We start from the raw sequence: 223533 nt of genomic DNA on the forward strand, positions 1-223533 counted from the left end.
TGTTCGACGAGCGCGTGGCGCTGGATGCCGAACTGAAGCCGATGGTCGACCAGCCGCTGCCGGAGCCGCGCCCCAGCGCGTTCTGACACGCTTCTGTAGAGCCGAGCCCATGCTCGGCTGCCTTTTGTTGATCAACAGCAGCCGAGCATGGGCTCGGCTCTACACGGTCCGGCAGGCCCTGAACCGGCTCCGCGGGAATCAGCATCCCGCCACCGTCACTGGCCGCTGCGCCTGGCCGACCCCATGCAGGGGGGATACTGAGACGGAAAACCGCTGATGATCCCGTTGTCGATCCTTGACCTGGCCCCGGTCTGCGAGGGCAGTGACACCACCGCCGCCTTCGCCAACATGCTGGAACTGGCCCAGCACGCCGATGCGCTGGGCTACCGCCGTTACTGGCTGGCCGAACACCACAACATGCCCGGCATCGCCAGCGCGGCCACGGCCGTGCTGATCGGCCACGTCGCGGGCGGCACCCGGCGCATCCGCGTCGGTGCCGGCGGCATCATGCTGCCCAACCATGCGCCGCTGCAGGTGGCCGAGCAGTTCGGCACGCTGGCTTCGCTGTATCCGGACCGCATCGATCTCGGCCTCGGCCGTGCGCCGGGCACCGATCAGCCCACCGCGCGTGCACTGCGCCGCTACTTCGACAGCGCCGACCAGTTCCCGCAGGACGTGCGCGAACTGCTGCACTACTTCGAGCCGGTACAGCCCGGGCAGGCGGTGCAGGCGGTTCCGGGCGGTGGCCTGCGGGTGCCGACCTGGATCCTGGGGTCCAGCCTGTTCGGCGCGCGCATGGCCGCCGCGATGGGCCTGCCCTATGCGTTTGCCTCGCACTTCGCGCCCGATGCCATGGACGAGGCGCTGGCGGTGTACCGCCGAGAGTTCCGCCCCTCGGCCACGTTGAAGCAGCCGCACGCGATGCTGGCCCTGAATGTCGTCGCCAGTGACAGCGAGGCCGAATCGCGCCGCCTGTTCACCAGCCAGCAGCAGAGTTTCGTCAACCTGCGCCGCGGCCGGCCGGGCAAGATTCCGGCGCCGATCGACGACATCGAAGCCTTCTGGGAGCCGCACGAAAAACTCGGCGTGGAGCGGGCCCTGGCCTGCACCGTGCTCGGCGATCCGCAGCAGGTGGCCGATGGCATCGCCGCGTTCGTAGAGCGGCACTCGCCGGACGAGCTGATGCTCACCGCCAACCTGCATGACCACCGTGCGCGCCTGCGTTCGTTCGAACTGGCGATGCAGGCCTGGCATGCCCGCCACGCGGGCTGAACAATGGCGTCACGGCCCGTTGCAGCCGCGACGGGTCTGATGGTGGCTCTTCCCATTGGAGCCTCCCATGGCGGATACCCGCGCTGAACACATCGCCCAGCTGGCAGAACTGATCAAGGACGTGGAGGTGGCGATGTTCACCACCACCGGCGTCGACGGACGACTCTACAGCCGGCCGCTGGCCACCCAGCAGGTCACCTTCGACGGTGACCTGTGGTTCGTCATCACCGCCGACAGCCCGAAGGTTGCCGAGATCGCGCTTGATCCGCACGTCAACGTGGCCTATGCCTCGCCGTCGAAGAACACCTACGTATCGGTGGCAGGGCACGCGCGCATCGTTGATGACCGCGCGAAGATCGAGGAACTGTGGTCGCCGGCGATGAAACTGTTTTTCCCGGGCGGCAAGGACGACCCGAACCTGCGCCTGATCCACGTGCGGGCCGACTCGGCCGAGTATTGGGATGGTCCGGGCACGCTGCTGGGCAAGGCGTTGAATTTCGTGCTGTCGGCGGTGCAGGACGAGCCGGCGCAGTTGGCCGACAATGGCTTCATCGATCTTCGGTGAGGATCGATATCCGGTATTGGTAGTGCCGGACGCTGGCCGGCAGACCTGGAAACGTGGCAGCCGGCCAGCGGCCGGCTCTACCGGATTCCGGCTCAGAACCAGCGCTGGAACAGGTCCACCATGTAGCCCACCAGCTGTCCCGAACTGAAGCCGAAGAACGCGATCGCCGCCAACGCGGCGATCCAGTTGAACAGCATCAGCGCGCCATCGCGTTCCAGCAGCGCCAGCGAGAACAGCAGCAGCTGGAAGCCGAACAGGAAATTGGTGAAGGGGATCGGCAACGACAGCAGCAGGCCCAGCAGCACCAGCAGCAGGCCGCTGAAGGCGTGGGCGGGGAGGGGTGTCAACAGCTGCGGCAGGCGTGGCCTCAGCATCCTGTCCAGGCGCCGCAGTGGGCGGTCGATGCGGTCCAGGAAACGGTGCATGGTGCCGCGCTTGGGTCCGCGGCGGGCAATGAAGCCGGGCAGCCACGGCCGGCGCAGGCAGAACAGCATCTGCAGGCCGATCAGGATCACCAGCGGGCCGCTGACCGCGCCACCCATGCCCGGGATCGGGATGAACGAGGGCAGGATCGCCACGAACAGGAACACGCCGAACGCGCTCTGCTGCAGGTTGCTCAGGATCTGGCCGAGCGGCATGTGCTCGGCGGGGTCGCCGGAAGCGAACATCTCCAGCAGGGTGCGGATGCCCTCGTTGCGGTAGGCCGGGCGCTCGGCGCCTGGACCCTGGCCGGCCTCAGGCGGTGAGCTCATCGGCCTGCTCGTCGGACAGCGTGCGCAGCAGCAGCTTGTCCACCCGCGCACCGTCCAGGTCGACCACTTCGAAGCGCCAGCCGGCCCAGTCGAAGTACTCGCCTGCGTGCGGGATGCGGCCGAAGTAGTGGATGCACATGCCGGCCAGGGTGTAGTAATCGCCGTCCTCGGCATCGGGCAGCTCGTTGCTGCCGATCAGTTCGCGCAGGTCTTCGATCGGCAGCGAGCCATCCACCAGCAGCGAACCGTCCTCGCGGGTCACCACCAGCGCATCTTCATCGGCATTCTCCACCGCCTGCAGGCGGCCGACCACGGCGCCCATCAGGTCGCTGATGGTCACCAGGCCCTGGATCTCGCCGTACTCGTCCACCACCAGCGCCATCGACTGCTGTTCCTCGCGGAAGATCTCCAGCAGCTTCATCGCGTGGGTCGATTCGGACACGTAGAGCGGTTCGCGCAAGGTCTGGAACAGCGCGTTGTCGCCGCGTGCCATGCGCGTGGCCAGCGATTTCAATTCAAGTACGCCGACCACGTCCATGTCGTTGTCGCGGTACACCGGGTACCGCGAGAACTCGTGCTCGGCCATGATTTCCAGGTTGCGCTCCAGCCCGGCCTGGGTGTCCAGCCAGGCAATGCGGTTGCGCGGGGTCATCAGGCTGTCGGCGGTGCGGTCGCCCAGGCGCATGACGCGGTTCATCATGTCACGCTCGTGGGCGTCGATCACACCGGCTTCGTGGCTCTCGGCCACCAGCATGCGGATCTCTTCTTCAGTCACCGAGGCGACTTCATCCTTGCCCAGGCCGAACAGGCGCAGCACCAGCTGGGTGGTCTTGGACAGGAGCCAGACGAAGGGCAGGGCCAGCTTGGCCAGCCAGCTCATCGGCATCGCGACCAGGCCGGCAATGGCCTCCGAGCGGGTCAGCGCCAGGCGCTTGGGCACCAGTTCGCCGAAGATCAGCGTGATGAAAGTGATCAGGCTGACGGCCAGCGCGGTACCGATGTTGCCCGCGTACGCAAACCCCGGCATCAGCCCCTGGATCCAGCCGGCGAAGGCCTCGCCCAGCGCCTCACCGCCGAGGTAGCCGGTAAGCACGCCGATCACGGTGATGCCGATCTGCACGGTGGACAGGAAGCTCTCCGGCTTCTCGGACAGCTCCAGCGCCTTGGCCGCGCGCTTGGAGGTGGCAGCCATCTGCTTCAGGCGGCTCTTGCGCGAGGTCATGACCGACATCTCGGACATGGCGAAGAAGCCGTTCAGCAGAACAAGCGCGAAGACAATCAGGATCATTTCAAACACGGGCGTCGTCCCCGGTTGGTGGCAGGGAGGGCGGGTGCTGGCGATGGCGGCAGGCGCTCAGGAACGGGATCCGGCGCGGCGCAGGGGGATAAGGGTCGTCGTCCATAAGGTGCGCCCGAAGGCGCGCTGGCATCTTAGCAAAGGGGCATGGCAGGGTGGCAACCGCCTGTTCAGGTTGGGGGTTCCAAGGCCTCGAAAGGGGGCGGGGATACCCGTGATGGTCATCTAGCCGTCATAATTCCATCTGGTGCCGTCCTTCCCGCGACGGCTGACAGGTTTCTCAATGTTCTCTCTGCAGACCATTTTCGGTTCCGGCAAACAGTTCTACACCCTGCTCGATGAGGCTGCCGTCGCGGCTTCCGACGCCGCCAAGGCGCTGCATTCCATGCTGCGCGAGGCCGACCGCCAGCCCGCGCTGGACGCCTTCAAGCTGGCCCGCCTGCGCGAACGCGCGGCCTCGGACAAGATCAGCCAGGCGCTGGTGGACAGCTTCATGACCCCGATCGAGCGCGAAGACATCGAAGCGCTGGGCTCGGCGCTGTACAAGATTCCCAAGCAGATCGAGAAGTTCGCCGACCGCTATTCGCTGGCCACGACGCACCTGGAGCACATCGACTTCGCGCCGCGCGCGGCGATGCTCGAACAGGCCGCCGGCGTGGTGGTGGAGATGGTGGCCGACCTGCGCCACATGAACCTGGACCGGATGACCGCGCTCAACGAGAAGCTGCGCTCGCTGGAGAACGAGGCCGACCGCCTGATGCTCGAACTGTACCGCGACATCTATTCGGGCCGCCTGGACAACCTGCAGATGTTCCTGCTGAAGGAATTCTTCGAGATCCTGGAAAAGGCCATCGACCGCTGCCGCGAGGCTGGCGTGGTGGCGTACCAGATCGTGTTGAAGAACAGCTGACGGACGCCGCCGCATGTTGACCCTTGTCCTGGTGGTGATCCTGGCCGCGCTCGTCTTCGAGTTCATCAACGGCTTCCACGACACTGCCAACTCCATTGCCACCGTGGTGGCGACCAAGGTGCTCTCGCCCGGCTGGGCGGTGATGCTGGCCGCCTTCATGAACCTCATCGGTGCACTGACCGGTACCGCGGTGGCGCTGACCATCGCCTCGGGCCTGCTCAACACCAACGTGGTCGAGGTCACCCCGCAGGTGATCCTGTGCGCCCTGCTGGGCGGCATCATCTGGAACCTGATCACCTGGTGGAAGGGCCTGCCGTCCTCGTCCTCGCACGCCCTGATCGGTGGCCTCTGCGGCGCCGGCCTGGCTGCCGCCCACAACAACTGGGACGCGCTGATCTGGTCCGAGCGCCTGGGCAGCTGGGCGCAGAACAAGGGCCTGCTGTGGAAGGTGTTCGTGCCGATGATCACCTCGCCGATTGCCGGTTTCCTGCTCGGCATCGTGGTGATGGTGCTGCTGTGGGCGCTGATCGCCGGCCTGGCCAAGATCGGTGGTGCCATCGGCCGCCTGGCCCGTCCGCGCATCGTCAACGCCTTCTTCGGCAAGGCGCAGATCGCCTCGGCGGCCTACATGGGCTTCGCCCACGGCCACAACGACGCGCAGAAGACCATGGGCATCATCGCCATGACCCTGATCGGTGCCGAAGCCACCGGCGCATTGAACGACCTGCCGTCCTGGCTGGCCTTCATGCACCCGGACGCGCATGCCGGTGACGGCATCGCGATGTGGATCGTGCTGACCTGCGCGGTGGTGATGGCGGCCGGTACCGCTTCGGGCGGCTGGAAGATCATCAAGACCCTGGGCCACAAGATGGTCAAGCTGCACCCGATCCACGGCTTCGCCGCGGAGACCAGCTCGGCCACCATCCTGACCCTGGCGGCCCACTTCGGCATGCCGGTCTCGACCACGCACAGCATCTCCACCGCGATCATGGGCGTCGGCTTCGCCAAGAACCCGCGCTCGCTGAAGTTCGGCGTGATCGAGCGCATCGTCTGGGCCTGGATCCTGACCATCCCGGCGGCAGGCGGCTGCGCGTACCTGATCCTGAAGCTGTTCGAGCTGTTCGGCTGGACCTGATCGCCCCACGCCAAGGTTGCAAACGAAAAAGCCCGCCGTATCAGGCGGGCTTTTTCATGGGCAAGAATTTTCCGCACCCACCGTGTCGACCAAGGTCGACACCTACCAGAGCAGAACCAGGGTCAGAGCCCGTTGCCAAGCAACGGGATCCGCCCCCGTGCCGACCAACGGTCGGCACCCACCGACAGCCCTCAGGAAGCCAGCTTTTGCAGTTGCCGTTGCCGTGGCTGTCAGCGGGTGCCGGGCCGCAGGCCCGGCCAAACCCCTTCAATTACGCTGGAACAACGCCTGTACATCCTTGCGGAACGCCGCCTGGCTGTCCGCCCGGCTGTAGAACATGTGCCCGCCCGGATAACTGCGCACCTGCACCCGGTCCGGATTGCTGCCCATCGTCGGCATCTGGTCCACGGTCAGGATCGAGCCCATGAACGGGCACGACAGGTCGTTCCAGCCATGCACGATCAGCACCTGCAGATGCGGGTCGATCGCCACCGCCTGGCGCAGCTGGGTCACCGCACCCTGGCGCAGTTCGCCATTGCGGTCCCACAGCCGGTTCACGTCGTAGTTCAGCGCCTGGTAGCGCGCATCTACTTTCCAGCCGACCACGCGCGTCACGAAGTCGACCATCGCCGTGGTGGTCGGCGCGATGATGCTGTCCAGCAGTGGATCGTTGGCGCGCTGCTCCGGATCATTCGGGAACGGATCGAACGCGGTCACGTTGGAGTCGTAGCGGCTGCCCAGCGTGCCCTTGTCGCGGAACACTTCACGCAGGTAGGCCTGGGTCTCCAGGCGCCCGCCAGCGCGGCGCACGAACTGCGGGTCCAGTCCGGTCAGCGCGGTGACCCGGCGCAGCATGGCTTCCGTAGCCTGCGGATCGCTGCGGCCCTTCATCAACGCGGTGGCGTAATCGCCACGGGTGTACTCCACCACCTCGCGCATCGCCGCATCGGTCAGCTTGCCCTGGCGCTCCAGGTGCGCCGCGGCGATCGACGGCAGCGTCTGCATCCACGCCATCGGCGAGACATCGGCGTTGTCTTCCAGGGTCGGGCTCAGGTAGGGCGAGACCAGCACCAGTCCGTTCATTGCCACGCCGAGCCGGGTCTGCAGGAAGTGGGTGATGCGCGGGCCGCGGTAGCCACCGTAGCTCTCGCCAGTCAGGTACTTGCGCGAGGCCATGCGCTGGTTGCGCAGCAGCCAGTCGTAGATCGAGCGCGACAGGTATTCGACGTCGGCACTGGGGTTGTAGAGCGCTTTCTTGGCTTCATCGTCGCCGATCCGCGCGCGGCTGAAGCCGGTACCGACCGGATCGATGAACACCAGATCGGTGAAGTCCAGCCAGGTGCCCGGGTTGTCGTGCAGGGTGGCCGGCGCCGATGCGCTGTCACCCTCGGAGCCGAAGGTCACCACCTTGGGCCCGATCGCGCCCATGTTGAGGTACACCGACGACGCACCGGGGCCGCCATTGAGCGCGAAGGTCACCGGCCGGTCCTTGCCCGGCATCGTGTAGGCGGTGAACACCACATCGGCGATCACCTTGCCCTTGGCATCGCGTACCGGCAGGGTGCCGACGGTGGCGGTGTAGTCCAGGGTGCGGCCGGCCAGGCGCATGCTCTGGCGGGCCGAGGCGTCGGCGGGCAGCGCAGGCGCTTCGGTCTTGTCGTCTTTCGGGTCGGGCTTGCCCTCGGCGTCGGACGCGGCCAGCACGCTGGCAGGGGCGATGAGCAGGCCGACGCAGAGCGCGGCAGTGTGCAGCAGGGACTTCATGGCACCGGTTCGGCAGCGGAAGGGGGTTCCGATGCTAGGCCGGTGGCGGGCCATGCCGTATGTGTCCAAAGGCATGGCCGTGCGTTGAGCCCGCTACTGGCCAGATTGGGTCAAGCGGGGAGGGTGGCTGCGGCGTCGTCATCGGCCAGCAGGCCGTAGACGGCCGAGTCGGCCAGCTGCCCCTGGATGCGCCAGCGCTGGCGCAGCACCCCCTCGCGGTGGAAGCCCAGGCGATCCAGCACGTGCGCGGACGGCGCATTGCGCGGGTCGATCTCGGCTTCCACCCGATGCAGGTGCAGGGTGCGGAACAGGTAGGCCAGTACCTGTTGCAGGGCCTCGTGCATATAGCCCTGGCCCTGGCGATCGGGTGCCAGCAGGTAGCCGATCTCGGCGCGCGCCGCATCGCGGTCCACCGCGAATACCACGCAGATGCCCAGCAGCGGACCTTCCAGCGATTCGCGCACGGCCAGCTTCAGCTGGGTGCCGATGGCATGGGCGGCGAGGTCATCGTCGATCTGCTCGCGCGCTTCGGCCAGTCGCGTCCAGGCTGGATGGTTCCACCATCGCATGACATCCGGGTTGGACTGCAGCGTGAACAGCGCGGCGGCGTCGTCACGACGGATCGGGCTCAGGACCAGCCGTGCACTGTGCAGCGGCAGGCCGGGGAACAGCAGCGAGTGGCTGGCCAATACGATGGTCCACACGGGTGGACGCGCATTATGGCGCTGCCGGGTTTGCCGATGGGGGCGGATGGGGTCGGAGCGCATGGGGTCGGATCCGTTTCCTGACAGGAAACGGCTCTGACCCCACTGCCGCCAACCGGGTCAGAGCCCTTTCCTGCGGAAAGGGATCCGACCCCGCTCCGGATCAGACCTCCAGCGAGGCCAGATCGCCCTTCGACTCCAGCCAGCCCTTGCGGTCGGACGCGCGCTTCTTGGCCAGCAGCATGTCCATCAGCGAACGGGTCTGCTCGCCATCGTCCACGGTCAGTTGCACCAGGCGGCGCGTATCCGGATGGATGGTCGACTCGCGCAGCTGGTTCGGGTTCATCTCGCCCAGGCCCTTGAAGCGGGTGACGTTGACTGCGCCCTTGATCTTCTCGCGCTCGATCTTGTCCAGCATCGAACGCTTCTCTTCCTCATCCAGGGCGTAGAACACCTGCTTGCCCACGTCGATGCGGAACAGCGGCGGCATTGCCACGAACACGTGGCCGGCATCGACCAGCGCCGGGAAATGCCTGAGGAACAGCGCGGTCAGCAGGGTGGCGATATGCAGGCCGTCGGAGTCCGCGTCGGCCAGGATCACCACCTTGCCGTAGCGCAGGCCGGTGATGTCGTCCTTGCCGGGGTCGCAGCCGATGGCCACGGCCAGGTTGTGCACTTCTTCGGAGGCCAGCACGCTGTTGGACGACACTTCCCAGGTGTTGAGGATCTTGCCGCGCAGCGGCAGGATCGCCTGGAAATCCTTGTCGCGCGCCTGCTTGGCGCTGCCGCCTGCCGAGTCACCTTCCACCAGGAACAGCTCGGTGCGCGACAGGTCCTGGCTGATGCAGTCGGCCAGCTTGCCGGGCAGGGCCGGGCCCTGCGTGACCTTCTTGCGGACGACCAGCTTCTCGGTCTTCAGGCGCGCACTGGCGCGCTCGATGGCGATCTGCGCGATCTTCTCGCCCAGCTCCACGTTCTGGTTCAGCAACAGGCTGAACGCATCGTGCGCGGCGCCCTCTACAAAGCCGGCGGCCTGGCGCGAGGACAGGCGTTCCTTGGTCTGGCCGCTGAACTGCGGGTCGGTCATCTTCAGCGACAGCACGAACGACACCCGGTCCCACACGTCTTCCGGGGCCAGCTTGACGCCGCGTGGCAGCAGGTTGCGGAAGTCGCAGAACTCGCGCAGCGCCTCGGTCAGGCCGGTACGCAGGCCGTTGACGTGGGTGCCATGCTGGGCGGTCGGAATCAGGTTGACATAGCTTTCCTGGACCAGCTCACCTTCCGGCAGCCAGGCCACGGCCCAGTCCACCACCTCGGTGTCCTTCTTGAGGTTGCCGACGAACAGGTCGGCCGGCAGCGATTCGCGCTCGCCCAGTTCCAGCTTCAGGTAGTCGCGCAGGCCGTCTTCGTAGTACCAGGTATCGACTTCACCGGTGGCTTCGTCGGTCAGCTTGACGGTCAGGCCCGGGCACAGCACGGCCTTGGCGCGCAGCAGGTGCTTCAACGCGCGCACCGCGAACTTGGGCGTGTCGAAGTACTTCGGGTCCGGCCAGAAGCGCACGCGGGTACCAGTGTTCTTCTTGCCGACGGTGCCGACCACCTCCAGCGGCGTGGCGCGGTCGCCATTGCGGAAGGTGATGCGGTGTTCGGCACCTTCGCGCTTGATGTGCACCTCCACCAGGGTCGACAGCGCGTTGACCACGCTGACGCCGACGCCATGCAGGCCGCCGGAGAAGGTGTAGTTGTTGTTGCTGAACTTGCCGCCTGCATGCAGGCGGGTGAGGATCAGTTCGACGCCCGGGATCTTCTCTTCCGGATGGATGTCCACCGGCATGCCGCGGCCGTCATCGCTGACCTCCACGCTGCCGTCCTTGTACAGGGTGATCTCGATCGAGCGGGCATGGCCGGCGAGGGCCTCGTCCACCGAGTTGTCGATCACTTCCTGTGCCAGGTGGTTCGGGCGCGCGGTGTCGGTATACATGCCGGGACGGCGCTTGACCGGGTCAAGGCCGGACAGGACTTCAATATCGGCGGCGTTATAGCGGGCGTTCATCTATCTTCTAAAGCGCGGAGCGACGCGCAAGTGTGCGGTCTGGACGGCGATTTTGCACGCCTGCGGTTCAGCCTCGGCGCCGGGGAGGGGGTAAAATGGCAGCCGCTGGAATCTGAACGCCGGCGGCCCCATCGGGTCGAAACATCCAAGCCATACCGCGAGGAGGACCTCATGAAGAAGTTGCTGACCGTTGCAATCCTGGCCGCTGCCGCCGTTGCAGTGCCGCTGGTGGTGGCGCAGAACGCGGGCCAGCCGGCCCCGCAGCAGGGTGACCAGGCCGACAAGGCGCAGGCCGAGGCCGATGCCAAGGCCAAGCGTCGTGCCCAGGCCAATGCCGAAATGAAGGCGCAGGGCCAGCCGGCCCCGCAGAAGGAAGAAGAGGAAGAAGCGCGCAAGAAGCGCTGATCCCGCAACCTGCCAAGCGCCCTTGCGACAAGGGGTGCGCAACGGAACGCCCCGCTCAGCGGGGCGTTTCTTTTTAGGAACGTGGCGTCTGCCCCTTGGGTTGGCGGCCATCAATCTGTAAACTATGGCTTTCCGGGAGTAAGTGCGTGTCCACCCTTTGCGAATGGGCTGGAGCGGCCAAGCGTGGCTTCCAGCATGGCGGGTCGCAGGTGACGGTCGATTTGGCCGGCACGGCCGCCCCGACCTCGCACGATGGTCCCCGTCCGGCGCCTGCCGCCGCACGGATCCGCACCTCCCTCGCTGTCCCAGCGAACCGGAAAACCCCCTCCGAGCACCATGCCCGCCCTCCGGGTGCGCGTGGTGTTGCCGTTTTCCATTTCCAGACAGGATGCTTGCAGCCATGACTCCCTTGATTTTCGTAACCGGCGGCGTGGTGTCCTCGCTCGGCAAAGGCATTGCCGCCGCGTCGCTGGCCGCCATTCTCGAAGCCCGGGGCCTGAAGGTCACGATGATGAAGCTCGACCCTTACATCAACGTCGACCCGGGCACCATGAGCCCGTTCCAGCACGGTGAGGTGTATGTCACCGATGACGGCGCCGAGACCGACCTCGACCTGGGCCACTACGAGCGCTTCGTGCGCACCCGCCTGAGCCGCAAGAACTCGGTCACCACCGGCCGCATCTACGAGAACGTGATCCGCAAGGAGCGCCGCGGCGACTATCTGGGCGCGACCGTGCAGGTCATTCCGCACATCACCGACGAGATCCGTCGCTGCATCGACGAAGCCACCGAAGGCTACGACGTGGCGCTGGTCGAGATCGGTGGCACCGTCGGCGACATCGAGTCGCTGCCGTTCCTGGAAGCGATCCGCCAGGTGCGCACCGAGCGTGGCCCGGAGAAGGCGCTGTTCATGCACCTCACCCTGGTGCCGTACATCGGCGCCGCCGGTGAGCTGAAGACCAAGCCGACCCAGCATTCGGTGAAGGAACTGCGTTCGATCGGCATCCAGCCGGACGTGCTGCTGTGCCGTTCCGAGCAGGCCGTGCCGGATTCGGAGCGCCGCAAGATCGCCCAGTTCACCAACGTCTCCGAGCGCGCAGTGATCAGCGTGCCGGACGTGGACGTGCTGTATCGCATTCCGTCGGGCCTGCACGCGCAGGGCCTGGACGAGATCGTGGTCAACCAGCTGAAGCTGGCCGACAAGGCCGGTCCGGTCGATCTGTCGATGTGGGAGGACGCAGTCGATGCGACCCTGCATCCGCTGGATGAAGTGACCATCGCCGTGGTCGGCAAGTACGTGGATCACCAGGATGCCTACAAGTCGGTCGGCGAAGCACTGAAGCACGGCGGCCTGCGCCAGCGCACCAAGGTCAACCTGAAGTGGCTGGAAGCACAGGATCTGGAAGGCACCGACATGGCCGCACTGGCCGATGTCGACGGCATCCTGGTGCCGGGTGGCTTCGGTGACCGTGGTTTCGAAGGCAAGGTGCTGACCTCGAAGTTCGCCCGCGAGCAGCACGTGCCGTACTTCGGCATCTGCTACGGCATGCAGGCGGCCGTCGTCGATTACGCGCGCAACGTGGTCGGCCTGGAAGGCGCCAACAGCACCGAGAACGACCGCCAGTCGCCGAACCCGGTGATCGGCCTGATCACCGAATGGCGCACCGCCACCGGCGATGTCGAGAAGCGTGACGACAAGAGCGACCTCGGCGGCACCATGCGCCTGGGCCTGCAGGAACAGCGCCTGAAGCCGGGCACGCTGGCCCGTGAGCTGTACGGCAAGGACGTCGTCGCCGAGCGCCACCGCCACCGCTACGAGTTCAACAACCGTTACCGCACCCAGCTGGAAGATGCCGGCCTGGTGATCGCCGGCAAGTCGATGGACGACACCCTGGTGGAAGTGGTCGAACTGCCGCGCGACGCGCATCCGTGGTTCCTGGCCTGCCAGGCGCACCCGGAATTCCTGTCCACGCCGCGTGACGGCCACCCGCTGTTCATCGGTTTCATCCGTGCCGCGCGCGAGCGCAAGGCCGGCGGCAAGCTGCTTTCCGAAGCGCGCGCCTGACTTGTGAATGGGGGCTTCGGCCCCCATCCTGCATGCTTCAACCCCCAGCGCACCGGCCCGGCCGGTGCTGCGGACAACAAGGAAACGCCATGAAACTGTGTGGATTCGAGGTCGGGCTGGACCAGCCCCTGTTCCTGATCGCCGGCCCCTGCGTGATCGAGTCGATGCAGCTGCAGCTCGATACCGCCGGCAAGCTGAAGGAAGTCACCGACAAGCTCGGCGTCAACTTCATCTTCAAGTCCAGCTTCGACAAGGCCAACCGCACCTCGGGCACCGCGTTCCGCGGCCCGGGCATGGAAGAGGGCCTGAAGGTCCTGGCCGAGGTCAAGAAGCAGATCGGCGTGCCGGTGCTGACCGACGTCCATGAGTACACCCCGATGGACGAAGTGGCCTCGGTGGTGGATGTGCTGCAGACCCCGGCGTTCCTGGTCCGCCAGACCGACTTCATCCGCAAGGTGTGCTCGGCCGGCAAGCCGGTCAACATCAAGAAGGGCCAGTTCCTGGCGCCCTGGGACATGAAGCCGGTCGTGGAGAAGGCCAAGGCCACCGGCAACGAGCAGATCATGGTCTGCGAGCGCGGTGCCAGCTTCGGCTACAACAACCTGGTCAGCGACATGCGCTCGCTGGCGGTGATGCGCGATACCGGTTGCCCGGTGGTGTTCGATGCCACCCACTCGGTGCAGTTGCCGGGCGGGCAGGGCACCAGTTCCGGTGGCCAGCGTGAGCACGTGCCGGTGCTGGCCCGTGCTGCCGTCGCGGTGGGCATCTCCGGCCTGTTCGCCGAGACCCATCCGGATCCGTCCAAGGCCCTGTCCGATGGCCCCAACGCGTGGCCGCTGGACCAGATGGAAGCGCTGCTCGAGACCCTGATGGAGCTCGACGCGGTGACCAAGAAGCACGGCTTCTCGCGCTTCGCGTGAGTCGTGACCCGAGGGTGGCGCTGGAAGCCCAGCGTCATCGCCGGCACTGGAAACAGTGGCCCTGGGGCCTGATCGCACTGGGCCTGGCCGTGCTGTTCACCGTGGGCATGTTTGGCCTGGTGCTGATCGGTGCGGCGTCGGTGCGCCCCCCGGGTGATGGCAGCAGCGCGCTTGATCTGCGTGCGTATTTCATTGCGCTGCTGGTCGCGGAGCTGCTCGGTGCCGCGGGCTGCCTCGCGGCCGCGGTGCTGGCCTGGCGGCTGAATCGCGGCAAGGTGGCGGCTGGCTTTGCGATCATCCTGCTTTCGCTGTGGCTCGGCGCCCTGTTCTACGGATTGCTTTGATGAATACGAGCACGTCGGCGCGCGGCTGGCCCTGGGGCCTGGTCGCGCTGGGGCTGTCCGTGCTCGCCTGGGCGTCCCTGCTGCTGGGAGTAATGGCCTTTGCGGCCAGCTTCGGCTCGCCGGGTGACGGAAACCATGGCATCCAGGCCATGCAGTACTGGATCGTGGCCGCGCTGGTCGCGCTGGGTGTGTCTTTCGTCGGCAGCCTGGTGGCGATGGTGCTCGCCTGGCGACGCCGTCGTGGACCCGTCGCGGCGGCGGTGGCCGGTGCGTTGCTGGTGATGCTGGTGTCGCTGGCCCTGATCGTGATCGGGTCCAGCCGGGGCTGATGCCGCCCAGGCCATTTGGCAAGTGGCGGGCAGCCGGGGATAATCACGCGGCATTCGTTTTGTCGCCCCCTCTCCAGACAGGTAACCGGCCCGACCATGAGTACGATCCGCAGCATCCACGCCCGTGAAATCCTTGACAGCCGTGGCAACCCCACGCTGGAAGCCGAAGTCATCCTGGAGGACGGTTCGTTCGGTCGTGCCGCGGTTCCCTCCGGCGCCTCGACCGGCACCAAGGAAGCGGTCGAGCTGCGTGACGGTGACAAGACCCGTTATCTGGGCAAGGGCGTGCGCAAGGCCGTCGACAACGTCAACACCACGATTGCCGCCGCGCTGAAGGGCTTTGAGGCCACCGACCAGGCCGGCCTCGACCGTCGCCTGATCGATCTGGACGGCACCGAGAACAAGGGCCGCCTGGGTGCCAACGCGCTGCTGGGTGTTTCGATGGCCGCCGCGCATGCCACCGCTGCATCGAACAAGCAGGCACTGTGGCAGTACCTGGCTGCCAGGACCGGCGTGACCCCGGCGCTGCCGGTGCCGATGATGAACATCATCAATGGCGGCGCGCATGCCGACAACAACGTCGACTTCCAGGAGTTCATGGTGCTGCCGGTTGGCTTCACCTCGTTCTCCGAAGCGCTGCGTGCCGGTACCGAAATCTTCCATTCGCTGAAGTCGGTGCTGAAGGGCCATGGCCTGAGCACCGCGGTCGGCGACGAAGGTGGCTTCGCGCCGGACTTCCGCAGCAACGTCGAAGCGCTGGACACCATTCTCGAAGCGATCGGCAAGGCGGGCTACACCGCCGGCGAAGACGTGCTGCTGGGCCTGGACGTGGCCTCCAGCGAGTTCTTCGAGAACGGCAAGTACAACCTGGTCGGCGAGAACAAGCGCCTGACCTCCGAGCAGTTCGTCGACTTCCTCGCCGACTGGGCCGCGCAGTACCCGATCATCACGATTGAAGATGGCCTGGCCGAGAATGACTGGGCCGGCTGGAAGCTGCTGACCGACCGCATCGGCAAGAAGGTGCAGCTGGTCGGCGACGACCTGTTCGTGACCAACCCGAAGATCTTCCAGGAAGGCATCGACTCGGGCACCGCCAACGCGATCCTGATCAAGGTCAACCAGATCGGCACCCTCAGCGAAACCCTGGAAGCGATCGCCATGGCCGACCGTGCCGGCTACGCCGCCGTGGTCTCGCACCGTTCGGGCGAAACCGAAGACACCACCATCGCCGACATCGCAGTGGCCACCACCGCCACCCAGATCAAGACCGGTTCGCTGTGCCGCAGCGATCGCGTGGCCAAGTACAACCAGCTGCTGCGCATCGAGGAAGCCCTCGGCGCCGGCGCGCGTTACGCCGGTCGTGACGCGTTCGTTTCGCTGAAGCGCTGAGCCGATGCGCGACTGGCGCTGGATGCTGCTGGTGCTGGCCCTGTTGCTGGGCTGGCTGCAGTACCGCTTCTGGTTTGGTCCGGGCAATTCGGGTGAAGTGATGATGCTCGAAGCCCAGGTCGCCAACCAGGAGCGGGACAATGAGGGCCTGCAGCAGCGCAATGATGCGCTCGCTGCGGAAGTGAAGGACCTCAAGGAAGGCCAGTCCGCCATCGAGGAACGCGCGCGCAGCGAGCTGGGCATGATCAAGCCCGGCGAGAAGTTCTATCGCGTGGTCGAGGATGCGCCGGTCCACCCGGCGCAGCCTGCGGCAGGTGTCAGTGCGCAGGTTGGCGACCACCCGGCGGACGTGCCATGAGTGCGGCGATCTGGGTCGTGGTTCCGGCTGCTGGCCGTGGCACCCGCTTTGGCGCGCCGTTGCCCAAGCAGTACCTGCAGGCGGGCGGGCAGATCCTGCTCGCCCATACCCTGGACGCCCTGCTGGCGCATCCGGCCGTAGCCGGGGCAATGGTAGTGATCGGCCCGGACGACGCCGACTGGCCGGGCTGGAACGAGTGGGCGGGCAAGCCGGTGCTGACCTGCATCGGTGGCGCGACCCGTGCCGCTTCGGTGCTGGCTGGCCTGCAGGCGCTGCCGGAGACGGTGCGCGCTGATGAATTCGTGCTGGTCCACGATGCCGCGCGGCCGAACCTGTCGCTGGCCGACCTTGGCCGCCTGCTTGAAGTCGGTCGTGCCGATCCGGTCGGGGCGATCCTGGCCGCACCGGTGCGTGACACCCTCAAGCGTGCGGGCGACGACGGTGGCATCGATGGCACCGAGCCGCGCGAGCAGTTGTGGCGCGCACTGACACCACAACTGTTCCGCCGCCACCAGCTCAGCCGCGCGCTGTCCGAAGCCGCCGCCGCCGGTGTTGAAGTCACCGATGAGGCCATGGCCATGGAGCGCCAGGGCCAGCGCCCGCTGCTGGTGGAAGGCAGCGAGGACAACTTCAAGGTCACCACCCCGGCCGATCTGGACCGGTTCGAATTCGTACTTTCCCGCCGCGCCGGCTGACCGTCCGCGCGGCCCTGCAGCAAGGGTTGCATCCATGAGCACCGCACCGTTCCCGCCCGTCCGCATCGGCCAGGGCTACGACGTCCATGCCTTCGGTGAAGGCGACCACATCATGCTTGGCGGAGTGAACGTGCCGCACAGCTGCGGTGTGCTTGCACACAGCGACGGCGACGTGATCCTGCACGCCCTGTGCGATGCCATGCTCGGCGCACTGGCGCTGGGCGATATCGGCCAGCATTTCCCGCCCAGTGACGACCGCTGGAAGGGGGCCGACAGCAGCGAGTTCGTGCGCCACTGCGACAGCCTGCTGCGTGAGCGCGGCTGGCGCGTCGGCAACACCGACATCACCGTGATCTGCGAGCGGCCGAAGGTCGGCCCGCATGCGCTTGCGATGCGTGAGCGCATCGGTGGGTTGCTGCAGCTGCCGCTGGACGCGGTCAGCGTCAAGGCCACCACCTCGGAGAAGCTGGGCTTCACCGGCCGTGGTGAAGGCATCGCCGCGCAGGCGGTCGTGTTGCTGGTGGCGGCATGATCCCGCTGCCGTTGGCATTTGGTGTGCCGTTGTTGAAGGCGCGCATCCGCACCACGCCGGACGATTTCCAGGTTGACGAGCTGCCGGCCTTCGAGGCCACCGGCGAAGGCGAGCACCTGTTGCTGCACATCCGCAAGCGCGGCGCCAACACCGTGCATGTGGCCAAGGTGCTGGCAAAATGGGCGGGCCTGCCGGAAATGGCGGTGAGTTACGCCGGCATGAAAGACCGCCACGCGGTCACCACCCAGCGTTTCAGCGTGCACCTGCCCAAGCGCATTGCGCCGGACCTGGCCGAGTTGGCAAGTGACGAAATCGAAGTCATCGAGGCAACCTGGCACAACCGCAAGCTGCAGCGCGGCGCACTGGCCGGCAACCGCTTCAAGCTGGTGCTGCGCGAGGTGCAGGGCGATGCCGCCGCGATCAGCGAGCGCCTGCAGCAGATTGCCGCGCGCGGCCTGCCGAACTGGTTTGGTGAACAGCGTTTCGGCCGCGACGGTGGCAACGTGCCGGCTGCACTGGCGATGTTCGGTGGCCGCCGCATGCGCAAGGACCAGCGTTCGCTGCTGCTCTCTGCAGCGCGTTCGGCGCTGTTCAACCGCGTGCTGGCCGCGCGCGTGGAGCAGGGCAGCTGGGACCAGCCGCTCGATGGCGAAGTCTGGATGCTCGATGGCAGTCGCAGCGTGTTCGGCCCCGAGCCGTACACGGATGTGCTGGCCGAGCGGCTGGCGCGTTTCGACATCCATCCCAGCGCGCCGTTGTGGGGCGAAGGCGAGCTGCGCAGTGCCGACGCGGCACGTGAGCTGGAGCTGGCCGCGCTGGACGACGACGAGTCGAAAGCACTGCGGGCCGGCCTGGAAGACGCGCGCCTGAAGCAGGAGCGCCGCGCGTTGCGCCTGCGTCCGGCGCTGCTGCAGCACCAGTGGCTGGCCAACGACGTGCTGGAACTGTCGTTCGCGTTGCCGCCAGGCTGCTACGCCACCGCCGTGCTGCACGAACTCGGCCCCGTCGAAGACGCCTCGCAGGCCTGACATAAAAAAGGGGACGGAGGGAATTAAGTCGTGTGTGGCACAAACGACTTAGTTCCCTCCGTCCCCTTTTCAACGCCGCGCCAGCAGCACCAGTACCGCGCCGGTGCCGCCTTGTCCGGTCGGTGCCGAATGGAATGCCAGCACGTCGTTGCGCAGCCGCAGCAGGCGATCGACCAGGTTCTTCAGCACCGGTGCGCCGCCATCGGACTGCAGTCCCTTGCCGTGGATGATGCGCACGCAGCCGTACTCGTGTGCATGCGCTTCCAGCAGGAACTGGCGCAGCAGGGCTTCGGCCTGTGCGGCGGTGGCGCCGTGCAGATCCAGTTCGTCCTGCACCGAGTACTGGCCGCGCTTGAGGCGCTGGAACAGGCGTAGTGGCAGGTTGTCGCGGCGATAGCTGGCCACGTCGCCGGCTTCCAGTGGCGCACTGTCGCGCAGCAGCCGGGCGAACTCGCCGGCCGCTTCGGCCTCGTCACGTTCGGCCATGCGCGCACGCGGTTTCGGCCGGGGCGCGGCAGGTGCCGGCTCGGCATCCTTGCGCAGCGGCTTCACTTCGCCGATGGCCGCACGGAACAATGCGGCCGGATCTTCATCATCAGGGTGCGACATGCGCACAGGGTAAACCGCCGGCGCAGGTCTGCCTATGACGGTTCGATGTCGGCCGTGACCGCTGACAGGGTAGGACCGGCGGCCCGCATGCGGCACAATAGACGATGCCCTTGCAGGGTCGACCGCTTCCGCAGGGGAGCGCGACGGTCCCGCCCACACTGCACGGTGATGGAATCGAATTCTTGGAAAATCAAGCGGTTAAATCGAAGATGCGAATCCTGGTCAGCAATGACGATGGTGTCGACGCCGCAGGCATCCGGATGCTTGCCGCGGTCCTGCGCGAGGCCGGTCACGAAGTCACGGTGGTTGCGCCCGACCGCGATCGTTCCGGCGCCAGCAACTCGCTGACCCTGGACCTGCCGATCCGGCTCAAGCGCATCGACCATTACACCGTTTCGGTGGCCGGTACACCCACCGACTGCGTGCACCTGGCGCTGACCGGCCTGCTTGAATTCGAGCCTGACATTGTCGTGTCCGGCATCAACAACGCCGCCAATCTCGGCGACGACGTGATCTATTCCGGCACCGTCTCGGCGGCGATGGAAGGTCGCTTCCTCGGCCTGCCGGCGGTGGCGGTCTCGCTGGTCAGCCGCAACCACGATCCGAAGCACTTCGAGACCGCCGCGCGTGCTGCGGTGGAGATTGTCGCCCGGCTCAAGGCCGATCCGCTGCCGGCCGACACCATCCTCAACGTCAACGTGCCGGACCTGCCGTGGAGCGAGGTCAAGGGCTTCGAGGTCACCCGCCTCGGCAACCGCCATCGTGCCGAAGGCTGCATCGCGCAGAAGGATCCGCGCGGCAACGAGGTGTACTGGATCGGCCCTGCCGGCCGTGAGCAGGATTCCGGTCCAGGTACCGATTTCCACGCGGTGCGCACCGGCCACATCTCGATCACCCCGATCCAGGTCGACCTCACCCGCTACCAGGCGCTGGAGAAGGTCGCCAGCTGGGTCGGCGGCCTCAGCGCCGCGCTGGACCAGCCGGCATGAGCCCACGCCTGCGATTGCAGCCGGAAGCCGTCGGTATCGGCATGACCTCGCAGCGCGTGCGTGACCGCCTGGTCGACCGCCTGCGCGAAGCCGGCATCGTCGACGAGCCGACCTTGAACGCGATCCGGGTGGTGCCGCGCCATCTGTTCATCGATGAAGCCCTGGCCTCGCGTGCCTATGAAGACACCGCGCTGCCGATCGGCCATGGCCAGACCATCTCGCAGCCCTGGGTGGTTGCGCGGATGACCGAGGCAGTGCTCCAGGTCGCGCCGAAGCGGGTGCTGGAAGTCGGTACCGGTTCCGGTTACCAGGCCGCCATCCTTGGCGCGTTGGGCCTGGAGGTCTACACCGTGGAGCGCATTGGTGATCTGCTGCGCCAGGCCCGCAAGCGCTTCCGTGCGCTGGGCATGAACATCCGCACCAAGCACGACGACGGCCGCGTCGGCTGGGCCGAGCACGGCCCGTTCGATGCCATCGTGGTCACTGCGGCGGCGCCGGCACTGGTCGACGCCCTGATCGAGCAGCTGGCCGAAGGCGGCCGCCTGGTGGCGCCGGTCGGTGGCCCTGGGGCGCAGTCGCTGGTACAGCTGGACCGCAAGGCCGACGGCAGCATCGAACAACACGTGCTGGCGCCGGTCACGTTCGTGCCGCTGCTGTCTGGCATGCTCGACTAATCCACGGAGCAGGGTTGCATGAAGATTTTCGGGCCGCTGTACGAGCGGGCGATGAAGTGGGCGGCGCACGAACGCGCGCCGACCTATCTGACGGTGTTGAGCTTCTTCGAGGCGATCATCTTCCCGGTGATGCCGGAGGTGATGCTGGCGCCGATGTGCGTGGCCCAGCCCAAGCGCGGCTGGTGGTTTGCCACCCTCAGCCTGGCCGGCTCGATGGTCGGTGCGCTGGTCGGCTACGCGCTGGGTCACTACGCTTTCGAGGCGATCAAGCCGCTGTTTGAAGTGCTGGGCATGCTGCCGGCGATCGAGCAGGGCATCACCACCGTGCAGGCGAAGATGGCCGAATCGCCGTGGGCGGTGTTCACCTTCCTGGTGCTGGGCGGCTTCATGCCCATCCCGATGAAGGTCTTCACGTGGGCATCGGGTATCGTCGGCGTACCGATGCCGCAGTACCTGTTGAGCATGCTGATCGGTCGCGGCAAGCGCGTGTTCGTGCTGGCTGCGGTCATCCGTATCGGTGGTGCGCGTGCTGAAGCGGCACTGCGTCGCTGGATTGAACCGCTGGGCTGGATCGCCACCGCGTTGGTGGTGGTGCTGATCGCCTGGCTTGTATGGAGGTCGAAGTTCGCATGAGTCCTGATCGTCTGAGCAAGGGAGTGCGCATCGGCGCGCTGGCGTTGCTGGTTTCCACCCTGGCCGCCTGCGGCACCGCCACTGTGGTTCGTCCTGGTGGTGGCAGCACCGGTGGTGGCGTGACCACGCCGAAGACCTCGGTGCCCAAGCCCGGGCAGACCGTGGTGGTGCGCAAGGGCGACACCATCTATGCGCTGGCCCGCATCCATGACATTACCCCGGCCGACCTGATTGCCTGGAACAGCCTGGACAACCCCTCGACCATCCATCCGGGGCAGGTGATCCGGCTGTATCCGGCCGGTGCCAGCGGCGGCCGCGCGCCGACCACGGTGGTCACCGCGCCGCGCTCGGGTGGCAGCAGCGCCGGCAGCACGGCGCCAACTCCGGCGCCGGCCGGTCCGGTGAAGAGCAACATCGCCTGGCGCTGGCCGGCCGATGGCGCGATCGTCGGCCGCTACGTTGCCGGCGATGCGACCAAGCAGGGCGTGGACATCGCCGGTACCAGCGGCCAGCCGGTCAAGGCCACCGCCAACGGTGTGGTGGTGTACTCCGGCGCCGGCCTGGTCGGCTACGGCGAGCTGATCATCATCAAGCACAGCGACCAGTGGCTGTCGGCCTATGGTCACAACCGCAAGCGCCTGGTGAATGAAGGGCAGAGCGTGAAGGCCGGTGAGCAGATCGCCGAGATGGGCCGCACCGGTGCGAACCGCGACATGGTCCACTTCGAGATCCGCTACAACGGCAAGCCGGTCGACCCGCAGCAGTACCTGCCGGCGCGCTGATCGTCGATTCATAATCCGGGCGGATCCCCGGCCCGGCGCAGCGCGCCGGGCGTTCGCCGACGGTGCGGCCCATGGGCCGCAAACACCGCCGGCTCACCCGCTACAACGGCAAGCCGGTCGACCCGCAGCAGTACCTGCCGGCGCGTTGAGGTAGTGGGACGGGTGGCGCCGGGCAATGCTCGGCGTTCCCGACCTGTAGCGTCGAGCCGTGCTCGACTCACTGTACGCTGGCCGCCGTGGGTGGCCGTTTGCGACCTTGAGTGGCACATCTCAAGCTTCCCGACAAGCCAGGGAAGCGGCATGCTTCAACCGAACCAGCCTCCCGATCCGGTGCCGCATGTCTCGCCCAACAGCCCTTTTCGCGCTGCTCATCGTCGCGCCGTTGGCGACCGCCGCCAGCGATCCACGTGACGTGGTCACCCGCCTCTACGACGCCATCCAGGCGCCGCAGTCGAACGAAACGGCGATTGCTCCGCTGCTGGGTGATGCCCTCCGCTCAGCCATCGATGCGCAGCGTGCATATGAACAGGCCTGCACCGCACTGGCCGCGCCCGACGAGAAGCCGCACATGCTCGACCAGAGCCCGTATCTGTTGGCGCCGGACCGGCCGGAGACGATAACGGTGGGAGCGCCAGGATCGAGCGGTGACGCCACCTGGGTCCATGTCGACATGGCCGTGGGCGACTATCGCTGGACCGACCGGGTCCTGCTGCAGCGGCAGGGCCCGCACTGGAAGGTCATGGATATCCGCTGGGGGCAGGGTGGCAACCTGATCGGTCGGCTGCAGGCGTTCTCCGCGTTCCGCTGCACACCTTCGGGCAGCTAGTGCCGGGGCGCACCCGGCGGCTCGAACTCAGCCTTCCAGGATGAAGGCGGCCGCGACCTTGCGGCCTTCGCCGGCCAGAATGTTGAAGGTGCGCGCGGCGGCCGGATTGTTCATCACCTCCAGGCCGATGCCACGCGACAGACAGGCGGCCATCACCACCGCGGGCGGGAATACCTGACGGTCTCCCGTGCCGAGCACGATCAGCGCCGGATTCAGCGCCAGGATCGGCTCCAGGTCCGCCAACTGCAGCGCGGCGGCACTTGCCACCGGCCAGTGCGTGACCAGTTGGTCCGGGGTGAGGAAGAAACTGCCGCCCAGCACCTGCTCATTCACCTTGGCCGAGCGGCCATCTGCGGCACGCAGGCTGTAGGCGTAATCCGGCGGTTCGTGGTTCAGCTGCATGACGGTAGGGCGATCAGCCGCGCGGCAGCACGATCTGGCGCTGTTCCTTGCTCGGGCGGTACAGCACGGCGACGTGGCCGATGCGCTGCACCAGCGCGCTTTCGGTGGCTTCGACGATCTCGCCGATCATCACATCACGGGCGTCGCGATCCTCTGCGGCGACCTTCACCTTGACCAGTTCGTGGCGCTCCAGCACTTCGTTCAGCTCCGCGATGAAGGCTGGGGTCACACCCTTGCCGCCGGTCTGCAGCAGGGCCTTCAGGTCGTGGGCTTGGCCGCGCAGGAAACGGGTCTGGGAGGCGGTCAGGGCGATGGACATGCAGGAAAACACGGTTGAATGGGACGATCAGGGTATCATGAGGACCCCATCAGCCCCTATTTTCAATGGCTACCCGCAGCAAAAGCAGCCAGCGCTGGCTCAAGGAACACTTCTCCGACCCCTTCGTGAAGAAGGCGCAGGCCGAGGGCATGCGCTCGCGCGCCGCCTACAAGCTCGAGGAGCTGCTCGAACGTGACCGCCTGCTGAAGCCGCACATGGTGGTGGTCGACCTTGGCGCGGCCCCCGGTGGCTGGTCTCAGCAGGTCCGGAGACAGATCGGCGACACCGGTCGCGTGCTGGCGCTGGACATCCTGGACATGCCGCCGCTGGCCGGCGTGGAGTTCCTTCATGGTGACTTCAGGGAAGAAGCTGTCCTATCGCAGTTTGAAGCCATGCTCGGGGATCAGCCGGTAGACCTTGTGCTGTCGGACATGGCCCCCAATAGGAGTGGTGTAGGCGCGGTCGACCAGCCGCGGATGATGCACCTGGCGGAGCTGGCCCTGGATTTTGCCGACAACCACCTGAAGACCGGTGGGGCGTTCCTGATCAAGCTGTTCCAGGGTGAGGGCTTTGACGACTACGTGCGCGACATGCGCCGCCGTTACGACAAGGTCTCCATCCGCAAGCCGGAGGCGTCGCGCAAGCGCTCTCCCGAGGTGTATGCCTTGGGTCAGGGAAAACGCGCCCACATGAAGTAAGCTCGCAACGTACGCAAGTTCGACCCCAACGCAACGCCAGCACTGAGAGGAACACCGGAGCCAATGAGGATGAACGACTTGACCAAGAACCTCCTGCTATGGGTGGTCGTCGCCGTCGTGCTGATGGTGGTCTTCCAGAGCTTCTCGCCGAAGTCCTCCGGGGCCGGCGCGCAGGGCGCGTCGTACTCGCAGTTCCTGGACCAGGTGGACAGCGGCAACGTGCAGAAGGTCGCCTTCGGCGGCGACATGCGCGGCGGCACCAGCCAGCTGACCTACACCACCCGCGGTGGGCAGTCGTCCACCATCACCGCGCCGTTCGATCGTGACCTGATCAACGTGCTGCGCACCAAGAACGTGGAGATCGTGCAGGAGGAGCCGTCCAGCGGCATTTCCCTGGGCGCGATCCTGATGAATTTCCTGCCGGTCATCCTGATCATCGGCTTCTGGCTGTTCATCATGCGCCAGATGCAGGGCGGTGGCGGCGGTGCCAAGGGCGCGATGTCCTTCGGCAAGTCGCGCGCCAAGCTGCAGGGCGAGGACCAGATCAAGGTCACCTTCGCCGACGTCGCCGGCTGCGACGAGGCCAAGGAAGAAGTGGGTGAGCTGGTCGACTTCCTGCGCGACCCGTCCAAGTTCACCAAGCTGGGCGGCAAGATTCCGCGCGGCGTGCTGATGGTGGGCCCGCCGGGTACCGGCAAGACGCTGCTGGCCAAGGCCATTGCCGGCGAAGCCAAGGTGCCGTTCTTCTCGATCTCCGGTTCGGACTTCGTGGAAATGTTCGTCGGCGTGGGCGCCAGCCGCGTGCGTGACATGTTCGAGCAGGCCAAGAAGCACGCCCCGTGCATCATCTTCATCGACGAAATCGATGCCGTCGGTCGCCACCGTGGCGCCGGCCTGGGCGGTGGTCATGACGAGCGCGAGCAGACCCTGAACCAGCTGCTGGTCGAGATGGACGGTTTTGAAGGCGGCGAAGGCGTGATCGTGATCGCGGCGACCAACCGTCCGGACGTGCTGGATCCGGCGCTGCTGCGTCCGGGCCGTTTCGACCGCCAGGTGGTGGTCGGCCTGCCGGACGTGAAGGGCCGCGAGCACATCCTGAAGGTCCACATGCGCAAGCTGCCGCTGGCCGACGATGTCGAGCCGATGGTGATCGCACGTGGTACCCCGGGCTTCTCCGGCGCCGACCTGGCCAACCTCTGCAACGAGGCGGCCCTGTTCGCCGCGCGCGGCAACGAGAAGGAAGTCCGCATGGACCACTTCGACCGTGCCCGCGACAAGATCCTGATGGGTGCCGAGCGCCGCTCGATGGCCATGAGCGAGGACGAGAAGACCCTGACCGCGTACCACGAAGCGGGTCACGCCATCGTCGGCCGGCTGGTGCCCGAGCACGATCCGGTCTACAAGGTCACCATCATTCCGCGCGGCCGTGCGCTGGGCGTGACGATGTACCTGCCGGAAGGCGACAAGTACTCGATGAACCGCGTGGCGATCCAGTCGCAGCTGTGCTCCCTGTACGGCGGCCGTGTCGCCGAAGAGCTGATCTTCGGCGAGGACAAGGTCACCACCGGCGCCTCCAACGACATCGAGCGCGCAACCAAGATGGCCCGCAATATGGTCACCAAGTGGGGCCTGTCGGAGCAGCTCGGCCCGATCGCCTATGGCGAAGAGGACGACGAGGTGTTCCTGGGGCGTTCGGTCACCCAGCACAAGAGCGTGTCCAACGACACGGCGCGCCGGATCGACGAGGAAGTGCGCAACATCCTCGACAAGGCCTATGCCCGCACCACCCAGCTGTTGACCGAGAACATCGACAAGCTGCATGCGATGTCGCAGCTGCTGCTGCAGTACGAGACCATCGACGCACCGCAGATCGACGCCATCATGGAAGGCCGCGATCCGCCGCCGCCGGCGGGCTGGAGCAAGTCGAACAAGGACGGTGGCAACGACAAGGGCGGCGACGCCCGCCCGCTGCCGCCGATCGCAGGCCCGGCCGAATCGCATTGACGGCCCGCTGCACGTAACACCAGACGAGGCCGGGGAAACCCGGCCTTGTCGTTTCCGGGCCTTCGGCCCCTTCCGAACCGAACTGATGCTGGAGCCTGCATGTCCGCCCCGAAGCCTGAACCGATTTCCCACACCGCCGAAATGATCATCGCCACCGTGGTCGGCGTGGGCGTAGGGCTGGGCGCCGACAACCTGCTGCTGGGCTGCGTGGTGGGTATCGGTGTCGGCATCGTGCTGAGCATCGCCAGAACCCTGTACGTGGACCGCAAGCGCCGCCGCCGTTGAGGGGTGTCCGCAGGGCTGCGCCCTGCACCCGCGGTAGTGCCGGCCGCCGGCCGGCAACCTCAGCAGCAACAGCAACAGCAACAGCTGCATTCCGCGATTTGGTGGGGCGGTGTCGGAGGGCGGGGACGCCGTGAACCCATCCATGGGGGCTTGGCAGCCGCATCCATACGGCTGACACCCCGCCCTCCGACACCGCCCCACCTCTGACAGATTCCGGCCGCTGTTGGTAGGTGTCGACCTTGGTCGACACGGTAGATCCACGCCATGCGTGGATGAATCTCTGTCAGATATCGAATCAATTCGGGGTCAGATCCGTTTTCCGTAGGAAAACGGATCTGACCCCACGCCATCCCTCAGTACACCTGCTGTTGCTTCGGCTGTTGCTTCAGCTGTTGCTGTAGCCCAGGCCTCCGCGGGTGCAGGGCGCCGCCCTGCCGAACTAAACTACCCGCCGTCGTCCCTGCAGGATTGCCCATGTTCGATACCTCGCCCCAGCTCGATTGCGCCGGCCGCATCCTGCGCCTCGACCGTGCCCGGGTCATGGGCATCGTCAACGTCACCCCGGACTCCTTCTCCGATGGCGGCGCGCATGACACCACCGAGGCTGCGGTCGCCCATGGCCTGAAGCTGGTCGAGGAGGGCGCCGACCTGCTCGATATCGGCGGCGAATCGACCCGCCCGGGCGCTGCGCCGGTCTCGGTCGAGGAGGAACTGCGCCGGGTGATTCCGGTAATCGAGCAGCTGGCCGCCCGCACCCGGGTGCCGATCAGCATCGATACCTTCAAGCCGGAGGTGATGCGCGCGGCGGTGGCCGCTGGCGCCGGCATGATCAACGACATCTTCGCCCTGCGCCAGGGCGGTGCGCTTGAAGCTGCCGCCGAAACCGGCGTGCCGGTGGTGCTGATGCACATGCAGGGCGAGCCGGGCCACATGCAGGCCGATCCGCACTACGACGACGTGGTCGCCGAGGTGCATGGTTTCCTGGTGCAGCGCCTGTTCGCTGCCGAGATGGCGGGCATCGCGAAGAAGAACCTGCTGATCGACCTTGGTTTTGGCTTCGGCAAGAGCACCGCCCACAACATGACCCTGCTGGCGCGTTCGGAGCGCTTCCTGGAACTGGGGGTGCCGGTGCTGGCCGGCCTGTCACGCAAGCGCAGCCTGGGAGAACTCACTGGCCGCGACACGCCCTCCGAACGCGTGGCGGCTTCGGTGGCCGCGCACCTGATCGCGGTCCAACGTGGCGCGCGCATCGTGCGCGTGCATGACGTGGCGGCCACCGTCGATGCGCTGAAGATCTGGCAGGCAGTGGAGGCCGTGCCGACGCCGCGTGCCGACGCTGCGCCGACGATCCGCTGGCCGGACGAAGACTGATGGGCGTCGATCGGCGGCCGCTGGCGATCGCCGTGATGGGGCCGACCGCCAGTGGCAAGACCGCCACCGCAATCGCTTTGGCACAGCAACTGGACGGCGAAATCGTCAGCGTCGATTCGGCGCTGGTATACCGCCACCTGGACATCGGCTCGGCCAAGCCTGATGCGGCCGAGCGTGCACAGGCGCCGCACCATCTGCTGGACCTGCGCGATCCCTGGCAGACCTATTCGGCGGCCGAGTTCGCCGCCGATGCCGGCCGGGTCGTGGCCGACATCGTGGCACGCGGCAAAACGCCGATCCTGGCAGGTGGCACGGGGCTGTACTTCCGGGCCCTGCTGCAGGGCCTGTCGCCGATGCCGGAGGCCGACCCGGTGATGCGCGAAGCACTCAGCACCGAGGCGGCCGAGCGGGGCTGGGCGGCATTGCACGCAGAGCTGGCCGAGGTCGATCCGGCCGCCGCCGCACGCATCCATGCCACCGACCCGCAACGCATCCAGCGGGCACTGGAGGTCTATCGCCTGACCGGCACGCCCATCACTGAATGGCAGCGCCGTCCGGGCGTGGCGCCGCTGCCGGTGCGCACCCTCAAGCTGATCCTGGCCCCGCGTGACCGCGCGGTACTGCACCAGCGCATCGAGGCGCGCTTCGACACCATGCTGGCGCACGGCTTCCTGGACGAAGTGCGGGCACTGCGCGCGATGCCGGAAATGGCCGCCGTGGAGGCCCCGTTGGACCTGCCGGCGGTGCGTGCGGTCGGCTATCGCCAGGCCTGGGAGTACCTGGACGGGGAGGGTGATGCCGCCCGTTTCCGTGACAAGGCGATCTTCGCCACCCGCCAGCTGGCCAAGCGCCAGCTGACGTGGCTGCGCGGCGAGCTTGATGCGCGCTGGTTCGACCCCCATATCGACCAGGAGCGCCTTGCCGGCGCGGTGTCGGCCTTCGTCGCACGCTGAACCCCCGCCAGCCGTGTAACATCATCGGTCGGCGGGCGGCTCGGGGGCCGTGGCAACCGTCGGCAACCCAATAAGAACAATAATCAGGAGTGTGCAATGTCCAAGGGGCAATCGCTGCAGGATCCTTTCTTGAACGCACTGCGGCGCGAGCGCGTGCCGGTTTCGGTGTACCTGGTGAACGGCATCAAGCTGCAGGGCACGATCGAGTCGTTCGACCAGTTCGTGGTCCTGCTGCGCAACACGGTCAGTCAGATGGTCTACAAGCACGCCATTTCCACGGTGGTTCCCGCACGCAACGTGAAGGTCGGTCCGGGCGGTGGTTACGTGCAGTCGGGTGAAGGTGGTCAGGCAGGTGATGAAGCAGACGAGTAATACCGGAGCGGTGAATGTTTGACCGCTCGAAAAAGGGCGAACACGCCCTGTTGATCCAGCCCCATTTCGGCAAGCTGGAAGACGATGTGCTGGAAGAGTTCGGTGATCTGGCCCGCTCGGCTGGGGCCAGCATCGCCGCGACGATCACCGCGCGCCTGGACCGTCCGAATCCGTCAACCCTGATCGGCAGCGGCAAGCTGGACGAGATCAAGGCCGCGGCCGATGCCAGTGGCGCCGACCTGATCCTGGTCAACCATGCGCTGAGCCCGGGTCAGGAGCGCAACCTGGAACGCTTCCTCGAGCGCCGGGTGATCGACCGCACCGGTCTGATCCTGGACATCTTTGCCCAGCGTGCACACAGCCACGAGGGCAAGCTGCAGGTCGAGCTGGCGCAGCTGCGTCACCTGGCCACGCGATTGGTTCGCGGCTGGACCCACCTGGAGCGCCAGCGCGGCGGTTCGATCGGCCTGCGTGGCCCGGGTGAAACCCAGCTGGAAACCGACCGCCGCCTGTTGCAGAAGCGGGTCGAGCAGCTGCAGAAGCGCCTGGAGAAGGTTGAAGTGCAGCGCACCCAGATGCGCCGTGCGCGTGTGCGCAGCGAGCTGCCGCGCGTGGCCCTGGTGGGCTACACCAACGCCGGCAAATCGACCCTGTTCAACGCCATGACCGGCGCCGAGGCCTATGCCGCCGACCAGCTGTTCGCCACGCTGGACCCGACCGTGCGCCGCATCGCGGTCCCGGGCGGCAGCGTGGTGCTGGCCGATACCGTCGGTTTCGTCCGCGACCTGCCGCATGATCTGGTCGCCGCGTTCCGCTCGACGCTGTCCGAGGCACGCGAGGCCGATTTCCTGCTGCATGTGGTCGACGCCGCCGATCCGCACCGCGAGGAGCGCATCGCCCAGGTGGACGAGGTGCTGACCGCGGTCGGTGCCGGTGACCTGCCGCAGCTGCTGGTGTTCAACAAGATCGACCGCATCGACGGTGCCGACGTCCGCCACGATGGCCAGGATGGCGTGCCCGACGAGTCGCGTCGTGAACGTGTCTGGATTTCCGCGCGTGACGGGCAGGGCCTTGAGCTGCTGCAGGCAGTGCTGGGCAAGCGCCTGGGCCTGCAGCACGTGACCGGTGAATTGCGCCTGCCGCCGGATGCCGGCCGCCTGCGTGCGCGCCTGCACCAGCTGGAAGTGATCCGCAGCGAACAGGCCGATGAAGAGGGCTGGCTGCTGCAGGTGGACCTGCCGATTGCCGAAGCCGAGAAGCTGGCCGCCAGTGCCGATGGCGCGCCGATCCGGGCGCTGTTGCCGGAGAAACTGCCGGAGTGGTGAGCTAGCGGCCCATGGCTGGTAGTGCCGGCCGCTGGCCGGCAACGCAATCGTGCCGGAGGGGCGCGACATCCGGCTGTCATCTGCGGTACAACGGGGTTCTTCACCCCACCGTCATGCCGATGTCCATCCCCACCGACGCCGATCTCAATGCCCAGTCCGCCGCGCTCGGGCAGCGCCTGCAACAGGCCTCGCTGCAGCTGGTCACGGCCGAAAGCTGCAGTGGCGGCTGGATCGCCAAGTGCATGACCGACATCGCCGGTTCTTCGGCGTTCTTCGACTGCGGCATGGTGGTCTACAGCTATGAAGCCAAGCAGCGCCTGCTGGGCGTGCGTGCGCAGACGCTGGAACAGTTCGGCGCGGTCAGTCGCGAAACCGTTCTGGAGATGGTGTCCGGTGCGCTGGTCAATTCCGGTGCCGGCATCGCCGTGGCGGTGACCGGTATCGCCGGCCCCGGCGGTGGCAGTCCGGACAAGCCAGTCGGCAGTGTCTGGATCGGCTGGAAGCGCCGCGGTGGCTACGCCCGCGCCGAGCTGTTCCAGTTCGATGGCGACCGCGAAGCCATCCGCCGGCAAACCGTGGCGGCGGCATTGCGCGGTATCGACGCCCAGCTGTGACATGCTGCTCCGGTAACCGTCCGGAGCACGCATGATGTGGGAAACGCTGGGCACGGTCCGTGACCTGGGCCGACTGCAGGAAATCGCCGTTGTCCTGATCCGCTACGGCTTCGGCGACGTGGTTCGGCGCATCGGCCTGGCCAGCACGCTGGAGCGGGCAGGGCGCCTGTTGCACTGGAACGAGGACCGGCAGGAGCTGCTGCGGATGACCGCACCGGTGCGCGTGCGCAGTGCGATGCAGGATCTTGGCCCGACCTTCGTCAAGCTTGGCCAGGTGCTGGCAACGCGCGTCGACCTGTTGCCGCCGGAGTGGATTGCCGAGCTGTCCGAACTGCAGAACGCGGTGCCGGCCCTGCCGTACGCCGAGATCCGCGGGCAGCTCGAAGCCGACCTGGGCGCGTCGCCGGCGGAGGTATTCGCCTTCCTTGACGAAACCCCGATGGCCGCCGCCTCGCTGGCGCAGGCCCATCGCGCGCGGCTGCATGATGGTCGTGAGGTGGTGCTGAAGGTGCGGCGTCCCGGCATCCGCGACGTGGTCGAGGCCGACCTGCGGCTGCTGGCGCGGCTGGCCGAGATCGTCGAGGCCCGGTTGCCGGACCTGCGTCGCTATCGCCCGGCCGAGGTCGTGCAGCAGTTCACCGTATCGCTGCGCCGTGAGCTGGATTTTGCCGCCGAATGCCGCAATGCCGAACGCATCGCCCGCAACTTCAGTGGCCGTGACGACATACTGATTCCGAAGGTGCACTGGCAGTGGACCTGCGAGAGCCTGAACGTGCAGGACTTCGTCGACGGCATTCCCGGCCGCGATCTGGCCGGCGTCGATGCGGCGGGCCTGGACCGGCGCGAGCTGGCGCGGCGTGGTGCCGGCATCGTGCTGAAGATGGTGCTGGAGGACGGCAGCTTCCACGCCGATCCACACCCCGGCAACATCATCTACCTGCGTGACGGCCGCATCGGCGTGATCGATTTCGGCATGGTCGGTGCGCTGTCCGAAGTGCGCCGCTTCCAGGTCGCGCAACTGCTGCACGGCCTGGTCGAGCAGGACCCGCAGGGCGTGGCCGACGTGCTGCTGGACTGGGCCGGCGGCGTGGAAGTGGACGAGAACCGGCTGCAGCACGACATCAGCCAGTTCGTCGACCAGTACCGTGGCGTGCCGCTGAAGGATCTGCGCATCGGCCTGATGCTGGGCGACATCACCCAGCTGCTGCGCAGCTACAGCCTGACCCTGCCGGCCGACCTGGCACTGATGATCAAGGCCTTCCTGACCCTGGAAGGCATGGGCCGGCAGCTGGATCCGGATTTCGACATGGCCAGCGCCGCCCGCCCGTTCCTGGAGCGTGTGGTGCTGCAGCGTTATGCGCCCAGGGCGCTGCTCAAGCGCGGCCGGCGCAGCCTGTTGGGCCTGGTCGACTTCGCCGGCGAGTTGCCGCGCGACCTGCGCAAGCTGGTCCAGGCAGCGCGCCGTGGGCGCCTCCAGCTGAAGGTGGAGACCACCGCGCTGCAGGGCTTTGGCGAGCAGGTGAACCGGGCCGCGAACCGACTGGTGGTGGGCGTGATCACGGCCGCGCTGATCATCGGCTCGTCGATCGTGATGCACAGCGTCGGCGGGGTTTCCAGCCGCTGGTTGCTGGCGCTGGGCGTGTGCGGATTCATCGGCGCCGGCTTCTGCGGCGTATGGATCCTGGTTTCGATATGGAGAAGCGGCAAGCACACGTAGGCAGGTGCACGAAGTGCGCCTGTTGCGGTTCCACAGGAACCGCAGAATCGCGCAGCGATTCCTGTAGAGCCGAGCCATGCTCGGCTGCTCTTGCCTGGGTCGGCCCCGTCGTTCGCGCGACTGCCGAGCACGCCTCGGCCCAACAAGCCTGCACCACCCCGATCGCCCCGGCACTTGCAGTCGCGCATATTAGTAGTAATACTACTAACCATGGACCTGACCGACACCCAGCAGGCGATCCTGCAGTTGATCGCCGAGCGTATCGAGAGCGAAGGCGCACCGCCGTCGCAGACTGAAATCGCACGCGCATTCGGCTTCAAGGGCGTGCGCGCGGCCCAGTACCACCTGGAAGCCCTGGAGCAGGCCGGCGCGATCCGTCGCATCCCGGGTCAGGCCCGCGGCATTCGCCTGGTGCAGGCACCGCCGGTCGAGAAGCTGGCCGAGCCGGGCCTGGCCGACAGCGTGCTGCGGCTGCCGGTGCTGGGCCGGGTTGCAGCCGGCCTGCCGATCGGCGCCGACATCGGCTCGGACGATTTCGTGGTGCTGGACCGGGTGTTCTTCTCGCCGGCGCCGGACTACCTGCTGAAGGTGCAGGGCGACTCGATGATCGATGAGGGCATCTTCGACGGTGACCTGATCGGCGTGCACCGCACCCGCGACGCCCATTCCGGGCAGATCGTGGTGGCCCGCATCGATGACGAGATCACGGTCAAGCTGCTGAAGATCGCCAAGGATCGCATCCGCCTGCTGCCGCGCAATCCCGACTACAAGCCGATCGAGGTGCTGCCGGATCAGGACTTCGCGATCGAGGGCCTCTATTGCGGCCTGTTGCGGCCCAACCGTTGACCCGTTCCGTAGCGCATTACCCCGCGGTCTTTTGTGGCGATTCTCTGGTTCCACTGAGGTTGGTACGGATGTCCGATAATTCTTTTCAGAGCGCCGGGCAGAATCTCAGCCTGTGCGATACGTCCGACTTAAAGTGAGCCCATGGCAAAGAAGACCCCCAAAGACAGCACCTCCAACGACACGACCTCTGCAAGGACCAATCCGATGGACGAGAACAAGAAGCGCGCCCTCGCTGCAGCTCTGGGCCAGATCGAAAAGCAGTTCGGCAAGGGCTCGGTGATGCGCATGGGCGACCGCGTGGTCGAGCCCGTCGAAGCCATCCCGACCGGTTCGCTGATGCTCGACATCGCGCTGGGCATTGGTGGTCTGCCAAAGGGCCGTGTCGTTGAGATCTACGGGCCGGAATCCTCGGGCAAGACCACCTTGACCCTGCAGGCCATCGCCGAATGCCAGAAGATGGGCGGCACCGCGGCCTTCATCGACGCCGAGCACGCGCTGGACCCGATCTACGCCGCCAAGCTGGGCGTGAACGTGGACGACCTGCTGCTGTCGCAGCCGGACACCGGTGAGCAGGCGCTGGAAATCGCCGACATGCTGGTCCGTTCGGGTTCGGTGGACATCCTGGTGATCGACTCGGTTGCCGCGCTGACCCCGAAGGCCGAAATCGAAGGCGAGATGGGCGACCAGCTGCCAGGCCTGCAGGCCCGCCTGATGAGCCAGGCGCTGCGCAAGCTGACCGGCAACATCAAGCGCTCCAACACCCTGGTGATCTTCATCAACCAGCTGCGCATGAAGATCGGCGTGATGATGCCGGGCCAGAGCCCGGAAACCACCACCGGTGGCAACGCGCTCAAGTTCTACGCCTCGGTCCGCCTGGACATCCGCCGTATCGGCGCGATCAAGAAGGGTGACGAGATCATCGGTAACCAGACCAAGATCAAGGTCGTCAAGAACAAGCTGGCACCTCCGTTCAAGCAGGTCATCACCGAAATCCTGTATGGCGAAGGCATCAGCCGTGAAGGCGAGCTGATCGACATGGGTGTGGATGCCAAGCTGGTGGAGAAGGCTGGCGCCTGGTACAGCTACGGTGAAGAACGCATTGGCCAGGGCAAGGACAACGCCCGCGGCTACCTGCGCGACAACCCGACTGTCGCCGCCAAGCTCGAGGCCGAGCTGCGCGAGAAATTCCAGCCGGCCGAAGCGGCCCGCGAGGAAGGCGACGACGAAGGCGAAGACGAATAAGGCTTGCTGTGGGGCAGGGTGGCGCCGTCAGTGACGTCGCCCTGTCCCGCAGGTTCGAATCGCCCAGGGATGGGCTGGGCGCCACGGATGGCGCCACCCTTGGAGTACCCATGTCCGACGCCGAAGACATTCCGACCGGCCGCAAGCGCCGGCCGCGTGAGCAGACCCCCGTGCAACGGGCGTTGGGCCTGCTGGTCCGCCGCGAGCACTCGCGCAAGGAACTCACCCGCAAGCTGACGGCCCGTGGCATCGAAGACGAAGCCGCGCAGGCCGCTGTCGCCAAGTTGACCGAGGCCGGCTGGCAGGACGACACCCGTTTTGCCGAGAACCTGGTGAGGATGCGCGCCAACACCGGTTATGGGCCGATCCATGTCCGCGCCGAGCTGGGGACCCATGGCCTGGACAGTGCCGCGATTGCCGCAGCGATGGACAGCTACGAAGGCGACTGGCAGGAAAACGCCCGTGATCTGGTCCGCCGACGCTTTGGCGAGGCCGGCCCGCAGGACCTGACGCAGCGGCGCAAGGCTGCCGATCTGCTGGCCCGGCGGGGCTTCGACGGCGACAGCATCCGCCGCGCGACCCGCTACGACCCGGATGACTGAGACTGGCGGCGCCGGGCCTGATACCCTTTAGGTTTTCGGCGGTCCCTCGCGACCCTGGCCAACGCGGCCGGTGGTCCGGGTCCGCCGGCCCGCAGACTGCCAGCCCCCAATGAACGCATCCGCCAAATTCACGACATCCCAGATCCGCAGCGACTTCCTTGAGTTCTTCAAGGGTAAAGGCCACACCATCGTGCCGTCGGCGCCGCTGGTGCCGGGCAATGATCCGACCCTGCTGTTCACCAACTCCGGCATGGTGCAGTTCAAGGACGTGTTCCTTGGCGCGGAAAAGCGCAGCTACGTGCGCGCGGCCGACGTGCAGCGCTGCCTGCGCGCGGGCGGCAAGCACAACGACCTCGACCAGGTCGGCTACACCGCGCGCCACCACACCTTCTTCGAAATGCTGGGCAACTGGTCGTTCGGCGACTACTTCAAGAAGGACGCGATCGCCTGGGCCTGGGAGCTGCTGACCCAGGTCTGGAAGCTGCCGGCCGAACGCCTGCTGGTCACCGTGTACCAGACCGACGACGAAGCCTACGAACTGTGGCGCGACATGGTCGGCGTTCCGGAAGAGCGCATCGTACGCATCGGCGACAACAAGGGCGCGCCGTTCGCTTCGGACAACTTCTGGCAGATGGCCGACACCGGCCCGTGCGGCCCGTGCACCGAGATCTTCTACGACCACGGTGATCATATTGCCGGTGGTCCCCCGGGTTCCCCGGACGAAGACGGCGACCGTTTCATCGAGATCTGGAACCTGGTGTTCATGCAGTTCGACCGCCAGCCCGACGGCACCCTGGTGCCGCTGCCAGCGCCGTGCGTGGATACCGGCATGGGCCTGGAGCGCCTGGCGGCGATCCTGCAGCACGTGCACACCAACTATGAGATCGACCTGTTCCAGGCGCTGATCCGCAAGGCTTCCGAGCTGACCGGCACCGCCGACCTGGAGAACAAGTCGCTGCGCGTGATTGCCGACCACATCCGTGCCTGTTCGTTCCTGATCGTCGATGGCGTGCTGCCGTCCAACGAAGGCCGCGGTTACGTGCTGCGCCGTATCATCCGCCGCGCCCTGCGCCACGGCTGGATGCTGGGCGTGCGCCAGCCGTTCTTCAGCAAGCTGGTGCCGACCCTGGTCGAGCAGATGGGCGAGGCCTATCCAGAGCTGCCGGCAGCGGTGGACACCGTCACCCGTGCCCTGCAGGCCGAGGAGGATCGTTTCGCCGAAACCCTCGACACCGGGATGAAGCTGCTCGATCAAGCGCTGGATTCTTTGCAGGCTTCCGATTGGGTGAAACGTAATCGACGTAACTGGGTACAGTCCGGCTTCAGGGCGCATGGCGAAGCGACAGAATGCATGTTCTATGAGGAAAGCGCCTCCTTGGGCCAGCGAGTGGTCCATGCGATTCTTGTGTGTGAAGACGTTGAGGCGGACTCTGCGCAATCTTTGGCAGTTCAGATAGCCAAGCAAGGCGTAGGTTCGGTGGAGCTTGTTTCCCGTGATTGGGCTGGGCTCGAATTGAGCGGTCAACTGCTCTTCCGACTTTACGATACCTACGGATTCCCCGTTGATCTGACCGCAGACATTGCCCGCGAGCGCGACCTGACCGTCGACATCGCCGGCTTCGATGCCGCGATGGAACAGCAGCGCGAAACCGCACGGGCGGCCGGCAAGTTCGGCGGCGGCGTGACCCTGCCGGCCGAGCTGGTGGCAACGCTGAGCCCGACCCTGTTCCTGGGCTATGACCGCCTGCAGGCCGACGGCCTGAGCGTGCTGGCCCTGCTCAAGGACGGTCGTCCGGTGCAGTCGGCCGATGCCGGTGATTCGGTCATCGTCATCACCAACCAGACCCCGTTCTATGCCGAATCCGGCGGCCAGGTCGGTGACACCGGCGTGCTGGCCGGCAACGGCGTGCGCCTGGCGGTGGAGGACACCCAGAAGTTCGCCGGCCAGTTCCATGGCCACGTCGGCACCTTGTCCGAAGGCGGCCTGAAGGTCGGCGATGTGCTGTCCGGCCAGGTCGATGGCGAGCGCCGTGGCGCCACCATCCTCAACCACTCGGCCACCCACCTGCTGCACGCCGCGCTGCGCGAAGTGCTGGGCACCCACGTGCAGCAGAAGGGCTCGCTGGTCGCGCCGGACCGCCTGCGTTTCGACTTCTCGCACTTCCAGCCGATCAGCGCGGAAGAGCTGGCGGTGATCGAGCGCAAGGTCAATCAGCAGGTGCGTGCCAACAACGCCGCTGAAGTGCACACCATGGCCATGCAGGAAGCGCTGGACTTCGGCGCGATGGCCCTGTTCGGCGAGAAGTACGGTGAGCACGTGCGCGTGCTGAAGATGGGTGACTACTCCACCGAGCTGTGCGGTGGCACCCACGTCAACCGTACCGGCGACATCGGTTTGTTCAAGATCACCTCCGAGGGCGGTGTTTCCGCCGGGGTGCGCCGCATCGAGGCGGTTACCGGCCAGGGTGCCCTGGACTACGTGGACGCCGAAGAGGCCCGCCTGGCCGAGGCCGCTGAACTGCTCGGTGGCAGCGCTGCCGACGTGGTCGAGAAGATCCGTGCCCTCGGCCAGCGCCAGAAGCAGCTGGAACGCGAACTGGAGGCCGTGAAGGCCAAGGTCGCGGCCGGTGCCACGGCCGACCTGTCCGGCCAGGCCGTCGAGGTCGCCGGCGTGAAGGTGCTGGCGGCCCGCCTGGAGGGCTTCGACGCCAAGGCCCTGCGTGACGCCATGGACCGCCTGAAGCAGCAGCTGGGCGACGCGGTGATCGTGCTGGCCGGTGCCCAGGACGGCAAGGCCGCCCTGGTCGCGGGTGTGAACGGCAGCGCAATGGGCAAAGTCAAGGCCGGGGAACTGTTGTCCCATATCGCCGGTCAGATCGGGGGCAAGGGCGGCGGACGCCCGGACCTCGCCCAGGGTGGTGGCGAGGACGGGCCCGCCCTTGCCACTGCGCTGGCTGCAGTCGTCGAATGGGTCAGCCCCCGCCTGTGATGAACCCTGCCGTCCCCCTCCTTGTAGGAGCGGGACGGCTGACGGTACCATTGCGAATCTTTTCCCTTTGTCGTGGTAGCGCTTCTTGACGGAGCGTCAAGCCGGTGGGGGATACCCTTCCACACGGTTCCATGGAGACTTACAAAAATGTTGATCCTGACTCGCCGCGTCGGCGAAACCCTGATGATCGGTGACTCGGTGAGCGTCACCGTGCTTGGCGTCAAGGGTAACCAGGTGCGTATCGGCATCACTGCGCCGAAGGACGTCGCTGTGCATCGCGAAGAGATCTACCAGCGCATCCAGCGTGGTGATGAAGCCGGTGGCACCGGTAGCGAAAATTCTGCCGAATAACGCTTTACCTTCGCACTCGATTAACGTTATGATTCACGCCCCGCTGAGGTGCAACGCACCAGACGCGGAGAATACCCCGGAGTGATGCCCGAGTGGCCGAAGGGGCTCCCCTGCTAAGGGAGTATAGGGTCAAAAGCTCTATCGAGGGTTCGAATCCCTCTCACTCCGCCAGATACAAAGAAGCGCCTGCAGATCCTCGATCTGCAGGCGTTTTTCTTTATGGCCGGCCTTCAGAGCCGTATCGTCACGCCGACCTGGAAGCCCCGCCCCGGCAGGGGCGCGATGTACTTCAGCGGCGAGTTGTGCGGCCGCGCTTCTTCATTGAGCAGGTTGCTGCCATTGACGAACACTTCCACGCCTGCGATGTAGCTGTTGCGCACTGGAAGTTCGCGGCTGACCTGCAGGTCGACCAGGTTGAATGCGTCGAGCGGAATTTCCTCACTGACATTGCGACCCAGGTACTTCTGCGCGTCGTAGTAGGTGCTGGACAGTTGTGCCTTCCAGCCTTCGCGCTGCCACTGCAGGTTGGCGCCGTAGCGGTTGGTCGGCATGTTCGGCAGATACTCGCCGTCGTTGTGGGCGCGCAGCGAATCCGGGTGGTCGGCCTTGTTCTTCACCAGGTCGGCGAAGGCGGAGACGTTCAACGTGCCATAGCGGCCCAGGTCCAATGCCTGCGACGCGTCGATCTCGAAGCCCTTCACCGTGGTGTCGGTCTGCTTCCAGTACTTCAGCGGCAGGCGGTTGGCGGTCTGCAGGCCGGAATAGCCGAGATAGAGGTAGTTCTCGTACCGCATCCGGTACGCGGTGGCGGACAGCTCGAAACCGCCGAGGTGGAACAGGCCGGTCAGTTCCAGGTTCTTCGCGCGCTCCGGTTCCAGGTTCTGGTTGCCTTCTTCCTGTGTCATCACCGAATAGTGCGCGTTGCTGGCATACAGCTCGTTGATCTCCGGGGCGCGCTGTGAGGATGAGTAACGGACCTTGGCCGCGAACAAGGGGCCGAGCTCGACGTACGAGCCGAGGCTGTAGCTGTTGAGCCGGTAGTCGCGGTCCTGCAGTTTCGTGTTGGCGGCATTGCGCGCGGTCTTGAAGCGGCTGGGCTGTAGTGCGTGGTCGACCCGTTCGTGGCGTACGCCAGCATCGAAGGTAACCCAGCCGACGTCCACCGTTTCCTTCAGGAATACCGCATTGCTGCGGGTGTCCACGTCCGGCAGGTAGCGCTGCGAGCCGCTGCCGGTGACATCACGCGACTGGTGGCTGAAACCGACCAGGCCGCTGAGCGGGCCGACGCGTTGATGGCTGAGCAGCAACTCGGCCTGGGTGCTCTCGAAATCGTAGTCGTTTGCTCTGGTGGTACCCAGCCGCTCGCCTGAAGTGTTGTCCAGCCTGGACACGCGGAGTTCCGCGCGCTCGAACCACGGCAGCGGATCACGCAGCAGGGCTTCCAGCGCGTAGCGCTGCTGCTTGATCACCACGCCCACCGGCAGGCCATCGGCATGGTTGGAACCGAACGACAGGTTCTGCATCGAGAAGCCCGGCACGCCGTACTCGCTGTCCTTGGCATCGATGCTGACACCGACGTAGCCGCGGTCAAAGAACAGGGTCGAGCCGAAGGCCACCTGCGCGTTGCGCGCATGGCTGTTGCCCAGCCGATGATGGTAGTCGGGCGTCACATCATTGTTGATCTGCTTCTGCACGTATGACGGCGTGCCGGCGACATAGGCAGGATTGACCGGGTTGATATAGGTGCGGCGCTGCCAGACCGAGGTCGGGTTGTTGGTGTAGAACGAGAATTCACCATCGGCCCAGTCAGGATTCTCGGTCATGAACTGGTCGATGTAAGGCTGCGAGGCCTTGTTGTAGATCTGCTGTACGCGTGCTTCCTTCTGGCAGCTGTCGGCCAGCGCCGAGTTGACGCCGCCGGCCGACGGGAACAGTCGGGTGTTGCAGACACGGGCCTTGCTGTTGCCGGGGATGTCGTAGTGCGAGATGCGCTGGCGCGAGACCTGCAGGTTGGTCGAGAGGTTGCGCTGGTTGTTGAAGTTCATGCGGAAGCCCTGCGCATCGGCGGCATTGAAGCCCTTGCGCAGGACCAGTTCCATCGACTGGTCCTTGTCTTCCATGCTGCGCGAGATCAGGCCCGAATCGATCTCCACGCTGCCGCCGATCGCATTGCCGCCATAGCGCACCGTGTCCGAGGACTTGTTGACGGTGACGCTGCGCACGAACAGTGGATCGAACGGAATGTTGATGTCGCCGCTGATCGCGTTCATGCCGAGGATGGACTGGCCGTCCTGCAGGATCTGCACGCGGTTGCCGCTGAGGCTGCGGATGACCGGGGCGCCCGCGTTCGGCCCGAAAGCACTGTTCTGCACGCCGGAGACGTGTTCGAGCAGGCCGCCGAGGGTGCGGTTCTGCGCCTGCGGATTGTCGACGGTGACCCGGCTGTCGATGCGCGAGGGCTGGGAGGCCTGGACCTGGAGGGTGGGGAGGGTGGGTTCGTCCGCGGCCTGGGCGGTGTGGACGGCGAACAGAATGGCAGCAGCAAGCAGGTGGCGACGCATGGCAGGACTCGTGAAGGCGAAGTGAAATGTTATAACGTAACTCTTTGTATCGGCAAGGACGGATGAGACCTTGCCGCCAGACCGAAATCGCGGGGGCGCGAATGAGGTTGCCGCGTGTTCAGCGCCCCGCCTTGCGCCGGGCGCCGATGCTGTGCACGATCCGAGGCGCTGCGCCCCACAACGCGTCACGCAGAATCTTCTTCACTGGAACGGAGCAACGTATGAAGCTGTTGTCCGCTGTGTTGTTGTCTGCGCTTTCACTCCCCGCCGTTCCGGCGCTGGCTGTGGAGACTTCGCCTTCCCCCCTGCTGGGGCGCTGGTCGCTGGATATCGCCACGTCTGCGCTACCCGAAGCGCAGCGCCCGAAGCACGTGGTGCTCGAGTTCAAGGACGCCGGTGGTGGCCGCTGGAGCTCGCACGTGGACATCGTCCTGCACGACGGCAAGACCATGAAATCCGACGGCACGCTGGCCCTGGATGGCACGCCCGGCGCCCTGTCCGGCACCTATGGCGCGGACAAGGCCAACCTGAAACTGCCTGCACCGAACACGCTGGTGATGCAGCTGGTGGACCATGGCACGCCGGCCTCCACCCGCATCTACACCGTGGCGGATGACCAGGCGACGATGACCGAGACCAAGGCGTTCTACGGTCATGACGGTACGCCGATCCTGCAGACCAACCTGTTCAAGCGCATGCCGTAGCGATGCTGCATTCACCACGCCCGCAGGGCAGGCGTGGTGAATGCAACGGCGTTACACGGCGGCGGCCGGATCGCGCTTGCCGGTGTCGATGCCGTACTTGTCGATCGCGTCCTGCATCCGCGAGCGTTCGATGCGGCCTTCGTCGGCCAGCGACTTCAGGGCCGCCAGTACGATGAAGTGGCGATCCACTTCGAAGAACGTGCGCAGCGATTCACGCGTGTCGGAACGGCCGAAGCCATCGGTCCCCAATGCGGTGAAGCGGCGGTCGTTGATGAAGGGACGGATCTGGTCGCCGACGATCTTCATGTAGTCGGTGGCCACCACCACCGGGCCTTCATGACCCTGCAGGCACTGCTGCACGTAGGGCACGCGCGGTTTTTCGGCCGGATGCAGCAGGTTCCAGCGCTCGGCGGACAGCCCGTCGCGGCGCAGTTCGGTCAGGCTGGTCGCGCTCCACACATCGCTGGCGATGCCGAAGTCCTGCTGCAGCAGGTCTGCCGCGGCTTCCACTTCGCGCAGGATCGAGCCGCTGCCCATCAGCTGCACGCGTGGCTGCAAGGCGTTGTCGGCGGCTGCCGGATGCAGCAGGTACAGGCCCTTCAGGATGCCGGCGTCGGTGCCTTCGGGCAGTGCCGGCTGCGGGTAGTTCTCGTTGAGTACGGTGATGTAGTAGTAGATGTCTTCCTGGTCGACATACATGCGGCGCAGGCCGTCGTGGATGATCACCGCCAGTTCGTAGTTGTAGGTCGGGTCGTAGGACACGCAGCTCGGAATCACCGACGACAGCACGTGGCTGTGGCCGTCATCGTGCTGCAGGCCTTCGCCCATCAGCGTGGTGCGGCCCGACGTGGCACCGAGCAGGAAGCCGCGGGTACGCGCGTCGGCAGCGGCCCAGGCCAGGTCACCGACGCGCTGCAGGCCGAACATCGAATAGAAGATGTAGAACGGAATCGTGGCCAGGCCGTGGTTGCTGTAGGCGGTGCCGGCGGCGATCCATGAACAGATCGCACCGGATTCGTTGATGCCTTCCTGCAGGATCTGACCGTCCTTGGCTTCCTTGTAATAGCTCAGCTGGCCGGCATCCTGCGGGGTGTACAGCTGGCCCAGGTAGGAGTGGATGCCGATCTGGCGGAACAGGCCTTCCATGCCGAAGGTGCGCGATTCATCGGGCACGATCGGAATCACCAGCTTGCCCAGATCCGGGTCCTTCAGCAGGCTGGTGAGGATGCGCACGAAGCCCATGGTGGTGGACTGGCCGCGATCGCCACTGCCCTGCAGCTGGGTGTTGAAGATCGACAGCGGCGGCAGCGGCAGCGGATCCACCTTGGCCAGGCGCGCCGGCAGCTGCCCACCCTGGATGCGGCGGCGTTCGGCGAAGTAGGCGGCCTCGGCGCTGCCCGGTTCCGGGCGCAGATAGGGCATCTCCTCCAGCTGCTCGTCGCTGACCGGCAGGTTGAAGCGGTCGCGGAAGGCGCGTACTGCATCGGCGCTCATCTTCTTCAGCTGGTGGTTGATGTTCTGGCCTTCGCCGGCTTCGCCCATGCCGAAACCCTTGACCGTCTTGGCCAGGATCACCGTCGGCCGGCCGCGGGTGTTCACCGCCTGCTGGTAGGCGGCGTACACCTTCTGCGGATCGTGGCCACCACGTGCCAGCGCCCAGATGTCGTCATCGCTCATGTGCGCGACCAGCTCCAGCAGCTCGGGGTAACGGCCGAAGAAATGCTCGCGCACGTAAGCACCGCTCTGCGACTTGAAGGTCTGGTAGTCGCCATCCACGCATTCCATCATGCGCTGGCGCAGCAGGCCGCTGTGGTCGCGGGCCAGCAGGTCGTCCCAGCCACTGCCCCAGATCAGCTTGATCACGTTCCAGCCGGCCGCGCGGAACGTGCCTTCCAGTTCCTGGATGACCTTGGCGTTGCCGCGCACCGGACCGTCCAGGCGCTGCAGGTTGCAGTTGACCACGAACACGATGTTGTCCAGCCGCTCGCGGCCGGCCAGCGAAATCGCCGCCAGCGATTCGGGCTGGTCCATCTCGCCGTCGCCGAGGAAGGCCCAGACCTTGCGGTCCTGGTGCTGCTTCAGGCCGCGGTACTCGAGGTAACGCATGTAGCGCGCCTGGTAGGCGGCGGTCAGCGGGCCCAACCCCATCGACACGGTGGGGAACTGCCAGAACTCCGGCATCAGGCGCGGGTGTGGATACGAAGACAGGCCGTCACGACCGGCTTCGCGGCGGAAGTTGTCCATCCGTGCCGGATCGATGCGCCCTTCCACGTACGCACGGCCATAGATGCCCGGCGCGGAATGGCCCTGGATGTAGATCATGTCGCCGTCGAAGGTGTCGGTACGGCCACGGAAGAAGTGGTCGAAGCCCACGTCGTACAGCACCGCCGCCGACTGGTAGGTGGCGATGTGGCCGCCGACGTTGGAGTGCTTGCCGGCGCGCAGCACCATCACCATCGCATTCCAGCGGATCATCGCGTTCAGGCGGCGCTCGATGGCCAGGTCGCCCGGGTAGGCCGGCTGGCGCTCCGGCGGGATGGTGTTGACGTAGGCGGTCCACGCGCGCGCATGCAGATCGCCGTGCCGCTGCGCATCCAGCTCGCTGAGCTGGTCGATCAGGTAATGCGCGCGTGGCCGGCCACCGGCCTGCATCACCGCCTCCAGCGATTCACGCCACTCCCGCGTTTCCAGCGGGTCGGTATCGAAGGGGGTCAGGGCTTGGTTCATGACTGTCTCCAGAGGGCGCCGACTCTGCCTGGGCGACAACACCGGCTGGGCGCACAGCACTGGAGCGGGGTCGCAATGGCGGGGCCGTGACGCGAAGGGCGACCGTGGCGGCCACCGGGGAGGCAAGCGTAGGCCCGGCCCCGCGGCTTCGATAGGCGGGCCCGGCTTGGGTCTCTGGCAAGCAAGGGTTGGCACGGTGCGCCATATCATGGGCGAATGTGCCGGGCGGAGAGTGCCTGGCATGGCCGCCTGCTGCAACGCCACTGTCATCGATGGCCGTCACCCTGCGGGGCTTTCCAGCCTCGGGGTGTTGGCCGGCCGTGAACAGCGTGAGGATCTGGGAGAAGAGCTACGCGCTGCGCCGACGGCTGCTGCGTGGCTTCTTCCTGCGTCGCGGTTCTGCCAGCGAAGACGCCGAGGACCTGGCGCAGGAGGTGTACCTGCGGCTGCTGCGGGCCACCGGCGAGAATGCCGCAGCGATCGAGAACCCGGAGGCCTACCTGTTCACGGTCGCGGCCAACCTGGCACGCGAGCACGCGCGCGCGCGTTTGTCGCTGCCGCCGCTGGAAGACGTGGATCAGCTGGCCGAAGTGCTGAAAAGCGAAGAAGACATCGAGGGCGAGTTCGAGCGCGCGCAGCGCTGGAACGATATCCGCAGCACCATCGCACGTCTGCCGGCGACCACGCGACGGGTGATGGAGCTGCATTACCGCGACGGGCTGGACTGCCCGGCAGTCAGCCAGCAGTTGCAGGTGTCGGTGCACATGGTGCGCAAGCACATCGGCAAGGGTCTGGAGGCCTGCAGGAAGGCGCTGGGCGCCAGGGAGCACGCATGAACCGGAACGCATCGCCCATGGCCGACGACACGGTCGCCTGCGAGGCAATGGACTGGTTCCTGCGCAATCGCGAGGGAGTGCTGGACGAGGCCGAGCGGGTTGCGTTCCTGGACTGGATGAAGCGCTCGCCCGAGCACGTGCGCGCCTATATGCACGCCCTCGCGCTGCACCGGCAGGTCGGCGAGGCACTGCAATCGCCGTTGCCGGAAGAGGCGCCGGCGCCGCCACGGCAGGCGGCCGCCAAAGTGGTGCCTCTGTTCGATAGTGCCCCCGCCGCGCCGCACGCCGCGCCGCTGCGCCGCCACACGCGCGGGTGGGTGATGGCTGCCGCAGCCTGCATCGCCCTGCTCGGCGTGGGCCTGGTGCCGCAGCTGACGCCCACCGAACAGCTGTACAGCGCCGACCACGGTGAACTGCGTGACCTGGTGCTGCCTGACCGGACACAGGTGCGGCTCAACGCGGACAGCCGCCTGCGGGTACGCATGGGCTGGTTCAGTCGCAAGGCGGAACTGCTGCAGGGCGAGGCGACGTTCGACATCGCACGCGACCGCCGCCCGTTCCAGGTGCAGGTGAACGGCCTGGAGATCCGGGACATCGGCACAGTCTTCGACGTGTCGCGGCGGCTGCAGAGCACGCGCATCGGTGTGGTTTCCGGCGAGGTCGAGGTCTGGAGCCAAGGCGCGGGTGCCCGCCGCCTGGCCCAGTTGGGGCAGGGCCGGGTGGTGCAGGTCGACGCGCGCAGCCATGCGGTGGAGTCCTTGGACATGCCACTGTCGATGCTGCTGGACTGGCAGCAGCGCAAAGTGTCCTTCCTTGACGAACGCTTGGACGAAGTGGCTGCTGCCTTCAACCGGCACAACCAGGTGCAGGTGCGCGTGCTGGACGAGGGCGCGGCATCGGCACGGTTGTCCGGCAGCCTCGATGCGCATCGCATCGGTGCGCTGCAGGCCTTCCTCGAACGTGACCCGCGCTTCGTGGTGAGCCGCGAGGGCGACACAGTGCGGGTTGGCAGCCGCTGAGGCCGAGGTGGCCGTGGACTGTCAGAAAAAATTCATTGAATCCGCGTTCTCCACTTTGGTGGATGCGGGCTCTTACTTGGGAGAAGCCGCTGCCGATCCGCGCAGCGGCGCCTGCTGCCTTCTCTCTTCCAAGGACCCGTGATGCGCAACACGCTCTACCTGTCGATCATCCTCGCCCTGTCTCCCGGCAGCATGCCATTGGCCCTCGCCGCCGCCGCCGATGGCCTGGAGGCGCGTGTGTCCACGCCGATCGCGGCACAGCCGCTGGCGCGTGCACTGGAGCAGTTGTCACGCAGTTCCGGGGTGCAGTTCCTGTACTCGGCCGATGGCGATGCCCGCATGGCCGGTGCGGTGCCGCGCGGTGCCACCGTCAGGCAGGCGCTGGATGCACTGCTGGCCGGTACCGGCCTGGGCTACACCGTGGTGGATGGCAATGTCATCGCCATCGATCCGGCACCGGTACGCAACGCGCCGAACCCCGGCGCACCGAAGCCGCGCGAGGCCGAGGCGGTGGTGGCGCCGACCCTGGACACGGTGAAGGTGATTGCCGCGCACGAGGTGATCGACCAGAAGAAGACCTCACCGGTGATCAAGGATTCGGTGGTCTACGACGAAATGGACAGCTACGGCGACGAGACCCTGGCCGAGAGCCTGATGGCCGCTCCAGGCCTGAGTGCGGTGGAGGATGCCGGCGAGCCACGTTACCTGACGGTGCGCGGCGTACAGGCCAACCTCAACTACACCACCATCGATGGCATCGCGATTGCCAGCGTGGGTGGCAGTGGCTCCGGCGAACGCATGAACAACCTGCAGCTGATTCCCAGCGACATCGGCACCCGTACCGACATCTACAAGAGCTTCAGTGCGGAGCAGGCACCGGATGCGATCGGCGGCGTGATCGACATCATCAGCCGCAGTGCCTTCGACCGGTCCGGCAAGTACGTGTTTGCCGACGTGGCAGGTATCTATTCCACGGCCGAGACCAACGTCGAGCGCAGCGCTGGCGGCAACCACGAAACCCTGGGCCACTTCGGCAAGAGCGCCAAGATGGTGTTCTCCAACCAGTTCGGCGCCGGGCAGGAGTTCGGCATCGTTGCGGTGGCACGCTATGAGCAGCGTTCGCGCAACAGCGTCAAGCGCTGGGTGGAGTCGAACTACTACTACAACGACGCCGGCAAGTACCTCACCGACGGCACCACCGGGCCGGATGAGGCCAAGGGTTGGAACGGGCTGCGTGCGCCCGGCAATTTCAGCACCGGCACCTACACCAACTTCATCACCAACTTCGGCGGCTCGGCCAAGCTGGAATGGAAGCCGTCGGACGATCCGTTCTACGCATCGGTGCTGCTGTACTCGTACCGGTTCTACGAGAACTCGACGATGAACAAGACCGACCTGTACGGCAACGCCAAGTTTCCGATCCGCAACCAGACCGAGGACAGCGGCACCACCCAGATCAACAGCATCTACATCAAGAACCGCCACGACCGCTGGGACCGCAGCAACCGTGGCGCCATCGCCAGCTTCAACTGGGACATCGGCGACCGTTCGCGGCTGAGCCTGCGTGGCGGCCATACCGAAGAGACTTTCCACAACAACCAGGTCTACTGGGGTGTGCGCGCCTACCCAAGCAGCCTGTTCGTCGACTACGAGAACGACAGCCACGGTTTCCCCAACGCGGTAGCGGTGTCCGATTCCAGCCTGCTGACCAGCTCGGCGTTCAAGCTCAATCCGGCGCAGGCCTATGTCTCCCCGCGCGATGCCAAGGAGAGCATCGACAACCTGCGCGCCGACTTCAGCTACAACATCGACGCCGATGCGCGTGGCTTCGGCCTGGCCACCGGCGCCGAATACCGCCACCTGAAGATCTGGCAGGACATCGACTTCGACTACTTCAAGAGCAGCGCCACGCTCAACGATTACCTGTATCCGGGATCGACGCTGCTGGGCAGCGTGCCGGGCTTCCCGCTGATCGACAACCGCAAGTGGAACGAGGAACTGCTACCGAAACTGGGCAACAACAATGCGGCGTATCCGAATGCCAACTTCACCAGTGACTACAGGTACGTGGAGGACATCACCAATGCGTACGTGTCCGCGCACTACGCCTGGGACCGGCTGCTGCTGATCGGTGGCCTGCGCCATGACCACACCCGCTTCGATGCCTACAGCCCGTTCAGCAATGATGGCGGCACCACCTATACCTCCGCCTTCCGCAACACGAGCGGTGGCTACAACAACCTGTTGCCCTCGTTGAATGCGACGTTCAAGCTGAGCGAGGACCAGCGCCTGCGCTTCTCCGCCAGCCGCACGCTGGGCCGGCCGACGCCGAGCAACATTGCCCAGGCCACCAGCACCAGCTGTGGCGATGACGAGGAGGGCAGGGGCTTCTGCACCATCAAGCAGGGCAATGCGAACCTGCAGCCGCGCCGTTCCACCAACATCGACCTTGCATGGGACCTGTACTTCAACGGCAACAACGGCCTGGTCTCGGTGGCGTTGTTCGACAAGGTAATCAAGGACGACATCTACACCCTGACCACCTTCGAGAACGTGGGCGATACCCGTTACCGGGTGACCCAACCGATGAACACCGATGAGTCCAGGCTGCGCGGCGTCGAGTTCGCGGTGGCCAACCGCAACCTGCAATGGGGCCGCCAGCGCTTCGACATGTACTTCAACGCCACGCGGCTGGAAGGCAGGACCAACTACCGCATCACCGATGGCACCGAGCGACGCCTGGACCGGCTGCTGTACCAGCCGGACTGGTCGCTCAATGGTTCGGTGATCTGGCGCATGCCGTGGAAGAACTCGCAACTGCGCCTGTCCGGAACCTACCGCAGCCGGATGCTGGTCGACTTCGGCGACACCCAGTGGCTGGATTCGTACTACGACCCGTACATGACCTTCAACATGGCCTTCAGCCACAAGGTCAGCAGGCACGTGACGCTGAAGTACGAAGCCAAGAACCTGTTCAACACCCAGCCGACCTACAGCACCGGCCCGAACGGGCGCTTCCGTACCGAGATCGACGACTACGGCCGCTTCTTCTACTTCCACATCATCTACAACTGAGGGCACAGCCGTGGAGACGATCAATCGCAGGCGATTCCTGGCCCTGGCCGGCCTGTCCGCTGCCGGCGCCTGGATGGGCACGGCACGCGCGCTGGCCGCGCAGGCCGATGCCACCACGCTGAACCCGCGCAACCTGCTGGCCAAGCCGCGCTTTGCCAGCACGCCCTTCACCCTGGGCGTGGCCTCGGGTGATCCCACGGCCGACGGCATGGTGCTGTGGACGCGGCTGGCGACCGAGCCGCTGGTGTTCGGCGGTGGCATGCCGACCCGGCCGATGGTGGTCGAATGGCAGCTGGCAGCGGACGAAGGCATGCGCAAGGTGGTACGCCAGGGTTCGGCGCTCGCGCATCCCGAACTCGGCCACGCGGTGCACGTGGAACTGGAAGGATTGGCGCCCGGACGGCCCTACTGGTACCGCTTTACCGTGGGTGGCCACGCCAGTGCAGTCGGTTGTACCCGCACGCTGCCGGCAGCCGCGGCAGCGGTGGATCGCGTGCGCTTTGTGGTGGCCGGCTGCCAGCACTACGAAGAAGGCCACTACACCGCGTGGCGGCGCATCGCCGAGGAACCGCTGGATTTCGTCTTCCACTACGGTGATTACATCTACGAAGGTGAAAGCCAGCCTGGCCTGCGGAAGATGAACGGCCAGCCGTTCACCAACCTGCGCAACCACGTCGGCCCGCAGACCTACACGCTGGATGATTACCGCCGCCGCTACGCCCAGTACAAGAGCGATGCCGACCTGCAGGCCGCGCATGCGTCGGCACCGTGGTTCGTCACTTTCGATGACCATGAAGTGGACAACAACTGGGCCGGCGCCGAAGACCAGGACGATACGCCCAGCGAAGTGTTCCTGCTGCGGCGCGCACAGGCGTTCCAGGCCTACTACGAGAACATGCCGCTGCGCCGTTCGGCATTCCCGCGCGATGGCCACATGCAGCTGTACCGGCGCGCACGCTACGGAACGCTGATGGACCTGCACCTGCTCGACACACGCCAGTACCGCAGCAAGCAGGTGAACATGGCGCTGCGTGAGGACGTGGAATCGCCGGAGCGCAGCATTGTCGGTGCGAAGCAGGAGCGCTGGCTGTTCGATGGCCTGGCCGATGCCGCACCGCGTTGGCACACCATCGCCCACCAGGTAGCGCTGGGCAACTACATGCGCGAGAAGGACGGCGTGGTGCAGTCGTCCGATGACCAATGGTCGGGTTACCTGGACAGCCGCCGGCGCCTGCTCGACCACATCCAGAAGGTCGGCTTCGGCAACGTGGTGACCGCCTGTGGCGACGCGCACCGGCATTACGCCAGCGACCTGGTGCAGGACCATCGTGATTCGGGCGTGGTCTCCAGCGAGTTCCTTGCCACTTCGATCACTTCGGGCGCCGATGGCCAGGGCGTGGACGCTTACGCCCGCAACCAGCTTGCGCACAGCCCCAATCTGAAGGCGACCACCGACAAGCGTGGCTATGTGCTGTGTGATGTCACCCGCGATGCGTGGATCGGCGACATGAAGACGCTGGATACCGTGATGCAGCCCAATGGCGCGCTGCAGAGCTGGAAGCGCTATGCGGTGGAGCATGGCCGGCCGGGGTTGCAGGAGGCCTGAGTCTATCGGTCTGCGCTGTAGAGCCGAGCCCACGCTCGGCTGCATTTTTTCGGGGCAATGCGACCGGGGCGAAAGCAGCCGAGCATGGGCTCGGCTCTACAGGGATTCTTCAATCGTGCTCGAACCGCAGCGGTTCGGTGCCCATCGCCGGGTCACTGGTGCCGGGGCGACCATCCTCGGCGCGGCCGGCCAAACGCAGCACACTCCCACCCGCGCTGATGCGCAGGTCATACCAGCCGGCGGTAGGCGTTGCATCCCACGCCAATGAAGTCTGCGCATGTGCGGGCAGCGCCAATGTCTGTTCGGGCATGTGTCCTGCATAGGCGCCGCCATGCACGCGCACCTGCTGTGCACTGTCACCCAGATTGCGCAGGTGCAGCCGCAGCTGGCCATCCGCGCGATCAATTGAAGCCTGCACGGCAGGAGCCTTGGCCGCACCCTGGAAGTGGCGGTGGAAGCCGTTCGGACCGAGCAGCCACAGGTCATAGCGGCCCTGGGCGTCCAGCGGCCAACGCTCGCGCAGCGGCATGCCCGGCAGCAGCGTGTAACGGCGCGGCACCGCCTCCAGCCGCAGCCGATCGTAGACATGCAGCACTGCCGCTGCGCCCTCGCAGGACAACGCCAGGTCAACGCCCGCGACGTCGACCGCAGCAATCGATGCCTGCGGTCGATAGGGAAGGGCACGCGCCGGGCGTACACCGCTTTCCTGTTTCGCTGGCTTCAGCCCCTCTGGCAGCGCGGGCACGGTGCGCCCCGGCAAAGCAGCGGCGCGTGCGGCCACCGCGCTCACGTCGGGCAGGCCGCGGACGAACGGGCGGGTATCGCGCTGGGCAAAGTCGAACGCAGTGCTGAGGTCGCCGCAGACCGCGCGGCGCCGCGGCGAGATGTCCGGCGCGGACACACCAAAGCGGCGTTCGATCAGTCGAATGACCGAGGTGTGGTCGTACACCTGCGAATCGACCCAGCCACCGCGGCTCCAGGGCGAGATCACGTACAGCGGCACGCGCGGGCCCAGTCCATACGGGCGGCCGCGCAGTTCGGCGAAGTCGTACTTCTCATCTCCCGGTGCCGGATGGCGGTGGTACTCGCCTTCAGTGCTGACCGAGGACGCACCCGCCCAGCCACCGTCCACCGGCGAAGGCGGTGCCGGTGGTGGCATGTGGTCGAAGAAACCGTCGTTCTCGTCGAACATCAGCAGCAGGGCGGTGCGGCTCCACACCTGCGGATCGGCGGTCAGTGCATCCAGCACGCGTGCGGTATAGGCCGCGCCCTGGGCCGGGCTGGAGGGGCCGGGATGCTCGCTGCCGGCCGCGTCGGCGATGATGAAGCTGACCTGCGGCAGGCGTCCGTCGATGACGTCCTGGCGCAGCTGCGCCAGGCCACGCGTGCTGACCCCGCGTGCGCGCAGCTGCGGGTCGTGCCCCGGCGCAGCGCGGTAGGCCTGGCGGAACGCCTCGAAGCCGGCCAGCGGGTTGTCGGTGAAGTTGTCGGCCATGTCCTGGTAGATCTGCCAGGATACCCCCGCCTTCTGCAGGCGTTCGACATAGCTGGCCCAGCGGTACGACGCAGGATGCCCGCCGTGCTCGGGGAAGTTGTCGTGCGAGTTGGCGATCACCGGGCCGCCGGCGCGGGCGGCAGCATCGTTGTGGCCGGTCCACAGGAACACCCGGTTCGGGTTGGTTCCGGCCTGCATCGCGCAGTGGTAGGCGTCGCAGATGGTGAAGGCATCGGCCAGGGCGAACTGGAAGGGCAGGTCGCTGCGCTGGAAGTAGCCCATCGAGTGGTTCTGCTTGGCTTTCGGCCATTGCCCCATGCGTCCGTGGTCCCAGGCCCGCTGTGCATCCGGCCAGGTGTGCGGCGTGCCTTCCACGCGCATGTAGCCGAAGTGCGCGGCGGTATCCAGCGGGAACGGCGCAATCGCGCGCTTGCCGCTGGCATCGGGCTGCAGCCACAGGCTGCGCGCGCGGGCGCCGGCCTGCAGTGCCTGCGCCGGAGCGACGAAGCGATCGCCGAAACCCCGCACACCCGGCAGCGTGCCGAAGTAGTGGTCGAACGAACGGTTCTCCTGCATGAACACCACGATGTGCTGCAGGTCTTCCAGGCTGCGGGTTTGCGCGGCGGGGGCGATCGCGGCGGCCCGGGCGATGCTGGGCAGCAGCGGGGAAAGGCCGGCGGCAACGCCGGCCTGCAACAACCGGCGTCGGCCGATTTCGGTCACGGGCTCACTCACAGGTCCACACGGAAGGAGATGCCGACGGTGCGCGGAGCGCCGATGAAGGCGTTGTCGCGGCCGTCCACCCCCGCAAGATACCGCTTGTCGGTGAGGTTGCTCACCACCAGGTTGGCACCCATGCCCTTCAGGCGCGGCGACAGGCCCTGCAGGTCGAAGCCGATGTTCGCGTTGAACACGGTGGCCGAGGGCAGCTTGTTGACGTTGGCGGCGTCGAGGTAGCGGGTGCCCAGGTAACGGCCGGACAGGCCGAAGTTCCAGTTCTCGCCCTGCCAGTCCGCCGAGAGTACGAGGGTCTGTTCGGGTTGGCCGATCACCTTGGCGCCGTCGACGATGCCCAGCTGGGTATCACGCGCGGCATCGCCACTGCCCAGGTACTTGGAGCGGTTGTAGGTATAGGCGGCGTTGAGGCGCCAGCCGTTGTCCCAGCCATAGCCGAACGCCGCTTCCAGGCCGTTGCTTTCCACGCCGCCGAAGTTCTCGTAGACGCCGTCGGTCTCGCCCAGGTAGTCGATGCCGCTGACGAAGCCGGCCGGCAGGTAGACGATGCGGTTGTCGAACTTGATGTTGTACAGCGTGACCGAGGCGGTCAGGGGCCAGCGGCTGATGCGCATGCCCATTTCAATGTTGTCGGCGGTCTCCGGCTCGACGTTGCGGAAGCGCTGCGGGTCGGTCTCGCCGAGCACGCCGGAGGGGATGGCGGCGAAGTTCTGCGAGAAGCCCGCGAACAGCTCCATGCCTTCCACGCCGGGCGCCCAGGTGAAGCCGGTGGACAGCAGCGGATCGGACCTGGAGTCGGATGTGACGTGCTCGCTGGCACCGATCACGCGGCGGCGCGACTGGTCCACGAAGAACTGCTTCACGCCGAGGCGCGCGCTGAACGGGCCGAAGCGGGCCACGTCCTCGACGTAGTACATCTGTTCGTCGACCTTGTACTTGTCCTCGAACTGTACCCAGTACGGCTGGTGGTCGAAGGCGATGTCCCGGCCGACGTTGAGCAGGCGATGCCAGTCGCGGCGTGCCGAACGGTCCAGCTTCTCCACCCACAGGCCGCCGCGGATCGTGTTGTCGACTGCGCCGAAAGTCTGGCGCCATTCGACGTCGGCGGTAACGCCCATGCGGTCGTTGTCGTAGTGGGTGTGGCGATACGACTGCGCGCCCAGCACGTTGCCGGCGTAGCAGTTCGGATCGTACTCGGCGGTGAAGCCCAGGCGCGGGCTGCAGCTGGCCAGGCGCTGCGCGGCACTGCCATCGGGATTGACGAAGAAAATCTGGCCACGGTTGCTGCCGCCGTACACGGTCTTGCCACCGAGGTATTCCGACTCCGGGCGACCGGCTCCGTCATCGCTGACCTGCGCCAGATACGGTGGCAGCCAGTCGCCGCGGCCTTGCATGCGGTGCCCGTAGGCGGCCACCGAGGCCTTGAAGCCGTTGCCACCGTCGAAGGCCGCGCGCAGGTAGCCGAAGGTGTTCTCGCGCAGCGCACGCGAGCCGGAACGGTAGTTCTGGTCCAGGTAGGGAATGCCGGTGAGGGTACCGACCAGGTTGTCGCGATCCGGATTGGTCGCGAAGCCCTTCGGTGAGACGCTGGTGTACTCCGGCTCGTCCGCATCGTTGTAGGACAGGTAGCCGGTCAGGGTCCAGCGATCCAGTTCGGTGATGAACTTGCCGGCGATGTGGTCATTGCTGGTCTTGCCGCTGCCATCGATCCAGTCATGCACGCGCGCCGACGAGGCACTGACCCAGGCGCGGGTGTGGCCGCCGAGCAGGCCGGTGTCGTAGCGCACGTAGTACTTGCGTGCCTCGTTGTCACCGGCGCCGACCACGAAGCGCAGGCGGCTGTCCTGCAGCGGATCGCTGGTGAGGAAGTTGAGCGTGCCGCCCAGGGCCTCGTTCGAGCGCGAGGAGATATCGGCAGTGCCCTGGCTGACTTCCACCGTTTCCAGGTCGAGGGTGTCGATGTAGCGGTTGGCCAGCGAGCCGCCGCCGTAACCCGAGCCACCATTGGGCAGGCCGTCGATAGTGGTGCCGATCTGCTGGGTATCACGGTTGGTGACGAAGCCACGCATGCTGATCTGCGTGCCCCACACCGACGAGCCGGTGGCATCGGCCTCGCTGACCACCACGCCGGGCACTTCGTTGAGCGCGTCGTTGACGCTGCTCATCACGGTCTGCCGGTTCAGCGTTTCCGCACGCACGGAAGTCTTGGCATAGCTGGTGGCCTGGCCGATCACCTGCACCTGGTCGAGGGTGCGGGCCTCACTGCTGCGCGCTTCAGCGGCATCGCCCTGCGGTGCTTCGGCCAGGGCGTCCAGTGCGGGAGCGATCAGCAGGGCAAGCAGCGAGACACGGGGAAAGCGCGCAGACGTTCGCATCGAGACCGGACCTTCAGAGCAGGGAAGCCCCGGAGTGTCGGCAGCGCCAATGACATCGGCATGACGTGGCGATGCAGGAATCGTGTTCTGCGACGGCCGGCACCCGCCGCCTGCTTCAGTACCGTGCGTCCTTGGGCTTCGGGTCACGCGGCCAGTCCTTGCCCTTGTTGGCGAAGTCCGGCCGCGGCTGGTTGATGAAATAGCCGGCGATGTCCACCGCATCCTGGTCCGGCATCACCTGCTGCCCCAGCGGCGGTGCCCGGGTCACTGCCGGTGGCATGTTGTGCTTGATGAAACCGGCCGCCTTGTACAGGCGCGCCATGCCGGCACCGATGTTGAAGCTGTGGTCGCCCCACAGCGGCGGGAAGGCGATGTCACCGCTGGCATCGCGTCGGCCTTCGCCGTTGTCGCCATGGCAGGCGGCGCACTGCACGGCATACAGCGCCTGGCCGCGGACCGGGTCCGGAGTCAGCGTGCTGTCGATGGGGCCCTCACTGGGCGCGGCCACTTTTGCACCCTCTGGCACCGGGCTGCTCAGCCACGCCATGTAGTCGAGCATCGCGCGCATCTGCGGTGCGTCCTTCGGCAGCGGCTTGCCGTTCATCGAGCGCTGCAGGCAGCCATTGATGCGCTCGGTCAGCCCGATCACCTTGCCCGGGCGCGGCATGTAGCGCGGATAGGCACCGCCGCCGGTATTGAAGTAGTGGTTGCCGAACGGTCGCTTGCCCTCGGCCATGTGGCACGAATTGCAGTTCAGATCGTTGCCGACGTTGTCCGGAAGCAGGCGCGCGGTCTCGTTGAGGATGCGCCGGCCGAGCATCACCGATTCGGCATTGCCCAGTCCGGCGATCTCCTCGGCACTGGGCGCGTGGTAGTGGGCGACCACCTTGCCCTGTGCATCGAGGATATCGATCGTACTGGCTACGGCGGCATCCAGGCCCGGGTGCAGGTGACGATAGGCGAGGGTGCCCGCACCGGCCAGCAGCACCACGGTGATCGCACTACCGAGCAGCAGGCGGGAACGTTTGCGCGAACGCTTCATCGTGCGGCCTCCTGCGGAACGAAGTGCACCGGCTTGTCACGCACCACCCGGCGCATGCGTGCCACCTCGACCTCGCTCACCGCGCTGGCCTGGTTGCCCCAGCTGCTGCGGATGAAGGTCAGGATCTGTGCCAGCTGCGCGTTCGGCAGCTGCTCGAAGCCGGGCATGGTCAAGGCCATGCGGTCGTGCGGGGTGTGCGGGGTGCGACCCCCGATCAGGGTCACCTGCACCAGCGAACTGGGATCGTCGGCGAACACGATCGAGTTGCCTGCCAGGGCAGGATAGACGCGTGGCATGCCGCGCCCGTCGGCACGGTGGCAGGCCTGGCAGTGCTCGGCATAGGCCAGCGAACCGGCCACGCGATAGTCGCCACTACGCAGCGCGGCGGTGGTGGTGTCGGTACCAGGCGACCACTGCGCACTGCGTCCCTCACGCGCCGGCAGCTGCTTCAGGTAGCGCGCCATGGCCAGCAGGTCAGCGTCGGACAGGTACTGCGTGCTGTGCTCGACCACGTCGGCCATGCCACCGAAGGCTGCCGATCGATCGGTGCGCCCGGTGCGCAGGAAGTCGACGATCTCGCCCTCGCTCCAGCTGGCCAGGCCGGTCGATTCATTGCGCAGGTTCTTCGCATACCAGCCTTCCAGCACCGAGCCGGACAGGAACTGGCGGCTGCCATCGTCGGCCATCGCCTTCTCCTGGAACGCCAGCCCACGTGGTGTATGACAGGCGCCGCAGTGGGCCAGGCCCTCAACCAGCTCAGCGCCACGCTGCTGGCCCACATCCAGCGACGGATCCGGGTTGAAGCTGCGCGGGCGCGCGAACAGCAGCTGCCACCATGCCAAAGGCCAGCGCATGTTGGCCGGCCATGGAATCGTGCTGTCGGCGTTGCTTTGCTTCACCGGCTTCACCGAGCCCATGAAATAGGCATACAGCGCCTTGATCTCGGCATCGCTGGCGATCACGTACGAGGCATACGGCATCGCCGGATACAGCGGCTGGCCGTCGTGGCGGATGCCGCGGCGGACCGCGCGTTCGAAATCGGCGTAGTCGTAGGCACCAATGCCGGAGTCCGGATCGGGGGTGATGTTGGTCGAATAGATCGTGCCCATCGGCGTCTGCATGCCCAGGCCACCGGCGAACGGCTTGCCGCCCGGCGCGGTGTGGCAGGCCGCGCAGTCGGCGGCACGTGACAGGTAGCGCCCCTGCGCGATCAGCGCCGGATCGTGGATGTCGACCTGCGCGGTCTGTCGCGGTGCGAACCAGTAGGGCGTGCTGCGGGCGATGCCGTAGGCGGCGGCCACCGTGGCGGCCAGGGCAATGGCGAGCTTGAACGAGATGCGCATGGCGGCACTGTGGGCACTCCCGGGCGCGCGTTCATTGATCCGGATCAATGACTGAACGGATACAGCTTTTACACCAAACTGAATCGTTCCTGCGTTGTCATCAAGCCGTCATCCGTGCGCGATAGATGGCCGGTCTATTGGGCGTTACCGTCCCAATCTGTCTGATTCATCCCTATGACGTGATATGAAGCGCCTGCTGCTGTTGTTGCTGGCGTGCGCCGGCCTGTGGCTGGCTGCATGCTCATCCTCGATCAACGCCTCGTCCACCTCACTCGCCGATCAGCTGATCGCGCCGGGTGGCGTGTCGACCCTGCTCGATCGTCCGCGCATCGCCGCGGCCATCGCCGAACTGCCCAACCGCCATGGCTTCGCGGCGGGCCGCGATGGCGTGCCGATCTTCTGGCGCGTATTCGATCCGGGCGACTACGGCGCGCGTTACCGCTACCTGCCGCAGCGCCACGAGAACGGCCTGCCGCTGGATACCGGCCTGAGCCTGGCCGTGCCGCAGCCGTTCCGCGCGCAGGCGCCGCGCGGCACCGTGGTGCTGCTGCATGGGTGGATGATGAACGGTGATTCGATGCTGCCATGGTCGCTGCAGCTGGCCGAATCCGGCTACCGCGTGGTCACGCTCGACCTGCGCAACCACGGCCAGTCCGGCACCGGCCCGTCCGGCTATGGCACCTATGAGTCGGATGACGTGGTCGATGTGATCGGCGAGCTGCGCGCGCGCGGCGAAGTGACCGGGCCCCTGTACCTGTTCGGTGTGTCCTATGGTGCGGCCACGGCGGTGTTCACCGCCGACAAGCTGGGTGACCAGGTCGAAGGCGTGGTGGCGATGGAATCGTTCGCCAATGCCGGCGTGGCGATCCGCACCATGATCCCGCACCTGATGGGGCTCCAGCCGGAAGGCCTGAAGGCGCAGGCGGTGGCGTCGTACGCGCGCTGGCGCTACGGCGGCCAGGACATCAACCAGGTGATCGCCGCCGCCAGCCGCCGCATCGACGTCGATCTGGACCGCGTGGACGTCGCGCGTGCGTTGGCCGATACCCGCGCCTGCGTGCTGTTGCTGCACGGGCAGGGCGACCAGCACATTCCGGTCAGCCAGGGCCGCGAACTGGCCCAGGCCAACCCGCGCGCGCACTACATCGAAATGCGCGGCGAGGACCACATCACCCTGCCGCTGCGGCTGGACCTGCTGGCGGGCGTGGTCGATGACTGGATGGCGCGCGACGAGCACCATCCGCAGAACGCGTGCCCGGCACCGCAGCTGCCGGCCCAGGCTGAGTGGCTGGCGCGCAGCTGAGAAAAAGGGGACGGAGGGGATTAAGTCGTTTCCAGGCCAGGTGTGCGGGAAACGACTTAATCCCCTCCGTCCCCTTTTTCTGTCAGGCCACGCGTCGTGCCAGTGCGCGGGCAGACGCCGCGACGCCGAGCAGCAGCGCGGCCACGCACAGGAAGGCGAAACCGAGGCTGGTGGCATGCGCCAGTGCGCCGATCGCTGCCGGACCGGCGAGGATGCCGGCGTAACCCAGTGTGGTCACCGCGGTGATGGCGATGCTCTCCGGCATCACCCGCTGCTGGCCCGCCATCGAGAACAGCGCCGGCACGATGTTGGCGCAGCCCAGCCCGACCAGTACGTAGCCGGCCAACGCCACCGGGAACGAGGGCACCAGCGTGGCCAGGGTGAAGCCCGCCGCAGCGGTGATGCCGCCGATGACCAGCGTGCGGGTCCGGCCGAGGCGCTCGACGATGCCGTCGCCGAACAGGCGCATCGCGGTCATCGCCAGGGTGAACAACGCAAAGCCGGCCCCGGCCTGGTCGCGCGGTACCTGCCGCACTTCCGCCAGGAACACCGCACTCCAGTCCAGCATTGAGCCCTCGGCAAGGAACACCACGAAGGCCAGCACGCCGATGAACAGGACCACGCCGTGCGGCAGCGCCAATAGCGGGCCTTCGTGCAGGATCCGTTGCGGACGCCAGTGCGGTGCCGACAGCACGGCAACCAGCAGCAGCGCGGCCACCGAAAGCAGCGCGGCCAGCCACAGCGGCGTGCCGAGGATCAGCAGCCCGGTCATGCAGCCGGCGCCGACGAATCCACCGATGCTGTAGAAGGCGTGGAAGCCGGACATCATCGCGCGTCCGGCGTCGCGCTCGACCGCCACGGCCTGCATGTTCATCGCGCAATCCAATGCACCGACGCCGGCGCCGAACACGAACAGCGCTGCGCCCAGCGCCACGGGCGAGGGTGCCAGCACCAGCAAGGGCAGGGCGCCCAGCATCATCGCGCAGGTGATCACCATCACCCGACGGCATCCCAGCCGTCCGGTCAGCGCACCTGCCAGTGGCATCGCCAGCAGCGAACCCAGCCCGAGGCACAGCAGCACGGCGCCGAGACTGGCGTCGGATAGCCCGGCCTTGGCCTTGGCGTAGGGCACCATCGGCGCCCACGCGGCGGTGGCGAAGCCGGGAATGAAGAAGGCGGCACGGGTGGCGTGCTGCTGGGCACGTGGGGATGAAGGCGTCATGCGCGATGCGAAGCTCCGGGAGAGCTCCATGAAATCGTTATCAGGCCAGGTCGGCAAGTGCCATGCACGACATCAAACGACGCATACGATTGCAGTGACCCGATTGCGTCACCAGCGATTAACGCCACGCACGGACAGTGGCTGCACAGTCGGCATCCCGCCGGCCGCTGCCGGAGACCTGTACATGAGCACGACACCGACCATCCTCCTTGTCCATGGATTCTGGGGCGGGGCCGCACATTGGGCCAAGGTGATCCTGGAACTGCATCGCAACGGCCACGACCGCGTGCAGGCGGTGGAACTGCCGCTTACCTCGCTGGCCGACGACGCAGGACGCACCCGGAAAATGGTCCGGCAGATCGACGGGCCGGTGCTGCTGGTCGGCCACTCCTACGGCGGCGCGGTGATCAGCCAGGCCGGTAGCGAGCCCAACGTGAAGGGCCTGGTCTACATCGCTGCCTTCGCGCCTGATGCCGGCGAGAGCCCCGGTGGCATCACCCAGCAGCACCTGCCGGAGGCAGCGCCGAACTTGGCACCCGACAGCGATGGCTACCTGTGGCTGCGTGCGGACAGGTTCCATGAGAGCTTCTGCCAGGACCTGAGCGCCGACGAGGGCCGGGTGATGGCGGTGACCCAGAAGGCGCCGTTGGCGAGCACCTTCGGTGATGCGGTCAGCGATCCGGCCTGGAAGCACAAGCCGAGCTGGTACCAGCTGTCCCGCCAAGACCGCATGATCGCGCCGGACAACCAGAAGGCCATGGCCACGCGCATCCAGCCCAAGCGATTGCTGGAGCTGGATGCCAGCCATGCCTCGCTGGCCTCGCAGCCGAAGGAAGTGACCGCGCTGATCCTGGAGGCCTGCGCCGCCATCGGCGGCTGAGCCCGCGCGGCGCGTCGCACCGCACGACAGGATTCCACCTTCGGCGAGATCACCAACCCGGCCACGCAGGCCAAGGTGGTACATCGCACCCAACCGTATTGGTTGCTGGATGCGATGGCGCGTTATGAATTCAGTGATCGCCTGTCGGCCACGCTCAACGTCAACAACCTGCTGGACAAGCGCTACTACACGATCTTCAGCTGGTACAGCACCTACACCTGGGGTGAGCCGCGCAATGTGCGGCTGGCGATGACGTACAGGTTCTGACGCGGGTCCTGTAGAGCCGAGCCCGCGCTCGGCTGGCTGTCACACCGCAGCCGAGCGTGGGCTCGGCTCTACGGAAATGCGCCCGCGATGCTTTGCGGCATCGCGGGCGTTGTGGTTACAGCGGCAGGTCGAACACCAGCACTTCGGCGTCGTTGCCGTTTTCCAGGGTCAGCTGCGCTTCGTCGCTGACCTGCAGTGCATCACCGGCTTCCAGGGTGATGCCATTGACCTGCAGCTGGCCTCGGGCAACCTGCACATAGGCACCACGGCCATTGCCGAGCGCGTGGTGCAGCTTCTGGCCGCCATCGAGGATGGTGGCGAAGATGCGGGCATCCTGGTGGATGCGCAGCGAACCGTCGGCGCCGTCCGGCGAAGCGATCAGGCGCAGCTGGCCGCGCTTGGTCTCCGGGGCGAAGTGGGTCTCCTCGTAGGACGGCGTGATGTTCTCGCGGTCCGGGAAGATCCAGATCTGCAGGAAGTGCACGGTCTCGTCGGCCGAGTGGTTGAATTCGCTGTGGCTGACACCACTGCCGGCACTCATGCGCTGCACGTCGCCGTAGCGCAGCACCGAGCCGGTGCCCATCGAGTCCTTGTGCTCCAGCGCGCCGCCCAGCACATAGGAAACGATCTCCATGTTGCTGTGGCTATGGGTGCCGAAGCCCTGGCCGCCGATCACCTTGTCTTCGTTGATCACCCGCAGCGGGCCGAAGCTGACGTAGCGGGGGTCGTAGTAGTTGGCGAAGGAGAAGGTATGGCGCGAGGACAGCCAGCCATGCTCGGCCAGGCCACGGGTAGCGCTCTTGCGGATCTGCAGCATGATGGAATCTCCTTGTTCGATGGTTTCGATGGGGCGGGGTGAGGCGGTAGTTGCCGTGTTTCCCCGTTGGAGAGAAGTATCCGCTTGCGCCCGGGGTTTGAAAAACGGATAGTTTTGACGGCCATCATCGAAAAATTCGAATGCTCAAGCTCAGCCTCGATGCCCTGCAGATCCTGGATGCCATCGACCGCCGCGGCTCTTTTGCCGGCGCCGGCAAGGCGCTGCACAAGGTGCCCTCGACCATTTCCTACACTGTGGCCAAGCTGGAGGAGGACCTGGGCGTGCAGCTGTTCGACCGGGTCGGCCCGCGTGCCGAACCGACCGAGGCCGGACGCGCCCTGCTGGACGAGGGGCGCCATCTCCTGCGTGCGGCCCGCGAGCTGGAGCTGCGGGTGCGCCGGGTGGCGTCGGGCTGGGAGACCGAACTGACCCTGGCGGTGGACTCGGTGTTCCCGACCTGGCTGCTGGGCCCGGACATCGCCGCGTTTCGTGAGGCCGAGGCGCCGACCCGGCTGCGGCTGATCGGCGAGGCCCTGTCCGGCACCTGGGAGGCCCTGCTGGACCGCCGCGCCGACCTGCTGGTCGGGGCGCCGGGCGAGGGGCCCAGTGGCGGTGGTTACGTGGTCGAGCCGCTGGGCACGGTGGAGTTCGTGTTCGCGGTCGCACCCGGTCATCCGTTGGCCAAGGTGCCGGGCGTGCTCGGTCGCGAGCAGCTGGTCGAGCACTGCGCGATCGCCGTTTCTGATTCGGCGCGGCGGTTGCTGCCGCGCACGGTGGGCCTGTTGATGGGGCAGGAGATGCTGACCGTGCCTGACATGGCCAGCAAACTGAAGCTGCAATGCGAAGGTGTGGGCTTCGGCTTCCTGCCCGAGCCGTGCGCGCGCGCTGCAGTGGCGCGTGGCCAGCTGGTGATCCGCGAGGTGGAGGAACACAAGCCGGAGGAAACGTTCTGGCTGGCCTGGCGCACCGGCGAGGACGGCGCGGCACTGCGGTGGTGGCGCGAGCGCCTGCGCAGGCCGGAGCTGCTGTCGCAGTGGTGGCAGGCAATGGCCAAGGGGTAGGGTTTGGCAGGGCTGCGCCCTGCACCCGCCGAGGCCAAAGCAACAGCAACAGCAACAGCAACAGCGTGCATTCCGTGAGGTGGCGGGTTGGGTCCGGCTGCGGGAGACGCCGAAAACCCCCAGGCCGGCCCAGCCGCTGGCGGCTGTGCGTTCGGGCGCTTGCGAAGCAGTGCTTCGCAAGCAAAGCGCCCTCACCCATGGGGGCTTGGCCGCGGCATCCATGCCGCGGACACTCCCGCAACCGGACCCACCCCGCCTTCGACAGTTTTCCGCGATCTGTCGGAACGGCGTACTGCTCTGGTAGGTGTCGACCTTGGTCGACACGGTAGATCCACGTCATGCGTGGATGAATTCACTCGATATCTGACAGATGTGTCGACCAAGGTCGACACCTACCAACAGCCGCGTGAACCTGTCGAAGGTGGGGCGGTGTCGGAGTGCGGGGTGTCAGCCGCATGGATGCGGCTGCCAAGCCTTATCTGATCGGAATCTGGCAGCGTAGGTGTCGAGAGCCGGCGTGGGCCGCCGTGTAAGCCTGGATCTCGACGATCGCCATGTAGCAACTGTGTTGATGGAGGGGCCAAGCCCCTCCATCAACACAGTTGCTACATGGACGTACTTGCGGCGTCCCCGCACTCCGACACCGCCCCGCCAACCCACGGAATGCCAGCTTCTGCTGTTGCCGTTGAGGTTGCCGGCCAGCGGCCGGCACTACCAGGGGTGCAGGGCGCAGCCCTGCCGAAAAACACGCATAAAAAACAGCAGGCCGAGGCCTGCTGTTTCGGTGTAATGGTGCGCCCGGAGAGATTCGAACTCCCGACCGCCTGGTTCGTAGCCAGGTACTCTATCCAACTGAGCTACGGGCGCCAATTACATAAACTTGTTGTGCTGACTGTGTATGGTGCGCCCGGAGAGATTCGAACTCCCGACCGCCTGGTTCGTAGCCAGGTACTCTATCCAACTGAGCTACGGGCGCGCGGTACACAATCAAATTTTACTGCATTTCCAGCGGCGGATGCTGAAAACCTGTCGAGTGGTGCGCCCGGAGAGATTCGAACTCCCGACCGCCTGGTTCGTAGCCAGGTACTCTATCCAACTGAGCTACGGGCGCCCTGCGACAGGAGCGGAATTATGCGGATGTCGGCGCGTACCGTCAACAGTTTTGTGAAAATTTTCATCCAACTGAATGAAAAAGCGGTCTGCCACAGCGTCAGGGGCCTTCAACCAGGCGAAATGATCCGCACGCGTGCCCAGTTCCTGCGCCGACAGCACGCGCAGCTGCGCGTCCACATTCGGCAGCTTGGCCAGCAATGTCTGCATCGATCCGGTCGGTGCCAACCAGTCGTGTTCCATCAACACCGCCTGCGCGCTGCCATGCACGCGCGCCATCTGTGCGTCGAGGTCTTCGTCCATGCCGGCCGCGGCATAGTGGTTGTTCAGGCCGACGCGCGCCCAGTCGGCGATCAGTCCGCGCGCTTCGGTGCCGCCGAAGCCGAGGCGCCGGCCATGCAGCACGCCCTGGCGCTGTGCGATCCACGGCAGGAAGCGGTAGACCAGTGGCAGCAGCCAGCCGCGCGGTGGCGGGAAGCCGCGCCAGAACGGTGAGCCACTGGCCGCCAACCACAAGCGGTTGAAGTGCTGCGGATTGCGGCCGGCATGCACGCAGGCCAGCTGACCGCCGAGGCTGTGGCCACCGATGATCCAGGGCAGCGCGCCGGCCTCGTCATCCGCCGCGACAAGGACCGCCTGGCTGGTGGGCAGATCCTGTTCGAGTACCTCGCGATAGCCCCAGTCCTGCGTGCGCGACGGCCGCAGTGAGCTGCTGCCATTGCCGCGCCACTCGTGCAGGTACACCGCCACGCCCTTCGCCGCCAGCGCCTGCGCCAGCGGCAGGTAGTGGCGCGCGGCCACGCCCAGTGCAGGCAGCCACAGCAGGCGCGCGATGGGCTGTGCAGGCACGCAGGCAATCACTTCATAGCGATGGCCATCAGCGCACTGCACGGCGAGGACGTCCGGTGTGAGGCTCATGCGTGTGGTGCCGCGCCGAAGTGATCGAGCACCAGCACCTCGCTGCGGCCGGGGGCATAGCCCTGCTGCAGGCCGCGTGCAACGTAGTCGATACCGGCTTCGCAGGCATTGGCCAGGCTCAAGCCGTTGCACAGTTGCGCGGCGATGGCCGAGGCCAGCGTGCAGCCGGTGCCATGTGCGTCCAGCGGCAGGCGGGCATGGATGAATTCTTCGCTGCTGACGCCGTCGAAGTAGCGGTCGATCACGCGGTTGCCTTCCTGCAGATGGCCACCTTTGAGCAGCACCGCACCGGCGCCCAGGTCGAGCAGGGCGGAAGCGGCGCGCTCCGCGTCATCGCCGTTGCCGATCTTCCGTCCGACCAGCAGCTCTGCTTCCGGCGTGTTCGGGGTGATCAGCGTGGCCAGCGGGATCAGCCGCTCGCGCATCGCCTGCAGGGCGCTGTCTTCCAGCAGGCGCGCGCCGCTGGTGGCGACCATCACCGGGTCCAGCACCACGTGTGGCGGGCGATGGCGCTCCAATGCATCGGCGACGGCATTGATCACCTCGGCGTTGGCCAGCATGCCGAGCTTCACCGCGTGGATGTCGAAGTCGTCGAAGCAGGCGTCCAGTTGCGCGCGCAGGAAATCGATCGGCGGCACATGCACGGCGATGACGCCGCGGGTGTTCTGCGCGGTCAGTGCAGCAATCGCGGAAAGGCCATGCACGCGGTGTGCGGCGAAGGCCTTCAGGTCGGCCTGGATGCCGGCGCCACCACCGGAGTCGGAGCCGGCGATGGTGAGGGCGGAAACGGGAGTGGTCGGGCTCATCCAGCGATTGTGCCGTGGTCACCGTAAAGGAGGTAGCGTCGCCGCTGATAGATGGGGTCAGATCCCTTTTCCGCAGGAAAAGGGATCTGACCCCCCGGAGCGCCGCCCTCAATGCCGCCAACGCGCCCACTGCTGGTACAGCACATAACCCAGTCCGGTCAGGCCGGTCAGCAGGGCGGGGGCAAGCAGGGCGTCGTACTGCCAGCGCACGAACAGCCAGGCGCCGATCATGCCGCCGGCGAGGAAGCCGCTGATGATCAGGCCGCTGAGGGTCAGTCGCCGTACCTGCAGTGGCAACCCGCGCAGCAGGTGGCCCAAGCCGATGCCGAGGTCGGTGAACATGCCGCTGAGGTGGGTGGTGCGCACCACCGCGCCGCTGAAAGTGGTGGCCATTGCATTCTGCAGGCCGCAGGCCATGGCGGCGGCCAGTGCGCCCCAGATCTGGTGCTGTTCGAACAGCGGAATGGACACCAGCAAAAGAGCCGATTCCAGCGCCAGTGCCACGCCGTAGCGTCGGCCCAGCTGCAGGGTGCTGTCCTGGATCAGCAGGCCGCTGAGCATTGCGCCCAGCGAGAACGCGATCAGCAGTCCCCACAGGTGGCCGACCGCGCGCCAGTCACCCTGGGCCAGTGCCATGCCGAGCTGGCTGGTACTGCCGGTCATGTGGCTGACCGCCTGGTGCTCGAAACCGAGGAAGCCGACCACGTTGACCATGCCGGCCACGCACGAGAGCGCGACCGCGCCGATCCAGACCCAGGTGGGCAGGCGTATTCCCATCGGCGGGGCCCCTCAGGGCCCGCCGAAGCCGCCGTTGAACTGCAGCTCGCTGAAGGTGTTGCTGGCCGGGTCGAACACCGCGCCCCAGAACTGCGCGCCGCCATCGCAGACGCGGATCGCTTCGCGGGCCGGATTGATGCCGCTGTCGTCGGGCAGGTGGAAGGCATTGATGTAGATCAGGCGTCGGCCTGCGCTTTCGATGCCGACGTACTGCCGGTCAAAGTCGAGCACCTTCGGCACCTGGGCCTCCAGCGAAGACAGATTCGCTTCCAGCTGGTCGATCTGCTGCCGGCTGGGTGCCCAGTAGCCGCTGACCCGCCCGGCCTCGCGGCCGGGGCTGGGCCGCGAGCAGGTGTCGAGCACCTGCGCGGCGATGATCGGGCGGGTGACCACCCAGGACTGGCCGGTGCGCTCGGCGGTGGGCACACTGGCCGGGCCGCGCGTAGTGGTGCAGGCGCCCAGCACGGCTGCGAGGGTGATTGCAGCCGTGGGCAGCAGCAGGCGGGTGCGGCGGTTCACAACACCTCCGAAGCGTAATCGGCCAGGCGCGAACGCTCGCCACGGCGCAGGGTGATGTGTGCACTATGCGGCCAGTTCTTGAAGCGATCCACCGCGTAGGTCAGGCCCGAGGTGGTCTCGGTCAGGTACGGGGTGTCGATCTGCTCGACGTTGCCCAGGCAGACGATCTTGGTGCCGGGGCCGGCGCGGGTGATCAGCGTCTTCATCTGCTTCGGGGTGAGGTTCTGCGCCTCGTCCAGGATCAGGTAGCGCGACAGGAACGTGCGGCCGCGCATGAAGTTCATCGAGCGGATCTTGATGCGGCTGGCCAGCAGGTCGTTGGTCGCCTGGCGCCCCCACGTGCCGCCTTCCTGGTTGTGCGTGAGCACTTCCAGGTTGTCGGTCAGCGCGCCCATCCACGGCGTCATCTTCTCTTCTTCGGTGCCGGGCAGGAAACCGATGTCCTCGCCGACGCTGACCGTGGCGCGGGTCATGATGATCTCGCGGTAGCGCTGCTGGTCCATCGTCTGCGCCAGGCCGGCGGCCAGCGCCAGCAGGGTCTTGCCGGTGCCGGCGGTACCCAGCAGCGTGACGAAGTCGATCTCCGGATCCATCAGTGCGTTGAGGGCGAAGTTCTGCTCGCGGTTGCGTGCGCTGATGCCCCACACGGCGTGGCTGCCGTGGCGGAAATCATCGACCAGCGACAGCACCACCTTGCCGTCACCGACCACGCGGCTGACGCGCAGCTCGACTTCATCTTCGCCGGGCAGGTAGACGTACTGGTTCGGGTACCACTCCTCGCCGTCCTGCGCCTGGATTTCGTAATGGGTACGGCCCTTGTCGCTCCAGCTGCGCAGGTCGTCGCCGTGGCGCTTCCAGAAGTCTTCCGGCAGCTCGGTAGCGCCGGTGTAGAGCAGGCTGAAATCGTCCAGCGCGCGGTCGTTCTCGTAGTCCTCGGACACGATGCCGGCGATGGCGGCCTTGATCCGCAGGTTGATGTCCTTGGAGACGAACACCACCGGCAGGTCGGGGGTTTCTTCCTTCAGGGCCAGGATCGCGCCGAGGATGGCGTTGTCCGGGATCACCTTGCCGAAGCTCTTGCCAGCGTCGAAATGGCTGGTCTGGAAGCGCAGCTTGCCGGCGCTCTGCTTGCCGCGCAGCTGCAGCCCATTCGGGCGCTGCAGCGGAATGCCGTCGGCCAGGTTGTCCAGGCCGGAGGCCTGCACCAGCTCGTTGAGGAAGCGGCTCACCTGGCGGGCGTTGCGGCTCGCTTCGGAGGTGCCCTTCTTGCCGTTGTCCAGCTCCTCGATCACCTGCATGGGCAGGTAAACGTCGTGCTCCTCGAATTTGAACAGCGCGGTCGGATCGTGCATCAGCACGTTGGTATCCAGCACGTAGATGCGCTTGCCTCGGGTCATCGTCGATTCCTGGTTACGGACAGGGAAAAACCACCACGGCCTGCTGCCTGGCAGGGTGATGGCAGACACAGTAGGCAGTGGGACTCACTTGGACTGGGAGGCCTTCAGTTCGGCGAGAACGGCATCGGCATGGCCGGCGACCTTGACCTTGCGCCAGGACTGCACGATGCGGCTGTCGGGGGAAATCAGGAAGGTGCTGCGTTCGATGCCACGTACCTGCTTGCCGTACATGTTCTTCATCTTGATCACGTCGAAGGCGCTGCACAGCGCTTCGTCGCCATCGCTGACCAGGGGGAAGCCGAAGCCCTGCCTGGCACAGAAATTGTCGTGCGACTTCACCGAATCGCGCGAGACGCCCAGCACGACCGCGCCGGCCTTCTTGAACTTCGGCAGCAGCGCGTTGAAGTCGATGCCTTCGGTGGTGCAGCCGGGAGTGCTGTCCTTGGGGTAGAAGTACAGCACCAGCCACTGGCCGGTATAGTCGCCGAGGGTGGCCTGGTCGCCACCGGACAGCGCCAGCGGCAGGGAGAGGGTGGTGCTGTCCAGGGTATCGCCGTTGTTCATGAGGTCCTTCTGTCGAGCCTGGGTTCTTTCCAAGACAATTGCATGAAACGCCACGCGCCCGTGAGAGGCGCGCGAAAAATCAGGAATTCATTCAGAACTTCATCGGGTCCATGATCGCGTCCAGGTTCAGGTGGTCGCAGAACTCAAGGAAATCGTCGCGCAGCGCGGCAATGTGCATGTTGGCCGGCACGCCGATGGTGACCTGTGCACTGAACATTTCCGCACCGGTCTGCATGGCGCGGTAGCGCGTGCTCTGCAGGTTCTCGATGGTGATGCCCTGGCGGTCGAAGAAGTCGGCCAGCTGGAACAGGATGCCCGGCTTGTCGGCGGCGATCACTTCGACGATGTACGGCAGCAGGTTGGACTGCGCCTGCTTGGCGGCGGTGCGGTACCAGACCAGCTTCAGGCCCTCCTCGCGCTCCAGCCGGGTCAGCATCGCCTCGAGCTTGGCCACCGAGTCCCAGGAGCCGGTGGCCAGGGCGGTGACCGAGACATCGCGGCCGACCGTGGCCAGGCGTGCGTCCACCAGGTTGCAGCCGCTGTCGGCGATGCGGCGGGTGACGGACAGCAGGGGGGACTCCGGATGCGTCGTATAGGCGTTGATCAGGAGGTGGTTTTCGCTCGGCGCGGGGCGCGGGGTGGTGTCGGTCAAGGCGATTCCGGGTAATGCATGCGTGAGTCTGAATGCCCGCCAGAGGCGGGGATCCACCGGTGTCCAGCATACTTGCCCGTGCTTTCGCGCCGCAAGTAACATTCAGGCCGCCCCCAGCCTTTCGTGGCGGGCGTTTCCCTTCCCAGCCAAGAGCAGCACGTCCTTGTCCCTTTCCGGCCTCATCACCGCGCTGGCGACCCCGTTCCGGGCCGACGGCGCCCTCGATCCCGATGGTTGGCAGCGCCTGCTGCACCTGCAACTGGAGGGTGGCGTCCATGGCGTTGTCGTGGCTGGCTCGACCGGCGAAGCGGCGACCCTGACCGATGCCGAGTACGACCAGCTGCTGGCCAGCGCCGTCGAACGCATCGGCGGCCGCATCCCGGTCATGGCCGGCACCGGCCTGTCGGGCACCGCCAAGACCATCGAACAGACCCGCCGTGCCGCCGCCCTTGGCGCCAGCCACGCACTGGTGGTCACCCCGCCGTACGTGCGGCCGACCCAGGCTGGCCTGATCGCGCACTATCGCGCGGTGGCCGACCAGGGCGGGCTGCCGGTCGTGCTGTACAACGTGCCCGGCCGTACCGGCTGCGACATGCAGCCGGAGACCGTGGCCGAGCTGGCCAGCCACCCCAATATCGTCGGCATCAAGGAAGCGGTGGGTGACACCGGCCGGGTGCAGGCGCTGCTGGCGCTGCGCAGCCCGAAGTTCGCCGTGCTCAGTGGCGACGACGGCACCGCCGCGCGTTCGATCCGGGCCGGCATCGATGGCCTGATCTCGGTCGGTTCCAACGTGCTTCCGGGCGCGTATCGCCGGATGTGCGAGCTGGCTGCCGCGCACGACCACGAAGCCACCGAGTCGTGGGACGCGCGCCTGCATCCCTTCCATGATTTCTGTGGCGTCGAACCCAACCCGATCCCGGTCAAGGCGCTGCTGCGCCGCATCGGCATCGGCCATGACCTGCGCCTGCCGCTGCTGCCGCTGTCGGCAGCACATCATCCCGCGGCCGACCACCTTGCCGGCGACATCGCCGCCCTCGAAGCCCTTTCCAGCCACTGACCTTCCGTCTTGGTCTGACCCAGGAGATTCACATGCGTCAATCCGTTTCCACTGTCCGCGTGCTGTCCTACGCCCTGCTTGCTGTATCGGTTGCGGCCGGCACCACCGGCTGCTTCAAGCGTGGCGTCAAGGGCGACTACGCCCTGGCCCCGGAAATGCGCCCGCTGGAAGTACCGCCGGACCTGAACCTGCCCAACGCCACCACCGACAACAAGGTGCCGACACTGGCCTCGGCCACCAAGCCGGCGGCGCCGGTCGCCGCAGCCCCGGCGGTGGGCAACACCGGTTTCACCATTGCCGGTGGCAAGGATGAAGCCTTCGCCAAGGTCGGTACCGCGCTGGAAGGCGTGGAAGGCGTGACCATCGCCAGCCGCGCGCAGCTGCTGGGCTCGTACGACGTGGCCTACGAAGGCAGCAACTTCCTGGTCCGCGTGGTGGCGGTTGATGCAGGTGCCTACATCTCCGCGGTCGACCCGCGTGGCCTGCCGGCCACCGCCGAAGCGCCGGTGAAGCTGATCGCCGCGCTGAAGGCGAAGCTGGCTCAGTAAGGGCCGCCCTGGTAGAGGCCGACCTTGGTCGGCGCTTCCGTGCCAACCAAGGTTGGCACCTACCGAGAACAGAAAAGGGCGCCATGGGCGCCCTTTTCCGTTGCCGCCGCGGGCGCTTCTCAGCGCTCCAGCAGCTTCAGCTTGTCCGGCTTGCCGTCCCATTCGCCGGCGTCGGCGGGCGGGTCCTTGCGCACGGTCAGCACCGGCCATTCCTTCGCCAGCTCGGCATTGAGGGCAACGAAGCCTTCCTGGCCGGCGGGGACGTCGTCCTCGGGGAAAATCGCGTTGACCGGGCACTCCGGCTCGCAGAGGGTGCAGTCGATGCACTCATCCGGGTCGATCACCAGGAAGTTCGGGCCTTCGTGGAAGCAATCCACGGGGCACACTTCCACGCAATCGGTGTGTTTGCACTTGATGCAGTTTTCGGTGACGACAAAGGGCATGGGCTGGGGGTGGATCGATTCCTGAACCCGCCAATTCTAGAACAGGTTGGCCCCCGGTGTCGGGATGGGACGGAAAACGGGCGTCTGGCAGGCGCGGCCATTGGCGGCACGGCAGGGCGTGTGCGAGGCTGCGCGACAACCGGTCCTGGTGGCCGGGCTCCCTTCCCAGCAGGATCGTCCATGTCCCAGGCCCCGTCCCGCACCGCCTCCCACGGTGGTGAAAACACGGCGTTCATCGTCCTGATCAGTTGCGTGGCCACGCTTGGTGGCTTCCTGTTCGGCTTCGACAGTGGTGTCATCAACGGCACGGTCGATGGCCTGCGCCAGGCCTTCAACTCCAGCGAGGCGGCGCTGGGTTTCGAAGTTGCCTCGATGCTGCTGGGCTGCGCGATCGGTGCATTCCTGGCCGGTTGGTTGGGCGACCGCCTGGGGCGCCGTGGTGTCCTGATCGTGTCCGCGCTGATGTTCCTGGTCTCGGCGCTGGGCGCCGGGGCGGCTCACGCGTCCTGGCTGTTCATCGCGGCCCGCGTGCTGGGCGGCTTTGCGGTGGGGGCGGCCAGCGTGATGTCACCGGCCTACATCGCCGAAGTCGCCTCGGCGCGCTATCGCGGCCGGCTGGCCACGGTGCAGCAGATGGCCATCATCTGCGGTTTGTTCGCGGCCTTCCTCAGCAATTACCTGCTGGCCCGCGCCGCCGGCGCCTCGACCGAGCCGCTGTGGCTGGGCCACGAAGCCTGGCGATGGATGTTCTGGATGCAGGCGCTGCCCTCCGCGCTGTTCCTGCTGTTGCTGCTGGTGATTCCGGAAAGCCCGCGCTTCCTGGTGCTGAAGGGCCGCCAGGGGCAGGCGAGTGTGGTGTTGTCGCGACTGTACGGCGAGGCCGCTGCCCGGGCCAAGCAGGCCGAGATCGAAGCCAGCCTGGCACAGGACCAGCACAAGCCGCGCTTCGGCGACCTGCGCAGCAGGGCTACCGGCAGGCTGCGCCCGATCCTCTGGGTGGGCATCGGCCTGGCCATGTTCCAGCAGCTGGTCGGCATCAACGTGGTGTTCTACTACGGCGCGGTGCTGTGGCAGGCGGTGGGCTTCTCTGAAAGCGACGCACTGCTGATCAATGTGCTGTCCGGCGCGCTGAGCATCGGCGCCTGCCTGCTCACCGTGCTGCTGATCGACCGCATCGGGCGCAAGCCGCTGCTGTGGGTCGGCTCGGTCGGCATGTCGGTGGCGCTGGTGCTGATGGTGGTGGCGTTTGCCAGCGGCAGCCTGGCCGGCGGGCGCCTGCAGCTGTCCGATGGCATGGGGCGGCTGGCGCTGGTCGCCGCCAACGTCTACGTGGTGTTCTTCAACATGTCCTGGGGCCCGGTGATGTGGGTGATGCTGGGCGAGATGTTCCCCAACCAGATCCGCGGCCCGGCGCTGGCGGTGGCGGGTGCGGCGCAATGGACCTCGAACTTCGCGATCACCGTGACCTTCCCGATGCTGCTGGCCGGCATCGGCCTGGCCGGCGCCTATGGCATCTACGCGGTCGCGGCGATCCTCTCGATCGTCTTCGTGGTCCGCTACGTACGCGAGACCAAGGGCAAGGAGCTGGAGCAGATGGAAGGCTGACGGCGACTGGCTTCGGTTGCGTTCCGTTGGCGCCTGCTTGTCCAGAGTGTGGGGGGCAGGCCGCCCTCTCCAGGACACGCAAGAGCCCATCCATGGTGCTCGATGGCGCCTTGCTCGCGTGCGCTGTCCTGCGCACTCGGCAAGACCAGGCTTGGGCTCCTGCCCAACCCGTCGGGCGCATGCGCCCAACCCATCGCGCCAACGGTCCTGGAGAGGGCGGCCTGCCCCCTCCTGACAGTTTCATGGTGCGTGCGGATGCGGCGAAGCGCTGGTCGGTTGTTGCCGCAGCTGGCGGGAAACCGTCCAGAGTCGGTGGGGTCACCCAGGGCAGGACCGTTGGCGCCAAGGATGGCGCCATCGAGCCCCCATGGATGGGTTCACGGCGTGTCCTGCCCTGGGTGACCCCACCGGCTCGAGCCGATTGCAGGGAGGCGCCAAAGCGACCAACCCGACCGCAATCACTGCAATCCCGAAAAACAGAAAAGCCCGCACAAGGCGGGCTTTTTCGGTTCCTGCTGCGGCGACTGGCGCTCCCTAGGGGACTCGAACCCCTGTTTTAGCCTTGAGAGGGCCACGTCCTAACCACTAGACGAAGGGAGCGTAACTGTGTCGCTGCCGAGGCAGGAGCGCTAGTATATGCACCTCGATGCCATTGGGCAATCCCGAAACTTCAACCGGAAGCGCCAACATCATTTCCTCTGCTACATCACCGTTCAGCCTGCGCGTCATCCCGCGCGACCAGCACACGATCTCCCGCAAGGACATCAGCCCGAACGCCCTGCGCGTGCTTTACCGCCTGCGCGATGCCGGCTTCGGCGCCTACCTTGTCGGCGGCGCGGTGCGCGATCTGCTGGTCAATGGCCAACCCAAGGATTTCGACGTGGCCACCGACGCCACGCCCGAGCAGGTCAAGCAGCTGTTCCGCAACTGCCGCCTGATCGGCCGCCGGTTCCGCCTCGCCCACGTAGTGTTCGGTCGCGAAATCATCGAAGTCGCCACCTTCCGTGCCAACAGCGATGACGGCAGCGGCGACCGCGAGATGGAAAACGGCATGCTCGTGCGCGACAACGTGTACGGCACCATCGAAGACGACGCCATCCGCCGCGACTTCACCTGCAACGCCCTGTACTACGCCATCGAGGACTTCTCGGTGCGCGACTACACCGGTGGTTTCGAGGACGTGCAGGCGCGCCTGATGAAGCTGATCGGCGACCCGGTGCAGCGCTACCAGGAAGACCCGGTACGCATGCTGCGAGCGGTGCGCCTGGCGGCCAAGCTCGGCTTCCAGATCGAAGAGGGTACTGCCGCGCCGATCCCGCACCTGGCCGGCCTGCTCAACGAAGCCGCGCCAGCGCGCCTGTTCGAGGAAGTGCTCAAGCTGTTCCTGTCCGGACACGGCGTGGCCAGCTTCGAAGGCCTTGAGCGTTACGGCCTGCTCGACGTGCTGTTCCCGGAAAGCGCCAAGGCGCTGAAAGCCAACCGCACCGGCGCGCTGCGCCGCATGCTGGTCGAGGGCCTGGCCAATACCGATGCGCGGGTGGCCAACGACGAACCGGTCTCGCCGGCGTTCCTGTTCGCGCTGCTGCTGTGGCCGGCGTTCTGCCGTGCACAGGCGACCCTGCTCAAGCAGGGCGTGGCACCGGAAGAGGCGCAGCGCCGCGCCGCCGACCGCGTCACCGTGCAGCAGTTGAGCACCATCGCGCTGCCGCGCCGCTTCTCGCTGCCGATGCAGGAAATCTGGCTGCTGCAGTCGCGCTTCAGCTCGCGCCAGCGCAAGCGCGTGTTCCGCACCCTGACCCATCCGCGCTTCCGTGCCGCGTTCGATTTCCTCAGCCTGCGCCAGGTGGCGTCGTCCGAGCACGCCGCCGATGTCGAGTTCTGGCGCGAAGCGCAGGCGCAGTCCGGTCGTGAGCTGGAGTCGTCGCTGGATGCGATGCACAGCGAAGATGGCGATGACGAGAGCGGAGCGCCGCGCAAGCGCCGCCGTCGCCGCCGTCGTCCGGGTGCCCCGGCCGGTGCAGCGGGCGAGTAGGCGATGACCCTTGCCTGGATCGGCCTCGGCGCCAACCTCGGCGACGCGGCCGCCACCGTCGGCGCGGCGATTGCCGCGCTGGACGGCCTGCCCGGGACCCGGCTGCGCCAGGCCTCGCGGCTTTACGCAACGCCGGCCTGGGGCAATGAAGACCAGCCGCCGTTCGTCAATGCGGTGGCCTCGGTCGAAACCACCTTGCCGGCCGATGAGCTGCTGCAGGCCATGCTGGCGCTGGAGCAGCGCTTCGGTCGCACGCGTGATCCGGCAGTGCACTGGGGCCCGCGCGCGCTGGACCTGGACCTGCTGCTGTATGGCGCGCAGGCGCTCGACCAGCCTGGGCTGAAGGTGCCGCATCCGTACCTGCACGAGCGTGCCTTCGTGCTGGTGCCGCTGGCCGAAATCGCGCCGGAACTTACAATTCCTGGCCATGGACGCGTGCAGGATGCAGTGATGCAGGTCGATGCCTGCGGGATCGCGCCGATAGGGTGATAATGCCCGGGTTATCTCCCCCGGTTATCAGCACATGAGCACCCACGCAGACAGCAAGCCCTGGACCGTTCCCGCCCTGGCCGAGGCCAAGCGCAATGGCCAGAAGCTGGTCATGTTGACCGCCTACGACGCCGGCTTCGCCCGCACCTTCGATGCCAACGGCGTCGATCTGATCCTGATCGGCGATTCGCTGGGCATGGTCGTGCAGGGTCATGATTCGACCCTGCCGGTGACCGTGGCCGACATGGTCTACCACACCCGGGCCGTGGCCCGCGTGCTGCAGCGTGCGCTGCTGGTGGCCGACCTGCCGTTCGGCGCCGATGCCACCCCGGAACGCGCGCTGGATGCCTCGCTGCAGCTGCTGCAGGCCGGTGCCGAGATGGTCAAGATCGAAGGTGCCGGCTTCAAGGTCGACATCATCCGCTACCTGGTCGAGCGCGAGATTCCGGTCTGCGCGCACCTCGGCCTGACCCCGCAGTCGGTGCTGCGACTGGGCGGCTTCAAGATCCAGGGCCGCGGCGATGCTGCGCGCCAGCTGGTGGAGGACGCCAGGGCCGTGGCCGCCGCAGGCGCCAGCATCATGGTGCTCGAATGCGTGCCGACCCCGGTCGCTGCCGAAGTGACCGCTGCGGTGGATGTGCCGACCATCGGCATTGGTGCTGGCCCGCAGTGCGATGGCCAGGTGCTGGTGCTGCACGATTTCCTCGGCCTGGACAGTGGCCATCGCCGTCCCAAGTTCGTCAAGGATTTCCTTGCCGAAGGTGGCTCGGTGGCCGGTGCCACCCGCGCCTTTGCCGACGCGGTGCGCGACGGCAGCTTCCCCGACGAACAGCACGCCTACGCCCAATGATCCAGACCTTCAACGAGCTCGGCGCGTTGCGCGAGCAGATCGCCCAGTGGAAGCGTGAGGGCCTGCGCGTGGCGCTGGTGCCGACCATGGGCAACCTGCATGGGGGGCACCATTCGCTGGTGACCCTGGCCCGCCAGTACGCCGACAAGGTGGTGGCGAGCATCTTCGTCAATCCGACCCAGTTCGGCCCCAACGAGGATTTCAGTCGCTACCCGCGCACGCCCGAGGCCGACGTGGCCGGGCTGGAGCAGGTCGGCTGCGATGCCGTGTGGCTGCCCAGCGTGGAGACGATGTATCCGCTGGGCGTGGACAGGACCACGCGCATGCACGCGCCGGGTGTCAGTGAAGTGCTGGAAGGCGCCAGCCGCCCGGGGCACTTCGATGGCGTCTGCACGGTGGTGGCGCGCCTGTTCCTGCAGGTGCAGCCGGACGTGGCCGTGTTCGGCCGCAAGGACTACCAGCAGCTTGCCGTGATCAGGCAGATGGTGGCCGAGCTGTCGTTCCCGATCCAGATCGTCGGTGCTGAGATCGTGCGCGACGAGGATGGCCTGGCCAAGAGTTCGCGCAACCAGTACCTGAGCGACGAACAGCGCCCGGTCGCGACCACCATCCACCGCACCCTGCTGGGCATGCGCGAGGGCTACGTGGCGGGGCAGGCACGTGATCGCATCGAAGCCGACGCCACGGCCGCATTGCAGGCAGCCGGGTTCCAGGTCGACTACGCGGTGCTGCGCACCCCGGAGCTGGCCGAGCCGACCTTCGACGGCGGTGGCCGCGTGGCGCTGATTGCCGCGCGCCTGGGAACCACCCGGTTGATCGACAACCTGGAGTTCTGAGTTCCGGCGGCGCCGCGCGATGCATGGGGTCAGATCCCTTTTCCAGGGGAAAAGGGTTCTGACCCCGGTTTCACCGCCTACCTGAACAGGTTGCCGGCCGTGATGCCCCGCGCTGCGCGGGTGCTAGAATCCGCTCTTTCCTTTGCCGTTGCAGCGCCCCCATGCACCTGTCCCTGCTCAAGACCAAGATCCATCGCGCCACCGTCACCCATTCCGAGCTGAACTACGAAGGCTCGATCGCCATCGATGACAACCTGCTGGCTGCCACCGGCATCCGCGAGTTCGAGCAGGTGCACATCTGGGACGTGACCAATGGTGCGCGTTTCTCGACCTATGCCATCCGCGCCGAAGCCGGCAGCGGCGTTGTCTCGCTCAACGGTGGCGCTGCGCGCCACGTGCAGGTCGGTGACATCATCATCATCGCCGCGTTCGCCAGCATGACCGAGCAGGAAGCTGACAGCTTCAGGCCGAAGCTGGTGTACGTTGATGGCAACAACCAGATCACCCACACCAACGACACGATCCCGACCCAGGCCGCATGACAACGAACAACGGATTCGACTCGCTGCATTCCCACGCCCAGCGCCTGAAGGGCGCAAGCATTCCCAGCCTGCTCGCCGCCGAACCCGGCCGTGTACAGGAGCTGGCGCTGCGGGTCGGTCCGTTGTACGTCAATTTCGCCCGGCAGAAATACGATGCCGCGGCGTTGCAGGCGCTGTTGGCGCTGGCTGCCGAGCGTGATGTCGGCGGTGCCATCACGCGCCTGTTCCGCGGCGAACAGGTCAACCTGACCGAAGGGCGCGCCGCGCTGCATACCGCGCTGCGCGGCGATGTGGTCGATGCGCCGGTGGCGGCCGAGGCCTATGCCACCGCGCGCGGGATCCGCCAGCGCATGGGCGTGCTGGTGCGCGCGCTGGAAGACAGTGGCGTGACCGATGTGGTCAGCGTCGGCATCGGTGGTTCCGACCTTGGCCCGCGCCTGGTCGCCGACGCGCTGCGTCCGGTCAGCGGTGCGCGCCTGCGCGTGCATTTCGTCTCGAACGTGGACGGCGCCGCCATGCAGCGCACGCTGGCCACGCTGGATCCGGCCAAGACCGCCGGCATCCTCATCTCCAAGACCTTCGGTACGCAGGAAACGCTGCTCAACGGCCAGATCCTGCACGACTGGCTGGGCGGCAGCGAGCGCCTGTATGCAGTCAGCGCCAATCCGGATCGCGCCGCCAAGGCCTTCGCGATCGCCGCCGATCGCGTACTGCCGATGTGGGACTGGGTGGGTGGCCGCTATTCGCTGTGGTCGGCGGTCGGTTTCCCGATCGCGTTGGCGATCGGCTTCGAGCGCTTTGAGCAGCTGCTGGAAGGCGCCGCACAGATGGATGCGCATGCGCTGGATGCACCGCTGGAGCGCAACCTGCCGGTGCTGCATGGCCTGACCGACATCTGGAACCGCAACCTGCTGGGCCATGCCACGCATGCGGTGATGACCTACGACCAGCGTCTGGCGCTGCTGCCGGCCTACCTGCAGCAGCTGGTGATGGAAAGCCTGGGCAAGCGCGTGCAGCGTGATGGTGCGCCGGTCACCACCGACACCGTGCCGGTGTGGTGGGGTGGGGCAGGCACCGATGTGCAGCACAGCTTCTTCCAGGCGCTGCACCAGGGCACCAGCGTCGTTCCGGCCGACTTCATCGGCTGTGTGCACAACGATGATCCCTACACGATCAATCACCAGGCCCTGCTGGCCAACCTGTTGGCACAGACCGAGGCGCTGGCCAATGGCCAGAGCAGCGACGATCCGCACCGTGATTACCCGGGCGGGCGGCCGAGCACGCTGATCCTGCTCGACGCGCTCACGCCGCAGGCACTGGGTGCGCTGATCGCCATGTACGAACACGCCGTGTACGTGCAGTCGGTGATCTGGAACATCAACGCGTTCGACCAGTTCGGTGTCGAGCTCGGCAAGCAACTGGCCAGTGGCCTGCTGCCGGCGCTGCAGGGCGAGGATGTGGCGGTTGCCGATCCGATGACCCGCGAGATCCTGGCGCAGCTGAAGCGCTGATGCTCTGGTAGTGCCGGCCGCTGGCCGGCATCCAGGTGATGCTTCAATCGTTCATGAGGTTGCCGGCCAGCGGCCGGCACTACCGCGTCACCGGCTCGGGTCGCGCTCCGGGCTTGGCCGCTTGGCCAGTTTGCGCTGCAGCGAGCGCCGGTGCATGCCGAGCAGGCGCGCGGCCGCTGACACATTGCCGCCGGTCTCGTGCATCGCCTGCTGGATGTGTTCCCACTGCAGGCGGCTGATCGGCGTCATCGCATCGGGCACTTCCATTTCGCCATCGTCGGCCGGGCCGTCGTCTTCCTCGCCGAGGGCGCGCAGGATCATCGGCACCGTGGCCGGCTTCGGCAGGTAATCATCCGCACCCAGCTTGATCGCCTCCACCGCGGTGGCGATGCTGGCGTAGCCGGTCACCAGCAGGATCCGCATGTCCGCGCGCAGCGCGCGCAGCGGCTGGATCAGTGCCAGGCCGGAATCGCTGCCCAGCTTCAGGTCGATCAGCGCGAACGCCGGTGGATGCTGCCGGGCCAGCGCCAGCGCACTGGCGGCGTCCTGTGCGGTCTGCGTTTCAAGCCCCTTGCGGGCCAGGCTGCGTTGCAGGGTACGCAGGTACAGCTCGTCGTCGTCGACCAGCAGGCCCAGGGTGGAATGGTGAAGGCTCATGGGGTGTCCTCGCGTGGGGCCAGCGGCAGGCGGAAGCCGACGCGGCTGCCGGCCCCCTGGGCCGGGCGCATCCACATCTCGCCGTCGAGGCGTTCGATGGTGGCATGGGACAGGGCCAGGCCGACGCCCATGCCCTCGCTCTTGCTGCTGCCGAACAGCTTGCCCGGCAGCACGGCGGCACGGGCGTCGAAGCCATGGCCGTAGTCGCGGACTTCGCCGATCAGGTCGTCGCCTTCGATGCGCAGGTCCAGGTCCACGCGTGGCCGGCCGGCTTTCTCGCCGGCATCGGCGGCGTTGTTGAGCAGGACCATCAGCAGATGGCCTACGCCCGGGTCCAGCGGCAGCCGCAGCGGCGCATCATCGTTGCGGTGCAGGTCGATGGTCGGCCGCACCAGGCGCCATTGCTCAAGCACCTGCTGTGCGCTGGAATGGCTGCGGCCCGGTGCGTCGGCCGAGGCCGGAGCAGCCAGCGCCAGCACGCGCTCCCGGCACTGCACCAGCAGCTCGCGCAGGGTTTCCATGTCCTCGCGCACTTCCGGCTCTTCGCTGCGCTCGGCCACATCGTCGGCGAGCAGGGTCATGGTCGCCAGCGGCGTGTTCAGTTCATGCGCCACCGAGGCGGCATGGGTGGCCAGCGCGACGATGCCCTCGTTGCGGGCGAAGCGCTCGCGCAGTGCCGACAGTTCCAGTTCGCGCTCCCGCAGGGCCAGCGCCAGCCGGGTGGAGAAGGCCAGTACCACCGCGGCGGAGATCAGGAAGTTGGCGACCACGCCCCAGCGATTCAGGTCCTGCGCGCGGAAATAACCGTCCGGCAATGGCTGGCCGAAGATGCCGCTGGCGGCGTAGCCGAGCAGGCAGGCCAGTGCGACCGCCAATGCCCAGCGCAGGGGCAGGGCGAACGCGGCCAGCGCGATCAGGATCAGGAACAGCGAGCTGAACGGGTTGGCCATGCCGCCGCTCCAGCCGACCATCCAGGTCAGGATGATCACGTCCACCAGGATGTGGCCGAACGCGGTCAGCGGTGCGGTGTCAGCCGCGTCCGGACGCAACTGGGTATAGATGTTGAACAGGGCCAGCACCGCCACGCCGGCCCATAGCGGCAGCTGCGGCAACGGCAGGCCCAGCACCCAGGTGGCAACCAGGATGGTGGCGGCCTGGCCGCCTACGGCAAGCCAGCGCAGGCTGCACAGGGTACGGAGAAACGGGGCGTCGGGACCGGTCATTCATGCTCATCGTATGCGTTCACGGGCGGCTGTGCCTGCGACAATCGGCCGCAGCCGTGCCACCGGCTGAATGCGAGTCACCCGGAATGCGGGGGCGGGCGGTAGAATGCGCCTATGCACGACGCCGTCACCCGCCCGACTCCTCCCTCCGATGCCACCTCCTGGCCCCGTCGCCAGACCCATGCCGTGCAGATCGGCGGGGTCACCGTAGGCGGAGGCAAGCCGGTCGTGGTGCAGTCGATGACCAACACCGACACGTCCGACGTGGCCTCCAGCGTGAAGCAGGTGGCCGAGCTGTGGCGGGCCGGTTCGGAAATGGTGCGTTTGACCGTCAATACCGTGGAAGCCGCTGCGGCGATCCCGCGCATCGTCGACAAGCTGGCGATGATGGGCATCGACGTGCCGCTGATCGGTGATTTCCACTACAACGGCCACCAGCTGCTGACCGCCGAGCCGGCATGTGCCGAAGCGCTGGCCAAGTACCGCATCAATCCGGGCAACGTCGGCTTCGGCAAGAAGAAGGATCTGCAGTTCGCCCAGTTGATCGAGTTCGCGATCCGCTACAACAAGCCGGTGCGCATCGGTGCCAACTGGGGCTCGCTGGACCAGGCCCTGGCGGCGAAGTTGATGGACGAGAACAACCTGCGCGAGCAGCCCTGGGATGCCGGTCGCGTGCTGCGCGAGGCGCTGATCCGTTCGGCGCTGGATTCGGCCGAGCAGGCGGTGGAGCTCGGCCTGCCGCGCGATCGCATCGTGCTGTCGGCCAAGGTCAGTGGCGTGCAGGAGCTGATCGCGGTGTACCGCGACCTGGCCCAGCGCTCCGATTTTGCCCTGCACCTGGGCCTGACCGAGGCCGGTATCGGCAGCAAGGGCATCGTCGCCTCGTCGGCGGCGCTGGGCGTGCTGCTGCAGGAAGGCATCGGTGACACCATCCGCATCTCGCTGACCCCGGAACCGGGCCAGTCGCGCACGCAGGAAGTGATCGTCGCCCAGGAACTGCTGCAGACCACCGGCCAGCGTGCCTTCACGCCGCTGGTCACGGCTTGTCCGGGCTGCGGCCGCACCACCTCCGAGTTCTTCCAGGAACTGGCCAAGGTGGTGCAGAACCACGTGCGCGAGAAGATGCCGCTGTGGAAGATCCACCATCCGGGTGCGGAGAACATGACCCTGGCGGTGATGGGCTGCATCGTCAATGGGCCGGGTGAGTCGCGGCACGCCAACATCGGTATTTCCCTGCCGGGCACCGGCGAAACCCCGGCCGCGCCCGTGTTCGTCGATGGCGAGAAGAAGGTGACCCTGCGTGGCGAGAACATCGCCCAGGAGTTCGTCGCCCTGATCGACGATTACGTCGAACACAAATATGTCCGAAGCGCCGGATAAGCCTGCGATCCTCGCTGCGCCGGAGTCCGCCTCCGGTTTCCGCCACTGGATGGCGCACAATGCCTGGCGCCTGGTGCTGCTGTTCGGTGGCGTGCTGCTGCCGTTGGCGGGTTTCGTCGCCCTGGCCGACGAAGTGCACGAGTTTGAATCGTTCCATTTCGATGCGCCGCTGCTGTGGCAGATGCATGGCCTGCACTCACCGCTGCTGGACCGCTTCTTCGTGCTCATTTCCAGGCTGGGCTACGAATGGTTCCTGATTCCCGCCGACGTGCTGATCATCGGCGTGCTGCTGGGCTACCGGCGTTGGCGTGAGGCCACGTTCGTGGCGGTCAGCTTCGTCGGCTCGGCGCTGCTGAACATGGGCAGCAAGCATTTCTTCCAGCGCCAGCGCCCCAGCCTGTGGGAATCGATCGCGCCGGAATCGACGTTCAGCTTTCCCAGCGGCCACGCGATGGGCTCGATGACCCTGGCCGTGACCCTGGTGCTGCTGGCCTGGAACACCCGCTGGCGCTGGCCGGTGCTGCTGCTGGCGCCCGCGTTCAGCCTGCTGGTCAGCGTCTCCCGGGTCTATCTGGGCGTGCATTACCCCTCCGATATCCTGGCCGGATGGTGTGCCGCGCTGGTTTGGGTGGTAGGGTGCTATCTGGTCATGTTCAGTCGCCGGCATCCTTGGCGACGTCAGGATTCGCCGCCAGCGACGGCCAGCGAAGCATCATCACAGGGGGATTGACGTGGATGGCCCCTCCGGGGCGTCTACGTAATAGATCAGTTGTTTCGTTGCAGCAGGTTCTGCAAGACAGGGGGCAAGCACAACGCGCGGTACTGTGATGCGCAAGGCAGAATGCCCGGGTCGCATCTCGAACGCGCTTGCAGGGGTATCGGCGCCCTGCCTAGCTTGACCTGCAATGGCCGCATTCGAAGAGGTACGTGAATGACGATTCGAGTCTACCTGGTGGATGACCACGCACTGGTCCGCACCGGGATGAAGATGATCCTGTCGGGGGAGACCGACATCGAGGTGGTGGGCGAAGCCGAGACCGGCGAAGATGCGCTGCGCGACGTCCGCCAGCTGCTGCCGGACGTGGTGCTGTGCGACCTGCACCTGCCCGGCGTGAGTGGCATGGAGGTGACCGAGCGCATCGTCCGCAGCCATCGCAACACCCGCGTGGTGATCGTGTCGGTGCTGGAAGACGGTCCGCTGCCGAAGCGCTTGCTGGAAGCCGGGGCTGCGGGCTACATCGGCAAGGGCTGCGATGCACAGGAGCTGCTGCGTGCGGTGCGCGATGTGGCCATGGGCCGTCGCTACCTGGGCACCAGCATCGCGCAGAACCTGGCCTTGTCGACCGTTGAAGGCAACGGCTCTCCATTCGACAGCCTGTCGCCGCGCGAGCTGGAAGTGGCGTTGCTGCTGACCCAGGGCCTGCGCCAGGAAGACATCGCGCGGCGCCTGAGCCTGAGTGCGAAGACGGTGAACACGCACAAGGCGCGGCTGTTCGAGAAGATGGGGATCCACGACAACATCGCGCTGGCGCGCATGGCCAGCCAGTACGGGCTGGTGGATCCGGCACGGCCGCTGTAAGGGATTCGGCCAACGGCTGAGCCCTCCGCAGGGCCACCGACAGGTTCCGTGCGCCGTCACTGCCGATAGGGGAAATGTAGAGCCGAGCCTATGCTCGGCTGCTTTCCGGCCTGCGGGCGCGGAGCCGAGCATGGGCTCGGCTCTACAGCTGTGTCGGGCTCAGTGGCCGCGTACGCGCTTGATGATCTTCGCGGCGTCGGCGGCGCTGGCGCGCACCTTGTCCCACTGACCGTCGGCGATCCAGCTGCCCGGCACCATCCACGAACCGCCGATGCAGACCACGTTCTTCTGCTCGAGGTACTCGGCGGCGGTGTTTTCGGTGATGCCGCCGGTCGGGCACAGCTTGAGGTCGGCAACCGGGCCGGCCAGACCCTTGATCATCGCCAGCCCCCCCACGGCGGTGGCAGGGAACAGCTTGCACACGCGGAAGCCGCGCGCATACAGCGACAGCAGTTCGGTCGGCGTGGCCGCACCCGGCACTACCGGCAGCGGTGCCGCCGCCAGCGCATCGGCCAGCGCCGGTGGCGTACCCGGGGTCACCAGGAAGTCCGCGCCCGCATCGATCGACTGCTGCATCTGCTCCACGGTCAGCACCGTGCCGGCGCCCACCACCACGTCCGGCAGCTCGCGCTTGAGCATCGCCAATGCTTCCATCGCCACTGGCGTACGCAGCGTCAACTCGATCGCCGGCAGGCCACCTTCCAGCAACGCCGCACTGACCGCACGCGCCTGGTCCAGCGTATGAATCGTCACCACCGGCAGGATGCCCGCCGCACGCAACAGCTCCGCCGCCTTCACCTGATGTTGTTCGATACCCATGCTTTTGCCCTTGCCTTTGCTCTTCTTGATTCAGTGGCCGCAGCGCAAATGACGCGCCGGGAATTGTCCAGGGCGCTCTACTGCCCAGGCCGGGAAGCCTGCCGCGGCTTTTCGCTTCAGGCGTCTTTTGCCTCATGCGGCGCCGCCGCCGCTGCGGCATCGTGCCCCAGCTCGTACTCCGCGTCGTATTCCCACGGCCCGCCATCGGCCGCCGCCGGCCCGCACGAAATCGAAATCGCACCCTGATCGGCCGGCCCCACCACGCGTCGGTTGATCGCGAACAGGTTGCGGCCCAGGTCATGCGCGGCAGGCGCCGTGTTCGGGGCCAGCGGACGCGCGGCCCACTCGGCCGCGTCCACCAGCACTTCCAGCGTGCCGGCCTCACCATCGAGGCGGATCATGTCGCCTTCGCGGACCTTGGCCAGCGGACCACCGCGTGCCGCTTCCGGCGTCACATGGATCGCCGCCGGAATCTTGCCCGAGGCACCGGACAGGCGGCCGTCGGTGACCAGTGCCACGCGCCGGCCCTGGTTCTGCAGCAGCCCCAGCAGCGGCGCCAGCGAATGCAGTTCCGGCATGCCGTTGGCACGCGGGCCCTGGTAACGCACCACCGCCACGAAGTGCTCGGGCAGCAGGCCGCCGGCATGCAGCTTGTTCAGCACCTGCGGCGCATCGACAACCACGGCCGGTGCTTCGATCGTGCGGTACTGCGGCTTCACCGCCGACAGCTTGATCAGCGACTTGCCCAGGTTGCCGCGCAGCAGGCGCAGGCCGCCCTGGTGCTCGAACGGATTGTCGACGCCACGCACCACTTCGTCATCGGCGCTGTGTTGCAGGCCCGGCAGGTAGACCAGCTGGCCGTCGCGCAGCTGCGGTTCGCGTGCGTAGTCGGCCATGCCGCCGCGCGCCACGCTGACCAGATCGCCGTGCATCAGGCCCGCCTTGATCAGCTCGCCGAACACGAACGCCGGGCCGCCAGCGGCCGCGAAGCGGTTCACGTCGGCCTCGCCGTTCGGATAGACGCGGGCCAGCAGCGGAATCAGCTGCGACAGTTCGTCGAAGTCGTCCCAGGTCAGCACGATGCCGGCCGCACGCGCCACCGCGATCCAGTGGATGGTGTGGTTGGTCGAACCGCCGGTGGCCATCAGCGCGATGACCGCGTTGATGATCGCGCGCTCGTCGATGATCCGGCCCAGCGGACGGAAGTCGTCGCCCAGTGCGGTGATGTCCAGTGCACGTTCGGTGGCTTCGCGGGTGAGGGCGTCGCGCAGCGGCGTGCCCGGATTGACGAACGATGCGCCCGGCAGCTGCACGCCCATCGCTTCCAGCAGCACCTGGTTGGAATTGGCGGTGCCGTAGAAGGTGCAGGTGCCGGCGCCGTGGTACGAGGCGGACTCGGCTTCCAGCAGCTCTTCGCGGGTGGCTTCGCCGGCGGCATAGCGCTCGCGCACTTCCGCCTTCTGCTTGTTCGGGATGCCCGGGGTCATCGGGCCGGCCGGCACGAACACCGCCGGCAGGTGGCCGAAGGCCAGCGCGCCGATCAGCAGGCCCGGCACGATCTTGTCGCACACGCCGAGGTAGACGGTGGTATCAAACATGTCATGGCTGAGGCCGATCGCAGTGGCCTGGGCGATCACATCGCGCGAGAACAGCGACAGTTCCATGCCGCCGCGGCCCTGGGTGACGCCGTCGCACATCGCCGGCACGCCGCCGGCCACCTGCGCGGTGGCACCCAGCCCGCGGGCGATCTCGCGGATCTGCTCGGGATAGGTCTCGAACGGCTGGTGCGCCGAGAGCATGTCGTTGTAGGCGGTGATGATGCCCAGGTTTGGCGTCACGCCGCCGCGCAGGCGGCTCTTGTCGGTACCGCCACAGGCGGCGAATCCATGGGCGAGGTTGCCGCAGCTCAGGCGGCTGCGGAACGGGCCTTCGCGCAGGGAGGCGTTGATCGCGGCCAGGTAGGCGGCACGCGAGGCGGCGCTGCGGCGGATGACACGCTCAGTGATGGCTTGCAATTGCGGATGGAGGCTCATTGGCTACCGGCGTTCAAGGTGGCGAGAGGCAAGCGGCGCCAGGGCGCCGCCGCCGACATCAATCAGCCCAGTGGACGCGCAGGCGCGCGCCTTCCAGGTTGATCGCGTTGAGGATCGGATACTGCTGGGCGTCGTTGCTGTCCAACGCTTGGCGCAGCACCTGCAGCTTCTGCTTGCCGCGCAGCAGCAGCAGGCGCTGTCGGCACTGGCGCAGCCCATGCGGGGTCAGCGTGATGCGCAGCGGCCACTGGTTCGCGCCCGGGCAGCCGGTGGCATCCAGCGCGGCATAGGGCAGGGTGCTTTCCAGTGCGCGGGCGAGGTCCTTCGAGCCCGGGAACAGCGAGGCGGTGTGGCCGTCGTTGCCCATGCCCAGTGCCACCAGGCTCGGCGGCTGGCTGTGCTGTGCCTGCAGGTTGGCGGTGTACACGCATTCGGGCAGGGGCTTGCCGATCCGCACCAGTGGATCGAAATGCGCACCCTCGGCGCGTTTCAGCAGGTGCTCGCGCACCAGCCAGGCATTGCTGTCGCGATCCTGCGGCGACAGCCAGCGCTCGTCGGCCAGGCTCACTTCCACCCGGTCCCAGTGCACGTCCAACTCGGCCAGCGCCTGGTAGACCGGCGCCGGTGTAGTGCCGCCAGACAGCAGGATGCGGGCGCGGCCCACTTCGTTGATGTCGTGGTTGAGGGTGTGCGCCATCTCGGCGGCAACGGCTTCGATCCAGCCATCGGCATCGCCATGGTTGATGAACTCGATGCGGTCGTCGTGGAAGGTGGTGGGGCTCATGCGGCAACTCCAGGTGCGTCACGTTCGGCGTCGGCGGCATAGGCGGCGGCGCCCAGCAGTCCGGCGTGGGGATGCATCACCGCCAACGAGGGCACGCGCGCCATGATGGAAGAGAACCGGCCCTTGTGCTCGAAGCGCTGGCGGAAACCGGAGTGCTGCAGCGAATCGAGCATCTTCGGGGTCAGCCCGCCGGTGAGGAACACGCCGTCCCAGGCGCCCTGGGTCAGCACCAGATCGCCAGCAATGGCGCCGAACACGGCGCAGAACACATCCACGGTGCGCATCGCCTGCGGATCGCCGTGCAGGGCGCGGGCGGTCACGTCCACCGGCTGCAGCTGGCCCGGATCGATGCCGGCCATCTCGCACACGGCGCGATGGATGTTGACCAGGCCGGGGCCGCAGATCAGGCGCTCGTTGGAGACGCGGCCGAACTGCTCGGACAGGATCTCCAGGATACGGATCTCTTCCGGGGTTCCCGGCGGGAAGCTGACATGGCCGCCTTCGGTTTCCAGCGGATAGCAACGGCCGTGGCGCATGATCAGGCCGCCGACGCCGAGCCCGGTACCGGGCCCGATCACCGCGTAGTTGCGTGGCTGGCCGGGCTTGCCCGGTACCCAGGCAGCCCCACCGACCTGGACCACGTCATCGGGCTGCAGCAGCGAAATCGCCATCGCCTGTGCGGCGAAGTCGTTGATCAGGTGCAGTTCGTCGAACCCGAGCATGGCAGCGGTGCGGCTGCGCGAGATTACCCACGGATGGTTGGTGATGCGTGCTTCGTCACCATCCACGCGACCGGCCACGGCGAACACGCCGCGGCTTGCCGTGGCGCCGATCTGTTCCAGATGGTGGCGCGCGGCATCACCCAGCGACGGGAACTCCGCCACCGCGTACTCGCGGATGCTGTCCTTCTGCAGCGGTGCGTCCAGCGAGGTGTCGGCCAGGGCGAAGCGCGCGTTGGTGCCACCGATGTCGGCGACCAGCACTGGCTGCGAGCTGGCACTCATGCCGACGCTCCGCTGTCGGGCGCGTCCAGGTCCTGCGGCAGGAACCCGCCCGCATTGCCCGGGCCCCATTGGCCGGCGGGGTAGGGCTCCAGCGGCAGCTTGGCGTCCTTCCAGGCGTCGGCGACGCTGTCGATCCAGGCCCAGGCCGCACGCACTTCGTCATCGCGCACGAACAGCGTGTGGTTGCCGTTGAAGGCATCCAGGAACAAGCGTTCGTAAGCGATACGGCGGTGCAGGCCGGTCGGCACCGACAGTTCCAGCTCCAGCGGATGCAGCTCCAGCGCGCCCCATTCCGGGCCTGCCAGGCTGCTCATCAGGCCCAGTTCGATGTTTTCCTGCGGCTGCAGCTGGAACACCAGGCGGTTCGGTGCGGCCTGCGCGCGCTGCGGGCGCTCGAACAGCCAGTGGGTGACCGGCTTCAGCGTGACCACCACGCGGGTGGTGCGCTCGGGCAGGCGCTTGCCGGTGACCAGGTGGAACGGCACGCCGCTCCAGCGCCAGTTGTCGATATGCGCGGTGACACCGGCGAAGGTTTCCACGTCGCTGCCTTCCGGCGGCTGGTAGGCCTGTGCCGGCTGGCCATTGATGGTGCCGGCGGTGTAGCGGCCACGGATGCTGTCACGCGCGGCGTGCCTGGCATCGAGCGGGCGCAGGGCGCGCAGCACCTTGACCTTCTCGTCGCGGATGCGATCGGCTTCCAGCGATGCCGGCGGTTCCATCGCCACCATGCACAGCAGCTGCAGGATGTGGCTCTGCACCATGTCGCGCAGCGCGCCGGAGCGGGCGTAATAGGCATCGCGGCCATCCACGCCTTCGCTTTCGGCCACCAGGATGTGCACCGATTCGATGTAGTTGCGGTTCCACACCGCTTCCAGCAGCGTGTTGCCGAAGCGCAGTGCGATCAGGTTCTGCACCGCGGCCTTGCCCAGGTAGTGGTCGAGGCGGAACACGCGGTCCTCATCGATCCACTGGCCGATGGTGCTGATGATTTCCTCGGCGCTCTCGCTGTCGCTGCCGATCGGCTTTTCCAGCATCAGGCGTGCCGGCGCGGCGAGGGCGCCGCCCTTGGCCAGGCCTTCGCAGGTGGAGATGTACAGGCCCGGCGGGATGGCGAGGTAGCTGACGCACTTGCGGTGCACGAGGTCGGCGACCGCGGCGGCAACCGAGTCGACGTCGCGCAGGTCCACAGAGCGGTAGTCGATGCGACGCAGCAGGGCGCTGATGTCGTCCTGCGTGGCCATCGGCATGGCCTGCTGCAGGCGCGGCCGCAGGATGTCATGGAAGGCTTCGGTGTCATGCCCGGACAGGGCCAGCGCACGGATGCGGAAGTCCTCCGGCAGCAGGCCGTCGCCAAGCAGGCGAAGCAGCGAAGGGAACAGGTAGCGCTGGGCCAGATCACCTGTGGCACCGAACAGGAAGAGGGTGTCGTGCATCGCTCGAGTTTCAGATCCGGGTGACATCGTTGTCAATCGCTTCATGGCTGGGTTCGGGGGACATCCGCGCAACTGCCTGTCCGAGGTTCGTCAGGGGCGTTCTCCGGGGTGCCGGAAGACCGTTCCATTCGAAACCACTGCCTCGGCGGAACCTTCGTTCAACCGCCGACGCAGATCGGTGCGCACCGATCATCGGATAGTGCCACGTGAAAACGTTTACATGGCAGAATGGGCAACTGTATTCGATTGCAGTGCTCGCCGTCATGCGGCAAGCGCGCAATCATCACTGCCATCGGGAGGGCCGAGGCAGTCCCAAAAGACAGCCCGGCTTCGGGCGGACCGGATAGGTGATATGGCAAAAGTGCAGTTGCAGGGTGTGCGCAAGGTCTATGACAACGGCCAGGTCGCGGTGAAGGACGCCAGCTTCGAGGTCGCCGATGGCGAGCTGATGGTGCTGGTCGGCCCGTCCGGCTGTGGCAAGTCGACCCTGCTGCGGATGGTGGCTGGCCTGGAGGAGATCAGCGGCGGCACGCTGACCATCGGTGATCGCGTGGTCAACGACGTGGCGCCGAAGGATCGCGACATCGCGATGGTGTTCCAGAGTTATGCGCTGTACCCGCACATGACCGTGGCCGAGAACCTGGCCTTTGGCCTGAAGCTGCGCGGTCACGACAAGGCGACCATCGACAAGCGCATCGCCGAGGCGGCGCAGACGCTGGGCCTGACCGAGATGATGGACAAGCTGCCCAAGGCGATGTCCGGTGGCCAGCGCCAGCGTGTCGCGCTGGGCCGTGCGCTGGTGCGCGAGCCGGCGGTGTTCCTGCTCGACGAACCGCTGTCCAACCTGGATGCCAAGCTGCGCCACAGCGTGCGTACCGAGATCGCGCAGCTGCACCGCAAGCTGGGCACCACCATGATCTACGTGACGCACGACCAGGTCGAAGCGATGACCCTGGGCCAGCGCATCGTGGTGCTGAAGGATGGCGTCATCCAGCAGATCGATACGCCGATGGCGCTGTACGATCGCCCCGCCAACCTGTTCGTGGCCGGCTTCCTCGGCAGCCCGGCGATGAACGTGCTGCGCGGTACGCTGCAGGGCGATGCCGGTGGCGTGACCGTGGTCGATGGTGAGTGGCGTGCACCGCTGGGCCAGGCCACCATCGATCCGGCCTGGCTGCAGAAGCCGATCGCGGTGGGCGTGCGTCCGGAGCACCTGCAGCCGGCGGCCGCCGACGATGCGCATGCGTTCGTCGCACGCATTGAAGGCATCGAACCGGTCGGTAACGAGATCTTCGTCAACCTGAGCAGTGGCCAGCACGCGCTGACCATGCGCGTGGCGCCGCAGGCGCTGCCCGAGGTGGGCGAGCAGATCCGCGTGGCGATCCACCCGCAGGGCCTGCATTTCTTCAATCCGGAAACCGGCGCGCGCCTGTAAGGGGTAGTGCCGGCCGCTGGCCGGCAACCTCAACCCTGCATGGTTGCCGGCCAGCGGCCGGCACTACCATTCCTGCACCCACCCGTGCAGGTCCCCGCCTGCTTCAGCGGGCCAGGCCATCCAGCAACGGCACGCGCTGCGCAATGGCATCGCCCACCTGCAGGTCAGCGTCGCTGGCCTCCAGTGGCAGTACCGCCAGTGCCAGGTCGCCGGCCACGCTGGCAATCGTGCCCAGCCCCGCGCCATCCTGCTGCACGCCATCGCCGGCCTGTGCCGGTGCTGCGGTATGCAGCAACTGCACCGCACGCTTGGCCTTGCCGAGGAAGTGGGTGCGGGCGACGATTTCCTGGCCGGGATAGCAGCCCTTCTTCACGCTGTAGCCGTTCAGGCGGTCCAGGCCCAGCTGTTGGGGGGTCCACACTTCGCGCTGGCCTTCTTCCAGCCGCGGCAGGCCGTAGCGCAGGTCGGCCTGGCGCCAGGCCAGGGCGAAAGCGGCCTCATCGGCTTCATTGCCGGCCGCGAACGCGTCGGCGCTGCCAACGCGCAGGGTGCGCGGCAGGGCATCGCTGCCCAGGTCCAGCTCCCAGCCGTCGCCTGCGGTCTGCGCAATCGCCGCGCCGCTGGCGGCCTCGGGCGCGGTGAACGCGCCAGCCGCCGCCAGATCGCTGCGCACCTGCACCTTCACCTTGCGGCGGAACACGAAGCGCTGCAGTTGCGACGCAATCGCATCGGCATCGCCGTCAGCCAGCACCAGCATCACGTGCTCGTCGGCCAGCCGAAGCAGCTGGAACACCGCCAGGGTACGGCCCTTGGCGCTCAGCCAGGCACTCCACTGCCAGTGCTGCAGGGGCAGGGCGGTGACATCGCTGCTGAACTGCGCGTGGGCAAAGACAGCCGCATCCGGGCCCTGCAGGCTCAGCAGCTGGTGGCCGGGCAGGCGCGGATATCCGACGAAAGCAGGGGGCAGGTTGTCAGGCACGTGAACGAGGTCTAAAATTTGTGCGTTGCGAGACCGAACATGATAGGCCAAACAACCCCCACTCCCGACGACGAATCTGAAGCCCCGCTGGTCCCCGCGGCACCCGTGCCCGTGGAACAGGAAAAAGCGGAAGAATTCGGCGGCCGCGGCGGACTTGATCCGGTGCGGTATGGCGATTGGGAGAAAAACGGACGCTGCATCGATTTCTGATCAGCATTGAGCCAACGCGGCCGTGTGCCGCCCAGCCGAGACAACGAGCCCAGCGAATGGCGACCAGACAACGCCCACTTTCCCCGCACCTTCAGGTGTATCGCTGGCAGATTCAGATGGCCACCTCGATCCTGCATCGAGCCACTGGCGTCTTTCTGTCTGTTGGTGCCCTCATCATCGCCGCCGGCCTGCTGGCCCTGATGATGGGGCCCGAGTCCTGGAACTGCTTCACCGGCCATGCCGGGGCCTGGTATGGCCGCGTGTTCCTGTTCGCGTGGACATGGTCGTTCGCCTATCACCTGTGCAATGGCATCCGCCACGTCGTGCAGGACTTCGCCATCGGCTTCAGCATCCCCGCCTTCATCCGCAGCAGCTGGCTGTCGGTCATCGGCAGCTTGGTGATCACCCTGCTGGTGTGGGCCTATGTGATGTTCGGAGGTGCCGCGTGAGCAAGTTCCGTACCCCGTTGAAGAACGTGCGCGGCCTTGGCTCGGCCAAGACCGGCACCGAGCACTTCGTGCACCAGCGCCTGACCGCCGCCGCACTGGTGGTGCTGGGCATCTGGTTCCTGGTCTTCGTGCTGGGCCTGCTGGGCTCGGACTACGCCACCGCCGCCGCCGCCGTGGCCAAGCCGTGGAACGCGGTGCCGCTGATCGGCCTGCTGATCGCGATGTTCTGGCACGCGCAGCTCGGCATGCAGGTCGTGCTGGAAGACTACATCCACGAATCGCTGCTGGCCCTGGTGCTGCAGACCGCGGTGAAGTTCGTCGCCGTGCTCGGCATGATCGTCAGTGTGTTTGCGGTGGGCCGCATCGCCCTCGGCGTTGCCTGAGCCCAGGCACCTACACAGGAATCCAGATTAGATGTCCGCTTACAAGATCACCGAACACAAGTACGACATGGTCGTGGTCGGCGCCGGCGGTGCCGGCCTGCGCGCCACGTTCGGCCTGGCCGCCAAGGGCCTGCAGACCGTGTGCCTGACCAAGGTCTTCCCGACCCGTTCTCACACCGTTGCCGCCCAGGGCGGTATCTCGGCCGCGCTCGGCAACATGGGCGAGGACGACTGGCGCTACCACTTCTTCGACACCATCAAGGGGTCGGACTGGCTGGGCGACCAGGACGCCATCGAGTACATGTGCCGTGAGGCCATCCCGGCCATCATCGAGCTCGAACATTACGGCGTGCCGTTCTCGCGCACCGCCGAAGGCAAGATCTACCAGCGTCCGTTCGGTGGCATGACCACCAAGTATGGCGAAGGCCCGGCGGCACAGCGTACCTGCGCGGCGGCCGACCGTACCGGCCACGCGATGCTGCACACGCTGTACCAGCAGTCGCTGAAGCACGACGCGCGCTTCATGATCGAGTACTTCGCGCTCGACCTGATCTTCGACGAGGAAGGCGCCTGCCGCGGCGTGCTGGCCCTGGACATGTCCGACGGCACCCTGCACCTGTTCCGCGCCCAGGGCGTGGTACTGGCCACCGGCGGCTACGGCCGTGCCTACTTCAGCGCCACCTCGGCGCACACCTGCACCGGCGACGGTGGCGGCCTGGCCATGCGTGCCGGCATCGCCATGCAGGACATGGAGTTCGTGCAGTTCCACCCGACCGGCATCTACGGCGCCGGCTGCCTGATCACCGAGGGTGTCCGCGGTGAAGGTGGCATCCTGCGCAACAGCAGCGGCGAGCGCTTCATGGAGCGTTACGCGCCGCACTACAAGGACCTGGCCTCGCGCGACGTGGTCAGCCGTTCGATGACCATCGAGATCCGCGAAGGCCGCGGCGTCGGCGAGCACAAGGACCACATCCTGCTCGACCTGACCCACCTCGGCCCGGGCGTGATCGACGAGAAGCTGCCGGGCATCGCCGAGAGCGCCCGCATCTTCGCCGGCGTCGACGTGCACAAGCAGCCGATTCCGGTCATCCCGACCGTGCACTACAACATGGGCGGCATCCCGACCAATTACCACGGCGAAGTGGTGCAGAAGGTCGGCGACAACGACAATGCCGTGGTGCCGGGCCTGTACGCCATCGGCGAAGCGGCCTGCGTGTCCGTGCACGGCGCCAACCGCCTGGGCTCGAACTCGCTGCTGGACCTGGTGGTGTTCGGCCGTGCCGTGGCCAACCGCTGCGCCGAGACCATCAAGCCGGGCGCTGCGCACAAGCCGCTGCCGGCCGATGCCTGCGACAAGGCGCTGGGCCTGCTGGACAAGCTGCGCCACGCCAACGGCGATACCCCGACTTCGGTCATCCGCGATCGCATGCAGCGCACCATGCAGGCCGACGCGGCGGTCTTCCGCACCAGCCAGACGCTGAAGGAAGGCTGCGAGAAGATGGACAAGATCTTCGACTCGTTCCAGGACGTGAAGGTCTCCGACCGTTCGCTGGTGTGGAACTCGGACCTGATCGAGACCTACGAGCTGAACAACCTGCTGCTCAATGCGGTGGCGACGATCAACTCGGCCGAACAGCGCAAGGAAAGCCGCGGCGCGCATGCGCACGAGGACTTCCCGGACCGCGACGACGTCAACTGGCAGAAGCACACCCTGGTCAGCGTCGACGAGAAGGGCAAGTGCAGCTTCGACTACCGTCCGGTGCACATGTACACGTTGACCGACGACGTGTCCGTGGTGCCGCCGAAGCCGCGCGTGTACTGATCCGACCCCGCCTACCATGCAATCCGCGCCCACGGGCGCGGGCCGCCTGAGCCAACGAGAGCAGCCATGGCCGAGTTTTCACTCCCCAAGAATTCCAAGATCACGAAGGGCAAGCATTTCCCCGTCAAGAACGGCGGCAAGAATGTGCGCACCTTCAAGATCTACCGCTGGAGTCCGGACGACGACAGCAACCCGCGCACCGATACCTATGAAGTCGATCTGGACGCCTGTGGCCCGATGGTCCTGGACGCCCTGATCAAGATCAAGAACGAGATCGACCCGACCCTGACCTTCCGCCGCTCGTGCCGCGAAGGTATCTGTGGTTCGTGCGCCATGAACATCGACGGCACCAACACCCTGGCCTGCACCCGAGCCATCTCGGACTGCGGCAAGAAGGAAGTGCCGATCTACCCGCTGCCGCACATGAACGTGGTCAAGGACCTGGTTCCGGACCTGACCCACTTCTACGCGCAGTACGCGTCGATCAAGCCGTGGATCCGCACCCAGACCCCGGCACCGCCGGACCGCGAGCGCCTGCAGTCGCCGGAAGACCGCAAGAAGCTGGACGGCCTGTACGAGTGCATCCTGTGCGCCTGCTGCTCGACCAGCTGCCCGAGCTACTGGTGGAACGGCGAGCGTTACCTGGGCCCGGCGATCCTGCTGCAGGCCTACCGCTGGATCATCGACTCGCGCGATGAGGACACCGGTGCGCGCCTGGACGATCTGGAAGATCCGTTCAAGCTGTACCGCTGCCACACCATCATGAACTGCGCCCGGACCTGCCCGAAGGGCCTGAACCCGGCACTGGCGATCGCCGAGATCAAGAAGCTGATGATGGAACGCCGCGCCTGATACACGGCGCAGGGTAGTTGCATGACCCCAGTAGAGCCACGCCATGCGTGGCTTTGCTGTATCTGGAGAAGCTCGATGGAAGAAGACGTTCTGCTGAAGAAGCTGCGCTGGCGCTGCCGCCGCGGCATGCGTGAGCTGGACCAGCTGTTCGGCCGCTACCTGGACCACGAGTGGAGCACTGCGCCGACCGAAGAGCGCGAGGTTTTCCTGTTCCTGCTCGACTGCGAGGACGATAAGTTGTGGCGCTGGTTCATGGGCTACGAGGCCTGCCCGCATGCGCACGCGATCCCCCTCATGCAGAAGATCCTCGCCCTCAAGCCTTGAGTGGCGCCCCTCGCGGCTGCAGGCCGCCGCCCAGTTGGCGGTGCTGCTGGCTGCGCCGTGGCTGCTGCGCGCATCGGATCTGCCTTCACGGCTGCTGATGCCCGCAGTGGTGCTGGCCTGGTGCACGGGCCTGGCCGAACTGGCCTGGCGCCAGCGCAGGCCGCGCGTGCAGGTGCTTCTGCCGCCGCTTCCCGAGCCACTGCAGGTGGCCGGGCAGGACGTTGATACGCCACGGCTGGTGGTGCGTGGCCCATGGCTGTTGTTGCTGTGGCGTGAGGATCGGCGCCGCCAGCGCCTGCTGTTCTGGCCGGACGTGCTCGATTCCGGGCAGCGACGTGAACTGCGACTGGCCGTAGCCGCACGCGCCGTTTCCCGTCAGCCCCGGACGATGGCACCATAAGCTGAATTGACCGGCGTGCCTGCATGTTCAAACCCATTCCCGTGGCCATTGGCCTGCGCTACCTGCGCGCCAAGCGCCGCAACGGCTTCATCTCCTTCATCTCGATGGCATCGATCCTGGGCATCGCGCTCGGCGTTACGGTGCTGATCACCACGTTGGCGGTGATGAGCGGATTCCAGAAGGAAATCCGCAGCCGCCTGCTGCAGATGACCGCGCACACCACCATCAGCCGCGACGGCGAGCCGATGCCGGACTGGATGCGCGTGGTCGACGTGGCCCGCAAGGATCCGCGCGTGGCCGGTGCCGCGCCGTACATCGAGATCCAGTCGATGATCAGCGGCCCGCGCGTGCAGGGCGCGATCATCCAGGGCATCGATCCGGCGCTGGAGCCGAAGGTATCGGTGATCGACAAGAAGGTCACCAAGGGCAGCTATGCCAGCCTGACGCCGGGCAGCTTCAACCTGCTGCTGGGCAAGGAACTGGCGATCTGGCTCGGCGTCGACGTCGGTGACCAGGTGCTGGTGACCTTCGCCGAAGTGCAAGGCACGCCTGCCGGTGCCGTGCCGCGGATGAAACGCTTCACCGTCAGTGGCATCTTCGAGGCCGGCTACAACGAGGTCGACCGGGGCGTCGGCTTCGCCAACATGCAGGACCTGGAGCGCGTGCTGCGCAGCGACGGCGCCACCGGCGTGCGGTTGAAACTGCACGACATGGACCGCTCGCTGGAAGTGGGCGTGGACCTGGCGCAGAGCCTGGGTGGTGCCTACCGCGTGAGTGACTGGACCCAGCAGAACGCCAACCTCTACCACTCGCTGCGCATGGAGAAGGTGGTGATGGGCATCCTGCTGTCGCTGATCATCGCCATGGGTGCGTTCAACCTGGTGTCCTCGCAGGTGATGCTGGTGACCGACAAGCAGGCCGACATCGCCATCCTGCGCACCCTCGGCCTGACCCCGGGCGGGGTGATGCAGGTGTTCATGGTGCAGGGTTCGCTGATCGGCATCTTCGGCACGCTGGCCGGCCTGATCGGCGGCATCACCCTGACCCTCAACCTGGAACGCATCCTCGGTGCAATCGAGAGCGTGTTCAACGTCAAGCTGCTGCCGGAGGATGTGTACTACATCACCGGCCTGCCGACCGACATGCAGACCGGCGACGTGGTGGCGATCACCGTGGTCGCGCTGCTGATGAGCTTCCTGGCCACCCTGTATCCCGCCTGGCGGGCAGCACGCACCCAGCCGGCGGAGGCCCTGCGTTATGAATAAGGTCTTCAACCGCGGCGATGAGGTGATCCGCGCCGAAGCACTGGGCAAGACCTACGCCGAAGGGCGCATGCAGACCCCGGTGTTCGATGGACTGGACCTGACCGTGACCGCCGGCGAGACGGTGGCGATCATCGGTGCCTCCGGTGCCGGCAAGAGCACGCTGCTGCACCTGCTGGGCGGGCTGGATGTTCCGACTGCAGGCGAGGTGTACGTCACGGGCCAGCGCATGTCGGCGCTGTCGGATACCGCGCGCGGCCTGCTGCGCAACCAGGCGCTGGGCTTCGTCTACCAGTTCCACCACCTGTTGCCGGAATTCACCGCGCTGGAAAACGTGATGATGCCGGTGCTGCTGGCCGGCACTGCCGTGGCCGAAGCGAGCAGCCGGGCCACCACGCTGCTGGAAGCGGTCGGCCTCGGACATCGCCTGGACCACAAGCCGGGCGAGCTGTCCGGCGGCGAACGCCAACGTGCCGCGGTGGCACGTGCGCTGGTCAATCATCCGGCCTGCGTGCTCGGTGACGAGCCGACCGGCAACCTGGATGACCGCACCGCGGGCACCGTGTTCGAGCTGATGCTGGAACTCAACCGTGCGCGTCATACCAGCCTAGTGCTGGTTACCCACGACCGCAGCCTGGCGCGGCGCCTGGACCGGGTGCTGGAGCTGCGCGAAGGGCGCCTGCACGCACTGGCCCACGCCGACGTCTGAGCGGCCGGCAACGGCCGCCTCCCGGCGCCTGAACGGGTTTACCTGCCCTCGCGCCGGCCGCACATCGGCCGGCGCATGATCGCAGCAGGTTCCCCGAGGAGATCGCCATGAAGACCCCGATCCTGATCGCCGGACTCTGCCTGGCGCTGGCCGCCTGCGCGACCACCGGCCGGCTCAGCAGTACCGAGAAACTGGATCTGTACCGCGCCCACGCCGGCGCGCCGCAGAACGACATGCAGTTCTTCGGCAGCCTCAATGGCTGGACCGAACTGGGTGACAGCGCGCTGGCGGTGTGGACCCGGCCGAGCGAGGCTTACCTGCTGGAACTGAGTGGTCCGTGCCCGGACCTGTCGTACGCCACCGCCATCGGGTTGACCAGCAGCATGGGCCGCGTGTCATCGCGTTTCGACAAGGTGCTGGTGCGCGACCCGACCGGTGGCCCGCGCATGCCTTGCTTCATCAACAGCATCCGCAAGCTGGACGTGAAGGCACTGCGTGCCTCCGAGCAGGAGCTGCGCCAGGCGCAGGTGCAGGAGCGCGAGGAAAATACGAAATAGCGCGGTAGTGCCGGCCGCTGGCCGGCAACCTGGCATCTGCGCGATGCCGGCCAGCGGCCGGCACTACCTGTGGGTCAGGCTTCCGGGGTGAAGCCGGCAGGCTTTTCCGCGTCCTTCTCGAACAGGAACTTGACCAGTTCGCCCTCAAGGAATGCGCGATGCTCCGGGGTGCGCGGCGACAGGCGGTTTTCGTTGATCAGCATGGTCTGGTGCGCAAGCCACGCGGCCCAGGCCTGCTTGCCGATGTTGCTGAAGATGCGCTGGCCCAGTTCGCCGGGGTAGGGCACGAAGTCCAGGCCCTCGGCATCGCGTTGTTCGTACTGGCAGAAGACGGTTCGGGACATGGCACTCACTCGTGGTTGCGGGGTTTCTTGGAATTTCGTTTCGGCGCCTTGATCGTGACGCCGTCGAGCAGCTTGCGGATCGGCGCTGGCAGGCCCAGCGCGGGCAGCTCGTCGTTGGCGACCCAGCGCAGCGTGGGTTCTTCCACGCGCAGGCCGTGCACCTGCCGCGACAGTACCTGCAGGTGCAGCTTGTAATGGCTGAAGGTGTGCTGCAGCACGGGCAGTTCCTCGGCGTCTTCCAGCGAACCTTCGACGTGCGCGTCGAACCAGTCCTGCAGTACGCTGCCGGCATCGGCCTGCGGCAGCGTCCACAGCTGCGCCCAGATGCCGGTGTCCGGCCGCTTCTGCAGCAGCACGCGCTGCTGGGCATCGCGCAGCAGCAGGGCCACGGCTTCGCGCTCGGGCAGGGTCCTGCTGGGCTTGGGCGTGGGCAGTTCGGCGGTACGGCCTTCGCGGCGCGCCACGCACGCGTCCTGCAGCGGGCAGATCACGCAGGCTGGCTTGGCGCGGCTGCACACCGTCGCACCCAGGTCCATCTGTGCCTGGGTGTAGTCAGCCATTCGCCCGGCCGGCACCTGCGCCACGTGCGCCTCGGCAATCGACCACAACTGTTTCTCGATGGCCGGCAGGCCGGGAAAGCCGTCGATGCCGTGGTAGCGGCTGAGCACGCGCTTGACGTTGCCATCGAGGATCGCGAACGGACCGTTCCAGGCCTGGCTGAGGATCGCACCTGCGGTGCTGCGGCCGATGCCGGGCAGGGCATGCAAGGCATCGAAATCGCGCGGCAGGTCGCCGTCGTGCAGTTCCACGCAGCGCTTCGCGGCGGCATGCAGGTTGCGTGCGCGGGCGTAGTAGCCAAGCCCGGCCCACTGCGCCATCACCGCGTCATTGCTGGCGGCGGCGAGGTCGGGCAGCGTCGGGAAATGCTGCAGGAACCGCTGGAAGTACGGGATGACCGTGGCTACCTGGGTCTGCTGCAGCATGATTTCCGACAGCCAGACCCGATAGGGGCTGCGTGGGTGCTGCCAGGGCAGGTCGTGGCGACCATGGTCGTCGAACCAGTGCAGCAGGCGGGCGACGAAACCGTCCCGTTCTGCAGTTTCGGCGCTGGCGTGCGGCTGGCGGGGCATTGGAGTTCCAGAGAGGCAGCCACCCGTGGGGTGGCTCTACCAGGCTGCGGTAGAGCCACGCGATGCGTGGCTGCGCGGTGTATCAGGCGCCCAGCGCTTCGGGCAGCAGGGCGTCGACGAAGGCTTCCGGGTCGAACACGCGCAGGTCTTCCGGGCGCTCGCCGATACCGGCAAAGCGGATCGGGATGCCGAACTCGCGGGCCAGCGCGAACACCACGCCGCCCTTGGCAGTGCCGTCCAGCTTGGTCACCACCAGGCCGGTCACGTTCACTGCGGCATTGAACTGGCGCAACTGCGACAGCGCGTTCTGGCCGGTGGTGCCGTCGATCACCATCAGCACTTCGTGCGGGGCGGTGGGGTCGATCTTGCCGAGCACGCGGCGGATCTTGCCCAGCTCGTTCATCAGGCCGGACTGGGTGTGCAGGCGGCCGGCAGTATCGGCGATCAGCACCGAGGTGCCGCGGGCCTTGCCGGCCTGCAGCGCGTCGAATGCCACGGAAGCGGCATCGGCGTTCTGCCCCTGCGCGACCACGGCTACGCCGTTGCGCTCGCCCCAAGCCTGCAACTGGGCCACGGCGGCGGCGCGGAAGGTATCGCCGGCAGCCAGCATCAGGCTGTGGCCGTCGTCCTTGAAGCGCTTGGCCAGCTTGCCGATGGTGGTGGTCTTGCCGACGCCGTTGACGCCGACGGTGAGCACCACGAAGGGCTTGGCGTTGCGATCGATCACCAGCGGCTTGGCCACCGGCTGCAGGATCGCGATCAGCTCGGCGCGCAACGCGGCCAGCAGCGCATTGGCGTCGGCGAACTCGCGCGACTTCATGCGCTTGCGCAGGCCCTCGACCAGATCGGTGGTGGCGCCCACGCCGACGTCGGCGGTGATCAGTGCGGTTTCCAATTCGTCCAGCAGATCGTCGTCGAGCTTGGGGTTGCGCGAGAACAGTCCACCGAAGCTGCGCGCGATGACGCTGTTGCGCAGGCGTTCGCGCCAGCCGGGCTTGCCGGCAGGCGCCGGAACGGCATCGATCGAGGCGGCGGCAGGCAGGTCGTCGGTGACCGGTGCCGGGGTGGGCTGAGGCACTGGTGCGGGTGCCGGTTCGATGGCCGGGGCCGCCACCGGGGCGACGTCGATCCGGGCGGCCGATTGCGGAGCGCTCGGAGCGGGAACGACCGGAGCCGGAACCACCGGAGCCGGAACCACCGGGGTGGGCTCGAAAGCGACCGGAACGACGGCTGCCGGCGGCGGCTCGGCCGGCGCAGGCGCGGCCGGTACGGCTAGCGGTGCTGGCTCTTTGTCCTCGACCGGCGCGGCCGACGGGAACGCCGCCGCCAGCTCTTCAGCCGAGTAGTGCTGGGTCTTGGGTGCCTCCGCTGCGGGGGCATCCTGGGGCTTCTTGCGGCGGAAAAAACTGAGCATTGGCAAAAGGCGCTGAAATCAGGGGGATATGCTACCACTCGGGCCTGTCGGGCCGATGTGGACTCAAGGTCGCGGCCCGCCGGCCGTTAACCGGTCCGGAGGGCTGCGTCGTGCGGCCCGGAGACCGCCATGGACAACGTGATGGGAATTGCCCTCGGCGGGATGCGTGCGTCCCAGCAGGGCGTGCAGGTGGCTGCGCACAACGTGGCCAACCTGGCGACCCCGGATGCCCAGCGCCTGCAGCTGCAGCGCAGTGCTGCCGGGCAGGGTGGGGTGCAGGCCGCGGTGATTCCCGTCGGCGCCGATGCCGGCGCGCCGCTGGGTGACCTGCTGGCCGCGAAAGCCGAGGTGGTGGCCTTCGCCGCCAATGCCGCGGTGATCCGCCGCCAGGACCAGATGCTGGGTTCGCTGCTGGATCGCGACGCCTGAGCCCCTTCGGCAGGCGCCAACCGCCGCCCCTGGTGGGTGCCAACCTTGGTTGGCACTCTCTACCCGCGCCGGTAGCTGCGAACCTTGGTTGGCACGCTCGATCCGCCCCGGTAGGTGCCAACCTTGGCTGGCACGCTTTTGGGGCGCCAACCAAGGTCGGCCTCTACCAGAGCACCGCCGGGTAAGCCGGGCCATGCCCGGCTCCCCCCTGTCGATCAGGCCGACAGCTCCAGCAGCAGCTTGTTCAGCCTCGCCACGTAGGCACCCGGGTCCTTCAGGCTGTCACCGGCGGCCAGCGCGGCTTGGTCGAACAGCACCCGGCCGAGGTCGTCGAAACGCGCGCCATCGGCTTCGGCATCCAGCTTGGCAATCAGTGGGTGGCCCGGGTTGATTTCCAGCACCGGCTTGCTGTCCGGCACCTTCTGCCCGCTGGCTTCCAGGATCTGGCGCATCTGCAGGCCCAGGTCCTGTTCGCCGATGGCCAGTACCGCCGGCGAATCGGTCAGGCGGTGTGACACGCGCACTTCGGCCACGTCATCGCCCAGCACGGTCTTCAGGCGCTCGACCAGGCCCTGCTTGTCCTTCGCCGCGGCTTCCTGCTCCTGCTTGTCCGCTTCGGTTTCCAGCGCGCCCAGGTCGAGATCGCCACGAGCGATGTCGACGAAGCCCTTGCCGTCGAAATCGGTCAGGTAGCCCATCAGCCACTCGTCGATGCGGTCGGTCAGCAGCAGCACTTCCACGCCCTTCTTGCGGAACACTTCCAGGTGGGGGCTGTTGCGCACCTGGCTGTAGCTCTCGCCGGTCAGGTAGTAGATCTTGTCCTGGCCTTCGGTCATGCGGCCGAGGTAATCGGCCAGCGACACCGTCTGCGCATCGCTGTCGCCGCGGGTGGAGGCGAAGCGCAGCAGCCCGGCCACCTTCTCGCGGTTGTTGTAGTCCTCGGCCGGGCCTTCCTTCAGCACTTGGCCGAATTCCTTCCAGAACGTGGCGTATTGCTCCGGCTTGTCGGCGGCCAGCTTGTCCAGCATGTCCAGCGAGCGTTTGGTCAGCGCCGCCTTCATCGAATCGATGACCGGGCCGGACTGCAGGATCTCGCGCGAGACGTTCAGCGACAGGTCGTTGGAGTCGACCACGCCCTTGATGAAGCGCAGGTACAGCGGCAGGAACTGCTCGGCCTGGTCCATCACGAACACGCGCTGCACATAGAGCTTCAGGCCCTTGGGCGCATCGCGGTGGTACAGGTCGAACGGCGCGCGGCCGGGCACGTAAAGCAGCGAGGTGTACTCCAGCTTGCCTTCGACCTTGTTGTGGCTCCACGCCAGCGGATCGCTGTGGTCGTGCGCCACGTGCTTGTAGAACTCGGTGTACTCGGCGTCGCCGATCTCGGTGCGCGGACGGGTCCACAGCGCGCTGGCGCGGTTGACGGTCTCCCACTCGACGGTGGCGCCTTCTTCGCCACCTTCCTTCGGCATCTGGATCGGCAGGCCGATGTGGTCCGAGTACTTCTTGAGGATGCTGCGCAGGCGCCAGCCGTCGGCGAAATCATGCTCGCCATCCTTCAGATGCAGGACGATGCGGGTGCCGCGCTCGGCCTTGTCGACAGTGGCGACGTTGAAATCGCCTTCGCCGCGCGAGGTCCAGCGCACGCCTTCACCTGCGGCCAGGCCGGCGCGGCGCGAGGTCACTTCGACCTCGTCGGCAACGATGAAGGCGCTGTAGAAGCCGACGCCGAACTGGCCGATCAGCTGCGAATCCTTCTTCTGGTCGCCGGACAGCTGGCGCAGGAAATCGCCGGTGCCGGACTTGGCGATCGTGCCGAGATGGGCAATCGCCTCGGCGCGACTCATGCCGATGCCGTTGTCTTCGATGGTGATGGTGTGGGCGGCGGGGTCGAAGCTGACGCGCACGCGCAGTTCGCTGTCGCCTTCCAGCAGGGCCGGCTGGGTCAGGGCCTCGAAGCGCAGCTTGTCGGCGGCGTCGGCGGCGTTGGAGACCAGCTCGCGCAGGAAGATCTCCTTGTTGGAGTACAGCGAGTGGATCATCAGCTGCAGCAGCTGCTTGACTTCGGTCTGGAAGCCAAGGGTTTCGGTCTGGGTGGTCTCGGTCATCGATAGGGCTCCATGTGCAATGCCGCGCCAGCGCGTGCGGCCTCGCCAAGGGGTATGGCTGATTGTCCCGAAATCAAGGGGTTGGTCGGCCGGGCGGCGCCCGGCACCTGCAGAGGCCGAAGCAACAGCAACAGCAACAGCAACAGCGGGCTATCCGTGGGATGGCGGGGCGGTGTGGGTGGGCAGGACACGCCGTAAACCCCCCTCCGGGGGCCGGCCCAGCCGCTGGCGGCTGGGCGTTCGGGCGCTTGCGAAGCAGTGCTTCGCAAGCAAAGCGCCCTCACCCATGGGGGCTCGATGGCGCCATCCATGGCGCCAACGGTCCTGCCACCCCACACCGCCCCGCCTCTGACAGATTTCCCGCGGCTGTTGGTAGGTGTCGACCTTGGTCGACACATCTGTCAGATATCGAAATAAATCTGGGGTCAGATCCGTTTTCCGCAGGAAAACGGATCTGACCCCAAGAGCCGTTCCGACAGATCGCAGGAAACTGTCGAAGGCGGGCTGGGTCCGGTTGAGGGGGCGTGAGCCGCATGGATGCGGCGACCGAGCTTACATGGACGTACTTGCAGCGTCCCCCTCAACCGGACCCACCCCGCCATCCCACGGGGATGCCCGCTGTTGCTGTTGCTTCGGCTTCTGCGGGTGCCGGGCGCCGCCCGGCCGAACTACAATCCCGCTCATGCTGAATTTCTCGAATTCCTCCCGCCGGGGGCGCCGATGAGCGGCCGCGGTGGCAATGACGGCCAGGTCCGCATCATCGGCGGGCGCTGGCGCAATACCCGGCTGTCGGTGCCGACCCTGCCGGGCCTTCGCCCCAGCAGCGACCGCGTGCGCGAGACCCTGTTCAACTGGCTGATGCCCAAGCTCGGCGGCGCCCGCGTGCTGGACCTGTTCGCTGGCAGTGGCGCGCTGGGCCTGGAGGCGGTCTCGCGTGGCGCTGCCCACGCCACCCTGGTCGAGCGCGATGCGCAGCTGGGACGCAACCTGACCGCCGCCGTCGCCAGGCTGCAGGCCAGCGACCAGATCACCGTCGTGCAGGCCGATGCCCTGCGCTGGCTGCAAGGGGCGCAGGCGCAGCAGGCCGACCTGGTCTTCATCGACCCGCCGTTTGCCGATGGCCTGTGGCAGGACGTGCTGGCCCAGCTGCCGCGGCACCTGGCCGCTGACGCCTGGCTGTACCTGGAATCGCCGGCCGGCCACGTGCCGGTGCTGCCGCCGGACTGGCTGCTGCACCGCGAGGGTGGCACCCGCGAGGTGCGCTTTGCCCTGTACCGCCGTGCCACTGCTACACTTTGACCTCATCTGAACATCTGCATCCGCCCATGACCGTGGCCAATCGCCGCATTGCCGTCTACCCCGGCACGTTCGACCCCATCACCAACGGTCATATCGACCTTGTGAGCCGGGCCGCGCCGCTGTTCGAAAAGGTCGTGGTCGGCGTGGCGCAGAGCCCGTCCAAGGGCCCGGCGCTGCCGCTGGAGCAGCGCGTGCAGCTGGCGCGTGGCGCGCTGGCCCACCACGGCAACGTCGAGGTCATCGGCTTCGATACCCTGCTGGCCCATTTCGTACGTTCGGTGCAGGGCGGGGTGCTGCTGCGCGGCCTGCGCGCGGTGTCCGACTTCGAGTACGAATTCCAGATGGCCAGCATGAACCGCCACCTGATCCCCGAGGTCGAGACCCTGTTCCTGACCCCGGCCGAGCAGCACAGCTTCATTTCGTCCTCGCTGGTCCGCGAGATCGCGCGCCTGGGCGGCGACGTGTCCGGTTTCGTGCCGGCCGCGGTGCTCGAAGCCCTGCGCAAGGTCCGCGAAGCGAAGTCGGCACAGTCGTAAGCCCCGCTGTACCCGCACCCCATTACGTACACCACCACGCACCATTCCGGGAGGAAACCCATGAACACCACCATGCGCGCGATGCTGATCGCTTCGTTGGCCCTGGCCTTCACCGCCTGCAAGAAGGAAGAGGCCGCTCCGGTCGACGAGGCCAAGCAGGCCCTGGTCGCCCCGGCCAAGGACGACGATGCAGGCTGGAAGAAGTACCTGCAGGAAGTGGCGATCCAGAACATGGGCAACATCACCAACAGCCCGTTCCTGTACTACCTCTCGCCGGAATCGGACCCGGACTTCCAGGCCAAGTACGAGCGCCAGACCGAGAGCGCGACCCAGGCCGTGGCCCGTGGCGTGCAGCCGGGCAACATGCTGGCCTTCGGTTCGTCGGCCTCGGGCAAGATGGCTGACATGATCCAGGCCGTGTTCAAGGACGTGTCGCCGGATTCGATGAAGGGCGTGCGCGTCGTCTTCATCGGCCAGTCGGCCGACAACGCCCGCGTGCAGGCTGCGATCCAGCCGACCGGTGCCGAGTACATTTTCGTCGAAGCCAAGTAATACCGAGCCATGGCGGCCATGCTCCGGCATGGCCCGGGCGGCATCCTGCAAGGGGCGCCGCTGATGACCTGACCGGCCCGCGCGCCCGCGCTGGCCGGTCCTTTGTCCCAGGGCGCGGGCGAGGAGTATCGCCGTGTCGCTGAAAATCAACGAGCTCTGCGTCAACTGCGACGTGTGCGAGCCGGCCTGCCCCAACCAGGCCATTGCGATGGGTGAAACCATCTACGTGATCGACCCTGCGCGCTGCACCGAATGCGTGGGTCATTTCGACGAGCCACAGTGCGTGGTCGTCTGCCCGGTCGAGTGCATCGACCCGGACCCGGAGATCGTGGAAACGGAAGACCAGCTGCTGGCCAAGCTGCGCCAGCTGCAGCACGATCACCCCGAACTCTACGCGGAGCCCCCATCCGAATGAAGACGCTGATCGTCCGCCCCCTGTTGCTGCTCGGCCTGCTGCTGAGCCCCATGGCCTGGGCTGACAGTCCGGCCCGTGCCGATCGCCCTGATGGCGCGGCCATTGCCAGCGGCCACGCACTGGCCACCCAGGCCGGCATCGACATCCTGGCGCAGGGCGGCAACGCCTTCGACGCTGCAGTGGCGGTGTCGTCCACGCTGGCGGTGGTCGAGCCGATCAGTTCCGGGTTGGGCGGCGGCGGCTTCTTCCTGCTGCACGACGCGGCCACCGGCAAGGATGTGATGCTGGATGCGCGCGAGACCGCCCCGGCCGCGGCGACCCCGCAGGCCTTCCTCGACAAGCAGGGCAACCTGGACCGTGATCGTTCGGTCAACGGTGCCTGGTCGGCGGGTATTCCCGGCCTGCCCGCAGCGCTGGTCGAGCTGTCGGCCAAGCACGGCAAGCTGCCGTTGTCGGCCTCGCTGCAGCCGGCGATCCGCATCGCGCGCGAAGGTTTCCCGGTGTACGACCGCATGGCCAAGGGCTACGCGTCGCGGCGTGAAGTGATGGAGCGCTATCCCGGCACGCGCGAGGTCTACCTGCGCAATGGCAAGCCGATCGCCAGCGGCGACCTGTTCAAGCAGCCGGAACTGGCGCAGACGCTGGAGCGCCTGGCCGCGGGTGGCTTTGATGGCTTCTACAAGGGCCAGACCGGAAAGCTGTTGCTGGCGGGCGTGAAGCAGGCTGGCGGCAAGTGGACCGCTGAAGAACTGGCCGGTTACCGCGTCAAGCAGCGCGAGCCGATCGTGTTCAACTACAACGGCTGGAAGATCACCACCGCGCCGCCGCCGTCGTCCGGTGGCATCGCGCTGGCCAGCATGCTGCAGATCCTGGAAGGCTGGGACATCAGGAAGATGGACCCGGCCCACCGCACCCACCTGGTGGTGGAGTCGATGCGCCGCGCCTACCGCGACCGCACCTTCTTCCTCGGCGATCCGGACTTCGTGCAGATCCCGCAGAAAGTGCTGACCAGCAAGGATTATGCGCAGGGCCTGCGGGCGACCATCCATCCGGAGAAGGCCACGCCCAGCGACCTGCTGTCGGGCAATCCGACGCCGCTGGAAGATGACGAGACCACGCACTTCTCGATCATCGACCGCGATGGCAACCGCGTCGGCGCCACCCAGACCGTCAACCTGCTGTACGGCTCGGGGCTGATTCCCAAGGGCACCGGCGTGCTGCTGAACAACGAGATGGACGACTTCGCGCTGAAGCCGGGCACGCCCAATGCGTTCGGCGTGATGGGCTATGAGGCCAATGCGCCGAAGGCCGGCAAGCGCATGCTCAGCTCGATGACGCCGACCTTCATGGAGAACGCCGACAAGGTCGTGGTGCTGGGTACCCCGGGTGGCAGCCGCATCATCACCATGGTGCTGCTGGGCATCCTCGGCTACGACGACGGCCTGGATGCACAGCAGGTTGCCGCGCTGCCGCGCTACCACCACCAGTGGCTGCCGGACCTGATCGAAGCCGAGGACGATGCGTTCGACGCGGCGACGGTGAAGCAGTTGCAGGCGATGGGCCACAAGATCGACCTGCCGGGTGACGTCGCCGCAGGCGGCCGCGGTTCCAGTCACGTGTGGGGCAACCTGCAGACCGTGGAATGGGACCGCAAGGCGAACAAGCTGTTCGGCGGCAGCGACCCCCGCAACCCGGTGGGCAGCGCCCAGGTCGTGCCGGCACGCTGATCCGGTAGCGCCGGCTGCTGGCCGGCAATCCGGCAGATTACCGAAACCCCGCCTTTGCCGGCGGGGTTTTCTGTTTCCTTTCTAGCGATTATTTAACGGGCTGGCGCCGATAATCGACGCATGAAACTCTGGTCTATTCGTGGAAACTCGCAGCGCCTCGATGGCGGTGCGATGTTCGGCAACGCACCGCGTGCGTTGTGGGAAAAATGGGCGGCACCGGACGAGCTCAATCGCATCGAGCTGGCCTGCCGCGCACTGCTTGCCAGTCCGCTGGAAGGCAAGACCGTGCTGTTTGAAACCGGTATCGGGGCGTTCTTCGATCCGCGCATGCGCGAGCGCTACGGCGTGCAGGAAAGCCAGCACGTACTGATCGATTCGTTGCGCGAAGCCGGCTTCGAGCACGAGGATATCGACGTGGTGGTGCTCAGCCACCTGCACTTCGATCATGCCGGTGGCCTGCTGGCGGCATGGAGCGAAGGGCGAGAGCCGGAACTGCTGTTCCCCAATGCGACTTATGTGGTCGGTGCGCAGCATTGGCAGCGCGCCGTGCAGCCGCATCCGCGTGACCGTGCCAGCTTCATTCCGGAACTGCCGGGCCTGCTGCAGGCCAGTGGCCGGCTGGAAGTGGTGGACGGGGAATACTCGAAGGCACTTGGCCGCAGCGTGCGCTTCAGCTACAGCGACGGGCATACGCCGGGACTGATGCTGGCCGAGATCGTCGGTCACGCGCATGCCGGCGAAAGTGCGCATGGTGGCGTGGTGTTCTGTGCCGACCTGATCCCGGGGCGCTCATGGGTACACGTGCCGATCACCATGGGCTACGACCGCAACGCCGAGCTGCTGATCGACGAGAAGCGGCAGTTCCTTGAAGACAAGCTGGCGCGCAACGTGCGGCTGTTCTTCACCCACGACCCGCAGGTGGCGCTGGCGCAGCTGGGCCGTGATGACAAGGGACGTTTCGTGACCCTGCACGAACAGGGCGAGCTGAAGGCGCGCGCCCTGGGGTAATGAAAAGGCCGGGCAATGCCCGGCCTTTCACTGACGGTGGCAGATCCACGCCATGCGTGGATGGCGTTCGATCCGGACGCGACGATTATGACGACTTCAGGCAGCTGCTCATGAAGGTCTTGCGCGCATCACCGGCCAGCTTCTTCGCGCCCGCGTCAGCGTTGCACTTGCGCATCCGTTCCTGCTGCGGATTGACCGCCTTGGTCTCGGCGGCGTGGCCGCTGAGGCAGGAGCTCTGCGCGGTCTTGTAGGCATCACCCTTCAAGCCCTTGTTCTTGGCCGAGCATTCGGCCATGCGCTGCTGCTGCGGGGTGGTGGCGTTGGCAGCCAGGGGCAGGCCGACCAGCAGGACGGCGGCCAGCAGGAAAGAGGCTTTCATCGGGAGCTCCAAGGGTGGCGGGTGCGCGGAGCATTCGCTTCGGGCCGGCAAGGCCACGTGAAGAATCACGCCAGTGCCGCGCCTGCTTGCGGCAACGTTCAGACCGGCGTATTACTTAGCCATATGGGTAAGTATTATCCTGCCATTGAAGATGTCTTCCAGGCACTGGCCGACCCGACCCGTTGCGCGATCGTAGCGGCGCTGGGGCAGGGGCCGCGCACGGTGTCGATGCTGGCCGAACCCTTCGAGATGGCCTTGCCCTCACTGATGAAACACCTGGCCGTGCTGGAGCGCAGCGGCGTGGTGCGCAGCCACAAGCAGGGGCGCACACGCACCTGCGAACTGGTGCCGGCGCGGCTGGGCCAGGCCGAACAATGGCTCGCAGAACAGCGTGCGGCTTGGGAAGCGCGTTCCGACCGCATGGTCGATTTCGTCGAAACCCTTCACCGACAGGAGCAGGCCCATGGCCGTAGACGCAGGTAACAACCCCGACACCGATCTGGTGATCTGCCGTGTGCTGAACGCACCGCGCGCCGCCCTGTGGCGGGCGTGGACCGACCCGGAACTGCTGCGCCAGTGGTGGTGCCCGAAGCCGTGGACCACCGAGGTACGCGCATTCGACCTGCGCCCCGGCGGGGCCTTCCACACCTTCATGCAGGGTCCCGATGGCGGCAGCAGTGACAATCCGGGCAGTTTCCTGGAGATCGTGCCGCAGCAGCGCCTGGTGTTCACCTCGATGCTGGGTGCGGGCTGGCGACCGCAGTCACCCTGGCTGGGCTTTACCGCCGTGATCACGATGGAGGACGAGGGGCAGGGCTGCCGCTACACCGCGCGGGTGATGCACCCGGACAAGGCGCTGCGTGACCAGCATGAGCAGCTGGGCTTCTTCGACGGCTGGAACACCGCCATCGACCAGCTGGAAGCCTTCGCCGCCGGGCTGTAGGCCGGAATGCGGGGTGGAGGGGTCAGGGCCCTTTCTGCGAAAGGGGTCCGACCCCCGCGATGTTGGGGTCGGATCCCTTTCGCTGTGAAAGGGCTCTGACCCCGGTTCACCGGATCAACCGACGCGGGTACCGAAGATGCGGTCGCCGGCGTCGCCCAGGCCCGGCAGGATGTAGCCCTTGTCGTTGAGCTGGGCATCGATGGCTGCGGTGTAGATCTCCACGTCCGGGTGCACGGCCTTGACCGCTTCGATGCCTTCCGGCGCGGCCACCAGGAAGATGCCCTTGATGCGGCGGGCACCGGCACGCTTGAGCATGTCGATGGTGGCGATCAGGGTGCCGCCGGTGGCCAGCATCGGGTCCAGGATCAGCGCGTCGCGCTCTTCCAGGCGGCCGGTCAGGCGCTCGAAGTAGGGCACCGGCTGCAGGGTTTCCTCGTCGCGCTGCAGGCCGACCACGCTGACACGGGCCGCCGGGATCAGCGACAGCACGCCGCTGAGCATGCCCAGGCCGGCACGCAGGATCGGCACCACGGTGATCTTGGCGCCGGCAATACGCTGCACCGTCACCGGGCCGGCCCAGCCGGGCAGGATGTGCGGCTCGGTGTCCAGGTCGGCGGTGGCCTCGTAGGCCAGCAGCGTACCCAGCTCGTTGGCCAGTTCGCGGAAATCCTTGGTGCTGAGCGCAGCGTTGCGCATCAGGCCGATCTTGTGCTGCACCAGCGGGTGGCGCACTTCGACGATCTTCATGGTCGGGAAGGGGGAAAAGGAGAGAGGAGGCCATTTTGCCGGATTGGCGTGTCGAACCCCAAACCGGGCCTGGATCTGATGTACATGAAATGTGCAGGCGCATGTCACGGCCATGCAACCTTGCGGACATACCGTGCAGACCCATTCTTAACAGGAATGGGGATTCCCAGTGCATATCAAGACTCCGTTGGCCGTTGCCATCACCCTGACCCTGGCGATGGGGGCCGCGGCACCGCTGCAGGCTGCCGGGCAACAGGCGGTAGCCGCTACCGGCACCGTGGCGGCCGACGCGGTCGACCTGGACCGTATCGAAGTGCGCGCCCAGCTCGAATCGCAGATCCGCGCGGTCGACCTCAAGCGCAGCAGCGACGCCATCGAGGACGCGGTGTCCTCCGATGCCCTGGGCCAGTATCCGGACAAGAACGTGGCCGAATCACTGCAGCGCCTGCCGGGCGTCAGCGTGACCCGCGACCAGGGCGAAGGCCGCTTCGTGGTCATTCGCGGCCTGGATGCCAATCTCAACAGCGTCAGCGTGGATGGCATCGCCATCGGTACGCCGGAAGATTCCAGCCGCGCCGCGCCGCTGGACGTGATCCCATCGGACTCCACCGAGCGCCTGCGCGTGGTCAAGTCGCCGACCCCGGACATGCCCGGTGATGCCATCGGCGGCGCCGTGCTGGTGGAATCGGCGTCGGCCTTCGACCGCGACGGCCGCAGCCTGCGCGGCAAGATCGAGGGCAGCCACCAGCAGCTGTCCGGCGAGACCAGCCCCAAGGCCGCCTTCAACTACAGCGAAGTGTTCAACGACACGTTCGGCGTGGCGCTGGGCGTGAACTACCAGAAGCGGAAGTTCGAGTCGGACAACACCGAAGTGGAATATGACGGCGAGGACGATGCCGCCCCCGGTGACGTGACCGCGATCAACCTGCAGCACCGCAAGTACGAGATCGAGCGCAAGCGCATCGGTGCCAACCTCAACCTCGACTGGCGCCCCAACGAAGACAGCAAGTACTACCTGCGCACGCTGTACAGCCAGTTCGACGATGCGGAGACCCGCCAGCGCGTGATCTTCAACTTCGACGACGCGAAGATGGTCAAGACCGGCACCGACCAGTACCGGCTCGATGGCATGCCGAAGGACTCGATCGACAAGCGCATGCGCTACCGCACCAAGAAGGAGAACACCTTTGCGGCCAGTCTTGGTGGCGAGAACAAGCTGACCAACGCCGTGGTCGATTACCGGATCGGCTACACCCGTACCGAAGAGCGCGTGAACGACGAGATGGAGGCGCGCTTCAAGCTCAACGGCAAGGCCTTCAATGGCACCCTGGACCAGAGCAGCCGCCTGCCCAGCTACAGCTTCGATAACCCGCAGTGGCTGGACAACGGCAACTACGCGTTCGACCGCGTCGTGCTTTCGCCCAAGCAGGTGAACGACAAGGAACACAGCGCGCAGGTCAACGTGCGCTTCGACGGCGACAGCAGCAGCATCAAGTTCGGCCTGCTCGGCCGCTGGCGCGACCGCGACGTGAATGTCGATGAGCGCGAACTGCGCGTCGGCCCGAAGGTGGTGCTGTCGAGCTGGACTACCTCTTCGCCGGAGCATCGCCACGGCAACATGGGGGATGGCATGGACTCGGCTGCGATGCGCGCGTTCTGGGCCGCCAATGGTGGCCAGTACAGCGCCCGCCCGCAGGATGTCGGCGGCAATGCGATGACGTCGCTGGAAGAGGATTACGTGGCCAGCGAGGACATCTTCGCCAGCTATGCCATGGGTACCTGGGATGTGGGCGCGCTGCGCATCATCGGCGGCGTGCGCGTGGAGAACACCCGCTTCAAGGCAGTCGGCAACCAGGTGGACGTGGCCGCCAACGGCCGCAGCTTCACCGTCACCCCGCGCGTGGCCAACAGCAGCTACACCAACGTGCTGCCGGGCCTGCATCTGCGCTATGACGCGGCCGATGACTGGGTGCTGCGCGCCTCGGCCAACAAGACCGTATCGCGCCCGTCCTTCGGCGACGTCTCGCCGCGCGTGGGTTACAGCCGCGGTGACGAGGAAGTGCGCCTGGGCAACCCGGAACTGGATCCGTACGAGTCGAAGAACATCGACCTGTCGGTGGAGAAGTACATCGGCAGCAGCGGCATCGTTTCGCTGGGACTGTTCCACAAGTCGATCGATGGCTACATCGTGGAGACCGTGCGGACCAATGATCCGGCCTACGGTGGATTCGACGTGACCCAGCCGATCAATGGTCGCAAGGCCACCGTGCGTGGCGCGGAGTTCAACTGGCAGCAGCAGCTGGCCTTCCTGCCGGAGGGCCTGGATGGCCTGCTGGTCGGTGCCAGTGGCACCTGGCTGGACACCACGTTCGATGCCGGCATCAAGGGACGTGAGGGCGAGGACTTCACCCTGCCGCGCGCTTCCAAGCATGTCTACAGCGCACACATCGGCTATGAAAAGTACGGTGTAAGCACGCGTCTGGCGGCCGTGTACCGCAGCGAGTATCTGGACAGCATCGGCAAGGGGCGTGCATTCGACATCTACGTGGCACCCAACACCCAGCTCGATTTCTCGCTGGACTACAAGTTCACCCCGCGCGTGAGCATGTACTTCGAAGCGCAGAACCTGCTGGACAAGCCGCTGGAGCTGTACCAGGGCACCCGCTCGCGCACCCTGCAGATGGAAGAGTACGGCCGCACCTATGCGCTGGGCCTGAAGGTGGCGCTGTGATGGGGCGTGGCGTCACTGTCCTGGCCGCCGCGCTGGCGGCTACGCTGGTCGCCGGCTGCACGCCGGCCACCGGCAACGATCCGGTTGCGGGAGCGGCCGCGCCGGCCGCCAGTGGCGAGCGCGTGGTGAGCACCATCGCCGAAGCGTTCCTGTCACCGATGACCCCGGCCGACAACATCGACTCGCCGGCGGCCTGGCGCGCGCCGGACGGCGCGCTGTGGCTGATCGCCACCGCCAAGGCCACCGACAAGCTGGTGGTCTACGACGGCAGCACCGGCCAGCACCTGCGTGACGTCGGCAGCAGCGGCACCGCACCGGGGCAGTTCGACCGCCCAAACGGCATCGCGGTGACCGACGACCTGCTGTGGATCGTCGAGCGCGACAATCACCGCGTGCAGGTGCTGAGCCTGCCGGACTTCGCGCCGCTGGCGACCTTCGCTGCGGACGACCTGCGCAAGCCGTACGGTCTGTGGGTCGACCGCCGTGCCGATGGCTACAGCGTCTACGTCACCGATTCCTGGGACAACGGCGAGGATGCGCAGGGGCGTGACATCCTGCCGCCGCTGGCCGAGCTGGACAAGCGCGTGCGCCAGTACCATGTGACCCGCGACGGCGCGAAGGTCGAGGCGAAGCTGGTGGCCAGCATCGGCGATACCACCGAGGCCGGTGCACTGCGCGTGGTCGAGTCGATCTGGGGCGACCCCGAGAACGACCGGCTGCTGATTGCCGAAGAGGACGAGCGCTACGCCAGCGAGTTCAAGGTCTACACCCTGGCGGGCCGCTTCACTGGCACCACCTTTGGCCGCGACGTGTTCAAGGCCCAGGCCGAAGGCGTGACCCTGCGCACCTGCGGCAAGGACGGCTGGTGGATCACCACCGAACAGGGCAAGCAGCGCAGCGTGTTCCACCTGTTCGACCGGCACACGCTGAAGCCGGTCGGCGCGTTCCAGGGCAATACCGTGGCCAACACCGATGGCATCTGGATGATGCAGCAGCCCAGCGCGCGCTTCCCACACGGTGCGCTGTATGCAGTACATGACGACCAGGGCGTGGTGGCCTTCGACTGGGAGAGCATCGCCAAGCAGCTGGCGTTGCCGCTGGAGTGTGGCGCATGAGCGGGCAGTGCGTAATGCGCGCGCTGGCGCTGGGCCTGCTGCTGGCGCTGCCGTCGCTGTCGTTCGCGGCGGCCGAACCGAATACCCAGGTGCCGGCAGGTAGCCGCCACTACGCGGCGACGACGGTGCCGGACCGCATCGTCGCCTCGCCGGCGGTTGATTCCAGTCATGGGTTCGCCGTGGCCTGGCGTACCGACGACAGCGTGCAGGCGCCGCTGCTGGAAATCGCGCTGGCCGCAGATTCGCCGGCCATTGAAGGCATCCGCCAGGTGCGTGCGACGACCCGCGCGCTGCAGACCGAGAACGGTCTGTCGCACCACCATCGGGCAGATATCGATGGCCTGCAGCCGGATACCCAGTACGTCTACCGTGTGCAGGGCAATGGCAGCTGGAGCGCCTGGAACCAGCTGCGCACGCTGGCCAGCGCCGATCAGCCGCTGACCCTGCTGTACTTCGGCGATACCCAGAACAAGAACGTCAGCCATGTCAGCCGCGTGGTGCGTGCCGCGCAGAAGGCTGCGCCGCAGGCGCGCATGAGTCTGTTTGCCGGTGACCTGGTCAGCGGAGGCGACAACATGGATGACAGCGAGTGGGGTGAGTGGTTCGCTGCGACCAGTTGGCTGGCGCAGGAAACGCTGGTGGCGCCGGCCATCGGCAACCACGAGTACTTCGAGGAATTCGAGGACACCCCGCAGGAGCGCCGCGTGCTGGGCCGCCACTGGCCGGTGACGTTCGCGCTGCCGGGCAATGGTGCCACCGCCGCGCAGCAGACCAGCTACTGGTTCGATGCGCAGGGCGTGCGCGTGGCCGTGGTCGATGGCACATCGGCACTCGACCTCGGCACCGCCAAGGCGCAGGCACAGTGGCTGGACAAGGTGCTGACCGGCAATCGGCAGGCGTGGACCATCGTGCTGCTGCACCAGCCGTTCTACTCGCCGCGCGAAGGGCGCGAGAACGCCGCGTTGCGTGACGTGCTGCTGCCGGTGGTACGCCGCCACAACGTAGATCTGGTGCTGCAGGGCCATGACCACACCTATGGCCGCCGTGGCGAAGGGCAGGCCGCGACGCCGCAGTATGTGGTGACCGTGGCCGGACCGAAGCAGTACCGCCTTTCCGACGAAGCGCGCAGGACGATGGACCCGGTGGCCGAGGACACCCAGCTGTTCCAGGTGCTGAACATCGACCCGCAGCACCTGCGCTATGAAGCACGCACCGTGACCGGCCGTCTTTACGATGCCTTCGAATTGCGTCGTGATGCCAAGGGTGGAAAGCAGCGCACGGAGCTGACCGAAGGCCGCATTGCTCCGCGCGACTGCCCGCGCGCGCAGACCGCCAAGGGTCGCGCCGACCGCTGCTGGGAATGAGGAGACGCCGATGACCACACCCCGCCGCATCATTCCATTGGCTGCCATCGGCGCGTCCCTGCTGTTGCTGGCCAGTGCGGTAACCGCCGCCGATACCGTGCTGCATCCCTTCCTGGTCGCCCAGCCGGCGCAGGCCCCGCAGGAAGTGAACCTGGCGGTGGAGATCCCGGCCGGCAGCTTCACCAAGTACGAGATCAAGGAAGACGGCCTGGTGCACGTGGACCGCTTCCAGTCGATGCCGGTCGCCTATCCGGCCAACTACGGCTCGATGCCGCGCACCCTGGCCGGCGACAACGATCCGCTGGATGCGCTGGTGTTGACCCGCGAACCGCTGCATCCGGGCGTGATCGTGCGTTTCCGGCCGATCGGTTACCTGAAGATGATCGATGGCGGCGAGCACGACGAGAAGATCATCGGGGTGCCGACCGACAAGGTCGACCCGACCTACGCCAGTATCCGCGACCTGGCGGACTTGCCGGAGGCCGAACGGCAGCGGATCGAAGCGTTCTTCCGCGTCTACAAGGACCTGCCGGCCGGGCGCAACCCGGTGCAGCTAAATGGCTGGGGCAACGCCGCCGAGGCACGGTCAATGATCCGCGAGGCCATGCAGCGGTTCAAGCGCTAGAACCCCGCCGTGGGTGGGTGGCCGGACGCGCGCATCACCTTCACCGCCCCTGGCTATCATGTCCGCCTTCCACATCGAAGGCGGTGCATGTGTCGGTAGCGTTGGTATGGTTCCGCCGTGATCTGCGGCTGCAGGACAATCCGGCCCTGCAGGCCGCGCTGGATGCGGGTCACGACGTGGTGCCGGTCTATCTCCACGCGCCGCACGAGGAAGGCGAGTGGGTGCCTGGCGCGGCCTCCGATGCGTGGCGCCACCGTTCACTGGGTGCCTTGGACGCCGACCTGCGCACGCGCGGTTCGTCGCTGGTGCTGCGTAGTGGTGACAGCCTGCCGGCCCTGCAGTTGCTGATCGGGCAGACCGGCGCCGAGGCGGTGTACTGGAACCGCAAGTACGAGCCGGCTACGCAGGCACGCGACGCCACCATCAAACGCACGCTGCGCGAGCAGGGCATCGACGCACAGAGCTGCAATGGCAGCCTGTTGTTCGAGCCCTGGGACATCGCGACACAGCAGGGTCAGCCGTACAAGGTGTTCACTCCGTACTGGCGCAACGTACTCAGTCATTGGCGCCTGTCGACGCTGAGTGCCGCGCCGAAGGCACTGACCGCGCACTCGGTCGACGGCCTCGCATTGGACGAGCTGCGGCTGGCGCCCACGCTGGACTGGGATTCCGGCTTCTGGGAGCACTGGCAGCCGGGCGAGGCCGGCGCGCTGGAGGCGTTGTCCGTGTTCGAGGACGGCGCGTTGCGCGGTTACCGCGAGCAGCGTGACCTGCCGGACCGGGTCGGTACCTCGCGGCTGTCGCCGCATCTGCATTTCGGCGAGATTGCACCGTGGCGCATCGCGCATGCGCTGGAGAGATTGCGCAGTGCCGGCACTGATGCCGACATCGACGGCTATCTGCGGCAACTGGGCTGGCGCGATTTCGCCTACCACCTGTTGCATCACTTCCCGAAGACGCCGACCGACAACCTCAATCCGCGTTTCGACCGCTTCCCTTGGGCCACGCCCACTGCAGCGCAACTGCATGACTGGCAGCGCGGCAACACCGGCGTGCCGATCGTCGATGCGGGCCTGCGCGAGCTGTGGCACACCGGTTACATGCACAACCGGGTACGGATGATTGTTGCCAGCTACCTGTGCAAGCACCTGCGTGCGCACTGGCTGCAGGGCGCGCGCTGGTTCTGGGACACCCTGGTCGATGCCGACCTGGCCAACAACACGATGGGCTGGCAGTGGGTGGCAGGCACCGGCGCCGACGCGGCCCCGTACTTCCGGGTGTTCAACCCGGTCACCCAGGCCGAGAAGTTCGACCCGCAGGCGCGCTACATCAGCCGCTGGGTGCCCGAACTGGCGGCGCTGCCGGTGAAGGCGCGCTTCGCGCCGTGGCAGCATCCGCTGCTGCTGGCGGCGCATGCCCCGGGCTATCCGCGTACGCCGCTGGTGGATCTGGCCGCCGGCCGCGATGCTGCGCTGGCCGCCTACCGGCAGACGGGGGCTGGGTAAAGCGCGGGCTGAGCGTTCCAGTCAGTTAGCTGAACGCGGCCCTGTTGCCGCGACCGATCATCATCCCGACATCGCATCGGGCTGTTTATTCTCTCTGCGCCCGTAAGCCGCCGACCCGACCGGAAAACAAGGAGAACCACATGATCCGCAACACCACCCGCAACGTCGCACTGGCCCTGATGAGTGCGGCCGTCCTGTCGGCCTGCGCCACCGGCGGCTCCTATGTGCAGAGCGACCAGTACGGCAACCCGACCGAACAGCAGAACCGTACCGGCCGCAACGCGCTGATCGGTACCGCCATCGGTGTGGCTGCCGGCCTTCTGACCGGTGACAGCGCCACCGAGCGTCGTCAGCACGCACTGATCGGTGCCGGTATCGGTGCGCTCAGCGGCGCCGCCGTCGGCCAGTACCAGGATCGCCAGGAACGCGCGCTGCGCGAGCGCACCGCCAACACCGGCATCGATGTGCAGCGCCAGGGCGACAACATCATGCTGAACCTGCCGGACGGCATCACCTTCGACTTCGGCAAGGCCACCCTGAAGCCGCAGTTCTACGGCTCGCTCAACGGTGTGGCCGGTACGCTGCGCGAGTACAACCAGACCATGATCGAAGTGGTGGGCCACACCGACAGCATCGGCAGCGACGCGGTCAACAACCGCCTGTCGAAGGAACGCGCCGATTCGGTGGCGCAGTACCTGATCGGCCAAGGCGTGCAGAGCGTGCGCATCGAAACGCTGGGGGCTGGCAAGTCGTATCCGATTGCCGACAACAGCACCGATGCCGGCCGTGCCAAAAACCGTCGCGTTGAAATCCGCGTGATTCCGCTCAAGCAATAACGCGTAGCGTTGTTGCTGTTCCGGCCTGGCCGGAACGAAAATGCCGCCCTTGCAGGCGGCATTTTCTGTAGGTGCCGAGCTTGCTCGGCACGCCGATAGCGCTTCCGGTTGCGGCTTCTCCGAACGGCGCCGACCAAGGTCGGCATCTACCGAAAGCCACGCAGCCGGAACGAAAATACCGCCCTTGCAGGCGGCATTCTTGTGGGTGCCGAGCTTGCTCGGCACGCCGACAGCATTCCCGTTCGCGGCTTCTCCGAACGGCGCCGACCAAGGTCGGCATCTACCGGACGCCCGGCGCAGTCGGAAGGAAATGCCGCAACTCATCTCCTGGTAGATGCCGACCTTGGTCGGCGCCGTTCCAACCGCAGTCGAGCATGGCTCGACTCTACAGAAGCCGGTTACACCGCCGAGGCGGCGACCTTCTCCAGGATGCGCTTGCCGCTGCTCTCCAACGCCGCGTCTTCCTGGGCCTTCTGCTGCTGTGCCAGCTTCGCACCCGGGCACTGCGCCAGCATGTAGTTGGCGTCGAAGTTGAGCTTTTCCACCAGGAAATCGACGAACGCCCGCACCTTCGGCGAGACCAGGCGGCCACCGGCGAACACGGCGTTGAAGTCCACTTCCGGGCCGGTCCAGCCGGCCAGCACGCGCCGTACCATGCCGGACTCGACGAACGGCTTGGCCATCACATCACCGGTCAGCAGCAGGCCTTCGCCACACACCAGTGCACCATTAAGCGCAGACATGTCGTTGGCGGTCATCAGCGGGGTGACCGGGAAGTCACGCAGTTCGCCGCCGTTCTCGCCCAGCTGCCAGGTGAAGCGCGGTGAATTGCCAGTGTGATACGGCTTGCGCATCGCCAGGATGCGATGGAACTGCAGTTCTTCCGGATGCAGCGGCTCACCATAGCGCTCGATGTAGGCCGGGCTGGCGAACACCTGCGTGCGCAGGCTGCCCAGCTTGCGCGCGACCAGGTTGGAATCGGGCAGGGCGCCCACACGCAGCGCCAGATCCGCTTCGCCGGCAATCAGGTCCAGCTTCTCGTTGCCCATGTGCATGTCCAGGCGGATTTCCGGATACTGCGCATGGAACTGGCCCAGCAGCGGGGCGATCCAGGTGATGCCGATCGAATAGGGCACGGTGAAGCGCAGCCAGCCGCGCGGGCCGGACTGCAACTGGCTCACCGCGCTTTCGGCTTCTTCCAGCTCGCGCGCGATGCGCTGGCAATGCTCGTGGTAGATCGAGCCGGCTTCGGTCAGGCCGAGGCGGCGGGTGGTCCGGTGCAGCAGCCGCGCGCCCAGGCGCGTTTCCAGCTCCTGCACTTTGCGGCTGACCGTGGTCTTGGGCAGGCCGAGCGATTTGGCAGCGGCAATGAAACTGCCTTGCTCGACCACCTTGACGAAGATCAGCGTCTCGTTGAGATCGTGGGACATGGTCGGGGATCCTGGACGTCGGGGATGGGACAATCGTGACAGAACGATTGGACCGGGAGCGGGATGATTATTCCCCTTAATCAGGACTAATCAAGTAAAGGTTTGAGGTCTATCGTGGCGCCATTCGTGAAATGGAGCCCCCTCGCCATGAGCCTGCGCAACATTCTTGCCCGCTTCCGGCATGTCGGCCAGAACACCCTGGACCTGGCGATGACCGTCGAAGCCCGTCCGAGTTCCTTGGTACACAAGGACTTTCGTGAGTTTACCGCGCCCATGCGTCAGCAGCGTGGCGGTGCCATCCGCCTGGCCCCGCACAAGGGTGACCGGCTGCGCCGGATCGGGACTATCCCGGATTTGGGAGGAAATGTCCCGTGAATGGGATACTGACGCCCGAAGTCCTGGTCCTCGGCGGCACCGGTGCCGTCGGCCAGGGCGTGGTCGGCGCATTGCTGGAAGCCGGCAGCCCTGTGCTGGTGGTTGGCCGCGACCCGGGTCGGCTGGCGGCGCTGCATGAGCAGTTCGCCGATGAGCCTGGCCTGGAGACGCTGCTGGGCTCGCTCAGCGATGACGGCTCGGCACGTGCCTTGGCCGAACGCATCGCGCAGCGCCCGCGTCCGCTGGCGGCGGTCATCGCCGCAATGGGTGGCCCCTACCGTCGCGGCCGGGTGACCGACCGCAATGGCGATGAGCTGTTGGGGGCGATGCAGGCCGACCTGATGCCGCACGTGCACGCGGTGCGTCACCTGCTGCCACTGCTGCAGGACAACGTGCATGCACGCCGCTACGTGATGATCGGCAGCCCCGCCAACGCCAAGCCCTGGGCGGGCTACGGCGAGACCTCGATCACCACCGCCGCGCTGCGCATGTACGCGCAGGTGGTGCACCAGGAAGCGCAGGCACTGGGTGTGCGCGCGCAGATGCTGGAAGTCTGCAGTCCGGTGTGCACCCCGGCCAACGCGGCCAATGCGTGCATCGAGTGGCCAAGCTCGTTGCTGGTCGGTCGTCGTGTGGTCTCCCTGCTGGACGGCTGCCGCGACAACCGCGCCATCGTCCGCTGCGACAGCAGCGATGCCGAACTGCCGCGCGGCCTGCTGCACCTGGATGTCCCTCCACTGTGGCGCGATACCGCGGGCATCGCTTGACCTCGACCATGGTTGAGGTCGCAGTATGCGCCGCCGATTTTTGCAACACGTTCTCATATAGCTGTACCACCCCTCCGTACGGATGCATGCCATGACTTCCCCCAATACCACCCCACATCGTTTCGGCCATCGCATCGCGATGGTCGGCGTGTCGATCCTCGCCGCGGCCGTGCTTGCGGCCTGCAGCGGCGGCCATGCCGAAGAGGCCGGTGCTCCGCCGCCGCCGCAGGTCAGCGCCGCGCCGGTGCTGGTCAAGCAGGTCAGCCAGTGGGACGAGTTCAGCGGCCGCGTCGAAGCGGTGCAGAGCGTTGAACTGCGCCCGCGCGTGTCCGGTTACATCGACAAGGTCAACTATGTCGAAGGCCAGGAAGTGAAGAAGGGCGAAGTGCTCTTCACCATCGACGCGCGCAGCTACCAGGCCGAGTACGATCGCGCCGCCGCCGAGCTGGCCCGCGCCCGCACCCAGGCCACGCTGGCCCGCAGCGAATCCGAGCGCGCCAAGCGGTTGTCCGAGCAGCAGGCGATCTCCACCGAGACCGCCGAACAGCGTCGTGCCGCGGCCGACCAGTCCGGAGCCGCCGTGCAGGCCGCGCAGGCGGCGCTGGATGCCGCCCGCCTCAACCTGGAGTTCACCAAGGTGCGTGCACCGATCGACGGCCGCGCCGGCCGCGCGATGGTCACCGCCGGCAACCTGGTCACCGCCGGCGACAGTGCCAGCGTGCTGACCACGCTGGTCTCGCTGGATACCGTGTTCGTCTACTTCGATGCCGACGAAAGCACCTTCCTGCGCTATGCACAGATGGCACGCAAGGGCGAGCGCCCCAGCGAGCGTGACAGCGCGCTGCCGGTGAAGGTCGGCCTGTCCGGCGAAGAGGGCTACCCGCATGCGGGCAAGGTCGACTTCCTCGACAACCAGGTGGCCCGCAGCACCGGCACCATCCGCGTCCGTGCGCTGCTAGACAACGCCGACCGCCAGTTCACGCCGGGCCTGTTCGCCCGCGTGCAGCTGCTTGGCAGCGGCCAGTTCCAGGCCATGCTGATCGATGACAAGGCCGTGCTGACCGACCAGGACCGCAAGTACGTCTACGTGGTAGACAAGGATGGCAAGGCCCAGCGCCGCGACATCCAGCTCGGCCGCACCGCCGACGGCCTGCGCATTGTCGAGCACGGCCTTGCCGCCGGCGACAAGGTGATCATCGACGGCGTGCAGAAGGTCTTCATGCCGGGCATGCCGGTGCAGGCCAAGGCCGTGGCGATGCAGCCGCAGGCTGCGCCGGCACCGGGCCGCGATGCCACCGCCGCCCTGAACCACTGATCCGCCGGCTCCTGATCCGCGTCCCCGCTTAGCTGCCGGCGCCAGCGGCAGCCTTCCCTGCCTTCGTCATCCCGGCGAGGGGCAGGGTGGCTGTTGCCCGCCGGACGCCTTTCCCAGGAATTCCTCCATGGACTTTTCCCGTTTCTTCATCGACAGGCCGATCTTCGCGGCGGTGCTGTCGATCGTGATCTTCGCCGCAGGCCTGATCACGATTCCAATCCTGCCGATCAGCGAGTACCCCGAAGTGGTGCCGCCGTCGGTGGTCGTGCGCACGGTGTATCCGGGCGCCAACCCCAAGGTCATTGCCGAGACCGTCGCCACGCCGCTTGAAGAAGCGATCAACGGCGTCGAAGGCATGATGTACCTGAAGTCGGTTGCCGGCTCGGACGGCGTGCTGCAGATGACCGTCACCTTCCGCCCCGGTACCGATCCGGACGCGGCGGCGGTGAAGGTGCAGAACCGCGTGGCGCAGGCGCAGGCGCGCCTGCCCGAGGACGTGCGCCGGCAGGGCGTGACTACGCAGAAGCAGTCGCCAACCTTCCTGATGGTGGTGCACCTGACCTCGCCGCAAGGCAAGTACGACACCCTGTACCTGCGCAACTACGCCCGCCTGCACGTCAAGGATGCGCTGGCGCGTATTCCGGGCGTGGGTGACGCGCAGATCTTCGGTGGCGGCGACTACGCCATGCGTGCCTGGCTGGACCCGGACAAGGTGGCTTCGCGTGGCCTGACCGCCAGCGACGTGGTGCGTGCCATGCGCGAGCAGAACGTGCAGGTTTCGGCGGGTCAGCTCGGCGCCGAACCGTTGCCGAACAGCCAGTTCCTGACCCTGATCAACGCCCAGGGCCGCCTGAAGAGCGAAAAGGAATTCGGCGACATCGTGCTCAAGAGCGGCACCGATGGCGAGATCGTGCGCCTGGCCGACGTGGCCCGCCTTGAACTGGGTGCCGGTGACTACACCCTGCGCTCGCAGCTGGATGGCAAGAACGCGGTCGGTATCGGTATCTTCCAGTCGCCCGGTGCGAATGCGCTGGAGATTCGTGACCAGGTCATCTCGACGATGGACGAGATGCAGAAGACCATGCCGGCCGACGTGAAGTACGAAGCGGTGTATGACACCACCATCTTCGTGCGCGACTCGATCAAGGCCGTGGTCTCCACGCTGCTGGAAGCCATCGCCCTGGTGGTGCTGGTGGTGATCCTGTTCCTGCAGACCTGGCGTGCCTCGATCATCCCGTTGATCGCGGTGCCGGTGTCGGTGGTGGGTACCTTCGCCGCGCTGTACCTGCTGGGCTTCTCGATCAACACGCTGAGCCTGTTCGGCCTGGTGCTGGCGATCGGCATCGTGGTCGACGACGCGATCGTGGTGGTGGAGAACGTCGAGCGCAACATCGAGGAAGGCCTGTCACCCACCGCTGCGGCCCACCAGGCCATGCGTGAAGTGTCCGGCCCGATCGTGGCGATCGCGCTGGTGCTGTGTGCCGTGTTTGTGCCGATGGCCTTCCTGTCCGGCGTCACCGGCCAGTTCTACAAGCAGTTCGCAGTCACCATCGCCATCTCCACGGTGATCTCGGCGATCAACTCGCTGACCCTGTCGCCGGCCCTGGCCGCGCGTCTGCTGAAAGCCCATGGTGCTCCGAAGGACGCGCCGAGCCGCCTGATCGACCGCCTGTTCGGCTGGGTGTTCCGTCCGTTCAACCGCTTCTTCAAGTCCAGCTCGGAGAAGTACGAGCGTGGCGTGGCCCGCATCCTCGGCCGTCGTGGCGCGGTGTTCGTGGTCTACGCGATCCTGCTGGTCGGTACCGGCGTGATCTTCAAGCTGGTGCCGCCGGGCTTCATCCCGACCCAGGACAAGCTGTACCTGATCGCCGGTGTGAAGCTGCCGGAAGGTTCGTCGATCGCGCGCACCGATGAAATGCTGCGCAAGGTCGCCAAGATCGCCCAGGAAACCGATGGCGTGGCCCACACCATCTCGTTCCCGGGTCTGAACGCGCTGCAGTTCACCAACACGCCGAACACCGGTGTGGCGTTCATCCCGCTCAAGCCGTTCGCCGAGCGCCATGGCCGCACCGCCGCACAGATCAATGCCGAGATCAACCAGAAGATCGCCGGCCTGCAGGAAGGCTTCGCGTTCGCGATGATGCCGCCGCCGATCCTCGGCCTGGGCAACGGCAACGGCTACCAGATGTTCATCGAGGACCGTGGCAACCTGGGTTACGGCGCGCTGCAGAATGCGGTGCAGGCAATGCAGGGCACCGTTGCGCAGACGCCGGGCATGGCCTTCCCGATCAGCAGCTACCAGGCCAACGTGCCGCAGCTGGATGCCGAAGTGGACCGCGTCAAGGCCAAGGCGCAGGGCGTGCAGCTCACCGAGCTGTTCGACACCCTGCAGACCTACCTCGGTTCGGCCTACGTCAACGACTTCAACCAGTTCGGCCGTACCTGGCAGGTGATCGCCCAGGCCGACGGTCCGTTCCGCGAGACGGTCGAGGACATCGGCAAGCTGCGTACCCGCAACGACCGCGGCGAAATGGTGCCGATCGGTTCGATGGTCACCATCAAGCAGACCTTCGGCCCGGACCCGGTGCTGCGCTTCAATGGCTATCCGGCAGCAGACCTGGCCGGTGAGGCTGACCCGCGCCTGCTGTCCTCGGCCGAGGCGATGAACAAGCTGACCGAGATCGCCGGCAAGGTGCTGCCGGTGGGCATGACCACCGAATGGACCGACCTGAGCTACCAGCAGGCGACCCAGGGCAAGGCGGCCTTCATCGTGTTCCCGGTGGCGATCATGCTGGCCTTCCTGGTGTTGGCCGCGCTGTACGAGAGCTGGTCGCTGCCGCTGGCGGTGATCCTGATCGTGCCGATGACCCTGCTGTCCGCGCTGTTCGGCGTGTGGCTGACCGGTGGCGACAACAACGTGTTCGTGCAGGTCGGCCTGGTGGTGCTGATGGGCCTGGCGTGCAAGAACGCGATCCTGATCGTCGAATTCGCCAGAGAGCTGGAGATGGGCGGCAAGGGCATCGTTGAAGCCGCGCTGGAAGCCTGCCGCCTGCGTCTGCGCCCGATCGTGATGACCTCCATCGCCTTCATCGCCGGTACCGTGCCGCTGGTGCTGTCGCACGGCGCGGGTGCCGAGGTGCGCTCGGTGACCGGTATCACCGTGTTCGCCGGCATGCTGGGCGTGACCCTGTTCGGCCTGTTCCTCACCCCGGTGTTCTACGTGGCCCTGCGCAAGTTCGTCACCCGCAACGGCGGTGGCCAGCTGGTGCAGCACGGCGAGCCGACCATCCACCACTGACATGGAACCCCGTCGCCGCCGGTCACTGGCCGGCGGCGGCTTTCCACCCACAAGGCATGCATCCATGAATACCCATCAGAACAAGATCGCGCTGGTCACCGGCGCCACCCGTGGCATCGGCCTGGAAACCGTGCGCCAGCTGGCCCAGGCAGGTGTGCATACGCTGCTGGCCGGTCGCAAGCGCGATACGGCGGTGGAGCTGGCACTGAAGCTGCAGGCTGAAGGCCTGCCGGTCGAAGCCCTGCAACTGGACGTGACCGACGCGGCCAGCATCGCCGAAGCGGTCGAGCAGGTGCGCCAGCGTCACGGCCGCCTCGACATCCTGGTCAACAATGCCGGCATCATGATCGAGAACCCGGCGCAGGCGCCGTCGGAGCAGTCGCTCGACACCTGGAAGCGTACCTTCGACACCAACGTGTATGCGCTGGTCGCAGTAACCCAGGCATTCCTGCCGCTGGTCAAGCAGGCCAAGTCCGGGCGCATCGTCAACGTGTCGAGCATGCTCGGCTCGCAGACCCTGCACGCGGATCCCTCATCGGGCATCTACCACTTCAAGATTCCCGCCTACAACGCGTCCAAGGCCGCGGTGAACAGTTGGACCCTGAGCCTGGCCTACGAGCTGCGCAACACCCCGATCAAGGTCAATACCGTGCATCCCGGTTACGTGAAGACCGACATGAACGGCGGCAACGGCGAAATCGAAATCGCCGAAGGCGCGCGCTCCAGCGTGCAGATGGCGCTGATCGGCGAATCCGGTGCCAGCGGCAGCTTCACCTACCTGGGCGAGGTGCTGCCATGGTGATCCGCACGTTGGCGATGGCCGTCTCCAGCCTGGTGCTGGCAGGCTGTGTCAGCGTCGGCCCGAACTACAAGGCCCCGGTGCAGGAACCGGTGGTCCTGCAGAGCGCACAGCAGCCGGTCTTCAGCAGCGTTTCGCCGGTGGCCAGCTGGTGGGCGCAGTTCGATGATCCGGTGCTGGAACAGCTGGTGCATGGCGCCCTGTCGGACAACCTGGACCTGCGCGTGGCCGTGGCCCGCGTCAGCCAGGCCCGCGCAGTGTTCGTCGAAAGCCGTTTCGACCAGGCGCCGCACATCACCGCTGGCGGCAGCTACGACCGCCGCAAGCAACCCGATCCGCAGCTGGGTGGGCAGCGGGTGTTCAGTGAAAGCTACCAGCTCGGCTTCGACGCCGGCTGGGAGCTGGATCTGTTCGGCCGCAAGCGCCGTGCCGCTGAGGCCGCACGCGCCGACCTCGGTGCCGAGCAGGCCAACCTGGCCGATGCGCAGGTACTGGTCGCCGCCGAAGTGGCACGCAATTACTTCGAGCTGCGCGGAACGCAGAAGCGCATCGCGGTGGCCCAGCACACGCTGGAAAACCTGCGCGATACGCAGAAGCTGACCGAGGCGCGCTGGGAACTGGGCGCGGGAAGCGAGCTGGATGTGCAGAGCAGCCGCGCCCGCCTGAAGGCGATCGAGGCCGACATCCCGTTGCTGGAAGTGGCCGAGGCGCAGTCGCGCAACCGGCTGGCCGTGCTGCTCGGCCAGCGCCCGGAAGTGCTGACCGACATGCTCGCGCCGCACGACGTGCCGGCCTTCGCCAAGGCGCTGCCGCTGGGCGATACCCGCGAACTGCTGCGCCAGCGCGCCGACGTGCGCGTGGCCGAGCGTCGCCTGGCCGCTGCGACCGCACGCGTGGGCGTGGCCACCGCGGACCTGTTCCCGCGGTTGTCGCTGTCCGGCTTCGTCGGGTTCCTCGGCGGCGATGCCAGTGGCCTGGTCAATGGCAACAACAAGGCCTGGTCGCTGACCCCGTCGCTGAGCTGGGCAGCATTCGACTTCGGTACCGTGCGTGCACGCCTGCGTGCCAGCAAGGCTGAAGCCGAAGGCGTGGCCGCGCAGTACGAGCAGGCCGTGCTGCTGGCGCTCGAAGATACCGAGAACGCGCTGACCCGCTATTCCAAGCAGCAGGCACGGCTGGCGATCGTGGTCGAGCAGGCACAGGCCGCACGGCGTGCCGAATCACTGGCACAGATCCGCTATCGCGAAGGCTCGGAAGACTTCCTGACCCTGCTGGATGCGCAGCGCACGCAGTTGGCGGCCGATGACGCCCTGGCGGCGGCCGAGTCCGAAGTCAATGTCAGCGTGGTGGGCGTGTACAAGGCGCTGGGCGGCTGGGGGCAATCACCGCAGCAACCGAGCGTGGCGCAGGTGCAGTAACCGCAGGGGACGGAGGCAGTGGCTTCCGTCCCCTCCTGCTTTCAAGGCCACTGATTGGCCGGCACCTCGCGCTCGCGCATGCGCACGATGCAGAAGCGATGGCCGGTCGGTGCTTCCATCACCCACCAGCGTTTGACGAAGCCTATCCGGCGCGCGCCGAGCTTCTCCAGGCGGTCGGCCTCGGCATCGATGTCGTCGCTCTCGATGTCCAGGTGCACCCGTGACGGGTGATCGACCCGCTGGACTTCCACGTTCAAGCCCGCCGGTGCACCCAGCAGGTCGGCATACTCGGCGCCCCCTTCGACACGCGCCGCCTGTGCCTGCAGGCCGAGCGCGGCGGCCCAGAAGCCGGCACCTGCGTCGGCGGGAAGGTCCTGGCAGTCGATGATGAATCCAGCCAGCCGGCTCTGGTGGGCCATGTCCTGCTCCGCAGTTCGGGGGAGGAGGCAGGGTAACGCGATGCGTTCCGCGTACATCTTCACCTTCGTGACGTTTCTGACTCTGCCGGAATGCCGGCCCGACGTGTAACAAGTGGGTCAGGCACTCGGGAGGACAGGCGATGGCGGATGGAAGGCGGGATACCCAACGGATGTTGTTCGGCGATCCGGGTCCACCCGGTGCGGGTCTGTCAGTGGCGGTCGTGGTGCTGCTGGTGCTGGCGACGATGGCGGCGGCGGTCGGTTTCCTGCGCCTGCAGGATTCGATGTTGGGGCTGGGCCTGATTGGCGTGGCCGTGTTCCTGGCGATCGGGGCCCGCATCTGCCAGGCGCGCGACCAGCATCAGGCGCTGTATCGCCTGCTGTCGCGGCAGCCACCGCCGTAGCGGCGGCTGCCGTGGCTGCTCAGTGCCTGGGCCAGTCCAGTTCGACCACCAGCGGGAAATGATCCGATGGCAGCACGCCACCGATGCGGCGGTCATCGGTCAGGAAGCTGCGCGCATGGAAGCCGCGCACCAGGACCCAGTCCAGCTGCACGGTGGCCTTGCCGGTGAAATCGTGGAAGGTCAGCCGCGGGCCCTGCGGAGCCTTCACCTGGGTACGGGTGTCCTGCAGCACGCGGGTGAATGCCTTGTAGGTGTCGCCGCCGGGTTCGCTGTTGAAGTCGCCGGTCAGCACGACGGGCAGATCGGTCGGCAGGTTGGCCACGCGCTTGCCGATCAGTTCGGCACCCTTGACCCGCCGCGGCTCGTCTTCGTCGCGGTAGGGCAGGTGGGTGTTCATGAAGTAGAAGCGGCGGCCGTCGTCGATGCGGCGGAACAGCGCCCAGGTGACCATGCGTGGATACAGGTTGCCCCAGGTGATGCTGCCGGGCACATCGGGCGTATCGGACAACCAGAAGTTGCCTGATTCCTCGATCGCCAGCACCTTGCTGTCGTAGAACACGCCCATGTGCTCGTCGCCGCTGCCGCCGCGGCGGCCCTCGCCGAACCAACGGTAGCCGGGGAGGTGTCCTGCCAGGTACTCGGCCTGCTCCTGCACCAGTTCCTGGGTGCCGATCACCGCCGGGTGCGCATCGAGGATGACCTTCACCATCGCGTCGCGACGGTCGGGCCAGCGCTTGCCCGGCTCGGTATCGGCCGGGGTGCGCACATTGAACGACATCACCTTCAACGGCGCGGGGGCTGCGGCCCAGGCGCTGGTCGCAGGCAGGGCAAGCGCCAGCAGCGCAGACAGTACAGGGCGACGGAAACGCGACAACATCGTGGAATCCCTCCATTCCATGAAAACGGTTTCATGGAGCATCGCACGGATTGCCTGTTCATGGCTGTGCGCGCGCTGGCGGTATCCGCCGGTCGCCGCGGCGTATTCAGCAGGGCCTTTGACAGCGCATTGACCCGCCCGCGCGGGCCTGCGTGCTAGAACGGCGCTGCCGGCCACTGAACCCGGCACCGCAGCAACCATCAACGGAACCACAAGGAGCTGTGCCATGACACGATTGATTCGCGCCCTGCAGGTGTCGCTGAACCTGCGTTCGGACAATTCCACGCAGTGCATCCGTTCCAAGTATCGCTACTGGAATATCTTCTGACCGGAAGGACTCCACGTATTCGATGACATCGCCAGGGAGGGTCGATGATCTTCCCTGGCATTGGAGGCAGGGCATGGATGAGCGTGCAGCGGATGCGGAAGTGGTTTCCATCGACGACCTGCTCGAACGCGTGCGTCGCGAAGGGCCGGTACTGCGCTTCAACAATGATGTCGTCGGCATCTTTGATCCGGCCCTGGCGGTCAGGATCGACAAGGCCAACACCGACCGGCACACCGTACCGGATTCACTGATTGATTTTCTTGGGCTGCGCAGTGGCAGGGACCCCGTTGCGTGGCGCGAGGTGCGGGCGTTGCTGAGCGAGCAGGCCGGGCGGCTGGCCAGTCCCGGCCACATGCGCGACCTCTACACGCGCATGCACGGCTTCCTTGCCCAGCGCGCGGACAGGCCGCATGACCTCAGCGAACTGAGCTGGTGGACGATCTCGCAGTCGCTGTTGCCGATGCTGATCGACGGCCTCAGTCGATCCGACGTCGATGCGCTCATCGGTGAGCAGAAGACCCGATACAACGCCATCGTGCTGCAGAACTTCTCGTTCTGGCGGCGGATCATCGACTTCCATCTTTCCCGCCGCGCGGCCCGCACGGTGTCGCGGCACATCCGGCGTCGTGCGCGCCAGACCGTGCCGCGCGAGGACTTCCTGCAATCCCTGCTGCCGCTGGTGCAGCGGGTCGGGGTGGATCGCGTGGCCTATCTGGTGTCGATGGTGCTGGCCGGCATGTCGGGCCTGCCGGGCATCACGGCGGCCAGCCTGCTGTACGCGATGCATCGATTTCCGCACTGGCAGGCGCGCATCCGCGAGGAAACCTCGGCGCTGAGCCTGGAGCAGTTGTATGCGCTGCCGATCAAGTCGCTGCCGTGCACGTCGCGTTTCGTCAAGGAAACCCTGCGGCTGTGGCCGGGACTGTTCGCCCTGCATCGTCCGGCCTCGCACGATATCGACATCGAGGGCGTGTGCATCCGCAAGGGCGGGGCATACGAGTTGTCGTCCTACTTCCAGCATCATTCGCCGGAGTACTGGCAGAACCCGGACAGCTTCGATCCTGATCGCTGGTTGCCGGAGCGACGCCAGGCCAACAAGGGCGCCTACGTGCCCTTCGGATTTTCCTCGCGGGCCTGCATCGGCAGTGCGGTCGGCCACGCGCAGCTGCTGCGGTTCTGCGCATTGGTGACCCGCGATTTCGAGTTGACGGTGCAGGATGAGCCCACGCCGTGGATGCAGCTGGAAGGCTTTGCCATTCCGGTCGATTTCATCGGTACGCTGACGCCGCGGCACGCCTGACAGCATCTGTACTGCCTGGCTCAGTCTTCAATCTCGCCACGGCGGCCTGCCGCGCGCACCGCCTGCGCGGTGGTGGCCACGCCGAGCCGTTGTCGCGCTCGCCGCAGGTGGTTCTCCACCGTGCGGGGAGACAGCCCCAGCGTGGCCGCGATCTCCGCCTGGCGCCGTCCAGCAGCGACCCAGCGCAGCACCTCGCGTTCGCGTGCGCTCAACGCGCCTGCGCGAACATCCGCGGGCGCCTCGGCGAACTGGCGCGCCGCACGGAAGGCTGACGTTCCGACCATTTCCAGCAGCAGGCGCGCGCTGGCGGATGCATCAATCGAGGTGCCGGCGAAACTGACCGCACCCTCCAGGCCGGTCGGGCCGAACACCGGCACCTGCAACCCATGCAGGCCATCGCCGCGCGGCTGCTTCACCACCTGATAGCGTTCGCCGCGCACGCCCTGGCGCTTGCTCCAGAAGAACGGCGCATTGTTGTCCAGTACATGGCGGTTGACCGGGCAGGCATGCAGGTAGCGGGCAAGTCCGGTATCGCTGCCGTCGCCGAACCAGTCACCCTCGATCCAGTACACGCGCTGCGCGTCGCGTTCCAGCCCGGTCCCGGTGGCAAACACCAGCAGTCGATCGTAGCCCAGGGGTGAGGCGGCGGCGCGCAGCACGCCGCCCACCGCGGGCAGTGACCGCGCCTGTTCCAGTTCCAGCAGCGCGGGCACCAGCGCAGGCATGGGCTCAGCGCCCCGCCAGTGCATCGAGCAGCGTACGTGCGGCCAGCTTGCCCAACGCGTTGCCGGCCAGCGGGCTGTCGCCGGTCAGCAGCAGGCGATCCTGCAGCACGCTGCCATCAATCCCCTCGTTGACGATCTGCACGCCCTGCTGCGCCAGGCGTTCACCGAAGAACCAACGCAGCTGCCCCGGCATGTAGCCGATCTCCGGTGTCTGCCGGTCCATTGCGTCGGGGAAGGCGCAGATGCGGTAACCACGGAACAGCGAGCCACCGTCGGCTTCGTCGACGCCCGCCGCCAGCAGCGCCGCCGGGCCATGGCAGAGCGTGATGATGTGGCGCTGCCCGGCCATGGCCCACTGCAGCGTGGCCTTCACCGCCGCGCTCTCCGGCAGGCCGATCAGTGCGCCGTGGCCACCGGGAATGAAGATGGCGGCATAGTCCGAATCGGCTCCCAGGCCAGCCACCACCTCGCCCAGTTGCAACGGCTGGCGGAAGCGCGCCTGGTAGCGTTCGTACAGTGCACCGATTTCGCGGTCCTCGCGCGGGAAGGCCCACCACTCGAACTTCACGGCGTTGCCGGACAGCGTCGCCACGTCGATGTCGAAGCCGGCCTTGTCCAGGTGGTACATCGGCAGCAGGGTTTCCACCGGATGGTTGCCGGTGGAGAACAGATGGCCATTGGCGGTCGGCAGATAACGCTCGTCGGCGGCGATCATCAGCACCTTCCAGCGGCCGTCGCGGCGTGCATCCGGATAGTCGGCCCCGGACAGGTCGCTCTGGGGCGAGGTGAACTGCGACAGCGAGTACGGCGACGGGAAGAAGGCATCGCGCTCGGCCGGATCGGGGCTGGGCTGGCGGCTGGGCTCTTGCGTGTTCATGCGGACCTCCGTTGGGGGAAAGTGAGCCCAGCATAGGAGGCCGCGTGCGCAGGCGCGATGAGGGATTCCCCTCAATGGACCACCACCCGGATGCTGCATCGCGCCACCGGCCCGGTTGGACAGCGGGATTATGTCGTGTTATCTAGCCGGTGCCGGGATAATCCCGGCATAACCACACAGCAAGCAAAGGAATGAAAATGAAAAGATTCGCCCGAGCATTGCGCGTCACTCTGAATATCCATCCGAACGAGAAGAGCAGTGTGTGGAATACCTGGCCGCTCTGGGTCGAGTTCTGATCCTGCGGGGCAACCCCGCGATTGAGCGGTAGCAAGACGAAGGGACTCGTCTTTCGAGTCCCTTCCTGCCGGAGACGCACTGCATGCAAGGGATGTCGAATGAAGGCAGCGCCATTGCTGCCGAGCGCCTGGCTGCGCGGGTGGAGCGCGAAGGACCGGTGCTGAAACTGGAAACCGGCGGTATCGGGGTGTTCTGCCCAGAGCTGGCCGGCAAGGTCGACAAGGAGAATTCCGAGCACCTGTTCGTGGTCGAGTCGCTGGCCGACCTGTTCCGCCGGCACGAACGCGTGCGCTGGACCGAAGTGCGCAGCCTGATCGCCACGCGCAGTGCTGAGCTTACCGGAGCGCAGACCCTGGAGGCGCTGCAGTCGCGCATGCGGCAGGCGTTGGACGCACTGTGCGGGCGCGAGCTGGATGCCACGCCAGCCGTGTGGAAGGTGATGGCGCATCCGCTGGTGCCACTGGTGATCGACGGGCTCGACGCGCGCGGTACCGAGGCCATCGAACGCGCCCTGCATCTGCGCTACACCACCCAGGTCGAGCAGGTCATCCATCGGCGTCATCTGCTGCGCAACTTCCTCATCGGTCGTGGCGAATCGCGGGCGATCGCCGCCGAACTCAGGCGCCGGGTCCGCAGCGGACGTTCGCCGCTGGACTACGCGCAGTCATTGTTGACCCTTCGCGAGCGCATCGGCCTGGACAAGGTCACCTACCTGGTCACCGTGCAACTGATCGCCATTTCCGGGGTGCCCGGCATGATGGCCGCCTGCCTGCTGCTGGCGATGCAGATGCATCCACACTGGCGCCAGCGCATCGAGGAGGAATTCGCGCCGCTCTCGGATGCGGAGATCCATGCGCTGCCGATGGCCAGGATTCCCTGCACGATGCGCTTCCTGAAGGAAGTGATGCGGCTGTATTCCACGCCCTTCAACAACCGTCGGGTGGCCGCCTGCGATCTGCAGGTGGAAGGGCAGGCCATCGCCGAGGGCACGGTGTTCGAGCTGAGCTCGTTCATCCAGCATCGCTCGGCGAAATACTGGGATGACCCGCTGCAGTTCGATCCCGATCGCTGGCTGCCCGAGCGGCGCAAGCGCACCGCCGGCATCTATGTGCCTTACGGCTTCCCCACGCGTTCCTGCGTGGGATCGGCGGTCGGCAATGCACAGCTGGTATTGCTGTGCGCGCTGCTGGCGCGCGAATTCCGTTTCACCCCCAGCGCCGACTACCGGCCCGAGGTGCGCATGGAAGGCTTCGCGATTCCCGCGGCGCTGCACGGCACGTTCTCGCGCCATACGGCCGGTGCCTGATCTGCAGGGGCGGGCGGCTTACTTTGCCGTACGCCCGTGTTCCTGCATGTCCTCATGCAGGATCCGCCGCAGCTCGACGATGGCCGGCGTGGCTTCCTGCACGCTGTGACCGGACACGATCACCTTCTCCGAAACGGCGTGTGGCAGGTGCGAGCTCCAGTAGGGCACCAGCCCGTCATCGGTTTTTTCCAGTGGGCCATCGGCCTTGGCGCGGGCGATGATCGAGTGGTAGTGCACCTTCGGTGACATCGGCAGGTCGGCCACGGCGCGGACGAACGGGTCGTCCTTGTCCAGGTTCTGGATGCTGTTCATCTGGTAGCCGTGCTTGCCATCGTTGCGATCGATCTGGCCGTCGTTGGCCAGCGTCGCCACGTCCTCCAGCACGGTCAGCGGCAGCCGTACCAGGCGGCCGATCCAGCGGCCGAGGCGGGTACCGGCCACGTCGGTGCCGCGATGCGGTGTGGCGATGAAAACCACCCGCGATACTTCCGGTTCCGGCAGGAAGGTCAGTACCGGCGCGCCCTTGGTGCGCAGCAGCTCGCGCTGGGCGGGCGTCATCTGCGCGGTGGCCAGCAGGGTGTCGACCAGGTGGTCGCCGGAGGAAGAGACCATCAACCGCGCGATCACCCCGCCCATGCTGTGCCCGACCAGCACCATGTCATGCGAGGCCTGCGCCTTGCCGCTGGGGTCGAAGTGCTTGAGCACTTCGGCCAGCGTGTGGCGCATCGCATCGTGGCTCATCGCGATGGGCATGTTGGTCGGGTAGTAGAACTGCCAGACCTGGAAGTCCTGGCGGATCTCGTCGTCGCGCATCAGTTCGTTGGCCACGTTCACCCAGGCCTCGGGACTGCTGGCCAGGCCATGGATCATCAACAGCACGCGGCGGTTCGGGTCGTAGGGCTGCATCATGTACAGATGCGGCGCGTCGATGCCGCCCTTGCCACCAAACAGCGAGCGCAGCGACTGGTGGCTGAAGTTGGAGCGCGCCAGCCACAGTGCGTAGCCCGCAGTGAAGTTGGCCGCCAACGGCACCTGCTGGCCGTGCAGGGTTACTTCCGAGACCTGGTAGGGATCGTGGATCTCCAGTTCCGGCTCGTCGTCGTGCAGCACTTCCCACAGGTTCTTTCCCGAGAAGCGCAGCAGCACCGTCATCGAAGGCGAGGGCATCTCGCTCCAGCTCTGCGCGGCCGGGGTGCTTGCCTGCGCGGCGGGCGTCGCTGCCGAAGGCGGGGTGGCCGTGCTGCCAGCCGGATCGTCCATCACCGCCACCAGCTCGGCACCGAAGCCATCGCGGCGATGCACGCTGCGCAGCGTGCCGGTGAACGACAGCGAGGCCGCCGGTACCAGCTCGGTGGGGGTGCGCGTGTCCAGCGGCGATGCTTCACCCGAAGGGGCCAGCACGAAGGTCCAGCGGCCCAGCTGGAAATGGCTGGCCTGGCTGTGCACGCGCCCGGTGGCGTACGCGTTGTACAGCTGCACCGAGGCTTCCTGCACAGCCAGGTTGTAGTAGTCGCGCACCTGGGTCTGGCGGTCCTCGAAACCACGCTGATTGGCGGTGCGCTCGGTGAAGAACAGATAGGCATAGGCCTGGCGCGCGACCTGCATCCACGCATCGAGGCGCGGCTGGAAGTCGGCATCCAGTTCGGTGATCGCGGTCTTGGCGCGGCCGGATGCCGAGTACTCGCGCTTCGGTGCCGGCAGGGTCATCGCATGCTGCAGCCACAACTCGGCCAGGCTGGAGCGCTTGTCTTCCTCGCGCACCACGATGCTGCTTTCCATGGCCTCGATGCAGGGCAGGCCGGGCTTGGCACAGACGCCCTCATCGAGCCCGGCCACGCGCAGGGTCTCGGTGGTCGCCGCGCTGAGCTTGCCGGAGGTGAGGATGTCACCGCGCTTGAGCGCGATGTACTGGCCGGGCGTGACCGAGGCGACCTGCACCGACGGTCCGAACTGGCGCAGCGTCGCGCAGCCCCCCAGGGTGAGCAGCACGGTGATGATGAGGGTCGTGCGGCCGATGAAGCCCATGCCCGTGGTAGCCATACGATGCTCCTGCGCGGTGGCGTCACTCTAGCGGCCAGCCTGTCAAAGCGGAATAGACCGAACGGTCGGTTTGGGCCTGGCCGCCGTGGGCGATTCAGCCATTCCCGTGTGACACTGCGGCGAATGGAAGGGACACGGTGATCGCGATGTCCTGGCTGGAAACCCGCATTCCCCCGCCCGTGGTGATGCTGCTGTGCGCCGCTGCGGGCTTTGCAGCACGCTGGCTGTGGCTGGGTTTCCACCTTCGGGTGCCGGTGCCGGTTCTGCTCGCAGGCGTGACGGTGACGCTGGGTGTCGTGCTCAATCTGCTACCCAAGCTGTCTTTCCAGCGCGCCGGTACCACCGTCAATCCTCTGCGACCTTCGGCGTCGAGCGCGCTGGTTACCAGCGGAATCTACCGCCGCACGCGCAATCCGATGTATCTGGGCCAGGCGTTGGTCCTGCTTGGCGCCATGGTGTACCTGCAGAACCTGATCGCGCTGCTGGTGGTGCCGCTGTTCCTGGTGTACATCACCCGGCTGCAGATCCTGCCGGAGGAGCGGGCACTGATGGCCCGCTTTCCCGAGGCGTACGCGCAATACCGTCATCGCGTGCCGCGCTGGCTGTAGCGTCGCCTACGCCATCAGCGGCTGATCTGGCACTTCACCGCAGCCGAATAGCCCTCGTAGTCGTCGCCCGCGATCACGTGCAGGGTGTGGCGCTTGTCGATGCGCTTCACGTACGACGGCTCTTCGGTGTTGGCATGCTCGTTGACCTCGGTCACCGACCAGGCCTTGGCCAGGCGCTTGGAATCGACGCCGTTCAAGTACACGAAGAGGCTCTTCTCGCCTTCGGCCACGTTTACATCGGCACTGGTGACCGTGCCGCCAAACAGCGCGACCGGCTTGTCCTCCGGCTCGAAGGTGCCGCCCGGTTTCTTGGCCAGGCCGGCGGCCTGCAGCGCATCGATGGCGTCGGCCGCACTGAAGTTCGAGCCGGCCTTGCAGGCCAGCAGCGCTTCCAGCGTGGCGGTGCCGGGGGGCGCGATGGCCGGCGCCGCAGCGTGCGTGGCTGAGGCTGCGGCGAGGGTGGTGAGGAGCAGGACGAGCGTGGTTGTGGCGGTTTTCATTGCAGATCCTTCTGGCGGCAGCAGGCCGGGGCAATGCAGCGATGGAGCGAAAGCTCCATCCCGATTATGCCCCACGCTTCCCGCACGACGAGCAGGCACAAAAAAGCCGGAACCCCCTCGACGGGAGATCCGGCTTCTTGCGGCCTCGACAGGCCATACAGATGGTGGAGGTGGGCGGAATTGAACCGCCGTCCGAAGGCACTCCATCCCCAGCACTACATGCTTAGCTCACCGTTGGATCTCGTCCCCGAACAGCACGGTGCGCAAAGCGCATCCGGGAACCAGCCTGTTGTGTTCTAGTGCCGGACTGACAGGCAGCCATCCAGCGCGATTCCATGATAGTGACTCTACACCGCGAGCATGGACACAAGCGGTTTCGAGGCTTAGGCCTTAAGCGGCCAGAGCGTAGTTGTCGTCGTTGGCAACTAGAGTTTTGCAGCTGGATTTACGAGGAAAGCTACCCCCTCGGCATGCGCCAGGCGACTTCACAACCCCCGTCGAAACCAATGCACCCCCGGTTTCTTCAAGTATTGCAAGGCTTTTGGGGTCAATGCTGGCAAAAAGCTGGCACTGACCCTGCCCAACGACCCGAATACTACGGCAATCTTCCTGAACAGTCACGCTCGCCCCCTCCCAAGGCGCGCTATCCGCTGGGACGATCGACAGTGACGGTAGTCAAGCCCTGAGATATGCTCACGAAATCGTTCAGCAAGGGATGCTGAAGGGGGATCGATGCTGCAGTTTGGCACCTTGGTGAATTCGCTGGGCTTGGCTGGCACCGGCATTAATGATGCCGTTAGGGCGGTTGTCCGGACATCGTCGGGCGATGTCGAGGCCTATGTGAAGAGGCTGGCTAGCTCCCGGGAGGTCCTGGTGGAGGTCGCCTGCGCGGTTATCGCTCGCCAATTGGATCTCCCAGTACCCCAGCCGTTGCTTGTGTACGTCCCAGAGCATATGGGGGGGGCGTACGTGGCCTACGGCAGCGTGGCCGCGGGGAATGGGGATCTGTCTGCCTTCATAGAAGCCGGGCAGCTTCAGGCGATACTTGATCAATTGCGTGCCTGGCCTGGTCTGATCAAGGCTGCCTGCTTTGACGAGTGGATCGCAAACTGCGATCGACATGAGCGCAACATCCTCTATAGCGGCACCGGCGAGTTCTGGCTGATCGACCACGGCTTGGCCGTGAACGCCACGCTCCCTGTGGATAAATTGGCGCCGCAGAACATCCTTTTTGACGTGGCGGTACGCGGCAGAGCGGAGAACGAGCTGCTCCGAATTCGGCCGGTTGCTTTAGGCGTAATGGAGGCGTTTCAGGAGAAGCCGACCTCTCAGAGCGATCTTGGCCTGCCCGCGGGACTATGGCCTGACGAAGAGGCAGATTCGGTCCTCGTGTGGCTTGCGTCCAGACAGGCGCATCTGATGCGACTGGCTAGCGAGAGAATTCCGGCAATGCAGAGCGAGATGTTCGATGGCCATCACCGCTGACTTCCGGATGTTCCCACCTGCTCCTAACGTCCAAGCGATCTGGGCGCCCTTGTACATCGAGCCGATGCACGGAAGCGGAGAGCGAATTGTGATTGCCACTGCCGCCGTGGATGGTAGTGGCGCTTTCCACGTTCAAGCCACGCTGTCGGGTCGAGTTCTGCAGTGCATGTACGGCGACAGGGCAGAAGTGCTCGACGGACTAATAGATTTGGCCATTGATGTCCTTCAAGCCTACCTGGCCACCGGCGGAGCGCTGGACAGTTGGGTGCCGCCTTTCCGATCCTGTCATTTGGGGCCTTGCCGCACCGCAATGGGAGCTGACCTCGAGCAGATCGCCCGCAGCGGAGCGATCTTGACTTCGAGCTTGGCAGCGAAGTTGGCGAACAGCAGCGTCGAGCAGACCTCGGAGTCGGTTGGAACTGGGCTAGATATTGATAGGTGGGTTCAGCAGATTCGCGATCGGGTTTGCGGCCAGAGTCCGCACCTGGATGTACGCTTCAACGGCGAGGTCGTCGTTCGGAAAGGGGCCGCCCCTACGAGAATCGGATACTTGGGGGAACGAATTGCCGCCAATTTTGACATGCTGATTCCAGGATCAAATCTCTCTACCAGGCGCATCCGATCGAAATCCCGCTTGGTGGATCTGCAGATTCTGAAAGATCAGTTGGATGTCCTTGCGCCAAGGACTACCTATGAGCTTCTGCTTTGGATTCCGGAGAAGGACTCGCCGGGCTTCTCACAAAGGCAACTGGATGCCGCCCATGGCGCTCTGTCGGAACTTGAGGCATTCGCCGATGAGCATTCGCTCATGGTGCGTCCCTACAGTCGCGCCGAAGATGCGGCACATCGCATTCTGAAGGCGGAACTCGTTTAAAGCCCGCATCTGGCATCCATCGTTTGACCTAGGTCCCCAATGCCCAGACTGCAGCGGCTTTGGCGCCGGCATCGGGGACTATCGAAGGGATCCATCGGCCGTACTTCTTGGCGGTGATCGTCCAGTCGCGGTGTCCCATCTGCTTCGCCACCCACATGACGTTCTCGCCCGCGCTGAGCGCTTGGGAGGCAAAGGTGTGGCGCATCTGGTAGGGGTACCGGTACCGGACGCCAGCCTTGCGCAGAGCGCGCTGCCATTCGCCGGCGCGGATGCTCTGATCCGACCGCGGGGAGCCATCTTCGACAGCAGCGCGCCAGTCCAATGCGGCAGCTGTGGTGCCGCCCCGACCGGCCTGTTCCCGCGCGGCGCACAGATCCAGTGCTGCAGCTGCGGGGCATCCTCAGCCGTGTTCGTTGGCCACGATCCTGCCGGTGCTCTGGCCGCGGCGCTGGATGTCTGGTGCCGTCGCTCACCAGTTCTTCCGTCGCCGGCGGACGACAGTGCAGGCCAGCGGCGCCGTGGCGCAGCCCCGGATGGATTCGACGACGAGGGCAATGGTGACGTCCTCGAGCTGCTATCGCGTCTGCTGGTCGGCGGGAGCTACCGCATGCCAGTGGAGGGGCGCAGCGCCTTGGCGCCGCTGGGCAGTAGCGACATCGCCGGCGCGGTCGGCTATATGCGCAATCCGCTGGAGTAGCACACCGCGCTCGCCGTAGCGACGCGGATGGGCCCCGCCCCGATCGCAAGGCTATCCCTCGCTGCCTACCGTCAGGTGGCCAAGGCGTGCGTGCAATGCGGCCGCGGCCGCTGGACCTGGGCAAGCCCGCTGATCGCTGGCGCCTTCGTCTGGTGATCTACGACGCGGCGCACGAGCTGGTGTGGCCAGAGCGGCGTCAGTCGTTCGCCGGCCTGGCCAAGTCCGCGAAGATGCGCAAGGGCAACTACATCAAGGGCCACAAGTTCGCCAGCGCTGTCCTGCAGGAAGCGCTTCACGGTGGCAGGACGGGATTTCGGAAGGCGCTGTGGAGCGCCCAGAGCTCGCGATACTCAGTGCTTGAGGGTGAGATGGTCGGCAGTTGCTGCGATGGCCTGAGTATGCAGGGTGTGAAACTCCGTCATCATTGCGGTGATCTTCTCTTGTGCTTCCTTCCATCGCTCAAGGCTTACGGGATCTGAGTCCTGCCCGAGCAGGCCAATCGGAACCTCGACGGCGCTCGCCTGCACAGCGACGCGCATAGCAACTCCTGCCATGTGCCGAACCAAAATGCCGCTGGGTCGCCCAAACAGATAGCGAAACGTCGGCTCCAACGCCAAGATTGCGTCCGCATCTTGCATCTGCCGTTTGCCCCGAAACGAGGTTGCGAGGCGCCTGAGCTCTTCGTGGGCCGCGAATCGGCGATCGAACATATCGAGTTTCAGTTTGTGACGCGCCGTCCTCCACTGCTGGAAGGCAATGTAAGCCACTGTCGTAGCGAGCGCCAACTGACCGAAGGCGGTCACCGCCTTCATCTGCAAATCCGTCAAGCCGAGAACCGTCTCAACCATTGCGACACCCTCCCTGTATTGGCCGGCATTGTCGCATTTGTTAAGGTTTGTTAGGGGCGAATCGCGTCTCGTGGTCCATGGAGAAGTAAGGTGAAAAGGGATGAGTATGTGTTGGCAGTTCTGGAGCGCGCGGACAGACTAGCCGCAGCCTATGGGGCTGCGCGTAAGGTCGTTCACGACAGCTCGGGGCAGCTGACTGACGCTATTGGCGCAAGGGATCTTAGGTCCGTCAAAGCGATCGCGGCATCTGCAATTTCCGCTTTCGAGACTGCCGAGGAACCGTATAAGTGGCTCGCCGCTCAGCTGGATCATATCCAGCAGCTGTGCGGTGCTCTGCCCAGGGAAGACGCACTGGTTGTTCTGAAGGTCTTTCACGCAATGCATGCCAGCGCCGATGGCCTGCTGCGGTACGCAGATGCAGCTGAGCGTATGGATGCCAACCTTGGCAGTGGACACGCGACCTCCCAAGACAGGGCCTTTCGCACGCTGCTTGATAGCAACATGAATGTGCTGATTAAGCGCTTGGCTGGGCAGCCCGAAGACGGGCTCGCTCTTAATGGCATTGCGGGATGGGCGGTAAGTAATCTGAGGGCGTCGCTGCCGATGATTCAGGCTGTCGACGCGGACGGCGGGCATTCACCTGGCTGACCTCACTTGTTCCTCATGAGGGAGATTTCTTCCTCATGAGGAACCGCAGTTGCCTCGGGCACCGAAAGTAGGTTTGAACTCCTACAAGCTCGCGTGGCTCATAACCACGAGGTCGGCGGTTCGAATCCACCTCCCGCTACCAAATGGCCGGTAGTCATGGCCACCACTCAAGCCAGCACATAGGCCGTCGTGAGACGCGCCGCTGGTGTCCGCGCGACCTTGCAACCGCGGTAGTGGTGGGCCATGCCGGCCTCCTTTCACTGGGGGAACTGCGGTGAGCATCAAAGAACAGATCACAACGGACTGGCGGTCGCAGGTTCGAAGATCGGGGCGGCAGCCAGCGCCACCGCAGCGACCTACTCGCCGGGCTACACGTTGAGCGACTGGGCGCTGACCGGCGCGATCGTGTTCACCGTCGTCCAGATGTTCACCGTCAGGTTGAAGAACTGGGGCGACTGGTCCGCTTGGTGGTCCGCGCGCATGGGCAATGCCAAGCGCCTCTGGACGTGGATCCGCCGCCGTGGCTGACAGCACGCCCAACACCAAGCAGCGGATCGGCTTCGCCGCCGCACCGCTGGCGCTGATCGGCGCGTTGGTGGCCGCCCTTGCCACGAACGGCTCGGCGCACGAAGGACGCCGCTTCACGCCGTACTACGACTCGGCCGGCATCCTGACTGTCTGCGCAAGCGTCACGGGCCCGGCGGTGATGGACGGCAAGCGTTACACCGACGACGAGTGCACCCGGGTGGGGCACATCTTTCCGAAGTTGCTGGAGATGTACGACCAGCTGACCCGCGACCAGCACGCGCTGGTGCGGACCTCGATCGTGCTCGTGGCGGCGCTGCGGAGGCGGCTGGGCCTGCCGCACCTGTAAGGTCCATGGGGCCGCCACGGCGGCCCCTTCCTAGAAGCCTCTTTCAATCGAGGCGTGAGTTAAAAGGCCTCCCTGACGAGGAGGCCTTGGCAAACGGTTCATGCTTTAGCGCGAACTCAGGTAACTAGCGCGAGTTCTCGGCCGCCTTACACCTGGCAGGTCACGGCTGATTCGACAGACTTTGCGAAGACACCATCAGCATCATAGAGCTTCGTCCTTACTGTATGCGTCGCGTTTGCGCCGACGTTGCCACATGTAAAGTTCCATGACAGCTTTCCATCGGCGAGTGTGACCGGAAGGCCTTTCGCGCCGTTGCAGGTGTTGCCCGGTGCGCACTTAACAATCTCCACATCCGCCTTCATTGCTCCCTGCGGATAACCCACATAGGTGAACGCCACAGGTACTTTGCCGGGGGACTTGCCTGCAGCCGGACCTACCGATGTAATGGCAAAAGGTGTGCAGGCCTTCCCCTCTCTGTACATGCGATAGCCCTTTTCGATACCTCTCATCGAAATGGTACGGAACTCTGTGGTCTGAAGTAGTGCAGCGTCTTCGGCGTTGCTATGGAAGCCCACCTCAACCAACACGGTCTCCATATCCGCCTCTCGGACCTCCCCGTAGCCCACTCCATCATTGGGACCTGAGCGGATGGGGAATGTTGGGTAATCAGGGCGCTGTTTGATTTGCTCCTGCACGTAGCACTTGACGCTCTCGGCAAGCGCTACAGATTTTGGATCGTTGAGATTCGTGAAGACAGACAGCCCTCGTGCTGACGGGTTCGTGTCGCTACCATCCGTGTGGATGGAGATCATTGTTTCAGCGTTTAGGAAGTTTGCAAAATTTGGGCGAACAGCAATATCGTCATCATACTCACGGAGGTCTGCACGGTTCGGTTTTCCATTAGGATACTGATTCCACATCCCGGTTTCATTGGGATAGAGCCTGGCCAAGTAATAGCGTGCAGCGAGCTCTGCCCATTTCAAGCCGCTGTTAGGATCAATCGCAGTGTTGCCAATGTCTCGAGTCTGACGTATTGACGTGGCATGCGTCGGGCTCCTCAATGTCAGAAGGCTCTGCAGCATCGAGGTGTAGCCCGGGGTAATAGTGTCCTCATGGACGACAGTGGAGTTCACATAGAGCGGGCGCTGATACTCCCATTTGTTACTGCCGTAGTGAAAGTATTTTCCGTGCGATGGACTGAGCACGACTAAGCCATCTACTGGGGTAGTCAGTTGTGAAGTGGCGCGTGCCCTCTGCTTGGACTTGTAGCGAGGAGGATAAATCTCATCCAGGCGCTTGCCATCGACCCTGATGACGACGGCCTTGAACTCTACGATGCCTGTAAGAAGATCCACGACATGGTTCTGAATATCCCTAATGAGTTGCCCAAGGTCCTCCCCCATTTCGCTTCGGCCCTTGGGTAGAAAGGCACCATCAAGATCCACATAAATCCACTGGCGCGACGGATCTGGGGTGATCCGAGCCAGTATATTCTTGCCTTGTCCATCGATTCGCTTCTGGGCATTGACGAACCGCTGCACATCATTCTGAATCTCTGACGTGACAAGCAGCTTATTCTGATCCGATAGCATCGGGACGGCCTCGGGATCCTGTTGCGCACCTGCTGTGTAGGTGCTGCCCAAGGTCAGTCCGACCGAAAGAGCCAAAATTCCCCACTTCCTATCCATTCTCATGCGCTACAACTCCCTATTGGAAAAGGTAATCAGGTTTCGTGCAGAACGTGTTCTTTTGTCGATGCCTCCGCTTGGGTTTGCAGCTGCATAAGGCTGCGCCCACGTTCTCAAGTGCGCTATCGGAGTCTATGCCTCTTACTCGTAGGAAAAACCCTATAGCAGTCACAGGATTAGGAATGCGGCTCGACAGAGGTGTGGTGGTCGGTGACCTGGCTGTGGTCGCATTGGCGAGAGCGAGGAGGCTGGCACTGGACTACCTGATCGGCCAGCTGCCGGGCGCCAGCTCGGGGGCGCGATCTGAAGGAGTTAATACCGCTGCTTTGGCGATTTGCACGCACCGCCGACTTAAACTATTCGTCAGATCGTTCAGGCAAACTTGTGACAGGATCTAGGGGAACTGAAGATGCGGGAAGCTCTTTTCCTGGCGACCGTCAAGGCCGCGCCGGCGGCCAGTGCAGCGGCGAGCGCTGGCGACGACTGGAAGTGGCTGGTGCCGGTGGCCACGCTGATTCTCGGCTTCGGTCTGAAATGGCTCCAGGACCACCTGACGGAAAAAGGTCGCCGGAGGCACGCGAAGGAGTTACGGCGAGAGCAACGCTACGACGCCCTACGCATGCGGCGCATAGATGCTGAGCGCGCGAACCTCATCTCCGTTCAACCCCTATTGCTGAAGCTCATGCGGACGGCGGCAGTTGTTCACCTCGAGGACATCAAAGCGTACGACAGGACCGGCGAGTGGGGGACGTACAAGTTACCTCCTCAGGTTGCGGAGGATTTCAGGCTCGCTATAGCCGAGGTCGTGCCGATTCACGCGAGAATTCACACGCGCACTGTTTATGAACAGCTCTCTGAGTACCGGGAGCTGCTGTATCAAGTGACCAACTCGGTGGCGAAAGCCGAAGCGCGAGCTTTATGGGAGCAGGTGCACCCGATCTATGACCGCCTGCACATAGCTCTGGGTGATGAGATAAGGAAGCTGGAAGACGAGAACCTGCAGCTCGGAGATCCATCGGCGCGCTGACGACGGCAACGGTCAACATCGAATGTTGACTAAGAAGTTGACCAAACGCTGCCAATCGATGGCCATTTCTGCACATCCGGCAGGCGTGAACGAAAAAGTCCATAACGCTAAAGCATTGATGGGCCGCGTTATTCTGGTGTTTGCGAAACCGGCGCCGATGGCGCCACGGGGAGAATGTACCTCCGGTTTCTACAGCGCTGCAAGGTACAGGGCCGATAGGGCTGGGCCCAGCTCAAAGCCCGCCCGCCTCCGGCCATTCGGGCGGGGGGAAGGTCGTGGCCAGAAGCACCAGCTCCTGGTTGCTCGATACCCCGAGCTTTTTCATGGCGCTGATCTTCTGCGCGCTGATGGTCTTCTTACTCCGCTGCAGCAGCGTTGCGATGGCGGTGACGTTCATGCCGGAAAGATAGAGTCGAAGGACCTGCTGCTCGCAGGTGGACAGGGCACCGGTGCCGACGATCACTGGACGCTGGTTGTCGGCAGCAGCGGGAGCGCCGCCCTTGAGCGTGTCGATCACGCCCCGGATGAGGGTGTTGATGGGGCAGGTCTTGTCCTGCACGAGGTGGGCACCCGCACGAAGAATGCGCCGGTGCAGCGCGTCGCTCGGTTGCGATGTAATGGCGATGATGCGGGTGCTCGGCGACAAGCGGCCGATATCCGCGATCGGTGCGTGGCCGGGGTGCGTGCTGCCTTCCACCTGCAGGGTAGCCGGTGATGACCACGTCGGGTTGCTGCTGTTCCACCAGTTCCAGCAGGACGGTGCGACGGGTGGTCTGGCCGGTCACCACAACCTGCGGAAGCACCCGCAGCGAGCTCACCATGCCGAGCACGAAGATGGCATGCTCGTCCGCCACCACCACGGTCTTGCCGGTCGCAGCGGTCTGGGAGCCCGTACCCTGCAACCGTTCACCCCGATGCAGCGCGCGCAGCACGGGGGCGCAGCAGCCACGAGAACACGCCATATCCGGCAGGGCGCGCCGGTGGCGTTGTGCCGACAAACGCCGGCCACGCTTTCCTGGCCTGTTTCAGGCCGTGCAGTGCGAGCTGTACATCCTGCAGTCGCATCTGCGTGCGGCGCGCAATGTCGTGCGCACTGGCACCCTTTTCCAGCATCGGCGCGGCCCGGTCCAGGAAACGCTGGAGCTCCAGTGGAAGCGCGGCCTTCTTGGCCTTGATCAGCATGAACACCGTGTCCGGATTGGATAGCGGGCCCGTCACCGGGTCTGTCGCTGAAACGGTCGGCTGTCGGCGCGGAAACAGCTGCAGCAGGTCCAGATGCAGGGCCTGCGTCGCGTAGATCGGCTTCTGTTCGAAACTGAAACTGCAGCGGTGCCTGGAGAACCACCGGGCAAGTTTGAAGATCCGGTCCTTGCCCTCGATGTTCTGCTCAATGGAGAACGATGCGACCAGTCCCGCGGCCACATGCAGGTTCAGGGTTTTTCCCTGGATCGGGCCGAGCGAAAGCACGCCCGACCGTGCGCCAATCAGCGCGATGATGTCTTCCAGGTCGATGCCGTCCAGGTCGCCATGAAACGCCATGCCTCTGCCCTCCCGATCCATTTCATGTTGCGGTCCCGGACACTGCAGGAACGCCGCGACTGTGAGGTGGCGAGAATAATGCGGGGAGCACGTTGGCCCGCATGAGACCATTCCGATTCTGGCGTGCCGCACCCTGCTGCAAGGCCTGGAGTACCTGCAATCAACGCTGTTTTCGGGGTTGTCTTATTGGGTGCCGGCATGCGCGTGCCTACCATTTTCTCCTTCACTGGAGTCCCTGCTTTCGGCGGCGGGCACACATAGGGAAGGAGTGGGTGATGGCCTCGATCAGGGTCCTGCTGGTGGGTGAGCGAACAATGGAGCGACTTGCGATGGAGTCGCGCCTGTCGATCGATGCGCGGGTCAGCGTTGAAGTGGTCGGCGACGCGTGCAGCGCGGCAACGCTGGTGGAATGGCGGCACTACAGCCTGCTGGTGGTGAATGTCGTCGGTCTGGGGCGGTCGCTGGTAGACCTGATCAACACGTTCTCCGAGCACTCGCGCGAATCGCGTATCGCCTTCTTCGGTGGCAGGTCCACGGCGATGGTGAAGGCCGCAGAGCTGATTGCCCAGGCGCGGGGGCTGGACCTGCTGAAGGTTCCCGGGCTGGATCAGCCCGAGGATGGCAACCGGGAGTACCGCCGGTTCGTCGGTGAGCGTGTCTGCGCCGTACCGGTCGGCTCTGTGCATGAACGTTGCCAGGCGCTGCCCGTCGTGACGCGACCCTCGCTTCCGGCCTGAGCTGATCCGGCGCTCGGTCCCGGCTGTGGGGGCGACGGTGCGCGCGCAGCGTTGTCAATTTCCAATAAGTTGCACTGCATTGACCATAGCGGATTGGTAACGTCACTGGCACGAATTTGCGACACACTGGCGGCGACCATCCGGGCCAGGACAGACACGGAGACTGTGGGTGACCGATGCAAGCCAACAACGCAGCCTGCGGCAGCTGATCGGGCCGGTCGGTGCCGACTACCAGCGGCGCGCCCTGCCGCCCGGCTGGGTCTGGGCGGTGCTGGCGGTGTTGCTTGCGGCCACCGCGCTGACCGAGCTGCCGGCGACTGCGGCCGCGGCATTGGTGGCCAGTGCGGTGGTTGTGCACTGGTCGCAGCGCGGTCGCATCCATTGGCTGGGCTGGCGCCTGCCGGGCCTGGCCGTGTTGGCGGCCCTGCTGTGGGGGCCGGAAGTGCTGTCGCAATGGTTCGAGCACGGGCTGGCCGTGGTCCTGATGTCGCTGGCCAGCCTCAGCATCGGCGTGCATGTATGGCAGGCGCGACAGATGGCGCGGCAGCTCCAGGGCGCGGCCGATTCGCTGGATGACGCCCAGCTGCTGGCCCTGCTGCCGGCCGACGCGGCCCAGCTGGCGCAGCGGTGGCGCGCCGGCGATGATCGGCATGCGCCGGAACTGGCAGTGGTGATGCACCTGGCCGTGATGCACGCAGCGCTGGCACCGCGCATGCGCGGGCAGGGCGTGCTGGCAGGGTGACCGGTCGGCGGTTTCCGCGGCCGCGGTCAGGAACCTGACAATGGCTTGCGCAGGTAGATCCGCTCGTGCCCGGGCGGGCAATCGGGCAGCCGCCCATAGACGGTGTAGCCCTGCCGCAGGTAGAAAGCTTCGGCCTGCCAGTCGAAGGTATCCAGCATCACGTTGCGGGCGCCAAGCTGGCGCGCGGCGGCTTCTGCTTCCGCCAGCAGGCGCTGGCCGATGCCTTGCCCGCGCAGTTCCGGATCCACCCACAGCACATGTACCTGCAGCCAGCTGGCACAGACGTCGGCCAGCACACCACCGCGCAGCGCGCCGTGCTCGTCATGCCAGGCCAGGCGGACTGGAGTCTCATCGAGTGAATCGCCGCCGTGGGCCTGGTTGAAGGCCAGCAGGCGCGCGCACAACGTGCGCGTTTCATCGGCGCTGGCAGTCACCATGGCGCCGATGGGGGCGGTCATGCGTCGCGGTTGCCGCGACGCATCACACGCTGCTTCTCGATCGCCCAGTCGCGGTCCTTGGCGGCATCGCGCTTGTCGTGGGTCTGCTTGCCCTTGGCCAGCGCGACTTCGAGCTTGATCTTGTTCTTGCTCCAGTACATCGCAGTGGGCACGATCGTGTAGCCATCGCGCTCGACCTTGCCGACCAGCTTGTCGATCTCGCTCCGGTGCAGCAGCAGCTTGCGCTCGCGCCGGTCATTGGCCACCAAGTGGGTGGAGGCCTGGATCAACGGGGTGATCTGCGCGCCGATCAGGAAGATCTCGCCGTGCTTCACATAGGCGTAGGCGTCGATGATGTTGCCGCGGCCAGCGCGGATCGACTTCACCTCCCAGCCCTGCAGGGCCAGGCCGGCCTCGAAGCGCTCTTCGATGTGGTACTCGTGGCGGGCACGCTTGTTCAACGCGATGGTTTTGTTGGCCGTCGCGCTCTTTGCTTTATCCTTGCCGCTGTTCTTGCTCATTTCCGTATTGTCTCCGATTCGGGCCCGCCCGGTCGATTGCCGAAACGTCCTGTATTCATGCCTACTATCCGCCGCAGCGCCCTGGTCGAACATTCGGCCGCGCGCATGTTCGACCTGGTCAACGACGTCCAGGCCTATCCGCGCCGTTTCCGCTGGTGCTCGGCTGCCCAGATCCTGGAGCAGGGCGAGGACCGCCTGGTGGCGCGCCTGGACCTGGGCCTGGGGTCGTTCAGTACCTGGTTCCAGACTGAAAACACCCTGCAGCGCCCGCACAGCATCGACATGCAGCTGCGCGATGGCCCGTTCAAGCAGCTGCACGGCCGCTGGGAATTCCATGCGCTGGCCGAGGATGCGTGCAAGGTCACCCTGACCCTGGAGTTCGAACCCAGCTCGCGCCTGCTCGGTCCGGCCCTGGCGATCGGCTTCCAGGGACTGGCCGATCGCATGGTCAATGATTTCGTCCGCGTCGCCGACGAGGGCTGAGCGATGATCGAGGTCGAGGTGGTGCTGGCCTGGCCGGAGCGCGTGCTGTCGCGCCACCTGCAGCTGGAAGAGGGAGCGACCGTGGCCGACGCCATCGCCGCCGCTGCGCTGGAAGGTAGTGTCGACTGTCCTGCCGCCGCGGTGCATGGCGTGCTGGCCCGTCCACAGCAGGCGCTGCTGGACGGGGACCGCATCGAGCTGCTGCGCCCGCTGCTGGCCGACCCCAAGGACAACCGCCGGCGTCGCGCGCTCGGCGGTTGATCCCGGCAACCCGTCCCTGCGGACGGGCAGGCCTCAGCGGCCCTTCTTCTTCTTGTCCTTCGGCAGGTTGCGGCCGAACTGGCGCACCGTCTGCTGGGCCAGGGCCTTGTCGTTGCCCGGGAAGTAGTCGCCTTCCCAGCGGGTAACGGCGTCATTCTCGAAGAACACCACGAAGTTCTTCACTTCGGTGCGGCCGAGGCGGTTCACGCGCTGGCTGGAGGTGTAGTCCCAGCGCTGGGCGTGGAACGGGTCGGGGATGGACGGGGTGCCCAGCAGCGCGGTGACCTGCTGCTTGCTCTGCCCGACCTGCAGCTTGGCCACGGCATCTTCCCGGATCAGGTTGCCCTGATAGATGGGTTGCTTGTAGATGATGCCGCACCCGGTGGTGGACAGGGCGACGGCGGCGACCAACAGGAGATTGCGCATCGGGACTGGCGGTTGGGGAAATCAAACCGATGATACACTCCCGGCGTGCCACCGCGACCCAATCCGAGGCAGCTGGCGCTAAATCGCCAATGAACGGAGACCTATGGAAACCCACGACCTGCGTAAAGTCGGCCTGAAGGTGACCCATCCGCGGATGCGGATCCTGGCGCTGCTCGAACAGCGCAATGCCCAGCACCACCAGCACCACATGACCGCCGAGGACATCTACCGCCAGCTGCTCGAGCATGGCGACGAGATCGGCCTGGCGACGGTCTACCGGGTGCTGACCCAGTTCGAGGCCGCCGGCCTCGTGCTCAAGCACAATTTCGAGGGTGGCCAGGCCGTTTACGAGCTGGACCGTGGTGGCCACCACGACCATATGGTCGACGTGGACAGCGGCAAGATCATCGAATTCGAAAGCCATGAGATCGAGGAGCTGCAGCGCAAGATCGCGGCCGATCACGGCTATGAGCTGGAAGAACACTCGCTGGTGCTCTACGTGCGCAAGAAGCGCAAGTAGGCCGTTCCGGCCAGCCGCTAGCGACGAAACCCCGGGCTTGCCCGGGGTTTTTCGTTGCCGGGGTCAGGGCCCTTTCCCTCCAGGAAAGGGGGCCGGCCCCGGGCGCTCTGCGGGGTCGGATCCCTTTGCGCCAGCAAAGGGCTCTGACCCCTTGCAACCGAGCAGGATCTCCAGGTCCACCGCCTCGGCCATCGCCCGGTTGCCGGCATCCCCCGGGTGGAGGTGGTCGCCGGAGTCGTAGGCGGCGGCCATCCGTGACGGATCGGCCGGGTCGCGCAGCGCCGCGTCCAGGTCGATCACCGCGTCGAACGGGCTGTTGCTGCGCAGCCATGCATTGAGCTGTTGGCGCAGGGCCTCCTTGTCCGGGTGGTAGTAGTCGTCCAGCGGCGTGCCGGGCAGGGCGCCCGCGAACGGCATCAGGGTGGCGCCGAATATGCGTAGACCCCGCCGGTGGGCCTGTTCGGCCAGGGCACGATAGCCGGCCTGCAGCTCGGGCAGGCTGGGCCGGGGCTGCGCGCGGGCGAAGGCAGTACCGGGCCAGCTGATGTCGTTGATGCCGATCAGCACGATGACGCTGGCGACGCTGGGCTGATCCAGTGCGTCACGCCGCAGGCGGGCCAGAACCGACTCGCCCATGCCGTCGCTCAGCAGCCGATTGCCGGAAATGCCCGCGTTGACCACCGCGACGCCGCGCGGTGCCAGACGCGCGGCCAGATGGTCGGTCCAGCGCTGGTCCTGGTCGAGGCTGGCGGTGGCGCCGTCGGTGATCGAGTCGCCAATCACCACCACGCTACGCGCACTGGCGGCGGCCTCGACCTCGATCCCGGTGAGGAACAGGCGTGCGGTAGTGGAACTGGCACCCTGCAGGTCGCGCGCCCGGGCCTGATTGCCGCCGGCGATCCAGCTGGTCTGGCGGCCGTCCCTATGGAACGTCTGCACCGGCGTCGGCCCCGGCACGAAGACGCTGACCTGCAGCGCCTGGTGGTCTTCCGTGGCCACCGCCAGCGGATCGCTCAGCCGTTCCTGACCGGCACCGATCAACACCCCAGGCTGGCCGTCGAAGCTGAGCGGTTGCGGGGTGGCGCCCGCGCCCGCGGCCACGCTGGCCGCCCCGATCCGCAGCGGCTGGGTGCCGTAGGCATTGCTCAACCGCACCCGCAGCCGGGACCCGCCCAGGCTGATGCGCGCGGTCTGGCGGAAGGTCTGGTCCTGCAGCGCGGCCGGAACCAGGGTCGGGAACAGGAAATCCGCGTCCCAGACCGGTTGCGGGCTGGCCTGCCAGCTGGCGACCCAGTGCGGGGCGGATGCGGCACTGGCGACGCCGGACAGGGCGAGCAGGGCGGTGGCGGTGAGCTGGCTCAAGCGGTTCATCGGGCAATCCAGGTGGGAGGGAACGCCATGGTGATTCCGGGGTCATCTGTGAACTAGACTGCGTATGGACAATCATCTGTGAACTGGATTCATCGTCATGGCGCGACCCGACATCAACCGATCCGGCGAACTGGAAGTGTTCGTGCGGGTGATCGAGACCGGTGGCTTCTCCGCCGCCGCACGCACCCTGGACATGACGCCGTCAGCAGTGAGCAAGCTGGTGGCCCGGCTGGAGCAGCGGCTGGGTACGCGCCTGCTGCAACGCTCCACCCGCCAGCTGCAGCTGACCCCGGAAGGCTGTGCGTTCTACGAGCGCGGCCTGCGCGTGCTGGCCGACCTGGAGGAGGCCGAGCGCTGTGCCAGTGCCCATGCCGAGCCGCGCGGACGGCTGCGGGTAAACTCCAACGTGCCGTTCGGCCAGCATTTCCTGCTGCCGCTGCTGCCGGCATTCCTCGAACGCAACCCGCAGGTAGGCGTGGACCTGACCCTCAATGACGAGGTGATCGACCTGCTTGAGCAGCGCACCGACGTGGCGGTGCGGGCCGGTCCACTGAAGAGCTCCAGCCTGGTGGCGCGGCGGCTGGGTGCGACGCGGATGATGATCGTGGCTGCACCGGCCTACGCGCAGCGGCACGGGCTGCCACGCACTGCCGAGGAGCTGCAGTCGCACAACCGGCTGGATATCGGCCATGCGCGCGCGATGCAGGGCTGGCCATTGTTGCAGGACGGGCGCGAACGCATGCTGCTGCCCAGTGGCAACGCGCGCGCCAGCAACGGCGATGCGCTGCGCCAGCTGGTGCTGGGTGGGCTGGGCATGGCGCGGCTGGCAGCATTCCAGGTGCAGCAGGACATTGCCGCCGGGCGCTTGCTGCCGGTGCTGGAGGACGCCAATCCCGGTGACCTGGAAGAGGTGCACGCGGTGTTCCTGGGGCAGGGCGGCTACCTGCCGCTGCGGGTGCGCGCGTTTCTTGATTTCCTGGTGGAGAACGTCGATCTGACGCAGCCACAGGGGTAGTGCTGGCCGCTGGCCGGCAACCTCATGATCTTCATCCACCCGCATCGGGGTGCCGGCCAGCGGCCGGCACTACCGTGCGGAAGCCGAGCCAATGCTCGGCTCGGCCGGCGTTACACCTGCAGCAGCTTGCGTGCGGCGGCGCGCGCTTCCTTGCTCACTTCCACGCCGCCGAGCATGCGCGCCAGTTCTTCCTCGCGCGCCTTGCTGTCCAGCTTTTCCACTGCGCTCTGGGTCATGCCTTCCACCGGGGCCTTGCTGACCCGGTAATGGGCATGGCCCTTGGAGGCGACCTGCGGCAGGTGGGTCACGCACAGCACCTGGCGCTTCTCGCCAAGGGCGCGCAGCTTCTGGCCGACGATGTCCGCCACCGCGCCACCGATGCCGGAGTCGACTTCGTCGAACACCATGGTCGGCACTGCATCCAGGTCCAGCGCGGCCACTTCGATGGCCAGCGAGATGCGCGACAGTTCGCCACCCGAGGCCACCTTGCGCAGGGCACGCGGTGGCTGCCCGGCATTGGCCGCCACCAGGAATTCCACGCGCTCGGCACCCTGCGGGTCGGGCTTGCCGGCGTCCTGCGGTTCCAGCTCGATCAGGAACTGGCCGCCGCCCATGCCCAGCTCGGCGATGATGCCGGTGGTGGTGGCCGACAGCTCGGCAGCGGCGGCGCGGCGGCTGGCGGTCAGCAGCCCGGCCTGCACGCGCCAGGCCGCAGCGGCCTTGTCGATCTCGCCGGCGAGGCGCTGCAGGCGTTCGTCAGCCCCACGCAGCTGTTCCACTTCGGCGTGCATGCGCTCGCGCTGCGCGCCCAGCTCGTCCATCGGCACACGGTGCTTGCGGGCCAGGTCGTGCAGGCGGCCGAGGCGACGCTCGTTCTCCTCGAACTGTTCCGGGTCGGCGTCGAGGTCGTCATGCACGCGGTCCAGCAGCGACAGGGCTTCGTGCAGCTGGATCGAGGCGTTCTCGATCAGCCCGTCCACCTCGCCCAGGCGCGGGTCGTGCTCGATCAGGCGCGACAGCTCGTGGCGCACCTGCTGCAGCAGGTCCAGCGCGGAACTGCCGTCGTCGCCGTTGAGCTGGTTGCTGGCCGCCTGGCAGGCACTCAGCAGGGCGCTGGCGTGGGCCTGGCGACGGTGGCTGGCACCGAGTGCGGCAATCGATTCGGGTTCCAGATCCTCGCGGTCCAACTCGCGCAGCTGGTGCTCCAGGAAGCCGATCCGGTCACTGACGTCGCCCTGCTGCGACAGCGCCAGTGATTCATCGACCAGGGCCTGCCAGGCCGCAGCGGCGCGGCGCACCTGGCGGCGCTCGTCCTCGTTGCCGGCATAGGCATCCAGCAGGGCCAGCTGTGATGGGCGTGCCAGCAGGGCCTGCTGCTCGTGCTGGCCGTGGATCTCCACCAGCAGCGAGGCCAGGTCGGCCAGCTGGGCCAGGGTCACCGGGCGGCCGTTGATCCAGGCCCGCGAGCCGCCATCGGCACGGATCACGCGGCGCAGCTGGCACTGCTCCTCGTCGTCCAGCTCGTTGTCGGCCAGCCACTGGCGCGCGGCCTGCAGCTGGTCCAGCGCGAACTCGGCCGACAGCTCGGCGCGCGCGGCGCCGTGGCGGACCACGCCGCTGTCGGCGCGCAGGCCGGACAGGAAGCCCAGCGCGTCGACCATCAGTGACTTGCCGGCGCCGGTCTCGCCTGAAACCACGGTCATGCCTGGCCCGAACTCCAGTTCGGTGGCGCGGACGACGGCGAAATCCTTGATCGAAAGATGTCTGAGCATGGGTAAAGGGGTGTCAGCAGCCGCGCAACGCTAGCACGCGGGCGCGGGAGGTCCAATGACTTGCCAAGGTGATCCGCCGCCATTATCTAGTGTCCGTGTCTCACAGGTTGATTCCATGCACGGTTCTCCCGACCAGCTTGCCCCGCGTGCGCGCCATCTGCTGCGCACGCTGATCGCGCGTTACATCCAGGACGGTGAGCCGGTCGGCTCGCAGACGCTGGCGCGCGTGGCCGGGCTGGAGGTCAGTCCGGCCACCATCCGCAACATCCTGGGTGACCTGGAAGACCTGGGGCTGCTGGCTTCGCCGCACACCTCGGCCGGGCGCGTCCCGACCGCACATGGCTACCGGGTGTTCGTCGACAGCCTGCTGCAGATGCAGCCGCCGGGCGAAGGCGAGCTGGCCCGGCTGCGCCAGGAACTGGCCGGCGGCGGCAGCACCCAGGCCCTGCTTGGCAGCGCCTCGGAGCTGCTGTCGGCGATGAGCCACTTCGTCGGCGTGGTCAGCGCCCCGCGGCGCGAGCAGTTCGCGTTCCGCCAGATCGATTTCGTGGCGCTGGACGGGCGCCGGGTGCTGGCGATCCTGGTGTTCGCCGACAACGAGGTGCAGAACCGGGTCATCGAGACCCGCCAGGAGTTCGCGCCGGGCCAGCTGGAACAGGTCGCCAACTACCTCAACGCGCATTTCGCCGGCCTGCCGATGGCCGAGATCCGCACCCGCCTGCTGCTGGAACTGCGTGATGCCCGTTCGGAGCTGGAGCAGCTGCTGGCGCACAGCATCGAGCTGGCCGAGCAGGCCCTGCAGCCGGCGGCCGACGACATGCTGGTGGCCGGGCAGACCCGTCTGATGGGGGTGCAGGACCTGTCCGACCTGGAGCGGCTGCGCGAGCTGTTCGAGCTGTTCTCCAGCAAGCGGGAGATCCTGCAGCTGCTGGAGCGGACCATCCAGGCGCCCGGCGTGCGCATCTTCATCGGCGAGGAGACCGGGATGATGCCGCTGCAGGGCGTCTCGCTGGTCACTGCCCCTTACACGGCCAATGGCCAGGTGCTGGGCGTGCTGGGCGTGATCGGCCCCAAGCGGATGGCCTACGACCGGATGATCCCGCTGGTCCAGGCTACTGCCGATGTACTCGGCGCGGCGTTTTCGCCAGCCGGGCGCACTCCTGGAACATCCGACGCTTGAAACGCAGCATCCCGCCCACACTAGGGTGGGTGGAGGCGGAGACTGACCGCCAGGGACCCAGACATGAACCACGAACATCCAGATATCGAATCCCAGCAGACTGCCGCCGATGCGGCCGCCGCCGCCGGCGTCAACGACGAAGTGGAGCGCCTGCGCGCCGAGGTCGAGCAGATCAAGGCCGATGCGCTGCGTGAGCGCGCCGACCTCGAGAACCAGCGCAAGCGCGTTGCCCGTGACATCGAGCAGGCCCGCAAGTTCGCCAACGAGAAGCTGCTGGGCGAGCTGCTGCCGGTGTTCGACAGCCTGGATGCCGGCTTGAAGGCGGCCGGCGATGACCCGCATCCGCTGCGCGAGGGCCTGGAGCTGACCTACAAGCAGCTGCTGAAGGTTGCCGCCGACAACGGGCTGGTCCTGCTGGACCCGATCGGCCAGCCGTTCAACCCGGAACACCACCAGGCCATCAGCCAGGTGCCGGCCCCAGACGCCGCCCCGGGCAGCGTGGTGACCGTGTTCCAGAAGGGTTACCTGCTCAACGAGCGCCTGCTGCGGCCGGCGCTGGTGGTGGTGGCCGCCGACTGACCCCTCCAGGGCCGGAAGGCGGGAATGTCCCGTCACCCGGCCCGACGCTGAACGCGCCGGGCGACCGGAAACACAGCGTTCGGGAGATGGCTTGAATGTTCCACGAGCCTCCCCCACATCGTATTCATCCACCGGCCGAACGGCCGGACTGACCCCAACAAGCATCCTCAGGAGTCTCCCCCATGGGCAAGATCATTGGTATCGACCTCGGCACCACCAACTCGTGCGTGGCGATCATGGACGGCGGCAAGGCCCGCGTCATCGAGAATTCGGAAGGCGATCGCACCACCCCGTCGATCGTCGCCTACACCAAGGACGGCGAAGTCCTGGTGGGCGCCTCGGCCAAGCGCCAGGCCGTCACCAACCCGAAGAACACCTTCTACGCGGTGAAGCGCCTGATCGGCCGCAAGTTCACCGACGCCGAAGTGCAGAAGGACATCGCCCACGTCCCGTACAGCATCCTGGCCCATGACAACGGCGATGCCTGGGTGGCCACCAGCGACGGCAAGAAGATGGCGCCGCAGGAAATCTCGGCCAAGGTGCTGGAAAAGATGAAGAAGACCGCCGAGGACTTCCTCGGTGAGAAGGTCACCGAAGCGGTCATCACCGTGCCGGCCTACTTCAACGACAGCCAGCGCCAGGCGACCAAGGACGCCGGCCGCATCGCCGGCCTGGACGTCAAGCGCATCATCAACGAGCCGACCGCGGCCGCGCTGGCCTATGGCCTGGACAAGGGCGACAACAAGGATCGCAAGATCGTGGTGTACGACCTGGGCGGCGGCACCTTCGACGTCTCGGTGATCGAGATCGCCAACGTTGACGGCGAGAAGCAGTTCGAAGTGCTGGCCACCAACGGCGACACCTTCCTGGGCGGCGAAGACTTCGACAACCGCGTCATCGAGTACCTGGTTGAAGAATTCAACAAGGACCAGGGCATCGACCTGCGCAAGGATCCGCTGGCCCTGCAGCGCCTGAAGGACGCTGCCGAGCGCGCCAAGATCGAGCTGTCCAGCGCCCAGCAGACCGAAGTGAACCTGCCGTACGTCACCGCTGACGCCTCGGGTCCGAAGCACCTGAACATCAAGCTGACCCGCGCCAAGCTGGAAGCGCTGGTGGAAGACCTGATCAAGAAGTCGATCGAGCCGTGCCGCGTCGCCCTGAACGATGCCGGCCTGCGTTCGAGCGACATCAGCGAAGTGATCCTGGTCGGTGGCCAGACCCGCATGCCGAAGGTGCAGCAGGCGGTGACCGAATTCTTCGGCAAGGAACCGCGCAAGGACGTCAACCCGGACGAAGCCGTGGCACTGGGTGCTGCGATCCAGGGCGGCGTGCTGGGCGGCGACGTCAAGGACGTGCTGCTGCTGGACGTGACCCCGCTGTCGCTGGGTATCGAAACCATGGGCGGCGTGTTCACCAAGATCATCGAGAAGAACACCACCATCCCGACCAAGGCCTCGCAGGTGTTCTCCACCGCCGAGGACAACCAGTCGGCCGTGACCGTGCACGTGCTGCAGGGTGAGCGCGAGCAGGCCCGCTTCAACAAATCGCTGGCCAAGTTCGACCTGTCTGGCATCGAGCCGGCTCCGCGTGGCCTGCCGCAGGTGGAAGTGTCCTTCGACATCGACGCCAACGGCATCCTGCACGTGTCGGCCAAGGACAAGAAGACCAACAAGGAACAGAAGGTCGAGATCAAGGCCGGTTCGGGTCTGTCCGAGGAAGAGATCGCACGCATGGTCGCCGACGCGGAAGCCAACCGCGAAGAAGACAAGAAGTTCCAGGAGCTGGTGCAGGCCCGCAATCAGGCCGATGCCCTGATCCACGGCACCCGCAGTGCCATCACCGAGCACGGCAGCAAGGTCGGCGGCGATGTCATCGGCAAGGTCGAGGCGGCCCTGGCCGACCTGGAAACCGCGATGAAGGGTGACGACAAGGCACAGATCGAAGCCAAGTCGAAGGTGCTGGAGGAAGCCGGCCAGTCGCTGTTCGCCGCTGCTTCGGCCGACCAGGGCGGTGCCCCGGGTGCCGACGCCGGCAACGCCGGCAAGGCGCAGGACGACGTGGTCGACGCCGAGTTCACCGAAGTCAAGGACGACAAGAAGTCCTGATCCGGACCGACACGGGACGCTGGCCATCAGCGTCCCGTTGTCGCATCAGGGTCCTGACCGCCCACCGGCGTGTCGGGGCGCCCGACGCAAGAGCGGACCTGGTTCCGCTCTTCCGCTTTGACGAATCCCGACTTTCCGGAACCAGATTCACCATATGAGCAAGCGCGATTACTACGAAGTGCTGGGCGTTGCCCGCACCGCCACCGACGACGAGCTGAAGAAGGCCTACCGTCGCTGTGCGATGAAGTTCCACCCGGACCGCAACCCGGGTGATGCGGCGGCCGAAGCCTCCTTCAAGGAGTGCAAGGAAGCCTACGAAGTGCTGTCCGATGGCAACAAGCGCCGCATGTACGACAGCCACGGCCACGCCGCGTTCGAGCACGGCATGGGCGGTGGTGGTCCGGGCGGCCCGGACATGAACGATATCTTCGGCGATATCTTCGGCAACATTTTTGGCGGGGGCGGCGGTGGGCCGCGCCAGGCCCGTCGCGGCGCCGACATCGGCTACGTGATGGAGCTGGACCTGGAAGAAGCGGTACGCGGCGTCGAGCGCCGCATCGAGATCCCGACCCTGGTCGAGTGCGGCGACTGCGATGGCAGTGGCTCCGAAGACGGCAAGGTCGAAACCTGCAATGTGTGCCATGGCCGCGGCCAGGTGCGCATCCAGCGCGGCATCTTCGCCATGCAGCAGGCCTGCCACAACTGCGGCGGCCGTGGCCAGATCATCGCCAAGCCCTGCAAGACCTGCCACGGCAACGGCCGTGTCGAGGAAGACAAGGTGCTGTCGGTGAAGGTGCCGGCGGGCGTCGATACCGGCGACCGCATCCGCCTGCAGGGCGAAGGTGAGGCCGGCCCGGCAGGAACGCCGCCGGGTGACCTGTACGTGGAAGTACGGGTGCGCGAGCATGCGATCTTCCAGCGCGATGGCGACGACCTGCACTGCGAAGTGCCGATCCGCATCTCGCAGGCGGCACTGGGCGACACCGTACGCGTGGCGACCCTCGGCGGCGAAGCGGAAATCCGCATCCCGGCCGAGACCCAGACCGGCAAGCTGTTCCGCCTGCGTGGCAAGGGCGTGCGTTCGGTGCGCAGCCGCAGCGAGGGCGACCTTTACTGCCGCGTGGTGGTGGAGACCCCGGTCAACCTCACCAACGAACAGCGCAAGCTGCTGGAGCAGTTCGAAGCCACCTTTGTCGGCGAGGAAGCACGCAAGCATTCGCCGAAGTCGGCGACGTTCATGGATGGCGTGAAGGGCTTCTGGGACCGGATGACGTCCTGAGTTTTTCAACCGAAGCGTTGAGCGGTAGCGCCGGGCCATGCCCGGCGTTTTCGTTTGCGATCAGCGGAAAAACGCCGCGGGCGTCTGCCCCAGTTGGCGCTTGAACATGCTGGTGAACGCGCTGGGGCTGTCGTAGCCCATCGCCAGCGCCACATCGATGACCTTGTCGCCGACTGCCAGCCGCTCCAGGGCGGCCAGCAGGCGCGCCTGCTGCCGCCACTGCCCGAAGGTCATGCCCAGTTCGCCGGCGAAATGGCGCTGGATGGTCTTCACGTCCACCTGCAGGGCCTGGGCCCAGTCCTGCAGCGTGGCGTCGTCGGCGGGATGCTTCTGGATGTGCTGGCAGATCCTCTGCAGGCGCGGGTCGGTGGGCGAGGGCAGGTGCAGCGGCAGCACGTCCATGCGGTGCAGCTCGTCCAGCAGCAGGCGCACCACGCGACCGTCGCGGCTGTCGTCCACGTGCGCGGACTCGATCAGGCTGGCCGCCAGCAGTAGTTCGCGCAGCAGCGGCGCCACCTGTACTGCGAACGCCCCATCCGGCAGTTGCGGTGCAAAGTCCGGTTCCACGTACAGGCTGCGCATGTGCACCTCGGCGATGCAGTCCACCGCATGCACCATGCCGGCCGGAACCCAGATCGCGCGGGTGGAGGGCACGACCCAGCGGCCACCGTCCGCGCGCACCACCATCAGGCCGGACATGGCGAAGACCAGTTGGTGACGGCGATGCCGGTGTGGCGCGATGTGGGTACCGGGGGGGTAGTGCCGGGCGCGGCTGGTCACCGGGCGGTGTACCGGCACTTCGTTCCACGGCGCGGTCTCGCGGATCAGGCAGGGAGTGTCCTTTTTGCGATAGGCCATGACCCGAACGCGGCAGAAGGGAGTGGGGGCCCACCGTAGCATGCGTGGCTCGCCCCCAACCTGACTGTGTCCATGTCGACCTTGGCTTCTCCCGCAACGACCTCACGCCCGGTGGCTCCCGGCGTGCTGGCCGCCATCTCCACCTCGCATGTCGTCAACGACATGATGCAGTCGCTGATCCTGGCCATCTATCCGGTGATCAAGGGCGGCTTCAACCTCAGCTTCACCCAGATCGGCCTGATCACGCTGACCTACCAGCTCACCGCGTCGATCTTCCAGCCGTTGATCGGCATGGCCACCGACCGCCGCCCGGCACCGTACTCGCTGCCGATCGGCATGGCCTCGACCCTGTGCGGCATGCTGCTGCTCGGCTTTGCGCCGAACTACGCGGTGGTGCTGATGGCTGCGGCGATGGTCGGCATTGGTTCGGCCATCTTCCACCCGGAGGCCTCGCGCATCGCCCGGCTGGCCTCGGGCGGTCGCCATGGCTTCGCGCAGTCGGTGTTCCAGGTGGGTGGCAACTTCGGTACCGCGCTGGGGCCGTTGATCGCTGCGGCCGTGATCGTGCCGTATGGCCAGCGTGCCGCATCATGGTTTGCCGGCGCCGCGCTGATCGGCATCGCGCTGCTGACCTATGTTGGCCGCTGGTATGCACTGCACCTGGGCACACCGCGTCCGGCCAGCACCGCGTCTATGGCCCCGCGGCATTCGTCGCGCACCGTGGCCAAGGTGCTGGCGATCCTGCTGGTGCTGATCTTCAGCAAGTACTTCTACATGGCCAGCATCGGCAGCTACTTCACCTTCTACCTGATCCACCACTTCGGCATTCCGGTGGCACAGGCGCAACTGCATCTGTTCGCGTTCCTGGTGGCGTCTGCCGCCGGTGGTTTCCTCGGCGGCCCGCTGGGTGACCGCATCGGCCGCAAGCCGATCATCTGGACCTCGATCCTCGGCGTGGCCCCGTTCGCGCTGATGCTGCCGCACGCCGATCTGCTATGGACCACAGTGCTGGCAGTGCTGATCGGCTTCGTGCTCTCCTCGGCGTTCTCGGCCATCGTGGTGTACGCGCAGGAGATGATGCCGCACCGCATCGGCATGGTGTCCGGCCTGTTCTTCGGCTTTGCATTCGGCATGGGCGGGCTTGGCGCGGCCGTGCTGGGCATGCTGGCAGACAGGACCAGCATTGAATTCGTCTATCAGCTGACCGCGTTCCTGCCACTGCTGGGCATCGTCGCGGCGTGGCTGCCGCCATCGCGGCCTGCTGCTCACTGAGGGGGTTGGGTTTGCAGGGCTTGCAGCCCTGCACCTGCAGAGGCAACGTCAACAGCAGAAGCGGGCTATCCGTGGGTTGGCGGGGTGGGTCCGGTTGCAGGGGACGCCGTAAACCCATCCCTGGGGGCTTGGCCGCGGCATCCATGCCGCGGACACCCCTGCAACCGGACCCACCCCGCCTTCGACAGTTTTCTGCGATCCGTCGGAACAGCTCGTGGGGTCAGATCCGTTTTCCGAAGGAAAACGGATCTGACCCCGATTTATTTCGGTATCCCACAGATGTGCCGACCAACGGTCCTGACCACCCACACCGCCCCGCCATCCCACGGAATGCGGCTCTTGATCTTGCTTCGGCTTCGCCTTCGGCAGGTGCAGGCTGCAAGCCCTGCCGAAAACTCCCTTGGGCGTAGAATGCGGCCATGAGCGAATCCCTTGATAACCACCTGGTCCACGGCCGCCGCCAGCGGCCGGATGGGCCGTCGCCGATCGATGTCATCTCGGTCCAGTCGCAACTTGTGTACGGCCACGCCGGCAACAGTGCCGCCGTCCCGCCGATGCGCGCACTGGGCGTGCGCGTCGCCGAAATCCCGACCGTGCTGCTGAGCAATGCGCCGTTCTACGACACTACGCGGGGCCGCGTGCTGCCCGCCGACTGGTTTGCCGACCTGCTGCTGGGTACCCACGAGCGTGGCCTGCCGCAGCGGGCGAAGATGCTGGTGTCCGGCTACTTCGGCAGCACCGCCAACGGTGCGGCCTTCGCCGACTGGCTGGACAACATCCTGCCGGCCTGCCCACAGCTGCGTTACTGCCTGGACCCGGTGATCGGTGATACCCATACCGGACCCTACGTGGAACCGGGCCTGGAAGCGATCTTCGCCGAGCGCCTGCTGCCGCACGCCTGGCTGGTGACGCCCAATGCCTTCGAACTGAATCGCCTGGCCGGCATGCCGGCACTGGCCGAGGCCGATGCCATCGCCGCCGCGCGCACGCTGCTGGATCGTGGCCCGCACTGGGTGATCGCGCACAGCGTAGGCGGCAACCCGGGTGAGCTGGTCACCCTGGCGGTCGGGCACGAGGAAACCTGGCGCTGGACCTCACCGCTGCTGCCGGTGGACGTGGCCGGTACCGGTGACGTGCTGATGTCGCTGGTGGTGTCGTTCCTGCTGCGCGGTGAGTCGATGCAGCAGGCGATTTCGCGCGCGATTGCCGGCACCCATGCGGCGCTGGAGGCGACCCTGGACAACGGCTTCGAGGAGTTCGACGTGATCGCTGCCGCGCCGGCGGCGCTGGCCGAAGGAACGCGCTTCCGCGCTGAACGCGTGGCATGAGCGGCCTGGATCCACGCACGCCGCGCACGGTCGGCATCGTCGGCAGTGCTGGTGCCTATGGGCGCTGGCTGTGCCGCTTCTTCCAGCAGCACCTGCAGCTGCAGGTGATCGGCCATGACCCGGCCGACCCGGACTCGCACACGCCGGAACACCTGCTGGCGCAGGCCGATGTACTGGTGTTCTCGGCACCGATCCGGCACACGCCGGCGTTGATCGCCGAGTACGTGCGGCAATCGGCGGGCCGCGAGCAGGGCAGGCTGTGGCTGGATGTGACCTCGGTAAAGGAGGCACCGGTGCAGGCGATGCTGGCCTCGCAGGCCGAAGTGGTCGGACTGCACCCGATGACCGCGCCACCCAAGGCGCCGACCCTGAAGGGGCGGGTGATGGTGGTCTGCGAAGCGCGGCTGCAGCACTGGCGGGCATGGGTCGATATGCTGTGCACCGCGCTGCAGGCCGAGTGCGTGCGCGCGACGCCGCAGCACCACGACCAGATGATGGCGCTGGTGCAGGCGATGGTGCATGCCACCCACCTGGCGCAGGCAGGCGTGCTGCGCCAGTACCAGCCGCAGCTGGGCGATCTGGCCGCGATGATGCCGTACCGTTCGGCGTCGTTCGAGCTGGACACGGCGATCATCTCGCGCATCCTGTCGCTGAATCCGGCGATCTACGAAGACATCCAGTTCGGCAACCCGTACGTGGCGCCGATGCTGGAGCGGCTGGTGGGGCAGCTGCAGGCCCTGCAGGTGCAGGTCGGACAGGGCGACGACGGCGCACGGGCTGCATTCCGTGAGCAGCTGCTGTCAGCCAATCGCAGTGCCTTCGGCGAGCAGGCCCTGGCGGATGGCAACTACACGTTCGAACGCGTGGGGTATCTGCTGGCCGATCTGACCGAGCGCAACGCGCTGTCGGTGCACCTGCCGGAGGACCGGCCTGGCTCGCTGCGCGAGCTGTTGAACGTGTTCGAGCAGCATGGCATCAGCCTGGCTTCGATCCATTCCTCGCGCACGCCCGGCGGTGAAGTGCACTTCCGCATCGGATTCGTGGCCGGCAGCGATCCGGCGGCGATCACCCGGGCCGCGGCCGACGTGGACGCCAGCGGCATCGGACGGGTGCTGGGCTGAATTCATCCACAGGCGGTGTGGATGGTTTCTGAGCAAACGTGTGGATAACCCTGCGCAGCCCTTGTCAGGCAAGGCTGTCAAGATGCTTGGTGAAAAATTGATCACGCCTTCTTGTGGAGTCGAGCCGTGCTCGACTGCCCTTGGCAAAGCGCGTGTCGACCGAGGTCGACGCCTACCAGAGCAGGGCGACACGGCCAGTGCCCACCAAGGTGGGCAGCGCTAGATCATCAACCGCAGTTCGCCACCGCTGGTGGTGAACTCGCGGCCATTGCGAACCAGATGACGCCCGTCATCCAGCTCGTAACGCGGCGTGGATTCAGAGTGATGCCCGCTGCCATTCGCCTCGGGCTTGAACTCGATGATGATGTGGCTTTCGCCATTGCTGTCGACTGCAGGGAACTGACGGAACGACATCGCGTACCTCCTTCAGCGGATGCTGCTGATGCGAGGCCAGCTTGGTCCGGCCGATGTTAGCCGGCCGTCATCAATCGATGAACTGCAGTCGTGCCAGTTCAGCGTACAGTCCGCCTTCGGCCAGAAGCTGGGCATGGGTACCTTCGGCCACGATGCGGCCCTGGTCCATCACCACGATGCGGTCGGCCTTGAGCACGGTGGCCAGGCGGTGGGCGATGACCAGCGTGGTGCGACCGGCCATCAGCCGCTCCAGCGCCTGCTGCACGCTGTGCTCGCTCTGTGCGTCCAGCGCGCTGGTGGCTTCATCGAGCAGCAGGATCGGCGCGTCCTTCAGCAGTGCGCGGGCAATCGCCACGCGCTGCTGCTGGCCACCGGACAGGCGCGCACCGCGTTCGCCCAGCTCACTGTCGTAGCCCTGCGGCAACGCGCGCAGGAAGCCATCGGCCTCGGCCGCACGCGCGGCAGCTTCGACCTCGGCGTCACTGGCCTGCAGGCGGCCATAGCGGATGTTGTCGCGCGCACTGGCCGCGAACAGCGTCGGCTGCTGCGGCACCAGCGCCAGCTGCGCGCGCAGCTCGGCCGGATCGACCTGGCGAATGTCGATGCCATCCACGCAGATGCGGCCGCTGGCCGGATCGTGGAAGCGCAGCAGCATCGACAGCACCGTGCTCTTGCCCGCGCCCGACGGGCCGACCAGGGCCACCGTCTCGCCCGGGCGGACATGCAGGTTGAAGTGGTCCAGCGCGGCCTGGTCCGGACGTTGCGGATAGTGGAACACCACGTCGTCGAACTGGATTTCGCCGCGCAATGGTTGCGGCAGAACGTGCGGCTGCGCCGGCGCACGGATCTCGATGTCTTCCTGCAGCAGCTCGCCAATGCGGCCCATGCCACCGGCTGCACGCTGCAGTTCGTTCCACACTTCGGCCAGCGCGCCCACCGAGCCGCCGCCGATCAGCGCGTACAGCACGAACTGCCCCAGCGTGCCGGCACTGAGGCGCCCGTCGATGACATCGTGCGCGCCCAGCCACAGCACGCCAACGATGGCGCCGAACACCAGCAGAATGGCGCTGGCGGTGACCAGCGACTGCGCACCGATGCGTCGGCGCGCGGCGCCGATGGCATCGCCCAGTGCCTTGTCGAAGCGTCCGCGCTCGTAAGGCTCGCGTGCATGTGCCTGCACCGTGCGCACGGCGCCCAGCGTCTCGCTGGCCAGGCTGTTGGCATCGGCGATGCGGTCCTGGCTGCTGCGTGCAACCGTGCGCAGCTTCCGCGCGCCGATGATGATCGGCAGTACCGCCAGTGGGATGCCGAGCAGCGACCATGCCGCCAGCCTGGGGCTGGTGACAAACAGCATGGCCAGGCTGCCGACCACGGTGACGCTGCTGCGCAGGGCGACCGACATGGTCGAGCCGACCACGCTGCGCAGCAGTTCGCTGTCAGCGGTCAGGCGCGAGACCAGTTCGCCGCTGCGGCTGCGGTCATGGAAACCGGCACCGAGCTGGATCAGGTGTGCGTACAGGCGGCTGCGCAGGTCGGCCACGACTTTTTCGCCAAGCAGCGACACGAAGAAGAACCGTGCGGCCGTTGCCAGCGCCAGCACCACCGCCACCAGCATAAGCAGGGCGAAGGCACGGTTGATCTGGCCACCGCTGGTGAAGCCGTGGTCGATCATCTGCTTCACGGCGGGGGGCAGGCTCAGCGTGGCGGCCGAAGAGACCGCCAGCGCCAGCAGCCAGGCGGTGAACAGCCCGCTGTGGCGGCGCACGAACGGCCACAGCGTCCGCAGGCTGCCGAGGCGGCGCAGCGGTGGGGCCGAGGCGGGGGCGTCGTCCTTGTCAGTCATCCTGGTCGTCGTCTTGTATGCGGATACGGTCACGGGTGGCGTCGCGCAGGCGGATTTTCAATGCATCGACCTGATCGGCCGGCAATTCGACCCGCAGGCACACGCCGTTGGCATCGAACTGTTCATCGCGCTTCACGGCGCCGAAGGTGGGAAGGGTGGCATGCAGGGTGCCCAGATCCTCGAAGCCGGCCAACAGCTGCAGCCGGGCCATCGCCACCAGCGGCAAGCGCGGGGCGGTACGCAGGCATTCGGCGGCGGCGCCACCGTAGGCGCGCACCAGTCCACCGGCGCCCAGCTTGATGCCGCCGAACCAGCGCGTCACCACCACCACCACCCGGTCGAAGCCCTGGCCGTCGATCGCAGCCAGGATCGGCCGCCCAGCGGTGCCGGCGGGCTCGCCATCGTCACTGGAACGGTAGTCCTGGCCGTGCCGGTAGGCCCAGCAGTTGTGGGTTGCGTCGGCTACGGCCACCTGTTGCAGGAACGCCAACGCTGCTGCGGCGCCATCGATCGGCGCGGCATGGGCAATGAAGCGGCTGTGTTTGACTTCCAGCGTGTGGCTTACCGGCTGGGCGAGGGTATCGGGCATTCCCGCCATTCTACGGGGTCGCCGGAGGTCACTGCCCGCTTCAGTCGTCCAGCAGCGGGCGCAGGTCGCGCGGCAGGCGCGCTTCCGGATACTGCTGCACATAGCGCTCCAGGCTGGCGCGGGCCAGGTCGCGCTGGCCGTCATCGCGGCGCGCGCGGATCTTCTGCAGCCACTGCCGTCGCGGCAGCTGTGCATCGGCGTCCACCTCGGCCTGCACGGCATCCGCACTGAGCCGCGCGTCGGCGCCCCGGCGCATGACGCCGGGCGCGGAGCGGCTCGGGGCCTGCCGCTTCATCGACGTGATCTCTACCCGATCCAGTACCTGCGCCCGTTCCGCATCGGCAGCGTTGGCCACTGGCGCCTCGGCGCTGCGTGCTTTCAGCGCCCCTGCCGGGGCCGGCGCCAATGCCGGTGCAGGTGCCGAATAGGCAGCCGGTGCGGGAGGCGCGGGCGGTGCCGCTGCCGGTGCGGTGGCCGGACCAGGCGGGAGCGCCGCAAAGGACGTATCGGCGGCCGCATCCGCCGCCATCGATCGTGCAGCCTGGGCCGGAGCTTCAGCAGTCTCGGTCGGCGCAGGCTTGGCTACCCGCGCGACGGACGGCGCCGGGGGAGCGGCAACAGGGGCCGCCTCGGGTGCTGCAGGTTCGGTGGTCGTTTCCGATGCGGCAACCGCGCTGTCGGCTGGACTGCTCCCAGCGGCCTGATCGGCGGCCGCGACGTCTGCCGCAGCGGGCGCCGCGGCAACAGCGGCCTCGCCTGCCGGAACCGGCGGCGGTTCCGGGCGCAGCTGCCAGGCGATGCCGATGGCGAACACCATCGAGGCGGCGATGCCGAACACCGCCGGCCAACGCGGACGTGTGCGCTGCCTGCGCGGCGCCTCGGCGGGGACAGCAGCATCGGCCGCCGGTGCGTGCACGGCAGCGCGCGCCGCGGCCAGGATGGTGGCGTCCAGCGCGGCCGGCGGGGCCTGTTCGACGCGACGGCCGAGCAGGCGCGCCAGCTCGCGTTCTTCCGGCGTCAGCGGTTCGTCTCGGTTCATGCGTTCAATCCCGCACGCAGCTTGTCCATCGCATAGCGCAGCCGCGATTTCACGGTTTCCCGGCCTACGCCGGTGATCTGGCCGATCTCCTCCAGGCTCAGTTCCTGATCCAGCCGCAGCTGCAGCACTTCGCGCTGCTCGGGCGGCAGTTGCTCCATCGCCAGCTGGATGCGGCGACGTTGTTCGAATTCGGAAAGCTCGGCTTCCGGGGTCTGCCCGTCCTCGATCGCGGCCAGGCGCAGGTCGGCGTCGGCCGGTGCGGCAGGGCGATGGCGAGCGGCCCGCCAGTGGTCGTTCAGGCGGTTGTGGGCGATGCGGAACAGCCAGGTGCTGAATGCAGCGTCAGGCTGCCAGCCCGCGCGCGCGCTGATCACCCGCTGCCAGACATCCTGGAAGATCTCCTCGGCCAACGCGTTGTCGCGCAGTTGCCGCAGCAGGAAGCCGAACAGGCGCTTGCGATGGCGTGCATACAGGCTTTCGAACGCGCGCAGGTCGCCACCGGCCCAGGCCAGCATCAAGGCTTCATCGGTTGGCAGTGCGCTGGCTTCCACGGCGTACAGGGTAAGGCCTGCAGGCGGTGGCGCATAGCCGGTGATGGGGGCGGGCAGGGCGAGGTTCATGGCGTGGAAGCGGCTACGGGCAGGAGGAAAAACGTACGGGCGCACGATTCGGGGTTTACGGGCTTCCATTGCCCCCCGGGTGGCGCGCTATGCTCGGCGGCTCAGGGGAGGCGACGCACAGACGGCGCCGAGAGATTGTCATTTGTCCACGCACGTTGAACCGGCGGAAGAGCCACCACACGAGGCCGTGCTGAGCACGGCGCTGGTGCGCGCATTGCATGCGCTGCTGCCGGACTCGGCCGTGGTCCGCGTTGGCTGGGATGACCCGCAGCTGGGCCGCGGACAGGGCGGCTGGCCGGCTGTCGCGGCGGCCGACGCGTTGACGGTGCCCGGCGTGGGCAACGGTTGCCATGGCTGGGAATATGACGGTGCCCGCCTGCAGTTGTCGGTCGAAGGCGCCGTGCCTTCAGCGGCGTGGTGGGGGCTGGCCCGGCAGGCCATGGAGCTGGCGCTGCAGCGCGGTCGCCAGGCCGGGCAGATCAAGGCGCTGGAAGAAGCTGAACGGCTGCAGCAGGCGCTGTTCCAGATCGCCGATCTGGCTGGCGCCGACCTGGAGATGTCGGAGATGCTGCGTCACGTGCACGGCGTGCTTGGCACGCTGATGTACGCGGAAAACTGCTACATCGTCGAGTACGACGATGTCCGCGACCAGATCCGCTTCCTGTACTTCGCCGACCAGGTCGATGACTTCGTCGCCGATCCGTCGCAGAGCCATGACGCCGACGAGATGCCGCGCAGCCTGACCGTGGCGTTGCTGCGCCACGGCAAGCCGCTCAGCGGCCCCTCGCGCGAGTTGCTGGCGCGCGTGGTCGAGCAGGAGCACGACCCGCAGCGTGGACCGGAGAGCCTGGACTGGCTGGGCGTGCCGATGCTGCGCGATGGCCGGGTATGCGGCGCCATCGTGGTGCAGAGCTATGAGCTGGCGGCCCGTTATGGCGAGGCCGAGCGGGCGCTGCTGGGTTTTGTCGCGCAGCACGTGCAGACCGCGATGGACCGGCGCCAGGCGCAGGTCCGGCTGGAACAGCAGGTGGAGCGGCGCACGCTGGAGCTGCAGCGTGCCAACCACAGCCTGCAGGATGAAGTGGCCGAGCGCCGCCGCGCAGAGCAGCTGCAGACCGCGCTGTACAACATCGCCGAGATGGCGATGTCGGCCGACAGCCTGGCCCAGTTCTACGGGCAGGTGCATGGCGTGGTCGGGCGCCTGCTTGACGCGCGCAATTTCTATATCGCGCTGGTGAACGGGGCCGGCAGCGGCCTGGACTTCGTCTACTCGGTGGACGAGCACAACGCCAGCCGTGCGCCACGCCCGTTCAGCCGCGGCCTGACCGAGTACGTAGTGCGCAACCGGCGTCCGTTGCTGGCTTCGCGGCAGCAGATCGACGCACTGCTGGCCAGCGGTGAAGTGCGCGAATCGGGCGCACGTTCGCATTGCTGGCTGGGTGTGCCGCTGCTGCGCGATGACGAGGTGGTCGGCGCGATCGTGGTGCAGAGCTACAGCGAGAACAGCACGTTCAGCGTGCACGATCAGCGCTTGTTGACCTTCGTTGCACAGAACATCGGAACCGGGCTGGCGCGCCAGCGCGACCAGCAGCAGCTGCGTTCGGCGCATGCCGAGCTGGAAAAGCGCGTGGAGGAACGTACCCGCGAGCTGGCCGAGGTCAACGAGAAGCTGCTCGGGCAGATCGGCGAGCGCCTGCGTGCCGAGCAGCGCCTGACCCATCAGGCCATGCACGATGCGCTGACCGGCCTGCCCAACCGCCTGCACCTGCTCGATCGCCTGCAGGATGCGCTGGCGCTGGCCAAGCGCGAGGGTGGGCCGGTGTTTGCCGTGCTGTTCCTCGACCTGGACCGCTTCAAGCTGGTCAACGACAGCATCGGCCACGCTGCCGGCGATCGCATGCTGGTGGAGGTGGCCAAGCGCATCGTATCGATGGCCGGCACCGATGACGTGGTGGCGCGGCTGGGCGGCGATGAGTTCGCGGTGCTGCTGCAGTGTCCGCAGGGGCTGGCACAGGCGCTGGAGTTCGGCCAGCGGCTGTTGCTGGCACTGCAGGAATCGATGTGGATCGCCGGGCGCGAACTGTTCCCGTCCGGCAGCCTGGGCATCGCCTTGTGGAACCCGCGCTACCGGACCGGTGAAGAACTGCTGCGCGACGCAGACGCGGCGATGTACCGGGCCAAGGCGCAGGGTCATGACCGCTGCGCGATCTTCGACGAAGACATGCGCGAAGAAGCGATGCGCAGCCTGGACCTGGAAGCGGATCTGCGGCGTGCGATCAACAACCGCGACTTCGTGCCGTTCTACCAGCCGATCGTGCGCCTGTCCGATGGCGAAGTGGTGGGGCACGAGGCCTTGCTGCGCTGGCGCCACGAGCGTCGTGGCCTGTTGCTGCCCGGGGCGTTCCTGGAGCTGGGCGAGGAAAGCGGCCTGATCGAGCAGGTCGACTGGCTGATCTACGAACAGGTCATCGCGGGACTGGCCGAAGGCGGCCACGGCTATGTCTCGGTGAACGTATCGCCACGCCATTTCCGCTCGGCCGAGTTCAGTGGCCGCCTGTTCGGTCTGCTCGATGCATGCGGTGCCGACCCGCGCCGGCTGCGCCTGGAGATTACCGAGGTGGCGCTGCTGGATGATGGCCCGCACACGCTGCGCATCCTGCAGGGCCTGCGCGAGCGTGGCATCCAGGTGCAGCTGGACGATTTCGGTACCGGCTTCTCGGCGCTGTCCTACCTGCACCGCTTCCCGATCAGCACGTTGAAGATCGACCAGAGCTTCATCGCCGGCCTGCATGGGCCGGAAGTGCAGAGCACGCGCGCGCTGGTCGAGGGCGTGTTGTCACTGGCCCGCACCTTGGGCATCGAAACCATCGGCGAAGGCATCGAGACCGAAGCGCAGCGGCAGACGCTGCGCGAACTTGGTTGCGACTACGGCCAGGGCTACCTGCTGGGCCGTCCGGCGCCGTGGGAGGGCGCGGTGGCCTGAGCCACCGCGCCGGGTCGCCTCAGCGCAGGGCGGAGCGACGCTTCTCGTCGATCCACTTGGAAGCCTGGGCCGGCTGATAGTTCTGCATCCACTCCAGCATTTCCTCGATGTCCGAGCCGTACCACAGGTCCTGGCGCTGGTCCGGATGCAGGAAGCGCTCTTCCACCATGCGATCGATCATGCCGATCAGCGGGGCGTAGAAGCCTTCCACGTCGAGGAAGGCGCATGGCTTGTTGCCGATGCCCAGCTGGCGCCAGGTCAGCATCTCGAAGATCTCTTCCATGGTGCCGAAGCCGCCGGGCAGGGCGACGAAGCCATCGGCGAGGTCGAACATGCGCGACTTGCGCTCATGCATCGAACCGACGATCTCCAGTTCGGTCAGGCCGCGGTGGGCCACTTCCCAGTCGGCCAGCTGTCGCGGGATCACGCCGGTCACCTCCCCGCCGGCGGCGAGCACGGCATTGGCCACGGTTCCCATCAGGCCGACGTTGCCGCCGCCATACACCAGGCGCAGGCCGTCACGGGCGATGCGATCACCCATGGCAATGGCGCGTTCGGTGTAGGCCGGCTTGCTGCCAGCGTTGGAACCACAGTACACACAGATCGATTTCATGGATCTTCCTGTCTCTTGGCCGGAAGCGAAAACGCCCCGTCGCCAACCGCAGGGCGGTCAGGGACGGGGTGTCGGTGGATTATGAGGCCTTGACAGGCCTTCTGTAGAGCCGAGCCACGCTCGGCTGCGCTTCGTTCAGATCGCGGCAAAGGCTGAGTCGAGCATGGCTCGACTCTACAAACGCCAAGCAGGCTTACGCGGCAGCCGCCTGTTCGCGGCGCGGGCCTTCACGCAGGGCGCGGCCCACCATGCCGACCAGCAGGTCCAGCTCATCGCTGTCCATGCCGAAGTGCGGGGTGAAGCGCAGCGAATTCTCGCCGCCGTGGATCACGTTGATGCCGTGCTGGCGCAGCCATTCCTCGGTGGAATTGGCGCCGTAGCACTTGAACTGCGGGGCCAGCTCGCAGGAGAACAGCAGGCCGGTGCCCTGCACCTTGGTGATCAGGCCACCCAGTTCGCTCTTGAGCTGTTCCAGCTTGCGCACGGCCTCGGCACCGCGTTCGGCGATGTTGGCACGCACCTGCGGGGTCAGCTGCGCCAGGGTGGCACAGGCCACGTCCAGCGCGCGTGGGTTGCTGGTCATGGTGTTGCCGTAGATGCCCTTGCGGTACAGCTGCGCGGCGTGCTCGGTCACCGCCAGCACCGACAGCGGGTACTGCGCGGCGTTGAGCGCCTTGGAGTAGGTCTCCATGTCCGGCGGATCCAGGCCTTCGAAGCCCGGGTAATCGACCACCGACAGCACGCCATGCGCGCGCAGACCAGCCTGGATCGAGTCCAGCAGCAGCAGGCTGCCGTGCGCACGGGTCAGCTCACGGGCCACGGCATAGAACGCCGGCGGCACCGAACGGCCCGGGTCGCCTTCGCCCATTACCGGTTCCAGGAACACCGCCTCGATGAACCACTGGTTGCGTGCGGCGTCCTCGAACACCTTGCGCAGGCCGGTCTCGTCGTACGGCGCCACGGTGATCACCGAATCCTCGCCGCGGTAGCTGGCCAGGTGCTGCATGTAGCTCTTGCGGCTGGAATCGGAATACAGGGCAGGGCGGTCGGTACGGCCATGGAAGCTGCCCTTGACCACCACGCGCTTGATCGTGGCGCCGGCGTGGCGCGCGCCCGGGTCGGTCTGCAGCTTGGCGTTGACGTCGGCGATGCGCGCGGCCAGGCCAACCGCCTCGGAGCCGGAATTCAGGCACATGAAGCGCGCGAACGGGCAGCCGCCACGGCGGTGGCCGATCTCGGTGCGCAGGGCCGCGATGAAGCGCTGCTGCGACAGGCTGGGGGTCATGATGTTGGCCATCACCTGTGGGCGTGCCATCGCCTCCAGCACGGCATCCGGGGTGTGCCCGAAGCCGAGCATGCCGTAGCCGCCGGCGTCGTACAGCACCGCGCCCTTCAGGGTGACCACCCAGGGGCCACGCGCGGCCAGCGCCACGTACGGGGTCACTGCATCATCGGCGTAGAAATTGACGAAGCCGTCCTGCATCGCGTCGATCTGCGCCTGTTCGTCCTGCGCCAGCAGCGGCCCCAGGTCGGCCTGCACGCGCGCGAACTCCTCGGCGGCGGCATCCACTGCGGCGATCAGCTGCGGGTGGCGGACGGACAGGGCGGTCAGGGTGGCGTCGTCCAGGCCGGTGGTGAGGCGGGTGCCGGGCTGGGTGCGCAGGGGGGCGAGGCGTTCGATGAAGCTCATTGCAGATCTCCTGAAACGATGGGTCGCACGGGCCTTCAAAAGCAAAACGCGCGTCAACGCGCGCTTGGGGGCAGGCTAGTGCAGCGGACTTCCGACTCGATGCTAGCACTTGTTTTTTTGCGCGATAACCCCGCAAAAACCTGCTGCATAGCAGCATTTTGCGCGACGTTCGCCGCGAAGCACGCCGGCTCGCAGACGCTGGACGTACAATGCGCGCCATTGTCGACCTGTTGCCGCCCACTGCCTTGAAGAAGTCCGATTTCAACTACGACCTGCCGGCCGAACTGATCGCGCAGGCGCCCCTGGCCGAGCGTTCCGCCAGCCGCCTGCTGCTGGTGCCGCAAGCCCCCACCGCGTTCACCGACCTGCAGGTGCGTGACCTTCCGTCGCTGCTGCAGCCGGGCGACCTGCTGGTGTTCAACGACACCCGGGTGATCCCGGCGCGCCTGTTCGGGCAGAAGGCCAGCGGCGGCCGCGTGGAGATCCTGATCGAGCGCTTGCTCGGCGGCCAGCAGGCCCGTGCCCAGGTGGGCGCCAGCAAGTCGCCGAAGGCCGGCAGCCGCATCGCGCTGGATGCCGGTGGCGAAGCCGAGGTGCTGGGCCGCGATGGCGAGTTCTACGTGCTGCAGTTCCACGTGCCCGAGTCGCTGGAGCAGTGGCTGCTGCATGCCGGCCGCCTGCCGCTGCCGCCGTACATCCAGCGCGAGCCGGGCGTGGACGACCGCGAGCGCTACCAGACCGTGTTCGCGCGTGAAGTGGGCGCGGTGGCGGCACCGACCGCGGGCCTGCATTTCGACGAACCGTTGCTGGCCGCACTGAAGGAAAAGGGCGTGGAGCTCGGCCACGTCACCCTGCACGTGGGCGCGGGCACCTTCCAGCCGGTGCGTGCCGAAGACCTGAAGGACCACGTGATGCACCGCGAGTGGCTGAATGTCGGTGCCGAACTGGTGCAGCAGGTGCGGCGCACGCGCGCCGCCGGCGGCCGCGTGATCGGCGTCGGCACCACCGTGGTGCGCGCGCTGGAAAGCGCGATGCGTGATGGCGAGCTGCTGCCGTTCGCCGGCGAGACGCAGATCTTCATCACCCCCGGCTACCGCATCCGCAGCGTGGACGCGATGGTGACCAACTTCCACCTGCCGGAAAGCACGCTGCTGATGATGATCTCCGCGTTTGCCGGCAAGGAGCGCGTGTTCGAGGCCTACCAGCACGCGATCGAGCAGCGCTACCGCTTCTTCAGCTACGGCGACGCGATGCTGCTGTTCCCGCAGGCGGGGTAGCGCGCCCCGGGAGGGCAGGGGCCCCCTGTGGGTGCGCACCTTGGTGCGCACGCCTTCTTGGGAGACAATGGGTAACTATTTGCCCCAATGACCGCTCCATGTCCCGACTGCAGTTCCAGCTCCAGACCCGCGACGGCCGTGCCCGCCGTGGCCGCCTGACCTTCCCGCGTGGCACGGTGGAAACGCCGGCCTTCATGCCGGTGGGGACCTATGGCTCGGTCAAGGGCATCCTGCCGGACCAGGTGCGCGCGCTGGGCGCCGAGATCATCCTCGGCAATACCTTCCACCTGTACCTGCGCCCGGGCCTGGACATCATCGCCGACCACGGCGGCCTGCACGGCTTCTGCCGCTGGGATGGCCCGATCCTGACCGACTCCGGCGGCTTCCAGGTGTTCTCGCTGGCGCACCGCCGCAAGATCACCGAGCAGGGCGTGACCTTCGCCTCGCCGACCGACGGCGCACGGGTCTTCCTCGGTCCCGAGGAGAGCATGAAGATCCAGAAGGTGCTCGATTCGGACATCGTGATGATCTTCGACGAATGCACCCCGTACCCGGCCACCGAGGACGTTGCCCGCCGTTCGATGGAGTTGAGCCTGCGCTGGGCGCAGCGCAGCCGCAACGCGCATGACGAACTGGGCAACGACGCGGCCCTGTTCGGCATCGTCCAGGGCGGCGTGCATACCGACCTGCGCAGCCGCTCGGCCGACGCCCTGCAGGCGATCGGCTTCGACGGCTACGCCATCGGCGGCCTGGCCGTGGGCGAGCCGGAGCACGAGCGCAACGCCATGCTCGACCACCTGGACCCGGAGCTGCCGGGCGACCGCCCGCGCTACCTGATGGGCGTGGGCCGGCCGGAGGACCTGGTCGAGGGTGTCGCACGTGGCGTGGACATGTTCGATTGCGTGATGCCGACCCGCAACGCCCGCAACGGCCACTATTTCACCTCGTTCGGCACCGTCCGCATCCGCAACTCCCAGTACGCGCGGGACATGGACCCGATCGAGCCGGGTTGTGGCTGCGTGGCCTGCACCGGCGGCTACACCCGTTCCTACCTGCGCCACCTGGACCGCTGCAACGAGATGCTGGCGCCGATGCTGGGCACCCTGCACAACCTGTTCTACTACGAAAAGCTGATGGCCGACATCCGCGCGGCGATCGAGGCGGGAACCTTCCTGGCCTTCCGTGAGTCCTTCTACGCGGCACGCGGGGCGGTGGCCCCGCCGCTGTAACCCGAACGCCCCCTGCCAAACGGCCCAAGGACGAACGCCCGGGGCCGTGGCATACTTCAAGGCTGACCCAGATCCGCGGTCGACACCCCCGTCCCTGAAGGGACGGGAGCGCCGCCCAACCAAAGGACCAACGATGAACCTGCTTGCTTTCCTGATTCCCGCCGCCCACGCCCAGGCCGCCGGCGGCCAACCGCAGGGCATGGGCCTGACCACGCTGCTGTTCCCGATCATCCTGATCGCCATCATGTACTTCCTGATGATCCGCCCGCAGATGAAGCGGCAGAAGGAACACAAGTCCATGCTGGAGAAGATCAAGCGTGGCGACGAAGTGCTGACCAACGGTGGCATCGCCGGCAAGGTCACCGACATCGGCGACAACTTCATCACCATCGAAGTGGCCGAGAACGTGCGCATCCGCGTGCAGAAGGGCGCTGTCGGCAGCGTGCTGCCGACCGGCACCCTGGATTCGGCCAAGTAAGCCACTCCCTTTCCGAAGCACAACCGCGGCGCCGGGGATGGCGCCGCGCGGGACCCAAGCAATGCTCGAATTTCCACGCTGGAAGTACGTCGTCATCCTGATCGTACTGGCGCTCAGTGCGCTGTACGCGCTGCCCAACATCTACCAGAAGGACCCGGCCATCCAGATCACCGCCAACCGTGGCGGGCAGATCGACGATGTGCTGCGCGACCGTGTGCTGGCCGACCTGAAGAAGGCCGGGGTCACTGCCATCGGTGCCGAAAAGGAAGGGGAAAGCCTGATCGTCCGCCTGCCGGACCTGAAGTCGCAGTCTGCGGCCAGCGATGCCCTGCGCGACACCGTCGGCGAGAAGTACACGGTGGCCCTGAACCTGGCCTCGACCGTGCCGGACTGGCTGGCCCGGCTGGGCGGTCGCCCGATGGTGCTCGGCCTGGACCTTCAGGGTGGCGTGCACTTCGTGCTGCAGGTCGACCAGAAGGCCGCCCTCGACAAGCGCCTGGATGCCTACACCGAAGACGTGCGCAGCACCCTGCGTGACGCCCGCATCGCCTACCAGTCGGTGGAGCGCCGTGCGGACAACAGCATCGTGGCCAACCTGAGCCCGTCCGCCGGTGACGACGCCGCGCAGCGTGCCCGTGCCGCCCTGGTCAAGGCACAGCCGACGCTCGGCTATGACGTCAGCGGCAACCGCATCACGGTCACCGTGCCGGAGACCGAGATCACGCAGATCGCCAACGGCGCCATCGAGCAGAACATCAACACCCTGCGCAACCGCGTGAACCAGCTCGGCGTGGCCGAGCCGATCATCCAGCGCCAGGGTGCCGACCGTGTGGTCGTGCAGCTGCCGGGCGTGCAGGACACCGCCGAAGCCAAGCGCATGATCGGCGCCACCGCCACCCTGGAGTACCGCGCGGTGGTCGAGGGCAATGCGCAGGACGCCATCAATTCCGGCCGCATCCCGCCGGAAGCGAAGGTTTACCAGCAGCGTGATGGCCGCGGCCCGATCCTGCTGAACAAGCGCGTGATCGTCACCGGTGACCAGATGGTCGGCGCGCAGGCGGTGACCGATTCGAATAGTGGCTCCCCGGCCGTCAGCGTGACGCTGAACAATGTCGGCGGCCAGCGCATGTTCGACTTCACCAGCGCCAACGTGAACAAGCCGATGGCGGTGGTCTACACCGAACGCGTGCCGACCGTGACCGTCGTCGACGGCCAGGAAGTGCGTGGCTTCAAGGTCAACGAGGAAGTGATCTCGGTGGCCAACATCAACGGCGTGTTCGGCAAGAACTTCCAGACCACCGGCCTGCAGAAGAAGGAAGCCGAGGACCTGGCCAAGCTGCTGAAGTCCGGCTCGCTGGCCGCGCCGATGGACTTCGTCGAAGAGCGCGTGGTCGGCCCGAGCCTGGGCGCCGAGAACGTCAAGAACGGCATGCGCGCGGTGGTGTTCGCGTTCCTGTTCACCCTGGTGTTCTTCAGCATCTACTACCGCATGTTCGGTGTGATCACCTCGGCGGCGATGCTGTTCAACCTGCTGATCGTGGTGGCGGTGATGTCGCTGTTCGGCGCCACCATGACCCTGCCGGGCTTCGCCGGCCTGGCGTTGTCGGTGGGCCTGTCGGTGGACGCCAACGTGCTGATCAACGAGCGTATCCGTGAAGAACTGCGCGCCGGCGTGCCGGGCAAGACCGCGATCGTGACCGGTTACGAGCGTGCCTCGGGCACCATCCTCGACGCCAACCTGACCGGCCTGATCGTCGGCGTGGCGCTGTTCGCATTCGGTACCGGTCCGCTGAAGGGCTTCGCGCTGACCATGATCATCGGTATTTTCGCCTCCATGTTCACTGCGATCACCGTGTCGCGTGCGCTGGCGACGCTGATCTACGGCCGTCGCAAGAAGCTCCAGAACGTGGCCATCTGACGGGACGACACGCACAATGAAACTGTTTCCGCTGCACATCCTCCCGAACGACACCAAGATCGACTTCATGCGCTGGCGCCATGTCGCCATGGCAGTCACCATCGTGGTGTTCCTGGCCTCGGTCGCCATCATCGGCATCAAGGGCTTCAACTACGCACTGGACTTCACCGGCGGCACCCTGATCGAAACGCGTTTCGAGAAGGCCGTGGACGTCGAGCAGGTCCGCGCCAAGCTGGAGCAGAACGGCTTCGACGGTGCCCAGGTGCAGAGCGTCGGTGGCAATACCGACCTGCTGATCCGCCTGGCGCCGCACGGCGAGCATGCGCCGGGCACCGGTGATGCCGCTGCCGAGGACAAGGCCACCGCCGCGGCCGTGGTGAAGGTGCTGTCCAGCGCCGACAACCAGGCCACGGTGATGAGTACCGCATTCGTCGGCCCGCAGATCGGCAAGGACCTGGCGAAGAACGGCCTGTACGCCACCATCTTCATGCTGGCCGGCTTCCTGATCTACATCGCGGTGCGCTTCGAATGGAAGTTCGCGGTCACCGCCAGCATCGTGGCGATGTTCGACCTGATCGTGACGGTCGCCTACGTGTCCCTGCTGGGCCGTGAGTTCGACCTGACCGTGCTGGCCGGCCTGCTGTCGGTGATGGGCTTTGCGATCAACGACATCATCGTGGTGTTCGACCGCGTCCGCGAGAACTTCCGCAGCCTGCGCGTGGACTCGATGGAGGTGCTGAACCGTTCGATCAACCAGACGCTGTCGCGTACGGTGATCACCGCGGTGATGTTCTTCCTGTCGGCGCTTGCCCTGTACCTGTACGGCGGTGCGTCGATGGAAGGCCTGGCCGAGACGCACATGATCGGTGCGGTGATCGTGGTGCTGTCCTCGATCCTGGTCGCGGTGCCGATGCTGACGATCGGCTTCCTGCGCGTCAGCAAGCAGGACCTGCTGCCGAAGGCGAAGGACGTCGAGGCCCTGGCCCGTCGCCCGTAAGCATCTGCTGCATGCGGCACACAGAGAACCCCGCGCAAGCGGGGTTTTTTGTGTGCAGGGCTTGCAGCCCTGCACCCACGGTAGTGCCGGCCGCTGGCCGGCAACAGCAACAGGGTGCATTCCGTGGTTGGGCGGGACGGTGTCGGAGTGCGGGGACGCCGCAAGTACGTCCGTGTAGGCTTGGCAGCCGCATCCATGCGGCTGACACCCCGCACTCCGACACCGCCCCGCCTCTGACAGATTCCTGCGGCTGTTGGTAGGTGTCGACCTTGGTCGACACATCTATCAGATATCGATAATCAGACTGGAATCAGATCTACCATGTCGACCAAGGGCGACACCCACCAGAGAAGAATGCTGTCCCGACAGGTCGCGGAAATCTGTCGAAGGCGGGGTGGGTCCGGTTGCGGGGGCGTGAGCCGCATGGATGCGGCGACCGAGCTTACATGGACGTACTTGCAGCGCCCCCCGCAACCGGATCCACCCCGCCAACCCACAGGAACCCCGCTTTTGACGCTGCTGTTGAGGTTGCCGGCCAGCGGCCGGCACTACCGCGTGTGCAGGGTGCAGCCCTGCAAAGAGAAACCCCACCCTACGCCAGCGTCGGTTGTGCAATCGTCCCCCGCGCACTACGATCCTGCGGTTCGCGCGCGCAGGCGCGCGCCCGTATTCCTGCTGAGCGCCCCGTGCGCCGCATCTGCCAACCCGAGGTATCCATGGTCATCAAACCGCGCGTCCGCGGCTTCATCTGCGTCACCACCCACCCGACCGGCTGCGAGGCCGCGGTCAAGCAGCAGATCGACTACATCCGCGCGCGCCCACCGATCCAGAACGGTCCCAAGCGGGTGCTGGTGATCGGTGCCTCGACCGGCTACGGCCTGGCCGCGCGCATCACCGCTGCCTTTGGCAGTGGCGCCGCCACCCTCGGCATCTTCTTCGAACGGCCGGGCAGCGAGACCAAGCCGGGCACGGCGGGCTGGTACAACTCGGCTGCGTTCCACAAGTACGCCGACGAAGCCGGCCTGTATGCCAAGAGCATCAACGGCGATGCCTTCTCCGATGAAGTGAAGGCGAAGACCATCGAAATGATCAAGGCCGATCTCGGCCAGGTCGACCAGGTTGTCTACAGCCTGGCGGCGCCGCGCCGCAAGCATCCGAAGACCGGCGAGATCATCAGCTCCTCGCTGAAGCCGATCGGCGAGCCGATCACCCTGCGTGGCCTGGATACCGACAAGGAAGTGCTGACCGAGACCCACCTGCAGCCGGCTACCCCGGAAGAGATCGCCGGTACCGTCGCGGTGATGGGCGGCGAAGACTGGCAGATGTGGATCGACGCGCTCGCCGATGCCGGCGTGCTGGCCAACGGCTGCACCACCACCGCCTTCACCTACGTGGGCGAAGAGATCACCCAGGCGATCTACTGGAATGGCTCGATCGGTGCGGCCAAGAAGGACCTGGACACCAAGGTGCTGGGCCTGCGCGAGAAGCTGGCCAAGATCGGTGGCGATGCACGCGTATCGGTGCTGAAGGCGGTGGTGACCCAGGCCAGCTCGGCCATTCCGACCATGCCGCTGTACCTGTCGCTGCTGTTCAAGGTGATGAAGGAAAAGGGCACCCACGAAGGCTGCATCGAACAGCTGGACGTGCTGTACGACATCCTCTACGGCGGCAAGGCCGACGGCGTGGCGATCGATCGCCTGCGCCACGACCTGGTCGATGGCGATGGCCGCACCGTTGCGCTGATCGATGAGGAAGGCCGCCTGCGCGCCGATTACAAGGAAATGGCCGCAGATGTGCAGGGCAGGGTGGTCGCGCTGTGGCCGCAGGTGACCAACGAGAACCTGTACGAGATCAGCGATCTGGCCGGCTACAAGGCCGACTTCCTGCGCCTGTTCGGCTTCGGCGTGGAGGGCGTGGACTACGAGGCCGACGTCAATCCGGACGTGAAGATCGAAAATCTGGTCGACATGACCTGATCAACGAAAAGGCCGGCGAACGCCGGCCTTCTCGTTTGTGTAGAGCCGAGCCATGCTCGGCTGCTCTTCGCTTGAGTCCCGCAGCCGAGCGTGGCTCGGCTCTACAGAGAGGCGTCACCCGAACTCGAAGCCCATCTCCGGCAGCGCCGGGCCGACGAAGTCGCCCTGCACGTAATCCACGCCGGCACTGAACAGCAGCGTCATCGAGTTGGCATCGCTGACGAACTCGGCAATGGTGCGGATACCCGCTTCCTGTGCGCGCGCGGTGATCTGGCTGATGCGGTCGATGTTCTCGCGCGTGGCGGCCAGGTCGCTGGTGAAGCCCCGGTCCAGCTTGAGGAACTGCGGCTGGAAGTGGGCCAGCAGCTGGAATGAATCCAGCCCCGAACCGAACTGCTCCAGGCCGATGCGGCAGCCCAGCGGCGCCACTTCGGCTAGGAACTGCTGCGCACTGCGCAGGTGGGTGAAAACCTTCGCTTCCGGCGCATGCAGCCACAGCCGTTCGCCGGGCACGCCCTGTGCCTGCAGTTCGCGGCGCAGCGTGGCGATCATCTGCGGGTCGTCGAACGATTCCGGCGTCACCTTCACCAGCACCTGGGTGGCGTTGCCCTCGCGTGCCCGCTGGCCGAGCACCGCGATGGCCTGCGAGACCACCCAGCGGTTGATGTCGGCCAACAGGCCGTGTTCCTCGGCGATGCCCAGGAACGCGGTCGGGCTCAGCAGCTCGCCATTGTTCTCCAGGCGCAGGTAGGCCTCGTACAGCTCCAGTGGCTCGCCCTGCAGGTTCAGCACCGGCTGGTAGTGCAGCTGGAAGCCGTCGCCGGCCAGCGCCTCGCGGATGCGCGCAACCCAGCGCTGTACGCGTTCTTCCTCGACACGGTCGGCGGCAGCCGGGTCGAAGATGCGGCAGGTGTTGCCCAGTTCGGCGGCGGCCTGGGTGCAGTCGCTGGCGCGCGCCAGCACCTGGCCGATGCTGGCGATCTTCTCGCCCACCTGCACGCCACCGATGCTGACCGTCACCGTGGCCGAGCGTGCGCCGATGCTGAAGACATGTGCGGCATAGGCTTCGCGGATGCGCTCGGCCAGCGCCACGGTCTGCGCGTAGGGCCCGGCCTGCAGCACGGCGAAATTGTGTTCGCCGAAGCGGGCCAGTTGCGCGTCCTCGCCGACCACCTCGGCCAGCAGGGCGGCGAGAGCGCCGATCAGGATGTCGGCCGACGCCAGGCCGATATCCGGCAGCAGGCGCGCGTAGTGGTCAGGCTCGATCAGCAGCAGGCCGAACTGACCCTCGCTGCGCCCGGCCTGGGCCACCGCGCTTTCCAGCTGCAGCATGAAGGTCGGGCGATTGAGCAGGCCGGTGACCTGGTCGCGCTGGCGCAGGTCCTCGACCTCGCGTGCCAGCTCGGGGTCGAACTCCATGCGGCGGCGGAGCACCACCTGCAGGCAGGACTCGCCCTCGTAGGTGGCCGCGGCAAATTCCATCGTCGCCGGGAAGGAACTGCCGTCCTCGTGGCGCGCGTCGAGCTGGTACTGCGGCGGCGGCGCCTCGCCACGGCTGAGGCCTTTGAGCAGCTGTTTGAAGCCCTCCACGTGCTGGGCGGCGACCATGTCCAGCAGCGAAATGCCTTCGATGTCCTCGAAATGCTCGTAGCCGAACATCTCCAGATAGGCGTCGTTGGCGCGGATGTGCATGCCTTCATGCACATAGGCGATGGGGTCGCGCGAGGAGGCGATCAGCGCGTCGCAGCGGCGCTCGGTCTCGCGCATCTGCGCCTCGATCCGGCGCAGGCCGCGACGCGCCTGCAGGTCGACCCACTGGTCGCGGACCACGGCGAGCAGATGCTCGGGGCGCTGGCGCAGGGCGAGGGCGCGGATGCCATGGCTGCTGGCTTGCACCAGTTCGTCCTCGTCGATGCGCTCGGCCAGCAGCACCAGCGGGATGTCCTTGCCGCTGGCGGCGATGTGCTGGGCCGCCAGCTGCAGCGGGATGCCCTGCGAAGGCGAGGCCAGCACCAGGTCGATGGCCTGGCTGGCCAGCACCTGGGCCAGCTCGGCCGCATCCTGCGGGCGCCACGGGCGTACCGCGATGCCGCTGTTGCGCAGGGTGCTGACGATGGCTTCGGCATTCTCGCCGCTGTCATCGACGATCAGCAGGCGGATGGTGATGTCGTTCGCGTTCTGCATGCACTGCTCCCCAATCTGCGAATCTAGATACACGATGCGCGGCGAACCGTCCATGCGCGCACCCCTGGCGCGCGTCGAACGGCGAAGTGGTTCACACCACGCCGCCCGCTGCGTGGCCGCTGGCCCAGGCCCATTGGAAGTTGTAGCCGCCCAGCCAGCCGGTCACGTCCAGCACCTCGCCAACGAAGTGCAGGCCGGGCACGCGCTTGGATTCCATCGTCGAGGATGACACTTCGGCGGTGTCCACGCCGCCCAGGGTGACCTCGGCGGTGCGGTAGCCTTCGGTGCCGCTGGCCACCAGCGGGAATGCGCCCAGCAGCTGCGCGGCCTGGCGCAGCACCGGCTCGTCCAGCTGGCGCACGGGCCGGTCGGGCAGCCAGTGCTCGCACAGGCGTTGCGCCAGCCGCTTCGGCAGTACCTCGCCCAGCACCGTGCGCAGCTCGGCGGCCGGGCGGTCGCGCTTCATCTGGCGCAACCACTCGCCGGCATCCTGGCCCGGCAACAGGTCCAGCTCCAGCGCATCGCCGGGCTGCCAGAACGACGAAATCTGCAGGATGGCCGGGCCGCTTACGCCACGGTGGGTCAGCAGCATGAAGTTCTGGAAACTCTTTCCGTTGCAGCGCGCCTCGATCGGCAGTGCGACGCCGCTGAGGTCGGCCAGCCGCTCCTGGTGCTTGCCGCTGAGGGTCAGCGGCACCAGCCCGGCGCGGGTCGGCAGTACCTGGTGGCCGAACTGGCGGGCCACCTCATAGCCAAAACCGCTGGCCCCCATGCTGGGAATCGACAGGCCACCGGTGGCAACCACCAGCGAGGCGCAATGGAACAGGCCCTGGGTGGTGTGCACGCGGAAACCATCGCTGCCGTGCTCGATGCGCTGCACGCTGCAGTCGGTACGGATCTGTACGCCGGCCGCCTGGCACTCGTCCACCAGCATCTTCACGATCTGCTTGGACGAGATATCGCAGAACAGCTGCCCCAGTTCCTTTTCGTGATAGGCGATGCCGTGCTTGTGCACCAGCTCGATGAAATGCCAGGGCGTGTAGCGGGCCAGCGCCGACTTGCAGAAGTGCGGGTTGGCCGACAGGAAGTTGGCCGGGGTGGTGCCGGTGTTGGTGAAGTTGCAGCGACCACCGCCGGACATCAGGATCTTCTTGCCGACCTTGTTGGCATGGTCGATCACCTGCACCTGGCGGCCGCGCTGGCCGGCAGTGATCGCGGTCATCAGCCCGGCTGCGCCGGCACCGATGACCACCACATCGCAACGGATGGTGCTCATGCCTTGGCGCGCTTGCGCCAGTCCGGGATCACGTCGAGCTGGATCTGGTCGTTGAGCAGCTGCACTTCGCCGTCCTGGATCAGCACGCTCCAACGCATGGCACGCTGGATCTGCTGGCCCCAGCGCTCGACGAATTCGCCGTCCAGATCGACCACCGAAAGATTGTCGAAGCGCGCCAGGCCCTTGCCCTGCTTGCTCCACCAGATCTCCGAGGCGTTGCCGCCGTAGTTGACCACCTGCACCTGGCGGCTGCGATTGCTGGCCTTGCGGATGCGCGATTCGTCCGGATGGCCCAGGTCGATCCACTGCAGGATGTCGCCGGTGTAGTCGTGTTCCCACAGATCGGGCTCGTCATCGGTACTCAGGCCGCGGCCGAACTCCAGGCGATCGCCGGCGTTCAGCGTGAAGGCGAGCAGGCGCACCATCAGGCGCTCGTCGGTCTCGGACGGATGCTGGGCCAGGGTCAGGTTGTGGGTCGCGTAGTAGCCGCGATCCATGTCGCTGATCTGCAGTTCGGCCTTGCGGATGGTGGCGGTAAGAGCCATGGGGGATCCGTGGACTAAAGAGGACAATGATAGAGGTTTGCTCCGGGGGTGTCCGTGGCCGGACTGTCTGCGCACCGTCAACGGTGGCACTCTTGCGCTCTTTCCCGTGGCCGGAGTGGACGCCATGAGCTTGCCCAGCCGGTTGCAGCTGCCGCCCGGCCCCTGGGCCACCCTGCTGGATGGCCTGTGTGCACGTTTTCCGCGCATCGCGCGCGCGCAATGGCAGGATCGCTTCGCGCGCGGCCGTGTGCTCGACGCACAGGGCAGGGCGCTCACTGCGGACATGCCCTGGCAGGTCGGGCTGGACATCCAGTACTTCCGCGAGGTGGCCGACGAACCGGTGATCCCCTTCACCGAAACCATCGTCCATCTGGATGCGCACCTGCTGGTGGCCGACAAGCCGCATTTCCTGCCGGTGACACCGGCGGGCGGGCATGTACGCGAGACGCTGCTGGCGCGGCTGGTCGCCCGCACCGGCAATGCCGATCTGGTGCCGCTGCACCGGCTGGATCGGCTGACGGCCGGGTTGGTGCTGTTCTCGACCCAGCGTGCGTCGCGCGATGCTTACCAGCGCCTGTTCCGTGAGCGGCGCATCGAAAAGACCTATGAGGCCTTGGCACCGGCGCTGCCGGGGCGGGAGTTTCCGCTGCAGCGGTACAGCCGCCTGGTGCCGGGCGAGCCGTTCTTCCGCATGGCCGAAGTGCCCGGCGAGGCCAATGCGCGCAGCCGGATCGAGCTGATCGAGGCCGAAGGGCCGATCTGGCGCTACCGGCTGCTGCCGGAAACCGGCCGCAAGCATCAGCTGCGCGTGCACATGGCCATGCTGGGGGCGCCGATCATGGGTGACGACCTGTACCCGCAGCTTCGGCAACGGGCACCGGACGTAGCCGAGGCGCCGCTGCAGCTGCTGGCGCGGGCCCTGGCTTTCGATGACCCGTTGAGTGGTGCACGACGGATGTTCAGCAGCGGCTGCAGCCTGAGCCTTCCGGCTTAGGGCGGCCAGGCGCTCAGCGGGCCGGGCGTCGCGCCAGCCAGCGGTCCAGCTCGGCGGCGAACAGCTGCCGGTCGCGGGGGCCCAGGGGCGGCGGTCCGCCGGTCTGGACCCCGGCGCCGCGCAGTTCCTCCATGAAATTGCGCATCGACAGTCGCTCGGCCATGTTGTTCGGTGTGTACAACTGGCCGCGCGGGTTCAGCGCGACGGCCTGCTTCTCCAGCACCAGCGCGGCCAGCGGGATGTCCTGGGTGACCACCAGGTCCCCCGCGGCGACCCGCTCGACGATGGCGCTGTCGGCCACGTCCAGCCCCTGCGGCACCTGGATCGAGCGCAGCCAGCGCGAGGGCGGGGTGCGGATCCACTGGTTGGCGACCAGGGTCAGTTCGATCCCGACCCGTTCAGCCGCACGGAACAGGATGTCGCGGATGACGGTGGGACAGGCGTCCGCATCCACCCAGATGCGGGGAGAGGCGTGTTCAGCGGGGGTTTCAGCTTCAGTCATTTACCCAGTGTAGGGTAGGAAAAACCTGAATGGGGACTCGGAGTTAGCCGCGAGAGGCTGCCAACCCTTGTCACGCCTAGTGGGTGACGTATTCCCATGAACGTCGGGGCTATCGCTTTTTGCAGAAAACACGCGTATCGTGCGACCCACTGTGTTTGCTAGGGTCACCGTGAATCGTGGCCTGGTGCAGTTGATCTCACGATCCGCTCATCGATCCGCTTTACCAACGCCTGCAACTCAGTCTCGGCCCCGATACCCGGTGGCTGCGATTTTTTTCAACATGTGTTTCAGGAGTTAGTAAAAATGTCTGAACGTCAGACCGGTACCGTCAAGTGGTTCAACGACGCCAAGGGCTTCGGCTTCATCACCCCGGAAAGCGGCCCGGACCTGTTCGTGCACTTCCGCGCGATCCAGGGCACCGGCTTCAAGACCCTGCAGGAAGGCCAGAAGGTTACCTTCATCGCCGTCCAGGGTCAGAAGGGCATGCAGGCTGACCAGGTGCAGGCGGTCTAATCCGTCTGCTACCGTTGGGTAGCCAGAACGCCGGAAGCGAAAGCTTCCGGCGTTTTTTATTGCCCGCCGTTTTTTTTGTAGAGTCGAGCCATGCTGGACTGCGCCCAAAGACAGTCGAGCATGGCTCGACTCTACAAAGGACATGCAGCCGGCGCGGTACGATGCGCGTCTCCCCAAGGGATCACCCCCATGCGCATCGTCCACCATCTGGAAAACTCCCGTTCGCTGCGCGTGCTGTGGATGCTGGAGGAGCTGGGGTTGGACTACGAACTGCGCCGCTATCCGCGCGATCCGAAGACGCTGCTGGCGCCGCCGGAACTGCGCAACGTGCATCCGCTCGGCAAGTCGCCGGTACTGCAGGATGGTGAGCTGGTACTGGCCGAGTCCGGCGCGATCCTCGACTACCTCGCTGACCGTTACGACACGCAACGCCAGCTGTCGCCGTCACCGATGCCGGCAGACGGGGCCGAACGCATCGCTTACCGCTACTGGCTGCACTACGCCGAAGGCTCGGCGATGCCACCGTTGCTGCTGACCCTGGTGATGGGCCGCATACGCAACGCGCCGATGCCGTTCTTCGCGCGCCCGATCGCACGCAGCATTGCCGACAAGGCCGAGCGCGGCTTCATCGGCCCGCAGCGGCGCCTGCACCTGGACTGGATGGAGCGCCGCTTGGCCGAAAGCCCGTGGTTTGCCGGCGAGCGTTTCAGTGCGGCCGACATCCAGATGAGCTTCCCGATCCAGGCCGCTGCCGCGCGCGGTGGTGGCCTGGACGACAAACCGGCACTGCGTGGCTTCCTCAAGCGTATCGGTGAACGCCCGGCCTACCAGCGTGCCGAGGCCCACGGCGGCCACCTGCAGGCGCTCGGCGGCAATTGAGGAGGGCGGCCGTCGCCCTCATCTCCAGCACCATGGATACCGACACTCCCCGTTTCGACAACCGCCTGCTGCACACCCTGCCGGGCGACCCCGAATCCGGCCCGCGCAGGCGCGAAGTGCTGGGCGCCGCCTGGTCGCCCGTGATGCCGACCCCGGTGACGGCGCCCACGCTGTTGGCCTGGGCGCCGGACGTTGCCGAAATGCTTGGCTTCGATACCGCTGAAGTCGAAAGCGAAGGTTTCGCGCAGGTATTCGGCGGCAATGCGCTGTACGCCGGCATGCAACCGTGGGCAGCCAACTACGGTGGCCATCAGTTTGGCCACTGGGCCGGCCAGCTCGGCGACGGGCGTGCGATTTCGCTGGGTGAGCTGGTTGCGCCGGATGGCCAGCACTGGGAGCTGCAGTTGAAGGGGGCCGGGCCAACGCCGTACTCGCGCGGGGCCGATGGACGGGCAGTGCTGCGCTCATCGATCCGCGAATTCCTGTGCAGCGAGGCGATGCATCACCTTGGCGTGCCGACTACGCGCGCGTTGTCACTGGTCGGCACCGGTGAGGACGTGGTGCGCGACATGTTCTATGACGGCCATCCGCGTGCCGAGCCAGGCGCCATCGTATGCCGGGTCTCGCCGTCGTTCCTGCGCTTCGGTTCGTTCGAACTGCCGGCCTCGCGCGGTGAAACCGCCCTGCTGCAGCAGCTGGTGGATGCCTGCATCGCCCGCGACTTCCCCGAACTGCAAGGGCAGGGCGAGGCGCTGTACGGCGACTGGTTCGCGCAGATCGCGGTGCGCACGGCCGAGATGATCGCGCACTGGATGCGTGTCGGCTTCGTGCACGGCGTGATGAACACCGACAACCTGTCCGTGCTCGGTGTGACGCTGGATTACGGCCCCTATGGCTGGGTCGAGGACTTCGATCCGGACTGGACGCCGAACACCACCGACGCCCAGGGGCGCCGCTACCGCTTCGGCACCCAGCCGCAGGTGGCGTACTGGAACCTGAGCCGATTGGCGCAGGCGCTGTCGCCGCTGTTCGCCGATGTCGCACCGCTGCAGGCAGGCCTGGCGGCTTACCAGTCCACGTTCGTGGCCTGCACGCGTCGCGATGCTGCAGCGAAGCTGGGGCTGGCTGCTGCCGACGATGATGACCTGCAGCTCTACCAGCGCTGGCAACAGCTGATGCAGGAGGGCGCAATGGACATGACCCTGGCTTGGCGCGCACTGATGCGCATCGACCCGGCGGCAGCAGATGCGACGGTTCTGGACGCGGTGTACTACGACGAGGCGCGGCGACAGGCAGTGCAGGCACCGCTGCGGCACTGGCTGCAGGACTACGCAGCGCGCCTGCGCCGCGATCCGCTGGCGGCCAGCGAACGCCAGGCGAAGATGGCAGCGGCCAACCCGCTGTACGTGCTGCGCAACTGGCTGGCCCAGGAAGCGATCGACCGCGCAGAGCAGGGGGATCTCGGCGGCGTCCATGCACTGCAGGACGTGCTGCGCGACCCGTACACCGAGCGTGCCGGCCTGGAACACTTCGCTGGCAAGCGCCCGGCGTGGGCCGACAATCGTGCCGGTTGCTCGATGCTGTCCTGCAGTTCCTGAGGGTGGGTTTCGGCAGGGCTGCGCCCTGCACCTGCGGAGGCCAGATCAACAGCCAGAGCAAAAGCGGATTCCGTGGTTTGGCGGGGCGGTGTCGGAGTGCGGGGACGCTGCAAGTACGTCCCTGTAAGCTTGGCAGCCGCATCCATGCGGCTGACACCCCGCACTCCGACACCGCCCCACCTCCGACAGATTCCCGCGGCTGTGGGTAGGTGTCGACCTTGGTCGACACATCTGTCAGATATCGAATGAAATTCCGGGGTCAGATCCGTTTTCCTTCGTAAAACGGATCTGACCCCATGAGCAATTCCGACAGGTCGCAGAAATCTGTCGAAGGCGGGGTGGGTCCGGTTGCGGGGGCGTGAACGCCATGGATGGCGCGACCGAGCCTACGCGGACGTATCTACGGCGTCCCCCGCAACCGGACCCGCCCCGCCATCCCCCGGAATGCAGGCTGTTGCTGTTGCTGTTGCTGTTGCTGTTGCTGTTGCTGTTGCCGTTGCCGTTGCCGTTGCTGTTGAGGTTGCCGGCCAGCGGCCGGCACTACCGCAGGTGCCGGGCGCAGCCCGGCCGGACACCACCAACAGGCAGGCGACGCCCGGAACAGGTACCCTATGCCGCCATCAGATAGCCAATGTGACATGACCGACGCCATCGTCGCTCCGCAGTGGGCCTCCCGCCTGCGCGACATCGCCGACTTCCCCAAGCCCGGCATCCTGTTCAAGGACATCATGCCGCTGCTCGCCCATGGCGAGGATTTCCGCGGCGCGATCACCGCGATGGCCGACCGTTGGCGCGACCAGAAGCTGGACGCAGTGGTCGGCATCGAATCGCGTGGGTTCATCCTCGGTGCCGCGATGGCGCTAAAGCTGGGCGTCGGCTTCGTGCCGGTGCGCAAGCCGGGCAAGCTGCCGGGCCAGGTCCTGCGCGAGGAATACACGCTGGAATACCGCAGCGACTGCATCGAAGTGCATGCCGATGCGCTGCCGGCCGGCGCCCGCGTGGTGATCATCGACGACGTGCTGGCCACCGGCGGCACGCTGGTCGCTGCGCTGTCGCTGGTGCGCCGCCTAGGCGTTGAAGTGGTCGGCGCCGGTGTACTGGTCGAGCTGGACGGCCTCGGTGGCCGTGCGCGCTGGGAAACGGACCTGCCGCTGCACACCGAACTGGTGTTCTGATCGGAGGGCAGGTGCCAACCAAGGTTGGCATCTACCAGAGCGAATGGCCGGGAGCCGGTCGTTGCCAACCTTGGTTGGCAGCACTTTTCGCGACGGGTGCCATGGACGGGCCAACCAAGGTTGGCCGCTACCAGGCCAGATCGTTACCAACCGTAGTTGGCAACGCTGCTTCAATCACATCATCCGCACGCGGAAACGACGGCCCTTGATCTTGCCGGCTTCCAGCTTGGCCACGGCCTTGTTGGCCTGCTCACGCGCGATCGCCACATAGGAGCGGGTCGGGAAGATCGCGATCTTGCCGATGAACTTGCTCGACAGGCCGGCATCACCGGTCAGCGCACCGAGGATGTCGCCCGGGCGCAGCTTGTCGGTCTTGCCACCGTCGATGCGCAGCGTGCGCATCGCGGCCTGCGGCAGTTCGGCCGGGCGCGAGGTTGCCAGCGGCGTCTTCTGCCAGTCCAGCGGCTGCCCCATCTGCGCTTCGATGGCGTCGGCGCGGGTCTTCTCGCGGCCGGCCACCAGGCTGATCGCCAGGCCGCTGGCACCGGCGCGCCCGGTACGGCCCACGCGGTGCTGGTAGCTCTCCACGTCGGTCGGCAGTTCGTAGTTGATCACCGCCGCCAGCTCTTCCACGTCCAGGCCGCGCGCGGCGACGTCGCTGGCGACCAGCACGTTGCAGCTGCGGTTGGCCAGCAGCAGCAGCACTTCCTCGCGGTCGCGCTGCTCCATGTCGCCGTGCAGGGCCAGTGCGGAGAAGCCGAACTGCTGCAGCGAGTTGGCCACTTCGTCCACGTCCTTGCGGGTGTTGCAGAACACGACCGCCGATTCTGGCGTGTACTTCAGCAGCAGGCCGGCCAGCGCCTTCTGGCGATGCGCCGGTTCCACCTCGCAGAACAGGTGGCGGATGGCCGGTGCCTGGTCGGCGCCTTCCACGGTCACTTCCACCGCGTCGCGCAGCAGGTCACGCGCCATGGCGCGGATGCTGTCGGGGAAGGTGGCGGAGAACAGCAGGCTCTGGCGGTCCCTATGGGTGCGGCCGGCGATCTCGCGGATCGGCTCCTCGAAGCCCATGTCGAGCATGCGGTCGGCCTCGTCCAGCACCAGCGTGCGCACCGCGCCCAGGTTCAGCGCGCGCTTGCGTGCCAGCTCCTGCACGCGGCCGGGCGTGCCGACCACCACATGCGGATCGTGGCCTTCAAGCGAGGCCAGCTGCGGGCCCAGCGGCACGCCGCCCACCAGCAGCAACAGCTTCAGGTTGGGGATGCCGGTGGCCAGCTTGCGGATCTGCTTGCCGACCTGGTCGGCCAGTTCGCGGGTCGGGCACAGCACCAGCGCCTGCACGCGGATCAGGCTGGGGTCGATGGACTGCAGCAGGCCAAGGCCGAAGGCGGCGGTCTTGCCGCTGCCGGTGGGTGCCTGTGCGATCACATCACGGCCATCGAGGATGGCCGGCAGGCTCTGCGCCTGCACGGGGGTGAGGGTGGTGTAGCCGAGGGCATCCAGGCCGGGCTGCAGGGCCGGGCTCAGCGGCAGGGTCGAGAAGTCAGTCATGGCGCATTGTACCTGCCTGCGCGGCCGGTCCCGCCTGATCGGATGGGGTCGAATCCCTTTCCGCAGGAAAGGGCTCCGACCCCATCGGAGTCGTCATCCACGCAGGGCGTGAATATACCCGGGGGGCGTCCACGCATGGCGTGGATCTACGGGTGGATGCCGACCTGGGTCGGCACGCTCCTGCTCAGCCAAGCACCGCCAGTACACCCTGATGGATCGCCAGGCCACCGAACAGCAGCCAGGCGAACAGGATCAGCGCCAGCAGCAGCGGCTTCAGCCCGGCTTGGCGCAGCGCCGAGACGTGGGTGGTCAGGCCCAGCGCGGCCATCGCCATCGCCAGCAGTACCGTATCCAGCTGCACCAGCCCCGCCTGCAGGCCCGCCGGCAGCAGATGCAGCGAGTTGAACCCGGCCACCGCCACGAAACCAAAAGCGAACCACGGCACCACGATGCGCGCCTTGCTGCCGTCGGCGCTGGCCTTGCCGCCACGCGCCAGCCACAGCGACAGCGCGACCAGGAACGGCGCCAGCAGCATCACCCGCACCATCTTGGTGATCACCGCCGTGTCGGCCGCTGCTTCGTTGACCGCGCGGCCTGCCGCCACCACCTGTGCCACTTCATGCACCGTCGCGCCGGTGAACAGGCCGTACTGCCGCGCGTCCATTGCCAGCCAGCCGTGCGACTGCACCAGTGCATACAGCGCCGGGTAAAGGAACATCGCCAGCGTGCCGAACACCACCACCGTAGAGACCGCGACGGTGACCTGCGCAGCGCGGCCGCGCACCACCGGCTCGGCGGCCATCACCGCCGCCGCGCCGCAGATCGCGCTGCCGGCGCCGATCAGCATCGCCGCTTCGCGCTCCATCTTGAACACGCGCATGCCCAGCCAGCAGGCCAGCCCGAAGGTGCTGGCGACCACCAGCACGTCCATCAGCACGCCGGCCACGCCGACGTGGCCGATGTCCTGGAAGGTCAGGCGCAGGCCGTACAGCACGATGCCGGCGCGCAGCAGCCAGTGCTTGGAGAAGCCGACACCGGCCGCGCTGCTCGGCGCCAGCCGCGGGTAAAGGGTGTTGCCGACCACGATGCCGGCGACGATGGCCACGGTCAGCGCGCTCAGGCCATGCGCCTGGAGCCAGGGAAGCTCGGCCAGGTACAGCGACGCCGCCGCGATCAGGCCCACCAGCAGCAGGCCGGGCAGGCGCGGCTGCCAGCGTTGGCGCAGGGCGGGCAGGGACCAGGAGGAGAGAGCGGTGGCGTTCATGGCGCGACAGGACTGGAGTGATGGGCCAAGCGTGCGCCTGTGTCACTGACCTGTAAAACGAATAATATGGGTGAAACCTACCTATAAAGCGGGTACATTCGATGCGCCTGACCTTGCGCCAGCTGCAGGTCTTCGTCGCCATCGCCGACCATGGCACCACCACTGCCGCCGGCCAGGCCGTCGCGCTCTCGCAGTCGGCCAGCAGCGCCGCCCTGCAGGAGCTGGAGGCGCACTTCGGCACCCCGCTGTTCGACCGCATCGGCCGCCGCCTGGCGCTGAACGGGCACGGCCGCGCGCTGCTGGAGCCGGCGCGCACCTTGCTGGTCAACGCCGCCGATCTGGAGCGGCAGCTGGCCGCCGGCGGCGACCCGTCGCAGGGCGCACCGCTACGGCTGGTGCTGGCCGCCAGTACCACCATCGGCAACTACCTGCTGCCGCCACGCATCGCCGAACTGCTGCGGCAGGCGCCGCAGGCCGAGGTCGATCTGCGCATCGACAACAGTGCCGGCGTGGTCGCCGCGGTACAGCGCCTGGACGTCGACGCCGGCCTGATCGAAGGCCCGTGCCATGAGCGTGGCCTGCAGGTGACCGCCTGGCAGCAGGACCCACTGGTGATCGTGGCTGCCGCCGATGCCCGCGCACGCTGGTCGCTGGATGAACTGCGCCGCGCACGCTGGCTGCTGCGTGAGCCTGGCTCCGGCACCCGCGAAGCCGTGGAACAGGCCCTGCTGCCGCACCTGCGTGGCTTCGCGCAGACCCTGCAGCTGGGCAATACCGAAGCGATCAAGCAGGCCGCCATCGCCGGCCTCGGCCTGGCCTGCCTGTCGCGCCACGCGCTGGAAGAGCCGCTGGCCCTGGGCCGCCTGCGCGTGCTCGAGACTCCGCTGCCGGCCCTGCAGCGCACCCTGTGGCTGGTGCGCCACCCCGGCAAGCAATGGCTGCCGGGGTTGCAGGCGTTGCTGGGGGAGGTGGGGTAGCCATCAGATTTCCAGTCGACTCCATCCATCGACCCTTCTTGTAGCGCTCATCCACGCATGGCGTGGATCTACCGTGTCGACCAAGGTCAACACCCACCAGAGCAGAATGTAGTTCCGACAGATTGCAGGAATCTGTCGAAGGCGGGATGGGTCCGGTTGCGGGGGTGTCCGCGGCATGGATGCCGCGGCCAAGCCCCCAGGGACGGGTTTACGGCGTCCCCCGCGACCGGACCCATCCCGCCATCCCACAGGAAACCAGCTTTTGACGTTGCCGTTGAGGTTGCCGGCCAGCGGCCGGCACTACCGCGGGTGCCGGGTGCAACCCGGCCGACGCCCCCAACCCGTACAATATCCGGATGCCTCTGATTACTCTGCAGAACGTCGACTTCAGCGTCGGCGGCCCGTTGTTGCTGGAAAAGGCCGAACTGTCGATCGAGCCGGGCGAACGCATCGCCCTGATCGGCCGCAACGGCGCCGGCAAATCCACCCTGCTCAAGCTGCTGTCCGGCGACCACAAGCCCGATGACGGCGAAGTCCGCGTGCAGCAGGGTGTGCGCGTCACCCGCCTGGAGCAGGAAGTGCCACACGGCGCCGCCGGCTCGGTGTTCGACGTCGTTGCCGATGGTCTCGGTGAACTGGGCCAGTGGCTGGCCGAGTTCCACCATCTCAGCCATGCCGAGGTCTTCGATGGCGACGCGCTCGGCAACGTGCAGGCCAAGATCGACGCCGCCAACGGCTGGGGCCTGGACCAGCGCGTCAGCGAAACGCTGACCAAGCTCGACCTCGACGGCGATGCCGAATTCGGCCGCCTGTCCGGCGGCATGAAGCGCCGCGTGCTGCTGGCCCGTGCACTGGTCTCCAGCCCGGACGTGCTGCTGCTGGACGAACCGACCAACCACCTGGACATCGAAGCCATCGACTGGCTCGAAGCGTTCCTGAAGGGCTGGAGCGGCAGCGTGGTGTTCGTCACCCATGACCGCCGCTTCCTGCGTGCGCTGGCCACCCGCATCGTCGAGATCGACCGCGGCCAGGTGACCAGCTGGCCGGGCGACTGGGCCAACTACGAGCGCCGCCGCGAGGAACGCCTCAATGCGCAGGCGCAGGAAAATGCCCGCTTCGACAAGCTGCTGGCGCAGGAAGAAGTCTGGATCCGCCAAGGCATCAAGGCCCGTCGTACCCGCGACGAGGGCCGCGTGCGCCGCCTCAAGGCGATGCGCACCGAACGCTCGCAGCGCCGCGACCTCAGCGGTAACGTCAAGATGGAAGCCGCGCAGGGCGTCAGCTCCGGCAAGAAGGTCATCGACGTCAAGGACATTTCGTTCGCCTTCGGCGAGCGCACCATGGTCCGCGATTTCACCACCACCATCCTGCGTGGCGACCGCATCGGCCTGATCGGCCCCAACGGCAGCGGCAAGACCACGCTGCTGAAGCTGCTGCTGGGTGAACTGCAGCCGGCCAAGGGTGAGGTCAATGCGGGCACCAACCTGCAGATCGCCTATTTCGACCAGTACCGCGCGGTGCTGCGCGAAGACTGGAGCGCGATCGAGAACGTGGCCGAAGGCCGCGATTTCCTCGAGTTCAACGGCAAGCGCAAGCACGTGCATGCCTACCTGCAGGACTTCATGTTCACCCCCGAGCGCGCGCGTGCGCCGATCACCCGCCTGTCCGGTGGCGAGCGCAACCGCCTGCTGCTGGCCAAGCTGTTCGCGCAGCCGTCCAACCTGCTGGTGATGGACGAACCGACCAACGACCTCGACGTGGAAACCCTGGAGCTGCTGGAAGAGCTGCTGGGCGAGTACACCGGTACGCTGCTGCTGGTCAGCCACGACCGTGACTTCATCGACAACGTGGTGACCTCCACGCTGGTGATGGAAGGCGACGGCGTGATCGGCGAGTACGTCGGTGGCTACAGCGACTGGCAGCGCTATGCGGCCAGCGTGGCTGCGCCTGCCGCGGCCCCGGCTGCCAAGCCGGCGACTGCTGCACCGGCCGCTGCTGCGGCCGCGACTCCCGCAGCCCCCAAGCGCAAGCTGGCGTACAAGGAAGCGCGCGAGCTGGAGCAGCTGCCAAAGACCATCGAGAAGCTGGAAGGCGATGTCGAAGGGCTGACCTCGGCGATGAACGACCCATCGTTCTACACCCGCAGCAGTGCTGAAGTGACGGCGCACACCCAGCAGCTGGCCAAGGTGCAGGCCGAACTGGATGCCGCTTACGCGCGCTGGGAAGAGCTGGAAGGCTGAGCGTTGACCGGCGCCAGCGATCGCGCCGATTGATGTAGAGCCGAGCCCACGCCCGGCTCAGCAGATCCACGCCATGCGTGGATATCCGGAATCTGTGCGGACCAACGGTCCGCACCTACCAACCGACGGTCCGCACCGACCGGGGGGCCGGCCGTCATTTGACCCCGTGCAGATCCCGCAGCTGGCTCGGCCGGCTGCCGAAGTACGCCGCCAGATCGGCGATGTCCTGATCACTCAGGTCCTTCGCCTGCGGCGTCATCAGCGCATGCTGGCGGTCACCGGCGCGGTAGGCCTGCAGCGCGTGCGCCAGGTAGTCACCGTACTGCCCACCCAGCTTCGGATAGGTCGGATCGATCGGCGCATTGCCGTCGGCCCCATGGCAGTCGATGCAGCTCTGGTTGGTGGCCTTGCCCTTCACCTTGGCGCGGGCTTCACCGGCGGCCTCGCGGCCAGCGGGCAGGCCGGCGGAGGACGATGAACCGTGCTCGCCGCTGGCATGGCCCGGGTCGGCGGCCGATTTTTCGCTGTTTTCCACCTGCGACTGTGAGCAGGCGGCCAGCAGCAGGGCAACGGACAGGGCGATGGCGTGACGCATCGGATGCGCGGCTTTCGACATGGGCGGGCCTTACTTGACGGTGGACAGGTAAACAGAGAGATCGGCGATCTCCTGTTCGCTGAAACTCATCGACTGCGCCTGCATCGTCGGATGCCGGCGCTTGCCCTGGCGGTACTCGGTCAGGGCCTGGGCCAGATACTGCTGGGTCTGGCCGCCGATCTTCGGCACCCGGTAACTGGGGTAGGCGTTCTTGTAGCCGGTGATCCCGTGGCAGCCCTGGCAGGTGTAGGCCAGGACGCGGCCATTGTCGAAGTTGCCGGTGGGTGCGGCGGGCGCTGGCGCAACGGCGGGAGCCGGGGCCGGGGCGGGTGTGGCAGGAGCAGGAGCGGGCTGTGCGGCGGCCCCAAGGGGCAGGAGGACGGCCAGAGCGAGACAAGCGGCGAGCGGCTGCGGGCGCATGGTGTCGTTTCCGGGGATTCGGGTCTGGTCGTTCCGGCGTGGGGTACGGAACGACCCGAGTATAGCCTCAGGTTTCATCTAGCTGAAATGGGGTCGGGCCGACCGGCGGCGTGAAGGCACCATGACCTTTGGGATATGGTGTTGCCGTGAAGTGGTGCATTACTTTGCTACCACACCTGTCCACGCATCCTTCAGGGACCCGACGATGTCGCACCCAACCTTCCTGTCCGGCCGTCGCAGCGGAATCTGCGCTGCCGCACTGCTGATCTCCACCTCCCTGCTGCTGGGCGGTTGCGCCGCAGGGCCCAATTCCGAAGCCAAGGCTGCCGAAACCAAGGAGGAGAAGAAGGTCGACGCAGTCCCGGTCGAAGTGGCGGTGGCCAGCCATCGTGCCGTCGCGGCCAGCTACACCGGCACGGCCGCGCTGGAACCACGCGCCGAGTCGCAGGTGGTCGCCAAGACCTCCGGCGTGGCGCTGGCGGTGCTGGTCGAGGAAGGGCAGCGGGTCACCGCCGGCCAACCGCTGGTGCGGCTGGACCCGGATCGTGCACGGCTGGCCGTTGCACAGAGCGAAGCGCAGATGCGCAAGCTGGAAAACAATTACCAGCGCGCACAGAAGCTGGTCGGCCAGCAGATGGTCAGCGCCGCCGATGTCGACCAGCTGCGCTACGACCTGGAAAACGTCCGCGCGCAGTACCGCCTGGCCACGCTGGAGCTGTCCTACACCACGGTGGTGGCGCCGATCTCCGGCGTGATCGCATCGCGCTCGATCAAGACCGGCAACTTCGTGCAGATCAACACGCCGATCTTCCGCATCGTCGACAACTCGCGGCTGGAAGCCACCCTCAACGTGCCCGAGCGTGAACTGGCCACCCTGCGCGCCGGCCAGCCGGTGACGCTGGCGGCCGACGCGCTGCCGGGGCAGAGCTTCACCGGCACCGTTGATCGCATCGCGCCGGTGGTGGATTCGGGCAGCGGCACGTTTCGCGTGGTCAGCGCCTTCGACGGCGCCGCACACGCGCTGCAGCCCGGCATGTTCGGTCGCATCCGCATCGACTACGACCAGCGTGCCGATGCGCTGGTCGTACCGCGCCTGGCGTTGCTCGACGACGGTGAGCCGGCGGTGTTCCGCGTGCGCGAAGGCAAGGTCGCACGCGTTCCGGTCAAGCTGGGTTACGCCGAGGGCCCGTGGGTGGAGATCCGTGATGGCCTGGCGGCCGGTGATCAGGTGGTCACCGCCGGCAAGGTCGCCCTGCGCGACGGCACCACGGTGCAGGTGATTGCCGATCCGAAGGCGAAGACGGTCGCTGCGGCCGCCAAGCCCGCAGACAAGGCCGGGAGCAAGCAATGACCGCCCCGGGCCACGACCACGGTGCCTCGCCGGCGAGCGACGGCGCCGCCGGCGGCATGCGCGGCGGCCTGGTGGAGTTTGCCACCCGCCGCCGCGTGACCATCGCCATGTGCACGGTCACGCTGCTGCTGTTCGGCCTGATCGCGCTGGGCAATCTCAAGGTCAACCTGCTGCCCGACCTGAGCTACCCGACGCTGACCGTGCGCACCGAATACACCGGTGCAGCGCCGACTGAAATCGAAACCCTGATCACCCAGCCGGTCGAAGAAGCGGTCGGCGTGGTCAAGAACCTGCGCAAGCTGAAGTCGGTCTCGCGCACCGGCCAGAGCGACGTGGTGCTGGAATTCGCCTGGGGCACCAACATGGACCAGGCCAGCCTGGAGGTGCGCGACAAGATGGAAGCGCTGAACCTGCCGCTGGAGGCCAAGGCCCCGGTGCTGCTGCGCTTCAATCCGTCCACCGAGCCGATCATGCGCCTGGTGCTGTCGAACAAGACGGCGCCGACCAGCGATGCCGATGCGGTGCGCGAGCTGACCGGCCTGCGCCGCTATGCCGATGAAGACCTCAAGAAGAAGCTGGAGCCGGTCACCGGTGTGGCGGCAGTGAAGGTGGGCGGCGGCCTGGAGGACGAGATCCAGGTCGACATCGACCAGCAGAAGCTTGCCCAGCTGAACCTGCCGATCGACACCGTCATCAAGCGCCTGAAGGACGAGAACATCAACATTTCCGGCGGCCGCCTGGAGGAGGGCTCGCAGCGCTTCCTGGTGCGTACCGTCAACCAGTTCGCCGACCTGGAGGAGATCCGCAACCTGCTGGTGACCACCCAGGCCGCCAATGGCAGCGCGGCGGACTCGGCGCTGCAGCAGATGTTCAACATCGCCGCGTCGACGGGTTCGGCGGCCGCCATCGCGGCGGCGTCGGCGGCACAGAGCGCATCGTCCGGCGGTGGCTCCAGCGTGGTTGCCAACGGCGTGCCGGTGCGCCTGAAGGACGTGGCCACCGTGCGCCAGGGCTACAAGGAGCGCGAAGCGATCATCCGCCTGGGCGGCAAGGAGTCGGTCGAGCTGGCCATCTACAAGGAAGGCGACGCCAACACCGTGTCCACCGCTGAAGCGCTGCGCAAGCGCCTGGAGCAGATCAAGGGCACGTTCCCGTCCGATGTCCAGCTGACCACCATCGAGGACCAGTCGCGCTTCATCGAGCACGCCATCGCCGACGTCAAGAAGGATGCCGTGATCGGCGGCCTGCTGGCGATCCTGATCATCTTCCTGTTCCTGCGCGATGGCTGGAGTACGTTCGTGATCAGCCTGTCGTTGCCGGTCTCGATCATCGCCACGTTCTTCTTCATGGGCCAGCTCGGCCTGAGCTTGAACGTGATGTCGCTGGGTGGCCTGGCATTGGCCACCGGCCTGGTGGTGGATGACTCGATCGTGGTGCTGGAGAGCATCGCCAAGGCCCGTGAGCGTGGCCTGGGCATCCTGCAGGCGGCGATCGCCGGCACCCGTGAAGTGAGCATGGCCGTGGTCGCCTCGACCCTGACCACCATCGCGGTGTTCCTGCCGCTGGTGTTCGTCGATGGCATCGCCGGGCAGCTGTTCCGCGACCAGGCGCTGACCGTGGCGATCGCCATCGCGATCTCGCTGCTGGTGTCGATGACCCTGATCCCGATGCTGAGCTCGCTGAAGGGGCGGCCGCCGCTGGCGTTCCCGGAAGAGGCGCCGAACGCAGCATGGCAGCCGCAGAAGCGTTGGCAGAAGCCGGTTGCACTGGGCCGCCGTGGCGTGCTCGCCAGCGTGCGCTGGAGCTTCTATGCGCTGGCCTGGCTCGTGGTGCGCCTGTGGCGCGGCGTGGTGGCGGTGGTCGGCCCGGTGATGCGCAAGGCCAGCGACCTGGCGATGAAGCCCTATGCAGGCGCCGAGCGAGGCTACCTGCGCCTGCTGCCGAGTGCGCTGGCGCATCCCGGCAAGGTGCTGGGCGTGGCAGCCATCATTTTCGTGGCGACCATGGCGCTGGTGCCGATGCTTGGCGCCGACCTGATCCCGCAGCTGGCGCAGGACCGTTTCGAAATGACGGTGAAGCTGCCGGCCGGCACGCCGCTCAAGCAGACCGATGCACTGGTGCGCGAGCTGCAGCTGGCGCATGGCAAGGGCGAAGGCGTGGCCTCGCTGTATGGCGTCAGTGGCAGCGGCACCCGGCTGGATGCCAGCCCGACCGAAAGTGGCGAGAACATCGGCAAGCTGACCGTGGTGATGGAAGGTGGCGGCAATGCGCACACTGAAGCGGCGATCACCGAGCGCCTGCGCGGCACCATGAGCCAGCACCCGGGTGCCCAGGTCGACTTCGCGCGGCCGGCGTTGTTCAGCTTTTCCACGCCGCTGGAAATCGAACTGCGCGGGCAGGACATGGCGACCCTGGAAGTGGCCGGCCAGCGCCTGGCGGCGATGCTGCGCGGCAACGCCCACTACGCCGACGTGAAGTCGACGGTGGAAGAGGGCTTCCCGGAAATCCAGATCCGCTTCGACCAGGAGCGCGCCGGTGCGCTGGGCCTGACCACCCGCCAGATCGCCGACGTGGTGGTGAAGAAGGTGCGTGGCGACGTCGCCACCCGCTACAGCTTCCGTGACCGCAAGATCGACGTGCTGGTGCGCGCCCAGGAAGGTGACCGCGCCAGCGTGGAGAGCATCCGCCGGCTGATCGTCAATCCGGGCAGCACCCGCCCGGTGACCCTGGACGCGGTGGCCGACGTGGTCGCCACCACCGGCCCCAGCGAGATCCATCGTGCCGACCAGACCCGGGTCGCGGTGGTATCGGCCAACCTGCGCGACATCGACCTGGGCGCCGCCATGCGCGAAGTGCAGCAGATGGTGGCCGAGCAGCCGCTGGGCGCGGGCGTCGGCCTGCACATCGGCGGCCAGGGCGAGGAACTGGCGCAGGCGGCGAAGTCGCTGATCTTCGCCTTCGGCCTGGCGATCTTCCTGGTCTACCTGGTGATGGCCTCGCAGTTCGAATCCCTGCTGCACCCGTTCGTGATCCTGTTCACCATCCCGCTGGCGCTGGTCGGCGCGATCCTGGCGCTGATGCTGACCGGAAAGCCCATCTCGGTGGTGGTGTTCATCGGCCTGATCCTGCTGGTCGGCCTGGTCACCAAGAACGCGATCATCCTGATCGACAAGGTCAACCAGCTGCGCGAGGCCGGCGTGGCCAAGCATGAGGCGCTGGTGGAAGGTGCGCGCTCGCGCCTGCGGCCGATCATCATGACCACGCTGTGCACGCTGTTCGGCTTCCTGCCGCTGGCGGTGGCGATGGGCGAGGGCGCCGAAGTGCGTGCACCGATGGCGATCACCGTGATCGGTGGCCTGCTGGTGTCGACGCTGCTGACGCTGCTGGTGATCCCGGTGGTGTACGACCTGATGGATCGTCGCGGCGACGCCTACTACCGTGAGCGCGGCCGCAAGCACGCCGGTGAGGGCCTGCATGGCGACGAGGGCGGCACAGCGGGTGTGGAGGAACCGGCATGAGTGTTGCCGAGTTCTCCATCCGCCGTCCGGTCACCACCATCATGTGCTTCGTGTCGCTGGTGGTGATCGGCCTGATCGCTTCGTTCCGGCTGCCGCTGGAGGCGTTGCCGGACATCTCCGCGCCGTTCCTGTTCGTGCAGATTCCCTACACCGGCTCGACCCCGGAAGAAGTGGAACGGACCATCATCCGTCCGGTCGAGGAATCGCTGGCGACGATGACCGGCATCAAGCGCATGCGCTCGTCGGCCACCTCCGAGGCGGCGCTGATCTACATCGAGTTCAGCGACTGGGACCGCGACATCGCCATTGCCGCGTCGGACGCGCGCGAGCGTATCGACGCGATCCGCAGCGACCTGCCCGACGACCTGCAGCGCTACAACGTGTTCAAGTGGTCCAGCAGCGACCAGCCCGTGCTGAAGGTGCGGCTGGCCAGCACCACCGACCTGACCACCGCCTATGACATGCTCGATCGTGAGTTCAAGCGGCGCATCGAGCGTATTCCCGGTGTGGCCCGCGTCGATATCACCGGTGCGCCGCCGAACGAGGTGGAGATCGCCATCGATCCGAACCGGCTCAACGCGCATGGGTTGAGCATCAACGAGCTGAGCGAGCGCCTGCGCACGCTGAACTTCTCAATCTCGGCCGGGCAGATCGATGACAACGGCCAACGCGTGCGCGTGCAGCCGGTAGGCGAGATCACCGACCTTCAGGAGATGCGCGACCTGGTGATCAACGCCAAGGGCCTGCGCCTGGGCGACATCGCCGACGTGCGCCTGAAGCCGGCGCGGATGAACTACGGGCGCCGCCTGGACGGCAACCCGGCGGTGGGCCTGGACATCTTCAAGGAACGCAGCGCCAACCTGGTGGACGTTTCGCGTGCGGCACTGGCCGAGGTCGAGGCGATCCGCGCGCAGCCGTCGATGCGCGACGTGCAGATCAAGGTGATCGACAACCAGGGCAAGGCAGTGACGTCCTCGCTGCTGGAGCTGGCCGAGGCCGGCGCGGTCGGCCTGATCCTGTCGGTCACCGTGCTGTTCTTCTTCCTGCGCCATTGGCCGTCGACGCTGATGGTGACCCTGGCCATTCCGATCTGCTTCACCATCACCCTCGGCTTCATGTACTTCGTCGGGGTGACACTCAACATCCTGACCATGATGGGCCTGCTGCTGGCCGTCGGCATGCTGGTCGACAATGCAGTGGTGGTGGTGGAGAGCATCTACCAGGAGCGCGAGCGCATGCCGGGGCAGCCACGGCTGGCCTCGATCATCGGCACCCGCAACGTGGCCATCGCGCTCAGCGCCGGCACGCTGTGCCACTGCATCGTGTTCGTGCCGAACCTGTTCGGCGAGACCAACAACATCAGCATCTTCATGGCGCAGATCGCGATCACCATCTCGGTCTCGCTGCTGGCCTCGTGGCTGGTGGCGGTCAGCCTGATCCCGATGCTGTCCGCGCGCATGGCCACGCCCAAGCTGGTGCACTCGCAGACCGGCCTGATCGCGCGCCTGCAGCGACGCTATGCGCAGCTGCTGGACTGGTCACTGCATCACCGCGGTTGGAGCCTGCTCGGCATCCTGCTCGTGGTGCTGGTCAGCCTGGTGCCGATGAAGCTGACCAAGGTCGACATGTTCGGTGGTGAGGGGGGCAAGGACATCTTCATCGGCTACATGTGGAAGGGCGCCTACACCTACCGCCAGATGTCCGAGGAAGTGGCGCGGGTGGAGAACTGGATCGACCAGAACCGCGAACGCCTGCACGTGAAGCAGGTGTATTCCTGGTACAGCGAGCAGGAAGGCAGCTCCACGGTGGTCACCCTGGACGAAAAGTACGCCAAGGACATCAAGTCGCTGCAGGAGGAACTGCGCAAGGGCCTGCCGAAGTCGGCCCGCACCGATTACTTCGTCGGCAACCAGGGCGGCGATGGCGGTGGCGGCAGCAACCAGGGCGTGCAGGTGCAGCTGGTGGGTGATTCCAGTTCGATGCTGCAGGAGATCGGCCAGGAAGTGGTGCCGTTGCTGGCGCAGCGTGCCGAGCTGCGTGACGTGCGCATCGACAACGGCGAGAAGGGCGGCGAGCTGAAGGTGCGCGTCGACCGCGAGCGTGCCGCAGCGTTCGGCTTCAATGCCGAGCAGGTGGCCAGCTTCGTCGGCCTGGCGCTGCGCGGCGCGCCGATGCGCGAGTTCCGCCGCGGTGACAACGAAGTGCCGGTGTGGGTGCGCTTTGCCGGCGCCGAGCAGAGCAGCCCGGAAGACCTGGCCGGTTTCAGCGTGCGCACCGGCGATGGCCGCAGCGTGCCGCTGCTGAGCCTGGTCACCGTGGACGTTGGTTCGTCGGCCACCCAGATCGGCCGCACCAACCGCCAGACCACGTTGACCATCAAGGCCAACCTGGCCGAGAAGGTCACCGCGCCGGACGGGCGCAAGGCGATCGAAGCCGTGCTCAAGCCGATGAACTTCCCGGCCGGCTATGGCTTCACCTTCGACGGCGGCGACTACGGCAACGACGACGAGGCCATGCAGCAGATGGTGTTCAACCTGCTGATCGCACTGGTGATGATCTACGTGGTGATGGCGGCGGTGTTCGAGTCGCTGCTGTTCCCGGCGGCGATCATGAGCGGAGTGCTGTTCTCGATCTTCGGCGTGTTCTGGCTGTTCTGGATCACCGGCACCTCGTTCGGGATCATGTCCTTCATCGGCATCCTGGTGCTGATGGGCGTGGTGGTGAACAACGGCATCGTGATGATCGAGCACATCAACAACCTGCGGCGCAGCGGCATGGGCCGCACCCAGGCGCTGGTGGAAGGCTCACGCGAACGCCTGCGCCCGATCATGATGACCATGGGCACGGCGATCCTGGCGATGATCCCGATCTCGCTGACCGATACGCAGATGTTCGGCAATGGCCCGGAGTATTCGCCGATGGCGCGTGCAATTGCGGGCGGGCTGGCGTTCTCGACGGTGGTCAGCCTGCTGTTCCTGCCGACCATCTACGCGGTGCTCGATGACCTGCGCTCGGCCGTGACGCGGCTGATCCGCCGTGCACGCGGGCTGGAGAGGATGGAGCCGGGCGCTGCCCGGCTGTAATGCGCGCCAACGTGTTGTGGTGTGGGGGAGGCCGGTCGTAGTGGGGCGGTCTCCCCCTTTTTTTCTGCTCGCCGCGTCGCGGCGTCGCCCGAGCATGGGCTCGGGCGCTACAGATTCTGTGGCCGGTTGAGAGGCTTACCCCGCCACCTTGCCCCACACCTTGAAGGTGGTCAGCCACAGGCCGAGCATGCTGCCGATGTTGGTCAGCATGAAGGTCAGCACCACGCGGGTAACGCGATTGCGGTACCAGCCCTTCAGGCTCTGCGCATCGTCGCGCAGCTTCAGGAAGTCCTCATAGGCCGGCTTGCGCAGGCGCGCTTCCACCAGCGCCGAGAATGCGCCGGTCGGGATGCTCAGGCGGAACGGCTTGAACGGGGCCACCGCGATCGCGGTGAGGATGCTCAGCGGGTGACCGCCTGCCAGCAGGCAGCCCAGGCCCGCCAGGCCGCCGGTATACATTGCCCAGGTCGCCAGCAGCTCGGTACCCACGCCCAGGCCGCCGCGGTAGAAGCCCACGCCGATGCCGGTCGCCACGATCGCCAGGATGCCGAGCGTGAACCACGGGATGTTGCGCTTCTTCGGCACCGCCTCCAGCTCGGCGCGCAGCGGCGCCGGGGCCTCGGTGTCGGTTTCCAGGTAGCGCGCGAGACCTGCAAGATGGCCGGCACCGACCACCGCCAGCACTTCACGCTGCTGCGGGGTGTGCTCCTCGCGCAGGCGCGTGGCCATGTAACGGTCGCGCTCACCGATGATCGTCTCGTACAGCGCCGGGCTCTCGCTGGCGAACTCACCAAAGCTCGATTCCAGCATGTCGCCCTGCTTGAGCTTTTCGATCTCGTTCTCGCCCACTTCCTCGGACGAGAACAGGCCGGCGCCCAGCCCGGCAACCAGCTTCAGCTTGCCGAAGAACCCAAGCCGCTGCGACGCCCGGCGGAAGGTCAGGCCGACCTCGCGGTCGATCAGGTGCACCGGCAGGTCGCGTTCGCGCGCCAGTTCCACCGCGCGTTTCAGTTCCGCGCCCGGCTCGATGTCGAGCTGTTCGGCCAGGCGGCGCTGGTAGGCGGACAGGGCCAGGTTGGCGGCGAACAGGGCGACGCGGCCCTTGCGGATCACCTCGACCAGGTCGAGCTTGGCCAGCGTGTCCGGGTCGCTCAGTGCCTGCAGGCGCTGCGGGTCCAGTTCAACGGCCACGGCGTCGAAGCGACCGCTGTCGATGGCTTTCTCCACCGCCTCGACGCTGGCGCGTGAGACATGGGCGGTGCCCAGCAGGGTGTAGCGCACGCCGTCGCGTTCGACGACGCGTACCGGCTGGCCGGCGAACAGGTCGTCGCCGGTCTCGGGAAGGGTTTCGGTCATGGGTTCATTCATTGGAAGGTGCGGTGTCGGCGCCATCGCCGAGCGCGCGCTGCATCTGCACGGTATCCAGCCAGCGGCCATGCTTGCGGCCGAGGCCACGGAACACGCCGACCAGCTCGAAGCCGAAGCGTTCGTGCAGCTTGATTGAAGCGGTATTGGTCGGTTCGCCGATCACCGCCACCATCTGCCGGTAGCCACGCGCCACGCAGGCGTCGATCAACGCCTGCAGCAGGCCGGTGCCGACGCCCTTGCCCTGGAACGCGGCATCGACGTAGACCGAGTTTTCCACGGTCCACTGGTAGGCAACGCGGGTGCGGTAGGTGTTGGCGTAGGCATAGCCGGCCACCTGGCCGTCGATCTCGGCGACCAGGTAGGGGAAGCCGCGATCGACGATGTCACGCATGCGGCGCAGCATCTCGGTCGCGTCCGGAATGTCGTACTCGTAGGTGTTGACGAAGTCAGTCACTTCCACCGCGTAGATCGCGGTGATCGCGTCGATGTCGGCCGGGCCGGCATCACGGATGAGGACGGCCATGCGCGGGCTCCGGCTCAGTCGATGTAGCGCTTGAGCAGGTCGCCGTAGGCATCGATGCGGCGATCACGCAGGAAAGGCCAGATGCGGCGCACATGCTCGCTGCGCTGCAGGTCGACGTCGCACAGCAGCACGGTGGCCTCGGTGCCGGCCTCGGCCAGGAACTCGCCCTGCGGGCCCAGCACGTGGCTGTTGCCCCAGAACTGGATGCCCGACGCGCCCAGCGGCGAGGCCTCGTGGCCGACGCGGTTGCAGCTCAGCACCGGCAGGCCGTTGGCCACCGCATGGCCGCGATGGCTCAGCACCCAGGCGTCGCGCTGGCGGGTCTTCTCGTCCTGCACGTCGTCCGGATCCCAGCCGATCGCAGTCGGATACAGCAACAGCTCGGCGCCGGCCAGCGCCATCAGGCGCGCCGCTTCCGGGTACCACTGGTCCCAGCACACCAGCACGCCCAGGCGGCCCACCGAGGTATCGATCGGCGTGAAGCCGATGTCGCCCGGGGTGAAGTAGAACTTCTCGTAGAAGCCCGGGTCGTCCGGGATATGCATCTTGCGGTACTTGCCGAGCAGCGTACCGTCCTTCTCGAACACCACGGCGGTGTTGTGGTACAGCCCGGCAGCGCGGCGCTCGAACAGCGAGCCGACCAGCACCACGCCATGCTTCTTCGCCAGCGCGCCAAGGCGCTCGGTGCTCGGGCCCGGAATCGGCTCGGCCAGGTCGAACTCGTCCACCGATTCGTGCTGGCAGAAGTACGGGCCGTTATGCAGTTCCTGCAGCAGCACCAGCTTGGCACCCTGCGCAGCCGCCTCGGCCACGCGTGCTTCGATCACCGCCAGGTTGGCGGCGGCATCACCGTGGTTGCGCTCCTGGATCAGGGCGACGGTAAGGGGGCTGCGCGAGTTCATGCGGGGCGTTCCTGCGGGGGAAAACCAGCATGTTAGCGCGGATGGGCGGCGACGGCGTGTCGCGCGCTGAATGGCGCAGCGGGTAGTGCCGGCCGCTGGCCGGCAATCCCGTGGATCCATCAGGCATTGCAGGGTTGCCGGCCAGCGGCCGGCACGACCGTTACGCCTTCAACAGCCCAGCCGGCAGCTGCATGGTGATGCAGTGCAGGCTGCCGTTCTGCCAGATCAGCGAGCGGCAGGGCACCTGCACGATCTCTCGGCCCGGGTGCGCCTGTGCCAGCACGTCGCGGGCCAGGTCATCGGCCGGGTCGCCATAGGCCGGCATCAGCACCGCGCCATTGACGATCAGGTAGTTGGCGTACGAGGCAGCCAGGCGACGGCCTTCGTCGATCACCGGCCGGGCCCACGGCAGCGGGAACAGGCGGTACGGCTGGCCATCCTTGGTGCGTAGCGCGGCCAGCTCATTGCCCATCGCCTGCAGTTCGGCGTAATGCGAGTCGCTCTCGTCGTCGCAGGCCTGGTAGACGATGCTGTCAGCGGAGGCGAAGCGGGCGAGGGTATCGATGTGCGCGTCGGTGTCGTCGCCTTCCAGGTAGCCGTGGTCCAGCCACAGCACGCGGTCCTGCTGCAGCCAGTCGGCCAGGTCGGCGCTCAGGCTGGCGCGGTCGCGGTCCGGGTGGCGCTCGTGCAGGCACTTCCAGGTGGTCAGCAGGGTGCCTTCACCGTCGGTCTCGATGCCGCCGCCTTCCAGCGCGAACGGGATGCTGCGGACCGGCGCATCGTTGAATACGCCGGCCTGGTCGAGCACGCCCACCAGCTGGTCATCCAGGGTGGCGTCGAACTTGCCGCCCCAGCCGGTGAAGCGGAAATCCAGCAGCTGGAAGCCGCCGTCGGCACGGCGCAGGGTGATCGGGCCGGAGTCGCGCAGCCAGGTATCGTCGTAGGCCGCCGTGGTGAAGTGGACCTTGTCCATGTCGATGCGGTTGGAGCGCAGTCGCATCTCGGCGTAGGTCTCCACATCGTCGTCGGCCACGCAGATCAGCACCGGCTGGAAGCGGGTGATGGCCGCGACCAGGGCGATGTAGGTCTCTTCCACCTGGCCCAGGCGGTCAGCCCAGTCGGTATCGGCGGTGGGCCAGGCAATCAGGACGCCGCTCTGGGCTTCCCACTCGGCAGGAAAACGAAGGGTCTGGTTCATGGTCTCGCTACACAGGCCCGCCCACGGCGGGTAATGGGATCAACGGATCGGCGGTTTCGGGCCGATTTCGTTCGGGTCCGCCTGGTTGGCCACCACGTCGATCACCTTCTGCTTCTCGAAGTAGACGGTGAACTGCGGGTACACCCAGCGGTTGATGGTCGGCCATTGCCGTTTCTGCCCGCCACGCGGCTGCAGCTGCTCGCTGGGCGCGCCGAACTGCGCCTGCACCTGCTGCATGCTCTGGCCGCGCACGGGCAGGGCACCGGCCGGCTTCTCGCGGGCGCGGTCGACAAGCAGGGTATCGGCCAGTGCCGGTGTGGCGGCGGCCAGGGTGGCCATCACGGCCAGGGCGGACAGGTAACGCTTCATCTCGATCTACTCCCCAGTGGTCAAGAAAGGCGATTACAGCAAAAACGGCAGGAAAAAGCCGCATAAACAAAAAACCGCCCGAAGGCGGTTTCTTGCATCGGGTCGGCCCCGCGTAGGGCCAGCCGCAGCCGGAAGGCTGTGAGGCTTAGCGCTGACGCGCCTTGAAACGCGGGTTCGACTTGCAGATGACGAAGATCTTGCCACGACGACGCACGACCTTGCAGTCACGGTGACGGGCCTTCGCCGACTTCAGGGAGGACAGGACTTTCATGGCATACCTCGGCGTAAACAGTAGTTGTTCGGGTGGAGCGTGGCCGCGATATGCGAAAGACAATCGGCAGTTGACGCTCGTTCAAGCCCGCCATTCTACCGGGCTTTTCCTCGTGGTTTCAAGTGGTTGCACAAAAGATCCCGCTGGGGGCGTCTGGCAGGGGCTAGAATGGCCTCTTCACACGCTCTGGGACCCCCATGAATCCACTCGCTCCCGTCCTGACCATCGACGGCCCATCCGGGGCCGGCAAGGGTACCATCAGCCGCATCATCGCGCGCCGGATGGGCTGGCATTACCTGGATTCGGGCGCGCTGTACCGGGCGGTGGGCGTGGCCGCAAGCTGGGCCGACATCGATACCTCCGACGCCTCGGCGCTGGTGCGTTGCACCTTCGACACCCACGTTCAGTTTGTCGAGCAGGGCGATGCCATGCGGGTCATGGTCAACGGCACCGATGCCACCGACGAGCTGCGCCTGGAGACCACCGGTGCGCTGGCCTCGGCCATTGCCGCCATTCCCGAGGTCCGCGCCGCCCTGAAGGAGCGCCAGCGCGCATTCAGGGAGCTGCCGGGCCTGGTCGCCGACGGCCGCGACATGGGCACGGTGATCTTCCCGGACGCCTCCTACAAGGTCTTCCTGACCGCCAGTGCCGAGGAGCGCGCCGAGCGCCGGCATAAGCAGTTGAAAGACAAGGGGGTTTCTGTTAACTTTGATGACCTCCTGCGCGAGATCATGGCCCGCGACGCCCGTGATGCCCAGCGTACCGTGGCGCCCCTGAAGCCGGCAGACGATGCTGTCCTCATCGACACCACAGGCATCGGCATCGATGATGTCGTTGCCAGAGTGATGGATCTGCTTCCGGTTCCGGCTGCCTGATCCGTTCGCGCGGGAGCGCTGCCAGCAGCATCGGCGGCGGTCGCGCATAGCAGTGCTGTACCAGCTCCGCCGCGCAATGATGCGTGGCGGTTTTCCTACTACACACGACCTGCGTTTCCGGGGTCGACCAACAGGCGGGCGGTCGCCATTCCCCTGAAGGGGACGCCACCGACCCATGTGTCCAACAGAGTAAATCTAATGACCGAATCATTTGCCGAACTGTTTGAAGCCAGCCAGGCCAATCTGGCCAAGCTGAAGCCGGGCGCCATCGTCAGCGGTACCGTTGTTGAAGTCCGCGGCGACGTCGTGGTGATCAACGCTGGCCTGAAGTCCGAAGGCATCGTGCCGATCGAACAGTTCCGTAACGACGCTGGCGAAATCGACGTCGCCGAAGGCGACATCGTCAAGGTCGCCCTCGACTCGATCGAGAACGGCTTCGGCGAAACCGTCCTGTCGCGCGAGAAGGCCAAGCGCGCGATGGTGTGGGACGAGCTGGAAGAAGCGTTGGAAAAGAACGAAACCATCACCGGCCGCATCAGCGGCAAGGTCAAGGGTGGTTTCACCGTGGACATCAAGGATGTCCGCGCCTTCCTGCCGGGTTCCCTGGTCGATGTGCGCCCGGTGCGCGATCCGGCCTACCTGGAAGGCAAGGAACTCGAGTTCAAGCTCATCAAGCTGGACCGCAAGCGTAACAACGTCGTGGTCTCGCGCCGCGCTGTCGTCGAAAGCGAGCACTCGGAAGAGCGCGAGCAGCTGATGGACAAGCTGCAGGAAGGCGCGATCCTGAAGGGTGTCGTCAAGAACCTGACCGATTACGGCGCGTTCGTGGACCTGGGCGGTATCGACGGCCTGCTGCACATCACCGACATGGCGTGGAAGCGCGTGCGTCACCCGTCGGAAGTCGTGAACGTCGGCGACGAGCTGGACGTCCGCGTGCTGAAGTTCGACCGCGAGCGCAACCGCGTTTCGCTGGGCCTGAAGCAGCTGGGCGAGGATCCGTGGGACAACATCGGCCGTCGTTACCCGGCCAACAGCCGCGTCTTCGGCAAGGTCTCCAACGTCACCGATTACGGTGCGTTCGTTGAGATCGAGCCGGGCGTCGAAGGCCTGGTGCACGTCTCGGAGATGGATTGGACCAACAAGAACGTCAACCCGTCCAAGGTTGTCCAGGTTGGTGATGAAGTCGAAGTGATGGTGCTGGACGTCGATGAAGAGCGTCGCCGTATCTCGCTGGGCATGAAGCAGGTTGCCGCCAATCCGTGGGAAACCTTCGCTGCCACCCACAAGAAGGGTGACAAGGTGTCGGGCCAGATCAAGTCGATCACCGACTTCGGCATCTTCATCGGCCTGGACGGCGGCATCGACGGCCTGGTCCACCTGTCCGACATCAGCTGGAACACCACCGGCGAAGACGTCGTTCGCAACTTCAAGAAGGGCGATACCCTGGACGCCGTCGTCCTGGCTGTCGATCCGGAGCGCGAGCGCATCTCCCTGGGCGTGAAGCAGCTGGAGCAGGATCCGTTCGGCCAGTACATGGCTGCCAATCCGAAGGGCTCCAAGGTTGAAGGCGTGGTGAAGGAAGTCGACGCCAAGGGCGCGATCATCGAGCTGGCTGACGGCATCGAAGGTTACGTCTCGGCCCGCGACATCGCCAACGAGCGCGTTGACGACGCCACCCAGCACCTGAAGGTCGGCGACAAGGTCGAAGCCAAGTTCGTGGGCATGGACCGCAAGGGCCGTACCCTGCAGCTGTCGATCAAGGCCAAGGACGACGCGGAAATGCGCGAAGTGCTGGAGGAATACCAGTCCTCTTCGGCTTCCAGCGGCACCACCCAGCTGGGCGCGCTGCTGCGTGCACAGCTGAACGGCAACAAGTCCGAGTAATCGGCCTTACGCTGTTCGTTGTTTCCTGGACGGCCCGGGCATTGCCCGGGCCGTTTCAGGCTGAGATGCCCCTGATGTGAGCCGGTAATGACCAAATCCGAACTGATCGAAATCCTTGCGCGCCGCCAGGCGCACCTGAAGGCCGATGATGTCGATCTGGCGGTGAAGTCGTTGCTGGAAATGATGGGCGGATCGCTGTCCGCCGGGGATCGCATCGAAATCCGTGGATTTGGCAGCTTCTCGCTGCACTATCGTCCGCCGCGCCTGGGTCGCAACCCGAAGACCGGCGAATCGGTTGCCCTGTCGGGCAAGCATGTCCCCCATTTCAAGCCGGGCAAGGAACTGCGCGAGCGGGTCAGCAGTGTGCTGCCGCTGGACGCCGATCCGGCCTGAGCCTTCCGTCGCGCCACCGCGTGCGAATCCAGCCGCGAGTCGGATAAGCTACGGACTCCTGCCACTGGAGCTGTCGCATGAAGGTTTTTCGTCTGCTGGTCCTGCTGGCGGTACTCATTCTTGGGTTGATCATCGGTGCCATGAACATGGACGAGATGACCATCAACCTGCTGTTCACCCAGCTTAAGACCTCGGTCGGCGTGGCCATCATTGCCGCGTTGCTGATCGGCGTCATCGTTGGCGCTGGCCTGGTGTTGGTGAGCGTGGTCATTCCGCTCTACAGCCAGCTGCGCCGCGCCAACAAGTCCGCTGCCGCCACGCCGGCACCGGTTGCTTCCCCTCAATCTTTTGATGGACGCTGATCGAAGATGGATTTCGTCACCGAGTGGTTCTGGTTCTTCCTGTTCGTTCCGCTGGCCGCCCTGGCTGGGTGGGTGATCGGGCGGCGCGGTGGTCAACGCCACGGTGACAGCCAGGTCAGCCGCCTGTCGAGCACCTATTTCCGTGGCCTGAACTACCTGCTCAACGAGCAGCCGGACAAGGCCATCGAGCTGTTCCTGCACATCGCCGAGCTGGACAAGGAAACCTTCGAGACCCAGGTCGCGCTGGGCCACCTGTTCCGCCGCCGCGGCGAAGTCGACCGCGCCATCCGCCTGCACCAGGGCCTGGTCAACCGCCACGACCTCAGTGATGCACAGCGCGTGCAGGCCCTGCTGGCGCTGGGCGAGGATTACATGAAGTCCGGCCTGCTGGACCGTGCCGAGACCGTGTTCACCGAGCTGGCGCAGCTGGATCAGCGTGCACCGCAGGCACTCAAGCACCTGATCGGCATCTACCAGGCCGAGCGCGACTGGGAAAAGGCGATCGACAACGCGACCCGTTTCGAGGACGTCACCGGCGAGCCGATGGGCAAGCTGATCGGACAGTTCGAATGCGAACTGGCCGAACGTTTCCGTGGCGCCGGCAAGCTGGAAGAGGCGAGGGCAGCGATCGCCCGCGCCTACCAGGCCGACGCGATGTCGGTGCGCGCCGGCATCATCGAGGGCCGTCTGGAAACCGACGCGGGCAATCCAGAGGCCGCTGTGCGCGCCTTCGAGCGCGCCGCGCGCAACGATCCCGAATACCTGCCGGAACTGCTGCCGGCACTGATGCAGAACTATCGCAGGGTCGGCGATCTGGCAGGTGCACGCGCGTTCCTGTCGGAGATGACCGAGCACTACCGCGGCATCGCCCCGGTACTGGCGCTGACCCGGTTGATGGAAGAGCAGGAAGGCGTGGCGCCGGCCCGTGCCTACCTCGGTCGCCAGCTCAAGGATCGCCCGTCGGTACGTGGCGAATCCGCGCTGATCGATCTGACCCTCGCCGAGGGAGCCGATTCCACCGCCACCCTGCATGACCTCAAGCACATCACCGACCAGCTGCTGGTGCGCAACCCGGCCTATCGCTGCACGCGCTGCGGCTTCGGTGCGCGTACCCACCACTGGCAGTGCCCGAGCTGCAAGGAGTGGGGGACGGTCAAGCCGCTGCTGAACTACGCGGTGCTCTGATCCATGCCCTGGCTTGTGATGGGCGCGCTGCTGGGGCTCGCCCTGCTCAGTGCGTTGCTGACCTGGGCTGCGCGGGGCTATGCACTGCGCCAGCAGTTGATGGACCAGCCGGGCGAGCGTCGCAGCCATAGCGTTGCCACCCCGCGCGGTGGCGGCATCGCCATCGTCATCAGCCTGCTGGTGACCGCCGGCGTGGCCATCTGGGCCTGGCCCGAAAGCACGCCGACGGTGCTGGTGGCCAGCCTTGGGCTGGTGCTGGTGGCCGGTATCGGCTGGTGGGACGACCACAAGCCCCTGCCGGCGATGCGTCGCCTGCTGGTGCATTTCATCGCCGCAGCGCTGTTGGCCGGCCTGGTCAAGGTGAATGGTGGCAGCTGGCTGTTGGCGGTGCTGGTGCTGCTGTTCACCGCGTCGCTGATCAACATCTGGAACTTCATGGACGGCATCAATGGCATCGCCGCCAGCCAGGCCGTTGTGGCGATGCTGGGGCTGGCGCCGGTACTGCCGTGGCCCTATTCACTGGCCGCCGTGGCGCTGGGCCTGGCCTGCCTTGGATTCCTGCCGTTCAACTTCCCTCGCGCCCGGATCTTCATGGGCGATGTTGGAAGCGGCGCGCTGGGGTATGCGGTCGCAGTGGTGCTGGCGATCGCCAGCGTGCGTACCGATATCAACTGGATCCTGCTGCTGGTACCGGTTTCGCCGTTCCTCGTGGACGCGGGCTTCACACTGCTGGCGCGCATCATTTCCGGACAACGCTGGATGGAACCCCATACCCAGCATGTCTACCAGCGCGCGGTGCAGGCAGGAGCCAGTCACCCGCAGGTGACAGGGATGTACTTTGCTTTGGGTCTGTTCAGTATTACAGTGTTCAATGTCTGCTCCAATTTGCAGCCGAGGTGGGAGGCTGTCGTGGCGATCGCGTGGTTCATCGCGCTGAGCGTCCTCTGGCTCCTCCTGCGCAATGGAATGCGCCACCGACAAGGAATTACCTGAATTATGGCTTCACCCTGGCGGGACAGAATCCTCGGCCTGATGCCGCGTTCGGCCATCGTCTGCCACGACCTCTTCATGGTCTGGGCATGCTGGCAGCTGCTCCATGCAGGGCGTTACTCGATCCTGCCCAACGCCCCGGCGCTGCCCCTGTGGAACGTCGATACCACCCTGGTCCTGCTGCTGCAGGGCCTGGTGTTCTGGCGCGTGGGCCTGTACCGCGGCCTGTGGCGGTTTGCCAGCGTCAGCGACCTGCTGAACATCTTCAAGGCCAGCTTCATCGGCATGGTGGCCATCATCCTGGTGCTGATGTGGAAGCGCTTCGACGGCGTACCCATGTCGGTGCTGGTGATCTACCCGTTCGCGCTGTCGGCACTGCTCGGCGCGCCGCGCCTGCTGTACCGCGCCTGGAAGGACTACCAGGCACTGCAGTCCGATTCCAGCGCCCGCCGCGTGCTGATCCTCGGCGCCGGCCAGGCGGCCGAGACCCTGGTGCGCGACCTGCGCCGCTCCGGCAACTTCGAGCCGGTCGGCCTGCTCGACGATGCACCGCACCTGCGGGGTGCCAAGCTGCAGGGCCTGCCGATCCTGGGCACGCTGGATGACGCGCCGACGGTGGTCCGCGAGACCGCTGCCAAGCTGCTGGTCATTGCCATGCCGTCGCTGGACGCCGCAGGCATGCAGCGCGTCGTCGCGATCTGCGAAAGCACCGGCGTGCCGTTCCGTACCGTGCCCAAGCTCAGTGACATCCTGCAGGGCCAGTCGCTGCCGGGCCAGCTGAAGGAAGTGGCGATCGAGGACCTGCTGGGGCGCAAGCCGATCATGCCGGACTGGAACCTGATCCGCGGCTGGTTGGGTGGGCGCACCGTGATGGTTACCGGCGCCGGTGGTTCGATCGGTTCGGAGCTGTGCCGCCAGTGCGCGCGGCATGGTGCCGGTCGCATCATCCTGCTGGAGATCAGCGAGCTGCTGCTGCTGACCATCGAGGGCGAGCTGCGTCGCAGCTTCCCCGATGTCGAGATCGAGGCGGTGCTGGGCGACTGCGGTGACCCGGCGGTGATCCGCCACGCGCTGTCGCTGCACCCGGTCGATACCGCTTTCCATGCGGCCGCCTACAAGCATGTTCCGGTGCTGGAACGCCAGCTGCGTGAAGCAGTGCGCAACAACATCCTGGCAACCGAGAACGTCGCGCGCGCCTGCCTGGAAGCACGCGTGGAGCATTTCGTGTTCATCTCCACCGACAAGGCGGTCGACCCGGTCAATGCACTGGGCGCGAGCAAGCGCTACGCCGAGATGATCTGCCAGAGCCTGGACCAGAAGTCCACGCATACCCGTTTCGTCACGGTGCGCTTCGGCAACGTGCTGGCGTCGGCCGGCAGCGTGGTGCCGCTGTTCCGCGAGCAGATCCTGCGCGGTGGCCCGGTCACGGTCACCGACCCGGAAGTCAGCCGCTACTTCATGACCATTCCCGAGGCCTGCCAGCTGATCCTGCAGGCGGCCGCATCGGCGTCGCATGGTGCGATCTATACCCTCGACATGGGCGAGCCGGTGCCGATCCGCGTGCTGGCCGAACAGATGATCCGCCTGACCGGCAAGCAGCCGTACAAGGACATCCAGATCATCTATACCGGCCTGCGTCCGGGCGAGAAGCTGCACGAGACGCTGTTCTATTCGGACGAAGATTACCGCTCCACCGCGCACCCGAAGATTCTTGAAGCCGGCGTGCGTACGTTCTCGCGCGACCTGGTGCTGGGCAACGTTCCGCGC

At 66.5% G+C, this 223533-nt stretch carries 210 protein-coding genes, 5 tRNA genes, 1 other RNA gene and 1 pseudogene (2 of these 217 cut by a window edge); 135 read left to right on the plus strand and 82 right to left on the minus strand.

The genetic code is table 11. The features are described from left to right. The 3 genes from AC5P5W_RS02880 to AC5P5W_RS02890 form a co-directional block, all read left to right on the plus strand. Positions 1 to 86, plus strand: the final stretch of a protein-coding gene (locus AC5P5W_RS02880) for a sulfurtransferase (RefSeq protein WP_180834879.1). It extends 682 nt beyond the left edge of the window; 86 of the gene's 768 nt are visible here — the last part of the coding sequence; its start codon lies off the left edge, out of view; it ends in the stop codon at positions 84 to 86. A gap of 190 nt (positions 87 to 276) precedes the next feature. Continuing rightward, entirely contained in the window at positions 277 to 1272 is a 996-nt protein-coding gene (locus AC5P5W_RS02885) for an LLM class flavin-dependent oxidoreductase (protein ID WP_014646687.1), read from the plus strand. Between the two features lie 67 nt (positions 1273 to 1339). Beyond that, complete coding sequence (locus AC5P5W_RS02890) at positions 1340 to 1837, plus strand: pyridoxamine 5'-phosphate oxidase family protein (protein ID WP_197575555.1); 498 nt, start codon at positions 1340 to 1342, stop codon at positions 1835 to 1837. A gap of 92 nt (positions 1838 to 1929) precedes the next feature. On the opposite strand, the gene AC5P5W_RS02895 is transcribed toward AC5P5W_RS02890, so the two are convergent. Continuing rightward, positions 1930 to 2589, minus strand: coding sequence for an exopolysaccharide biosynthesis protein (locus AC5P5W_RS02895; RefSeq protein WP_197575557.1), 660 nt, complete (start codon positions 2587 to 2589; stop codon positions 1930 to 1932). Further along, complete coding sequence (locus AC5P5W_RS02900; RefSeq protein WP_032959200.1) at positions 2573 to 3877, minus strand: hemolysin family protein; 1305 nt, start codon at positions 3875 to 3877, stop codon at positions 2573 to 2575. Before AC5P5W_RS02900 ends, AC5P5W_RS02895 begins: the two co-directional genes overlap by 17 nt. Positions 3878 to 4169: 292 nt before the next feature. On the opposite strand from AC5P5W_RS02900, the gene AC5P5W_RS02905 reads away from it, so the two are divergent. Both AC5P5W_RS02905 and AC5P5W_RS02910 read left to right on the plus strand, forming a co-directional pair. Beyond that, a complete protein-coding gene (locus tag AC5P5W_RS02905; protein WP_004152833.1) occupies positions 4170 to 4796 on the plus strand; it encodes a DUF47 domain-containing protein in 627 nt (208 codons plus the stop codon). 13 nt (positions 4797 to 4809) lie between these two features. Next, positions 4810 to 5931, plus strand: a complete 1122-nt coding sequence (locus AC5P5W_RS02910) for an inorganic phosphate transporter (protein ID WP_014646691.1) — start codon at positions 4810 to 4812, stop codon at positions 5929 to 5931. Between the two features lie 267 nt (positions 5932 to 6198). On the opposite strand, the gene AC5P5W_RS02915 is transcribed toward AC5P5W_RS02910, so the two are convergent. From AC5P5W_RS02915 to parE, 3 genes are all read right to left on the minus strand, one after another. Continuing rightward, on the minus strand, positions 6199 to 7695 hold the full coding sequence (locus tag AC5P5W_RS02915; RefSeq protein ID WP_046429900.1) for a S10 family peptidase: 1497 nt from the start codon (positions 7693 to 7695) through the stop codon (positions 6199 to 6201). A 110-nt stretch (positions 7696 to 7805) separates the two neighbouring features. Continuing rightward, positions 7806 to 8384, minus strand: a complete 579-nt coding sequence (locus tag AC5P5W_RS02920; RefSeq protein WP_046429987.1) for a GNAT family N-acetyltransferase — start codon at positions 8382 to 8384, stop codon at positions 7806 to 7808. 178 nt (positions 8385 to 8562) lie between these two features. Further along, a complete protein-coding gene (gene parE, locus AC5P5W_RS02925) occupies positions 8563 to 10452 on the minus strand; it encodes a DNA topoisomerase IV subunit B (RefSeq protein WP_032959196.1) in 1890 nt (629 codons plus the stop codon). A gap of 171 nt (positions 10453 to 10623) precedes the next feature. Between parE and AC5P5W_RS02930 the strand changes: the two genes are divergently transcribed. From AC5P5W_RS02930 to truD, 10 genes are all read left to right on the plus strand, one after another. Next, entirely contained in the window at positions 10624 to 10857 is a 234-nt protein-coding gene (locus AC5P5W_RS02930) for a hypothetical protein (protein WP_014646695.1), read from the plus strand. A 400-nt stretch (positions 10858 to 11257) separates the two neighbouring features. Beyond that, positions 11258 to 12922, plus strand: a complete 1665-nt coding sequence (gene pyrG / locus AC5P5W_RS02935; protein WP_014646697.1) for a CTP synthase — start codon at positions 11258 to 11260, stop codon at positions 12920 to 12922. A gap of 89 nt (positions 12923 to 13011) precedes the next feature. Then, the gene (gene kdsA / locus AC5P5W_RS02940) at positions 13012 to 13842 is read left to right on the plus strand and encodes a 3-deoxy-8-phosphooctulonate synthase (RefSeq protein WP_014036736.1); all 831 of its coding nucleotides are present in this window, start codon (positions 13012 to 13014) and stop codon (positions 13840 to 13842) included. Continuing rightward, positions 13839 to 14186: a hypothetical protein gene (locus AC5P5W_RS02945; protein ID WP_032959194.1), complete on the plus strand. Its 348-nt coding sequence runs from the start codon at positions 13839 to 13841 to the stop codon at positions 14184 to 14186. The genes kdsA and AC5P5W_RS02945 overlap by 4 nt, the downstream gene beginning before the upstream one ends. Further along, on the plus strand, positions 14186 to 14515 hold the full coding sequence (locus tag AC5P5W_RS02950) for a hypothetical protein (RefSeq protein ID WP_046429902.1): 330 nt from the start codon (positions 14186 to 14188) through the stop codon (positions 14513 to 14515). Before AC5P5W_RS02945 ends, AC5P5W_RS02950 begins: the two co-directional genes overlap by 1 nt. 96 nt (positions 14516 to 14611) lie before the next feature. Continuing rightward, a complete protein-coding gene (eno, locus tag AC5P5W_RS02955; RefSeq protein WP_197574423.1) occupies positions 14612 to 15904 on the plus strand; it encodes a phosphopyruvate hydratase in 1293 nt (430 codons plus the stop codon). Between the two features lie 4 nt (positions 15905 to 15908). After that, a complete protein-coding gene (gene ftsB, locus AC5P5W_RS02960; RefSeq protein WP_005412924.1) occupies positions 15909 to 16262 on the plus strand; it encodes a cell division protein FtsB in 354 nt (117 codons plus the stop codon). Beyond that, the gene (gene ispD, locus AC5P5W_RS02965) at positions 16259 to 16957 is read left to right on the plus strand and encodes a 2-C-methyl-D-erythritol 4-phosphate cytidylyltransferase (protein ID WP_197574424.1); all 699 of its coding nucleotides are present in this window, start codon (positions 16259 to 16261) and stop codon (positions 16955 to 16957) included. Before ftsB ends, ispD begins: the two co-directional genes overlap by 4 nt. 34 nt (positions 16958 to 16991) lie before the next feature. Then, complete coding sequence (gene ispF, locus AC5P5W_RS02970; RefSeq protein ID WP_014646702.1) at positions 16992 to 17489, plus strand: 2-C-methyl-D-erythritol 2,4-cyclodiphosphate synthase; 498 nt, start codon at positions 16992 to 16994, stop codon at positions 17487 to 17489. After that, complete coding sequence (gene truD / locus AC5P5W_RS02975; RefSeq protein WP_197574425.1) at positions 17486 to 18517, plus strand: tRNA pseudouridine(13) synthase TruD; 1032 nt, start codon at positions 17486 to 17488, stop codon at positions 18515 to 18517. Before ispF ends, truD begins: the two co-directional genes overlap by 4 nt. A 69-nt stretch (positions 18518 to 18586) precedes the next feature. On the opposite strand, the gene AC5P5W_RS02980 is transcribed toward truD, so the two are convergent. Beyond that, a complete protein-coding gene (locus AC5P5W_RS02980) occupies positions 18587 to 19126 on the minus strand; it encodes a Smr/MutS family protein (RefSeq protein WP_495220819.1) in 540 nt (179 codons plus the stop codon). 209 nt (positions 19127 to 19335) lie between these two features. On the opposite strand from AC5P5W_RS02980, the gene surE reads away from it, so the two are divergent. The 5 genes from surE to AC5P5W_RS03005 all read left to right on the plus strand — a co-directional run bounded on the left by surE (position 19336) and on the right by AC5P5W_RS03005 (position 23030). After that, positions 19336 to 20115 (plus strand): 5'/3'-nucleotidase SurE, encoded by a 780-nt coding sequence (surE, locus tag AC5P5W_RS02985; protein WP_032959183.1) that lies wholly within the window; start codon positions 19336 to 19338, stop codon positions 20113 to 20115. After that, a complete protein-coding gene (locus AC5P5W_RS02990) occupies positions 20112 to 20789 on the plus strand; it encodes a protein-L-isoaspartate(D-aspartate) O-methyltransferase (protein ID WP_010485977.1) in 678 nt (225 codons plus the stop codon). Before surE ends, AC5P5W_RS02990 begins: the two co-directional genes overlap by 4 nt. Before the next feature lie 18 nt (positions 20790 to 20807). After that, positions 20808 to 21422: a YqaA family protein gene (locus tag AC5P5W_RS02995; RefSeq protein WP_014646707.1), complete on the plus strand. Its 615-nt coding sequence runs from the start codon at positions 20808 to 20810 to the stop codon at positions 21420 to 21422. Continuing rightward, positions 21419 to 22204 carry a peptidoglycan DD-metalloendopeptidase family protein gene (locus AC5P5W_RS03000; protein WP_032959180.1) on the plus strand — a complete coding sequence of 262 codons (786 nt, stop codon included), beginning with the start codon at positions 21419 to 21421 and terminating at the stop codon, positions 22202 to 22204. The genes AC5P5W_RS02995 and AC5P5W_RS03000 overlap by 4 nt, the downstream gene beginning before the upstream one ends. Before the next feature lie 337 nt (positions 22205 to 22541). Beyond that, the gene (locus AC5P5W_RS03005; protein ID WP_197574426.1) at positions 22542 to 23030 is read left to right on the plus strand and encodes a hypothetical protein; all 489 of its coding nucleotides are present in this window, start codon (positions 22542 to 22544) and stop codon (positions 23028 to 23030) included. Positions 23031 to 23057: 27 nt separating this feature from the next. On the opposite strand, the gene AC5P5W_RS03010 is transcribed toward AC5P5W_RS03005, so the two are convergent. Together AC5P5W_RS03010 and yhbY are read right to left on the minus strand one after the other, a co-directional pair. Further along, entirely contained in the window at positions 23058 to 23432 is a 375-nt protein-coding gene (locus AC5P5W_RS03010; RefSeq protein WP_111205683.1) for an Mth938-like domain-containing protein, read from the minus strand. A 13-nt stretch (positions 23433 to 23445) separates the two neighbouring features. Beyond that, positions 23446 to 23751, minus strand: coding sequence for a ribosome assembly RNA-binding protein YhbY (gene yhbY / locus AC5P5W_RS03015; protein ID WP_004152868.1), 306 nt, complete (start codon positions 23749 to 23751; stop codon positions 23446 to 23448). A gap of 65 nt (positions 23752 to 23816) precedes the next feature. Here yhbY and rlmE point away from each other — a divergent pair, with 65 nt between their 5' ends. The 15 genes from rlmE to AC5P5W_RS03090 all read left to right on the plus strand — a co-directional run bounded on the left by rlmE (position 23817) and on the right by AC5P5W_RS03090 (position 39291). Further along, entirely contained in the window at positions 23817 to 24449 is a 633-nt protein-coding gene (gene rlmE / locus AC5P5W_RS03020; protein WP_495220820.1) for a 23S rRNA (uridine(2552)-2'-O)-methyltransferase RlmE, read from the plus strand. A 69-nt stretch (positions 24450 to 24518) separates the two neighbouring features. Next, on the plus strand, positions 24519 to 26453 hold the full coding sequence (ftsH, locus tag AC5P5W_RS03025) for an ATP-dependent zinc metalloprotease FtsH (protein ID WP_005409015.1): 1935 nt from the start codon (positions 24519 to 24521) through the stop codon (positions 26451 to 26453). A 99-nt stretch (positions 26454 to 26552) separates the two neighbouring features. Continuing rightward, positions 26553 to 26738: a hypothetical protein gene (locus AC5P5W_RS03030; RefSeq protein WP_014646713.1), complete on the plus strand. Its 186-nt coding sequence runs from the start codon at positions 26553 to 26555 to the stop codon at positions 26736 to 26738. A gap of 474 nt (positions 26739 to 27212) precedes the next feature. Further along, entirely contained in the window at positions 27213 to 28109 is an 897-nt protein-coding gene (gene folP / locus AC5P5W_RS03035) for a dihydropteroate synthase (protein WP_049405700.1), read from the plus strand. After that, on the plus strand, positions 28109 to 29062 hold the full coding sequence (gene miaA, locus AC5P5W_RS03040) for a tRNA (adenosine(37)-N6)-dimethylallyltransferase MiaA (protein ID WP_197574427.1): 954 nt from the start codon (positions 28109 to 28111) through the stop codon (positions 29060 to 29062). The genes folP and miaA overlap by 1 nt, the downstream gene beginning before the upstream one ends. A 96-nt stretch (positions 29063 to 29158) precedes the next feature. After that, the gene (gene hfq, locus AC5P5W_RS03045) at positions 29159 to 29434 is read left to right on the plus strand and encodes an RNA chaperone Hfq (protein ID WP_004152891.1); all 276 of its coding nucleotides are present in this window, start codon (positions 29159 to 29161) and stop codon (positions 29432 to 29434) included. Between the two features lie 14 nt (positions 29435 to 29448). Beyond that, positions 29449 to 30759, plus strand: a complete 1311-nt coding sequence (gene hflX, locus AC5P5W_RS03050) for a ribosome rescue GTPase HflX (RefSeq protein ID WP_049405705.1) — start codon at positions 29449 to 29451, stop codon at positions 30757 to 30759. Between the two features lie 119 nt (positions 30760 to 30878). Further along, positions 30879 to 31373 carry a CinA family protein gene (locus tag AC5P5W_RS03055; RefSeq protein ID WP_005409020.1) on the plus strand — a complete coding sequence of 165 codons (495 nt, stop codon included), beginning with the start codon at positions 30879 to 30881 and terminating at the stop codon, positions 31371 to 31373. 34 nt (positions 31374 to 31407) lie between these two features. Then, entirely contained in the window at positions 31408 to 33090 is a 1683-nt protein-coding gene (gene ubiB / locus AC5P5W_RS03060; RefSeq protein ID WP_032962195.1) for a 2-polyprenylphenol 6-hydroxylase, read from the plus strand. A 210-nt stretch (positions 33091 to 33300) separates the two neighbouring features. Further along, complete coding sequence (gene lexA / locus AC5P5W_RS03065) at positions 33301 to 33936, plus strand: transcriptional repressor LexA (protein ID WP_032962190.1); 636 nt, start codon at positions 33301 to 33303, stop codon at positions 33934 to 33936. Positions 33937 to 34140: 204 nt separating this feature from the next. Further along, positions 34141 to 35178: a recombinase RecA gene (recA, locus tag AC5P5W_RS03070; RefSeq protein WP_005412937.1), complete on the plus strand. Its 1038-nt coding sequence runs from the start codon at positions 34141 to 34143 to the stop codon at positions 35176 to 35178. A 110-nt stretch (positions 35179 to 35288) separates the two neighbouring features. Beyond that, positions 35289 to 35780 carry a recombination regulator RecX gene (gene recX, locus AC5P5W_RS03075; protein WP_005409024.1) on the plus strand — a complete coding sequence of 164 codons (492 nt, stop codon included), beginning with the start codon at positions 35289 to 35291 and terminating at the stop codon, positions 35778 to 35780. 109 nt (positions 35781 to 35889) lie between these two features. Next, on the plus strand, positions 35890 to 38769 hold the full coding sequence (gene alaS, locus AC5P5W_RS03080) for an alanine--tRNA ligase (RefSeq protein WP_481440432.1): 2880 nt from the start codon (positions 35890 to 35892) through the stop codon (positions 38767 to 38769). 147 nt (positions 38770 to 38916) lie between these two features. Next, a complete protein-coding gene (gene csrA / locus AC5P5W_RS03085; protein ID WP_004152909.1) occupies positions 38917 to 39120 on the plus strand; it encodes a carbon storage regulator CsrA in 204 nt (67 codons plus the stop codon). 78 nt (positions 39121 to 39198) lie between these two features. Next, positions 39199 to 39291, plus strand: a tRNA-Ser gene (locus AC5P5W_RS03090). Positions 39292 to 39350: 59 nt separating this feature from the next. On the opposite strand, the gene AC5P5W_RS03095 is transcribed toward AC5P5W_RS03090, so the two are convergent. Then, positions 39351 to 41681, minus strand: a complete 2331-nt coding sequence (locus AC5P5W_RS03095; protein WP_197574428.1) for a TonB-dependent receptor domain-containing protein — start codon at positions 41679 to 41681, stop codon at positions 39351 to 39353. Between the two features lie 221 nt (positions 41682 to 41902). Here AC5P5W_RS03095 and AC5P5W_RS03100 point away from each other — a divergent pair, with 221 nt between their 5' ends. After that, positions 41903 to 42385, plus strand: coding sequence for a hypothetical protein (locus AC5P5W_RS03100; protein WP_014646723.1), 483 nt, complete (start codon positions 41903 to 41905; stop codon positions 42383 to 42385). A 51-nt stretch (positions 42386 to 42436) separates the two neighbouring features. Here AC5P5W_RS03100 and aceE read toward each other — a convergent pair whose 3' ends face one another. Next, the gene (gene aceE / locus AC5P5W_RS03105; RefSeq protein ID WP_495220821.1) at positions 42437 to 45112 is read right to left on the minus strand and encodes a pyruvate dehydrogenase (acetyl-transferring), homodimeric type; all 2676 of its coding nucleotides are present in this window, start codon (positions 45110 to 45112) and stop codon (positions 42437 to 42439) included. Positions 45113 to 45432: 320 nt separating this feature from the next. Here aceE and AC5P5W_RS03110 point away from each other — a divergent pair, with 320 nt between their 5' ends. The 4 genes from AC5P5W_RS03110 (at position 45433) to AC5P5W_RS03125 (ending at position 51648) form a co-directional block, all read left to right on the plus strand. Further along, entirely contained in the window at positions 45433 to 45948 is a 516-nt protein-coding gene (locus tag AC5P5W_RS03110) for an RNA polymerase sigma factor (RefSeq protein ID WP_041863300.1), read from the plus strand. After that, the gene (locus AC5P5W_RS03115) at positions 45945 to 46967 is read left to right on the plus strand and encodes a FecR domain-containing protein (protein ID WP_197574429.1); all 1023 of its coding nucleotides are present in this window, start codon (positions 45945 to 45947) and stop codon (positions 46965 to 46967) included. The genes AC5P5W_RS03110 and AC5P5W_RS03115 overlap by 4 nt, the downstream gene beginning before the upstream one ends. Before the next feature lie 141 nt (positions 46968 to 47108). Further along, positions 47109 to 50042 (plus strand): TonB-dependent receptor, encoded by a 2934-nt coding sequence (locus AC5P5W_RS03120; protein ID WP_495220822.1) that lies wholly within the window; start codon positions 47109 to 47111, stop codon positions 50040 to 50042. Positions 50043 to 50052: 10 nt separating this feature from the next. After that, a complete protein-coding gene (locus AC5P5W_RS03125; protein ID WP_180834888.1) occupies positions 50053 to 51648 on the plus strand; it encodes an alkaline phosphatase D family protein in 1596 nt (531 codons plus the stop codon). A 109-nt stretch (positions 51649 to 51757) separates the two neighbouring features. On the opposite strand, the gene AC5P5W_RS03130 is transcribed toward AC5P5W_RS03125, so the two are convergent. The 4 genes from AC5P5W_RS03130 to AC5P5W_RS03145 form a co-directional block, all read right to left on the minus strand. After that, entirely contained in the window at positions 51758 to 53866 is a 2109-nt protein-coding gene (locus tag AC5P5W_RS03130) for a phosphocholine-specific phospholipase C (RefSeq protein WP_495220823.1), read from the minus strand. A gap of 8 nt (positions 53867 to 53874) precedes the next feature. Next, positions 53875 to 56253, minus strand: a complete 2379-nt coding sequence (locus AC5P5W_RS03135) for a TonB-dependent receptor domain-containing protein (RefSeq protein ID WP_197574432.1) — start codon at positions 56251 to 56253, stop codon at positions 53875 to 53877. 115 nt (positions 56254 to 56368) lie between these two features. Then, complete coding sequence (locus AC5P5W_RS03140; protein ID WP_014646731.1) at positions 56369 to 57295, minus strand: c-type cytochrome; 927 nt, start codon at positions 57293 to 57295, stop codon at positions 56369 to 56371. Next, on the minus strand, positions 57292 to 58638 hold the full coding sequence (locus AC5P5W_RS03145; RefSeq protein ID WP_197574433.1) for a c-type cytochrome: 1347 nt from the start codon (positions 58636 to 58638) through the stop codon (positions 57292 to 57294). The genes AC5P5W_RS03140 and AC5P5W_RS03145 overlap by 4 nt, the downstream gene beginning before the upstream one ends. A 184-nt stretch (positions 58639 to 58822) precedes the next feature. Here AC5P5W_RS03145 and AC5P5W_RS03150 point away from each other — a divergent pair, with 184 nt between their 5' ends. Then, a complete protein-coding gene (locus tag AC5P5W_RS03150) occupies positions 58823 to 59941 on the plus strand; it encodes an alpha/beta fold hydrolase (RefSeq protein ID WP_126411929.1) in 1119 nt (372 codons plus the stop codon). An 82-nt stretch (positions 59942 to 60023) separates the two neighbouring features. Here AC5P5W_RS03150 and AC5P5W_RS03155 read toward each other — a convergent pair whose 3' ends face one another. After that, positions 60024 to 61163 (minus strand): MFS transporter, encoded by a 1140-nt coding sequence (locus AC5P5W_RS03155; protein ID WP_032957729.1) that lies wholly within the window; start codon positions 61161 to 61163, stop codon positions 60024 to 60026. 184 nt (positions 61164 to 61347) lie between these two features. On the opposite strand from AC5P5W_RS03155, the gene AC5P5W_RS03160 reads away from it, so the two are divergent. Both AC5P5W_RS03160 and AC5P5W_RS03165 read left to right on the plus strand, forming a co-directional pair. Continuing rightward, entirely contained in the window at positions 61348 to 62043 is a 696-nt protein-coding gene (locus AC5P5W_RS03160; protein WP_197574434.1) for an alpha/beta fold hydrolase, read from the plus strand. A gap of 24 nt (positions 62044 to 62067) precedes the next feature. Continuing rightward, a pseudogene (locus AC5P5W_RS03165) lies at positions 62068 to 62310 on the plus strand (TonB-dependent receptor domain-containing protein); the annotation flags it as partial. A 115-nt stretch (positions 62311 to 62425) separates the two neighbouring features. Here AC5P5W_RS03165 and AC5P5W_RS03170 read toward each other — a convergent pair. Continuing rightward, the gene (locus AC5P5W_RS03170) at positions 62426 to 63127 is read right to left on the minus strand and encodes a pirin family protein (RefSeq protein WP_014646736.1); all 702 of its coding nucleotides are present in this window, start codon (positions 63125 to 63127) and stop codon (positions 62426 to 62428) included. A 140-nt stretch (positions 63128 to 63267) separates the two neighbouring features. On the opposite strand from AC5P5W_RS03170, the gene AC5P5W_RS03175 reads away from it, so the two are divergent. Then, a complete protein-coding gene (locus AC5P5W_RS03175) occupies positions 63268 to 64188 on the plus strand; it encodes a LysR family transcriptional regulator (protein ID WP_014646737.1) in 921 nt (306 codons plus the stop codon). Between the two features lie 790 nt (positions 64189 to 64978). On the opposite strand, the gene AC5P5W_RS03180 is transcribed toward AC5P5W_RS03175, so the two are convergent. The 10 genes from AC5P5W_RS03180 to AC5P5W_RS03225 all read right to left on the minus strand — a co-directional run bounded on the left by AC5P5W_RS03180 (position 64979) and on the right by AC5P5W_RS03225 (position 70931). Further along, positions 64979 to 65055: transfer RNA gene (locus AC5P5W_RS03180), tRNA-Arg, on the minus strand. A gap of 32 nt (positions 65056 to 65087) precedes the next feature. Beyond that, positions 65088 to 65164, minus strand: a tRNA-Arg gene (locus tag AC5P5W_RS03185). 58 nt (positions 65165 to 65222) lie between these two features. After that, a tRNA-Arg gene (locus AC5P5W_RS03190) sits at positions 65223 to 65299 on the minus strand. Beyond that, entirely contained in the window at positions 65290 to 66216 is a 927-nt protein-coding gene (locus tag AC5P5W_RS03195) for an alpha/beta hydrolase family protein (RefSeq protein ID WP_142234573.1), read from the minus strand. The genes AC5P5W_RS03190 and AC5P5W_RS03195 overlap by 10 nt, the downstream gene beginning before the upstream one ends. Continuing rightward, positions 66213 to 67022: a bifunctional hydroxymethylpyrimidine kinase/phosphomethylpyrimidine kinase gene (gene thiD, locus AC5P5W_RS03200; protein ID WP_046429932.1), complete on the minus strand. Its 810-nt coding sequence runs from the start codon at positions 67020 to 67022 to the stop codon at positions 66213 to 66215. The genes AC5P5W_RS03195 and thiD overlap by 4 nt, the downstream gene beginning before the upstream one ends. A gap of 108 nt (positions 67023 to 67130) precedes the next feature. After that, complete coding sequence (locus AC5P5W_RS03205) at positions 67131 to 67799, minus strand: DUF1275 family protein (RefSeq protein ID WP_197575255.1); 669 nt, start codon at positions 67797 to 67799, stop codon at positions 67131 to 67133. 12 nt (positions 67800 to 67811) lie between these two features. Then, on the minus strand, positions 67812 to 68318 hold the full coding sequence (locus tag AC5P5W_RS03210; protein WP_014646741.1) for a hypothetical protein: 507 nt from the start codon (positions 68316 to 68318) through the stop codon (positions 67812 to 67814). Further along, positions 68315 to 69715, minus strand: a complete 1401-nt coding sequence (locus tag AC5P5W_RS03215; protein WP_014646742.1) for a PhoH family protein — start codon at positions 69713 to 69715, stop codon at positions 68315 to 68317. Before AC5P5W_RS03215 ends, AC5P5W_RS03210 begins: the two co-directional genes overlap by 4 nt. An 84-nt stretch (positions 69716 to 69799) precedes the next feature. Further along, positions 69800 to 70279 (minus strand): peroxiredoxin, encoded by a 480-nt coding sequence (locus tag AC5P5W_RS03220; RefSeq protein ID WP_197575257.1) that lies wholly within the window; start codon positions 70277 to 70279, stop codon positions 69800 to 69802. Positions 70280 to 70370: 91 nt separating this feature from the next. Beyond that, positions 70371 to 70931, minus strand: coding sequence for a glycine cleavage system transcriptional repressor (locus AC5P5W_RS03225; RefSeq protein WP_005409051.1), 561 nt, complete (start codon positions 70929 to 70931; stop codon positions 70371 to 70373). A gap of 163 nt (positions 70932 to 71094) precedes the next feature. On the opposite strand from AC5P5W_RS03225, the gene dapA reads away from it, so the two are divergent. Together dapA and AC5P5W_RS03235 are read left to right on the plus strand one after the other, a co-directional pair. Then, a complete protein-coding gene (gene dapA / locus AC5P5W_RS03230) occupies positions 71095 to 71988 on the plus strand; it encodes a 4-hydroxy-tetrahydrodipicolinate synthase (RefSeq protein WP_014646744.1) in 894 nt (297 codons plus the stop codon). A 32-nt stretch (positions 71989 to 72020) separates the two neighbouring features. Continuing rightward, positions 72021 to 72536 (plus strand): hypothetical protein, encoded by a 516-nt coding sequence (locus AC5P5W_RS03235; protein ID WP_180834893.1) that lies wholly within the window; start codon positions 72021 to 72023, stop codon positions 72534 to 72536. A 119-nt stretch (positions 72537 to 72655) separates the two neighbouring features. Here AC5P5W_RS03235 and fdxA read toward each other — a convergent pair whose 3' ends face one another. Further along, complete coding sequence (gene fdxA, locus AC5P5W_RS03240) at positions 72656 to 72979, minus strand: ferredoxin FdxA (RefSeq protein WP_005409054.1); 324 nt, start codon at positions 72977 to 72979, stop codon at positions 72656 to 72658. 180 nt (positions 72980 to 73159) lie between these two features. Here fdxA and AC5P5W_RS03245 point away from each other — a divergent pair, with 180 nt between their 5' ends. Continuing rightward, complete coding sequence (locus AC5P5W_RS03245) at positions 73160 to 74584, plus strand: sugar porter family MFS transporter (protein ID WP_014646746.1); 1425 nt, start codon at positions 73160 to 73162, stop codon at positions 74582 to 74584. A 525-nt stretch (positions 74585 to 75109) separates the two neighbouring features. Here AC5P5W_RS03245 and AC5P5W_RS03250 read toward each other — a convergent pair. Continuing rightward, positions 75110 to 75184 (minus strand) — tRNA-Glu (locus AC5P5W_RS03250). A gap of 52 nt (positions 75185 to 75236) precedes the next feature. On the opposite strand from AC5P5W_RS03250, the gene pcnB reads away from it, so the two are divergent. The 6 genes from pcnB (at position 75237) to pgi (ending at position 80844) form a co-directional block, all read left to right on the plus strand. After that, the gene (gene pcnB, locus AC5P5W_RS03255; RefSeq protein ID WP_100449798.1) at positions 75237 to 76616 is read left to right on the plus strand and encodes a polynucleotide adenylyltransferase PcnB; all 1380 of its coding nucleotides are present in this window, start codon (positions 75237 to 75239) and stop codon (positions 76614 to 76616) included. 3 nt (positions 76617 to 76619) lie between these two features. Then, positions 76620 to 77105, plus strand: coding sequence for a 2-amino-4-hydroxy-6-hydroxymethyldihydropteridine diphosphokinase (gene folK / locus AC5P5W_RS03260; RefSeq protein WP_100449799.1), 486 nt, complete (start codon positions 76620 to 76622; stop codon positions 77103 to 77105). Positions 77106 to 77139: 34 nt separating this feature from the next. Continuing rightward, complete coding sequence (gene panB / locus AC5P5W_RS03265) at positions 77140 to 77955, plus strand: 3-methyl-2-oxobutanoate hydroxymethyltransferase (protein ID WP_014646749.1); 816 nt, start codon at positions 77140 to 77142, stop codon at positions 77953 to 77955. Next, positions 77952 to 78791: a pantoate--beta-alanine ligase gene (gene panC, locus AC5P5W_RS03270; RefSeq protein WP_014646750.1), complete on the plus strand. Its 840-nt coding sequence runs from the start codon at positions 77952 to 77954 to the stop codon at positions 78789 to 78791. Before panB ends, panC begins: the two co-directional genes overlap by 4 nt. A gap of 161 nt (positions 78792 to 78952) precedes the next feature. Continuing rightward, the gene (gene panD / locus AC5P5W_RS03275; protein WP_014646751.1) at positions 78953 to 79333 is read left to right on the plus strand and encodes an aspartate 1-decarboxylase; all 381 of its coding nucleotides are present in this window, start codon (positions 78953 to 78955) and stop codon (positions 79331 to 79333) included. Further along, on the plus strand, positions 79330 to 80844 hold the full coding sequence (gene pgi / locus AC5P5W_RS03280; RefSeq protein ID WP_049406249.1) for a glucose-6-phosphate isomerase: 1515 nt from the start codon (positions 79330 to 79332) through the stop codon (positions 80842 to 80844). The genes panD and pgi overlap by 4 nt, the downstream gene beginning before the upstream one ends. Positions 80845 to 80931: 87 nt before the next feature. Here pgi and AC5P5W_RS03285 read toward each other — a convergent pair whose 3' ends face one another. After that, positions 80932 to 81501, minus strand: a complete 570-nt coding sequence (locus AC5P5W_RS03285; protein ID WP_012510702.1) for a response regulator transcription factor — start codon at positions 81499 to 81501, stop codon at positions 80932 to 80934. Continuing rightward, on the minus strand, positions 81498 to 82724 hold the full coding sequence (locus tag AC5P5W_RS03290; RefSeq protein WP_032960817.1) for an ATP-binding protein: 1227 nt from the start codon (positions 82722 to 82724) through the stop codon (positions 81498 to 81500). The genes AC5P5W_RS03285 and AC5P5W_RS03290 overlap by 4 nt, the downstream gene beginning before the upstream one ends. A 114-nt stretch (positions 82725 to 82838) precedes the next feature. Here AC5P5W_RS03290 and ispG point away from each other — a divergent pair, with 114 nt between their 5' ends. From ispG to AC5P5W_RS03305, 3 genes are all read left to right on the plus strand, one after another. Next, positions 82839 to 84104, plus strand: coding sequence for a flavodoxin-dependent (E)-4-hydroxy-3-methylbut-2-enyl-diphosphate synthase (gene ispG, locus AC5P5W_RS03295; RefSeq protein WP_041863307.1), 1266 nt, complete (start codon positions 82839 to 82841; stop codon positions 84102 to 84104). Further along, positions 84085 to 84834 carry a phosphatase PAP2 family protein gene (locus AC5P5W_RS03300; protein ID WP_032958602.1) on the plus strand — a complete coding sequence of 250 codons (750 nt, stop codon included), beginning with the start codon at positions 84085 to 84087 and terminating at the stop codon, positions 84832 to 84834. The genes ispG and AC5P5W_RS03300 overlap by 20 nt, the downstream gene beginning before the upstream one ends. 201 nt (positions 84835 to 85035) lie before the next feature. Then, positions 85036 to 85683 carry a response regulator gene (locus AC5P5W_RS03305; protein WP_005416124.1) on the plus strand — a complete coding sequence of 216 codons (648 nt, stop codon included), beginning with the start codon at positions 85036 to 85038 and terminating at the stop codon, positions 85681 to 85683. Positions 85684 to 85842: 159 nt separating this feature from the next. On the opposite strand, the gene AC5P5W_RS03310 is transcribed toward AC5P5W_RS03305, so the two are convergent. The 5 genes from AC5P5W_RS03310 to zwf all read right to left on the minus strand — a co-directional run bounded on the left by AC5P5W_RS03310 (position 85843) and on the right by zwf (position 91756). After that, positions 85843 to 86502, minus strand: coding sequence for a bifunctional 4-hydroxy-2-oxoglutarate aldolase/2-dehydro-3-deoxy-phosphogluconate aldolase (locus AC5P5W_RS03310; RefSeq protein ID WP_014646757.1), 660 nt, complete (start codon positions 86500 to 86502; stop codon positions 85843 to 85845). A 116-nt stretch (positions 86503 to 86618) separates the two neighbouring features. Then, entirely contained in the window at positions 86619 to 88535 is a 1917-nt protein-coding gene (gene edd, locus AC5P5W_RS03315; RefSeq protein ID WP_197575386.1) for a phosphogluconate dehydratase, read from the minus strand. A gap of 58 nt (positions 88536 to 88593) precedes the next feature. Then, positions 88594 to 89319 carry a 6-phosphogluconolactonase gene (gene pgl / locus AC5P5W_RS03320; RefSeq protein ID WP_014646759.1) on the minus strand — a complete coding sequence of 242 codons (726 nt, stop codon included), beginning with the start codon at positions 89317 to 89319 and terminating at the stop codon, positions 88594 to 88596. Then, a complete protein-coding gene (glk, locus tag AC5P5W_RS03325) occupies positions 89316 to 90323 on the minus strand; it encodes a glucokinase (protein WP_014646760.1) in 1008 nt (335 codons plus the stop codon). The genes pgl and glk overlap by 4 nt, the downstream gene beginning before the upstream one ends. Beyond that, complete coding sequence (gene zwf, locus AC5P5W_RS03330) at positions 90320 to 91756, minus strand: glucose-6-phosphate dehydrogenase (RefSeq protein WP_014646761.1); 1437 nt, start codon at positions 91754 to 91756, stop codon at positions 90320 to 90322. The genes glk and zwf overlap by 4 nt, the downstream gene beginning before the upstream one ends. A 352-nt stretch (positions 91757 to 92108) precedes the next feature. Here zwf and AC5P5W_RS03335 point away from each other — a divergent pair, with 352 nt between their 5' ends. After that, entirely contained in the window at positions 92109 to 93191 is a 1083-nt protein-coding gene (locus AC5P5W_RS03335) for an ABC transporter ATP-binding protein (protein WP_014646762.1), read from the plus strand. Positions 93192 to 93294: 103 nt separating this feature from the next. Here the strand turns inward: AC5P5W_RS03335 and ygfZ are convergent, their stop codons facing one another. Further along, the gene (gene ygfZ, locus AC5P5W_RS03340; RefSeq protein WP_197575498.1) at positions 93295 to 94170 is read right to left on the minus strand and encodes a CAF17-like 4Fe-4S cluster assembly/insertion protein YgfZ; all 876 of its coding nucleotides are present in this window, start codon (positions 94168 to 94170) and stop codon (positions 93295 to 93297) included. Between the two features lie 39 nt (positions 94171 to 94209). Here ygfZ and AC5P5W_RS03345 point away from each other — a divergent pair, with 39 nt between their 5' ends. From AC5P5W_RS03345 to AC5P5W_RS03390, 10 genes are all read left to right on the plus strand, one after another. Next, positions 94210 to 94380 carry a DUF1674 domain-containing protein gene (locus AC5P5W_RS03345; protein ID WP_005409075.1) on the plus strand — a complete coding sequence of 57 codons (171 nt, stop codon included), beginning with the start codon at positions 94210 to 94212 and terminating at the stop codon, positions 94378 to 94380. 56 nt (positions 94381 to 94436) lie between these two features. Then, complete coding sequence (gene sdhC, locus AC5P5W_RS03350) at positions 94437 to 94829, plus strand: succinate dehydrogenase, cytochrome b556 subunit (RefSeq protein WP_024958620.1); 393 nt, start codon at positions 94437 to 94439, stop codon at positions 94827 to 94829. After that, on the plus strand, positions 94826 to 95212 hold the full coding sequence (gene sdhD, locus AC5P5W_RS03355; protein ID WP_005409077.1) for a succinate dehydrogenase, hydrophobic membrane anchor protein: 387 nt from the start codon (positions 94826 to 94828) through the stop codon (positions 95210 to 95212). The genes sdhC and sdhD overlap by 4 nt, the downstream gene beginning before the upstream one ends. Positions 95213 to 95243: 31 nt before the next feature. Beyond that, positions 95244 to 97034, plus strand: coding sequence for a succinate dehydrogenase flavoprotein subunit (sdhA, locus tag AC5P5W_RS03360; protein WP_014646765.1), 1791 nt, complete (start codon positions 95244 to 95246; stop codon positions 97032 to 97034). 66 nt (positions 97035 to 97100) lie between these two features. Beyond that, complete coding sequence (locus tag AC5P5W_RS03365) at positions 97101 to 97886, plus strand: succinate dehydrogenase iron-sulfur subunit (RefSeq protein ID WP_005409079.1); 786 nt, start codon at positions 97101 to 97103, stop codon at positions 97884 to 97886. Between the two features lie 75 nt (positions 97887 to 97961). Next, positions 97962 to 98210 carry an FAD assembly factor SdhE gene (locus AC5P5W_RS03370; protein WP_005409080.1) on the plus strand — a complete coding sequence of 83 codons (249 nt, stop codon included), beginning with the start codon at positions 97962 to 97964 and terminating at the stop codon, positions 98208 to 98210. Further along, positions 98161 to 98610 carry a hypothetical protein gene (locus tag AC5P5W_RS03375; protein WP_041863309.1) on the plus strand — a complete coding sequence of 150 codons (450 nt, stop codon included), beginning with the start codon at positions 98161 to 98163 and terminating at the stop codon, positions 98608 to 98610. Before AC5P5W_RS03370 ends, AC5P5W_RS03375 begins: the two co-directional genes overlap by 50 nt. A 23-nt stretch (positions 98611 to 98633) precedes the next feature. Beyond that, entirely contained in the window at positions 98634 to 99875 is a 1242-nt protein-coding gene (locus AC5P5W_RS03380; RefSeq protein WP_032958619.1) for a lipoprotein-releasing ABC transporter permease subunit, read from the plus strand. After that, positions 99868 to 100581: a lipoprotein-releasing ABC transporter ATP-binding protein LolD gene (lolD, locus tag AC5P5W_RS03385; protein WP_049407617.1), complete on the plus strand. Its 714-nt coding sequence runs from the start codon at positions 99868 to 99870 to the stop codon at positions 100579 to 100581. The genes AC5P5W_RS03380 and lolD overlap by 8 nt, the downstream gene beginning before the upstream one ends. 107 nt (positions 100582 to 100688) lie before the next feature. Continuing rightward, complete coding sequence (locus AC5P5W_RS03390; RefSeq protein WP_032958624.1) at positions 100689 to 101138, plus strand: DUF6491 family protein; 450 nt, start codon at positions 100689 to 100691, stop codon at positions 101136 to 101138. A 74-nt stretch (positions 101139 to 101212) separates the two neighbouring features. Here the strand turns inward: AC5P5W_RS03390 and AC5P5W_RS03395 are convergent, their stop codons facing one another. The 3 genes from AC5P5W_RS03395 to ftsY form a co-directional block, all read right to left on the minus strand. Beyond that, a complete protein-coding gene (locus AC5P5W_RS03395; protein ID WP_049442323.1) occupies positions 101213 to 101482 on the minus strand; it encodes an oxidative damage protection protein in 270 nt (89 codons plus the stop codon). Between the two features lie 5 nt (positions 101483 to 101487). Continuing rightward, positions 101488 to 102612 carry an A/G-specific adenine glycosylase gene (mutY, locus tag AC5P5W_RS03400; protein WP_197575563.1) on the minus strand — a complete coding sequence of 375 codons (1125 nt, stop codon included), beginning with the start codon at positions 102610 to 102612 and terminating at the stop codon, positions 101488 to 101490. Positions 102613 to 102694: 82 nt separating this feature from the next. Beyond that, positions 102695 to 104026 carry a signal recognition particle-docking protein FtsY gene (gene ftsY / locus AC5P5W_RS03405; protein WP_197575565.1) on the minus strand — a complete coding sequence of 444 codons (1332 nt, stop codon included), beginning with the start codon at positions 104024 to 104026 and terminating at the stop codon, positions 102695 to 102697. A gap of 129 nt (positions 104027 to 104155) precedes the next feature. Here ftsY and AC5P5W_RS03410 point away from each other — a divergent pair, with 129 nt between their 5' ends. Further along, positions 104156 to 104455 carry a hypothetical protein gene (locus AC5P5W_RS03410; protein WP_014646771.1) on the plus strand — a complete coding sequence of 100 codons (300 nt, stop codon included), beginning with the start codon at positions 104156 to 104158 and terminating at the stop codon, positions 104453 to 104455. A 215-nt stretch (positions 104456 to 104670) separates the two neighbouring features. Here AC5P5W_RS03410 and htpG read toward each other — a convergent pair whose 3' ends face one another. Continuing rightward, the gene (gene htpG, locus AC5P5W_RS03415; RefSeq protein ID WP_197575567.1) at positions 104671 to 106563 is read right to left on the minus strand and encodes a molecular chaperone HtpG; all 1893 of its coding nucleotides are present in this window, start codon (positions 106561 to 106563) and stop codon (positions 104671 to 104673) included. A gap of 720 nt (positions 106564 to 107283) precedes the next feature. On the opposite strand from htpG, the gene rsmD reads away from it, so the two are divergent. The 6 genes from rsmD to AC5P5W_RS03445 all read left to right on the plus strand — a co-directional run bounded on the left by rsmD (position 107284) and on the right by AC5P5W_RS03445 (position 112100). After that, positions 107284 to 107862, plus strand: a complete 579-nt coding sequence (gene rsmD, locus AC5P5W_RS03420; protein WP_164077410.1) for a 16S rRNA (guanine(966)-N(2))-methyltransferase RsmD — start codon at positions 107284 to 107286, stop codon at positions 107860 to 107862. A gap of 26 nt (positions 107863 to 107888) precedes the next feature. Next, positions 107889 to 108398 (plus strand): pantetheine-phosphate adenylyltransferase, encoded by a 510-nt coding sequence (gene coaD / locus AC5P5W_RS03425; protein WP_014036814.1) that lies wholly within the window; start codon positions 107889 to 107891, stop codon positions 108396 to 108398. A gap of 60 nt (positions 108399 to 108458) precedes the next feature. After that, on the plus strand, positions 108459 to 108950 hold the full coding sequence (locus AC5P5W_RS03430) for a hypothetical protein (RefSeq protein WP_005409092.1): 492 nt from the start codon (positions 108459 to 108461) through the stop codon (positions 108948 to 108950). A gap of 133 nt (positions 108951 to 109083) precedes the next feature. Further along, positions 109084 to 109365: a YfhL family 4Fe-4S dicluster ferredoxin gene (locus AC5P5W_RS03435; RefSeq protein WP_004153175.1), complete on the plus strand. Its 282-nt coding sequence runs from the start codon at positions 109084 to 109086 to the stop codon at positions 109363 to 109365. Further along, positions 109362 to 111092: a gamma-glutamyltransferase gene (gene ggt / locus AC5P5W_RS03440; RefSeq protein ID WP_014646774.1), complete on the plus strand. Its 1731-nt coding sequence runs from the start codon at positions 109362 to 109364 to the stop codon at positions 111090 to 111092. Before AC5P5W_RS03435 ends, ggt begins: the two co-directional genes overlap by 4 nt. Positions 111093 to 111212: 120 nt before the next feature. Then, positions 111213 to 112100, plus strand: a complete 888-nt coding sequence (locus tag AC5P5W_RS03445; RefSeq protein ID WP_019338337.1) for an MBL fold metallo-hydrolase — start codon at positions 111213 to 111215, stop codon at positions 112098 to 112100. Between the two features lie 85 nt (positions 112101 to 112185). Here AC5P5W_RS03445 and AC5P5W_RS03450 read toward each other — a convergent pair whose 3' ends face one another. Continuing rightward, positions 112186 to 112479 carry a PsiF family protein gene (locus AC5P5W_RS03450; RefSeq protein WP_046430010.1) on the minus strand — a complete coding sequence of 98 codons (294 nt, stop codon included), beginning with the start codon at positions 112477 to 112479 and terminating at the stop codon, positions 112186 to 112188. A gap of 57 nt (positions 112480 to 112536) precedes the next feature. Here AC5P5W_RS03450 and AC5P5W_RS03455 point away from each other — a divergent pair, with 57 nt between their 5' ends. Together AC5P5W_RS03455 and AC5P5W_RS03460 are read left to right on the plus strand one after the other, a co-directional pair. Next, positions 112537 to 112962 (plus strand): ArsR/SmtB family transcription factor, encoded by a 426-nt coding sequence (locus AC5P5W_RS03455; protein WP_229767398.1) that lies wholly within the window; start codon positions 112537 to 112539, stop codon positions 112960 to 112962. Further along, on the plus strand, positions 112943 to 113422 hold the full coding sequence (locus AC5P5W_RS03460) for an SRPBCC family protein (RefSeq protein ID WP_014646778.1): 480 nt from the start codon (positions 112943 to 112945) through the stop codon (positions 113420 to 113422). The genes AC5P5W_RS03455 and AC5P5W_RS03460 overlap by 20 nt, the downstream gene beginning before the upstream one ends. Positions 113423 to 113536: 114 nt before the next feature. Here AC5P5W_RS03460 and upp read toward each other — a convergent pair whose 3' ends face one another. Beyond that, the gene (gene upp / locus AC5P5W_RS03465; protein ID WP_197574309.1) at positions 113537 to 114169 is read right to left on the minus strand and encodes a uracil phosphoribosyltransferase; all 633 of its coding nucleotides are present in this window, start codon (positions 114167 to 114169) and stop codon (positions 113537 to 113539) included. A 217-nt stretch (positions 114170 to 114386) separates the two neighbouring features. On the opposite strand from upp, the gene AC5P5W_RS03470 reads away from it, so the two are divergent. The 6 genes from AC5P5W_RS03470 (at position 114387) to AC5P5W_RS03495 (ending at position 122345) form a co-directional block, all read left to right on the plus strand. Beyond that, the gene (locus AC5P5W_RS03470) at positions 114387 to 116900 is read left to right on the plus strand and encodes a TonB-dependent receptor (protein ID WP_478439241.1); all 2514 of its coding nucleotides are present in this window, start codon (positions 114387 to 114389) and stop codon (positions 116898 to 116900) included. Then, the gene (locus tag AC5P5W_RS03475) at positions 116900 to 118015 is read left to right on the plus strand and encodes an NHL repeat-containing protein (protein WP_049439193.1); all 1116 of its coding nucleotides are present in this window, start codon (positions 116900 to 116902) and stop codon (positions 118013 to 118015) included. The genes AC5P5W_RS03470 and AC5P5W_RS03475 overlap by 1 nt, the downstream gene beginning before the upstream one ends. Then, the gene (locus tag AC5P5W_RS03480) at positions 118012 to 119379 is read left to right on the plus strand and encodes a purple acid phosphatase family protein (RefSeq protein ID WP_014646781.1); all 1368 of its coding nucleotides are present in this window, start codon (positions 118012 to 118014) and stop codon (positions 119377 to 119379) included. The genes AC5P5W_RS03475 and AC5P5W_RS03480 overlap by 4 nt, the downstream gene beginning before the upstream one ends. Before the next feature lie 10 nt (positions 119380 to 119389). Then, the gene (locus AC5P5W_RS03485; protein WP_197574310.1) at positions 119390 to 120004 is read left to right on the plus strand and encodes an inorganic diphosphatase; all 615 of its coding nucleotides are present in this window, start codon (positions 119390 to 119392) and stop codon (positions 120002 to 120004) included. A gap of 89 nt (positions 120005 to 120093) precedes the next feature. Further along, on the plus strand, positions 120094 to 121509 hold the full coding sequence (locus AC5P5W_RS03490) for a cryptochrome/photolyase family protein (RefSeq protein ID WP_197574311.1): 1416 nt from the start codon (positions 120094 to 120096) through the stop codon (positions 121507 to 121509). A 140-nt stretch (positions 121510 to 121649) separates the two neighbouring features. Next, the gene (locus tag AC5P5W_RS03495) at positions 121650 to 122345 is read left to right on the plus strand and encodes a YiaD family glycine zipper/OmpA-like lipoprotein (RefSeq protein ID WP_014646784.1); all 696 of its coding nucleotides are present in this window, start codon (positions 121650 to 121652) and stop codon (positions 122343 to 122345) included. Between the two features lie 398 nt (positions 122346 to 122743). On the opposite strand, the gene AC5P5W_RS03500 is transcribed toward AC5P5W_RS03495, so the two are convergent. Next, a complete protein-coding gene (locus tag AC5P5W_RS03500; protein ID WP_032959145.1) occupies positions 122744 to 123775 on the minus strand; it encodes a LysR family transcriptional regulator in 1032 nt (343 codons plus the stop codon). Positions 123776 to 123922: 147 nt separating this feature from the next. Between AC5P5W_RS03500 and AC5P5W_RS03505 the strand changes: the two genes are divergently transcribed. The 6 genes from AC5P5W_RS03505 (at position 123923) to AC5P5W_RS03530 (ending at position 131747) form a co-directional block, all read left to right on the plus strand. Next, entirely contained in the window at positions 123923 to 124150 is a 228-nt protein-coding gene (locus tag AC5P5W_RS03505) for a hypothetical protein (RefSeq protein WP_041863314.1), read from the plus strand. After that, positions 124147 to 124917 carry an SDR family NAD(P)-dependent oxidoreductase gene (locus AC5P5W_RS03510; RefSeq protein ID WP_014646786.1) on the plus strand — a complete coding sequence of 257 codons (771 nt, stop codon included), beginning with the start codon at positions 124147 to 124149 and terminating at the stop codon, positions 124915 to 124917. Before AC5P5W_RS03505 ends, AC5P5W_RS03510 begins: the two co-directional genes overlap by 4 nt. A 91-nt stretch (positions 124918 to 125008) precedes the next feature. Beyond that, positions 125009 to 126232 carry an efflux RND transporter periplasmic adaptor subunit gene (locus tag AC5P5W_RS03515; protein WP_014646787.1) on the plus strand — a complete coding sequence of 408 codons (1224 nt, stop codon included), beginning with the start codon at positions 125009 to 125011 and terminating at the stop codon, positions 126230 to 126232. Between the two features lie 127 nt (positions 126233 to 126359). Beyond that, a complete protein-coding gene (locus tag AC5P5W_RS03520; protein WP_014646788.1) occupies positions 126360 to 129530 on the plus strand; it encodes an efflux RND transporter permease subunit in 3171 nt (1056 codons plus the stop codon). A 64-nt stretch (positions 129531 to 129594) separates the two neighbouring features. Continuing rightward, a complete protein-coding gene (locus AC5P5W_RS03525; RefSeq protein WP_049439198.1) occupies positions 129595 to 130332 on the plus strand; it encodes an SDR family oxidoreductase in 738 nt (245 codons plus the stop codon). Beyond that, positions 130326 to 131747 (plus strand): efflux transporter outer membrane subunit, encoded by a 1422-nt coding sequence (locus AC5P5W_RS03530; protein WP_111206164.1) that lies wholly within the window; start codon positions 130326 to 130328, stop codon positions 131745 to 131747. The genes AC5P5W_RS03525 and AC5P5W_RS03530 overlap by 7 nt, the downstream gene beginning before the upstream one ends. Positions 131748 to 131788: 41 nt before the next feature. Here the strand turns inward: AC5P5W_RS03530 and AC5P5W_RS03535 are convergent, their stop codons facing one another. After that, entirely contained in the window at positions 131789 to 132166 is a 378-nt protein-coding gene (locus AC5P5W_RS03535) for a VOC family protein (RefSeq protein WP_014646791.1), read from the minus strand. Positions 132167 to 132306: 140 nt separating this feature from the next. Here AC5P5W_RS03535 and AC5P5W_RS03540 point away from each other — a divergent pair, with 140 nt between their 5' ends. Further along, positions 132307 to 132570, plus strand: a complete 264-nt coding sequence (locus AC5P5W_RS03540; RefSeq protein WP_032959134.1) for a hypothetical protein — start codon at positions 132307 to 132309, stop codon at positions 132568 to 132570. Between the two features lie 19 nt (positions 132571 to 132589). Here the strand turns inward: AC5P5W_RS03540 and AC5P5W_RS03545 are convergent, their stop codons facing one another. Then, a complete protein-coding gene (locus AC5P5W_RS03545) occupies positions 132590 to 133447 on the minus strand; it encodes an endonuclease/exonuclease/phosphatase family protein (protein WP_197561310.1) in 858 nt (285 codons plus the stop codon). Between the two features lie 401 nt (positions 133448 to 133848). Between AC5P5W_RS03545 and AC5P5W_RS03550 the strand changes: the two genes are divergently transcribed. After that, positions 133849 to 135075, plus strand: coding sequence for a cytochrome P450 (locus tag AC5P5W_RS03550; RefSeq protein WP_495220832.1), 1227 nt, complete (start codon positions 133849 to 133851; stop codon positions 135073 to 135075). Positions 135076 to 135095: 20 nt separating this feature from the next. Here AC5P5W_RS03550 and AC5P5W_RS03555 read toward each other — a convergent pair whose 3' ends face one another. Then, on the minus strand, positions 135096 to 135800 hold the full coding sequence (locus AC5P5W_RS03555; protein WP_197574312.1) for a PA1136 family autoinducer-binding transcriptional regulator: 705 nt from the start codon (positions 135798 to 135800) through the stop codon (positions 135096 to 135098). Between the two features lie 4 nt (positions 135801 to 135804). Then, the gene (gene hchA / locus AC5P5W_RS03560) at positions 135805 to 136677 is read right to left on the minus strand and encodes a glyoxalase III HchA (protein WP_197574313.1); all 873 of its coding nucleotides are present in this window, start codon (positions 136675 to 136677) and stop codon (positions 135805 to 135807) included. Between the two features lie 379 nt (positions 136678 to 137056). Here hchA and AC5P5W_RS03565 point away from each other — a divergent pair, with 379 nt between their 5' ends. After that, positions 137057 to 138280, plus strand: coding sequence for a cytochrome P450 (locus tag AC5P5W_RS03565; RefSeq protein ID WP_238381426.1), 1224 nt, complete (start codon positions 137057 to 137059; stop codon positions 138278 to 138280). Positions 138281 to 138298: 18 nt separating this feature from the next. Here AC5P5W_RS03565 and AC5P5W_RS03570 read toward each other — a convergent pair whose 3' ends face one another. Beyond that, positions 138299 to 140320: an esterase/lipase family protein gene (locus AC5P5W_RS03570; RefSeq protein WP_049439207.1), complete on the minus strand. Its 2022-nt coding sequence runs from the start codon at positions 140318 to 140320 to the stop codon at positions 138299 to 138301. Positions 140321 to 140466: 146 nt separating this feature from the next. On the opposite strand from AC5P5W_RS03570, the gene AC5P5W_RS03575 reads away from it, so the two are divergent. Then, positions 140467 to 140928: an isoprenylcysteine carboxylmethyltransferase family protein gene (locus AC5P5W_RS03575; protein ID WP_197574319.1), complete on the plus strand. Its 462-nt coding sequence runs from the start codon at positions 140467 to 140469 to the stop codon at positions 140926 to 140928. A 14-nt stretch (positions 140929 to 140942) separates the two neighbouring features. Here the strand turns inward: AC5P5W_RS03575 and AC5P5W_RS03580 are convergent, their stop codons facing one another. Together AC5P5W_RS03580 and ssrA are read right to left on the minus strand one after the other, a co-directional pair. Then, on the minus strand, positions 140943 to 141428 hold the full coding sequence (locus AC5P5W_RS03580) for a hypothetical protein (protein ID WP_032959123.1): 486 nt from the start codon (positions 141426 to 141428) through the stop codon (positions 140943 to 140945). A gap of 162 nt (positions 141429 to 141590) precedes the next feature. Beyond that, positions 141591 to 141944, minus strand: a transfer-messenger RNA (tmRNA) gene (gene ssrA, locus AC5P5W_RS03585). A gap of 216 nt (positions 141945 to 142160) precedes the next feature. Here ssrA and AC5P5W_RS03590 point away from each other — a divergent pair. Both AC5P5W_RS03590 and AC5P5W_RS03595 read left to right on the plus strand, forming a co-directional pair. Then, on the plus strand, positions 142161 to 142913 hold the full coding sequence (locus tag AC5P5W_RS03590; RefSeq protein ID WP_111206234.1) for a HipA family kinase: 753 nt from the start codon (positions 142161 to 142163) through the stop codon (positions 142911 to 142913). Then, positions 142897 to 143787 carry a hypothetical protein gene (locus tag AC5P5W_RS03595; RefSeq protein ID WP_111206235.1) on the plus strand — a complete coding sequence of 297 codons (891 nt, stop codon included), beginning with the start codon at positions 142897 to 142899 and terminating at the stop codon, positions 143785 to 143787. Before AC5P5W_RS03590 ends, AC5P5W_RS03595 begins: the two co-directional genes overlap by 17 nt. 28 nt (positions 143788 to 143815) lie before the next feature. On the opposite strand, the gene AC5P5W_RS03600 is transcribed toward AC5P5W_RS03595, so the two are convergent. Beyond that, positions 143816 to 144109, minus strand: a complete 294-nt coding sequence (locus tag AC5P5W_RS03600; protein WP_229653749.1) for a tyrosine-type recombinase/integrase — start codon at positions 144107 to 144109, stop codon at positions 143816 to 143818. Between the two features lie 725 nt (positions 144110 to 144834). Next, the gene (locus tag AC5P5W_RS03605; RefSeq protein WP_111206236.1) at positions 144835 to 145332 is read right to left on the minus strand and encodes a hypothetical protein; all 498 of its coding nucleotides are present in this window, start codon (positions 145330 to 145332) and stop codon (positions 144835 to 144837) included. Between the two features lie 90 nt (positions 145333 to 145422). Between AC5P5W_RS03605 and AC5P5W_RS03610 the strand changes: the two genes are divergently transcribed. From AC5P5W_RS03610 to AC5P5W_RS03620, 3 genes are all read left to right on the plus strand, one after another. Next, on the plus strand, positions 145423 to 145980 hold the full coding sequence (locus tag AC5P5W_RS03610; RefSeq protein ID WP_197574314.1) for a hypothetical protein: 558 nt from the start codon (positions 145423 to 145425) through the stop codon (positions 145978 to 145980). 243 nt (positions 145981 to 146223) lie between these two features. Continuing rightward, positions 146224 to 146508, plus strand: coding sequence for a hypothetical protein (locus AC5P5W_RS03615; RefSeq protein ID WP_495220836.1), 285 nt, complete (start codon positions 146224 to 146226; stop codon positions 146506 to 146508). Beyond that, positions 146501 to 146854 carry a glycoside hydrolase family protein gene (locus AC5P5W_RS03620; RefSeq protein ID WP_495220837.1) on the plus strand — a complete coding sequence of 118 codons (354 nt, stop codon included), beginning with the start codon at positions 146501 to 146503 and terminating at the stop codon, positions 146852 to 146854. Before AC5P5W_RS03615 ends, AC5P5W_RS03620 begins: the two co-directional genes overlap by 8 nt. A 146-nt stretch (positions 146855 to 147000) precedes the next feature. Here AC5P5W_RS03620 and AC5P5W_RS03625 read toward each other — a convergent pair whose 3' ends face one another. Next, a complete protein-coding gene (locus AC5P5W_RS03625) occupies positions 147001 to 148548 on the minus strand; it encodes an N-acetylmuramoyl-L-alanine amidase (protein ID WP_197574315.1) in 1548 nt (515 codons plus the stop codon). 403 nt (positions 148549 to 148951) lie between these two features. Between AC5P5W_RS03625 and AC5P5W_RS03630 the strand changes: the two genes are divergently transcribed. Then, the gene (locus tag AC5P5W_RS03630; protein WP_111206238.1) at positions 148952 to 149569 is read left to right on the plus strand and encodes a hypothetical protein; all 618 of its coding nucleotides are present in this window, start codon (positions 148952 to 148954) and stop codon (positions 149567 to 149569) included. Positions 149570 to 149801: 232 nt separating this feature from the next. Here AC5P5W_RS03630 and AC5P5W_RS03635 read toward each other — a convergent pair whose 3' ends face one another. Together AC5P5W_RS03635 and AC5P5W_RS03640 are read right to left on the minus strand one after the other, a co-directional pair. After that, positions 149802 to 150266, minus strand: a complete 465-nt coding sequence (locus AC5P5W_RS03635) for a LuxR C-terminal-related transcriptional regulator (protein WP_197574316.1) — start codon at positions 150264 to 150266, stop codon at positions 149802 to 149804. 209 nt (positions 150267 to 150475) lie between these two features. Then, positions 150476 to 151108, minus strand: coding sequence for a DUF4388 domain-containing protein (locus tag AC5P5W_RS03640; protein ID WP_197574317.1), 633 nt, complete (start codon positions 151106 to 151108; stop codon positions 150476 to 150478). 275 nt (positions 151109 to 151383) lie between these two features. On the opposite strand from AC5P5W_RS03640, the gene AC5P5W_RS03645 reads away from it, so the two are divergent. Both AC5P5W_RS03645 and AC5P5W_RS03650 read left to right on the plus strand, forming a co-directional pair. Continuing rightward, positions 151384 to 151845, plus strand: a complete 462-nt coding sequence (locus AC5P5W_RS03645) for a hypothetical protein (RefSeq protein WP_136191668.1) — start codon at positions 151384 to 151386, stop codon at positions 151843 to 151845. A gap of 169 nt (positions 151846 to 152014) precedes the next feature. Continuing rightward, a complete protein-coding gene (locus tag AC5P5W_RS03650) occupies positions 152015 to 152587 on the plus strand; it encodes a hypothetical protein (protein ID WP_014646803.1) in 573 nt (190 codons plus the stop codon). A 26-nt stretch (positions 152588 to 152613) separates the two neighbouring features. On the opposite strand, the gene AC5P5W_RS03655 is transcribed toward AC5P5W_RS03650, so the two are convergent. Then, a complete protein-coding gene (locus AC5P5W_RS03655) occupies positions 152614 to 153045 on the minus strand; it encodes a GNAT family N-acetyltransferase (protein WP_049439209.1) in 432 nt (143 codons plus the stop codon). After that, positions 153042 to 153545 (minus strand): SsrA-binding protein SmpB, encoded by a 504-nt coding sequence (smpB, locus tag AC5P5W_RS03660; RefSeq protein ID WP_099472983.1) that lies wholly within the window; start codon positions 153543 to 153545, stop codon positions 153042 to 153044. The genes AC5P5W_RS03655 and smpB overlap by 4 nt, the downstream gene beginning before the upstream one ends. Positions 153546 to 153602: 57 nt before the next feature. Between smpB and AC5P5W_RS03665 the strand changes: the two genes are divergently transcribed. Both AC5P5W_RS03665 and AC5P5W_RS03670 read left to right on the plus strand, forming a co-directional pair. Further along, entirely contained in the window at positions 153603 to 154028 is a 426-nt protein-coding gene (locus AC5P5W_RS03665; protein WP_032959119.1) for a type II toxin-antitoxin system RatA family toxin, read from the plus strand. Positions 154029 to 154031: 3 nt separating this feature from the next. Next, a complete protein-coding gene (locus AC5P5W_RS03670) occupies positions 154032 to 154289 on the plus strand; it encodes an RnfH family protein (protein ID WP_197575328.1) in 258 nt (85 codons plus the stop codon). Between the two features lie 33 nt (positions 154290 to 154322). On the opposite strand, the gene AC5P5W_RS03675 is transcribed toward AC5P5W_RS03670, so the two are convergent. Further along, positions 154323 to 154715, minus strand: a complete 393-nt coding sequence (locus AC5P5W_RS03675; protein ID WP_014036847.1) for an outer membrane protein assembly factor BamE — start codon at positions 154713 to 154715, stop codon at positions 154323 to 154325. 103 nt (positions 154716 to 154818) lie between these two features. Between AC5P5W_RS03675 and fur the strand changes: the two genes are divergently transcribed. Then, positions 154819 to 155235 (plus strand): ferric iron uptake transcriptional regulator, encoded by a 417-nt coding sequence (gene fur, locus AC5P5W_RS03680; RefSeq protein ID WP_014646807.1) that lies wholly within the window; start codon positions 154819 to 154821, stop codon positions 155233 to 155235. Between the two features lie 63 nt (positions 155236 to 155298). On the opposite strand, the gene AC5P5W_RS03685 is transcribed toward fur, so the two are convergent. Then, positions 155299 to 156606: a GDSL-type esterase/lipase family protein gene (locus AC5P5W_RS03685; RefSeq protein WP_197575326.1), complete on the minus strand. Its 1308-nt coding sequence runs from the start codon at positions 156604 to 156606 to the stop codon at positions 155299 to 155301. Positions 156607 to 156703: 97 nt separating this feature from the next. On the opposite strand from AC5P5W_RS03685, the gene AC5P5W_RS03690 reads away from it, so the two are divergent. Next, positions 156704 to 157621, plus strand: coding sequence for a LysR family transcriptional regulator (locus AC5P5W_RS03690; protein WP_032959114.1), 918 nt, complete (start codon positions 156704 to 156706; stop codon positions 157619 to 157621). 110 nt (positions 157622 to 157731) lie between these two features. On the opposite strand, the gene recN is transcribed toward AC5P5W_RS03690, so the two are convergent. Continuing rightward, complete coding sequence (gene recN / locus AC5P5W_RS03695; protein ID WP_111206254.1) at positions 157732 to 159393, minus strand: DNA repair protein RecN; 1662 nt, start codon at positions 159391 to 159393, stop codon at positions 157732 to 157734. A gap of 115 nt (positions 159394 to 159508) precedes the next feature. On the opposite strand from recN, the gene hrcA reads away from it, so the two are divergent. From hrcA to dnaJ, 4 genes are all read left to right on the plus strand, one after another. Continuing rightward, positions 159509 to 160573 (plus strand): heat-inducible transcriptional repressor HrcA, encoded by a 1065-nt coding sequence (hrcA, locus tag AC5P5W_RS03700; protein ID WP_010484463.1) that lies wholly within the window; start codon positions 159509 to 159511, stop codon positions 160571 to 160573. 63 nt (positions 160574 to 160636) lie between these two features. Further along, entirely contained in the window at positions 160637 to 161152 is a 516-nt protein-coding gene (grpE, locus tag AC5P5W_RS03705) for a nucleotide exchange factor GrpE (RefSeq protein ID WP_014646812.1), read from the plus strand. 182 nt (positions 161153 to 161334) lie between these two features. After that, the gene (gene dnaK / locus AC5P5W_RS03710) at positions 161335 to 163257 is read left to right on the plus strand and encodes a molecular chaperone DnaK (RefSeq protein ID WP_032959111.1); all 1923 of its coding nucleotides are present in this window, start codon (positions 161335 to 161337) and stop codon (positions 163255 to 163257) included. Positions 163258 to 163411: 154 nt separating this feature from the next. Then, a complete protein-coding gene (dnaJ, locus tag AC5P5W_RS03715) occupies positions 163412 to 164536 on the plus strand; it encodes a molecular chaperone DnaJ (protein ID WP_197575324.1) in 1125 nt (374 codons plus the stop codon). Between the two features lie 60 nt (positions 164537 to 164596). On the opposite strand, the gene AC5P5W_RS03720 is transcribed toward dnaJ, so the two are convergent. Then, positions 164597 to 165394 (minus strand): helix-turn-helix domain-containing protein, encoded by a 798-nt coding sequence (locus tag AC5P5W_RS03720; RefSeq protein ID WP_197575322.1) that lies wholly within the window; start codon positions 165392 to 165394, stop codon positions 164597 to 164599. Between the two features lie 72 nt (positions 165395 to 165466). Here AC5P5W_RS03720 and AC5P5W_RS03725 point away from each other — a divergent pair, with 72 nt between their 5' ends. The 3 genes from AC5P5W_RS03725 (at position 165467) to AC5P5W_RS03735 (ending at position 169115) form a co-directional block, all read left to right on the plus strand. Further along, positions 165467 to 166666, plus strand: coding sequence for an MFS transporter (locus AC5P5W_RS03725; protein WP_041863321.1), 1200 nt, complete (start codon positions 165467 to 165469; stop codon positions 166664 to 166666). A gap of 419 nt (positions 166667 to 167085) precedes the next feature. Next, entirely contained in the window at positions 167086 to 167994 is a 909-nt protein-coding gene (gene pdxY / locus AC5P5W_RS03730; RefSeq protein ID WP_197575182.1) for a pyridoxal kinase, read from the plus strand. Further along, entirely contained in the window at positions 167991 to 169115 is a 1125-nt protein-coding gene (locus AC5P5W_RS03735; RefSeq protein WP_014646817.1) for a prephenate dehydrogenase, read from the plus strand. Before pdxY ends, AC5P5W_RS03735 begins: the two co-directional genes overlap by 4 nt. Positions 169116 to 169334: 219 nt before the next feature. Here the strand turns inward: AC5P5W_RS03735 and AC5P5W_RS03740 are convergent, their stop codons facing one another. The 5 genes from AC5P5W_RS03740 to AC5P5W_RS03760 all read right to left on the minus strand — a co-directional run bounded on the left by AC5P5W_RS03740 (position 169335) and on the right by AC5P5W_RS03760 (position 173515). Then, a complete protein-coding gene (locus AC5P5W_RS03740; RefSeq protein WP_014646818.1) occupies positions 169335 to 169529 on the minus strand; it encodes a hypothetical protein in 195 nt (64 codons plus the stop codon). Positions 169530 to 169599: 70 nt separating this feature from the next. Further along, positions 169600 to 171372, minus strand: coding sequence for an ABC transporter transmembrane domain-containing protein (locus AC5P5W_RS03745; RefSeq protein WP_197575184.1), 1773 nt, complete (start codon positions 171370 to 171372; stop codon positions 169600 to 169602). Continuing rightward, the gene (locus tag AC5P5W_RS03750) at positions 171365 to 171961 is read right to left on the minus strand and encodes an IMPACT family protein (RefSeq protein WP_049441897.1); all 597 of its coding nucleotides are present in this window, start codon (positions 171959 to 171961) and stop codon (positions 171365 to 171367) included. Before AC5P5W_RS03750 ends, AC5P5W_RS03745 begins: the two co-directional genes overlap by 8 nt. Before the next feature lie 40 nt (positions 171962 to 172001). Beyond that, entirely contained in the window at positions 172002 to 173000 is a 999-nt protein-coding gene (locus AC5P5W_RS03755) for a hypothetical protein (RefSeq protein ID WP_197575186.1), read from the minus strand. Beyond that, positions 172997 to 173515: an RNA polymerase sigma factor gene (locus tag AC5P5W_RS03760; protein WP_229653773.1), complete on the minus strand. Its 519-nt coding sequence runs from the start codon at positions 173513 to 173515 to the stop codon at positions 172997 to 172999. The genes AC5P5W_RS03755 and AC5P5W_RS03760 overlap by 4 nt, the downstream gene beginning before the upstream one ends. A gap of 247 nt (positions 173516 to 173762) precedes the next feature. Here AC5P5W_RS03760 and AC5P5W_RS03765 point away from each other — a divergent pair, with 247 nt between their 5' ends. After that, positions 173763 to 176603: a bifunctional diguanylate cyclase/phosphodiesterase gene (locus tag AC5P5W_RS03765; RefSeq protein ID WP_046430168.1), complete on the plus strand. Its 2841-nt coding sequence runs from the start codon at positions 173763 to 173765 to the stop codon at positions 176601 to 176603. 19 nt (positions 176604 to 176622) lie between these two features. On the opposite strand, the gene AC5P5W_RS03770 is transcribed toward AC5P5W_RS03765, so the two are convergent. Further along, entirely contained in the window at positions 176623 to 177216 is a 594-nt protein-coding gene (locus AC5P5W_RS03770; protein WP_197575190.1) for a TIGR00730 family Rossman fold protein, read from the minus strand. Positions 177217 to 177409: 193 nt separating this feature from the next. Beyond that, positions 177410 to 178906 carry an aminotransferase class III-fold pyridoxal phosphate-dependent enzyme gene (locus AC5P5W_RS03775; RefSeq protein WP_142234598.1) on the minus strand — a complete coding sequence of 499 codons (1497 nt, stop codon included), beginning with the start codon at positions 178904 to 178906 and terminating at the stop codon, positions 177410 to 177412. Positions 178907 to 179115: 209 nt separating this feature from the next. Between AC5P5W_RS03775 and queA the strand changes: the two genes are divergently transcribed. The 6 genes from queA to fabV all read left to right on the plus strand — a co-directional run bounded on the left by queA (position 179116) and on the right by fabV (position 186781). Further along, complete coding sequence (gene queA / locus AC5P5W_RS03780; protein ID WP_197575192.1) at positions 179116 to 180183, plus strand: tRNA preQ1(34) S-adenosylmethionine ribosyltransferase-isomerase QueA; 1068 nt, start codon at positions 179116 to 179118, stop codon at positions 180181 to 180183. Between the two features lie 98 nt (positions 180184 to 180281). After that, complete coding sequence (tgt, locus tag AC5P5W_RS03785) at positions 180282 to 181412, plus strand: tRNA guanosine(34) transglycosylase Tgt (protein ID WP_014646826.1); 1131 nt, start codon at positions 180282 to 180284, stop codon at positions 181410 to 181412. A gap of 133 nt (positions 181413 to 181545) precedes the next feature. Then, complete coding sequence (yajC, locus tag AC5P5W_RS03790; RefSeq protein ID WP_014036867.1) at positions 181546 to 181890, plus strand: preprotein translocase subunit YajC; 345 nt, start codon at positions 181546 to 181548, stop codon at positions 181888 to 181890. 61 nt (positions 181891 to 181951) lie between these two features. Beyond that, positions 181952 to 183808: a protein translocase subunit SecD gene (gene secD / locus AC5P5W_RS03795; RefSeq protein ID WP_197575194.1), complete on the plus strand. Its 1857-nt coding sequence runs from the start codon at positions 181952 to 181954 to the stop codon at positions 183806 to 183808. Between the two features lie 16 nt (positions 183809 to 183824). Continuing rightward, positions 183825 to 184805: a protein translocase subunit SecF gene (secF, locus tag AC5P5W_RS03800; RefSeq protein ID WP_014646828.1), complete on the plus strand. Its 981-nt coding sequence runs from the start codon at positions 183825 to 183827 to the stop codon at positions 184803 to 184805. A 716-nt stretch (positions 184806 to 185521) separates the two neighbouring features. After that, positions 185522 to 186781, plus strand: a complete 1260-nt coding sequence (gene fabV / locus AC5P5W_RS03805; RefSeq protein ID WP_041863324.1) for an enoyl-ACP reductase FabV — start codon at positions 185522 to 185524, stop codon at positions 186779 to 186781. Positions 186782 to 186895: 114 nt separating this feature from the next. Here the strand turns inward: fabV and AC5P5W_RS03810 are convergent, their stop codons facing one another. The 3 genes from AC5P5W_RS03810 to AC5P5W_RS03820 form a co-directional block, all read right to left on the minus strand. Continuing rightward, positions 186896 to 188965 carry an EAL domain-containing response regulator gene (locus tag AC5P5W_RS03810; RefSeq protein ID WP_046430216.1) on the minus strand — a complete coding sequence of 690 codons (2070 nt, stop codon included), beginning with the start codon at positions 188963 to 188965 and terminating at the stop codon, positions 186896 to 186898. A 91-nt stretch (positions 188966 to 189056) separates the two neighbouring features. Continuing rightward, entirely contained in the window at positions 189057 to 190241 is a 1185-nt protein-coding gene (locus AC5P5W_RS03815; protein ID WP_046430176.1) for a BaiN/RdsA family NAD(P)/FAD-dependent oxidoreductase, read from the minus strand. Next, complete coding sequence (locus tag AC5P5W_RS03820) at positions 190238 to 190786, minus strand: YaeQ family protein (protein WP_197575484.1); 549 nt, start codon at positions 190784 to 190786, stop codon at positions 190238 to 190240. The genes AC5P5W_RS03815 and AC5P5W_RS03820 overlap by 4 nt, the downstream gene beginning before the upstream one ends. 124 nt (positions 190787 to 190910) lie before the next feature. Between AC5P5W_RS03820 and AC5P5W_RS03825 the strand changes: the two genes are divergently transcribed. After that, the gene (locus AC5P5W_RS03825) at positions 190911 to 191780 is read left to right on the plus strand and encodes a pseudouridine synthase (RefSeq protein WP_126411965.1); all 870 of its coding nucleotides are present in this window, start codon (positions 190911 to 190913) and stop codon (positions 191778 to 191780) included. A 13-nt stretch (positions 191781 to 191793) separates the two neighbouring features. Here AC5P5W_RS03825 and AC5P5W_RS03830 read toward each other — a convergent pair whose 3' ends face one another. After that, complete coding sequence (locus tag AC5P5W_RS03830) at positions 191794 to 192282, minus strand: YaiI/YqxD family protein (protein ID WP_014646834.1); 489 nt, start codon at positions 192280 to 192282, stop codon at positions 191794 to 191796. Positions 192283 to 192585: 303 nt separating this feature from the next. Between AC5P5W_RS03830 and AC5P5W_RS03835 the strand changes: the two genes are divergently transcribed. The 4 genes from AC5P5W_RS03835 to AC5P5W_RS03850 all read left to right on the plus strand — a co-directional run bounded on the left by AC5P5W_RS03835 (position 192586) and on the right by AC5P5W_RS03850 (position 196447). Continuing rightward, complete coding sequence (locus AC5P5W_RS03835; protein ID WP_005416210.1) at positions 192586 to 192795, plus strand: cold-shock protein; 210 nt, start codon at positions 192586 to 192588, stop codon at positions 192793 to 192795. A gap of 189 nt (positions 192796 to 192984) precedes the next feature. Further along, positions 192985 to 193674 carry a glutathione S-transferase family protein gene (locus AC5P5W_RS03840; RefSeq protein WP_014646835.1) on the plus strand — a complete coding sequence of 230 codons (690 nt, stop codon included), beginning with the start codon at positions 192985 to 192987 and terminating at the stop codon, positions 193672 to 193674. Between the two features lie 32 nt (positions 193675 to 193706). Then, positions 193707 to 195272 (plus strand): protein adenylyltransferase SelO, encoded by a 1566-nt coding sequence (locus AC5P5W_RS03845; RefSeq protein WP_126411966.1) that lies wholly within the window; start codon positions 193707 to 193709, stop codon positions 195270 to 195272. Positions 195273 to 195910: 638 nt separating this feature from the next. Next, a complete protein-coding gene (locus AC5P5W_RS03850; RefSeq protein ID WP_197574341.1) occupies positions 195911 to 196447 on the plus strand; it encodes an adenine phosphoribosyltransferase in 537 nt (178 codons plus the stop codon). A 174-nt stretch (positions 196448 to 196621) separates the two neighbouring features. Here AC5P5W_RS03850 and dbpA read toward each other — a convergent pair whose 3' ends face one another. Both dbpA and AC5P5W_RS03860 read right to left on the minus strand, forming a co-directional pair. Beyond that, positions 196622 to 197998 (minus strand): ATP-dependent RNA helicase DbpA, encoded by a 1377-nt coding sequence (gene dbpA / locus AC5P5W_RS03855; protein WP_032960452.1) that lies wholly within the window; start codon positions 197996 to 197998, stop codon positions 196622 to 196624. A gap of 184 nt (positions 197999 to 198182) precedes the next feature. Then, positions 198183 to 199262: a YeiH family protein gene (locus tag AC5P5W_RS03860; RefSeq protein ID WP_046430181.1), complete on the minus strand. Its 1080-nt coding sequence runs from the start codon at positions 199260 to 199262 to the stop codon at positions 198183 to 198185. A gap of 101 nt (positions 199263 to 199363) precedes the next feature. Here AC5P5W_RS03860 and AC5P5W_RS03865 point away from each other — a divergent pair, with 101 nt between their 5' ends. After that, complete coding sequence (locus AC5P5W_RS03865; protein WP_014646840.1) at positions 199364 to 200239, plus strand: LysR substrate-binding domain-containing protein; 876 nt, start codon at positions 199364 to 199366, stop codon at positions 200237 to 200239. A 356-nt stretch (positions 200240 to 200595) separates the two neighbouring features. Beyond that, the gene (locus AC5P5W_RS03870; RefSeq protein ID WP_197574749.1) at positions 200596 to 202479 is read left to right on the plus strand and encodes an ATP-binding cassette domain-containing protein; all 1884 of its coding nucleotides are present in this window, start codon (positions 200596 to 200598) and stop codon (positions 202477 to 202479) included. A 154-nt stretch (positions 202480 to 202633) separates the two neighbouring features. On the opposite strand, the gene AC5P5W_RS03875 is transcribed toward AC5P5W_RS03870, so the two are convergent. Together AC5P5W_RS03875 and AC5P5W_RS03880 are read right to left on the minus strand one after the other, a co-directional pair. Beyond that, complete coding sequence (locus AC5P5W_RS03875; protein WP_005416218.1) at positions 202634 to 203095, minus strand: c-type cytochrome; 462 nt, start codon at positions 203093 to 203095, stop codon at positions 202634 to 202636. Between the two features lie 9 nt (positions 203096 to 203104). Continuing rightward, a complete protein-coding gene (locus tag AC5P5W_RS03880) occupies positions 203105 to 203494 on the minus strand; it encodes a c-type cytochrome (RefSeq protein WP_014646842.1) in 390 nt (129 codons plus the stop codon). 205 nt (positions 203495 to 203699) lie between these two features. On the opposite strand from AC5P5W_RS03880, the gene AC5P5W_RS03885 reads away from it, so the two are divergent. From AC5P5W_RS03885 to AC5P5W_RS03895, 3 genes are read left to right on the plus strand one after another with little or no spacing between them, the layout of a single operon-like run. Beyond that, complete coding sequence (locus AC5P5W_RS03885) at positions 203700 to 204845, plus strand: efflux RND transporter periplasmic adaptor subunit (protein ID WP_014036886.1); 1146 nt, start codon at positions 203700 to 203702, stop codon at positions 204843 to 204845. Between the two features lie 56 nt (positions 204846 to 204901). After that, positions 204902 to 208363: an efflux RND transporter permease subunit gene (locus AC5P5W_RS03890; RefSeq protein WP_478439242.1), complete on the plus strand. Its 3462-nt coding sequence runs from the start codon at positions 204902 to 204904 to the stop codon at positions 208361 to 208363. After that, positions 208360 to 211446, plus strand: a complete 3087-nt coding sequence (locus AC5P5W_RS03895; protein ID WP_134808770.1) for an efflux RND transporter permease subunit — start codon at positions 208360 to 208362, stop codon at positions 211444 to 211446. Before AC5P5W_RS03890 ends, AC5P5W_RS03895 begins: the two co-directional genes overlap by 4 nt. A 135-nt stretch (positions 211447 to 211581) precedes the next feature. Here the strand turns inward: AC5P5W_RS03895 and AC5P5W_RS03900 are convergent, their stop codons facing one another. From AC5P5W_RS03900 to ykgO, 6 genes are all read right to left on the minus strand, one after another. Further along, the gene (locus AC5P5W_RS03900) at positions 211582 to 212802 is read right to left on the minus strand and encodes a TraB/GumN family protein (RefSeq protein WP_014646845.1); all 1221 of its coding nucleotides are present in this window, start codon (positions 212800 to 212802) and stop codon (positions 211582 to 211584) included. 4 nt (positions 212803 to 212806) lie between these two features. Beyond that, positions 212807 to 213337, minus strand: a complete 531-nt coding sequence (locus AC5P5W_RS03905) for a GNAT family N-acetyltransferase (protein ID WP_049404550.1) — start codon at positions 213335 to 213337, stop codon at positions 212807 to 212809. Between the two features lie 14 nt (positions 213338 to 213351). Beyond that, a complete protein-coding gene (locus tag AC5P5W_RS03910) occupies positions 213352 to 214239 on the minus strand; it encodes a carbon-nitrogen hydrolase (RefSeq protein ID WP_008267821.1) in 888 nt (295 codons plus the stop codon). A 160-nt stretch (positions 214240 to 214399) separates the two neighbouring features. Then, entirely contained in the window at positions 214400 to 215437 is a 1038-nt protein-coding gene (locus tag AC5P5W_RS03915; RefSeq protein ID WP_032960746.1) for an agmatine deiminase family protein, read from the minus strand. A gap of 39 nt (positions 215438 to 215476) precedes the next feature. Next, positions 215477 to 215776: a hypothetical protein gene (locus AC5P5W_RS03920; protein ID WP_227837998.1), complete on the minus strand. Its 300-nt coding sequence runs from the start codon at positions 215774 to 215776 to the stop codon at positions 215477 to 215479. 175 nt (positions 215777 to 215951) lie between these two features. Then, complete coding sequence (ykgO, locus tag AC5P5W_RS03925; protein WP_005409283.1) at positions 215952 to 216077, minus strand: type B 50S ribosomal protein L36; 126 nt, start codon at positions 216075 to 216077, stop codon at positions 215952 to 215954. A 197-nt stretch (positions 216078 to 216274) separates the two neighbouring features. Between ykgO and cmk the strand changes: the two genes are divergently transcribed. The 7 genes from cmk to AC5P5W_RS03960 all read left to right on the plus strand — a co-directional run. After that, positions 216275 to 216952, plus strand: coding sequence for a (d)CMP kinase (gene cmk / locus AC5P5W_RS03930; RefSeq protein ID WP_014036894.1), 678 nt, complete (start codon positions 216275 to 216277; stop codon positions 216950 to 216952). Positions 216953 to 217150: 198 nt separating this feature from the next. Continuing rightward, positions 217151 to 218836, plus strand: a complete 1686-nt coding sequence (gene rpsA / locus AC5P5W_RS03935) for a 30S ribosomal protein S1 (protein WP_005416230.1) — start codon at positions 217151 to 217153, stop codon at positions 218834 to 218836. 87 nt (positions 218837 to 218923) lie between these two features. Further along, positions 218924 to 219229, plus strand: coding sequence for an integration host factor subunit beta (locus AC5P5W_RS03940; protein WP_197575009.1), 306 nt, complete (start codon positions 218924 to 218926; stop codon positions 219227 to 219229). 77 nt (positions 219230 to 219306) lie between these two features. After that, positions 219307 to 219591, plus strand: coding sequence for a LapA family protein (locus tag AC5P5W_RS03945; protein ID WP_014646849.1), 285 nt, complete (start codon positions 219307 to 219309; stop codon positions 219589 to 219591). A 6-nt stretch (positions 219592 to 219597) separates the two neighbouring features. Next, positions 219598 to 220776, plus strand: a complete 1179-nt coding sequence (gene lapB / locus AC5P5W_RS03950) for a lipopolysaccharide assembly protein LapB (RefSeq protein ID WP_014646850.1) — start codon at positions 219598 to 219600, stop codon at positions 220774 to 220776. 3 nt (positions 220777 to 220779) lie between these two features. Beyond that, complete coding sequence (locus AC5P5W_RS03955) at positions 220780 to 221769, plus strand: MraY family glycosyltransferase (RefSeq protein ID WP_046430191.1); 990 nt, start codon at positions 220780 to 220782, stop codon at positions 221767 to 221769. Between the two features lie 3 nt (positions 221770 to 221772). Continuing rightward, positions 221773 to 223533: the 5' portion of a polysaccharide biosynthesis protein gene (locus tag AC5P5W_RS03960; RefSeq protein WP_014646852.1), read on the plus strand. It continues 153 nt past the right edge of the window; only the first 1761 of its 1914 coding nucleotides appear in the window; the start codon lies at positions 221773 to 221775; its stop codon lies off the right edge, out of view.

This window comes from Stenotrophomonas sp. YJH_SMC_123 (genome assembly GCF_059368215.1).

What these genes read in the sequence shown, in the direction of transcription:
- AC5P5W_RS02885 (WP_014646687.1), top strand. Translation starts at nt 277, where the DNA reads ATGATCCCGTTGTCGATCCTTGACCTGGCCCCGGTCTGCGAGGGCAGT.
- AC5P5W_RS02890 (WP_197575555.1), top strand. Translation starts at nt 1,340, where the DNA reads ATGGCGGATACCCGCGCTGAACACATCGCCCAGCTGGCAGAACTGATC.
- AC5P5W_RS02895 (WP_197575557.1), bottom strand. Translation starts at nt 2,589, where the DNA reads ATGAGCTCACCGCCTGAGGCCGGCCAGGGTCCAGGCGCCGAGCGCCCG.
- AC5P5W_RS02900 (WP_032959200.1), bottom strand. Translation starts at nt 3,877, where the DNA reads ATGATCCTGATTGTCTTCGCGCTTGTTCTGCTGAACGGCTTCTTCGCC.
- AC5P5W_RS02905 (WP_004152833.1), top strand. Translation starts at nt 4,170, where the DNA reads ATGTTCTCTCTGCAGACCATTTTCGGTTCCGGCAAACAGTTCTACACC.
- AC5P5W_RS02910 (WP_014646691.1), top strand. Translation starts at nt 4,810, where the DNA reads ATGTTGACCCTTGTCCTGGTGGTGATCCTGGCCGCGCTCGTCTTCGAG.
- AC5P5W_RS02915 (WP_046429900.1), bottom strand. Translation starts at nt 7,695, where the DNA reads ATGAAGTCCCTGCTGCACACTGCCGCGCTCTGCGTCGGCCTGCTCATC.
- parE (WP_032959196.1), bottom strand. Translation starts at nt 10,452, where the DNA reads ATGAACGCCCGCTATAACGCCGCCGATATTGAAGTCCTGTCCGGCCTT.
- AC5P5W_RS02930 (WP_014646695.1), top strand. Translation starts at nt 10,624, where the DNA reads ATGAAGAAGTTGCTGACCGTTGCAATCCTGGCCGCTGCCGCCGTTGCA.
- pyrG (WP_014646697.1), top strand. Translation starts at nt 11,258, where the DNA reads ATGACTCCCTTGATTTTCGTAACCGGCGGCGTGGTGTCCTCGCTCGGC.
- kdsA (WP_014036736.1), top strand. Translation starts at nt 13,012, where the DNA reads ATGAAACTGTGTGGATTCGAGGTCGGGCTGGACCAGCCCCTGTTCCTG.
- AC5P5W_RS02950 (WP_046429902.1), top strand. Translation starts at nt 14,186, where the DNA reads ATGAATACGAGCACGTCGGCGCGCGGCTGGCCCTGGGGCCTGGTCGCG.
- eno (WP_197574423.1), top strand. Translation starts at nt 14,612, where the DNA reads ATGAGTACGATCCGCAGCATCCACGCCCGTGAAATCCTTGACAGCCGT.
- ftsB (WP_005412924.1), top strand. Translation starts at nt 15,909, where the DNA reads ATGCGCGACTGGCGCTGGATGCTGCTGGTGCTGGCCCTGTTGCTGGGC.
- ispD (WP_197574424.1), top strand. Translation starts at nt 16,259, where the DNA reads ATGAGTGCGGCGATCTGGGTCGTGGTTCCGGCTGCTGGCCGTGGCACC.
- ispF (WP_014646702.1), top strand. Translation starts at nt 16,992, where the DNA reads ATGAGCACCGCACCGTTCCCGCCCGTCCGCATCGGCCAGGGCTACGAC.
- truD (WP_197574425.1), top strand. Translation starts at nt 17,486, where the DNA reads ATGATCCCGCTGCCGTTGGCATTTGGTGTGCCGTTGTTGAAGGCGCGC.
- AC5P5W_RS02980 (WP_495220819.1), bottom strand. Translation starts at nt 19,126, where the DNA reads ATGTCGCACCCTGATGATGAAGATCCGGCCGCATTGTTCCGTGCGGCC.
- surE (WP_032959183.1), top strand. Translation starts at nt 19,336, where the DNA reads ATGCGAATCCTGGTCAGCAATGACGATGGTGTCGACGCCGCAGGCATC.
- AC5P5W_RS02990 (WP_010485977.1), top strand. Translation starts at nt 20,112, where the DNA reads ATGAGCCCACGCCTGCGATTGCAGCCGGAAGCCGTCGGTATCGGCATG.
- AC5P5W_RS02995 (WP_014646707.1), top strand. Translation starts at nt 20,808, where the DNA reads ATGAAGATTTTCGGGCCGCTGTACGAGCGGGCGATGAAGTGGGCGGCG.
- AC5P5W_RS03000 (WP_032959180.1), top strand. Translation starts at nt 21,419, where the DNA reads ATGAGTCCTGATCGTCTGAGCAAGGGAGTGCGCATCGGCGCGCTGGCG.
- AC5P5W_RS03005 (WP_197574426.1), top strand. Translation starts at nt 22,542, where the DNA reads ATGTCTCGCCCAACAGCCCTTTTCGCGCTGCTCATCGTCGCGCCGTTG.
- AC5P5W_RS03010 (WP_111205683.1), bottom strand. Translation starts at nt 23,432, where the DNA reads ATGCAGCTGAACCACGAACCGCCGGATTACGCCTACAGCCTGCGTGCC.
- yhbY (WP_004152868.1), bottom strand. Translation starts at nt 23,751, where the DNA reads ATGTCCATCGCCCTGACCGCCTCCCAGACCCGTTTCCTGCGCGGCCAA.
- rlmE (WP_495220820.1), top strand. Translation starts at nt 23,817, where the DNA reads ATGGCTACCCGCAGCAAAAGCAGCCAGCGCTGGCTCAAGGAACACTTC.
- ftsH (WP_005409015.1), top strand. Translation starts at nt 24,519, where the DNA reads ATGAACGACTTGACCAAGAACCTCCTGCTATGGGTGGTCGTCGCCGTC.
- AC5P5W_RS03030 (WP_014646713.1), top strand. Translation starts at nt 26,553, where the DNA reads ATGTCCGCCCCGAAGCCTGAACCGATTTCCCACACCGCCGAAATGATC.
- folP (WP_049405700.1), top strand. Translation starts at nt 27,213, where the DNA reads ATGTTCGATACCTCGCCCCAGCTCGATTGCGCCGGCCGCATCCTGCGC.
- miaA (WP_197574427.1), top strand. Translation starts at nt 28,109, where the DNA reads ATGGGCGTCGATCGGCGGCCGCTGGCGATCGCCGTGATGGGGCCGACC.
- hfq (WP_004152891.1), top strand. Translation starts at nt 29,159, where the DNA reads ATGTCCAAGGGGCAATCGCTGCAGGATCCTTTCTTGAACGCACTGCGG.
- hflX (WP_049405705.1), top strand. Translation starts at nt 29,449, where the DNA reads ATGTTTGACCGCTCGAAAAAGGGCGAACACGCCCTGTTGATCCAGCCC.
- AC5P5W_RS03055 (WP_005409020.1), top strand. Translation starts at nt 30,879, where the DNA reads ATGTCCATCCCCACCGACGCCGATCTCAATGCCCAGTCCGCCGCGCTC.
- ubiB (WP_032962195.1), top strand. Translation starts at nt 31,408, where the DNA reads ATGTGGGAAACGCTGGGCACGGTCCGTGACCTGGGCCGACTGCAGGAA.
- lexA (WP_032962190.1), top strand. Translation starts at nt 33,301, where the DNA reads ATGGACCTGACCGACACCCAGCAGGCGATCCTGCAGTTGATCGCCGAG.
- recA (WP_005412937.1), top strand. Translation starts at nt 34,141, where the DNA reads ATGGACGAGAACAAGAAGCGCGCCCTCGCTGCAGCTCTGGGCCAGATC.
- recX (WP_005409024.1), top strand. Translation starts at nt 35,289, where the DNA reads ATGTCCGACGCCGAAGACATTCCGACCGGCCGCAAGCGCCGGCCGCGT.
- alaS (WP_481440432.1), top strand. Translation starts at nt 35,890, where the DNA reads ATGAACGCATCCGCCAAATTCACGACATCCCAGATCCGCAGCGACTTC.
- csrA (WP_004152909.1), top strand. Translation starts at nt 38,917, where the DNA reads ATGTTGATCCTGACTCGCCGCGTCGGCGAAACCCTGATGATCGGTGAC.
- AC5P5W_RS03095 (WP_197574428.1), bottom strand. Translation starts at nt 41,681, where the DNA reads ATGCGTCGCCACCTGCTTGCTGCTGCCATTCTGTTCGCCGTCCACACC.
- AC5P5W_RS03100 (WP_014646723.1), top strand. Translation starts at nt 41,903, where the DNA reads ATGAAGCTGTTGTCCGCTGTGTTGTTGTCTGCGCTTTCACTCCCCGCC.
- aceE (WP_495220821.1), bottom strand. Translation starts at nt 45,112, where the DNA reads ATGAACCAAGCCCTGACCCCCTTCGATACCGACCCGCTGGAAACGCGG.
- AC5P5W_RS03115 (WP_197574429.1), top strand. Translation starts at nt 45,945, where the DNA reads ATGAACCGGAACGCATCGCCCATGGCCGACGACACGGTCGCCTGCGAG.
- AC5P5W_RS03120 (WP_495220822.1), top strand. Translation starts at nt 47,109, where the DNA reads ATGCGCAACACGCTCTACCTGTCGATCATCCTCGCCCTGTCTCCCGGC.
- AC5P5W_RS03135 (WP_197574432.1), bottom strand. Translation starts at nt 56,253, where the DNA reads ATGCGAACGTCTGCGCGCTTTCCCCGTGTCTCGCTGCTTGCCCTGCTG.
- AC5P5W_RS03140 (WP_014646731.1), bottom strand. Translation starts at nt 57,295, where the DNA reads ATGAAGCGTTCGCGCAAACGTTCCCGCCTGCTGCTCGGTAGTGCGATC.
- AC5P5W_RS03145 (WP_197574433.1), bottom strand. Translation starts at nt 58,638, where the DNA reads ATGCGCATCTCGTTCAAGCTCGCCATTGCCCTGGCCGCCACGGTGGCC.
- AC5P5W_RS03150 (WP_126411929.1), top strand. Translation starts at nt 58,823, where the DNA reads ATGAAGCGCCTGCTGCTGTTGTTGCTGGCGTGCGCCGGCCTGTGGCTG.
- AC5P5W_RS03155 (WP_032957729.1), bottom strand. Translation starts at nt 61,163, where the DNA reads ATGACGCCTTCATCCCCACGTGCCCAGCAGCACGCCACCCGTGCCGCC.
- AC5P5W_RS03160 (WP_197574434.1), top strand. Translation starts at nt 61,348, where the DNA reads ATGAGCACGACACCGACCATCCTCCTTGTCCATGGATTCTGGGGCGGG.
- AC5P5W_RS03170 (WP_014646736.1), bottom strand. Translation starts at nt 63,127, where the DNA reads ATGCTGCAGATCCGCAAGAGCGCTACCCGTGGCCTGGCCGAGCATGGC.
- AC5P5W_RS03175 (WP_014646737.1), top strand. Translation starts at nt 63,268, where the DNA reads ATGCTCAAGCTCAGCCTCGATGCCCTGCAGATCCTGGATGCCATCGAC.
- AC5P5W_RS03195 (WP_142234573.1), bottom strand. Translation starts at nt 66,216, where the DNA reads ATGAGCCTCACACCGGACGTCCTCGCCGTGCAGTGCGCTGATGGCCAT.
- thiD (WP_046429932.1), bottom strand. Translation starts at nt 67,022, where the DNA reads ATGAGCCCGACCACTCCCGTTTCCGCCCTCACCATCGCCGGCTCCGAC.
- AC5P5W_RS03205 (WP_197575255.1), bottom strand. Translation starts at nt 67,799, where the DNA reads ATGGGAATACGCCTGCCCACCTGGGTCTGGATCGGCGCGGTCGCGCTC.
- AC5P5W_RS03215 (WP_014646742.1), bottom strand. Translation starts at nt 69,715, where the DNA reads ATGACCCGAGGCAAGCGCATCTACGTGCTGGATACCAACGTGCTGATG.
- AC5P5W_RS03220 (WP_197575257.1), bottom strand. Translation starts at nt 70,279, where the DNA reads ATGAACAACGGCGATACCCTGGACAGCACCACCCTCTCCCTGCCGCTG.
- AC5P5W_RS03235 (WP_180834893.1), top strand. Translation starts at nt 72,021, where the DNA reads ATGCGTCAATCCGTTTCCACTGTCCGCGTGCTGTCCTACGCCCTGCTT.
- fdxA (WP_005409054.1), bottom strand. Translation starts at nt 72,979, where the DNA reads ATGCCCTTTGTCGTCACCGAAAACTGCATCAAGTGCAAACACACCGAT.
- AC5P5W_RS03245 (WP_014646746.1), top strand. Translation starts at nt 73,160, where the DNA reads ATGTCCCAGGCCCCGTCCCGCACCGCCTCCCACGGTGGTGAAAACACG.
- folK (WP_100449799.1), top strand. Translation starts at nt 76,620, where the DNA reads ATGACCCTTGCCTGGATCGGCCTCGGCGCCAACCTCGGCGACGCGGCC.
- panB (WP_014646749.1), top strand. Translation starts at nt 77,140, where the DNA reads ATGAGCACCCACGCAGACAGCAAGCCCTGGACCGTTCCCGCCCTGGCC.
- panC (WP_014646750.1), top strand. Translation starts at nt 77,952, where the DNA reads ATGATCCAGACCTTCAACGAGCTCGGCGCGTTGCGCGAGCAGATCGCC.
- panD (WP_014646751.1), top strand. Translation starts at nt 78,953, where the DNA reads ATGCACCTGTCCCTGCTCAAGACCAAGATCCATCGCGCCACCGTCACC.
- pgi (WP_049406249.1), top strand. Translation starts at nt 79,330, where the DNA reads ATGACAACGAACAACGGATTCGACTCGCTGCATTCCCACGCCCAGCGC.
- AC5P5W_RS03285 (WP_012510702.1), bottom strand. Translation starts at nt 81,501, where the DNA reads ATGAGCCTTCACCATTCCACCCTGGGCCTGCTGGTCGACGACGACGAG.
- AC5P5W_RS03290 (WP_032960817.1), bottom strand. Translation starts at nt 82,724, where the DNA reads ATGACCGGTCCCGACGCCCCGTTTCTCCGTACCCTGTGCAGCCTGCGC.
- ispG (WP_041863307.1), top strand. Translation starts at nt 82,839, where the DNA reads ATGCACGACGCCGTCACCCGCCCGACTCCTCCCTCCGATGCCACCTCC.
- AC5P5W_RS03300 (WP_032958602.1), top strand. Translation starts at nt 84,085, where the DNA reads ATGTCCGAAGCGCCGGATAAGCCTGCGATCCTCGCTGCGCCGGAGTCC.
- AC5P5W_RS03305 (WP_005416124.1), top strand. Translation starts at nt 85,036, where the DNA reads ATGACGATTCGAGTCTACCTGGTGGATGACCACGCACTGGTCCGCACC.
- AC5P5W_RS03310 (WP_014646757.1), bottom strand. Translation starts at nt 86,502, where the DNA reads ATGGGTATCGAACAACATCAGGTGAAGGCGGCGGAGCTGTTGCGTGCG.
- edd (WP_197575386.1), bottom strand. Translation starts at nt 88,535, where the DNA reads ATGAGCCTCCATCCGCAATTGCAAGCCATCACTGAGCGTGTCATCCGC.
- pgl (WP_014646759.1), bottom strand. Translation starts at nt 89,319, where the DNA reads ATGAGCCCCACCACCTTCCACGACGACCGCATCGAGTTCATCAACCAT.
- glk (WP_014646760.1), bottom strand. Translation starts at nt 90,323, where the DNA reads ATGAGTGCCAGCTCGCAGCCAGTGCTGGTCGCCGACATCGGTGGCACC.
- zwf (WP_014646761.1), bottom strand. Translation starts at nt 91,756, where the DNA reads ATGCACGACACCCTCTTCCTGTTCGGTGCCACAGGTGATCTGGCCCAG.
- AC5P5W_RS03335 (WP_014646762.1), top strand. Translation starts at nt 92,109, where the DNA reads ATGGCAAAAGTGCAGTTGCAGGGTGTGCGCAAGGTCTATGACAACGGC.
- AC5P5W_RS03345 (WP_005409075.1), top strand. Translation starts at nt 94,210, where the DNA reads ATGATAGGCCAAACAACCCCCACTCCCGACGACGAATCTGAAGCCCCG.
- sdhC (WP_024958620.1), top strand. Translation starts at nt 94,437, where the DNA reads ATGGCGACCAGACAACGCCCACTTTCCCCGCACCTTCAGGTGTATCGC.
- sdhA (WP_014646765.1), top strand. Translation starts at nt 95,244, where the DNA reads ATGTCCGCTTACAAGATCACCGAACACAAGTACGACATGGTCGTGGTC.
- AC5P5W_RS03365 (WP_005409079.1), top strand. Translation starts at nt 97,101, where the DNA reads ATGGCCGAGTTTTCACTCCCCAAGAATTCCAAGATCACGAAGGGCAAG.
- AC5P5W_RS03370 (WP_005409080.1), top strand. Translation starts at nt 97,962, where the DNA reads ATGGAAGAAGACGTTCTGCTGAAGAAGCTGCGCTGGCGCTGCCGCCGC.
- AC5P5W_RS03375 (WP_041863309.1), top strand. Translation starts at nt 98,161, where the DNA reads ATGCGCACGCGATCCCCCTCATGCAGAAGATCCTCGCCCTCAAGCCTT.
- AC5P5W_RS03380 (WP_032958619.1), top strand. Translation starts at nt 98,634, where the DNA reads ATGTTCAAACCCATTCCCGTGGCCATTGGCCTGCGCTACCTGCGCGCC.
- lolD (WP_049407617.1), top strand. Translation starts at nt 99,868, where the DNA reads ATGAATAAGGTCTTCAACCGCGGCGATGAGGTGATCCGCGCCGAAGCA.
- AC5P5W_RS03390 (WP_032958624.1), top strand. Translation starts at nt 100,689, where the DNA reads ATGAAGACCCCGATCCTGATCGCCGGACTCTGCCTGGCGCTGGCCGCC.
- AC5P5W_RS03395 (WP_049442323.1), bottom strand. Translation starts at nt 101,482, where the DNA reads ATGTCCCGAACCGTCTTCTGCCAGTACGAACAACGCGATGCCGAGGGC.
- mutY (WP_197575563.1), bottom strand. Translation starts at nt 102,612, where the DNA reads ATGCCCCGCCAGCCGCACGCCAGCGCCGAAACTGCAGAACGGGACGGT.
- ftsY (WP_197575565.1), bottom strand. Translation starts at nt 104,026, where the DNA reads ATGCTCAGTTTTTTCCGCCGCAAGAAGCCCCAGGATGCCCCCGCAGCG.
- AC5P5W_RS03410 (WP_014646771.1), top strand. Translation starts at nt 104,156, where the DNA reads ATGGACAACGTGATGGGAATTGCCCTCGGCGGGATGCGTGCGTCCCAG.
- htpG (WP_197575567.1), bottom strand. Translation starts at nt 106,563, where the DNA reads ATGACCGAGACCACCCAGACCGAAACCCTTGGCTTCCAGACCGAAGTC.
- rsmD (WP_164077410.1), top strand. Translation starts at nt 107,284, where the DNA reads ATGAGCGGCCGCGGTGGCAATGACGGCCAGGTCCGCATCATCGGCGGG.
- coaD (WP_014036814.1), top strand. Translation starts at nt 107,889, where the DNA reads ATGACCGTGGCCAATCGCCGCATTGCCGTCTACCCCGGCACGTTCGAC.
- AC5P5W_RS03430 (WP_005409092.1), top strand. Translation starts at nt 108,459, where the DNA reads ATGAACACCACCATGCGCGCGATGCTGATCGCTTCGTTGGCCCTGGCC.
- ggt (WP_014646774.1), top strand. Translation starts at nt 109,362, where the DNA reads ATGAAGACGCTGATCGTCCGCCCCCTGTTGCTGCTCGGCCTGCTGCTG.
- AC5P5W_RS03445 (WP_019338337.1), top strand. Translation starts at nt 111,213, where the DNA reads ATGAAACTCTGGTCTATTCGTGGAAACTCGCAGCGCCTCGATGGCGGT.
- AC5P5W_RS03450 (WP_046430010.1), bottom strand. Translation starts at nt 112,479, where the DNA reads ATGAAAGCCTCTTTCCTGCTGGCCGCCGTCCTGCTGGTCGGCCTGCCC.
- AC5P5W_RS03460 (WP_014646778.1), top strand. Translation starts at nt 112,943, where the DNA reads ATGGCCGTAGACGCAGGTAACAACCCCGACACCGATCTGGTGATCTGC.
- upp (WP_197574309.1), bottom strand. Translation starts at nt 114,169, where the DNA reads ATGAAGATCGTCGAAGTGCGCCACCCGCTGGTGCAGCACAAGATCGGC.
- AC5P5W_RS03470 (WP_478439241.1), top strand. Translation starts at nt 114,387, where the DNA reads ATGGGGGCCGCGGCACCGCTGCAGGCTGCCGGGCAACAGGCGGTAGCC.
- AC5P5W_RS03475 (WP_049439193.1), top strand. Translation starts at nt 116,900, where the DNA reads ATGGGGCGTGGCGTCACTGTCCTGGCCGCCGCGCTGGCGGCTACGCTG.
- AC5P5W_RS03480 (WP_014646781.1), top strand. Translation starts at nt 118,012, where the DNA reads ATGAGCGGGCAGTGCGTAATGCGCGCGCTGGCGCTGGGCCTGCTGCTG.
- AC5P5W_RS03485 (WP_197574310.1), top strand. Translation starts at nt 119,390, where the DNA reads ATGACCACACCCCGCCGCATCATTCCATTGGCTGCCATCGGCGCGTCC.
- AC5P5W_RS03495 (WP_014646784.1), top strand. Translation starts at nt 121,650, where the DNA reads ATGATCCGCAACACCACCCGCAACGTCGCACTGGCCCTGATGAGTGCG.
- AC5P5W_RS03500 (WP_032959145.1), bottom strand. Translation starts at nt 123,775, where the DNA reads ATGTCCCACGATCTCAACGAGACGCTGATCTTCGTCAAGGTGGTCGAG.
- AC5P5W_RS03505 (WP_041863314.1), top strand. Translation starts at nt 123,923, where the DNA reads ATGAGCCTGCGCAACATTCTTGCCCGCTTCCGGCATGTCGGCCAGAAC.
- AC5P5W_RS03515 (WP_014646787.1), top strand. Translation starts at nt 125,009, where the DNA reads ATGACTTCCCCCAATACCACCCCACATCGTTTCGGCCATCGCATCGCG.
- AC5P5W_RS03520 (WP_014646788.1), top strand. Translation starts at nt 126,360, where the DNA reads ATGGACTTTTCCCGTTTCTTCATCGACAGGCCGATCTTCGCGGCGGTG.
- AC5P5W_RS03525 (WP_049439198.1), top strand. Translation starts at nt 129,595, where the DNA reads ATGAATACCCATCAGAACAAGATCGCGCTGGTCACCGGCGCCACCCGT.
- AC5P5W_RS03530 (WP_111206164.1), top strand. Translation starts at nt 130,326, where the DNA reads ATGGTGATCCGCACGTTGGCGATGGCCGTCTCCAGCCTGGTGCTGGCA.
- AC5P5W_RS03535 (WP_014646791.1), bottom strand. Translation starts at nt 132,166, where the DNA reads ATGGCCCACCAGAGCCGGCTGGCTGGATTCATCATCGACTGCCAGGAC.
- AC5P5W_RS03540 (WP_032959134.1), top strand. Translation starts at nt 132,307, where the DNA reads ATGGCGGATGGAAGGCGGGATACCCAACGGATGTTGTTCGGCGATCCG.
- AC5P5W_RS03545 (WP_197561310.1), bottom strand. Translation starts at nt 133,447, where the DNA reads ATGTTGTCGCGTTTCCGTCGCCCTGTACTGTCTGCGCTGCTGGCGCTT.
- AC5P5W_RS03550 (WP_495220832.1), top strand. Translation starts at nt 133,849, where the DNA reads ATGGATGAGCGTGCAGCGGATGCGGAAGTGGTTTCCATCGACGACCTG.
- AC5P5W_RS03555 (WP_197574312.1), bottom strand. Translation starts at nt 135,800, where the DNA reads ATGCCTGCGCTGGTGCCCGCGCTGCTGGAACTGGAACAGGCGCGGTCA.
- hchA (WP_197574313.1), bottom strand. Translation starts at nt 136,677, where the DNA reads ATGAACACGCAAGAGCCCAGCCGCCAGCCCAGCCCCGATCCGGCCGAG.
- AC5P5W_RS03565 (WP_238381426.1), top strand. Translation starts at nt 137,057, where the DNA reads ATGCAAGGGATGTCGAATGAAGGCAGCGCCATTGCTGCCGAGCGCCTG.
- AC5P5W_RS03570 (WP_049439207.1), bottom strand. Translation starts at nt 140,320, where the DNA reads ATGGCTACCACGGGCATGGGCTTCATCGGCCGCACGACCCTCATCATC.
- AC5P5W_RS03575 (WP_197574319.1), top strand. Translation starts at nt 140,467, where the DNA reads ATGTCCTGGCTGGAAACCCGCATTCCCCCGCCCGTGGTGATGCTGCTG.
- AC5P5W_RS03580 (WP_032959123.1), bottom strand. Translation starts at nt 141,428, where the DNA reads ATGAAAACCGCCACAACCACGCTCGTCCTGCTCCTCACCACCCTCGCC.
- AC5P5W_RS03590 (WP_111206234.1), top strand. Translation starts at nt 142,161, where the DNA reads ATGCTGCAGTTTGGCACCTTGGTGAATTCGCTGGGCTTGGCTGGCACC.
- AC5P5W_RS03595 (WP_111206235.1), top strand. Translation starts at nt 142,897, where the DNA reads ATGGCCATCACCGCTGACTTCCGGATGTTCCCACCTGCTCCTAACGTC.
- AC5P5W_RS03605 (WP_111206236.1), bottom strand. Translation starts at nt 145,332, where the DNA reads ATGGTTGAGACGGTTCTCGGCTTGACGGATTTGCAGATGAAGGCGGTG.
- AC5P5W_RS03615 (WP_495220836.1), top strand. Translation starts at nt 146,224, where the DNA reads ATGCCGGCCTCCTTTCACTGGGGGAACTGCGGTGAGCATCAAAGAACA.
- AC5P5W_RS03625 (WP_197574315.1), bottom strand. Translation starts at nt 148,548, where the DNA reads ATGAGAATGGATAGGAAGTGGGGAATTTTGGCTCTTTCGGTCGGACTG.
- AC5P5W_RS03630 (WP_111206238.1), top strand. Translation starts at nt 148,952, where the DNA reads ATGCGGGAAGCTCTTTTCCTGGCGACCGTCAAGGCCGCGCCGGCGGCC.
- AC5P5W_RS03640 (WP_197574317.1), bottom strand. Translation starts at nt 151,108, where the DNA reads ATGGCGTTTCATGGCGACCTGGACGGCATCGACCTGGAAGACATCATC.
- AC5P5W_RS03645 (WP_136191668.1), top strand. Translation starts at nt 151,384, where the DNA reads ATGGCCTCGATCAGGGTCCTGCTGGTGGGTGAGCGAACAATGGAGCGA.
- AC5P5W_RS03655 (WP_049439209.1), bottom strand. Translation starts at nt 153,045, where the DNA reads ATGACCGCCCCCATCGGCGCCATGGTGACTGCCAGCGCCGATGAAACG.
- smpB (WP_099472983.1), bottom strand. Translation starts at nt 153,545, where the DNA reads ATGAGCAAGAACAGCGGCAAGGATAAAGCAAAGAGCGCGACGGCCAAC.
- AC5P5W_RS03665 (WP_032959119.1), top strand. Translation starts at nt 153,603, where the DNA reads ATGCCTACTATCCGCCGCAGCGCCCTGGTCGAACATTCGGCCGCGCGC.
- AC5P5W_RS03670 (WP_197575328.1), top strand. Translation starts at nt 154,032, where the DNA reads ATGATCGAGGTCGAGGTGGTGCTGGCCTGGCCGGAGCGCGTGCTGTCG.
- AC5P5W_RS03675 (WP_014036847.1), bottom strand. Translation starts at nt 154,715, where the DNA reads ATGCGCAATCTCCTGTTGGTCGCCGCCGTCGCCCTGTCCACCACCGGG.
- fur (WP_014646807.1), top strand. Translation starts at nt 154,819, where the DNA reads ATGGAAACCCACGACCTGCGTAAAGTCGGCCTGAAGGTGACCCATCCG.
- AC5P5W_RS03685 (WP_197575326.1), bottom strand. Translation starts at nt 156,606, where the DNA reads ATGAACCGCTTGAGCCAGCTCACCGCCACCGCCCTGCTCGCCCTGTCC.
- AC5P5W_RS03690 (WP_032959114.1), top strand. Translation starts at nt 156,704, where the DNA reads ATGGCGCGACCCGACATCAACCGATCCGGCGAACTGGAAGTGTTCGTG.
- recN (WP_111206254.1), bottom strand. Translation starts at nt 159,393, where the DNA reads ATGCTCAGACATCTTTCGATCAAGGATTTCGCCGTCGTCCGCGCCACC.
- hrcA (WP_010484463.1), top strand. Translation starts at nt 159,509, where the DNA reads ATGCACGGTTCTCCCGACCAGCTTGCCCCGCGTGCGCGCCATCTGCTG.
- grpE (WP_014646812.1), top strand. Translation starts at nt 160,637, where the DNA reads ATGAACCACGAACATCCAGATATCGAATCCCAGCAGACTGCCGCCGAT.
- dnaK (WP_032959111.1), top strand. Translation starts at nt 161,335, where the DNA reads ATGGGCAAGATCATTGGTATCGACCTCGGCACCACCAACTCGTGCGTG.
- dnaJ (WP_197575324.1), top strand. Translation starts at nt 163,412, where the DNA reads ATGAGCAAGCGCGATTACTACGAAGTGCTGGGCGTTGCCCGCACCGCC.
- AC5P5W_RS03720 (WP_197575322.1), bottom strand. Translation starts at nt 165,394, where the DNA reads ATGGCCTATCGCAAAAAGGACACTCCCTGCCTGATCCGCGAGACCGCG.
- AC5P5W_RS03725 (WP_041863321.1), top strand. Translation starts at nt 165,467, where the DNA reads ATGTCGACCTTGGCTTCTCCCGCAACGACCTCACGCCCGGTGGCTCCC.
- pdxY (WP_197575182.1), top strand. Translation starts at nt 167,086, where the DNA reads ATGAGCGAATCCCTTGATAACCACCTGGTCCACGGCCGCCGCCAGCGG.
- AC5P5W_RS03735 (WP_014646817.1), top strand. Translation starts at nt 167,991, where the DNA reads ATGAGCGGCCTGGATCCACGCACGCCGCGCACGGTCGGCATCGTCGGC.
- AC5P5W_RS03740 (WP_014646818.1), bottom strand. Translation starts at nt 169,529, where the DNA reads ATGTCGTTCCGTCAGTTCCCTGCAGTCGACAGCAATGGCGAAAGCCAC.
- AC5P5W_RS03745 (WP_197575184.1), bottom strand. Translation starts at nt 171,372, where the DNA reads ATGACTGACAAGGACGACGCCCCCGCCTCGGCCCCACCGCTGCGCCGC.
- AC5P5W_RS03750 (WP_049441897.1), bottom strand. Translation starts at nt 171,961, where the DNA reads ATGCCCGATACCCTCGCCCAGCCGGTAAGCCACACGCTGGAAGTCAAA.
- AC5P5W_RS03755 (WP_197575186.1), bottom strand. Translation starts at nt 173,000, where the DNA reads ATGAACCGAGACGAACCGCTGACGCCGGAAGAACGCGAGCTGGCGCGC.
- AC5P5W_RS03760 (WP_229653773.1), bottom strand. Translation starts at nt 173,515, where the DNA reads ATGCTGGCCTGGGCCGGTGGCGACCTGCGCGCGTTCGAAAGCCTGTAT.
- AC5P5W_RS03770 (WP_197575190.1), bottom strand. Translation starts at nt 177,216, where the DNA reads ATGAAATCGATCTGTGTGTACTGTGGTTCCAACGCTGGCAGCAAGCCG.
- AC5P5W_RS03775 (WP_142234598.1), bottom strand. Translation starts at nt 178,906, where the DNA reads ATGAGCTTCATCGAACGCCTCGCCCCCCTGCGCACCCAGCCCGGCACC.
- queA (WP_197575192.1), top strand. Translation starts at nt 179,116, where the DNA reads ATGCGCGCCATTGTCGACCTGTTGCCGCCCACTGCCTTGAAGAAGTCC.
- tgt (WP_014646826.1), top strand. Translation starts at nt 180,282, where the DNA reads ATGTCCCGACTGCAGTTCCAGCTCCAGACCCGCGACGGCCGTGCCCGC.
- yajC (WP_014036867.1), top strand. Translation starts at nt 181,546, where the DNA reads ATGAACCTGCTTGCTTTCCTGATTCCCGCCGCCCACGCCCAGGCCGCC.
- secD (WP_197575194.1), top strand. Translation starts at nt 181,952, where the DNA reads ATGCTCGAATTTCCACGCTGGAAGTACGTCGTCATCCTGATCGTACTG.
- secF (WP_014646828.1), top strand. Translation starts at nt 183,825, where the DNA reads ATGAAACTGTTTCCGCTGCACATCCTCCCGAACGACACCAAGATCGAC.
- fabV (WP_041863324.1), top strand. Translation starts at nt 185,522, where the DNA reads ATGGTCATCAAACCGCGCGTCCGCGGCTTCATCTGCGTCACCACCCAC.
- AC5P5W_RS03810 (WP_046430216.1), bottom strand. Translation starts at nt 188,965, where the DNA reads ATGCAGAACGCGAACGACATCACCATCCGCCTGCTGATCGTCGATGAC.
- AC5P5W_RS03815 (WP_046430176.1), bottom strand. Translation starts at nt 190,241, where the DNA reads ATGAGCACCATCCGTTGCGATGTGGTGGTCATCGGTGCCGGCGCAGCC.
- AC5P5W_RS03820 (WP_197575484.1), bottom strand. Translation starts at nt 190,786, where the DNA reads ATGGCTCTTACCGCCACCATCCGCAAGGCCGAACTGCAGATCAGCGAC.
- AC5P5W_RS03825 (WP_126411965.1), top strand. Translation starts at nt 190,911, where the DNA reads ATGAGCTTGCCCAGCCGGTTGCAGCTGCCGCCCGGCCCCTGGGCCACC.
- AC5P5W_RS03830 (WP_014646834.1), bottom strand. Translation starts at nt 192,282, where the DNA reads ATGACTGAAGCTGAAACCCCCGCTGAACACGCCTCTCCCCGCATCTGG.
- AC5P5W_RS03835 (WP_005416210.1), top strand. Translation starts at nt 192,586, where the DNA reads ATGTCTGAACGTCAGACCGGTACCGTCAAGTGGTTCAACGACGCCAAG.
- AC5P5W_RS03840 (WP_014646835.1), top strand. Translation starts at nt 192,985, where the DNA reads ATGCGCATCGTCCACCATCTGGAAAACTCCCGTTCGCTGCGCGTGCTG.
- AC5P5W_RS03845 (WP_126411966.1), top strand. Translation starts at nt 193,707, where the DNA reads ATGGATACCGACACTCCCCGTTTCGACAACCGCCTGCTGCACACCCTG.
- AC5P5W_RS03850 (WP_197574341.1), top strand. Translation starts at nt 195,911, where the DNA reads ATGACCGACGCCATCGTCGCTCCGCAGTGGGCCTCCCGCCTGCGCGAC.
- dbpA (WP_032960452.1), bottom strand. Translation starts at nt 197,998, where the DNA reads ATGACTGACTTCTCGACCCTGCCGCTGAGCCCGGCCCTGCAGCCCGGC.
- AC5P5W_RS03860 (WP_046430181.1), bottom strand. Translation starts at nt 199,262, where the DNA reads ATGAACGCCACCGCTCTCTCCTCCTGGTCCCTGCCCGCCCTGCGCCAA.
- AC5P5W_RS03865 (WP_014646840.1), top strand. Translation starts at nt 199,364, where the DNA reads ATGCGCCTGACCTTGCGCCAGCTGCAGGTCTTCGTCGCCATCGCCGAC.
- AC5P5W_RS03870 (WP_197574749.1), top strand. Translation starts at nt 200,596, where the DNA reads ATGCCTCTGATTACTCTGCAGAACGTCGACTTCAGCGTCGGCGGCCCG.
- AC5P5W_RS03875 (WP_005416218.1), bottom strand. Translation starts at nt 203,095, where the DNA reads ATGTCGAAAGCCGCGCATCCGATGCGTCACGCCATCGCCCTGTCCGTT.
- AC5P5W_RS03880 (WP_014646842.1), bottom strand. Translation starts at nt 203,494, where the DNA reads ATGCGCCCGCAGCCGCTCGCCGCTTGTCTCGCTCTGGCCGTCCTCCTG.
- AC5P5W_RS03885 (WP_014036886.1), top strand. Translation starts at nt 203,700, where the DNA reads ATGTCGCACCCAACCTTCCTGTCCGGCCGTCGCAGCGGAATCTGCGCT.
- AC5P5W_RS03890 (WP_478439242.1), top strand. Translation starts at nt 204,902, where the DNA reads ATGCGCGGCGGCCTGGTGGAGTTTGCCACCCGCCGCCGCGTGACCATC.
- AC5P5W_RS03895 (WP_134808770.1), top strand. Translation starts at nt 208,360, where the DNA reads ATGAGTGTTGCCGAGTTCTCCATCCGCCGTCCGGTCACCACCATCATG.
- AC5P5W_RS03900 (WP_014646845.1), bottom strand. Translation starts at nt 212,802, where the DNA reads ATGACCGAAACCCTTCCCGAGACCGGCGACGACCTGTTCGCCGGCCAG.
- AC5P5W_RS03905 (WP_049404550.1), bottom strand. Translation starts at nt 213,337, where the DNA reads ATGGCCGTCCTCATCCGTGATGCCGGCCCGGCCGACATCGACGCGATC.
- AC5P5W_RS03910 (WP_008267821.1), bottom strand. Translation starts at nt 214,239, where the DNA reads ATGAACTCGCGCAGCCCCCTTACCGTCGCCCTGATCCAGGAGCGCAAC.
- AC5P5W_RS03915 (WP_032960746.1), bottom strand. Translation starts at nt 215,437, where the DNA reads ATGAACCAGACCCTTCGTTTTCCTGCCGAGTGGGAAGCCCAGAGCGGC.
- AC5P5W_RS03920 (WP_227837998.1), bottom strand. Translation starts at nt 215,776, where the DNA reads ATGGCCACCCTGGCCGCCGCCACACCGGCACTGGCCGATACCCTGCTT.
- ykgO (WP_005409283.1), bottom strand. Translation starts at nt 216,077, where the DNA reads ATGAAAGTCCTGTCCTCCCTGAAGTCGGCGAAGGCCCGTCACCGTGAC.
- cmk (WP_014036894.1), top strand. Translation starts at nt 216,275, where the DNA reads ATGAATCCACTCGCTCCCGTCCTGACCATCGACGGCCCATCCGGGGCC.
- rpsA (WP_005416230.1), top strand. Translation starts at nt 217,151, where the DNA reads ATGACCGAATCATTTGCCGAACTGTTTGAAGCCAGCCAGGCCAATCTG.
- AC5P5W_RS03940 (WP_197575009.1), top strand. Translation starts at nt 218,924, where the DNA reads ATGACCAAATCCGAACTGATCGAAATCCTTGCGCGCCGCCAGGCGCAC.
- AC5P5W_RS03945 (WP_014646849.1), top strand. Translation starts at nt 219,307, where the DNA reads ATGAAGGTTTTTCGTCTGCTGGTCCTGCTGGCGGTACTCATTCTTGGG.
- lapB (WP_014646850.1), top strand. Translation starts at nt 219,598, where the DNA reads ATGGATTTCGTCACCGAGTGGTTCTGGTTCTTCCTGTTCGTTCCGCTG.
- AC5P5W_RS03955 (WP_046430191.1), top strand. Translation starts at nt 220,780, where the DNA reads ATGCCCTGGCTTGTGATGGGCGCGCTGCTGGGGCTCGCCCTGCTCAGT.